This window comes from Streptomyces sp. NPDC048751, from assembly GCF_043198595.1.
Taxonomy (GTDB): Bacteria; Actinomycetota; Actinomycetes; order Streptomycetales; family Streptomycetaceae; genus Streptomyces.
Genome location: NZ_JBICUX010000007.1, coordinates 344,795 through 533,327, shown reverse-complemented (window position 1 = coordinate 533,327; position 188,533 = coordinate 344,795). Strand labels below are relative to the sequence as shown.

Here is a 188,533-nt window from a genome sequence, read left to right as displayed (position 1 = left end):
GCCGAGATCGCCGCCCGCATCACCGAACGCTGCTTCTACCACCTGGAAGCCCCCGTCCTCCGCGTCGGCGGCTACCACGCCCCCTACCCGCCCGCGCGCCTGGAAGAGGAGTACCTGCCCGGCCTGGACAGAGTGCTCGACGCAGTCGACCGCGCGCTGGCGTACTGAGGAGAGGGTCGTGACGACGATGACAGAAGCGTCCGTACGCGAGTTCAAGATGCCCGACGTGGGCGAGGGACTCACCGAGGCCGAGATCCTCAAGTGGTACGTCCAACCCGGCGACACGGTGACGGACGGCCAGGTGGTCTGCGAGGTCGAGACCGCCAAGGCGGCCGTCGAACTCCCCATCCCCTACGACGGCGTGGTCCGCGCCCTCCACTTCACCGAGGGCACCACGGTGGATGTGGGCACGTCGATCATCGCGGTGGATGTGGCGGGCGGAGCGGCACCCCAGGCACCGGCCCAGGCACAGGCGCCGGCGGCTCCCGCCGGGAAGCCGGCACCGAAGGAGGCGCCGAAGCCGGAGAGCGCGGGCTCGGGCTCAAGTGTGGGCTCGGGACGCCAGCCGGTCCTCGTCGGCTACGGCGTGGCCGCCTCCTCCACCAAGCGCCGCCCCCGCAAGGGCCCGGAGGTCCCGGTCCAGCAGGCCTCGACGGCGCTCCAGACGGAGCTGAACGGCCACGGCGGCGCGGTCGCGCCCGCTCCCGCCGCAGCCCCCGCTCCCGCCGCCGCGAAGGAACGCCCCCTGGCCAAGCCTCCGGTGCGGAAGCTGGCCAAGGACCTGGGCGTCGACCTGACGACGATCACCCCGTCCGGCCCGGACGGCATCATCACGCGCGAGGACGTCCACGCGGCGGCGGCCCCGGCCGCGCCGGTTCCCGAGCCGGTGGCGGCCCCGGCCGTCTCGGCGCCCCCCGCGCCGGTGCCGACGTACGACGCGGCCCGTGAGACCCGTATCCCGGTCAAGGGCGTCCGCAAGGCGACGGCCGCGGCGATGGTCGGCTCGGCCTTCACCGCGCCGCATGTCACGGAGTTCGTGACGGTCGACGTGACCCGCACGATGAAGCTGGTCGACGAGCTCAAGCAGGACAAGGAGATGCAGGGGCTGCGGGTCAACCCGCTGCTGCTGGTCGCCAAGGCCCTGCTGGTCGCGATCAGGCGCAACCCGGACATCAACGCGTCCTGGGACGAGGCCAACCAGGAGATCGTGGTCAAGCACTACGTGAACCTGGGCATCGCGGCGGCCACCCCGCGCGGCCTGATCGTGCCGAACATCAAGGACGCCCACGCCAAGACGCTCCCGCAGCTCGCGGAGTCCCTCGGTGAGCTGGTGTCGACGGCGAGGGAGGGCAAGACGTCCCCCGCCGCGATGCAGGGCGGCACGCTGACCATCACCAACGTCGGCGTCTTCGGCGTCGACACCGGCACGCCCATCCTCAACCCGGGCGAGTCGGCGATCCTCGCGGTCGGCGCGATCAAGCTCCAGCCGTGGGTCCACAAGGGCAAGGTCAAGCCCCGTCAGGTCACCACCCTGGCCCTCTCCTTCGACCACCGGCTGGTCGACGGCGAACTCGGTTCCAAGGTCCTCGCGGACGTGGCGGCGATCCTGGAGAACCCCAAGCGCCTGATCACCTGGGCGTGACGCAACGCGAGAGGGCCGCGCACCCCGGAAGGGGTGCGCGGCCCTCTCGCGTCCAGTCGGCTCGGCTCAGCTGAGCTTGGCGAAGCCGTAGTTCATCAGCTTCGTCGCGTCGGAGGCGCGCTGGGAGATGCCGGTGGAGGCCAGGACCGTGCCGATGACGGTCTTGCCGTTCCGGGTGGCGGCGAAGACGAGGCAGTACTTGGCCTCGGGGCCGGAGCCGGTCTTCACGCCGATGGCACCGCTGTAGCTGCTGAGCAGCGTGTTGGTGTTGTCCCACGCCGCCATGGTGCGGGTGCTGCCCGTCTTGGTGATCGTCTTGGCGGTGTACTTCTTGGTCTTGACGATCGCGCGGAAGTTGGCGTTCTTCATCGCGCTGCTGGCGAGCTTCGTCAGATCCTTCGCCGTCGAGTAGTTGGCGCCGTGACCGATGCCGTCGAACGAGTCGAAGTGCGTGTTCGTCATGCCGAGGCTCCTCGCCTCGGTGTTCATCTTGCCGATGAACGACTTCACGCGGGCGGCGCGCGTGGTGCCCGTGCCGAACTTGTCGGCCAGCGCGTACGCGGCGTCGCAGCCGGAGGGCAGCATCAGCCCGTAGAGCAGCTGACGGACGGTGACCTTGTCGCCCACGATCAGCTTGGCGTTGGAGGCGTAGTTGTTCTCGACGATGTAGTCGCTGTAGGCCTTGGCGATCGTGACCTTGGCGTCGAGGTTCAGGTTGCGCTGTCCGAGCACGACCTTCGCGGTCATGATCTTCGTGGTGGAGCCGGTGGAGAGCTTGGTGTCGGCGCCCTTCCCGTACAGCTGGGCGCCGTTGGCGTTGTTCATCACGAAGCCGGTCTTGGCGACGATCGTGGGAGTGGAAACGGCCTGCGCGGGCGCCGCGGTGAGGGCTCCGGTGGCGAGCACGGCGCCGGTGGTCACGGTGACGGCGGCGGCCCTGCGGAGACGGATGCCCTTGATACCGGTGATCAACTGAGATACCCCAATTGCTGTAATTGCCCCTATTGGACGGCCCAGTTGAAGGGGAAAGAAGGAAGGGCCGTACGTGTGTGACTCGTAAGTAGCACAGAAGGTTGTGCGGTTTCCTTACGGAGTCCGGTATCGGGGATGTGAAACGGGCCACCAATATCCGGCTGTCGTCCGCATGGTGGACCTCAATCCCCCATGCGTACGTCTTGTATCTATCCTGTCGGCATGCCCTCCGCCCCGCCCGCCCCCGTCAAGCAGCCCCCCGCCGCCGACCGTGTCTACGCCCACGTCAAGCAGGGTGTCCTGGACCGCCGTTACGAGGGCGGGATCCTCCTCACCGAGGGCGAGCTCGCCGAGGCCGTCGGGGTGTCACGCACCCCGGTGCGCGAGGCGCTGCTGCGGCTGGAGGTGGAGGGGCTGATCAAGCTCTACCCGAAGAAGGGCGCCCTGGTCCTTCCGGTCTCCGCGCAGGAGATCGCGGACGTGGTGGAGACCCGGCTGCTCGTCGAGGAACACGCCCTGCGCAAGGCCGTACCGGCCCCGCCGGGGCTCCTGGAGCGCCTCGAGGAACTGCTCGCGCGGCAGAAGGAGCAGGCCGCCGCCGGTGAACTGGCCCAGGCCGCGGTCACCGACCGCTGCTTCCACGCCGAGATCGTCCGCAGCGGCGGCAACGAGATCCTCTCCCGCCTCTACGACCAGCTTCGCGACCGCCAGTTGCGCATGGGCGTCGCGATCATGCACTCCCACCCCGACCGGATCACCAAGAGCCTCGTCGAGCACGCGGACATCCTGCGGGCGCTGCGCTCCGGGGACGCCGAGGAGGCCGTCGCGATCGTCCACCGGCACATCGGCTGGTTCTCGCACCTGGCGCGGGGGGAGGTCCGATGAGGGCCGGAGCGGGCTCGTCGGCCAACTCCACCCTTCCGGGTGATCCGCCGGGCGGCCGTCGTGCCGTCGCCGTCTGGGGCATCGGCGTCTCCGTCTACTTCGTCGCCGTCATCTTCCGTACGTCCCTGGGCGTCGCCGGTCTCGACGCCGTCGAGCGCTTCCATGTGGGCGCCTCGGCCCTGTCGACGTTCTCGATCCTCCAGCTCCTCGTCTATGCAGGGATGCAGATACCGGTCGGTCTGCTGGTGGACCGGCTCGGCACCAAGAAGGTGCTGGGCATCGGTGTCGTGCTGTTCACCGCCGGGCAGCTGGGCTTCGCGTTCTCGCCGTCGTACGGCACGGCCCTCGCCTCGCGGGCACTGCTCGGGTGCGGTGACGCGATGACGTTCATCAGCGTGCTGCGGCTCGGCAGCCGCTGGTTCCCGGCCCGGCGCGGTCCGATGATCGCGCAGATGGCGGGCCTCGCCGGGATGGCGGGCAACCTGGTCTCCACACTCGTCCTGGCCCGGCTGCTGCACGGCATCGGCTGGACGGCGGCGTTCGCGGGCAGCGCGGTCGCCGGTGTGGTGGTCCTCGTCCTGCTGCTGCTCTTCCTGAAGGACCACCCCGAGGGGCACGAGCCCGCGCCGATGCCGCACCAGGGCGCCGCATACGTACGGCGGCAGATCGCGGCGTCCTGGCGGGAGCCGGGGACGCGCCTGGGGCTCTGGGTCCACTTCACGACCCAGTTCCCGGCGATGGTGTTCCTGCTGCTGTGGGGCCTGCCGTTCCTGGTCGAGGCGCAGGGGCTCAGCCGGGCCACGGCCGGTGAGCTGCTGACTCTCGTCGTGCTGTCGAACATGGTCGTCGGCCTTGTCTACGGCCAGATCATCGCCCGGCACCACGCGGCACGGCTGCCGCTCGCCCTCGGTACCGTCGGCGCGACCGCGCTGCTGTGGGCGGCGACGCTGGCCTACCCCGGCGACCACGCGCCGATGTGGCTGCTCGTCGTGCTGTGCGCGGTGCTCGGAGCCTGCGGCCCCGCCTCCATGATCGGCTTCGACTTCGCCCGCCCGGCGAACCCGCCGGAGCGTCAGGGGACGGCGTCCGGCATCACCAACATGGGTGGTTTCACCGCCTCCATGACGACGCTCCTCGCGGTCGGGGTGCTGCTGGACGCCACCGGTGACGACTACACGATCGCCTTCTCCACCGTGTTCGTCCTCCAGGCCCTGGGCATCACCCAGATCCTGCGCCTGCGCGGGCAGGCGGCGCGCAGGGAGCGCGAGCGGCTGGTCGCGAGCCGGGTGGAGACGGTGCACGTGCCGGCGTGACGCCCGTCGTTCAGCGGACCACCGGGACGAGCGTGAGGTACGCGAGCCCCAGGATGCCGCGGTAGCCCAGCCACTGGGCGCGGTGCCGGTCGAGGCGCTCGCGGGTCTCCGCGGCGAGCGGATGGTCGCCGTGCTCCGCGAGCCACACCTCCACGTCCGCCTGGTACGCCGACTCGAACGTCTCCCACTCGTCGAGGCCCGCCGTCTCGATCCACTCGGGCCGGAACCCGGCCGCCACCGCCAGGTCGACCAGCGTCCCGAGGTCGTACTGGTCGGTGACCTTGGCCTCGGGCCACATCCGGGACAGCTCGGCGGCGCTCGGCTCCCGCTCCCAGAAGCACTCGCCGAGCAGCACGCGCCCGCCGTCCGCCACCAGCCGACGCAGCTCGCGCAGCGCCTCGGCGGTGTGCCCGGGAGGCTCGGACGCGCTCAGGGCGTGACTGGAGCCCAGGCACAGCACCAGATCCGCCGGCCCGCGCCGGGTCGACGCGGCGGACTCCTCCGCGAACTCCACCCGCTCCCCGAGCCCCCGTGCCACCGCGTTGCGCCGCCCCCGCGCCAGGTCGTCGGCGCTCAGGTCCACGCCGACACCGCGCGCGCCCGGTACGGCCTCCAGGACGCGCAGCATCAGCTCGCCCCAGCCGCAGCCGAGGTCGAGGACCGTGCCGGTCGTCGGCGTCGCCAGCCGCCGCACCAACGCCGTGGCACGGGCCTCGGACAACGGGCCGTGGAAGGTGAGCCGGGTCAGTCGGGGCGGGCCGTCGGCATGGGATGCCGAATGCGATGCCGGGGCCGGTGCCGGGTCCGAGGCGGCGGGCTGGGGCGGGATATCCATGTCGGTCATGGGCGTACGCTAGTTCGGGGCGCAGGACACGGGACACCGAATAAACGACCGGCGTTGCGCGCACAGCGGCGACCGTCGGCGCCCCCGCGCCCTACGGCGTCACGGTGAGGTTGCGCAGTATCGCCGCCGCCAACTCCTGGTCGCCCTCCGTCTTGACGCGGTCCGCGACCGCCCCCGGGGTCACCCGGCCGCAGGCCAGGCGGACGTACGTCTCCCAGTCGAGGGTGAGGGAGGCGGCGGGGCCCAGAGCAGGGGCCGTTTCGAGGGTGCCGCGCCCCTGGATGTCGACCCTTATCGTGCGCAGGAACTCGATCGGACCGTGCACGTCGAACACGATGGCCGAACTGCGGGGCGCGTCGGCCCTCTCGGCGACGATCGAGGGGAGCGCGGCGAGGAGCACGTCACGGGTGACGTGTGCGCCGGGGGAGTCGAGGTTGCCGGGGACGCCGAGAGCGGTGCGCAGGTCCTGCTCGTGCACCCACACGTTGAACGCGTGGTTGCGCATGGACTCCTCGAGGGTGAGCTCGGCGCCGAGGGGGCCGCGCACCTTCGTACCTGGGTCACGGGACTCGTTGCGCAGCTGGCGGTTGCGGCGGATGACCGTGTACTCCAGCTCGGACGTCATCTCCGGCGCGGTGTGGTGACGGCGGACGTCGACCTGCATCTCCATGTAGCGCTGGTGTTCGTTGGTGACGTGGAACAGGTCGCGCGGGAGCGAGTGGATGGGGCGCGGGTCGCCCATCATCTCGTTGTCCAGCCCGATGACGTGCGACACGATGTCGCGCACCGACCAGCCCGGGCATGGCGTGCGGCGGTTCCAGTCTGCTTCCACCAGCGGCAGCACCAGCTCGGATATCGCTTCGATGGAGTGGGTCCAGGCGTCGGCGTAGGGCTGGAGAGTGGGATGCAGACTCACGGAACGGGACCCCTCGGCGGTCGGTACACGGGTGGTTTGTGGCGGCGTTGCCAGTGGGAGGTGGCTGCTGTCGCGGGTGTCTTGGAACGCTAAGTTACGCTGCTTGGAGGCACCCCGGCAGTGCTTTCGTGTGACGATCGTAGGCCCGTGTGGACGACTCGAATGCCAGGACGGTGGTAGTGTGCGCGCCTCTTTGATCCAGATCGCCGTAGACGAGCAAGAATCGGTCGAATCCCGGCGGCGGCGCGTGGCCGCGTTGGTACGGGAACAGGCCGGGGCCGATCTCGTCGTACTGCCCGAACTGTGGACGACCGGTGCGTTCGCGTACGAGGGGTTCGGCGCGGAGGCCGAGCCGCTGGAGGGGCCGACGTACGAGGCGATGGCCAAGGCGGCGAGCGACGCGGGGGTGTGGCTGCACGCGGGTTCGATCCCGGAGCGGGCTCCGTCCGAAAGCGGCTCCGCCGCGGACGAGGGGGCGTTGTACAACACGTCGCTGGTCTTCTCTCCTTCCGGTGATCTGGTCGCCGCCTACCGCAAGATCCACCGCTTCGGCTTCGACAAGGGCGAGGCCGTGCTGATGGGGGCGGGGCGGGAGCTGGTGACGGTGCGTCTGCCGGAGACGACGCTCGGCGTGGCCACCTGCTACGACCTCCGTTTCCCCGAACTCTTCCGTGGGCTCGTCGACGCGGGCGCGCAGACCCTCGTCGTGCCGGCGGGCTGGCCGGAGCGCCGCCGGGCGCACTGGACGCTGCTGGCTCAGGCGCGGGCGGTGGAGAACCAGGCGTTCGTGCTCGCCTGTGGAACGGCCGGGACCCACGCGGGGGTTCCGCAGGCCGGTCACTCGATCGTGGTCGATCCGTGGGGCGAGGTGCTGGGGGAGGCCGGGGCCGGTGAGGAGGTCCTGTCCGTGGAGTTCGACCCGTCGAAGGTGGGCGTCACGCGCGAACAGTTCCCGGCGCTGAAGGACCGGGTGCTGGGGCTCGACGCCCCGCGCCGCTGAACCCGCGTCAGTCGTCCGACTCGCGTTCCTTCTCGGCCATCTGGATCACGCACACCGCCACCGCGATCAGCAGCGCCGGGTCCGCGTCGTCGCGGACGACGTCGACGCCGTAGGTCTCGCGGACGTGGAGCCATCGGCGGGAGATGACGGCGAGGAGTTCGTCGTCGTACTCGACGGCGAACTCGCGGTCGAGGATCTTGCCGCTGACGTCGAGTTCGGTGCCGTCGACGAGGGAGACGCGGTAGTGGTTGCGCAGCAGGGACAGGCGTTTGCGGCGGATCCGCGCGAGGGGTTCGCCGTCCCGTTCGATGACCATGGTGTCGCGCAGGGCGAACATCTTCTGGTGGATGTCGATGAGGACGCGCCCGTCCGTGTCCTTCAGCTCGAAGGTGTCCCCCAGCCGCATCGCCTTGCCGTCGACGAGGAACACCTTGTTGCCGTGCTGGTCCTCGATCCAGTAGTCGTCACCGATGCCGAGGAGCCGGTCGCGTACGAGGAATCTCATGTGCTTACCGCTTCCCCGGCGGCCGGTCCGAAACGCCGCCGGTAGGCCGATGGGCTGAGCCCCGTCTCGCGCCGCAGCCGGGCCCGCAGGTTCGCCGCCGTACCGAGCCCGCTGCGCGCGGCCACGACGTCGAGCCGTTCCTCGCCCCGCTCGATCAGCCGGCACGCCAGCGCCACCCTCTCCCCCGTCAGCCACGCGAGCGGAGTCGTCCCGAGCTGCGCGCGGAAGCGCCGGTGGAGGGTGGCCGGCGACACCGCCGCGCGCGTGGCCAGCTCCGCGACCGTCAGCGGCTCGCCCAGCCGCTCCTGCGCCCACGTCAGCAGCGGCGCGAGGGACTCGTCCGGCACTTCCGGCACCGGCCGTTCCACGAACTGCCGCTGGCCGCCGTCCCGGTGCGCGGCGAACACCAGCCGCCGGGAGACGGCGTTCGCGATCTCGGCGCCGTGGTCCCGGCGCACCACGTACAGGCCCAGGTCCAGCGCCGACGCACTGCCCGACGCCGTGAGGATCTCGCCGTCGTCCACGAAGAGCACGTCCGGTTCCAGGCGCACGCGCGGGAACCGCGTCCGGAACGCCTCCGCCCACATCCAGTGGCAGGCCGCCCGCCGCCCGTCCAGCAGCCCCGCCTCCGCCATCGTGAAGGCGCCCGAGCAGAAGCCGACGAGTCGCGCGCCACGCGCGTGTGCCCGGCGCACGGCGTCCAGGACGCGTGGGGAGCGCGGGACCTCGGGGTCGGGCCGGTTCGGCACGATCAGCGTGTCCGCCTCCTCGGCCGCCTCCAGCCCCGCGACCCCGGTGAGCGTGAAGAACCCGTCCCGCATCCGGGTGGCGGGCCCGTCCGCGCACAGCCGGAAGTCGTACAGCTCACGCCCGAGTTCCGGCCGGGGCAGTCCGAAGACCTCGATCGCACAGCTCATCTCGAACGGGTTGGAGTTCTCGTCGACGACGAGGACGACACGGTGCGGGCGGGGCGGGCGGTGCGAGGATCCTTGCGCCATGTGCGATTTCTAGCACTCGTACGGTGGGTACGGCAGCCCGGACGATGGGCCCATGGAACCGATCTCGCTGTCCACCGCGCTCGCCTCCTTCACCCAGCGGTGGAGCCCCCGCATCGTCACCACCGTCAACGACTACGACGTCCGCGTGGCCAAGGTCGAGGGCGAGCATGTCTGGCACGTCCACGACCACACCGACGAGTTCTTCCTGGTCCTGGAGGGCGAACTGCACATCGGCCTGCGCGAGCCCGTCGGCGAGCGCACCGTCGTCCTGCCCCGGGGCAGCGTCTTCACCGTCCCCCGCGGCACCGAGCACAAGCCCTACGCCCCCGTCCCCACCGAGATCCTCGTACTCGAACCGTCCGGCACCTCCACGGTCGGCGACCGCCACGACGCCGTGCCCGAGCACGTGGACGCGACCACCGGACACGCGCTGACCTGAGTGTCGTACCCGGGTGGCACCCTTGGATCCATGACCGACTCCGCACCCCGTCGTGTCCGTGTCCGCGCCCCCGAGCTGATCGGCAAGGGCGGCTGGCTGAACACGGGCGACAAGCAGTACACCCTCGCCGACCTGCGAGGACGCATCGTCGTCCTGGACTTCTGGACGTTCTGCTGCATCAACTGCCTGCATGTCCTCGACGAGCTGCGCGAGCTGGAGGAGAAGCACCCGGACACGGTGGTCGTGATCGGGGTGCACTCCCCGAAGTTCGTGCACGAGGCCGAGCACCGGGCGGTCGTGGACGCGGTGGAGCGCTACGGCGTGGAGCACCCGGTGCTCGACGACCCGGAGCTCGCCACCTGGAAGCAGTACGCGGTGCGCGCGTGGCCGACGCTCGTGGTGATCGACCCCGAGGGGTACGTCGTCGCGCAGCACGCCGGCGAGGGCCATGTGCACGCCATCGAGCGGCTCGTCACGGAACTGGAGGCCGAGCACGAGGCCAAGGGCACCCTCCGGCGCGGCGACGGGCCGTACGTGGCGCCGGAACCCGAGCCGACCGTGCTGCGTTTCCCCGGCAAGGCACTCCTGCTGCCGTCGGGGAACTTCCTGGTCAGCGACACCACCCGGCACCAGCTGGTGGAGCTGGCCGCGGACGGTGAGAGCGTGGTGCGGCGCATCGGCTCCGGCGCGCGCGGGTTCACCGACGGCACTGCGGACAGCGCGTCCTTCAACGAACCGCAGGGTCTCGCCCTCCTGCCCGACGGCTCCGTGGTCGTCGCCGACACCGTCAACCACGCCCTGCGCGGCCTGGACCTCGCCACCGGTGAGGTCACCACCCTCGCGGGCACGGGACGGCAGTGGTGGCAGGGCTCCCCGACCTCGGGCCCCGCCCGCGAGACCGACCTCTCCTCGCCGTGGGACGCGGCCGTCTTCGGCGGCCGGGTGTGGATCGCGATGGCCGGTGTGCACCAGCTCTGGGCGTACGACCCGGCCGACGGGACCGTCCACGTCACCGCCGGCACCACCAACGAGGGGCTCGTCGACGGGCCCGGCACCGAGGCCTGGTTCGCCCAGCCGTCCGGGCTCGCCGCCACCCCCGAGCGGCTGTGGCTCGCCGACTCCGAGACCAGCGCCCTGCGCTGGGTGGACCTCGACGGCACCGTCCACACCGCCGTCGGCACCGGCCTCTTCGACTTCGGTCACCGCGACGGCCCCGCCGGACAGGCCCTGCTCCAGCACCCGCTGGGCGTCACCGCCCTGCCGGACGGCTCGGTCGCCGTCGCCGACACCTACAACCACGCCCTGCGCCGCTACGACCCGGCGACCGGCGAGGTCACCACACTCGCCACGGACCTGCGGGAACCCAGCGACGCCGTCCTCGTCGGCGACGACATCGTGGTCGTCGAGTCGGCCCGGCACCGCCTGACCCGGCTGCGGCTGCCGGAGGAGGCGGTACGGGTGGAGTCCGTCGCCCACCGCACCCGGCGCGCGGCCACCGAGGTGGCCCCGGGCAAGCTCCGGCTCGACGTGATCTTCCAGGCGCCCGCCGGCCAGAAGCTCGACACCCGGTACGGCCCCTCCACCCGCCTCCTGGTCTCCTCCACCCCGCCCGAGCTGCTGCTCGCCGGTGAGGGCACGGACACCGACCTCTCCCGCACCCTGGAGCTGAACCCGGCGCTCACGGAAGGCGTCCTGCACGTCTCGGCGATGGCGGCCTCCTGCGACGACACTGCATCCGACAGCGGCTCCGCCGCGGGGTCCAACGAGTACCCCGCGTGCCATGTGCACCAGCAGGACTGGGGAGTTCCGGTGCGGGTCGTCGAGGACGGCGCGGATCGGCTGCCGCTGGTGCTCGCGGGGATGGACGAGGGCTGACCCGGCCGACCGGGCGGGCGGCTCACACCGCTCACACCCCCACTTCCTCCTGCGCCCCCTCGTCCTCCGGAGCCGGATCGTCGTCGTCCCGGCTGACCCTGCGGCGCAGGTTCTCGACATCCGTCTGAAGGCCGATCAGCAGCTTGTGCAGCTCGTCGAGGACGGACAGCGGGACGATGGGGGTGTGGCGACCGACCTCCGGCTCCAGCAGCTGGAGGTGGTCCAGGGCGTCCCTGGCCGTCGTCACGCTCTCGCGCAACACCTGCCGGTGCTCGACAGCACGCTGACTGGCGGGCCGGGGCGTGCTCGGTGCGGGGGGCGGGTTCCCGGCCTCGGACGCGGAGGACCCGTCCGCCTCCGGCTCGTCGCCCGCGGCCCGCTCGGACGCCGTGGTGCCCGAGCCCACGAAGGGCCCCGGAATCAGCACCTTGGGCAGCGCGGTGGACTCCGGCCCGGTCGCCGGGGGCACCGGGGTTCCAGGGTTCACCGCGGCAGGGACCGGACGTGCCTTCGGCGGATGCGCCTTGCGGGCACGCTCCGGGTTCGACGCCCAGACGACATCCCACTGGTGCAGCGTCACGGGCATGCCGTTGCCGTCCCGCTCGATCTTGTCGGGGCTGTCGAGATCGAGCCGGAAGTGGACGTACGGGGTGTCCGACTCGTCGCCCGACTTCTGCTTGTGGATGAGCTGGCGCATCGTCACCGCGTTCTCCGGCAGCGCGTCGCTGCGGAACCGTTCGGCGGCGAGGGCGAGGATCCACAGGCCCCGCTCGTTGTGCTGCTGGGACAGGTCCTCGACGACCTGGTTGACGTCGGCGCGGAAGGGGACGCCGCCCTTCTCCTTCGCCGCCATGAGGGCCGAACCGACGTTCCTGGTGAGCAGTTTGTCGGCGATCAGGGCCACCCCGCCCGCCACGGCCAGCGTGCAGCGGGCGTCGATGTCGCCCTCCAGCGCCGGCTTCACCAGGGACGTGAAGTCGTCGGTGGGGCGGGGCTCCCACTCCTGGATGACGTCGGAGGTGAGGACACCGCCGTTGTTCCAGGCGTTGCGCGCCTGCGTCGTGACGTGCTTCTTGTACGAGCGCCAGGGCAGGTCGATCAGCGGACCGAGGAGTTCCGCGAACCCCTTCAGCCCCATGCGCTTGCCGCCCTTGATGGCCTTGGCCTGGTCCTTCAGGGGTTCCAGGAGTTCGGGCCGGGTCAGGGCGTGCACCAGGTAGACGGCGCGCCACAGGGCGGTGCCGGGGGGCGTCGGCTCCTGGGCGAAGACCCGGGGGAGTTCCTCGACCGGGATCCGGCCCACGGCCAGACCGTGGACGACCTGGAGATCGTCCTTCGGTACCAGCGAGTCGCCCAGCTGGATCACACGCTTGAGGGCGCGGGTGGCGACCTCGACGTTCTGGGCGGCCGTGTCCCACTGCTTGAACTCGACGTGCACCGAGGCCAGTACGGAGCGGATCGCGTCGTCGAAGATGTCCTCGGCGGCCAGCAGGTGCCCCGGGTGTCCTTCGGCGCCGACGGCGATCTGGGCCGGGACGACGTACGTCTGGGCGATCTGGGCCGCGCGCGGCCCCGGCTCCCCCGCCGCGATCTCCCGCGCGAACTCCTCCTTGAGCTTCCGCCGCCACTTCTCCCGCCCGGCGGCCAGCCGCTCACCGAGAGGCCCGCTCCCCGCATCGGACGCGGCTCCACCCGCCCCGGACGAAGCCGTGGCCTTCTTCCCGAAGAGCGAGTCCACCGTGAGCTGCGCGGTCTGCGCCGCGTCGGCGTCGGGTCCGGCGAGCACGGACCAGGCGCTCGCCAGCCGGGTGATCCCGTCCCGTACGACCAGCGCGTGGAAGGACTCGGTGCCGTCCTCGAAGGAGATCTCGACGGGGTGGGTGATCAGGTTGCGGGTGACCTTGCGGGCGAGGACGGAGGGCGCGTAGCTGTTGAGCGACAGCGTGCCGTGGATGGTCTGCCACACGTGGTCGCGGAGGTGGGCGAGGTCCTGGTACCGGTACCGGACGATCGCGCAGGGGCGCCCTTCGTCGGTGATCCCCTGGACCTGGGGGTCGGGGATCTCCATCACCTCCATGCCGGTGCGTGGCTGGATGCCGGGCAGCAGCTCGCTCAGGTGGACCCGGGTGACGACCGAGCGCAGGGTGGCGCCGTCGACGTTCTCCACCATCAGCAGCCCGGCGGGGTCCGCGGTGGTGGGGCGGAGCTGTACGGCGACCCCCTCGATGCCGGTCGTGGCACGGGCGACGGCCTGCCAGGCGGCCTCGGGGAGCAGGGTCACCGGGTTGGCCTTGCCCGCGTCGACGACTTTCGCGAGGTCCGCGTCCCGGGAGGTGTCCGGCAGGGTGGGCTCGACATTGGACACGAGCACGGAGTCGGAACCCCACGGCACGGTGAAGGAGCGGGGGGCGTGCAAGGGCATGGGTGATGTCCTTCGGACAGCTGAGAGGGGCGCAACATGATCACGCCCGCCGCCGGCGGCGACGGGCGTGGATGACGTTAACGCTGCCACTTCGTCCGAAAGTCAGACTCTTATCGTCCGATCACATTTTTATGTGAATTGCTCGGACGTGACTGCCATCTGACCGTCATTGGGTCAACTGTGCCCGCGCCCCCGGGAAATTCTCGAACAGCCAGGGTGCGGGGCTCTGCCCCAGCCGGTCGAGCGTCGCCAGGTTGGACGCGACCTCCACGGTCTGGCCGAGCGGGCTGGACTTCGCGATCACGAACACGAACTCGTTCTCCGAGGTCGGCAGCCGTCGGGGCAGTGTAATGAGTCCCAGGTCGTCGAACGCCTTCGAGATCTGCTCGCACAACTCGGCGCTGAGCCGGGAGCGTTCCGGCGCGGCGTACTTCTTGATGAACCGCATGGAGAGCCGCTTGATGCCGTGGTCCACCTCGACGGCATGGGCGATAACAGTGAAGTCCATAACTCAGTAAATTACTGAGTTAGGAACAAGTGCGACGCTCAAACTCCGTAACCGTCGCTGTACCCGTCCCGCCGATAGTGGTGGTGGTGCCCCTCTTCGTCGATGACAGGCGTCGACGGCGGCATCACGACGCGCCTGCGCCGGGCGATGCTGCTGAATGTCGTGACGCCGATCAATCCGACGATCATGAAGATGACGCCGACCAGGTCGAGGTTGACCCCCTGCATGTCCCAGTCGGTCGCGAACGTGAGGATGGCTCCCACGGCGATGAGGATGATGCACCCGCCGAGGCCCATGAGTGTCGCCTCCCTGTCCGGTCCGGTCGTTCCGGTCCGTAAGTGCGGGTACCCCCGAGGCGAACTCCCATGCGACGGCGGGTCGCTCACACCTCCATGAAGGCCGTCAGCGCGTTCGCGAGCAGGAACGGGTCGTCGACCCCGCACAGTTCACGCGCGCTGTGCATCGACAGGATCGCCACGCCGATGTCGACCGTCCTGATGCCGTGCCGGGCCGCGGTGATCGGGCCGATGGTCGTGCCGCACGGCATGGAGTTGTTGGAGACGAACGACTGGAAGGGCACCCCGGCCCGTTCGCAGGCGTCCGCGAAGAGCGCGCGGCCCGAACCGTCCGTGGCGTAGCGGTTGTTGACGTTCACCTTCAGGATGGGCCCGCCGTTGACCCGCGGGTGGTGCGTGGGGTCGTGCCGCTCGGCGTAGTTGGGGTGGACCGCGTGGCCCGTGTCCGAGGACAGACAGACGGTGCCCGCGAAGGCGCGTGCGCGGTCCTCGTACGACCCTCCGCGCGCGAACACCGAACGCTCCAGCACACTGCCGAGCAGCGGCCCGTCCGCACCGGTGTCCGACTGGGAGCCGTTCTCCTCGTGGTCGAAGGCGGCCAGGACGGGGATGTGCGTCAGGGCCTCACCGCTGGTGGCGGCCGAGGTCAGCGCGGCGACGGCCGCGTGCACCGAGAGCAGGTTGTCCATGCGCGGCCCGGCGAGCAGCTCGTTGTCGCGGCCCAGGTACGCGGGCGGCTCCACGGAGTGCACCATCAGGTCCCAGCCGGTGACCTCGCCCGCCGGGATCCCGGCGGCCTCCTCCAGGAAGGCGATCAGGTCGCCGTCGCGCACCTCGTTGCCCAGGCCCCAGACCGGCTGGAGGTGGCGCTGCTTGTCGAGCTTGAGGCCCTCCGCGCTGACCGAACGATCGAGGTGAATGGCGAGCTGGGGCACGCGCAGCAGCGGCCGGTCCACGTTGACCAGTCGGGTCGAGCCGTCGCGCAGCGTCAACCGCCCGGCCAGGCCCAGGTCCCGGTCGAGCCACGAGTTCAGCAGCGGGCCGCCGTAGATCTCCACCGCCACCTGGCGCCAGCCGTGCGCCCCGCTGTCCGGCAGCGGCTTGACGCGCAGGTTGGGGGAGTCGGTGTGCGCGCCGACGATGCGGAACGGCGTGTGGGGGGCGGCGCCCTCGGGGACGTACCAGGCGATGATCGCGCCCCCGCGCAGCACGTACCTGCCGCCGGTGCCCGTGGCGGAGGCCGCCGATGTCTCCGCGTCCCAGGCGTCCGTCTCGGCGACCTGCCGGAATCCTGCCTTCTCCAGCCGTTCCGCGGCGTTTGCCACGGCGTGGTACGGCGACGGGCTCGCCGCCAGGAAGGTCATGAGGTCGTCGGTGTGGCCGCGGTCGAAGCGGGAGGGTGCGCTCATGGGTTCACCTTAACGACGTACGAGGGCCCGCTCCCCATCACTGGAAGCGGGCCCTCGTCAGGACAGTGTGGAGGGTGTGTCCGAAGCCTAGAACGCGGCCTCGTCGAGCTCCATGAGGTCCAGGTCGACGCCCTCGGCCACCTTGCGGGCCAGGGTCACGCCGGGCAGGACGTTGGCCGCGAAGAACTTCGCCGCCGCGATCTTGCCGGTGTAGAACGGCACATCCTTCGTGGAGGCCGTCTGGAGCTTCTCGGCGGCGACCGCGGCACCCTTCAGCAGCAGGTAGCCGACGACCACGTCACCGGAGGCGAGCAGCAGGCGGGAGGTGTTGAGCCCGACCTTGTAGATGTTCTTGACGTCCTGCTCGGTGGCCGCGAGGTCGGTCAGCATCAGGCCGACGATGGCCTCCAGCTCGACGGCCGCCTTCGCGAGGTGCTCGCGGGCCGAGGACAGCTCCTCGCCGCCCGTGCCGAGGGCCAGGAACTTCTTGATGTCCTCGGCGAGGGAGTTCAGCGCGGCACCCTGGTTGCGGACGATCTTCCGGAAGAAGTAGTCCTGGCCCTGGATCGCGGTGGTGCCCTCGTACAGGGTGTCGATCTTGGCGTCGCGGATGTACTGCTCGATCGGGTACTCCTGCAGGAAGCCGGAGCCGCCGAAGGTCTGCAGCGACTGGGCGAGCTGCTCGTAGCCCTTCTCGGAGCCGTAGCCCTTGACGATCGGCAGGAGCAGGTCGTTCAGCGCGTGCTCGGTGGAGGCGTCCTCGCCGGCGGCCTCCTTGACGGCGATCGAGTCCTGCACCGACGCCGTGTAGAGGACCAGCGCGCGCATGCCCTCGGCGTACGCCTTCTGCGTGATCAGCGAGCGGCGGACGTCCGGGTGGTGCGTGATGGTGACCTTCGGCGCGGACTTGTCCATGAAGTTGGCCAGGTCCGGGCCCTGGACGCGCTCCTTGGCGTACTCCAGCGCGTTGAGGTAGCCGGTCGACAGGGTCGAGATCGCCTTCGTGCCGACCATCATGCGGGCGAACTCGATGATGCGGAACATCTGGCGGATGCCGTCGTGCTTGTCGCCGATCAGCCAGCCCTTGGCGGGGTGGCGGTCGCCGAAGGTCATCTCGCAGGTGTTGGAGGCCTTCAGGCCCATCTTGTGCTCGACGTTCGTGGCGTAGACGCCGTTGCGCTCGCCCAGCTCGCCGGTCTCGAAGTCGAAGAGGAACTTCGGTACGAGGAAGAGGGACAGGCCCTTGGTGCCCGGTCCGGCGCCCTCGGGGCGGGCCAGCACGTAGTGGAGGATGTTCTCCGACATGTCGTGCTCACCGGACGTGATGAACCGCTTCACGCCCTCGATGTGCCAGGTGCCGTCCTCCTGCTCCACGGCCTTGGTGCGGCCGGCGCCCACGTCCGAGCCGGCGTCCGGCTCGGTGAGGACCATCGTGGAGCCCCACTGCTTCTCGACGGCGATCTCGGCGATCTTCTTCTGGACGTCGTTGCCCTCGTCGAAGAGGATGCCGGCGAACGCGGGGCCGGAGGAGTACATGAAGGCGGCCGGGTTCGCGCCGAGGACGAGCTCGGCGTTGGCCCAGAGCAGCGACGGGGGCGCGGTGGTGCCGCCGATCTCCTCGGGCAGGCCCAGGCGCCAGTACTCGGAGTCCATGTAGGCCTGGTAGCTCTTCCGGAAGGAAGCGGGGACCGGCGCGGTGTTGGTCTCCGGGTCGAAGACCGGCGGGTTGCGGTCGGCGTCGGCGAAGGACTCCGCCAGCTCGTTCTCCGAGAGGCGGGTCAGCTCCTCGAGGATGCTCTTCGCGGTCTCGACGTCCATCTCCTCGAACGGACCCGTGCCGTACAGCTTGTCGCGTCCGAGTACTTCGAAGAGGTTGAACTCGATGTCGCGGAGATTCGACTTGTAGTGCCCCATGGCGACGGCTCCGTAGAGAGATCGGCGAGGCACTGACTCCTCGCGCATGTTCACGTACCAATCAAGTGGCTACGATGATGCTACCCGTCGGTAATAAGAAGCAACCCCGCACCGGTCATCTGTGACAGGTCCCACCGCGGTTGCCGCGGGACCCCGGGGATCCGGCGCGCTCGGTACGCTTGCGCCCATGTACGGCTACGACCAGAACGTCGGCGCACAGCAGGGGTACGCCCCGCCGCAGCAGCCCATGTCCGGCGGCGTGGGAGGGTACGGCCAGCAGCCGCCGCTCTACCCCGAGCCGTCCCCGCCCTCGCTCGCGGACGCGGTGCGGGCCTTCACGACCGGGCAGGTGACGGCCGAGGACTTCCAGCAGGTCTTCGCGACGTCGAAGGTCTACTGCCCGCGCGGCGACAACCCGGGCTTCCTCGCGCTGCACAACACCCAGCAGCCGGTGATCCCGATGTTCACCTCGCTCAAGGAGCTGCGCCGGTACGCGGGCAAGGAGTCCAAGTACTTCGTGATCACCGGCGCGGAGGTGATCGATCTGCTCCCGACCGGGTACGGCTTCGTCCTCGACATGGAGGGCGAGCACCGCATGGTCTTCGACGCGAAGGCGGTCGAGCAGATGGTCGAGTTCGCGATGCGCCGCATGTACGGCTAGAGCGGGTGGTCGCTGACCGCGTGACGGGACCCCGTGAGCCCGGAGGGAATGCCCTCCGGGCTTTCGCTGTTAGGGGTGGCAGAAAGTTCAATGCTCAACTAAACTGGCCGCACAAGGAGGTACCGACATGCCTGCAGTGACCGTCGAGAACCCGCTGACGCTGCCGCGCGTGACCGCGCACGCCGACGCCGTGGCACGTCCCGTGCTCACTGTCACGACCGCGCCGAGCGGTTTCGAGGGCGAGGGCTTCCCGGTGCGCCGTGCGTTCGCCGGGATCAACTACCGTCACCTCGACCCGTTCATCATGATGGACCAGATGGGCGAGGTGGAGTACGCGCCGGGCGAGCCGAAGGGCACCCCCTGGCACCCCCACCGCGGCTTTGAGACCGTCACCTACATCCTCGACGGAATCTTCGACCACCAGGACTCCAACGGCGGTGGCGGCACCATCACCAACGGCGACACCCAGTGGATGACGGCCGGCTCCGGCCTCCTCCACATCGAGGCGCCGCCGGAGTCCCTCGTCATGTCCGGCGGTCTCTTCCACGGCCTGCAGCTGTGGGTGAACCTCCCGGCCAAGGACAAGATGATGGCCCCCCGCTACCAGGACATCCGCGGTGGCCAGGTCCAGTTGCTCACCTCCCCCGACGGCGGCGCGCTGATGCGCGTCATCGCCGGTGAGCTGGACGGCCACCAGGGCCCCGGCATCACCCACACCCCGATCACGATGATCCACGCGACACTCGCGCCGGGCGCCGAGATCACCCTGCCGTGGCGCGAGGACTTCAACGGCCTCGCCTACGTCCTCGCCGGGCGCGGCGCGGTCGGCCAGGAGCGGCGGCCCGTTCACATGGGGCAGACCGCGGTGTTCGGTGCCGGTGGCTCGCTGACCGTCCGCGCGGACGAGAAGCAGGACTCCCACACCCCGGACCTCGAGGTCGTCCTCCTCGGCGGACAGCCCATCCGTGAGCCCATGGCGCACTACGGGCCGTTCGTGATGAACACCCGCGAGGAACTCCAGCAGGCCTTCGAGGACTTCCAGAAGGGCCGGCTCGGGACGATCCCGGCGGTGCACGGGATGTCCGAGGGCGGACTGTAGGCCCTGGCAGGTCCGAGCGAGGCTGTGGAGCCCTGCTTGATCGGCCTGACCCGCGGCCGCGCCGCGGGTCAGGCCGCTTCCTCCGTCTTCTCCCATGTGGTCACGTCCAGGGTGACGGAGGACAGGCCGTACTCGTCGTCCTTCTGCCATCCGAGGACCCGGACCGCGGCGACGCGGTTCTCGTCGGTGAGTACGCAGGCGGTGAGCCCTCTGCGGATGGTCTTCGCCTTGATGGTGAAACCGAACTCGGTGGCCGCGGAACAGCTCTCGGCGGTCGGTTCCCCGTTGACGGTGGCGAGGTCGCCCTGCTCTGCCGCGATGGTGTAGCCGTCGGCGCTGGACGTCAGGTAGAAGGAGATGTCGGACTGGCCGTTGGTGAAGTCCACGTCCAGGTTCGTGCCGGAGCGCATGACCACCTTGCGTTGCTCACGGACCGCGGCGGCCGCTCCCGTGACGTCGGCCGTGGCGTCGGCTGGGGCGTCGGCCGTGGCGCCGCCGGACGCCGGAGCGCCGAGGACGCCCGACGGGGAGGGTGTGCCGGAGGCCTTCGGTGCGGTGGCGGATCCGGTCCGGCCGGCCGCTGTTCGGCCGGCGCCGGGCGTGCCGTTCGACTGCGTCAGCACCTGGTACGTCACCACCCCGCCCACCGCCAGCACGGCGGCGGCCACGAACGCGAGGGTGGGGCCCTTGAAGGCGAGCTTGAAGCCCCGGCCGCCCACTCCGCCATGCCCGCGCTGTACTCGCGCATCATCTGCGGTGTGAACGCGGCCCCCTCGGCCCCGTCCTTCCGGGATGCGGACTTGCCCATGTCGCTCCTTGCCTGCCGTAGGGACACGGCCAGGGCACACATCGTGCAGTTCGGCAGGCGACGATCCCCCTCACTCACACAGGGGTCACTCGAAAGAGTGGTGCAGTGGGACAATTGACGACCAGTCACCCGACCGGCCCGCCAGTGAAGGACAGCCCGCCCTCCCCGTGCTCCCCTGGAGGCGTGCAGGAGTCCCGCCCGCTGCTCCCCGGCCCCGTCCGCCGTCTCGCCGCGTGGTGCGCCACGATCCTGCTCGTCGCCGGGGTCGTCTACGTCGGGATCCGGCTCTGCGCGCAGTTGCGTACGGCCGTGGTGCCGGTGCTGCTCGCGCTGCTCGGCACGGCGCTGCTGCGGCCCCTCCACCGGCGGCTGGTGAAGGCGGGGGTCAACCGGTCCCTCGCCGCCGGGCTGACCTGTGTGGCCGTCGTCGCCGTGGTCGGCGGGGCCGTGTACATCGTTGTCGCCGCGCTCATCGACACCGGGGACGAGATCGTCGCCTCGCTCAGGGACGCGGCGCGGGGCGTCGCCGACCACTTCGGGGCCGCCGGGACCTCGCTCGACGACCTCGCCGCCAACGCCCGGGAGCTGCTCACCAAGTTCGGCGGCACCGCCGCTTCCGGGGTGATCAGCGGGGTCAGTGTCGTCGGCGAGAGCATCGCCATGGCCGTCCTGGCGCTGCTGCTCGTCTTCTTCTTCCTGCGCGACGCCGACCGCGCCGTCGGCACCCTGCGGTCCGCCGTCCCCGGTGCGGCCGGTGACACCGTGGAGGCGATGGCACGGCGGGCCTTCCGGGCCGTGGAGGGGTTCATGCGCGGGACCACCCTCATCGCGCTCATCGACGCCCTGTGCATCACCGTCGGGCTGCTCGTCCTGCGCGTTCCCGGCGCCGCGGGCCTCGGTGCGCTCGTCTTCGTCGGCGCCTACATCCCCTACCTCGGCGCGTTCCTCTCCGGAGCCCTGGCGGTGCTGGTCGCGCTCGCCGACCGCGGGTTCGTCATCGCGCTGTGGGCGCTCGGTGTCGTGCTCGCCGTACAGGTGCTGGAGGGGCACGTGCTCCAGCCGGCGATCCAGAGCCGGACCGTGCAGATGCATCCCGCGGTGGTGATGGTCACGATCACCGCGGGAGCCTCCGTGGCCGGCATCCTCGGCATGCTCCTCGCGGTCCCCCTCACCGCGGCCGCGTTCGGGGTCGCACTCGAACTACGGGCTCGCTACGGCACGTCCGCGGGGTCCTCCGGGGAGCCGCCGTAGGGGGTGTCGGCGTTCTCCGGGTGCGGTGGGATGCGCGGCGGAGCCCTGCGCAGCCCCGCACGACCACTCCGCACCCGCCGCTCGGCGCCCGTCAGGGCCCTGTGCGGGTCAGCGGGCGTCGCCGCCGGGCTCGTACAGCTCGAACCAGATGCTCTTGCCCTCGCCGCGCGGAGCGACCCCCCACGCGTCCGCGAGCATCTCGATGAGGAGCAGGCCGCGGCCCGACGAGGCCAGTTCGCCGGGGCGGCGCTTGTGCGGGAGGTCGTCGCTGGTGTCGGCGACCTCGATCCGCATCCGGCGCCCGGCCGGGCCGTCGGTCACCTCGGCGACGAGGAGGGCGTCGGCGTCGGTGTGCACGAGGACGTTGGTCAGCGCCTCGGAGACGAGGAGCACCGCCGAGTCGACCTGGTCCGCGCAGGACCAGTCGTGCAGCAGCTCACGCACCTGCTGGCGGCCCTCGGCGATCCGCTCGGGCTCGTCCTGCGCCACGGTCAGCACGGTGCGGCGCACACTCGGCCGTACGGCGACGGTGTCCCCGCAGCCGCAGCCCTCACCCTGCCGACACATCAGCAGGAGGGCGATGTCGTCCTCGCGGCGGTCGGCCAGCGGGCCGGTGGTGTGGTGCGAGGACGGCCCGTGCACGGCCTGGACCAGGGCGTCGGCGAGTTCCTCCAGGTCGCCCTCGTGGGCCTCCAGGGTCTTGCGGATGCGTTGCCAGCCGGTGTCCAGGTCGTGGCCGCCGGTCTCCAGCAGACCGTCCGTGCAGATCATCATGGACTCGCCGGGCTCCAGGGCGAGCCGTGTGGTCGGGTAGTCGGAGTCCGGATCGACACCGAGCGGCAGGCCGCCTGCCGTGGGGCGGACGATCACTGTGCCGTCCGCCATCCTGACCGCCGGGTCCAGATGGCCCGCGCGGGCGGTCTCCAGGACCCCTGTCACCGGGTCGACCTCGATGTACAGGCAGGTCGCGAAGCGCAGGCCCGCCAGGTCGTCGTCGGAGTGCGTGATGCCGTAGAAGAAGCGGGAGGCGCGGGTGAGGACCGCGTCCGGGCGGTGGCCCTCGGCGGCGTACGCACGCAGCGCTATCCGCAGCTGTCCCATCAGGCCCGCCGCCCGTACGTCGTGCCCCTGCACATCCCCGATGACCAGGGCGAACCGGCCGCTGGGCAGCGGGATCATGTCGTACCAGTCGCCGCCGACCTGGAGGCCGCCGCCGGTCGGGATGTAGCGGGCGGCGAGGGTCATGCCCGGTATCTCGGGGCCGAGCTGGGGCAGCATCGAGCGTTGCAGCCCGTCGGTCAGCTCCCGCTGGGTGTCGGCCGCACCGGCGCGGGACAGGGCCTGGGCGAGCATGCGGGCCACGGTGGTGAGCACCGAGCGCTCGTCGGGCGTGAACGCCACCGGGTAGGCGAAGGCCGCCATCCAGGCGCCCATCGTGCGGCCGGCCACGGTCAGCGGCAGGAACGCCCAGGACTGCCGGCCGAACTGCTGCGCCAGCGGCCAGGTGAGCGGATAGCGCTCCTTGTACTGCTCAGGGGAGGACAGATAGACCGCCCGGCCCGTGCGAGCCACCTCCGCCGCCGGATAGTCGGTCTCCAGCGACATGTGGGTGAACGGGCCCTCGTCGCCCGGCTCTTGCCCGTGGTGGCCGATGATCGTCAGACGGTCGCCCGTGATCCCGAACACCGCGAGCCCGTCCGGCGAGAACCCAGGCATCGACAGGCCCGCCGCGACCCGCAGCACCTCCTCCGTGGACCGTGCCTCCGCCAGCGCCCGGCCGGCGTCCAGCAGGAACGCCTCCCGCGAGCGCCGCCAGTCACCGGTGACCGCGCTGCGGCCCGCCGGGGTGCCCGGCGAGGGCTCGGTGACCTCCTGGATGGTGCCGATCAGCTCGTAGGCCTTCCGCACCGGGTCGAAGGACGGCTTGGAGCGGCTGCGGACGACCCGGACGACCCGGCCCTGGTCGTCCATGACCCGCACCCGCACCTCGGCGAGAGTGCCCTCGGCGACGGCGAGCTGCACCACACCGGTGATCTCGTTCCAGTCGACGGGGTGGAGCCGGGCCCGGGTCTGGGCCTGCGTGAGGGTGGTCTGCTCGGCGGGCAGCCCGAGCAGCCGCGCTGCCTCCGCGTCGACGGTGACCAGCTCGGTGGCGGTGTTCCAGTGCCACAGGCCGGTCGCGAGGGCGGCGAGAACCTCCCCCACGGCGGGCAGAGGCTCGCCAGTGCGCATTGCCCTACTTTAAGAACACCGGATCGATAACTGCCACTGATCGCCGACACAACAATGGTGGGGAGGGGATCACGGGGTGCCCGGTACGCTGGGGGTGTTTCACGTGAAACACCGGCTGAAACAGACCCCGATCCGCGAAGACTGGATGAACGACGATGCATCGGTACAGGTCCCACACCTGCGGCGAGCTCCGCGCCTCTGACGTCGGCACCGACGTCCGGCTGAGTGGCTGGCTGCACAATCGGCGCGACCTGGGCGGCATCCTCTTCATCGATCTGCGCGACCACTACGGCATCACGCAGCTCGTCGCCCGCCCCGGCACCCCGGCGTACGAGGCCCTCGACAAGCTCACCAAGGAGTCGACGGTCCGTATCGACGGCAAGGTCGTCTCCCGCGGCGCCGAGAACATCAACCCCGACCTGCCCACCGGCGAGGTCGAGGTCGAGGTCGGCGAGGTCGAGCTGCTCGGCGCGGCCCAGCCGCTGCCCTTCACGATCAACACCGAGGACGGGGTCAACGAGGAGCGGCGCCTGGAGTACCGCTTCCTGGACCTGCGCCGCGAGCGCATGCACCGCAACATCATGCTGCGTACGGCGGTCATCTCGGCCATCCGCCACAAGATGGTCGCCCTCGGCTTCAACGAGATGGCGACGCCGATCCTGACCGCGACCTCCCCCGAGGGCGCCCGCGACTTCGTCGTTCCCTCCCGGCTGCACGCGGGCCGGTTCTACGCCCTTCCGCAGGCCCCTCAGCAGTTCAAGCAGCTGCTGATGATCTCCGGCTTCGACCGCTACTTCCAGATCGCGCCCTGTTTCCGCGACGAGGACGCGCGCGCCGACCGCTCGCCGGGCGAGTTCTACCAGCTCGACGTCGAGATGAGCTTCGTGGAGCAGGAGGACGTCTTCCAGCCCATCGAGCAGCTCATGACCGAGCTGTTCGAGGAGTTCGGCAACGGCCGTCACGTCACCTCCCCGTTCCCGCGGATCCCGTTCCGTGAGGCGATGCTGAAGTACGGCTCCGACAAGCCGGACCTGCGCGCCCAGCTGGAGCTCGTCGACATCACCGACGTGTTCGAGGGCTCGGAGTTCAAGGCGTTCGCCGGCAAGCACGTGCGCGCGCTGCCGGTCCCGGCGGTCCAGGACCAGCCCCGCAAGTTCTTCGACCAGCTGGGCGACTACGCCGTCTCGCAGGGCGCCAAGGGCCTGGCCTGGGTCCGTGTCGCCGAGGACGGCTCGCTCTCCGGCCCGATCGCCAAGTTCCTCACCGAGGAGAACGTCAAGGTCCTCACCGAGCGCCTCGGCCTGGAGGCCGGTCACGCCGTGTTCTTCGGCGCGGGCGAGTTCGACGAGGTCTCGAAGATCATGGGCGCGGTGCGGGTCGAGGCCGCCAAGCGTGCCGGGCACTTCGAGGAGAACGTCTTCCGCTTCTGCTGGATCGTCGACTTCCCGATGTTCGAGAAGGACGAGGAGACCGGCCGGATCGACTTCTCCCACAACCCCTTCTCCATGCCCCAGGGCGGCATGGAGGCCCTGGAGACCCAGGACCCGCTGGACATCCTCGCCTGGCAGTACGACATCGTCTGCAACGGTGTCGAGCTGTCCTCCGGCGCGATCCGGAACCACGAGCCCGACATCATGCTGAAGGCGTTCGGCATCGCGGGTTACGACGAGGAGACCGTCGAGCGCGAGTTCGCCGGCATGCTCCGCGCGTTCCGCTTCGGCGCCCCGCCGCACGGTGGCATCGCCCCCGGCGTCGACCGCATCGTGATGCTGCTGGCCGACGAGCCCAACATCCGCGAGACCATCGCCTTCCCGCTCAACGGCAACGCCCAGGACCTGATGATGGGCGCCCCGACGGAGCTGGACGAGGCGCGCCTGCGCGAGCTTCACCTCTCGGTGCGCAAGCCGCAGCCGAAGTAAAGGCGCTCCCCGGTACTCCGGGACACCAGTCGGCCCCGACCTGCACGGTCGGGGCCGATTTTTTTTCTCCATCAGTCGCATCGGCGGGCTGTCGTCCTTCGAGGTCGGACTATTGTCGGCGATCCCCGCGGTGTGCTCCATGATCGCCATGTACTCGATGAGCCACTTCACTCGAAGTGCGCGGCGACCCTCTTCTGGCCGATGGCCCAGTCCGGACTCGACCTGCGGATCGCGGCGCCGGGCCTCGCCCTCGTCAATTCCATCGGCAACCTGGGCGGTTTCGTCTCCCCCACCCTGTTCGGCTACCTCAAGGACACGACGGGCAGCACGAACGGCGGCCTCTACACCCTGTCGGCGGCGTCTCTCCTGGCCGTGATCGCGGCGAGGTTCATCCGCGGGGCGCGGGCGACGCCCTCCGAGCAGCCACTCTTGGACACCTCACCGGAGGCGCACAGGAATCCCGAGGGGGGCGCACAGCGGCCTGTCGTGTCATAGGGGAGGTGAGGCGGTACCGGAGAGTCGTACCGGAGAGAGGGGCAGTCATGGGGTTCATGCTCGCGCTGGCCGCGCTGTTGATCGTGGGCGCGATGGTCGGGGTCGTGGCACAGCGGCGTTCGCGGCGGTCGGCTGCCACCCTCTCCGACCTCGACGCGGAGGCCGAGGCCAACGGCTGGCTGGTGCGGTTGGGCGGAAGCCTCTCGGGTCTGGACGTGCGTGCGTGGGCCCGTGCCGACGAGAACGCGGCCCAGTCCCTGACCCACGCCGCCGCCCACCACCGCACGGCCCGGGCCCAGTTGGCGTCCGCGCGCACCTCCGCGGAGTACGCGGCGGTGAGCCGGACGGCGGCGGAGGGGCTCCGGCATGTGGAGGACGCCCGCGCGGCGCTGGGCATCGCGGGTGATGCGGCGGCTGGGGCTGATCCCCGGCTGCCCGTTCCGACACCTCGCTGAACCCTCTGCTTTGCCTTCGGCTCTGCCCTCCAGGTACTTCTCCTCGAACAGCGTCCTGTGGCCGGGGAAGTGGGTGATGACGTCTTGTCCGGCTGATTTGGGGCAGCGTTCACTCTTTCGAAGCGGGAAAAAGCGATCACGCCGCGGCGGCCAGCTCGCACCAGATGTATTTGCCGGTGCCGGCGGAGTCCCGGTGCTCTGTCCAGCCCCAGGCGTCCGCGCAGGTGAGTACGAGGGTGAGGCCGCGGCCGCCTTCCGAGTCCGGGGTGCTGTCCTGGGCCGGGCGGGGCGGGTTCGGGTCGGAGTCCCAGACGCCGATGCGGAGGGTGTCGTGGGTGGCGTGGAGCCTTATGGCGGCGGGGCCCTTGGTGTGCTGTACGGCGTTGGTGATCAGCTCCGTGGCCAGGAGCTCGGCCGCTTCCGTGAGGTGAGGGAGGCCGTGGGCGGTGAGGATCAGGCGGAGGGTGCGGCGGCAGATGGGGACGGCTCGGGGGTCGTTGGGGATGTGGAGGGTGTATTCCCAGGGCTCCGCGGGCGTTTCGGGCATGCGTGACTCCTCGTTGGGGGAGGGGAGGGGGTCGGCTGGCGGTGGCTTCGTCGCGGCCGCCATGGCATGGCGGGGCGGTGCGCTTCCGGCGCCGTTTCGCAGGGTGTGCGTGGCGCTACAGACAGTAGGGCTAAATATTTCTCCCTCGCAAGCCGCTCGCGTAATCTTGCACTCGTTCGGGGAGCTTCAACCCCACCCGGGCGACATGCTGTTGGGGAAGTGAGAGCTGTATGCCGGCGAGGAACCAGCCGACGTTTCGCCAGGTCCGCCTCGGTGCTGAGCTGCGCAAACTGCGGGAGGCGGCCGGCCTGTCCTCCCGTGACGCGGCCGGGTTGCTGGGTGTGAACCCCGCGCAGATGAGTCAGTTCGAGGCAGGCAACTCCGGGATCAACGAAGAGCGTGTACGGAGGCTGGCGGCTCACTATGCCTGCGCGGACGCCGAGTTGATCGAAGCGTTGGTCGACATGGCGAACGACCGGACCCGGGGATGGTGGGAGGCGTACCGGGGCGTGCTTCCGCCCTCCTTCCTGGACCTGGCGGAGCTGGAACACCACGCGACGTTCGTCCAGGAGATCGGCACGACCCATGTGACCGGTCCGCTGCAGACCGAGGACTATGCGCGCGCGGTCTTCGCGTACTGGCGGCCGGAGTTGCCGACGAGTGAGCTGGAGGCGAGGGTGGCGCACCGCATGCACCGCAAGGCTGTCCTCGGCGGGGAGGGGGCGGCGCCGTACACGGCGGTACTGCACGAATCCGTCCTGCGTACGCGAGTGGCTGACCGGGTCGTGGCCCGTCGGCAACTGGACGAACTTCTGGTGCAGTCGGAGCGGCCGGGCATCACCGTGCGCGTGATCCCGTTCGACGTGGACGGGTTCGCCGGGGCAAGCGCGGCGCTGCTGTACGCGGGCGGACGTGTACCCGTCCTGGACACGGTGCAGAAGGACACACCATCCGGTTCCGCATTCGTCGACGCGGCTGCACAGCTTCAGTCGATGCGAACACTCTTCCGTAAGGTGGAGTCGGCATCGCTTGAGCCCGCGCTGTCGCGGGACTTCATCCACCGCCTCGCGAAGGAGCTGTAGACGTGGTCCAGTGGCAGAAGTCGTCCTTCTCGAGCGGTTCCGACGGCGCCTCGTGCATCGAGCTCGCCGCCCCCGAAGGCCACCTCCTCCTCCGCGAAAGCGACGACCCCGCCCGAATACTCCCCCTCAGCCGCGACGGCCTCGCCGGCCTCCTCCACAGCCTGGCTGACCACGAGTAAGAAATTCCTAGCCCTTTCTCATAGTCCTGACAGGCGTGCCTCCTAGCTTCCTCGGCATGACGGGACATCAGACGGCCGAAGGGCCGAAACACAAGAGGGATCTCACGCGCCGCAAGGTCGTCGTCGCCGGTGCGGGGGCTGTCGCCGCGGTGGGGGCGGGTGGCGCGCTGGCCGCCGGGGCCTTCGCCGGGGAGACGCCGAAGGGGAAGGGAGCCGCTGCCCAGGCCTCGTCCACCAGCTCCGAGGTCTGCTACAAGCTCACCTCCGAGACCACCGAGGGCCCCTACTACATCGACGCCGACAAGATCCGCCGGGACATCACCGAGGACAAGGAGGGCATCCCGCTCACCCTCGACCTCAAGGTGATCGACTCCGAGACCTGCAAGCCCATCGCCAACGCGGCCGTCGACATCTGGCACTGCGACGCGCTGGGCCTCTACTCGGGGTACGAGAGCCTGTCCACAGGGGGCGGCGGCGCCCCCTCCGGCACTCCCACCGGCGAGCCGCCCTCCGGTGAGCCGCCGGCCGGTGGTGGCGGCGGCGGTGGGCACGAGGAGCCGACCGACGACAAGCGGTACCTGCGCGGCACCTGGAAGACCGACAAGCAGGGACGTGTCACCTTCAGGACGATCTTCCCGGGCTGGTACCGCGGCCGCACCGTGCACATCCACACCAAGGTGCACGTCGACGGCAAGTGGACCGACGCCGGCTACGAGGGCGGCCACACCTGCCACACCGGCCAGTTCTTCTTCGACGAGGAGTCCGTCCTCGCCTCCGCCGAGGTGGAGCCGTACTCCACCAGCACCACCGAGCGCACCACCCTCACCGAGGACACCATCTACGACCAGAGCGGCACCCAGGGCGGCCTGCTCAAGCTGAAGTACGACAAGAAGAACATCGCGAAGGGTGTGATCGGGTCGATCACCATGGGGGTCGACCCCGACGCCACCCACGACGGCACGGACGACGCGGTCCAGCCGGGAGCATCCGCGTCCGCGTCCGCTTCCGCGAGCTGACATGAAAAGGGGCGCCCGGGGAGTGCGTGTCTCTCCCCGGGCGCCCCTCTGAAAAAAATCCAGCCCGGCGGCAACCCCTGCGGCAGTGGTGACAACTGACGAGTCGTGAGCACCGTTCACCGGAGCTTCACACCGCACAGCACATGTCCCACCACCCCCGTAAGGACTCCTCCGTGGCAGCAGCCTCCCACCGCCGGTCCCTCCGCAAGCGCCGCACCCTCGTCGTCTCCGCCGCCGTCGTGGCGGCCGGTGTCGGCGCCGGTGTGGTCGTGATGAACGCGAACGCGGCCCCCGTCGACCTGTACCACCAGACGCTCGCCGCGAAGGACGGCTGGGCGTCCTCCGGCTCGGGGACGACCGGCGGCACGAAGGCCGACGCCGCGCACACCTTCACGGTCTCCACCCGCGCACAGCTGGTGAAGGCGCTGGGCTCCGCGACCGACACCACCCCGCGCATCATCAAGGTCAGCGGCACGATCGACGCCAACACCGACGACGCTGGCAAGAAGCAGACCTGCGCGGACTACGCCTCCGGCACCGGCTACTCGCTCACCGCCTACCTGAAGGCCTACGACCCCGCCACCTACGGCCGCTCCAAGCTGCCCTCCGGCACCCAGGAGAAGGCCCGCGCCGCGGCCCAGGCCAAGCAGGCGAAGAACGTCGTCTTCAAGGTGCCGGCCAACACGAGCATCGTGGGCGTGCCCGGCACGAAGGCCGGGATCACCGGCGGCATGCTCCAGATCCAGAACGTGGACAACGTCATCGTCCGCAACCTCACCTTCGCCGCCACCGAGGACTGCTTCCCGCAGTGGGACCCGACGGACGGCGACGACGGCAACTGGAACTCCAACTACGACTCCGTCACCCTGCGCGGGGCGACCCACGTCTGGGCCGACCACAACACGTTCACCGACGGCCCGCACTTCGACAGCGCGAACCCCAAGTACTACGGCCGGGAGTACCAGATCCACGACGGTGCCCTCGACATCACCAAGGGCTCCGACCTGGTGACCGTCGAGCGCAACCAGTTCACCAACCACGACAAGACGATGCTGATCGGCAGCAGCGACACCGACAGCGTCGGCAAGCTGCGCGTCTCCATCCACCACAACGTGTGGAAGGGCATCGTCCAGCGCGCTCCCCTGGCCCGCATCGGCCAGATCCACGTCTACAACAACCTCTACGACACCACGACCCTCAACGGCTACGCCCCGCAGTACAGCATCAACTCCCGCGCCAAGGCCCAGGTCGTCGCCGAGAACAACTACTGGAAGCTCCCCTCCGGCGCCAAGCCCGCCAAGGTCCTCAGCGGCGACGGCACGGGCTCCGTCGCGGGCGGCGGCAACCTGGTCAACGGCACGGTGACGGACCTGGTCGCCGCGTACAACGCCGCGTCGTCGAAGAAGATCAAGACCACGGTGAACTGGACCCCGGCCCTGACGGCGGGCCTGGAGACGTCCGCGATGAACCTGCCGACGTCACTGGCGACCACGACGGGCGCCGGCGTTCTTAAGTAGCGCATGTGTGAGGGGCCCGGGACGTGTTCCCGGGCCCCTCCAGACAACGGCGAGCATGAGAGCGTCGGCTCGTCGAGAAGCCCGCTCGTACGGAGCCCCGCCGCGTGAGCACGGACCGGTCGACTCCGGAGAAGAGAACCGCGAGTGAGACGTCGGCGGGCAGGGCCCGGCCCGCCGTCTGCACGGTCACTTTCCTGCCGCTGCCGAGACCTGACTGCCGCACCGTGATGACGACACCAGGGTCTTCGGCGTCGGGCTGCCGAGACAGCTTGTACGCCCGGCGCTCGATCGTCGTGAGCCTGTACGCGTCACCCAAACACCGGCTCCGACGGCGGGGCCAGTGACGTCCGCGAAGAATCTGCCGACGTCGCTGGCGACCACGACCGGTGCCGGGGTGCTTCTAGGAACGGCCGGGGGCCCGGGAAGCAAGGGGCTTTCCGGGCCACTTCAGGCCGACGGACAGATCTATGCGCCGCTCGCCAGGTCCGTTGCGAACAGTTCCTCCGCGGTGGTGACAGTGACAGCGCGGTCGAGACAGCCGGTGAGGGCGTCCGGGTCGGGGCACACGGAGATGGCGCGGTAGATCTCCTTGGGCACGTTGATGTCCCGCCCATCCAGGATCCGTAGGATCGCGGCAGCCCAGGCGGCGGCGTATCCAGCGGCGTATCCTCCAGCCCATTCCTCTTCTTGATTGCCCCCGGGCCGTCTGCCCATCTGAGCACGCATGCGAGCCATCTCCCGGAGCGAGACGGAGCCGCGTTGTCTCAACTCCTCCAGCCCCGTGTAGAAGTCGGCCAGTACTAGCTCAGCGGGCACCGCCAAAGCCAAGGACAGCGAGGTGAACTGTAGGAGCTCCAGCAGTTCCGGTGACGTCTCGGGGTTCTCGTTCATGTGCGCGCCCTGAGTCAGGATTCGGCCTGGGCCATGGTGGCCTCCGGGCCCTCGGCGAAGAGGTCGTCGACGCTCTGCGCATGGGGCGTCCGGTCCAACCAGCGGTTGAGGAGGTCCAAGTCTGTGCAGCCGGCGATGCGTTCCCGGGCGTCGTCCGGGACGGAGACGCCGCGCGCCTCCAGGAACCGGAGAATGGCCTTGGCCTCGCCAGCAGCTTCCCCCTTGGCCTCGCCTTCGAGGTAGGTCTCCTCCAGGAGAGTGCCCCGGCCGGGGAAGAAGTTGGTGAAACCCATCAGCTTTCTCCAAGTCTGTCGGGCCGGGGTGTCTCCCAGGCCGATCTCCAACAGCCCGCCGAAGTACTGGGCGGTCTCGGTGTCCGTCGTCTGCAGGGCGCCGACCAGGGCCTTCAGTATGGCGGTGGCCTTCGGGTTCCGGCTATGCGTGATGGCGGAGAACGTCGCCAGCGCCAGGTTCCGGGCGGCTGTCCGCTGGTCGGTGATCAGCGGAACGTTGGCCGGGCTCAGGACCAGGGGATGTGTGCACTGGGTGGTCCACCCCCGCACCTCGCAGGTGAACGGACCCGTCGCCCACTTTGCGGTGGCCCCGTCCTTGCAGGTCACGAGGAGCAGCACCGGTAGGTGGAACTTCTCCTGCAGGTACGTCACGTAGTACGACCAGCTCGTCGCCTTGCGCGGGTCGCGCCCTCCCTGCGTCTCGATGGCGAGCAGGAAATCGTCCCCGTCGGACGGCTCGACGCGCAGAACGGTGTCCACTCTTCGTTCCAGTGGCTGGATCTCCGTCACGTCCGGACTGAGGACCACCGCCGATGACTTGTCGGGCATCCTGGGGGTGGGATGCAAGGGAAGTGCTGTCAGCCATGTCTGTGGCACATGCCTTTGGCATGCTCTGGGGTGACTGTAGGGAGACAACACGGCCTGGCTACGGGCTAATTGGTGATGTTCACCCATGGGGTGAACCCCTGCGTCCCACGGATGGGCTGGGTGGACTTTTCGGGTTGCCGGCACCGCGCGTGATGGCTCGCGCTCACCGCGAAAAGTGAGAAGCCGATGCTTAAGGTGACTGTCCGCAGCACGACTGAGCGATGCGGCATGACGGACGACGCCAAGGTACGGCAGCTCAGGGGCGGCGAGGCGGACGAGCCGGGGTGTGACGGCAACAACTGCATCGAGGTGACTACCGCCCCCGGCACGGTGCACGTTCGCGATTCCAAGAACCTGGGCAAGACCGGCCGTCGAGCGACCGTGGACGTGTCTGGCACCGCTTCACGAGCCGCCTACGGCCCTCGACGCTCCGGGGCGCGTTCGCGTGGGGCACTCGTCGTCCTCTCGAAGTCAGACAACGGCAGGCGCGACACCTATCGTGCGCGCCTGCCGCATGGTGGCCTTTCAGCCCCGCGGTGCCACGCGGATACGGTTCCCGTCAGGATCGGCTGCGAGGAAGGTCAGCCCGAACCCCGCGTCATGAGGCTCGTGCAGGATCGTGACGCCCTTGGACTGCCACTGCTTGAAGATCGCGTTGATCTCGTCGGGTCCACCGTTGATGGCCAGGCACACCTCACTGGTACGCGGGACGTCCGGTGACAGATCCTCGAACTGGTCAGACCACACAGCGAGGTCAGCGCCTGGCCCGAGGTCGAAGGTGATGTATCCCGGAGTCTCGAACGAGGGGCTCATGCCGAGGAGGTCGCCGTAGAAACGAGCTGCGGCGGGAGCGTCGTTCACATAGACGATGGACACGACGGATGTGGTCATGGTTGTTCCTTCTCGCAGGTCGTAGGTACGCATCCACCAGCCTGACCGGGATATGCGCCGTATCATGTCGCAAATTCCTGAAAAACTTGGTGTGTGACCCCAGACCGCTTCTTCTCCCTGATGCTGCTCCTCGCATCACGGGATGCCGTGACCACACAGGAACTTGCCTCGGCGCTCGGGGTGTCCCTTCGAACCATCACCCGGGACTTGAACTGGCTCCGCGACGCCGGTCTGCCGGTGACCGCACAACGGGGCCGCCTCGGAGGCGTGACCATGCTGCCCGGGTCCGGGCTCGACCCCACGCGACTCACGCCGGGCGAGCGTGACCATCTGTCGCTCACCGGGCTGGATGAGAAGCAACGTACGGAGCTCAACGCATCCGTCGAAAGCCAGCGCGCGCTCTCCAAGATCGCCGCTACACGGTCACGTCGAGTCAATGAGCTCCTGCCGCTCACCGACGTAGTGCACGTGGACAGCCGTCCCTGGCTCCAGGCACATACTTCCGGCACGGCTCCGGCTTCGCTGATCGGCCCAGTGCGGCGAGGTCGCCGGCTACGGATCGAGTACGACAGCCCACGCGAGTCCTGCCCACGCGACCTGGTCGTGGATCCCTACGGGCTGCTCGCCAAGGCCGGCATCTGGTACCTCGTCGCCGACTGTGCCCGAGTGCCACGGATGTACCGGCTCGAACGGATCACGGCGTGGAAAGAAGCCGGCCAGCCACGACGGATCCGCGAGAACCAGACCCTGGCCACCGTCGCTGCAGCGCTCATTGATCAGTGGGAACACAACCATGCGATAGAGGTCAGCGCCACCATCGACCTGACCCAGATCGAGCGAGCGCGACGGATCTTTGGCCAACGACTCGTCCGGGACGACCATGAAGAATCCGCCACCGGCCACAAAGTGACGATCCGCTTCCTGCACCTGGAGGACGTGCGAGCACTACTGCCGTTCGGAAGCGCCATCACTGTGCACGACCCCACCGAAGCCAGGGCTCACCTCCGCGACCTCGCCACCAACCTTGCCCACCACTATGCGCCGTCACCAACGGCCTGACCCGCAACACCTAGGTGGCCCTCATCTCGCGCTCGCGCCGGAGGCGTGGCGGGGTGTGCTCGCTTGGGGGGCTACCCGGCGACGAACTGCGTGAGGATCGCCTGGACCTCGTAGATGTCGACGCCCTTGGTGAAGGTCTTCTCGATGGGGTCGTGGGTGCCGGAGAGCCAGATCTTGAGTTCGGCGTCGAGGTCGAAGTGGCCGGCTGTCTCGACCGAGAAGTGGGTGATGCTGCGGTACGGGATGGAGTGGTACTCCACCTTCTTGCCGGTGAGCCCCTGCTTGTCGATCAGGATCAGGCGTCGGTCGGTGAAGAGGATGGTGTCGCGGATGAGCAGGTACGCGGCGTGGACCTGCTCCCCGTGACCCAGCAGGCGCTGGTAGTCCTGCTGGGCCTTGCCGGGGTTGACGGTGTGCGCGTTTCCGAACAGTGCCATGTATCGGGGGACGCGCGGCGGGGTGGGGAGGGTTGCGTACGGACTGCTACGCGGTCGGCTTCTCCTCCAGGCGCGGGAAGAGGACCGCACCCTTCGTGACCGTCGAGCCGGCCGGGAGCACGCCCCACTCGCCCGCCTCCTGGACCTTCTGGTCCGCGAGGGCGCCGAGGGACGGCTCCGCGCCCAGGGAGTCCCAGAGCTTCTGGGAGGTCTCCGGCATGACCGGGTTGAGGAGGACGGCGATGGCGCGGAGGGACTCGGCGGCCGTGTAGAGGATGGTGGCGAGGCGGGCCTTGCCCTCGGCCGAGTCGTCCTTCGCGACCTTCCAGGGCTCCTGCTCCGTGATGTAGCCGTTGACCTGCTTCACGAAGTCGAAGACCGCCAGGATGCCGCCCTGGAAGTCCAGGTCGTCGCCGATCTTCCGGTCGGCTTCCGCGACCGCCTTGGCGAGACCGTCGTGCACCGCCTTCTCGGCCTCGCCGTCGGCCGTGGACTCCGGCAGCGTGCCGCCGAAGTACTTGCCGACCATCGCGGCGACGCGGGAGGCCAGGTTGCCGTAGTCGTTCGCCAGCTCGCTGGTGTAGCGGGCGGAGAAGTCCTCCCAGGAGAAGGAGCCGTCCTGACCGAAGGCGATCGCGCGCAGGAAGTACCAGCGGTACGCGTCCACGCCGAAGTGCGAGGTCAGGTCCTGCGGCTTGATGCCGGTGAGGTTCGACTTCGACATCTTCTCGCCGCCGACCATCAGCCAGCCGTTGGCCGCGATCTTGCCGGGGAGGGGCAGGCCCTGCGCCATCAGCATCGCCGGCCAGATCACCGCGTGGAAGCGGAGGATGTCCTTGCCGACCAGGTGGACGTCGGCCGGGAAAGTGGTTTCGAACTTCGCCTGGTTCTCGTTGTAGCCGACCGCCGTGGCGTAGTTCAGCAGCGCGTCGACCCACACGTAGATCACGTGCTTCTGGTCCCACGGGATCGGGATGCCCCAGTCGAAGGTCGAGCGGGAGATCGACAGGTCCTGCAAGCCTTGGCGGACGAAGTTCACGACCTCGTTGCGCGCGGACTCGGGCTGGATGAAGCCGGGGTTCGCCTCATAGTGGGCGAGGAGTTTGTCGCCGTACTCGCTCAGCTTGAAGAAGTAGTTCTCCTCGCTGAGGATCTCCACGGGCTTCTTGTGGATCGGGCAGAGCTTCTGACCTGCGAATTCGCCTTCGCCGTCGAGGAGCTCACCGGGGAGCTTGTACTCCTCGCAGCCGACGCAGTACGGGCCCTCGTAGCCGCCCTTGTAGATCTCGTCCTTGTCGTACAGATCCTGCACGAACTCCTGGACGCGGTCGGTGTGCCGCTTCTGCGTGGTGCGGATGAAGTCGTCGTTCGCGATCTCCAGGTGCTCCCAGAGGGGGCGCCAGGCCTCGTCGACGAGCTTGTCGGCCCATTGCTGAGGGCTGACGGAGTTCGCCTCCGCGGTGCGCATGATCTTCTGACCGTGCTCGTCCGTGCCGGTGAGGTACCACACCTTCTCGCCACGCTGACGGTGCCAGCGGGTGAGCACGTCGCCTGCGACGGTCGTGTAGGCGTGGCCCAGGTGAGGAGCGTCGTTGACGTAGTAAATGGGGGTGGAGACGTAGTACGCCTTGCCACCCTGCTTCTCTGATCCAGTGGCCGCCATGCCCGAAATCCTACTGGGCTCGTGGAGATCGACTCACCCGCGTTTCGGGGGGTGGAACCACGGGCTCCACCCCCCTTCGCTCTCGGAAGGGCCCTACGGGCGCCAGGCCGTCAGGATGCCCTCGTAGAGCTCGGCGTCCGTCAGCTCGCGCGGGGTCGGGCCCGCGTGGAAGAAGGACGTGTTGTCGGTCTTCAGCTTGCGGAGGTAGTCGAAGGCCTTGTTGTCGTGCTCGCCGAAGGCGACGAAGGAGAAGAAGATCTCCGGGTGGTTCGCGGCGGCGTCCGTGAGGGACTGGGTGGCCGGGGTCTTGGCGTCCGGGGCGCCGTCCGTCTGGAAGACGACCAGGGCGGGGGTGCCGGGGGCTTCCTTCTCGTGGTGGGCGATCACTGCCTCTACGGCCGCGTGGTAGCTGGTACGGCCCATGCGGCCGAGGCCGTTGTGGAGGTCGTCGATCTTGTTCTCGTGCTCGGTGAGGGTGAGCTCGCCGGTGCCGTCGAGTTCCGTGGAGAAGAAGACGACGTGGACCGTGGCCTCGGGGTCGAGGTGGGCGGCGAGGGCGAGGGTCTGCTCGCCGAGGGCCTGGGCGGAGCCGTCCTTGTAGTACGGGCGCATGCTCGCGGAGCGGTCGAGTACGAGGTAGAGCTTTGCTCGGGTGCCGGTGAGGTCGTGCTTCTTGAGGGTGGTGGCGGCGGCCTTGTAGGCGGTGGTGAGGCCGGGGGCGCGGGACTTCAGGCGGGTGAGGGGGGTTGCGGTCGCCTTGTCGGCGGCTGCGGCTGCGGCTGCGGCTTCGGGCTGCGGTTCGGCCTCGGCTTCGCCTTCGGCCGGGTTGTTCCCACCCGCACCACCCGTGCTGGATTCGTTGTCGGCCGCGGGTGGCCCCTGTGGGGCGGACTCGCCGTCGGCGGCTGCGGGCTCGGTGACCTCCGCGACCGGCTCGGGCTCCGCCTTGCGCTCCTCGGCGACCGGCTCCGCCTTGCGCTCCTCGGCGACCGGCTCCGGCTTCGCCTTGGGCTCCGGCTCGGCCTCAGCCTTCGGCTCCTCAGCCTTCGGCTCCTCAGCCTTCGGCTCCTCCGCGACCGGCTTGGGCTCCTCGGTCTCCGCCTTCGGTTCCTCCGCCACCGGCTCGGCCTTGGGCTCGGCCTCTTCAGCCTTCGGCTCCTCCGCGACCGGCTCGGCCTTGGGCTCGGGCTCCTCGGTCTCCGGCTCGGCCTCCGCCTTCGGCTCTTCGGCCACGGGCTCGGTCTCGGGCTGATCGGCCACGGGCTCGGCCTCCGCCTTCGGCTCCTCCGCGACGGGCTCGGGCTCCGGCTCCGCCTCCGCCGCAGGCGCGGGCTCCTCCGCGACCGGCTCCGGTGCCTCAGGCGCCCGCTCCTCAGCCGCCCGCTCCTCAGCCGCCGGCTCCTGAGGCGCCGCTTCCTGCGCCGCAGGCTCCTGCGCCGCAGGTACCTGCTCCTCCTCCGTCACACGCGTCTGCTTGGGGACGGTGACGTTGTTGAAGGCGGCGGAGACGAGTTCGTGTTCGTGGTCGTCGGACGTGCGGGGTTCGGGGACCTCGGGGGGCTCCGCCGTGGAAGTGGCAGTGGGAGTGGGAGTGGAGGTCGACGTCGGAGACGGCGCCGTCTCAGGCGCCGGAGACGGAGTCGACGTCGACTCCGACGTCGGGGACGTCGGGGACGTCTGAGGTGTCGGCTCCGGATCCTGCGAAGGAACCTGCTCCGCACCCTCTGCATCGGCGGTGCGCGCTTTGCGTGACCGGCCGAACGCGTTCCGCAGGAGAGTGAGAATGCCCATGTGCGCAACCCTTCGCATGAGTAGCCCGTCAATCCCTGGCCAGGACGGACACGTAAGGTTAGCGGCCCGGGATGGTGATCTTGGGGAGGGTCGGCGGCCACGGGCCCGGCCGCTCGGCCTCTGGCCGGTTTTCATCAGCTCTCGCCTCCCCAACTTTCTTACGGATGCCTCGGGTTCACCCCTCGTTCACCGCTCGGCCCTGCTTCCGCACAGTTGTGCCCCATACCGTCCGTCACGCGAGATTCAAGGGGAAGCAAGGGGAGAGCAAAAATGCGCATCCAGCTGCCGATCATCAACACGACGTCCGCGTCCACCGCGTCGACCTCGTCGTGCTCGTCCGACTCACACCCCGGCGGCCGGTCCGCCCTGACCTGCCGTTTCCGGTGTGGTGACGCCTGCTTCCACGAGGTGCCCAACCCCACCGCGAACCCGTACGTCGGCGATGTCATCGCCGGTGCCCTCAGCCGTCGGAGCGTCATGCGCGCCGCGGCCGTCGTCACCGCCGCAGCGGCAGCGGGTACCGCCGGGGTCGTGGGGGCTCAGCCGGTCGCCGCCGCGTCCGCCGCCACCGCCCAGAAGCCCTCCGGCCGCCCCGCCCGCGGCCTCCGCTTCCCGTCCGTCGCGCCCAACAACGCCGACGCCGTGACCGTCCCGGACGGCTACCGGCAGAACGTCGTCGTGCGGTGGGGTGAGCCCATCCTGCGCGGGGCGCCCGCGTTCGACCCGGAGAACCAGACGGCGGCCGCCCAGGCGGGGCAGTTCGGGTACAACAACGACTTCCTCGCCCTGCTGCCGCTGCCGGGTGAGCGTCATCGGCAACTGCTCGTCGCCAACCACGAGTACACCGACGAAGTGCTGATGTTCCGCAACTACGACGCCGCCAACCCGACCCGGCAGCAGGTCGAGGTCGCCTGGGCCGCTCACGGCCTGTCCGCCGTGGTGGTGGAGGGCGACCGGAGGACCGGCAGGCTCGTCGCCGTGCCCCGGCATCCGCTCAACCGGCGCGTCACCGCCACCACCGAGTTCCGGATCACCGGGCCCGCCGCCGGGTCCGACCTGCTGAAGACCTCCGCCGACCCGACCGGCACCAAGGTCCTCGGCACCCTCAACAACTGCTCCGGCGGCACCACCCCGTGGGGCACCACGCTCCACGGCGAGGAGAACTTCAACCAGTACTTCGGCAACGCCTCCCGTGCCACCGACAAGCGGTACGGCATCGGCACCGGGGCCACCGAGCGCAAGTGGGAGCGGTTCGACAAGCGGTTCGACGTCGCGCAGGAGCCCAATGAGGCTCACCGGTTCGGGTACGTCGTGGAGTTCGACCCGTACGATCCCTCGTCCAAGCCGCGCAAGCACACCGCTCTCGGGCGGTTCAAGCACGAGGGCGCGACCGTGCGGCTGACCGACGACGGGCGGCCGGTCGTGTACTCCGGGGACGACGAGCGGTTCGACTACTTCTACAAGTTCGTCGGCAGCAAGCGCGTCAAGCACGGCACCTCCCGGGCGGCGCGCGAGCACAATCTGTCGCTGCTCGACGAGGGGACGCTCTACGTCGCCCGGCTCACCGGCGACTCGCCCGCCATCGAGATCGACGGGACCGGGAAGCTCCCGGCGGACGGCGAGTTCGACGGGAGCGGGGAGTGGATCCCGCTGGCCACGGCCACCTGTGACGGCGCCGTCTCGCACGTGGACGGGATGAGCGCCGAGGAGGTGTTCGTCTTCACCCGGCTCGCCGGGGACAAGGTCGGCGCCACGAAGATGGACCGCCCCGAGGACATCGAGCCCAACCCGCACACCGGCAAGGTCTACGTCGCCCTCACCAACAACACCAACCGCGGTGTCGGTGCGAACGCCCCGGCCGACGAGGCCAACCCCCGCAACGCCAACAAGCACGGGCACATCCTGGAGCTCACCGAGCGCTGGAACCGGGCCGACAGCCGGAAGTTCGCCTGGACGTTGTTCCTCGTCGCCGGTGACCCCGAGGACCCCGCGACCTACTTCGCCGGCTTCCCGAAGGACGACGTCAGCCCGATCTCCTGCCCGGACAACGTGGCCTTCGACCCGCACGGCAACCTGTGGATCTCCACCGACGGCGCCCAGCTCGGCTTCCACGACGGGCTCTACGGGGTCGCGACGAAGGGCCCGCGGCGCGGTGAGCTCAAGCAGTTCCTGACCATGCCCATCGGCGCGGAGACGTGCGGGCCGATCGTCCAGGACCGGCGGGTGCTGGTCTCCGTGCAGCACCCGGGGGAGATCACCGGGGCGTCCGTGGAGAAGCCCGCGAGCGTCTGGCCCGACGGGCCCGGCAAGATCGTCCGCCCGGCGGTCGTCGCCGTGTGGCGCGCGGACGGGGAGGACATCGGCGTCTGAGGAACGCCTGAGGAACGCCTGAGGAACCGTCTGAGGACCAGGTTCGGGGGCCCTGCCGTCCCGCAGGGCCCCCTGCTCCTCCCGCAGGGCCCCCTCCTCAGTGCAGCGCCACGTTCACCACCAGCGCCCGGTGGTCCGTGTCCGCCAGTGCCAGGAACCTTGCCCCGCTCGCCGAGAAGTCCGGCGACACGAGCACATGGTCGAGCTGGGCGCCCAGGAACGGCGTGGTGCGGGACGGCCAGCTGGGGGTGCGGAACCGCCCGGAGAGGCGGGCCGCGTCGCGCAGGCCGGTGTCGAGGATGTGGCGGAAGGCCGCGTGGTCCTGGGAGGCGTTGAAGTCGCCGGCGAGGATCACGGGGGCCACCGGGCCGGCCGCGAAGTCCCGTAGCGCGCCCAGTTCGCGTCGCCAGAGGTCGATCTGGCCGGGCAGCGGGGGCATGGGGTGCGCGAGCTGGAGGCGTACGGCGTGGCCGCGCACTTCGGCGACGGCGCCGGGCATGCCCATCGTGCCGCGCACCCCGGCCGTGCCCTTCAGCGGGAAACGGCTGAGGATGACCGAGCCGCTCGAACCGGCCGCCCGTACGGCCTGCCGGTGGGGGTAGTCGAGCTCGCGCTTCAGCGCCGCGTCACACGAGTAATCGCACTCCTGTACGAATACAAGGTCCGGCTTCTCCCGGCGTACGGCGGTGATCAGCGCGTCCGTCGCCCGGCCGAACTCGACGTTCGAGGTCAGCACGCGCAGCTCGGCGACCGGGGGGCCGCCGGGTTCGTCGACCTTGCCGTACGGCTCGACGTACCAGGCGAGCAGCCCGAGGACCGCGACGCCCCACACCAGCCCGGTCCACCACCGGGCGAGGAGTGCCAGGGCCAGTGCGGTCCCGGTGGGCGCGAGCAGCCACGGCAGGAAGGCGAGCAGCTGCGGGACCGGCGTGATGCCGTCGGTGTCGACGGCCCGGCAGCCGACGACCACGCTCACCCCGGCCAGCGCGAGCCCGGCACACCAGATCGCGAACCGCCGGCCGGAGCTCCGACCGCCCCCGTCGGGCGCGTCCCACGATGTGCGCGTCGAACTCATCCAGTGCCTCCGCCGGGACCCACGGCTCCAGGATCGTCTCACCGTCGGCCTGGCGCACGGCCTGGTGCACGGGGTGGCGCTCGAGGGGGACTACGCCTCCGGGCGGTCGTCCACCCGCTTCAAAAACGCCCGCAGGGCGTCGTTGAACTCCTCCGGGCGCTCCAGGTTGGGCATGTGGGCCGCGCCGTCGATGATCCGCAGGGTCGAGTCGGGGAGGGCCGCGTGCATCGCCCGGGCGTCGGAGACCGGGGTGAACGTGTCGTCGGCGCCGACGACGACCAGGGCGGGGACGGTGACCCTGGTGAGCAGGTCGCGGTAGTCGGGGCGCTCGGCGCGGCCGCGCAGGGCCGCGGCGGCGCCCTCGGCGGGTGTGGCGGTCATCATGCGGTGGACGTGTGCCTTGACGGCCGGGTCGGCGTACGGGGCGACCATCTTCTCCAGGACCTCGCCGGCGTATCCGCGCATGCCCTCGCGCAGCAGCCGGTCCGCCATGGCGTTGCGGGCCGCCTTGCCCTCGGGGGTCTCCGCCGCCGGGAAGGTGTCGGCGAGGACCAGGCCCCGGACACGGTCGCCGAACTGCCAGTAGCAGTCCATCGCGATCTGGCCGCCCATCGAGAGACCGGCGAGCACGAACGTCTCCACCTTCAGGTCGTCCAGGAGCGCGGCGATGTCCTGGGTGAAGTCGGAGAGGAGCGCGATGCCGGGGACGACGGGGGACGCGCCGTATCCGCGCAGGTCGGGGGCGATCACCCGTCTCTCCGAGCCGAACGCCTCGATCTGGGGGTTCCACATCGTGCGGTCGAAGGGATGGCCGTGGACGAGGACAAGGGGGATGAGGGGGGTATCCGTTCCCTTGTCCTCGTATGCGAGGAAGGAGCTCATGTGTCGACCCTAGATCCGCCCAACTCCTCGGTGCAATAAGATCTTTGCCCTCGGTGCAATGACCGGACAGCGCAGATGGGAGCCTCGTGGACGACTACCGGCGCATCGCCGACCGCATCGCCGACGACATCACCGCCGGCCGGCTCAGGCCGGGCCAACGGCTGCCGCCGCAGCGGGTGTTCGCACGGCGGCGCGGGATCGCCGGGTCCACGGCGGGGCGGGTGTACGGCGAACTGGTGCGGCGCGGGCTGGTCGTGGGCGAGGTCGGGCGGGGCACGTTCGTACGGGCCGCGCCCGCCGAGCCGACCGGGCGGGCGCTCATCGAGCGGGCCACGGCCGCTCCGGTCAACATGGAGCTGAACTACCCCTCCGCGCCGGGCCAGTCCGAGCTGCTCGCCCCCGCCCTCGCGACCCTGCTGCGCCCCGACGCGCTCGGGGAGGCGCTGCGTCCGGCGGCCGCCACCGGCACCACGTCCGCCAGGGACGCGGCCGCGACCCTGCTCTCCGCCCCCGGCTGGCACCCGGACCCCGGCCGGCTGCTCTTCGCGGGCAACGCCCGTCAGGCCATCGCCGCGGCCCTCGCCTCCCTGGTCCGCCCCGGCGGCCGGGTCGGGGTCGAGGAGCTGACGTACCCGCTGGTCAAGGAGATCGCGGCCCGGCTGGGGATCGTCCTGGTGCCGCTCGCGGGCGACGCGGAGGGGCTGCGCCCGGACGCCCTCGCCGCCGCCCACCGCACCGCGCCCCTGTCCGCCCTCTACGTCCAGCCGACGCTGCACAACCCGACCTCGCTGACGACGAGCGGGGAACGGCGACGGCAGCTCGCGCGGGCGGTGACCGAGCTGGACCTCCCGGTCGTCGAGGACCGCATCTGGTCCTTCCTCCACGCCGAGGACACCCCGCTCGCCGCCCACGCCCCCGGCCTGGTCCACGTCGTCGACGGGCTGTCCAAGCGGGTCGCGCCCGGCCTCACCGTCGGTTTCCTCGTCGTACCACCGCAGCGGGTCCACGCGGTGGCGGCCGCGCTGCGGTCGGGAGGCTGGAGCGCGGGCCGGTTCGCGCTGGAGGCGGCCGTACGGTGGATCGGGGACGGCACCGTACGGCGGCTGGTGGCGGCCAAGCGGGCGGACGCGGCGCGCCGGCAGCGGCTCCTCACCCGGCACCTCGGCGCCTTCGCGGTACGGACCGATCCGCGGGCGTACTACGCCTGGTGGGAGCTGCCCGCACCCTGGCGGGCGGACACCTTCACCGCCGCGGCCGCCGCGCACGGCATCGCCGTCACCCCCGGCACCGCCTTCGCCGTCGACCCCCACCGCACCCCGGACGCGGTCAGACTCGGGCTCGCGTCGGCCCCGGAGGAGGAACTGGAGCGGGCGCTGCGGACGCTCGCCGACGTCGTGCGAGGGGCCCGTACCGGCCCGTGAGCCAGGTGGCCAGAGCGACCGTCAGGCCGACGGCGACCAGCAGCCAGGAGGCCGTGCGCAGGGTCGCGGTCAGGGCGTCGTAGACGGCGCCCCCGGCCGGGCGCCGGAGGTCCTCGGGCAGGTCGGCCAGGGTGAGGCGGCGGCCGACGGCGACCGCGAGGGCGAGGAACGCGCCGCCGAGCGCCGTGCCGAGCGCGGTCGCGAGGACCGCGCGGCGGCGGTGGGCGGCGACCGCGATACCGGTGACGGCGAAGACGGCGGCCGCGACGGGAAGCCAGAAACCGGCGACGTGCAGCACGTGGTACCCCTTCCGGAGCGGGGCCAGGTCCCGGGCCTGGAGCAGGGCCACGGCCGTGTGCTCGACCGGGATGCGGTCCGCCAACGCGATGTGCTCGTCGGCGAGTTGACGCTTGACCTGGAGGGTGACGGGGGCGAGGTCGACGGTGACGGTCCGGGCGCGGTCGTCGCGCAGGGCGTCCATGACGGCGTCGTGGGTGGCCCGGTTGCCCGCGTCCCAGGCCGTGCGGAAGGCCCGCGTCTGCGTGAACGAGTGGACCGCGTCGTGCACGAACGGGGCGACCGCGGGCTGCTGCGGACGGTCGGCCTCGACCTCGCGCATGATGCCGTCACCGACCGTGTCCGCGACCACGTTCCGTACGGCCGGGTCGGTGGCGAGCGGCGCCATCGTGGTGACGTACCGGCCGGTGTCCGCGAGGCCGTACTCCACCCAGGCCGCGAGTGCGCCGAACGGCACGAGCAGGCAGGCCAGGGCGATCAGGGAGGCCGACAGAGCGGTCCTGAGGCGTCGGGACACGCTTCCAGGCAAGGGCCTGGGGGGCGCGGGCGCGAGCGGAGCGCGGCCACCCGGGTGTCGGGCGGTGGCGGGCGGCGGACCTGGGGGTTTGGCTCTCCGGTGGAGCGTTCACCCCAACGGGTGTTTCCTGGAGTTGGGGGACTTGGACCCTTACCCAATCGGGTGAGTGGAGGGATGAGGGAACGCGGGCCCCGGCCACCATGCCGGGGCCCACGCGTGCGGGTGCGAGCGGACGCGGGTGCGCGCTCGCGGGGCGAGCTGCCGCTGGTGTCAGTGGATGCGGTGGCCCTCCGCGTCCTCGCGCGTGTAGTAGCGGTAGAAATGGAAGGCGGCCACGGCCGCGCCGATCACCGCCCCGAGGGCACAGGACCGCAGGACGCTGTAGCCGGTCTGGCTGTACAGGAAGCCGAAGGCGGCGCCGAAGAACGCGCCCCAGGACAGCGCGTGCGATTCGCGCCTCATGCGCGGGGCGAGGTCCCGGACGACGACGTAGAGCACCGCGAACACGAGCGCGGTCACGAAGCCGAACAGCACGTTCCAGCCGGTGATGGGGCCGCCGTCGCGCCGGTTCGCCGCGGCCCAGTAGCCGTAGACGAGCCCGAGCACCACGGGCGTCGCCCATGCCGCGGCCCGGTGCGCGCGGGCACTGAAGAGGTCCGGTGCCCGGGTCCTGCCGGTCAGCTCCGGTGGGCGTACTCCTGACGAGGGTGCCGCGTGAGCCATGAGAGTGCTCCTCTCTCTCGCCGCCCCTGCCTTCCAGGGCACACCTGGCGCGCACGCCAGGCAAGTCGATTGACGTAACGGATCCGGACACGGGCCGCCGAACCCCATGAAGTCCGTGGGCGGTCGCCGCCGATCTCCGCCCGAAGGCCCCGTACAGGGACGTTTGCAGGCCTGGGGCCCACCTTCGCAGCCGCAGCGGTTACGGTGCTGAGGTATCTGATCGACACGATGGACCGGTGACAGGGGGGACGATGCCCGGAACCGTGCTGCTGCTCGCGGCCTCGCCCGTGGGCAAGGGGTGTCTGGTGGACGCGGCCTCCGTGCTCCCGGTCCTCGCGGCCGTCCCGCCCGGCATACTGGCCGGCACGGACACCGCGAACGTCGTGGAGCTCGCCGACCCGCTGGAACCGCAGGCCGTCCTCACCCGGCTCCGCGCCGCCGCGGCCGCCCCCGACCCGCTCACCCTCTACGTCACCGGCCAGCTCCAGCTGGACCGCCGCCAACGCCTGCCCCATCTCGCGCTGGCCCGCACCACCCCCGCGACCGTGCGCTACACGGGCTTCCCCTGGCACTGGTTCCGCGAGGAGCTGCGCCTGCGACAGCCGGGCTCCACGACCCTGTACGCCGACCTCCACGCCGACCAGGAGACCTGGGACCACCTCCGCGCCCACCCGCTGGACTGCGGCCCCGGCATCCGTGTCCACGGCCGCCTCGCCCCGCCCCCGTCCCGCCGCAGGGTCGCGTCCCCGGCGTACATGAAGGCCGTGGCGACGATACTGCGCAGCGGCTGGCGCCCCCCGGAGGAGCAACTGCACCAGCAGGCGTGGACGCGTCTGGGGCCGGGAGAGGGCGGCCTGGAACTCGGCGGTCCGCAGTTCGCCGGGATGCCCGGAGCGCAAGTAGGGCCGTGGGGCCGTGCTGACGCTGCGGCTGCCGCCGCGTGGGCGCGGCCGGCCACCCCGCTCCCGCAGCCGAGAACCGACACACCGCCCCCGCCCCCCGGTGCGGACGTTGGCGCGGGCACCGACCCGCACGCCGACATCGCCACCGCCGTCCAGTCCGGCCGCCACGCCGACGCCGACGCCCTGGCGGCACGGCACGAGCAGGCCGCCGTACGCACCCACGGCCCCGCCTCGGAACAGGCCCTGCACTGGAGCGAGGTCCGCGCCGACCTCGCGATGTTCGCGGGTGACGCAGAACGCAGCTGCCGGACCTGGCTGGCGGTCGCCGGCGCCCGGCTGGCCGCCGGACAGGCACCGGACGCGCCCGCCGTCGAAGCCGCCGTCGACCGCGCCCACCACCAGTGGGGCCGTATCGGCGACGCGGCCCGTGCCCGCGAACTCGGTCCCGCGCTCGCGGAGTTGCGCGGCCGCGTCCCCGGCCGGCAGGAGGGCGCGCTGGAGAACGTACGGATGCAGTTGCACCAGCTCCAGACACAGGGCTGAACGGAACGGGCCGCCCCGAATGGGGCGTTGCTGTCCAACCCCTCCCTTCCGGCGCACCCCCGGTGCCATGATGGTGCGTATGGCTGAGGGGGAAGGTGTGGCCGACCAAGGCATCCGCGTCCGGCTGGACGAAAGTGCGAGCAGAAGCGACGTCAGCGCCCTGAAGGCGTGGCTGGAGCGCGAGCAGCTCCTGGAGGAGTTACGCATCGTCGAGCGGCCCCGCGGGGACGTGCCCGACGGGCACATGGGTGTCGCGATGGAGATCTGGCTGGTCGTTGTCAGCTCGTCCACCACCGTGGTGACGGACCGACTGCTCAGCCACATCACCAGGGCGGTCCGGGCATGGCAGGACAACCGCCGCGAGGTGGAAAGCGGTGAACCGCCCCAGGTGCGGGTCGATCGGGTGAACCCCGACGAGAGGTAGTCCGGTGACCCGCTTCGACCCGCGCGGACAGCAGAACCGGGCGCTGCTCGTCGGTGTCTTCGCGTACGACCACACCAGACCGAAGGAACCGGACGGCGTGGACGGCGACCTGCCCGGCGTCGAGCACAACCTGGACCGGCTGCGCGCCGTCCTGCACGGCGGCGGGGTGTTCGACGCGGACGAGATCACCGCGCTCCCCGGCGCCTCCCTCGACGAGTTCAGCGAGGAACTGCGCCGTGTCGCCCACGAGGCCACGGGCCTGCTGCTGCTCTACTTCGCCGGACACGGCGCCGTCCCCAGCGCGGGCAACGAACTCTTCCTCCAGATGCGCAACGCGCGAGTGGTCGCGGGCGGCCGGGCGGTGTTCCCCGGCGCGGCACAGTTCACCGGCGTCCTGACCGAGCTCGCGGGCAGCCGCGCCGAGCGGATCGTGGTGATCCTCGACTGCTGCTACGCGGGTAACGCGGCCCGGATCCTCCAGGACTTCGACGAACACGCCGTCGACCGGCGGAAGATCCTGCTGCTGATGAGCGTGCAGGCCAACCGGCTCACCCACGGCGGGGACGGCAGGGCACCCACGCCGTTCACCCGGGAACTCCTCCCCCTCCTCGACCGGAGCGGCGAGGTCCACTTACGGGAGCTGTTCGACGCGTTACCGGAACGCATGAGCGCGGCCGGACACAGGACCACGCTCGGCGAGCCGCAGAGGCCCCAACTGGCGGGGGACACGGACGTCCTGCTGGGGGCCCGGGACGCGCCGGTGACGATCCATCGGGTCATCGTCGAGGAGATCAAGCTCGAGGACCGCCTCGCCGCGCTGGGGGCGGCCCTCTCCCGCGTCCTGCGGCCCCTCCTCGAAGTGCTCCGCGCCGGCGCCCGCGCCACCCGGCGCTGGTTCCGGCAGGGCCGCCCCGTGCTGCGGGCCGCCGTGAGCGTCGTCCTCGTCCTCGCGCTCTCCGGCCTCGGATACGCCCTCATCGGCCCCGACGACGACGTCACCTGCGCCCCGCCCCTCGAACTGCGCGTGCTGACCGACCCCGACCTGGAGTCGACGGTCCGCACGGCCGCCGACGCGTATCTGACCTCGGCGGCGAACACCACCGAGCAGGGCTGCCGCCGCAGCGGTCTCACCGTCTACGACGCGGGCGCCGCCGACGTGGTCACGGCGCTGCGCGAGGACACCGACGCCTGGCAGGAGCCGGTCCTCGAGGACGACAACCCGCAGCGGGACGTCGGCCCGCAGCCCGACGTGTGGATCCCGGCCTCCGCCACGGACGTGACCCGGGTCGTCGGCGGCCAGAAGGGCCGTGTCTTCGCCCAACTGGAGCGGGACACCGCGCCCTTCGTGTACTCGCCGGTCGTGCTCGCGGTGCCCCGGGACCTGGCCGGATCCGTCAAGGAGCGCAAGGGACGCTCGCTCACCCGGCTGATCGACGACCTGCGGCGGCGGAACGCGGACGCCGAGGTGCGCCGCCCCGACCCGGAGTTCACGACCGCCGCCCTGCTGGCGACGCTGGGCCTGTACGACGGCACGGGCGACGCGGGCGAGGCGGAACGGCGGCTGGCGCCGGGCGCGCCGTCGCCGAACGCCTCCGACCTGCTGTGCGCGCTGCCCGTCGACGCGAGCGTGGACGGCCGCAGCGCCGCCGCCGTCCCGGAGTTCCTGCTGAAGAGCGGCGTGGCCTGCCACCGGGCGACCCGCACCCCGCGACTGGCCGCCTACCCGACCGACGTACCGGGCCTGACCCCGACCTTCGTACGGGTCCGCTGGAAGGACGCCGACCTGGACACGGAGGCGCGCGACGACGCGGTGAAGGGCTTCCACACGTGGCTGACCGACGAGGACGGCGGCCTCGCGGTGTTCCGGGACGCCGGTTTCCGGTCCGCGGCCGGCGATCACCCGCTGCTCGACCCCGACCACTCCGGCAGGGGCGTCCTGCCCGACTACGGTCCGCCGGTCGGGGAGGCCGAGCGGACGACGCTGGAGACGACGCTCACGCGGTACCGCGGCGCCAGCGGTCCCGGCCGGGTCCTCTACCTCCTCGACAACTCCGGTTCCATGAGCGGCCTGTGGGAGGGGCCGAGCGGCGGCCCCGGCATCCTGAAACAGTCGCTGGGCGGGCTCGGCGCCCAGGACCAGTACGGCGTGTGGACGGTGTCCGGCACGACCGGCGAACGCCACGACGAGGTACTCGCGTTCGGCCCGCACCAGCAGCGCGCCGAGGCCGAACGGGTCCTCGACCCACGGCGCACGAAGGTGCGCGACGCGGAGGCCGACCCGCACGCGGCGCTGCTCGACGCGTTCGCCGACATGCAGGCCCGCGGCGCCGACGACGACGGACCGCAGCTGATCGTCTTCCTCACGGACGACGAGGACAACAACCGGCTGACCGGCAGGAACCTCGACCAGGTGCTGGCGAAGGCACGGGAGGCGGGGAAGGCGGGCGTGTCGGTGGTCATGGTGTCCCTGGACAGCGGCGCCTGCGACCGCGGCCGCGCCGACGCCCGGATCGCCGACGCGAGCGGCGGACGCTGCCTGGACGCGAGCGACGACCTCGGCGCCGACCTGCACGACGAGGTCGCGCGTGCGGGAACGGGGGAGGACTGATGGCCCGACGGATGCTGCTCGCACTGCTGCTCCTCGCGGTGACCGCGTGCGCGGGCGGTTCGGGCGGCTCGGGCGATCCGGAGCACCCGGCGGTCGCGTCCGCCACGCCCGGCGAGATCGTGGTGGCCAGCGGCCGGGACGTGACCGGCAAGAACGGCATCCGCCAGCAGCTCATCGACGCCTGGAACCGGCAGCAGGACAAGGCGGGCACCGGCTACCACGCCCGCCTCGTCGAACTCCCCGGCTCCGCCGACGAACAGCGCAGCCAGCTGCTCGGCGCGTTGCAGTCGGGCAGCGCCCGGTACGACGTGGTCAACCTGGACGTGACGTGGGTACCGGAGTTCGCCGAGGCGGGCCTGATCCGGCCGCTGGCGGACGACGCCGTCGACGCGGACGTCATCGCCTCGGTGGCCCGTACGGCCAAGTGGGACGACAAGGTGTACGCGGTGCCGTTCAACAGCGACGTCGGCCTCCTGTACTACCGGCGCGACTACCTCGCCCAGCTGGGCCGTACGGACCTCCGCGCGGGCACCACCTGGCAGGAGCTGCGGGAACTGATCAACTCCCTGGACCGCAAGGAGCCCAAGGGGTACGAGGAGGGCTGGACGAGCCAGCTGGCGTCCTACGAGGGCCTCACGGTCAACGCGATCGAGGCGTTCGCGTCGGCCACGAAGGGCTTCGCGCTCACCGACGCCGACGGGCACTACACGGCCGACGTGCAGGAGCTGACGGCGGGCGTCGCCGAACTGCGCGGGCGCACGGACACGTCGTACACCCTCGACGACGCGTTCCGCTCCGACGAGTCGGCCTCCCTCGGCGACTTCGCCGACGGCCGTACGGCGTTCCTGCGCCACTGGCCGTACGCCTACCGCACCCTGCACCAGACGTTCACCGAGGATCAGCTCGGCGTGGCCCCGCTGCCGGGGCGTGCGGTGCTGGGCGGGCAGAACCTCGCGGTGACCCGGTCCTCGCAGCGGTTCGACGGCGCGGCCGCCCTGATCGACTTCCTCACCAACCCGGACAGCGAACGCTGCCTCCTGGACGCCGGGTTCGCCGCGACCCGCACCTCGGTCTACACGCAGGACGTGAAGTGCACCAACGCCCGCGCCTCCGCGCTGTCGCCTGCGGCAACCCCCACCGGCGAAAGCGCCGACCGCATGCCCCGCGACAGCGCCGGCCGCCCGAAGTACGCCGCCCCGATCCTTCTCCCGTCCCTCCAACAGGCGGTCTCCCGCCCCAGCACCCCGCTGTACGGCGCCTTCACCCAGACGTTCACCACCGAACTGGGCGCGTTGTTCGGCGAGGCCCCGCCGACCGACGCCCAACTGGCCGCCCACCTGGACGGGGCCCTGCGCAGGGCGCTGCCCGGTTAGGGCCTGTTGCGAAAGTGGCGCCTGCCGCGCGGCGTCCGGCACGCACTCTCGCCGCGCGGCAGCCCTTCGGGCGACGACGCCACTTTCGCAACAGGCCCTAGCCGCCCTGCACCTGGTGCGCCGTGGCAGGTGTCGGGGGTTCCTCGCCCGCTCTCGCCGGGCCCGTGTTCGCCGCGGTGACCAGGGCCGCTATGGCGATGACAGCTGCTGCGACGCCTCTCGCACAGCGTGCGGACGGGCTTTCGTAGCGGGTGGTTGTGCGTTCGTGCACGGTGACCTCGCAACGAGGGTGGGGGGTGGACAACGGGGTGGAGCAGAGGTGGATCAGAGATGGATCAAAGGAATTACAGCAATGTGTTAAGCGCGGTTAATTCGCCGATTAACCTAGGGCGTGCCGCAGGTCAACGGCAAGAGGGCGCACTGGAGTTGGGGGAGTCGAACGGTGGCGGAGCGAGACGGGCCCGAGGTCATCGGGCGGCGGGTGCAGCGGCTGCGGGTCGAACGGGGGCTCACCCAGAAGCAGTTGGCCGAGCCGACGTACACGCCCGCCTACGTCTCCACCCTGGAGGCGGGCCGCGTACGGCCCTCCGACGAAGCGCTGAAGCACCTCGCCGAGCGGCTGGGAGTCGCGTTCGAGGAGTTGGCCACCGGCCGCTCCGCCCGTCTCGTCACCGACCTTCGGCTCCGGCTGACCGAAGCCCAGCGCACCCTCGCCACCGGTGAGACCGAGGAGGCCGCCGAGCGGTACGCCGAACTGCTCACGGAGGCCGAGTCGCACGGCCTCGTCGAGGAGCAGGCCACCGCGCTGCTCGGGCTCGGGGAGTGTGTGATCGAGCTGGGCGAGCTGGAGGCGGCGCGGGTGTACTTCGAGCGGGCGGAGGCCTGTCTCGCCGACGCACCCCTGCCGGTGCGCGTCCCCGCCCTGCGGGGGCGGGCCGTCGCCCACTATCTCGCCGGGGAACTGCGGTACGCCGTCTACCTGATCGAAACCGCCCTCGACGAGCTCAACCGCGGCGGTCTGCACGACCCCGACGCGCTGCTCCTGCTGTACGCCTCCGTCATCGGGCCCTACATGGACATGGGCGCCCACGCCCGCGCCGCCCAGGCCGCCGAGTTCGCCCTCGCCCTCGCACCCCAGGTCGCCGACCCCGCGCTGGTCGCCCGGATGCACCGCTCGGTCGCCCGCACGCTCCTCGCCGAGGGCCGTGTCGCCGAGGCCGACGCCTCGCTCGCCAAGGCCGCCGAGCTGTACCGCCAGCTCCAGATCCGTACCGAGCTGGCCAACTGCCACTGGATGCGCGGCTACGTGTACGCGCAGAACGGCGAATTCGACCGCTCCGAGGAGGAGTTGCGGGCCGCGCTCACCATGCTCTCCGCCAAGCGCGCCGCCCTCTACAGCAGTCAGGTCGCCGTCGAACTGGCCGACGTACTGCACCGGCGCGGCAAGTCCGACGAGGCCGCCGAACTGCTGCACGGCGTCCTGAGCGACCTCAGCCCGGAGCGCGGCGCCCTGCACTCCGCCGCCGCCCACCGCCTGCTCGGCATCATCGCCGAGGACGCCCGGGACACCGAGTCCGCCGAGGAGCACTACGTCCGCGCCCTCAGCCTCCTGGAGCGCGCCGGGGCCGCCGGCGACCTCGCCGACCTGTGCCGCCTCCTCGGCGACCTGCTGCGGCGGACCGGGCGGGTGGAGGCGGCCCTGGACGCCTACCGCACGGGCCTCGGCCACCGCACGGCACCGGGCACGACGACCCTGGGCCCGGCACCCGCCCAGCCACCCCTCTGAAGCCCGGCCCCGGCCGCTGACGGGTCCTGGCCCTCGTGGGTACGCGTCCTGGTCGCGTTCGCGGCGGCGAGGCGCGTCAGACCTGCTTGCGCCCCTGCTTGCGTACCTCCGCCACGCGCGCCGCGCCGATCTCCACGGCCGCCCGGGTGGCGGACTCGTAGACCTCGTTGACGCCGCCGTTGGTGACGGCGATCGTGTCGTCGCCGACGCGGACGGCGGCGACGTACAGGGTGAGCTCGGTGTAGTCGCCGTCCGGTGTCTCGCTGCCCAGGGTGATGCGCAGGGCCTGCCGGGCGTCGCCCACGTTCGGCAGGGTGACCTCCTGGACCGTGCCGGACTGTACGCGGCCACCGGCGGCCTTCGCCCGGAACTCGGCGCACGTCCGCGGCAGCGTCCGCAGCCAGGCCAGGGTGCGGTCCACCTCCGCGGGGGTCTGGGCGACGACCTGGTAGTGCAGTTGGGCCTGGTACCAGTCGTCGTCGAGCCCGGCCACCGCCCGGATCCGCGCGTCCGGCCCGAACAGCTCCTCGGTGTAGACCGCGTCCAGCAGCCGCCCACACTCGGGCTTGTCCGCCGACGCCTTCAACAGCCCGTCCCGCCAGGTCGCCGCGCCCTGCGTGGGGGTCCAGGGCTCCCCCAGGTCACCCGCCGTGATCAGCGCGGCCTGCGCCTGCGCGGCGGTGAGCGCGGGGGCCCCGGCGGGGGCGGGTGACGCGCCCGCGGAGGAGCGCCCGGCGCCGGGCGAGGCGGACGCGGCGGCCGGCGCCGGGCGCGACCCGTAGGTGGAGCACGCGGCCACGGTCAGCGAAGCGGTGAGCAGGAGCGCCGAGCACACGACGACCGCACGGGCCGGGGGACGGGACATCCGGGAGCCTCCAGGGAGAACGGGGGGAGCCGCCAAGATCGGCTACGCCCCTCCACGGCACCACTCCCTCCGCCAACAGACCAGCGCGGCGGTCCGTCCGGGTGAGCCGGGCTGCCGCCGGCACGGGGGCCCCTGTCCCCGGCCCCCGAAAATCCGTCGCGTCCCCGCCACCCCGTTGCTACGGTCACCCGCATGCAGCGTGCCCAGTCACACCCTCGTCCGTCTCTCACGACGACGCCGGAGCAGGTCCCGGCGCGCTGACAGCTGACGCAGTCCGAAGCCCCGGGGCGAGTGCCCCGGGGTTTCGGCGTTTCCTGGGTGCTCGTCCCTCCACTGAGGGAGCCCACCATGCACGACCACCGTCGCCTCGGCCGTGAACTCGAACTGTTCGACACCGACCCCCTGATGGGCGCGGGCCTGCCGTACTGGCTGCCCGACGGAGCCGTCGTACGGCACACCCTGGAGGAGTACGTGCGGGAGGCCGAACGCGCCGCCGGCTACCGGCACGTGTACTCGCCCGTCCTCGGCAAGCGCGAGCTGTACGAGATCTCGGGCCACTGGGACCACTACAGCGACGACATGTTCCCGCCCATGGACCTGGGCGCGGAACAGGTCGTCCTCAGGCCCAGCCTCTGCCCCCACCACGCCCTCATCTACCGCTCCCGCTCCCACAGTTACCGCGAACTACCCCTGCGGATCGCCGAGTTGGGCGGCATGTACCGCTCCGAGCCGTCCGGCGTCCTCGGCGGCCTGACCCGCGTACGGTCCATCCAGCTCAACGACGCCCATATCTTCTGCACCCTCGACCAGGTCGTCGAGGAGGCCCGCGCCGCCCTGGACCTCATCACCCGCGCCTACGCCGACCTCGGCATCCGCGCCTCCCGGCACCGGCTCTCCCTGCCGGGCGAGGGCGGCAAGTACGTCGCCGACCCCGCCCTGTGGCAGCGGGCCACCACCCTGCTCAGGGAGGTCCTGGACGGCTCCGGTGTCGCCTACGAGGAGGCGGAGGGCGAGGCCGCCTTCTACGGCCCCAAGATCGACGTGCAGATCGAGGACCGCGCCGGCCGCGAGAGCACCCTCTCCACCGTCCAGATCGACTTCCACCAGCCCGAACGCTTCGACCTGCGCTACATCGGCGCCGACGGCGCCAGACACCGCCCGGTCATGGTCCACCGCAGCGTCATCGGCAGCGTCGAGCGCGCCGTCGCGCACCTCGTCGAGGAGCACGGCGGCGCCTTCCCGGTGTGGCTCGCCCCCGAGCAGCTGGCCGTGTTCCCCGTGGCGGAGGCACAGGTCGGACCGGCGGAGGAAGTGGTGCGGCGGGCTGAGGAACGGGGACTGCGGGCACGGCTGCACGGCCCCGAGGACGGCACCCTCGGCGCCCGCGTCCGGGCCGCGCGGCTGGTGCCGTACCAGGCGGTGATCGGTGAGCGGGAGGCCGACGGCGACCTGGCCGCCGTACGCCTGCGGGACGGCCGTAAGCCGGGAGTGCTGCCCGCCGCCGAGCTCCTGGACCGCGTGGCGGCACGGGTGGCGGCACGCGGGACCGTGCTCTGGGATTAGAGAGGGACCGGAGAGGGGGTGGTCCGGGGGCGGCCCTCGCTGCATAGGGTCGGAACGACGAAAGGGAGCTGCCTCATGACCGATCGCCCCTCCGACCGCCCCATCCCCGTGATCATCGACTGCGACACCGGCGTCGACGACGCCCTCGCCCTGCTGTTCGCGGTCCGGCACCCGGGCCTCGACCTGCGGGCGGTGACCTGCGTGGCCGGGAACACGGACGTCGACGGGGTCGTCCGCAACACCCTCACCGTCCTCGAGCAGGCGGGCGCCCCGGCCATCCCCGTCGCCCGGGGTGCCGAGCGCCCGCTGATCGAGCCGGTCCGTGTGGCCCGGCACGTGCACGGCGAGGACGGCATGGCGGACCTGGGCCTGCCCGCCCCCACCCGCACCGCCGTCGACGTGGACGCGGTGACGCTGCTGCGCCGGGAGATCCTCGCCTCCCCGCACCCGGTCACCCTCATACCGACCGCGCCCCTCACCAACATCGCCCTGCTCCTGCGTACGCACCCGGAGGTGGTCCGCAACATCGAGCGGATCGTGTTCATGGGCGGCGCGGTGGCCACCGGGAACGCCACGCCGGTCGCGGAGTTCAACGTGTGGCACGACCCGGAGGCGGCCGCGATCCTGCTCACGGCCGGGGTGCCGATCACGATGTACGGCCTGGACGTGTTCAAGCAGGTCCTGGTCCCGGCCGCCGACGTACAGCGCCTGCGCGCGAGTTCGGAGCCGCGTCTCCGCCTGGCCGGTGAACTCCTCGCCCACCGCGACCCGGCCGCCTCCGGCGACCCCACGCCCACGGGCGGCCTCGGCGACGCGGGCGCGGTCTGCGCGGTCGTCGACCCGGAGGGCATCACCACCGAGCGCCTCCCGGTCGAGGTCTCCCTCGCCCCGGGCCCGACCCGAGGCCAGACGGTCGTGGACCGCCGCCCACGCCCCGGCGAGTCCGAGATCCACTTCGGCACCCGCGAACAGCCCCTGGTGGACGTGGCGCTGGGCGTGGACGTGGAGCGCTACGTCAAGCTGTGGCTGACGGCGGTGGAGGGTCCCTGACGGCCTCTAACGCGTGTCGGCGGCGGGCCGTGCCGCCCACCTCTGCTCCACCTTCGCGAGCTTCCAGTACGTGACCGCCGCCGCCCACACCACGACGAACAGGCCGACGATGATGTAGCCGACGTTGTCGAGGTCGAGGCCCGCGATCCAGCCGGTGACGTCGTCGCGCAGGTCGAGCTTGTCGTGGAGGACGCCGACGAGTTCGATCGTGCCGATGAAGAAGGCGACGGCGATGGACAGGCCGGTGATGGTGAGGTTGTAGAAGACCTTGCGGACGGGGTTGGAGAACGCCCACTGGTAGGCGAAGTTCATGAACGTGCCGTCGAGGGTGTCGAACAGGCTCATGCCGGCGGCGAAGAGGAGCGGCAGGCACAGCACCGCGTACCAGGGCAGGCCCGCCGCCGCGCCCGAACCGGCCATCACCATCAGCGTGACCTCGGTCGCGGTGTCGAAGCCGAGGCCGAAGAGGAAGCCCAGCGGGTACATCTGGCCGGGGCGCGAGATGGACTTGGTGAGGCGGCCGAGGATCCGGTTCATGAATCCCCGCGAATCCAGGTGCTGTTCGAGCTCCGTCTCGTCGTACGCGCCCGCCCGCATCGCCCGGAACACCCTCAGGATGCCCACCAGGGCGACCAGGTTGAGGGCGGCGATGAGGTAGAGGAACGTGCCGGAGATCGTCGTACCGAGGAAGCCCAGGACCTGGTGGGTGCCCGAGTCCTCGTTCATGACCCGGCCGGCCAGCTGGGTGCCGCCCGCGATCAGCAGGGCGAGCAGGACGACCACACTGGAGTGGCCGAGCGCGAACCAGAAGCCCACCGACACCGGCCGCTTGCCGTCGGCCATCAGCTTGCGGGTGGTGTTGTCGATCGCGGCGATGTGGTCGGCGTCGAAGGCGTGCCGCATGCCGAGGGTGTAGGCGGTGATGCCGAGGCCGATGCCGAAGGCCTTGTCGCCGACCTCGTAGTGGCCTGGGACGACCAGCAGGAACAGGATGCCGAACGCGACGACGTGCAGGGCGGCGATGACCGCCATCAGCACTGCCGTCCGCACGGTGTCCTCACGCCGCCAGCGGAAGGAAGCAGGCGAGACAGGCTCGGTCATACGGTCAGCTCCAGCACCTCGTGGATCACTTCGTGAGATGCCGTGGCCGGTCTCCTGGCGTGGGGGCACCACCCGCTCGAGCGAAGCCGAGAGTGGGGGAGGGTGCACGCGCCCGGCCCTGCCTTCCCGGCCGCCTCACGGCGACCAGTGACTGTCCCTCACGGGACGCGGGCCGGGAACTCCCCGATCACAGTGGCGAGTGCCGCGCCGGCTTCACACCGACTTCCCGAACACCACGACCCGCCCACACTAGGTCCTCACCGACGCTCCCGCACAGCCGGGTGGGGCCGGGGCCCGGGGCAGCGCCCCCGGCCCCCGGCCCCCGTGTCCCGCTGCCTCGTTGCTACGAGCGACCCGCCGCCCTGCGTCGGCGCGTCGCCAGGACGATGGCGGCGCCGCCCGCGAGCAGCGCGGCCGCGCCGATGGCGATCGGGGTGGTGTTGCTGTTGGCGCCCGTTTCCGCGAGGTCACCGCCGCCGCCGTGCGGGGTGGGGGCGGCCGGGGGAGTGCTGGACTCGGAGTCGCTCGGCGGCTGGGTGGAGGTCGAGCCGGAGGGGGTCGGGGTGGCAGGGGGCTCGGTCTCGGCCGGCGGGGTCGCGGACTCGCTCGCCGGGGGCGTGGTGGGCGTCGCGGGAGCCGAGGGCGGGGTGGAGGCGGGCGGGGTGGTCGCGGGCGGCGTCTCGATGGTCGTGCAGTCCTGCTTGCCGCCGTTCCAGGCCGCGATCAGCTTGTCCTTGATCACCGGGCGGTCCGGCCCCTTGGGCAGCTCACCGTGCTCGAAGCCGTCCTTCGCGTCGAGCCTGCCGTCGAACTTCTTGGCACCCCGGTAGAGGTCGATCTGCGCGTAGCAGCCCGCGTCCGGCACCGCGATGTCGAGGGACTCGGTCTGGCCGGGCTTGACCGTCACCGTGTCGAAGTCGACGAAGACCTGCTCACCGGAGGTGTTGAAGTTCGCGCCGTGGGCGAGGAAGGAGGACAGGGAAGCGGTGCAGGTGCTCGCGTCCCCGGCGGTGCGGACCTTGATGTGGACCTTGCCGTCCTCGGTCGGCTTGAGGTTCTGGTCGTCGACCTTGACCGAGTCGAAGAAGGCGACCCCGTCCAGGGAGAATTGGCAGCGGTCCGTGCCGGTCTCCGTGCCCGCGCCGGTGCCCGGCTGGTACGCCCCGCCGGACTTCCAGCCGTCCCCGCCGGGCTCGGAGGCCCAGGCACCGGAGGCGGCGGCGACGGAGGCGGCGCACAGGGCGAGTGACGCGGCGCCCGTCCCCAGCAGGCGGCGCATGGTGACACGACTCGCTATGGACATGCAGATCCCATCTTGGCGTGCGAAACCCGGGCACGGCGGGAGGGCAGCACGACGCTGCCGGCCGTACCGAGGGTGTGTGGTCGAAGAAACACCGGGCCCATTGGTCACATGCGCCACAGCGTGCACTCATGGTGGATCTCGCGGCGGAACACTGTCAACCTGCGGCGAAGCCCGGGGAGTTCGGACGCCATCACAGTTCCATCACACGGGGAATGATTCGTTCCGACCGTGACGGAGGTTCGCTTTTCCGGCCATGTGGGCAGAATTTCCCTTTATCGTTCATAGACCACCCGACAGACCACCCGACAGACCGCACCCGAAGAGGAGCCCGCGTGATCGTCCGCACCACGCCCGACCTCTCGTCCAAGGATCCGAACTGGTGGCGGCAGGCCGTCATCTACCAGGTGTATCCGCGCAGCTTCTCCGACGCCGACGGTGACGGGCTCGGGGACGTCCGAGGCGTCACCCAGCGCCTGCCCCACCTCGCCGCGCTCGGCGTGGACGCGCTGTGGCTCAGCCCCTTCTACCCCTCCGAGCTCGCCGACGGCGGCTACGACGTCGCCGACCACCGGGACGTCGACCCGCGCCTGGGCAGCCTGGACGACTTCGACGAGATGGTCGCCGAGGCCCACCGCCTGGGTCTGAAGGTGATCGTCGACCTGGTCCCGAACCACACCTCCCACCAGCACGTCTGGTTCCAAGAGGCCCTGGCGGCCGGCCCGGGCTCCGCGGCCCGCGACCGGTACGTCTTCCGTGACGGCCGGGGCGAACACGGAGAGCTCCCGCCCACCGACTGGCAGTCCGTCTTCGGCGGCAGCGCCTGGCAGCGGGTGCCGGACGGGCAGTGGTACCTGCACCTGTTCGCACCCCAGCAGCCCGACCTGAACTGGGCGCACGACGACGTCCGCGAGGACTTCCGCACGACCCTGCGCTTCTGGGCCGACCGCGGGGTCGACGGCTTCCGGGTCGACGTCGCCCACGCCCTCACCAAGGACCTGGACGAGCCGCTGCGCGACCTGGGCGCGCCCGAGCTGAGCCGGGAGGAGGCGCTGCCGGACTTCCCGCCCGGCACCCACCCCTTCTACGACCGCGACGACGTCCACGAGATCTACCGCGACTGGCGCACGATCCTCGACTCCTACTCCCCGCCCCGCATGGCCGTCGCCGAGGCCTGGGTGCGCGGCCCGCGCCGCGCGCTGTACGCGCGCCCGGACGAACTGGGCCAGGCGTTCAATTTCGAGTACCTCCAGGCGGGCTGGGACGCGCGGGAACTGCGCCAGGTGATCACCGGGTCGCTGGAGGACGCGCGGCTGGCCGGCGCCTCCGCGACCTGGGTGCTGTCCAACCACGACGTCGTACGCCACGCCTCCCGGCTGATGCTGCCGCCGGGCACGGACGAGAACGCCTGGCTGCTGTCCGGCGGCCACGCGCCCGCCGTGGACGAGTCCCGGGGCCTGCGCCGGGCCCGGGCGGCCGCCCTGCTGATGCTGGCGCTGCCCGGCTCGTCGTACGTCTACCAGGGCGAGGAGCTCGGGCTGCCCGAGGTCGCCGACCTGCCCGTGGAGGTCCTCCAGGACCCGATCTGGGAGCAGACGGGCCGGGTCCGCAAGGGCCGCGACGGCTGCCGGGTGCCGCTGCCGTGGACGACGAGCGGACCGTCGTACGGCTTCGGCGCGGGCGGCGCCTGGCTGCCCCAGCCGCCGGGCTTCGCGTCGTACGCCGTCGAGGCCCAGGACGGGACGGAGGGCTCCACCCTGGAGCTCTACCGCACGGCCCTGAAGCTGCGCCGCAAGCTGATCGAGGGCGAGTCCCTGACCTGGCTGGAGGACACCCCGCCCGGCACCCTCGCCTTCACCCGCACCGACGGCTGGCGCTGCGTGACCAACCTGTCGGACACCCCGGTGGCCCTCCCGCCCGGCGAGGTCCTCCTGACCAGCGCCGCCCTGGACACGGACGGCCGCCTGGGCCCGGACACGACGGCCTGGCTGGCCTGAGCGACGCGCCACGCGCGGCGGAGCCGGGTCCCCGCGTGTCCGGAGTGCCGCGGCCTGTCTCACCCCGCCGGCGGGGTGGGTGAGGCCGCCCCCGGCGTCTCCGTGCCGTCCGCCGGTGGCGTCAGGACCACCTCGGGCTGGCCGGGGGCCGGAGGCGGTGGGGTGAGGTCGGAGGAGGGGAGCTTGGGCGGGGTGGTCTCCTGGAAGAGGACCTGGTCGAAGTTGACCAGGCCCGTCTTCTCCATGACCGTGATGTGGTCGAGGACGGTGTCGTTCGCCTGGTCGGCGAGCTGGCGCACCAGCGTGTTGCGGGTGGTGGAGCGGATCTTCGAGACGGTGTTGAAGATCGAACCGTGCGTCACCCGCAGGATGTTGGCGAAGTCGGAGTCGAACTGCTTGCCGCTGTCGCTGCTCAGCGTCGTGATGAACCCCTGCTGCTGAGGGCTCGGCTGGTTGGGGATCGTGATGTTCAGCTCGGGCGCGATCCGGCGGCACGTCGCGTCCAGGGCCGCGTGCCCGGCGATCAGGTGCTGCCCGGCCGTGACGACCGCCTTGGTCGTGCCCTTCTGCACGGCCATCTGACCCACCGGGTACTCCCACAGCCCCGCCGCCCGCACCTTCACCACGAAGTCCCGGTCGGCCTCCGTCAGCGGCCCGGACGAGGTCTGGGCGATGATCCGGTCGGGTGTGCTCGACACGTTGTTCATGCCGAGCATGGCCGGATAGGCCAGCGCGATGGTCGTCAGGCCCAGGGCGCCCCCCACGAGAAGGGTTCCCATCGCGTTCCGTGAGAAGAGCACCGTGCCTCCTGCCCGGTCGAGGGTCCCGCCGTCGCACGGCGGGTCTGGTCGCAGGGAAGTACGACCCGACCGGTCAACGGAGCCCCTCGCATTGGTCAAAGCTTCCCAACCTCACCCTCGAACAAGTAAGTTCCCATAAGGAACTCACTGACCTACGGGCTCACTGTCCTACGGGCTCACCGGCCTACGTACTCGCTGACCTACGTACTCGCTGACCTACTGAAGGGAACGCCGTGCCCCAGCAGACCTGGAACGCCGTCGACGCCTACTTCAACACCCTGCTCGTGGAGGAGGACGCGGCCCTGCTCGCGGCCGGCGAGGGCAGCGAGGCGGCCGGGCTGCCGCCGCACCAGGTGGCCCCCAACCAGGGCAAGCTGCTCCACCTCCTCGCCCGTGTCCAGGGCGCCCGCTCCGTCCTGGAGATCGGCACCCTCGGCGGCTACAGCACCCTCTGGCTCGCCCGCGCGCTCCCCGACGACGGCCGTCTGGTCACCCTGGAGGCCGACGAGCGGTACGCGCGGGTCGCCGCCGACAACATCGCCCGCGCCGGCCTCGACCACGTCGTCGACCTGCGCGTCGGCAAGGCCCTGGACACGCTCCCCCGGCTCGCGGCGGAGAACGCCGGCCCGTTCGACCTCGTCTTCATCGACGCCGACAAGCCCACCAACCCCGACTACCTGGAGTGGGCCCTGCGCCTGACCCGCCCCGGCAGCGTGATCGTCGGCGACAACGTCGTGCGCGACGGCGCGGTCACCGACCCGGACAGTGAGGACCCGCGCGTCCAGGGCGTCCGACGCTTCACCGAACTCATCGCGCGGAACCCGAAGTTGACCGCCACGGCCATCCAGACCGTCGGCGAAAAGGGGTACGACGGTTTTGTGCTCGCCGTGGTCACCGGCTGACCCGACGACCGAGAAGCGAGCAGAGGGGGAGACCATGGCGAGGATCGCCGAACTCACGTACTACCCGGTGAAGGGCTGCGCGGGCATCACCGTCTCCGACGCGCCGCTCACGCCCACCGGGCTCGCGTACGACCGCCGTTACGTGATCGTCGACGAGAAGCGAGAGCTGCGCTGGCTGTGGGGCGACCCGCGGATGGCCCTGATCACGCCCGAACTCGGGGGCGCGGGCGGTCCGGACGGGGACGCGGTGCTCACGCTGCGCGCGCCCGGGCACGGCGATCTCCGCGTCGACGCCCGCGACTTCACTGCACCGGTGGAGCTCCCTGGCCGCCACTACCGGGCCGTCGACCAGGGCGACACGGCCGCCGCGTGGCTGTCGGACGTGATCGGTGCGAGCAGCAGGCTGCTGCGGGTGCCGCCGCAGCAGGACGGCGGGCCCGTCGCCGCCAACAGCAACCGCGTGCACGTCGTTTCCCGGGCCACCCTCGACCTGCTGAACCGGCGCCTGGCCGAGCGGGACGAACCGGCCCCGCCGGTGCCGATGAACCGCTTCCGCCCGAACATCGTGGTGGACGGCTGGGACGACCCGCACACCGAGGACCGCGCCCACCGTCTGACCGTCGCCGACACCGAACTGACCCACACCGGGGCCACCGTCCGCTGCGCCATCACGATGGTCGACCAGGAAACCGGTCGCCGTGCGGGCCCGGAACCGCTGCGCACCCTCGCGACCTACCGCAAGGCGGCCGACGGCGGGATCCTCTTCGGCGCGTACTTCGCCATCCGGCGCACCGGAAAGCTGTCGGCCGGCGACGAGGTGACGGTACGGGAGTGGAGGGCTCCGGAGGCGGTGTGATCCGGGAGGGCGTGCGGGTGGTGTGATCCGCGAGGACGTACGGGCGGTGTGATCCGGCAGGGCGCCCGGGCGGTCAGTAGTCCGTACGGCCGTACAGCGGGCGTCACCTGCTGCAACGGCCGTGAGAATGAGCCTCGGGGGGTGCCCGCGTCCAACCCCCCGCCGCCCTTCCACACGCACTGGGAGCCACCCACCATGAGACGCTCACGGCCGAGGACGGCAACCGTCCTGCTGTGCTCCACCACCGCCCTCGCCGCCCTCGCCGCCTTCCCGGCCCCCGCCTCCGCGCACGGCCGAGACGACCTGTGGGGCGCCGTCACCATCGTCCCCGGCCGGGCCGGCGTCCTCGACATCTCCGGGCACACCGGACCCGCCCTGGGCACCGGTTCCACGCTGACGCTGACGGCGCCCGGCCGGACCACGATCACGGACCTGCCGCTCGACGCCCAGGACTACCGGGGTGCGGTGGCCGCCGACGGCCGCAGGGGGACGTACACCTTCACCGGTACCACCGCCCGGAACCCGTGGGCGGGGCGCTCCTTCCCCTTCGTGATCACCGTGCCCGCCGACGCCGTGCCCGGCTCCCGGCCGGCCGGCTGCGCCCTGCGGCTGACCGACGCCGGGGGTGCTCCGACGGACCAGGGGACGTGCACGGTGACCGTGGGGCTGCCCGAGCCGACGCTGGTGCGTCCGACGTCGGGTGTGCCGCTGGGGCCGCGGCCGCAGGTGGCCGGGAAGGCGTACCCGGGCGCGCGGGTCGTCGTGCGCGACAAGGACGAGAAGGTGGTGTGCTCCACGACCGCGGGGCCGGACGGCGCCTGGTCCTGTGTCCCGGGCGCCGCCCTGCCCGTCGGTGGCAACCGGCTCCAGGCGACCGCCACCTTCAACGGTGTGAGCGCGGCGAGCGAACAGGTCGCCATCACGGTCGGATCGCCGCAACGGTGAGGTAACACCCGCAAGGCAAAGGTCCGTTGGGGAAACGTTGACCCGTTCCCGGCCGAGTCCTGGTGAATTCGCGGGAGAGTCGTGGCGAACCCTCGACCTAGGGTCGCCGCATGCCCCCACAGCCACCCCCGCGTGTCCCCGCCGCGCTCCCGGTCCTGCCCTACCGCAAGCCCACCAAGGGCCGCGACTACTGGGTCCTGGACGACGTGCTGCCCGACGTGGACGCCGTACGGGAACGGTGTCTGGCCAAGGACGACTGGGTGCGGGGATACCCGTACACCTCGGAGACCTGGCCCGGGCTGCGCACCATGCCGGGCCTGGAACCGGGTGAACTCGCCCGCGTGGAACGGCTGGTGAGGAAGGCGACCGGCGCGAAGGAGCTGTGGGTGCAGCGGGCGCCCGGCGGTGGCACCCTCAACCACAACTGCGTACAGGTCGTGGGAGAGGGCGAGAGCGAACCGCGCCCGCACACCGACTCACGCCACCTGTGCCGCTACGCCGCCGTCCTCTACCTCAACCCGGCCGTGCCCAAGGACTGCGGCACCAGCTTCTACCGCCAGTCCCTGCCCGGCGGCCGGCTCGGCGGCAACGTCGTCCAGGCCCCGCACCACAACCTCGTCGAGGCGCTCGGCACCCGGTTCGTGGCGCCGGACGCCTTCGAGGAGGACGTACGCGTACCGCACAAGTACAACCGGCTGCTGCTCTACCACGCCAACCTCGTGCACAGCGCGACCGGTTACTTCGGTACGACGCTGGAGGAGAAGCGGATGACGGCGGTCTTCTTCTGGATGGCCTGACCCCGGTCCGCGGCCGCCGTTTCAGTAACGCAGCGCCCGGCCCACGTACGTCTTCACGTCGCCGGACAGCTTGTGCGTGCTGCGGGCGGTGGCTTTGCCGGTTCCGCCCGCCGCCACGTCGGGGACGGTGACGACCACGACGTCGAGGAGCCCGCCACCGGCCTGCTCGAAGTCGACCTGGACGGCGAACGACCTCTTCTTGTCGTCGGTGTTGGCCGCGGTGACCTGGACGGTCGTACGTCCCTGGGAGTCGGTGGCCGGCTTGCCCAGCCGCACGTCGCCCTTGACGTCGACGCCGTTCTTCACCTCGTCGAGCTTCTTGCCCGCCTCCGCGCTGGCCGACGCCAGGGTGTCCCCCGCCTTGGAGGCGAGCGAGGACGCGGCGGAGGCGGCGCCGCTGACGACGGACTCGGGGCTGCTGTCGTCCGAGCAGCCGGTCAGCCCGGCCGCCAGCACGAGCGCCGTGACCGCCGCCAGCGCCGTTCCCGGCGCGCGGGGCGTGCGGTGAGCGGGCATGGTGCCTCCAGGCGGTCTGCGACGGCTGTCCCCTCCAGTGAAGGCCGCCGCGCGCCCACCCGCACGCCGGGCCACCCGGACGAGGGAGGGGACGTCAGCGCTTCGCCTTCTTGTACCGCCGCATCAGCTCTACGATCCGGTCCTGGTCGGCGCGGCCGTTCAGCTCGGCGAGCAGCTCGTCCGGGCACAGCTCGTAGAAGTCGCCCCAGAACCCGCGCCTGCGGTTGTCCCAGATCCGGTATCCCCCGGGCACTCCCCGGGCGACATAGCGTCTCTTGCTCATGCGGGGCAGTGTCCCCTTGACACCGGCGTTCCCCGTACTGGTTATTGGTCTTCTTCGTCTTCTTCGTCTTCTTCGTCAGCCCGTCGGTGCCGTGCAGGACGGGGAGCAGGTGGTGTCCGTGACGCCGGCCGGAGGGGTCACCGTCGGGGTGCCGGACAGGGCGGCGTCCTCCGTCGTGCCGGTGAGGGTGTAGGTCAGGGTGCCGCCGGGGGCGATCGTGCCCGTGGTGGGCCGGGTGCCCTCGCCGGAGGCGGCACCGCAGGAGCTGCCCGGTGTCGCCGCGCAGGTCCAGGACGCGGGCGCCGGGTGGCGGATCGAGGCGCCGACGGCCGTCGAGGGGCCGCCGTTGGACACCGTGACCCTCGGCCCGTCCCGCTTGACCGACAACGACGTCTGCGGCGCCGTCACCACGGGGTGGACCGGCCGGGCCTTGCCGTTGCCGCGCTTCGGGTCCGGCGTACGGGAGTCCGCCGACGCCGTGCCCGGCAGGTCCGCGCCCGTCCCCGTGTACGACGGGTCCAGCAGGACCGTGACGCCCCAGGAGGCGCGCGCGCCGGACGCGAGGATGTCCACGGGGCCGCAGGTGACGCGCCGACCGTCGCGTGACGCCGCGCAGCCCCCGCCCCGCGAGAAGACGAAGTCGACACCGTCGGGGAGGACGGCCGTCGCGGTCACGTCGGTGGCGTCCGACGGACCGTGGTTGCTCACCGTGAGCGCGTAGGCGAAGGTGCCGCCCGGGAAGATCGGGTCGTCGTCCGTCGCCCCCACGACCGACACCGCCGTGACCAGGTCGGCCTGCGGAGTCCGGCCCCCGGCCGCCGAGACGGTTCCGGCGAGCGCGACGGCGAGCAGCAGCGCCCGTAGCGGGCGGACGAGGAATGACCTGCGCATGAGAACGCCCTCCGGGTGCCGACGGCTGTGCACTCATGCTCGGCCGCAGCCCGACCAGTCGTCGGCCGCCACGCCCTGCGGCCCCGCGAAGTCACCCGAACTCGCACCACACGATCTTCCCGGGCGCCCTGGGCCCGACCCCCCACTTGTCCGCCAGCGCCGCCACCAGCAGCAGCCCCCGCCCGCCCTCGGCCGGTTCCCCGCCCTCCCCATGCGGCACGGCCGGTACGCCGTCCCCGCTGTCGTGCACCTCCACACGCACCCCACCGTCGTACGGCAGCAGCCGCAGCAGGAAGCCCCGGCCGGGCGGTACGCCGTGCACCAGCGCGTTCGTCGCGAGTTCGCTCACGCACACCAGCACGTCGTCGGCGCGCGGCCCGATCTCCCAGTCGGCGAGCGCGTCCCGGGCGAACCTGCGGGCGGCCGGCACGGACTGACGCTCCCGCCGGTAGAAGCGTTCACGTGGGGACGGGGGTGGAGTTTCGAGGTTCACGGGACGAGAGTGACGCTCCGTGGTCATGATGAGACAGTACGTGCACGCGTACACCTGGTCTGTACGAGTGCGCGATGGTGAACGTACGTGCGCGGGTGGGGAGTTGCACCGCATGAGCACCACGACTCGACGGTCACGCAGGAACGCCTCGGCGATGAAGATGGTGGGCGCGCTGCTCGCCGTCTTCCGAGAGGCCGCCGGATACACCCAACGGTCGCTCGGGGAGCGGTTCGTGGTGGGTGAGCAGCAGATCGCCTCGATCGAACAAGGCAGACGGCCACTGAAGCGGGACCTCGCGGAGCAGTTGGATGAACTCCTGGAGACAAGGGGGGCGTTGAGCGAGGCGTTGAAGTACATGCCCGAGGTGGACTTGGTGCCGCTGTGGGCGGAGGAGTTCCTTGACCGGGAGCAGGAGGCGATCTCGATTGCGTCTTACGAGAACCAGGTGTTGCCGGGCCTCCTCCAGACCGAGGCGTACGCGTGGGCGGTGTTCCGCAGCCGTGTTCCGCTGTACGACGAGGACGAGATCGCGCAGTTGGTGGCGGCTCGCATCGAACGCCGGGCGATCCTGCACCGCAAGGAGCCGCCCATCACCTGCTTCGTGGTCTGGGAACCGGCGGTGAAGGCTCCCTTCGGCGGCAAGCAAGTGCAGGCTGAGCAGTTGCGACACCTGCGCGCGTGCTCTGAGCTGCCGGGCCTCATGCTCCAGGTGTTGCCGCTGGATCGCACCACCCACGCCGGCCTCGACGGCCCCTTCGTGCTCATGGAAACCCCGGAACACCAGCGGCTTGCCTACACGGAGACGCAGCGCGGAAGTCAGCTGATTGCCGACCCGGATGAGGTGGCGATCCTTACGCAGAAGTGTGCGATGCTGCGGTCACAGGCCCTCACCCCCGAGGACACGAGGGATCTGCTGGACCGTCTGCTAGGAGAGCAATGAGCAGCACCGCACTTCGGTGGTTCAAGTCGAGCTACAGCGGCAGCGAGGGCGGCAACTGCATCGAAGTCGCCCTCCCGGGTGGGGAGTCGGTGCACATCCGCGACTCCAAGGCCCCCGCCCTCGGCTACCTCACCATCGCCCCCTCCACCTGGACCGCCTTCCTCCGCAGCCACGGCAGCGGAGGCACCGCCGATCCGAAGTAGGGAGTGATCCGCACCTCGAAGTGGAGGTGCGGACCGGTGGCGCTGCCCGTCGCGCCGGCCAGGCCGATGCGCTGGCCGGCCGAGACGTGCTGCTCCTTGCGTACGAGGATGCGGGCGAGGTGGGCGTACTGGGTGAAGTAGCCGTCGTCGTGGCGGACGAGGACCTGGTTGCCGAAGCCGTCACCACAGGTCGTGGCGCGTACGGTGCCGGGGCCGACCGCGAACACGGGCGTGCCCGTGGGGACGGCGAAGTCCTGGCCGGTGTGGCGGTGGGCCCAGTGCGGACCGCGGGCGGCGTACGCGGCGGAGAGCCGGTAGCCGCGGGTGGGTGCCGTCCAGCTGTCCTGGCCGTCGTCGCCGCCCGGGGCGGGCGGGGCCGTGCGGGGCTTGATACGACAGCGCCCGGCGCGTCCTGATGGGTCGAGGGCGACGGGGTCGCCGCCCTGGCGGCCCGTCCGGCGCAGTATGTCCCACAGGTCGCTGCGGATGGCCTTGCGGTGCCGTTCGGCGTCCCGCACCTTCTCGGGACCGGCCTCCGCGTCCCGCCGTAGCCGGTCGACGCGGGCGCGGGCCGCTTCGTGGGCGCGGACCGCACGGGCGGCTTCGTCGCGCGGCGGCTCGACGTCGCCGGCGGCGCGGGCCGGGGCCGCCGTCAGCGCGACCAGCAGGGCGGCCACCAGTGCGGCGGTGTGTCGTGCGAAGCGGGTGCGGTGGTCTCCTCGCATCTTCGGATCGTCGGACGAGTAGGGCCGACGGGTGAGGTGGCGGGGGCTTACACGCCGTGGTGTTCCTCCGGTCGGGCTACGGGACGGGACGGCTGCCGGACCATGTGTACGAACTCCACGCCCTTGATGACCACCCCGTCGTCGATCCGGCACACGCCGTCGTCGTCGGGCATCTGCGGGTCGCACGACTCGTACACGATGAGGAAGGCAGCCACCGCCCCCCGGTCGTCGCACTCCGGGCTGACGTGGATGAGGCCCTCGCCCGGGGGCAGCAGCCGATCGGTGCAGAGCGAGCGCTGTCCGGCGAGCGGTACGGGGCCCAACTCGCTGGTCACGGTGCCCTGGGCACCCTCGTCGAGGATGCGGGCGACCAGCCAGCCGTGCATCCTCGGACGGCGACGCGCCCGCCTGCGCACGGCCCGGACGACCCAGACCAGGACGAGCCCGACGGCACCGGCCCCGACCGCCGGGACCACCCACGCGGGGATCCCCACCTGGCCGGTGCCGGACACGGTGATGGACCGCGCGTCCAGCGGAGGGGGGATCGTCCGGATTCCGAGGGCCGTCAGATTCGGCTGCCAGCGCGTGCTCACCTCGGCGTGGACCGAGAGGCTCCCGGTGAGCCGTACGGTCCTGCGCTCCGTCGCGTACTGGTCCGACTTCCAGGTCAGCTCGACCGTCACCTGGGCAGCGGCGCCGGGTTTGAGTTCGTCGCCGGAGATGTACTTGTCGGACGGTACCGTCGCGGTGATCGGTACGGAGCCGTCGTCGATGGTGAACCTCAGGCCCGAGATCCACAGGGGTACCGTCTTCATGGTGGACCGCAGGGTGAGGGTGACGGTCGCCTTGCCGTCCTTCGGCGACAGTCGCACCGGTTTCTCCGGCCACTCGACGACGACCCGCCCGGAGCGCTCCACGGCCAGCGCGGTGATGGCCGCGCGCCGCAGGACGTCCTCCCGTACCTGGGCCAGGTCCGGCCGTTCCCAGGGTCTCCACGAATTGGTGATGAGTGAGGAGGGGAAGGCCCGCGCCAGGACCTCGAGGTGCCCGGTCCGGTTGCCGTCGTAGCCGGAGAGCGGGAACAGGTGGACGGTCAGCCGGGTGCGGAGCCTGAGGGCGTCCGCCCGTGAGCCCAGCGCGTCGACCGAGTCGGGGCGGGGCGTGGTCTGTTCCCCCGCGGCCAGGACGGCGATGGCCGACCGCTGGGGCAGGTCGCTCTTCAGCGTGGTCAGCGCCGCGTTCAGCGCCCGTGGGAGGTCGATCGTGTAGTCCGTCGACGGGGGCCCCGGTGCGCTCAGACCTTCGACATCCTCCCGGGTCAGCCGGGGGATCGTCCGGCGGACCTCCCGGTCGAAGAGGATCAGGGTGATCTCGTCCTTGCCGGACATGGCGTCGAGGAGGGTGGTGAGCTGGGTGCGGGTCTCCCGCAGCGGCATTCCTCTCAGGTACGCGGTGTCGACCAGCACGACATAGCGCGTGCGGACGCCGGTGATGCCCAGTTCGCCGTAGAACTGGTCGGGGGTGAGCACGCCCAGCGTCGGCCCCGAGTTCTTCTTCGGTGTCGGCTGTCCGTCGGCCGCCGGGGCCGCCGTGGCCGCCCGGGCCGGGGTGGTCAGGGCCAGCAGGGTCAGCAGCCCCAGGAGTACGGCGGCGGTGCGGACGGGGTGCTTCATGTGCCGTTCTCCTCGCCCGACGGGCCGGGGTCCTTGGAGCGCGTCCGGCGCAGCCGCGGCCAGCGGGTGGTCCGGCGCGGGCCTCGGCGCTGCTCGGCGACGGCCTGCCGTACGCCCGGGTGGTTGATCTTCCTCAGGTGGCTCAGCAGCCAGTGGTCGCGCGGGAGGGTCGTGACAAGCGCGAGGGCCGTCTCCTCACGCTGCCCCGCCATGCGTGGGAGCAGCCAGATCTCCGTGAATCCGTACAGATAGGGCTCGGCGTGCTTCCTCGGCGTCCGCGTCGCCCAGGGCGGCGTACGGCCGAACAGCGGGGACACCACGTCCATGGCGCCCCGGTTGAAGGGGTGGTCGGGCTTCAGCAGGCTCAGTGCCTTCCCGACCCGGCCCTGTACGGACGGCGGGCCGTCGACCCCGACCGCGACGATCTTCCCCCAGCAGCCGAGGAGGACCGCGTCGGCGCTCCCGGTCCGCAGCGCGGTGCGCAGCAGCGGTTCCAGGGCGTCGGAGCCGAACCGCCGGACCAGGTCTTCGACCCATTCCGGCCGTACGGCGGTGGAACGGCCGGGCAGCAGTGCGCCGAACGCCCTGAGCCAGCCCGGGGCGTCGTATCCGGCCGGTCCGGGCGGGCAGAGCCAGGCCAGCCAATCCTCCAGCGGGGCCCGCGCGTCGACGACCTGGTGGCGCAGCAGCTCGTAGGCGACCTCGGGGCGGGACAGGACGGTGGTGCGCAGCTCGGGCGAGGCGCCGGGCGGGAGCGGCGGCGCACCGCGCAGGAGTGCCGCCTGCGCGGCGGTCTCCTGGGCCGGGGGACAGAGCGCCAGGACGTGGTTGACGAAGGTACCGGTCTGCTGCCGCCGGGTGGCGACCGGCAGGTAGGTGCGGGCCAGTCCCGGTCGTCCGGCGGCCAGTTCCTGGCCCGCTGTGGTGATGATGTGGTCCTGGGTGTCGCTCCATCGGCGCTTCAGTGTCTCGTCGTCCAGCCGTTCGGTCCGGGGGAGCAGTGCGGCGAGCGCCTCCTGCCGGTACTTCGCGCCGGACGACAGGCAGTCCAGGGCGTGCAGCAGTGCACCGCCGTCGAGTTCGCGCGGGGTGCGGGCGCGGACCAGCCGCTCGACGAGTGGCGCCGGCCCGCCGTGGCGTTCGTAGTCGTCGAGCAGGGCGGAGCGGTAGACGTGACCGACGGTGCCCGCGGCCGGTTCAGTGAGCGCGTCCCAGCGGACCTGGTGCTGGTGCGGCTTGCCGACCCACTCGCCGAAGAACAGGCGCACTCCGTGGTCGGCGAGGTTGTCCGCCCAGGTGCTGGCCCGCAGGGTCGCCCGCATGCCGTACGGCAGCAGCGCGACGACCGTGTCCAGGCAGTCGATCCGCTCGGCCAGCGGCAGCGCGCCCGCCTCGGTAAGCGCGACGGAACCGTCGAGGAGCAGGGCGGCCGCGGTGGCGTACCAGTCGAAGCCTCGTCCGTCGGCCTTCATGCGTCCCGCCAGCGCTTCCGGGTCGAACGGGGACAGGTCGAGCGGGACGGCGGCGGCCGCGGGCCGCGGGAGGGCGATGGACGCCACCTGGTCGTAAAGGGCCCGGTAGGTGACGGCAGGTCCGGCGGTGTCGTTGAACGGGAAGGTGAAGTAGCGGATGGTGGTGATGGGCCGGGCGGACCTGTCGAGTTCCGCCGACCATTCCTTCAGCGCGATGCCCGACCAGTACGGCTCCCCGGCGCCGCCCGCGACGTCGAAGGTCACCCAGGGCAGCGCGCCGGGCTCGTCGCCGTCGCCGCTCTGGGGGGTGCCCGGGGAGGCGCGGCGGATCAGACCCTCGAAGTGGGCGTCTTCGGCGCGGTCCCGGCTGGAGCCGAGTATCCGGTAGCCGTGGCCGTCCCCGGCGTTCTTGCCGTGGACGGCCCACTCGGCGTAGACCGTCACCGGCTCACTCCGGCATCGAGTCGGATCAGGCGCTCCAGCGCGATGAAGGGTTCCAGCACGTTCATGGGGCGGACACCGCCACGAATGCGCATTCCGTTGGTGCTGGAGTTGGCGAAGTCCGAGGCGTCGAAGACACCGTCGGCGCCCACGTGGAAGCCGATGGCGGAGGTGACGAAGTACACGGTCCGCTCGGGGTCGAAGTGGTTCTCGACCAGATGGCGCAGCCGGCCGCCGGACGCCCCGGCGAACCGCTCCGCCGCCCAGGCGAAGAACTGCCGGGCGTGCTGGTCCTTCACCCGGGGGAAGCGGTAGCGGTCGTCGCCCTGGGTGCCCCAGCGCGCGATACGGGCCGCCCTGAACACGGCCGGGTCGTCGAACTTGGTGACGCACACCGCGAGGGAGTGGGGGAGGTAGCGGCCGGACGGGTGTCCGCTCTCCTCCAAGTGGGTGGTGAGGCGCTGGATGATGCCGAAGAGGTAGTCGGCGCTGGCATTGGCACGCTCGTTGGTCGGGTCGAAGAGGTAGACCAGACCGTCGGAGGCGGCGAGCCGCTGGGTGAGGGAGACGTCGTCGATCACGCGTTGGTCGTGGAAGTACTCGCCGGGCAGGTCCTGGACCTCCACCACGAAGTCGGTGTCCGTGCCGTCCGCGCCGTCTGCTTCGTCAGGCTCTCCGCTGAACCTGAACCGCAGCGGCTCTCCGGCGGCCTCGGTCGCGGGCGGGAACCGGTTGTTCATCAGCACGCCCTTGTGCTGCACGAGGAACTCCTCGGCGACTCGGTCCGTGCCGCTGATCCGCCAGCTGCCGTACCCCTGCTGGGTGTCGCCGACGACATGGGCGAGCGCGGCGAGCAGCGTGGTCTTGCCGCTGGCGGGGGCGCCCCAGAGGCCGATGCGGACGGGGGTGCGGGCGGGGTCGTCGACGAAGAGGTCGCCGAGGATGCCGTCGTAGGCGGACGGCTCCTCGCTGGTCTGCGGCTCTCCCGGAGCCTGGATTTCCTGGCGGGCGCGGGGGAGTGAGCCGTGCGGGCTCCGACGGGCAGAGGGGTGGGCGCGGTTGCGGACGAGAGGCGTCTGTCCGCCCTGGTTGCGACTGCGGATCTGGGGAAGAGGGCGGCTCTTCGAGCCCAGTTGGGCGTGTGTGTGGCGGTACAGGTCGTCCAGGCTGAGCAGTTCGGGGCCATCGGGTATGCCCTCGCGCAGGGCGCGGATCAGTTCGCCGGTGAACGCCGTGAAGTCCTCGCCGAGCGGGGCTAGCGCGAGCTTGGTCTCGGCGACCGCGGTCAGCACGCAGGCCCCGTTGACCTGGGAGCTGCGGGCCACGGCGTCGCCGGCCTGCTGCTCCCCGCCCATGTACAGGTCCATCGCCCGTCCGCTGTAGCAGCAGTCGAGGACGACCATCTTCTGTCGGGCGCGGCTCTGGAGGATCTCGCGGCGGACCCAGTCGTAGGGCAGGGTGGAGGCGGGGATGTGTTCGGCGTCGGAGTCCGGCAGGGCGAGCTGGAACTCGTCGTCGTGCGGATCCACGAGGCCGTGTCCGGCGTAGTACACGATCAGGGTGTCGGTGGCCTTTTCGGCCGCCTCCCTCAGGGTCTCCGCCACGTGCCGCGAGCTGTCCGGCTGGAACAGCGCGACGCAGTGCTCCGGCGGCAGCCCCCACAGGTCGGGTGCGCACAGTAGGGCGCGCAGTACGGCGAGGTTCTGTTCGACGGCCGGCAGGTCGTCGAGGCTCTTGTACTGGTGGGTGCCCACCAGGACCGCGTACGAACGGGACGGGTCCGCGAGGCGCGGGTCGGTCACGGCCGGTTCGCCGTGCCGAGGTCGGCGATCAGGGCCCGTACCTTCTCGGGGTCGTCGCCGGTCACGGTCAGCACGAGTCCGTCGCGTTCGACACGGACCTCGGGGGCCCCGCGCCGGGTGCCGCGCCAGGCGCCGACGGCGACGAACAGGTTGGCGAGGGCGAGGGTGTTGGAGACGGCGAGGTTGATCACCTCGAGGGTGCCGCTCATCGTGCCGGGGGGCGCGGTGCCCTGTCCGTGGCGGACGTCGATGTGGTCGGTGATGTCGGGGTCCTGGCGGAGCCAGCGGTAGAGCGAGGCGAGTTGGTCGCCGGTGTTCTCGCCGTCGGCGAGGGTGAGCGAGAGCTCCATGGTGCTTTCCCCTGATGTGGGCCGCCGCGCACATGTTCGAAGAGTAAGCGCGTTATGACGGTACGTGAGATGTAGGTGAGTCGATTTTGCAGGAAGGCGCACGGCACCGCGACCGATTCACGTCGATTCCAGCCGAAGGCGCGGCAACCTCTTCGTCGTAGGCGGCGACAGGGTGACGAATCCCGTCCCCCACACGAGGAGTTCACATGCGCAGACATCTGGCGCGCTTACTCACGGTCCTGGCGGTCCTCGCCGCCCTCCTCCCGGCGTCCGCCACCTTCGCGGCGTCCCGGGCGGAGGCGGCTGCGTCCCCCGCCGTCGCCGCCGACGACTGGAACCCGCCGTCGAACCTGACCCAGCCGCTCAACGAGGTCTGGAACCACGTCCAGTCGACCTACCCGGACCTCTACGGTTTCCGGAACTACGGCTGGGACCAGGTCATGGCCAACAAGGGCAGCATCAACTACTGCGTCCGCTGGGAGTCGGACGCGCCGGTGAGCGCGGCCCTGCGCGACCGTATCCACGCGGCGCTGAAGAAGCAGTTCGCCAAATGGATGACGGCGATGGTGGAGAACGGCAAGGGCCACAACGCCTGGCCGTACACCAATGTGCCGGTCAACATCGTCGGCTGGGCGGTGAAGAACCGCAGCACCCTCCAGTGGACCGACAACTCGGTCGACATCTACACCAACAACCTGGACAGCGGCGGAGCCCCCCAGTGCGCCCCCGACTGCGGCCGGTTCTTCCACCAGGACGGCAACTACTCCCGCTGCCCCGGCGGTGTCGCCCGCCACTACGACCAGTCCCTCTGGCTGACCAAGGGCTTCCAGGGCGGCGCGGGAGGTGACTGGGGCCAGCGCGTCGGCCAGGAGTACTTCACCGGCGCCCTCGTCCAGGAGAACATCCACATCTATCTCCACGAGGTCGGCCACACCTTCGGCCTCGACGACTTCTACGACTGGACCCCGACCGGCCAGTGCTGCTTCATCATGAACGCCGGCAGCGCCACCCAGATCACCGACTTCGACAAGTGGATGCTGCGCGACTTCTGGCGGCATCTGAAGTACCGGTGGGGGTTGTGAGCCACTGACCGAGAGATGACTGCGAAGCCCCGGGGCACCGACCCGGGGCTTCCCGGAGCATGTGATTCCGGATGCGAGGAGTCGTCCGGATCGCCGCCGACCTGGGCTCTTTGGCACTAGAGTTCCGCCCTGCGTGGAGTGTGTGGCAGGTCACACATGTGTGCGAGGGGGGCTTTGTGCACGAGATGGTCAAGGGCGCCAACGTGAGTCTGGCGGCCCTCAGTGAGAACGTCGACTCGGTGATCGTGAGCCTGGGGTGGGCCAGTTCGACGGGTGAGGGCGACGCGGATGTCTCCGTGTTGCTGCTGGGCGCGCACGGAAAGGTGCGCAGCGACAGCGACTTCTACTTCTACAACCACCCCGTCGCGACCGACGGAAGCGTCCAGCTCCTCGGCAAGACGCCTGCCGGAGAGGGCAGTGAGGACCGCATCGGCTTCGACCTCACCGCGATCCCGGCCGACGTGGAGCGGATCGTCGTCGCCGCCAGCCGGTACGCAGGCGCGAGCTTCGGGGAACTGGAAGACCTGCGGGTGACATTGGCCGACGGGGCCGGCGACGACCTGCTCCGGTTCGCGATCGAGGACGCCGGATCGGTGAGCGCCTTCATCTTCGGCGAGCTGTACCGGCGCGAGAGCGACTGGAAGTTCCGTGCTGTCGGGCAGGGTTACGACACCGGTCTCGCCGGACTCGCCACGGACTTCGGGGTCGACATCGACGACGCCGGGGAGGAAGTCGCCGAAGGAGCGGACGCTCCGGCGCTGGCGGAGGCGGCGGCCGACGAACAGGCGGACACGCCCGTGCCGGTCGCGGCGGTTCCGGCCTCGGCGTTTCCGGTCACGGCGGTGGAGCAGGCTGCGCTCGCTGCCGTACCGACACCGCGGCGGCCCGAAGAGGACGAGGAGCCGCGCAAGGTCTCCGCCCGCCCCCGCACGGCGAAGAAGAAGGTCGTCCTCCCCAAGGCCGGGAAGAAGACTCTCGCGGAGAACGAGTCCTGGCGGGAGGCCAGGCTGTTCCCCGTCCCGGTGCTCAAGAGCGATCGTGACCGTGAGACGCGGGCGACCTCGGTGCTGCTGTCGGTGATGGCGCAGGTGCCCGAGTTCGGCAGGAGGCTCACGGCCGCCTTCGGGGCACCGGCCGGCCGTATGGAGACGTTCACCGAGGTCTCCCTCCCGCACGGCGACACCCCGCGACGCCCGGACGGCGTGATCCGCGTCGAGCGGGCCGGCAAGCTGTGGACGGCGCTCGTCGAGACCAAGACCAACGGCAACGCCCTCAAGGCCGAGCAGGTACAGGCGTACATGGACATCGCCGCCCGCCGGGGCTACGAGGCCGTGATCACGCTGTCCAACGATGTCGCGCTCGAGGGCAGCCCGCTGGTCGACGTCAAGGTCGACGGGCGGCGCAAGCACAAGGTGGCCCTCTGGCACCTGTCCTGGGCCGAGGTGGTCCACCAGGCCCAGTTGCTCATCCGTCACGAAGGCGTCGGCAACAGCGCGCATGCCTGGCTGCTCCAGGAGCTGCTGCACTACCTCCAGCACGAGAACTCCGGATGCCACGGCTTCCAGAACATGGGCGCGGCCTGGGTGCCGGTGCGCAAGGGAATCGATGACGAGACTCTCTGTCAAGGCGATCCCCGGGCCCTGGACGTGGTGGAGAGCTGGGAGCGGCTGATCCGGCAGGTCTGTCTCGGGCTCGGTGGTGAACTCGGGCAGAAGGTGCTTCCCGTCCGGCGGGCCAGGCGGGGAACCGATCCCGGAGCCCGGCGGGCCGCCATGGCCGACCAGCTGTGTCAGGACGGGAGGCTGCACGCGGAGCTGCGTATCGAGGGCACACCGGGTGTTCTCGCCGTCACCGCCGATCTGCGGACCGGCAAGCTGCGTACCTCCGTCGAGATCCCGGCGCCCACCCAGGGCTACCCCCTGTCGTGGGCGAAGCGACTCGTCAGGCGGTTGGCAGAGGCGCCGGCCGACCTCCACGTGGAGACGTTGGTGGAGGGTGAGGCGGGCGGGCCGCGCGGCACCCTGGAGCGGTTGCGTCCCGAGCCGGCCGATCTTCTGCCGAAGAACGGCTCCCAGATCACCGGTTTCCGGCTGTCCCTCCTGAAGGGGATGGGCAGCGGTCGCGGCAACGCCGAGACCGGCTTCATCCGCAGCGTCGACGACGCCGTACACCGCCTCTACTCGACGGTCGTCGCCCACCTGGACCGTCCCGCGGCCCGAAGGCCGGAAACCGCGGAACGAGTGACCGTGAGCTGAGCGGAAGAAGTGGGTGGCGGCTGACGATCGGTGGGTGTGGGCCAACCCTTGGCCCGGTCACGCCCGGAAGACCGGCTTCACCCTGGCACACATCCGCCAACTCCCTCCGCTCACGTAGCGCAACCCGCCTACGCCGCTACGGGTTCACCACCAGCTTCGCCGTGTTGTTGGTCGTGTCCGGGTCGAAGGGGAAGGTCGTGACCCAGTCGGGGCGGGCGGTGAGTGTTCCGGTGGCGTTCTGGACCACTCGGTCGATGGTCAGGGAGAAGGGGAAGGCGACCTCCGCGTTCTGCTTGACCCAGATCGGGAGGTAGCAGTCGTAGCGCGGGGCGCCGAGGAGCTGGGGGTAGGGCGCGCCGGTCAGGGTGCGGGGCTCGCAGGTGTCGGGGACGTCCGTGGCGCGGGTGCCCTGGGGGACGCGGAACTCGACGGTCGCGACCGGGTTGCCGGAGCCGAGGTGGGCGACCCAGGCGGGGCCCCTGTTGAGGAAGCTGAAGGTGGCGGGGACCGTGGTGCCCGCCCCGCCGTGGACCGTGGCGCCGCGCACCTCGAAGTCGGCCTTGTTCGTGGCCTCGATCGTCCAGGAGACGTTGTTGTCGTCGGTCTGGAGGTCGGTGGCACCGCCGGCCGGTTCGACGCCGAAGTCGAGCCGTTCGTACAGGGCGTGATCCGCGACGTCGATCCTCAGCGGCTCCGGCAGGTCGACGGTGGCGCCGGGGGCGACGACCGTGTCGAAGGCGCAGGTGACGTGGGTGACCGGCAGGTCGCTGTCGGCGGACGGGTCCGTGCACTGCGGATACTTCGTCGCGAAGTCGAGGCCGTACGTCGCCAACATCTCCACGGTGAAGCCGTTCGCGGGCACGTTACCGGTGTTGGTGACGGCGAACGAGGGGGCGGTGACGGTGCTGCCCGGTCGCGCCCCCTTCAGGTCCTCGGCGGGCGCGATGCCCAGGTCCGGGCCGGAGTCGATGGTCACGGTCGTGTCGAACGAGCCGCGCGGAGCGTTGAGTTCACCGTCGGGGCCGCCCTGGGCGGTGGCCTCGTAGGTGATCCTCCCCTGTGCGCCCGGCGCCGCGCCGGGCAGCGCGCGCACCCTGAGCTGCACCTGCTCCCCCCAGCCCCACTCCTGAAGGGGGACCTCGGGGACCGAGCACACGGCCGTGGCTCCGCTGGGCGTGCAGTTGTCCGGCCAGGCCACCTCGGCGACGCCGGCCAGGCCCGAGGTGTCGACGGTGAGGAGGCCGTCGGTGATGCTGTAGTCACTGGTGTGGTACAGGCCGACGGGGAGGTCGCTGTACCCGCCGCTGCCTCCGGCCCGGACGACGGAGAGGGCCTGTTCGGACGGCACCTGGATCCACAGCTGGTCGGGCTGCTCGTTCTGTGCCGAGGCGGGCGTGGCCACCAGGCCGACGACGGTCAGCGCCGTGGCCAGGGCGCCGGTTGCTCCGAGCCGCAGGGTGCGGCTGACGGAGACGGGTGTCATGACATCCCCCTGAAGTGGACTGCGTGGGTCGGGGATTGGACGGCCGCGCGGCGCCGATGGTTGTACAGCGGAAAGCCCCGGGGCCGGCCGGTGTGGCCGGTCCCCGGGGCTGTCCGGGCGTGACTTACGGGGCGTTGACCAGGTCGACCGGCGGTACCTTCACCGTCCGGGCGCCGGGCGTGCCGCCCAGGATCACCTTGCGCAGGGAGACGTTGTTCTTGAGGTTCGTCTCCTGCAGGCGCTTCGCCGGGTTGGCGATCACCTTGATGTAGTACGTACCGTTCGGCAGGCCCGTGATGTCGAAGGACTGGCCGGGGCGGTACTGGGTGTACGTGTCGCCGGAGCCGACGTCGAGGACCTCACGCACGGAGATCGCGCTGTGCTCGCCGCAGGCGGTCGACAGGTCGGTGTTGTACGGGTGCCAGTTGGCGTTCTTCACCGTGTAGTCGACGGCGTCCGTGTTGGCGAGGCAGAACGCCTCCTTGCCGCTGCGTACCCGCTTGGTCTGGTCCGCGCTCAGCAGCTGGTAGCTGGCGAAGTCCGTGAAGTGCCAGTGCTCGTGGCCGACGCGCGGGTCCCACTCCATGGTGCCGGCGGGCGAGTAGCCGACCTGCTTGCCCTTGGCGTCGTAGTAGTACTGGTACGAGTCCATCAGCTCCGCGCCCGGCTTGCGGAAGCCGTCCACCACGAGGGGGGCCGGGCCCGCGTTCCAGACGTTGGCGCTGAAGGCGAGGTAGTCCTTGCCCGCGATGTCGCCGTCCTCGCCGTCGGTGATGGAGATGTCCCAGGCGGGCAGCGAACGCAGGTCCGGCTTCGGTACGTTGGCCGGGACGCCCGCGCGGCCGGTGGGCCGGTTGGCGTTGGCCTTCAGCGCGGGCGCGATGCGCGAACCGTCGGTGTGGTCGCGTCCGTCGCCCAGGTGGTGGGCGAGACCGCGCTGCTCCAGCGCGTGCGAGAGGGCGCCCGGCGTGGGGGCGTCCGCGCCGCGCGGGCCGTAGTGGTGGCCCGCGTGGCCGCTCTGCGCGCCGTGCGCGGAGTGACCGGCGCCGTGGTGGGACATGGCGGACGAGCCGGAGCCGCTCACGCCCTCGCCGCCGCCCTCGCCGTCATCGGACTGCCGGACCGTGAGCTTGATGGCGGGCTGGTCGTTCGGGATGCCGAACAGGTCGCGGTACTTCTTGGCCACCGACACCTTGGCCGTGTAGGACCCCACGGCCAGGTCCACCGGCCTGTCGTAGTCGACCGCGCTGGTGTTGGACGCCCAGCCCTTCTGGACACCCCACACCGAGCCCAGCGTCCACGGGTTGGTGGGACAGCTCTCCGGGTACTTCGACGTCGCCGGGGCGTCCGGACGGATCCGGCCGGCGGCGTTGTTCGGGCAGTAGGTTCCCTTGCTCTTGGCGACCTCCCTGCCCGCCGCGTTCTTGACGGACACCTCCAGGAAGCCGGGCAGCCCGGAGAAGTCCTTCACCGTCCCGGCGGGGAGGGTCTTCACCTTGGTTCTCGTGCCGTCGCGGAGGATCTGCTGGGCGACCACCGGGTCCTTGTAGGACTTCCGGGTCACCTTGAACTCGAACGGTGCGTTGTCGACCTGGAGGTAGGTGCCGAGGTCGAGGTAGACGCCCCCGTGGCCCTCGTTGTCGTCGTAGCGTTCGAGCGTCACGGACTTCGACGCGGCGATCAGCTTCAGCTTGGGCGTGCCGGGTGTGGCGGACTGTGCCCCCGCGTTGGGCGCTGCCGCCGCCCCCGCGACGACGACGGTGAGCACGGCGCCTGTGGCGAGCGCGGAGCGCTTCAGGCGACTGCGGTGTTCCTGACTGGTCATCGGTTCCTCGTCTGCGCGTGCCATGGTCGTGGCATCGGACCGGACAGCCCTACAGACCGGCACGAACACCCCGGACGCACCCCACGCGCCCATCGCCGACCTGTGAGCATCATGTGAGACCGGCGAGGGGACGGTGTCGGTTGCCTGGCGAGAAATAAATGGCCGGATGCGGCCACTTGGGTCCTGTTCCGCCCGTTCCGCTCCTAAAATCCGCGCATGGCGTCGGTGTGGGGGAGAGCGGGCGTGGTGGTGGGGCTCGTGTTTCTGCTGAGCGGTTGTGGGGCCGAGCTCGATCCGCTGTACGTCGAGAAGGACGGTGACCGGACCGTCGTCGGGTGGCGGGAGTGTCCGGGAGGCGGCCGGGACGGGATCGGCGAGCTGGAGCTCTTCCGGTGGGACGACTCCCGCACCGTCGACGAGCCCGGTGAGCCGCTCTGGCGCGTCGAGGCCGAGGGGGGTGCCGCGGTGGCGCACCGGGTACGGCTCGGCAGCGCGCCCAACGGGTTCGTGACCCGGGTGCCGCTGACCGTCCCCCTCGACCCCGGATCGACGTACGCCCTGCGCGCCAACATGCCGACCGAGGACATCCGCCTGGGCTTCGTGACCTTCCGGCCCGAGCAGCTGTCCGCCGGCCGTGTCGTCTTCGGCGAAGCCGAGAGCACGTCACGCGGCCACTACGACGACATGGACGACGAGCGGTTCGGCTGCTTCACCGAGTGACGCGACCGGCCTCGCGGTCTGCTGTCTTATTGGCCTTGCGGCGCGGCGGCAGGCGTTGTGCGGGTCACCATGGGGGCGTGAGCTTCGAACGCGAGATGATCGCCGTCCCCGCGGGCCGAGTCGCCCTCACCGACCGTCGTACGCAGCGCGGTTGGGAGGTCGAGGTGGGGCCCTGTCTGATCGGGGCGCATCCGGTCACCCAGGAGTCGTACGAGCGGGTCACCGGTCTGCGGCCCGGCGCGGTGCCGGGGGAGCGGTTGCCCGTGGAGGGGGTGTCCTGGTGGGACGCCGTGCGGTTCTGCAACGAGCTGTCCGCGAGGGAGGGGCTGACGCCCGTCTATCGCCTCCGGGGCGAGGGGGACGACCGCCGCGTCGAGTGGGACGAGGGCGCCGACGGATACCGGCTGCCCACCGAGGCCGAGTGGGAGCACGCCTGCCGGGCCGGTACGGCGGGGCCGCGGTACGGGCCTCTGGACGAGATCGGCTGGTACCGGGGCAACTCGGGGGAGCGGATCCGTGAGGTGGGCGGGCGGCGGCCCAACGCCTGGGGGCTGTACGACATGCTCGGCAACGTCTGGGAGTGGTGCTGGGACGTCTATGACGCCGAGGTCTACGGCGACTACCGCGTGCTGCGCGGGGGCGGCTGGTTCGACGAGCACTGGAGTTGCCGGGCGTCCGTGCGGCGACGCAGCCATCCGACGTTCGCCGTGGACGACGTGGGGTTCCGCGTGGCGCGAAGCGTTTAGGGAGTGCGGTCGAGCCGACGCTGTCGTCCGACAATCGCATGGCCCCCATCGGGGGACGCATCCTCATCCGATGGGGCCATGCGCGGGTCGGGGCGTACCACCGGCGTGCACAGGCGCGTTGCAGAGACATGCATTGCACTGTCACCACCGGGCGTCTCCTCCTGGCGAGCGGGGACCGGAAGACGTCCTACGGCGAGGAATCACCCATCTACGCGGCCCTAGTGGCGGAGTGGCGCGTCGGCGGGCGGATGGTTCCGGGGACACGTGACCCGCAGTGGATCGTTCTGACGTCCCTGGGGCCCGCCTCGGTGGCCACGGGTGTCAGTCGGCCCGGATGACCGGGCCCGGCGTCGACGCCCCGCAGGTCGGGCATCTTCGGCCCGTGAGGGACTGGGCGGCGCGGCGGCCCAGGGCCAGCTGGAGGGCGAGTTCCACGGCGGCCGGGACGAAGAGCGCGCCGCTGCCGTCGGGCGGTACCAGCCAGCGCAGGCGCCCGGCGGCGCGGTGCGGTGCCGGTACGGCGATCCAGGCGCCCTGGCCCGCGTACCGGATGCCCGAGCCGATCCAGCGGCCCTCGGGGTCCGGTGGCAGGAAGAAGGCAATGCGGCGGGCGGCGGCGTCGGCGAGGACGGGGCCGGGCTGCTGGGGGATGCAGAGCAGGGCGTCGAGGGCCGGCATCCCCATGTCCTCCGGCACGCTCAGCACGTCCCAGAACCGGCCGCAGGCCAGTACGGCGATCCCGCTCTCGCCGTGCCACTGCTGTTTGCAGGCCCTCGGGTCGGTCGCGGCGGCGGCGAGCCATTCCATGGCCTGCCGCGTGACTGTTCGCATGGTGCCCTCCGGGATTCGTTCGCCCGCGGACGCGGGACGCATCTTCCCCTCAGTGCCGGGGTGGCCGGGCCCGGCAACGGCAATGCTGGTGCATATTTCTATGGCGCGGAAGGGGTGGCGAACCGTGGCGATTACGTTCGAAATGTTCGCTCCTGGAGCACGTGTTCTACGGACCTCGTGGCGCAGGGCGAGGAGGGCGGTGGGACAGCGTCCCTTCCGGAGGGATCCATTGGCGCCCCTCGTGAAGACGGCGCGCGGTATCGACTACGGGGCCGGCCGGTCCCGTCACGGGGAGGACGAGGGGTGACGGGACCGGCCGGGAGCGCGGTTCTCAGGCCCTGCCGCCGCCGTTCGTGAACGGTGCGAACGTGTGGCTGAAGTACCAGGTGTCCTGGGCGACGCCGGAGCAGGAGTTGGCGCCGGCCGTGCCCACGCAGCCGCCGTTGTCGCGCTGGAGGGCCCAGAAGGAGAGCGTGTCGATGCCCTTGGCGGTGGCCCAGTTCCTGACCTTGACCGCGTCCTGCGGGGTGAAGGTCTCCTCGGGGCCGTAGTCGTCGATGCCGGGCATCTCGGTGACGCCGACCATGCCCCACAGCTTCGCCGGGGACTTCTTCGGGTAGAGGGCGGCGAGTTGGTCGTACAGACCGGTGGCGGCCGTCTCGGTGTCGGCGGCCATGTCGTGGGTCGCGCCGTCCCAGTAGTCGAACGTCATGATGTTGACGACGTCCACGCGGGCGCCGTTGTCGACGGCGTTCCGCAGCAGCGCCACACCGCTGGGCGCGAGGCCGGTGGTGGTCGTCGGCAGGGTGTAGGAGAACTGCACCTCGTGGCCGGTGCGTTCGGCCCAGCGCTGGACCTGGGCGATGGCCTTGTTGCGGCGGTCGACCCCGGTGGTGTTGTTGATGGAGTCGGCCTCGATGTCGAGGTCGATGCGGGTGACGCCGTAGGTCGTGACGAGGCTTTCGTAGACCTTGGCGATGGCGTCGACGCTGGTGCAGCTGTCGGCGAGTTCGGTGCCGGTGGTGTCGGCGCTGTAGCCGCCGAAGGACGGGATGACGTTGCCGCCGCGCGCCTGGATGGTGCGGATGTCGCTGCCGAAGGTGGCCTTGGAGACGGGCTGGGTGGTGTCGCCGTTCCAGTACGCGGTGCAGGAGCCGGGCGCCTCCGTCTGGAGGAAGGCCAGGGTCAGGTACTTGTTGCCCGACTCGGCGGCGAGGGCGGCCGGGCTCTCCCCGGTCCACGCCTCGAAGTACGGCGCCGCGACGTGGGAGGGCATGGAGGGCTGTGGGCTCGTGGCGAGCGCGTCGCCTCCCCCGAGGGCGACGAGCCCGCCGGACAGGGCGGTCACGGTCAGACAGGACAGCAGCAGACGCAGGGGACGAGGTCGTCGCATTGACGCTCCCATGGAGGACGCAGGGGGAGGGGGGTGGGGGCGAACAGCGACCATCTTTGGACTAGACCATTTGACTGTCAAGGTTCTTTACAGAAAGCTGCCCCCCGGCTTCGGCCGGGGGGCAGCTGATTCAGGAGGGGGCTCAGCCGCGGAAGCCGAGCATGTTGTGCAGGGTGTCGCCACCCGTCGTGGCCGTCGGCTGGGCGGTGGCGCCGCTCAGCTCCGCCTTCGCCGAGGCCTGCGGCTTCGGGTCGGGAGTCTTCCGGCACACGGCGTCGGCCACGCCCCTGCCGTGCGGCACCTTGCCGTTGGTGAGGTACGTCGCCAGGTACTTGTCCAGGCAGGCGTTGCCGCTCAGCGTGATGCCGTGGTTGCCGCCGCCCTGCTCGACCACCAGGCTGGAGTTCTTCAGGAGCCGGTGGACGGTGACGCCGCCCTGGTACGGGGTGGCCGCGTCGTTGGTCGCCTGGAACAGCAGGACCGGGGGCAGCTTGGAGTTGGCCACGTTCACCGGGCGCTGCGACGTCGTGGGCCAGAAGGCGCAGGGCGCGTTGTACCAGGCGTTGTTCCAGGTGAAGAACGGGGCCTTCTTGGCGACGGCCGCGTTGTCCTTGCGCCACTGGTTCCAGTCGCGCGGCCAGCTCGCGTCACGGCACTGCACCGAGGTGTAGATGCTGTAGCCGTTGTCGCCGGAGGCGTCGATGGCCGCGAGGTTCTCGTACGCCGCGACGAGCGGCTCGGTCTTCTTGCCGTTGACGTACGCCGCGAACGCCTGGGCGAGCATGGGCCAGTAGCCGTTGTAGTAGCCGCCGGGCAGGAAGGTGTCCTCCAGCTCGGCCGCGCCCACCTTGCCGCCGGCGGGCTTCCTCGCGAGCGCCGCCTGCATCGCGTACCACTTGGCCTCGACCTTGGCCGGGTCGGTGCCGAGCTTGTACGTCGCGTTGTACTTGGCGATCCACGCCATGAAGGCCTGGTGGCGGTCCTCGAAGGCGTAGTCCTGGGCGATGTTGTCGTCGTACCAGACGCCGGTCGGGTCGACGATCGAGTCCAGGACCAGACGGCGCACCCGCTGCGGGTAGAGCTTCGCGTAGACCGCGCCGAGGTAGGTGCCGTACGAGTAGCCGAAGTAGTTGATCTTCGGGGCGCGCAGGGCCGTACGGATCGAGTCCATGTCCTTCACGGCGTTGACCGTGTTGATGTGGGGCAGGACGTCCTTGTACTTGGTGCGGCACGCGGCGGCGAAGGACTTGGCGCGGTCGAGGTTGGCCTTCTCGATCGCGGGGGTGCTGGGCACGGACTGCGGGCGCACCGGGTTGAAGTACCCCGGCTTGCAGTCGAGGGCGGGCTTGCTCGCCCCGACGCCGCGGGGATCGAAGCCTATGACGTCGTACTGCGCCGCCACCGCCTTGGGCAGCGACGAGGCGACGAACCCGGCGAGGGTGAGGCCGCTGCCGCCGGGGCCACCGGGGTTGACCAGCAGCGGGCCCTGGTACGTCCGCGCGGTGTGCGGCACGCGGGACAGCGCCAGGGTGATCTGCTTGCCGCGCGGCTTCGCGTAGTCGAGCGGCACCTTCACCGACGCGCACTGCAGCGTCGGGTAGTCGTCCGTTCCGCACTTCTTCCAAGTCACCTGCGGGACACTCGAGATGCCCGCGGTCTGCGACACACTCGCGTCGGCGGGGCCGGCCGTGAGCGTCCCGGCCAGTACGACGGTCGCGCCGCACAGCACGGCTGCGCTTTTTCTCATGAAGTTCTCTCAGAACGTGAGGGGGGTCGGGGACCGCGGAGTTCACGGTCCACGCCGCATCGTTCCGGAAGAGCACGTACGCATGAAGACTGTTGGCCTAAAAACTTGACCCAATGTGGAGCGTCGGCGTGAGTGACACCAGTAACCCCAGCACCTCACTGTTCGTCAAAATCTGTGGTCTGCGGACCGATCGGGACGTCGACACGGCCGTCGAGGCGGGCGCCGACGCCATCGGCTTCGTCTTCTCGGACAGCCCGCGCCGCGTGAACGCCGCCACGGCCGCGCGGTTGGCCCGACGCGTGCCGGAGCACGTGCTGACGGTGGGTGTGTTCCGCGGCGAACCCCTGGACGACGTACGGGCGTTGGCCGACGAGTCCGGGATTCGCGCCGTCCAGTTGCACGGGTCCGAGGACCGTGACTACTACGACGGGCTGGCGGCGGGGGGACGGACCCTCATCCGCGCCACGGCGTTCGGTGAACCAGCGCCCCGCTTCGGTGAGTTGGGCGAGGACATGCTTCTCCTCGACGCCCCCGTGCCGGGCTCCGGCGTCGCCTGGGACTGGTCCGGCAAGTCACTCGCCGCTCCGGGGGAGAAGTGGCTCCTCGCGGGGGGCCTCAGCCCGGCCAACGTACGGGACGCCGTGGCCGCCACGCGGCCGTGGGGCGTCGACGTGTCCAGCGGGGTGGAACGCAGCCGGGGCGTCAAGGACCCGGCGCTGATCACGGCGTTCGTGGAGGCGGCCCGCGCCGCCGGGTGACGCCGCCCGGTGTCGGGTGGCTCGCGGTGTCGGGTGAGCCGGGCCGTCGGGTCGCCCGCGCCCTGGCCCGGGGCTCTTGGCGTCAGGTCGCGCGCAGGCGGGCCGCCAGAAGAGTGACGTCGTCCTCCGCCGGCCCGTACACCAGGCGGGCGAGGACAGTGTTGAGGACGTCCTCCAGTGGGCCGTCCACGTCGAGGCTGAGGTCGGTCAGGCGTCGCAGCGAGGCGTCGATGTCCGCCCGGCGCTGTTCCACCAGACCGTCCGAGTAGAGCAGGAGCACCTCCCCGGGCGGCAACGGCACGGTCACCGCCTCATGCCCTCCCAGGTCGGTCCCCAGCGGAGGGCCCGGTGTGACGGGGAGAAGGTCGGTGGTGGCCCCGCGGCGCAGCAGGACCGGCGGGGGATGACCCGCGCTGGAGACGGTGCAGGTCCCGGAGGCGGGGTCGATCAGGACCAGCAGGCAGGTGGCCACCCGGTCGACCCCGATGCTCGCCACCCGGTGGTCCGCCTCCGCCAGGATCTCGTCGACGGGCGCGCCGGAGACGGCCAGCGTGCGCAGCAGCGAGCGGTACTGGCTCATGGCGACGGCCGCCGTGAACCCGTGGCCCATGACGTCCCCCATGACCTGGAGGGTGCGGCCGCACGGCAGGGCGATCGAGTCGCACCAGTCCCCGCCCACCAGGGCGCGCCGCCCCGCCGGCAGATAGCGGGAGGCCACCTCGATGTCCGGGTGCGGGCTGCCCGGCTCGGACAGCAGCGCGCGCTGCAACTCCAGGGCCATGGTGTGCTCGAAGGTGTACTGGCGGGCGTTGTCGATGGCGACGGCGGCCCGCGCGGCCAGGTCCTGCGCCACGATCACGTCCTCGTCCGTGAAGGGCGCCGAGTCCCCGGACCTGAACAGGTAGACGACACCGATCGGATGCCCCTTGGTCGGCAGCGGCACGAGGAGCATGGAGTGGATCTCGGCGGCGCGGATCACGTCCAGGTTGAACCGCGTCCGCACCACCTTGAGCGCGACGTCGTCCGCGAGGAGGTTCCCCACCCAGGGGCGGCCGGTGTCCATGCACCGCCGGGTGTGGGAGTCGCGGGGGACGTCGAAGTAGTCGCCCTCCTTGGCGATCAGCGCGAGGCGGCGGAGGATGTCGCTGCCTCCCGCGGCGGCCGTGATGCGCAGGCGTACGAGACTGCGCGCGGGCGGCGGCGCGTCGGCGGTCTCCTCGTCCAGCGTCCACACGGACGCCATGTCGGCCAGCGTCGGTACGACGAAGTCGGCCAGCTCGGCGCAGGTCGTGTCGACCTGGAGGGTGGTGCCGATCCGCGTGGCGGCCGTGTCCAGCATCGCCAGCCGCTGGTGCGCCTTCTCCAGGTCGTCCATGTACTGCCGCATCCCGCTCACCTCGACGGCGACGCCGCAGAGGCCGAGCGCCCGCCCCTCGTCCTCCAGACGGTGGTAGACGGCGCTCCACTGCCGGTGGGGGAACGGTGAGCTGGTCTTCGTGGTCCCGGTGAGGGACAACGCGCGGGGCCGTCCGTCGTTGAGGACCATGCGCAGGACCTCGTCGGAGCGGTGGATCCCCGGCAGCACCTCGGCCATGGTCCGCCCGTGGAACGTCGAGGCCTCGACCCCGCTCATCCGGGCCATGGCGGAGTTCACGTACCGGTAGCGCAGCCGGTCGTCCAGCACGGCCACGGCGGCCGGCGTACCGTCGAGGATGCTCCGCAGGAGCCGGTATTCGTGCGCCTGCTCGACCACGTGCTCGGGCGCGTCCGTCAGTGCGGACAGCAGTACGTCCTCGGCACCCGCGAAGAGCCAGCGGGCTGGAGGCCGGTCAACGTCCACGACGCATCCTCCTCAGCCGCACCTTGACGAGGCCGTGCCACGCTCCAGTGTGGTTCAGCGGGCCGGGCCGCGCACCCGCAGGACGATGTCGATGTCCTCGGACGGCCCGGCCCGCCGGCGCCCTCACGGCTGAGCAGGTGTCAGCCCGCCTGCCGCTGCTCCCGGAGGTCGTGGACGGTTGCGCTCAGGGTGCCGTCCTGCTGCTCGTAGTGGGACAGGGCGAGGCCGAGACCGAAGAAGGTGGGGGCCCATTCGCCCACGAAGATGCCCCACCGGTCGGCCCGGTCGAGCCCGGTTCCGCGTTCGGCCTTGAGGCTGCCGAACCAGCTGACGACGCTGAGGCCGATGGAGGTGAAGGCGGCCGTGTAGGCGTGCTCGCTGCGGACGCCCATCTTGTGCATCTGCTCGATGATCATGAATTCCTCCCGTTCGCGTACCGGTGGCTCAGCAGGCGCTGAGTACTCCCGCGAGTGACCCATTCGGCATAAAAAAATCACGTTCGGGAATTTTGCCTGTTTTGTTGGCATGCGCTCCTTTTCGTGGTACTCGACGAGCCACCATGCAGACCTTCCTGCCCCATCCCGACTTCAGGGCGTCCGCGCTCGTCCTGGACCGGCGCCGCCTCGGCAAGCAGCGGGTCGAGGCGCTGCAGGTCCTGCGCGGCCTCGTCGTGCCCGGCTACGGGTGGCGCCGGCATCCGGCCGTGCGGATGTGGGCGGGATACGAGGAGGCGCTGGTCCGGTACGGCCTGGAGATCTGCAGGGTGTGGCGGGAGCAGGGCCATCAGGACAGCTGCGCGGCCACCCTGGTCGCGGACCTGGCGACGGTCCGCCCCCGCGCGCCGATCCGTGAGCAGGCGCTGCTGGCAGCCGCCGGAGAGCTGCCTTCCTGGCTCGGCGACAGCGCCTTCCACCGCAGCCACCGGTCCGCACTGGTGCGCAAGGACCCGGCCACCTACGCACCGCTCTTCCCCGGCGTTCCGGACGATCTGCCGTACGTCTGGCCGGCCTCGGACCGGGGAGCGGAGGGGTGACGTCCGGCGTATGCCGACGCGCGAACGGCGAGGCGCCGGGCCGTCGCCGGCCCGGCGCCTCACGTCTCGGACGGTACGGGGGTCAGCGGCGCAGGGCGCCGATGCGGTCGACGCGGTCGCTCACGCCGTTGCGGAGTTCGCTCAGCGTCGTGCCGGACGGGGCGACCTTGGGGGTGGAGGACGGCGGCTGGGTCTCGTCCGCGCAGGTCGTGCCGCGGGCCGGGACCTTCAGGTCGAGCAGGTAGCTGGTGATCGCGTCCGTCGCGCACACGCTGCGGTTGAAGGCGGTGTGCCCCTCGGCGTCGAAGGTGAGCAGACGGCCGTTGTCGAGCCGGTGGGACAGCGCCACCGCGTCCTGGTACGGGGTGTCCGGGTCGCCGGTGTTGCCGATGACGAGGATCGGCGCGGAGCCCTTGGCGCGGTAGGAGCCCTCGTAGCGGCTGGGGTGCTCGCCGGTCCACTGGGCGCAGGCCGTGGCGTGCTGGTGGTCGTAGGTCGGCGGGCCGTACGCCATGGCCGGGCCGAGCAGCGGCGCCAGCTCGGCGTTCTTCGTGACCTGGCGCCTCAGCAGGGCCGGGTCCTTCGGGTAGTCCTTGTCGACGCACTCGACCACGACGTTCGGGTTGAGGAAGTCGAAGCTGGCCGGAGACGGCGGCCGCAGCAGGAAGGACGTGTTGTCGCGCTGCTGCGCCTTGCGCAGGGCCTCGCCGAACGAGGGCCAGATGACCTTGCCCGTGTTGATGTTGAACATCAGGCGGTAGACGAGGGTGTAGCCGTTCGCCAGGCCGCCGTTGGCCGTCGGCACCGGGTTGGCGTCCAGGTCGGCCTTGAGCTTCTCGAACGCCCCGCGCGGGTCGCCGTCACCGAAGCCGCAGGTGGCCTGGTCGGCCTTGCACCAGTCGAGGAAGCGGCTCATCGCGCCGTCCAGCGCCAGGTACTGGGGCCGGTCGTACTTGTACGGCTTGTAGGAGTAGTGCACCGGGTCGTACGCGCCGTCGAGCGCCAGGGCGCGCACCCGGTCCGGGAACATGGAGGCGTAGACGGTGCCGATGTAGGAGCCGAACGAGCGCCCGTAGTACGTGAGCTGGTCCTCGCCGAGCGCCTGGCGCAGCAGGTCGATGTCACGGGCGACATACGCGGTGCCCACGTACGGCACCAGGTCGCCCGCGCGGTCCTGGCAGGCCTTGTCGAAGTCGGCGGCCTGGCGCACGGCCGGTTCGTAGGCGTCCGGGCCGGGGACGCCCTTGGCCGCGGTGACGGCCTGGGTGTACGTCGCGTCGTCCCAGCACTCGACCTGGGAGCTGCGCCCCACGCCCCGTACGTCGTAGCCGAAGACGTCGAACGAGTCGCGCAGGGCGGCCGGCAGGTCCGCGTAGTTGCCGCGGACGAAGTCCACACCGGAGTTGCCCGGGCCGCCGGGCTGGAGGAAGAGGGTGCCCTTCTTCTTCGACTGGTCCGCGGCCTTCTTGCGTATCACCGCGAGGGTGATGGTCTTGCCCTGCGGTTCGCGGTAGTCCAGCGGCACCTGGGCGTTCGCGCACTCGAAGCCGCCCTGGCAGTCCGACCAGGCGAGGGTCGGCACGGGCGGCGCCTCAGGCGACGGCTGGGTCGCCTGGGCGGTCATGGCCGTGGTTCCGGCCAGGACGAGTGCGGTCACCGCGGACACGGTGAACCTCAAAGGCGTGAAACGTCTGGTACTCAATGGGTGATTTCCCCTCGGGTCGATGTGCTGTCAAGACCCCCGTCTTGAAGCCCAGTCGGGGAATGTCTAGCTCAACCCGAGGGGAAATGGGAGTAGGTGGGTCCTTGTGGACGTCCCTTTTCCCGATCTCTCCACTACCCGGCGGTAGTTCGCGCGGACGTCATCTGCCCGAGGGGGCGCACTACGCGTCCGTGTAGCCGATGTCCCCGATGGTCCACGCGCTCACGTCCGCCAGGGCGACGCGGTACATGCCGCCCGTGTCGGGGATGCCCATGTTTCCCTGGAGGATGCGGGCCAGGTGGAAGTGCAGGTGCGTGGGGCGAGGGAGATGGCCCTGCGGTGATCCGGAGTCGTGCTCCCGCGCGGTGAACGCGGTGGAGAAGGGCGCCAGTTTGCTGGAGTCCCGCAGGACCTCCGCCACCCGTTCCTTCCACAGGGCTTCCGGGGCGAGCCGGCCCGTGAGGACGGCTCCGGGGATCACCACGGTGAGGGACATCTGACTGCTGTGCTCCGACTCGACCGTCGTGGCGATGTCGACGAGCAGCTCATCAGGGTGCGACATGGATGTGGAGCATACCGTCGGCAGGGCCGCCGCGTCCCACTGCGGCGGCCCTGCCGGGGACCTCTGTTTGTGCCGTCCGGTCCTGCTGTCTGTTTCCCGCCGGCTGTTTCCCGCCGACGTGTGGGTCTGCCGTCAGCCGCCCACGTACCAGCTGAAGCCGCCGTTGCTGGCGGCGACGGCCAGGAGGACGAGCCAGAGCACGACGTCGACGATGCCCAGGATGATGCCGGCCTTGGCCATGCCGCCGCCGTTCCTGCCGGCGGCCTGGCGGCGGGCGACGGCGCCGAAGACGATGGCCAGCGGGCCCAGGACGATGTTCAGCAAGAACAGTCCGACGATGCCGCAGACCAGGCTCGCGATCGCCATGCCGTTGGTGCGCGATCCGGAGGAGGCGGCAGGGGAACTGCCGTAACTCGTCATTGGACACTCCCGGTTGACGTGCGTGCGGACCGAATGTCCACACGCCCTTTGCCTTTCCGTTACAGCCGCGAGTGCCCCGCCGGGGCGGTCCCATGTCAGGGATGTGGCCCCGGTCTCTTTCCCGGCCCGCACCGGGTACGGTGAAACCGGGACGTATGACGCAACTTCGTGCCTCAGTCCTGCGGCCGGCTGATGTTGACCAGCCACGGGATGCCGAACCGGTCCGTGCACATGCCGAACACATCGCCCCACATCTGCTTCTCGAGGGGGACGGACACCGAGCCGCCGGTGGACAGCTTCTCCCAGTAGCCGCGCAGCTCGGCGTCGTCCTCGCCGCTCAGGCTCACGGAGAAGTTGTTGCCGGGCTCGTGCCGGGTGCCGGGCGGGGCGTCGGCGCCCATGAGGGTGAAGCCGCTAGGCGTCTCCAGCATGCCGTGCATGATCTTGTCGGCCTCGGGGGCGTCCTGCCGCCCGAAGGCGCCGTACGTGTTGAGGCTCAGGTCGCCGCCGAAGACCTCCCGGTAGAACTCCATCGCCTGCCGGGCGTCACCGTCGAAGTTGATGTACGGGTTGAGTCGCGAGGCCATCAGAACCTCCCAGAAGGGGGCAAGGGGTCAGTAGTGCGGACACTAGACCGCGGCACTGACAACGGCACGCCGGGAGCGGCTCGCCCGTAGGTCTCAGGCCTCCGTCGCCTCGCCCGCCGCGCGGCGGTACTCCGCGTTGATGCGCTGGGCCTCCTCGAGCTGGTCCTCGAGGATGACGATGCGGCAGGCCGCCTCGATCGGCGTGCCCTGGTCGACGAGTTCGCGGGCGCGGGCGGCGATCCGCAGCTGGTAGCGCGAGTACCGGCGGTGCCCGCCCTCGGAGCGGAGCGGGGTGATCAGACGGGCTTCCCCGACGGCCCGGAGGAAGCCGGGCGTCGTGCCGAGCATCTCGGCGGCCCGGCCCATCGTGTACGCCGGGTAGTCGTCGTCGTCCAGCCGACCGTCGAGCGGACTGTCTGCCGTCATGTCACCTCGTCATGCAAACGTCTCGGAGCCGTGGCGCGCCCTGCGGCACACCACGGCCCCGATTCAACACCATCGGACGGCCCTGCTACCGAACCGGCCTCACGTGCTGTCGTGACGCCTGCTTGTCCTTCCCGTCCTCATACCTCCGGGTGGACGGAACCGCCGAGCGCCTCCGACGCGGTCAGGTACGGAGAGGCGGCTTCCAGAGGCGGGGCCTCGGGGTGGGGGTGGCAGGTGAACCCGAGACGGGTCATGGCCCGGACGACCTCGCCGCTGGTGAAGTCGCGGCGGTCCTGCCGGGTGATGACCGCGCCCACCTGCTTGACGGGGTACCGGCGACGGCCGATGGTCACGGACTCACCGGTGATGGGCTCGGGCGTGATGCCCTTCATCGAGTCCGTCACTCCGTCCTTGGTCAGGTCGAACGGGTATCGGGCGATGACACAGCGCATGGATGCCTCACAGGGGGGAGGGGGACGTGCGGGGTTTCCGGGTACGGCCGCGACGGCTCCGGGAAGAGGGGGACGAAGAGGACGAAGAAGACGCAGAGGGCTGAGCGGACGAGGACGCCTGCGAAGACCTGGACGCCTGCGAGGACCGGGACGGCTGCGCAGATCGGGACGCCTGCGAGGACCGGGACCCCTGCGAGGACCGGGACGGCTTCCCGGAGGCCGAGCGGCGCGGGCGTGCCACCGGGGCCGGCGCGTTGATGACGACCGGGACGCCGGAGGGGGCCTGGGCGCCGGTGATGCGGCTCAGTGCCTCCTCGCCCGACCGTACGGGGGTGACCTGCGGGGTGATGCCGGCCGACGTCATCAGCCGGGTCATGTCGCGCCGCTGGTCGGGGGTGACCAGCGTGACGACGGTGCCGGACTCGCCGGCCCGGGCCGTACGGCCGCCGCGGTGCAGGTAGTCCTTGGGGTCGCTGGGCGGGTCCACGTTGACGACCAGGTCGAGGCTGTCGACGTGGATGCCGCGTGCCGCGACGTTGGTCGCGACCAGGACCGTCACGTCCCCGCTCTTGAACTGGGCGAGGGTCCGGGTGCGCTGTGGCTGGGACCGGCCGCCGTGCAGGGCGGCGGCGCGGACGCCGCTGCGCAGGAGGTGTTTGGTCAGCCGGTCCACCCGGTGCTTGGTGTCCAGGAACATGATCACGCGGCCGTCGCGGGCCGCGATCTCGGTGGTCGTCTCCTGCTTGTCCGCCTCGTGCACGTGCAGGACGTGGTGCTCCATGGTGGTGACCGCGGCCGCCGACGGGTCGACGGAGTGGACCACCGGGTCGGTCAGGTAGCGGCGGACCAGGCGGTCGACGTTGCGGTCCAGCGTGGCCGAGAACAGCAGCCGCTGTCCGTCGGCCCGCACCTGGTCCAGCAGGGCGGTGACCTGGGGCATGAAGCCCATGTCGGTCATCTGGTCGGCTTCGTCGAGGACGGTGATGTCCACGTCGTCGAGCCGGCAGTCGCCCCGGTCGATGAGGTCCTTGAGCCGCCCGGGGGTCGCGACGACGACCTCCGCGCCGCTCTGCAGCGCGCGGGCCTGCCTCCCGATCGACATCCCGCCGACCACGGCCGTCATCCGCAGCCGCACGGCGCGGGCGTACGGAGTGAGCGCGTCGGTGACCTGCTGGGCGAGTTCACGGGTGGGCACGAGGATCAGGGCCAGCGGCTGCCGAGGCTCGGCACGTCGGCCGGTCGTACGGGCCAGTACCGCGAGGCCGAACGCGAGGGTCTTGCCCGAGCCGGTGCGGCCGCGGCCGAGCACGTCACGTCCGGCGAGCGAGTTCGGCAGCGTCGCGCCCTGGATGGGGAACGGCACGGTCACGCCTTCGTGGCCGAGTGCGGTCAGCAACGGCGCGGGAAGGGCGAGGTCTTCGAACGACTCGACGGCCGGCAACGCGGGCGTCAGCGTCTTGGGCGGGGTGAACTCGCCCTGGGGCGGGGCCTGTCGGCGTCCCTGACCCGAGCGTCCCGCGGTGCGTGGTGCGCGGGTTTTGTTCGTGGCGCGGGCAGTGCGCGCATGACTCATGGGAACCTTCCTTGACGCGGCACGTGTCAAGGAATTCTCGGAGCGGTGGAGCGGCGCGGAGAATCGCGAGAACGAGCCGAAAATGATGGGGCCGTAATCCTCTGGGGGGCGCCCTGAAACGCAGCGAGCCGGGGCCCGCACCCGAAGGTGCGGGCCCCAGCTGCGAAGGATGTGTCAGTCCCGGTGTCAGGCGGGAATGATGTTCTCGGCCGTCGGGCCCTTCTGGCCCTGCGCGATGTCGAACGACACCTTCTGGCCTTCCTGGAGCTCACGGAAGCCCTGGGTGGCGATGTTCGAGTAGTGGGCGAAGACGTCGGGGCCGCCGCCGTCCTGCGCGATGAAGCCGAAGCCCTTTTCCGAGTTGAACCACTTCACGGTTCCAGTAGTCATTTGTTTCTCCTTCGGGCGCGGTGTTCGGAAGCCGCCCTGTGCGGTCTCCGGTCGCCGTGATGATCACCCGTCGGAAAAATCTTCTGGGAACCACAACTGCAACTGGCATCGACAGTAGCACGCTGCGATCGTCCGGACGCGGTGAACAATTTCACCCTGCCAACGGGAAGAAGGATATTCATCGCGCGCCACGTCAATTTCTCATCCCGTGACGACAGATATTGATCCGCCCCCACCGCACAAACCCCGGCGGGAAGTCAACTGACCTGGGCTGCGATGGTCCGCGCGCACACCAGGGACTCGGTGTGCGTCGTGTCCACCTCCAGGTCGTAGTACACGCCTTCGTGCACCACGTCCGCCTGCAACGCGGCCATCCCCCGGACCCGGTCTCCTCGTGCGATCTCGCGTCCCGCGGCGACCGCGCTCTCGCATCTGACGCCGACCCACAGTACGGGCAGTCCGTCCAGCGCCTTCCGCCACCGCTGCTGGGACGCGGCTCCGCCGAGGAAGACGTCGTCGATGAGCCCCGCGAGTCCGGCCGCGCGGGTTTTGCCGCCCTCAGTGTCCGAGCCCCGCACCCCCGTCGACCGGGATCACCGCACCGCGCACGGAGCCCGCACCGGCCAGGAAGGCCACCGCGTCGGCGACCTCGTCGGGGTGCGCCGGGCGGCCGGCCGGGGTGCGGGCGAGGAGGGTGCGGCGTTGGTCCTCGGTGAGGGCGCGGGTCATGTCCGTCTCGGTGAGGCCGGGGGCCACCACGTTGCAGGTGATGTCCCGGGGGCCGAGTTCGTGGGTCAGCGAGCGGGCGAAACCGACCAGCCCGGCTTTCGCCGCCGCGTAGTTGGTCTGGCCGGGGGCGCCGTGCAGGGCAGCGGTGGAGGAGATGAGGACGATACGGCCATGGCCCTGCGCGAGCATTCCGCGCACCGCGCGCCGGGCGACCCGGAAGGCCCCGGTGAGGTTGGTGTCGATGACGGAGGTGAAGTCCTCCTCGCTCATCCGCGCCAGCAACCGGTCCTGGGTGGCGCCCGCGTTGGCGACCAGGACGGTGACCGGGCCGTGGGCGGCCTCGGCCTCCTTGAAGGCGAGGTCGACCTGCTGACTGTCCGTCACATCGCAGCGTACGGCGAGGAGGTTTTCGTCGGCGGGCGGTTTCTCACCGCGGTAGGTCACCGTGACCCGGTCCCCCGCCGTCGCGAAGCGACGGGCTATGGCCAGCCCGATCCCCCTGTTGCCCCCGGTCACGAACACCGACCGGGCCGTCGCCGCTCGTTCCCTCGTCCCTGTCCCTGTTTCCGTCACTGCCGTCCCCTCCCCTTCCGCTTCCCTTTTCGCTGTGGACGTCCCGAACGCGCAGTCCCACCACGGCCACGAGGAACCCGACGAAGGCCAGTACGGCGGTCGCGAGCGTGGCCGCGTACATCGCGTCGAGGAAGGCCCGGTCGGCGGTGGCCGCCAGCTCCGGCAGCCGTAGCGAACCGGCCAGCGAGCGGGCCGCCTCGGGCGAGGAGCGGGCCTGGTCCGCCGCGTCGGCCGACAGCCCCCGCGCCGCGGCGGGCAGCGCGGCGTCCGCCATGCGCTCCCGGTACACCGCGGAGAGGATCGAGCCGGCCATCGCCACCCCGAGCGTGCCGCCCACCTGCCGGGTGACGCTGTTGACGGCCGATCCGGCGCCCGCGAGATGCGGCAGCACCGCCCTCATCATCACGGCCGTGACCGGGGTGCCGACCAGGCCCATGCCGAAGCCCTGCACCCACAGCAGTGCGGCGACGACCGCGAGCGGGGTGCCGGCGTCGAACCACCCATAGCCGACGTACGTGGCCGCCGTGGCCAGGACCCCGGCGGCGACCGTCCACCGGGCGGACAGCAGCCGGCTCACCGCCGGGGACGCCTGACTGCCCAGGACGATGCCGACGGCGGCGGCGATCATCACGGTTCCGGCGTCGGCGGGGGAGAGCCCGCGGGGCCCCTGGAGGTAGAAGGCCGCGTAGAACAGGTGCGCCGCCAGCGCCATGAACGCGATCAGCAGCACCACGCTGCCGGCCGAGAACCCGGGCTGCCGGAAGAGCCGCACGTCCAGGCTGGGCGTCGGGGACCGGCGCTGACCGGCCACGAAGACGGCGAGCAGGGCGCCGCCCAGGACGAGGGGCAGCAGGACGTGTGCCCCGTACCAGCGCTGTCCGCTGCCGAGCTCGATGATCCCGTAGACCACACCGCCGAGGCCGAGGACCGACCACGCGAGGCCCGGCAGGTCGAGCACCCTGCGCCCGGGACCCCGCAACGCGGGCACCACGGCCACCACCCCGGCCAGGCACAGGACCACGATCGGCACGTTGACCAGGAACACCGAGCCCCACCAGAAGTGGCTGAGCAGCGCCCCGCCCACGACCGGGCCGACGGCGACGCCGAGGCCGCTGGACGAACTCCAGATCGCGATGGCCCGGGTGCGTTTCTCCTCCGGGGTGCTCTGCACGATGACCGACAGGGTCGCGGGCATCAGCAGCGCGCTGCCCGCGCCCATGAAGGCGCGCGCCACGATCAGCCAGGCCGGGCTCCCCGCGAACGCGCCCGCCCCGGAGGCGGCGCCGAACAGCGCCAGACCGGCGAGGAGCGTGGTCCGCGGGCCGAAGCGGTCGGCGAGCGCGCCGCCCGCGAAGAGGGTGCCGGCGAAGACCAGGGTGTAGGCGCTCGCCACCCACTCCAGTTCCGCCGGGGTCGCGCCCAGGCCCTCGGCCGGGTCGGCCAGCGTGGTGACCGCGACGTTGAGGACCGAGGTGTCCAGCCAGATCAGCATCTGGGCACAGACGACGACCAGCAGGACGGGCCACGAACGGTGCCCGCTGTCCCTCGTCATTCCCGCCCCAGTCGGTCGCGCCAGCTCGGCCGCCGCGGCTTCCAGCCCAGCGTCGTACGGGCCCGGTCGTTGGCCGCTCCGCGTGCCGTGGTCAGCTGGTGGGCCATGAACCAGCCGAACAGCCGGGGCGCGAGGGCCGCCGGAATCGTGCGCGGGGGCGGCGCGCCGAGCGCGCGGGCGTAGTGCGGCAGCCACTGCGCGGCCGGGGCCGGCTCGTCGTCCGTCACATGGAAGCGGCCGGTGGCCTCCGACTCGACGGCCGCCACAGCCGCCCCCACGGCGTCCTCCACGTGCAGGAACGACGTGATGCCGGCCCCGCCCTCGGGCAGCGGGAACTTCCCGGCCAGCACCCGCTGCCCGGTCCCGCCGTCACGGGCGTACGCCGTCCCGGGGCCGTACAGCGTGCCGTAGCGCAGCACCACACCCTCGAGGTCGCCGTCCGTCACTCTGCGCTCCAGCTCGGCGACGGCCCGCACGGTGGCGGCCCAGCCGGGGTCCGGGGCGTCCAGGTACAGCGGCGCGTCCTCGTCGAGGACCCGGGGTCCGGCCGGGGCCGCGGCGAAGGCGACGGACTGCGCGACCAGCCGCCGCGCACCGGCCGCGCGGGCCGCCTCGACCAGGTGCGCGGTGCCCTCGGTGCGCAGCCGCGCAGTCCGCGCGAAGGCTTCCGGAGGGTCGTCGCGCAGCAGGCGCAGCGCCGACAACTGGTGGACGACCACCTCGGGCCGGGCGGCCGCCACCGCCGCCAGCACGGCCTCGCGGTCGAGGGCGTCGGCGACCACGACCCGGTCCGCCTCCTCCGGCGCCCGCGACTCCTCCCGCACCAGCGCGCTCACCTCGTGGCCCCGCGCCCGCAGCGCGCCCACCAGCGGATGCCCGACCACTCCCGTGGCCCCGGCTACCAGTACCCGCACGGTTCAGTCCTCCCCACCGGCGACCAGAGGAGTGCGCACCCGCATCAGCAGGCGGCACGCCTGGTCGCCGTCGCGCAGACAGCTCTCGGCCCGGTTCTCCGTCAGGGTCAAGCCGAGCCCCTCGGACCAGCCCTCGTGGATGGCGGTGCACGGGCAGCGGTAGCCCTCCAGCGAACCGGCCATCCGCACCATCGTGATGGCGAAGTTCCGCCGCAGGGTGAGCACGATCAGATCGTCGTCCTCGACCTCGGTGGAGGCGTTGCGCAGCTCCGGCGGGAACATCCGGTCGCCGCAGTCGTCGTAGCGGCGGCGCAGTTCCTCCAGGTCCTTGCGGGTGTCGCCGGTGTCGGGGAGCGGGCCGGACAGCCGGCCGACGCGCTGCCCGACGTGCAGGGCGACCTTGCGCAGCGCCTCGGCGTTGATCTCGTTCGCGATCTCCTGCCCGAACCGCGCGGCCACCCCCTGGTACCAGTTGGCGTCGTGCTGCCACCACAGCCGGTACGCCTCACTCGCCCGGGCGCGTTGGGTGCTCATGCCTGCTCCTTGGAGGCGAACCGGTCGCGCATCACGCGTTTGAGGACCTTGCCGGTGGCGCCCTTCGCCACGTCGTCGGGTTTCATGAGCAGGGCGCGGGCGACCGGGGGGAGACCCGCGGCCGCGAGGGAGGCGTTGACCCGCTCGGTCCAGCCACCGTCCTCACGTCCGGCGCTGCTTCCGGCGTCACTTCCGGCGCCGTCGCGCCCGTCCGCGAGCTGGAGCAGCGCGTACGCCTCCGCCTCGCCGTCGCCGTCCCAGTCGGCCCGTACGCCGTCCGGTGCGACCCCGACGATCGTGCAGTCGGCCAGCTCGGGCAGCTCGGCCAGCAGGAGTTCCTCGGTGCGGGTGCTGAACACGATCCCGGCCCGGGTGCGGACGGCGTCCGGGGCCCGGTCGAGGTGGTAGAAGTTGCCGTCCTCGTCCTGGTGGGCGAGGTCGCCGGTGAGCCAGTAGCCGCCGAGCCGCATCCGGTTCCAGGTCAGCGAGTCGTTCCAGTAACCGGGCGTGAGCGTCGGCGACTTCAGGCCGAGGCGGCCGACCTGCCCGGGCGGCAGCGGGGTGCCGTCCTCGGCGAGCACGGCGGCCTCGGCGAAGCTGATCGGCTTGCCGACGCAGCGCGAGTACGCCGCGGTGTCCTTGGTGTGCCGGTTGTGGAAGACGGAGTAGCCCGCCTCCGACGAGCCGAGCCCGTCCACGAAGACCGAACCCTCGACCCGCGTACGGCCGAGGTCCCGGCCGATCTCGAGGTGACTCCCGTGCCGGACGAGCGCCCGGATGTGCGCCTCGTGCGCCGCGTCCCCGGTGTTGAACCACACCTGCACGCTCGACAGGTCACGGCGTGTCAGGTCCTCGGCGGCCATCTCGCCGAAGGTGCCGGCGAAGGCCAGCACGGTGGTCGGCCGGAACTCCTCGACGGCGTCGAGGACATCGGTGCCGCGCTGACTGGACAGCAGCTTGATGTCGGTGCCCAGCAGCAGGCAGTACAGCAGCGTCGCCACCATGGCGTTGTGCGCGCCCGGCAGGCCCACCAGGGTGCGCTCCATGTCGGTGCCGGTGGAGTAGCGCAGCCGGTGGGACTGCGCGTACATCAGCGTCCGATGGGTGTGCGGCACGCCCTTGGGCATGCCGGTGGTGCCGGAGGAGTGCGAGATGAGCACCGGGTCGGTCGGGTCGTGCCGGTACGGGTACGAGGGCGGCAGCGACGCGCGGTGCCCGGGCCGGATGTCGTCGGCGGTGACGAGGAAGCCGAGCCCGGACAGCACGTCGTGGTGCGCCTCGTCCGTGAAGGCGCCGACGGCACCCTGCCGCCGTACGTACTCCCCGGCGGTCTCCGGGGCCAGGTTGCCGTTGACGAACGACGGGATCGCGCCGAGGGACGTCAGCGCCAGGAAGTTCACCGCGAACTCGGCGCTGGAGGAGGTGTGCACGGCGACCGGGTCGCGGGGCCGCACCCCGTGGGCGGCGTACCAGCCCGCGTACGTCTCGACCACCTCGCGCAGCCCGCTGAGCGTCAGCACCTCCGGGCGGCTGCCGTCCGGCGCCCGCCAGTCGGCGGACGTCCGCAGCACGGGTTCGTCGAGCGGCCGGCCGTAGGTGCCCAGGCGCTCCAGGACGTTGCCGGCGCCCAGTTCGGTGTCGGAGCAGATCCGCGCCCGCTCCTGCCTACTGATGAGCATGGGTCTCCGTCTCGTTCCGTGAGCCGTGGGCCAGCAGGGTGAACGCCGCCGGGCCGCGCCGGGCCCGGGGCTCCGTCACCAGGAGGTGACTGCCGCCGTCCCGCAGCAGCCGCCGGTGGGCGGCGGCCAGCTCGAACAGGCCCTGCACGCTGCCGTGATGCCAGGCGCCGCCCGCGTCACGGGCCTCGGGGCCGGTGTCGTACGCCGTCTCGGCCGACCGGACCGTCACCGGGGCCCCGGCACCGGCGCGGCCGAGCAGCACCGCCGCCGCGAGGCCCGCCGACTCCGGGAGCTCCGGGACCGGACGGCCGCTGTCGGCGGCCAGTTCCCGGTACGCGGCGGCCAGGCGCTCGCCGCCGCCCAGCTCCACACCCAGCACCAGGACGCGGTCCAGCTCCGGGTCCTCCAGCAGCAGATCCGCCATGGCGAGCAGCTCGGTCACCGGGTCGTCGAGGGAGGAGAGGCTGAACGTCTGCCCGGTGATCCCGAACTCCCGGCTCATGTGCCCCAGTACGGAGTTGGGGGTGGCCTGCATGAACAGGATCGGGTTGTGGACCTCCCCGGAGACCATGCGCCGGCTGGCCATGTCCGCGGTGGTGGTGTCACCCATCAGGCTCGCCAGCGCCACGGCCGTGCGGGAGTTGTCACCCGGCGCCTCGGTCAGGCACCGGTCGGCCACCTCGAACGCCAGCGGGCTGAAGGCGGACCACAGGAAGCCGGGGAGCTTGGGCAGCGGGATGTCGTCGTCGCGGCCGGTGCCGTGGGTGGCGGTGGCGGTGGCCAGGACACCGAGGGCGGACCGCAGCACGGCCTTCTCGGCGCCGGTGTTCTTCGTGTCGTGCGTGTTCCCGGTCGTCGTCATGGCCGCTCCAGGAGGAGTGCGGTGTTGGCGCCCCCGAAGGCGGCGTTGACGGTGAGGGCCCGGCGCAGGTCGGCCTGGCGCGGCCGGTTCGGCACGTAGTCGAGGTCGCACTCCGGGTCCGGCGCGGTGAAGCCGGCGGTCGGCGGCAGGACGCCGTCCGTCAGGGCGAGCAGCGTGATCACGAATTCCACGGCGCCGGCCGCCTCCAGGAGGTGGCCGGTGGTGCCCTTGGTGGAGCTGACCGGGATCGCCTCCGCCCGGTCGGGGAACGCGGCCCGCAGTCCGCGGGTCTCGGCCCCGTCGTTGTACTTCGTGCCGGTGCCGTGGGCGTTGACATAGCCGAGGCCGGCCCCGTCCGGGTCACCGGCGAGCCGGGACGCCTGCCGTGCCGCGCGGGCCAGACCGGCGCCCTCGGGGTGCGGCTGGGCGATGTGGTGGGCGTCCGTGGCCGCGCCCCAGCCGACGACGGTCGCCAGCGGCCGGGCCCCACGGCGCCGGGCGTGCTCGGCGGACTCCAGCACCACGACCGCCACCCCGTCGCCCAGCAGCAGTCCACTGCGGTCGGCGCTGAACGGGCGCACCGCGCCGTCCTGGGACAGCGCCCGCCCCGAGTCGAACTTCCCGAAGGTCTCCTCCTCCACGAGGTAACCGCCCGCGCAGACCGCCACGTCGGTCCGCCCGGACGAGATCAGCCGGCAGGCGTGGATGATCGCGGCGGCGGAGGCCACACAGGCGTTGGTGAAGGTCAGCCGCGGCCCGTGCAGCCCGAGCCCGTCGGCCAGCACCTCGGCGAGCCGCGCCGGTACGGCCTCGGCGACGGCGGAGGGCTTCCCGGTGGGTCGCCAGTACCGGGTGACGCTGGTCTGGTCGCCGGCGATGCCCATCAGCACCGCCGCCTCGGTGCCCGGGCGCAGGCCCGCCATGTCGAGGGCCTCCGTACCGCACCGGGCGAGCGCGGGGCGCAGCGCCCAGTCCTCGACCGCGTCGGGGCCGTCGGGCGCGGCGGCCGCCATCGGCGTACGGTACGGGCCGGTGTCGAACCTCGTGGTCGGCGCGAACGCGGGGACTCCGGCGAAGACCCCGCGCCGGAGGGCCTCGGCCCCGGTGCCGAACGCGGTGCGTACGCCGTATCCGGTGACCGTGACCTCACCGCTCATCCCGGTCGCCCCCTCCGGCCGCGGCGCGCTCCGCCGCTCGCAGGTAGTCCGTGAGGCTCCGCAGCGAGACCAGGCCGGAGATGTCCTCGTCGCTGGGCTTCACGACGAGTCCGTAGCGCTCCTCCACCAGGTGCAGCAGCCAGACCAATCCGAGGGAGTCCAGGACCAGTTCGGCGTCCTCGTCGAGGTCGTCCGGCAGGCCGGGGAAGATCTTCCGGTCCGACAGCAGCTCCCGGACGGTGTCGGTGGTGAGGGGCGCCGGCGTGGAGGCCGCGTCACGCGCCGTCGCTTCCGTGCTCATGCCTTCGCACCGCGTCGGACGACGTCGGCGACGAGTCCGCCGAGGGTCAGGGTGGCCAGGGGTTCGATGTCGGTGTCGGGTATCGCCACGCCGAACCGCGACTCGAGCCGCATGGTGAGCTCGATCAGGCTCAGCGAGTCCACCTCCAGCCCGCCGACGGTCAACGGGCTCTCGTCGGTGATGCCGTCGCGGCTCGTCAGGAGGTTCATCTCGTCGATGACCGCGGTCAGGACGAACTCGCGGATCTCGTCTTCCAGGGTCGACGTACTCATGATCAGCGTCTCCAGTGAGTGATGTCAGGGAAGGAGCGGCACCCGGCTCACCGGGCGGAGCGCAACGCCGCGGCCTGGCGCAGCAGCTTCCCGTTGGATGTGCGGGGCAGGGACTCCAGCAGGTGGATCACGCGCGGCAGCTTGTGGTCGGCGAGCCGTTCCCTGCACCAGCGCAGCAGGTCCGCCGAGGTCGGCTGTCCGTCGCCGGCGGCCAGTGCGACGTACGCCTCGGTCACGTCGTCGTGGACCAGGACGGCCTGTTCGACCGCGGGGTGCTCGCGGAGCACGTTCTCGACCTCGACGAGGTCCACCTTGAGGCCGCCGATCACGACGACGGAGTCCGCGCGGCCGTGCACCAGCACCGCTCCGGTCCCGTCCACCGTGGCGCGGTCCCGGGTGTGCAGCCAGCCGTCCGTGTACTGGGTGCCGCCCGAGTCGAAGAGGTACGGCGATGCGGCGAGGGCGACGTCCAGTTCGCCCCGGTGTTCCCGCAGCACCACGCCCGGAGCGGCCCGGCCGACCGCGGGGCGCAGGGTGCCGCCGGCGTCCATGGCGACCACACCGGTCTCGGTGGTGCCGTAGGACTCGCCGACCGGGACGCCGTAGCGTTCCGCGAACCGCGCGGCGACCTGCGGGGGCATCAGTTCGCCGCCCGACACGGCGACCCGCAGTTCGGGCAGCGCGGGGGGATCGAGGGCGGCGGCCAGCAGTTCGTAGTGCATGGGCACCCCGAACAGGGCGGTGATCCGGTGGTCCACCGCGGTCTCCAGGATGTCGCCGGCGGAGATCCGGGGGGCGAAGACCACGGAGACACCGGCGGCGAGCGAGTGCAGCAGTCCGGCGATCAGGCCGAAGCTGTGCGCGGTCGAGCTGAGCAGCAGCAGCCGGTCGCCCGTCCCCGGCATGCCGGGGATGCCGGTGAACCGGTCCACCTCCTCGGCGAGCGACCGGGGGGTTCTGCCGATCACCTTCGGCCGCCCGGTGGAGCCCGAGCTGAACTGGACGAGCCGGTGACCGGTGGCGGCCGGGCGTCCGGTGCCGCGGCGCTCGGTGACGACCTCGTACTCGGACCGGAAGCCGAAGGTCGCCCGCACGTTGGTACCGGCGCTGATCAAGAACTGCGGCCGGCAGGTCGCGCAGAGCCCGGAGACCTCGGCCGGTTTGAGCCGGTAGTCGAAGAGCAGCACCTGGGCGTCCAGCTGCCACAGCGCGAGCAGCACCTCGACCTGGGTGAAGCTGGGGGGTGTCCGCAGCCCCACGGTGCTGCCCGGGCCGATGCCGTGCCCGGCGAGGACGGCGGCCTGCTTGGTGGCCCGTTCCCGTAACTCCCCTCTGGTGATGCTCTCCTGTCGGTGTATCAGGTAGGGGAGCCGGTCGTCCTGTGCGTCGAGAAGTCCCTGGACGAGGGACCGCGCGCCGTCGTCCCTGCCCGCCGCCCTGTCCACTGCCAGTTCGCCCATGAGGTCTCAGACCTCCTTGCAGAACTCGCCGATGGGCAGGCCGACATGGCGCTTGTCCGTCGCCAGGTAGCCGAGCAGCTCGTCACCCGTCTGGAGTTCGGTGACGTTGAGGACCTTGCCGCCAGGGCCCAGCACCCGTACGTGCCAGTCGTCCTGCACGGTCAGACTGACCAGCCGGCCGTCCTCGGCGTGGGTGCGGATCTCGAGGAGCGGCCGGGACTCCAGCTTGGCGCGGCCCACCACCACCCGCCGGGTGCGTCCGTCGGCGCCGACCGCGAGCAGGGCGCTGCCGGAGCCCACCTCGCTGAGGTAGTTGGTGCGGTTGTCGGGTCCGAGCGTGTACGAGTGCAGGGCGCCGGCGTTGACCCGGAACGGCCTGGTCGGCATGTACGGCAGCGGGTGGGTCTCGCTGCAGCACAGCACGAACCCGGAGGAGTAGGAGCCGACGAGGATGCCCTCGTCCTCCTCGAAGTGGGAGCAGGTGTCCACGCAGACCCGGTCGCCGAGTCCGACGTGCTTGATGCTCTCCACGGTCAGCGTGGACAGCTTCAGCTGGGGTGTGGTGGCCTCCAGCAGCCGGGCCAGCGCGAACACCTCGTCGGCGCTGCGGGGCGTGAACAGGATGCCGTCCGAGCCGCGTTCGAGGACGTCGAAGACGATCGCGGCCTCCTCCAGATCGCCGACGACCGTCACCAGCTTGCCCTCGGCGGACTCGGCCGCGGCGAGCACGATCTCCAGCGGGATCTTGGTCGGGTCGGCGAAGTGGATGACGGTGTACGGCAGTGCCATCGCGCCCGCGCAGGACAGCTGGAGGGTGCGGTCGTCCCGTACGTCGACGAAGCCGGCGACACGCTGGGCCACGGCGAGGGTGTCCAGCTCCTGCTGGGTGGCGAACCTCCGCAGCTGGAGGTCGACTCCGGTGCCGGTGTCCTTCGCGGCACCCGGGTCCTTCGCCTCCTTCTCGGCAGACTTCTTCGAGGGGGCGGCGGTGGCCGTCGCCCGGCCCTCGGCGGCCAGGACCCGGGTGACGGTCGGAGGCAGCGTCCCGAGCAGCTCCGGGTCGGCGGAGAGCACTCCGGCCATCCGGGTGTGCACGGCCGCGTCCACCACCGCCTGGAGCTGCGCCTTGGGGACGTCCCGGAGATCGATCCACGCGAACCTCATGCGACACCTGCCACGATCGTCGAGTAGTTGGGGGTCTGGCTGGTGGGGCTGGTCGTGCTGGTCGTGCCGGCTGTATCGGCGGTCATGCCCATGTCACCCAAGGTCCCGTCGCCGCCGTGCACGACCCCGGCGAGCCGGGACACCAGCGGGCCGGGGGAGGGGGACGAGAAGATCCGGCGGCCGATGGCCAGTCCACGGCAGCCGGTGGCCATGACCGCGGTGGCGTACTCCACGAGGTCGGAGTCGTCCGGCGGGCCGCCCGCCGCGAGGACGGGGATGGGGCTGTTGGCCACCACCTCGGCCATGCGGTCCAGCGGCAGCGCGACGGAGGTCTTCACCATGTCCGCGCCCAGGTCGGCGGCCACGTTGGTCAGATGGGCGAGGAGGTCGGGGTCGCGCGGGTCCTCGATGCGGGGGCCGCGGGGGTAGACCATGGCGATCAGCGGCATGCCCCACGCGTCGCAGGAGCGGGCCACCGCCCCCAGGTCGGCGAGCTGCTGGGCCTCGGTGTCCGAGCCGATGTTCACGTGGACGCTGACCGCGTCCGCACCGAGCCGCAGTGCCTCCTCGACATCGGCGACCAGCACCTTGGCGTGCACGTCACCGGCGCGGGCGGTGCTGGCGCTCAGGTGCACCACCAGCGCGCAGCTCCCCAGGATGTCCGGTGTGAAGGCACCGGCGCGGCCCTTGTGGACGATGATCCCGTCGGCTCCGCCGGTCACCAGGGCGCGCAACAGGTCGTCCCACTTGTCGGCGGGGACGATCGGGCCGTCGGAAACGCTGTGGTCGAGCGGGACGAGCAGATACCGGTCGTCACCCGCCGGTGAAAGTCTTCTCAAGCGTAATAGCTTGCCGGTTTTCAGCATGGGTTATGCGCCTTTCCTGTCGCTGTCGCCATGTCCGAAAAACGATGTTCGTAGAACTTTCAAGTTCAGTTCCGCTTCAGCCTTTCGTGCGTGATCGGCCGTTGGCAAGGCGTCACCATCACCAAATTTTTATGCGGGGGCCGGTATGAATATTGACAGCGATTCGACAGGCGGGGCCGGGTTGACTGCGCTTGTTACTGAGAGTAAATAGGCGGCTATTCTTCGCGCGGTTGCCTCCTGAAGGTTCCTTGTCGAAATTGAATTTCGACGCTTAGGCTGACGCGACCGCTCCCCTCCCCACCCTGTACGGGAAGTGAGTCCCCATGCCCGAATTACCGTTCAAAACCGCTTTTGAGGTCGTCGGCCCCAAACCGGCCACCTCGCCACCATCGCCGCCGACGGCCTCGCGGATCGCCGTCGCGAGCCTGGTCGGCACGACGATCGAGTACTACGACTTCGCGGTGTACGGCACCGCCAGCGCGCTGGTCCTCGGACCCGCCTTCTTCCCCTCCGGCAACGCCACCGTCTCCTCCCTGGCCGCGTTCCTCACGTTCGCCGCGGCCTTCCTCTCCCGCCCCCTGGGTGTCGCCCTGTTCGGCACGATCGGCGACCGCCTCGGCCGGCGCCGGGCACTGGTCGTCTCGCTCCTGCTGATGGGTGTGGCGACGGTCGGTGTGGGACTGCTGCCGACGTACGAGACCGCCGGACTCCTCGCGCCCGTCCTGCTGGTGACGCTCCGTCTGCTGCAGGGCGTGAGCATGGGCGGCGAGTGGGGCGGGGCGGTGCTGCTCGCCGCGGAGCACGCGCCGCCCGGGCGCCGCGCGCTGTTCGCGTCCATCCCGCAGGCGGGCCCCTCGCTCGGCTTCCTGCTGTCCAGCGCGGTCATCCTGCCCACCCTGAACCTCGCGGGCCGGGACGCCTTCACGGACTGGGCCTGGCGCATTCCGTTCCTGCTCAGCGCGGTGCTGGTCGCCGTCGGCCTGTGGGTGCGTTCGACGGTCTCCGAGTCCCCGGTGTTCACGTCGGCGACCGGCGACACGGCGGGGTCGGCGGGGGCGGCGAAACCGCCGGCGTCCGTCCCCCGCTTCCCGCTCGGCGCGCTCCTCACCCGCCACCCCGGACGGCTGCTGCTCGGCATCGGCGCGGCGATGGGCGGCTCGGCGATCTACTACCTGACCATCGTCTACAGCCTGTCGTACGGGCCGAAGGAACTCGGCATCCCGCAGAACACCATGCTGACCGCCGCGAGCGTCGGTGCGGCGGCCGGGATCGCCGTCACCCTCCCGGTCGGCAGGCTCGCCGACCGGATCGGGCGCCGCCCGGTGATGCTGACGGGGGCCGTCGGCTGTGTGGTCTGGGCGGTGCCGATGTACGCCTCGCTGAGCTCACACGACATCTGGGTGATCACCGGCGCCTACACGGTCGGGCTCGTGCTGCTCGCGCTGATGTTCTCCCCGGTGGCGGCCTTCCTCCCCGAACTCTTCCCGGCCCGGCTGCGCTACACCGGCGCCTCCGCGGCCTTCATCCTCGCCAACACCGTCGGCGGCGGCTTCGCCCCCCTGGTCGCCACCTGGCTCAACAGCCACTGGGAGTCCCCGCTGGTCCTCGGCTTCTACACGGGCGGCCTCTGCCTCCTCAGCCTCCTGTGCCTGCTGGCCCTCCCGGAGACCCGCGACCACGACTTCGTCACCTGACGTCCTCGGCCAGCGTGTGCGCGACGAGGGCGTTGGCGTGGCCGTGTCCGAGCCCGTGTTCCGACTTCAGCCAGTTCACGAGTTCCATGTGCTTGGTCAGGGGTGAGCTGCGGATGAGTTCCTTCCACTCCGCGATCGGACGGCCGTACTTCTTCTCGATGGAGGGGAAGTAGCTCGCAGGGCCCTTCACGGTGGCGGTCATGTCGGTGGTCTCCCGTCGGTTGCTGTGTTCTCGCGTGTAGGACCGACGGGCGGCGGCCAAGTGATCGGCGCGCGAGTGTGTTCTGCGTCACCATGGGAAGAGGGGGTGTGGGTGAGAGGGCGTACCGCATGCCTGAGCTGCCGGATGTCGAGGGGTTGCCGACTGCTCGCCGGGGAGGGTGCACAAGCTCGGTTTGACTCGATCGTGTGATGGTCGGCTTCCGGGCTTGCGGCGTCCTGGGCCGTTCGGGCTACGGTGATCGTGCGATCTGGGACGCCGGGTACGGCGCCAGCATGCGGGGCCCCCGCTCCACCGGAGTGATGGTTCGGGGCATCCCCGTCGCCTCTGGCCGTACCCATCTGGCCAGGTCGTGAGGGAGCCGGCCTCCCGGGATCGGACCACGGGCAGGATCCGTGTCGCTGCCCCGGGGTCGAGTACGCCGGGGACCAGTACGCCCAAGACCGTTCGGGGCGTGCGACTGAGCAGACTCACTTCTGCTCAGTCCGCAGGAGCGGTTCCGGAAGGTGCTCGTGTCTGTGCGCGGGGCCGGGTCATCCGGCGCGTCGAGGTGCGGGACGCCGGTGTGCTGCACGGGGTGAGTGCGCGGCGGCTGCGCGAGGCCCTGGAGGGCCGGCGTTTCACTGAGCCGGAGCGGCGCGGGAAGTGGCTGCTCGCCCGCACCGGCGGCCCCACCCTCGTGCTGCACTTCGGCATGACCGGGGGCCGACTGGTGTGCTCCGGACCCGGTGACGCGTACGAGCCCCATGGCACCGCGACGATCCCGACCCGGCCTGCCCGCGCTGCGGCGCCCACCTGCGCCGGTCCCGGGTGGGGGGCCGGGGCACGGTGTGGTGCCCGAGGTGCCAGGAGAACGGGCCCTGACGTCCGGGCGGGCTCAGACAGCGGGCTCGGACAGCGGGCTCGGACAGCGGGCTCAGATCTGGGGCGTGTCGTCCTGCTGGGTGTCCGCGAACTCCCACCATGCGAGCGGCAGCCAGTCGCCGTCGACGAAGCCGTCGACCGATGCTCCGGTACCCCGGATGGCCACCTGGGTCCCCACCGGATAGCTGGTGCCGGACAGCCCGGAGACCGGGACGAGCAGCACGCCGAGACGTCGTGTCACGGTTCTTGATCCTTTCTGCGTCGCACGAGAGGTCGCACGCAGTCGCACGTAAGTCGTACACAAATGGAAGTTTGCATTCCCTAGATGCAAATCATCGCATCGTGGACCAGTCTGGACAGTGAGGGAACACACAAAAGGCAGGACGAGCTGCGCGGATCAAGGCTTCTTCCTCGAGGGAGTGGAGAGCTCCCCGGAGGCACCGTTCCCAACAGTGATCGAGCGAGTGCGTTGAGTGGAGGTGCTCGAAGATGAGGGCCGTCGTGTACAAGGGACCGTTCGAAGTAGCGATCGAGCAAGTGGAGGATCCCCGGATCCAGCACCCGAACGACGTGATCGTACGCGTCACGTCCACCGCGATATGCGGCTCGGACCTGCACATGTACGAGGGCCGGACCGCCGCCGAGCCGGGGATCGTCTTCGGCCACGAGAACCTCGGCGTCATCGAGGAGACCGGCGAGGGGGTGACGTCCCTCAGCCGTGGCGACCGGGTCGTCATGCCCTTCAATGTGGCCTGCGGCTTCTGCAAGAACTGTACGGCCGGCTTCACGGGCTTCTGTCTGACCGTGAACCCGGGGTTCGCCGGCGGCGCGTACGGCTATGTCGCCATGGGCCCCTATACGGGTGGCCAGGCCGAGTACGTACGCGTGCCCTACGCGGACTTCAACTGCCTGAAGCTCCCCGAGGGCACCGAGAAGGAGACCGACTTCGTCCTCCTCGCGGACATCTTCCCCACCGGCTACCACGGCAACGAGCTGGCCGACGTACGCCCCGGTGACAGCGTCGCCGTCTACGGCGGTGGCCCGGTCGGGCTGATGGCCGCCTACTCGGCCATGGTGCGCGGGGCGAGCAAGGTCTTCGTGGTCGACCGGGTGACCGAGCGGCTGCAGAAGGCCCAGGAGATCGGCGCCATCCCGGTCAACTTCACCGAGGGCAACCCGGTGGAGCAGATCAAGGAGCAGACCGCGGGTGAGGGCACGGACAAGGGCATCGACGCCGTCGGCTACCAGGCCATGGCGCGCGGCGAGGAGCGCGAGGAGCCTGCGACCGTACTGAACTCGCTGGTCGAGACGGTCCGGCCGACAGGTGCTCTGGGTATACCGGGCCTGTATGTCCCGCGTGACCCGGGCGGACCGGACGACCACGCCAAGCAGGGCATGCTGATGGTTTCCGTCGGCCGCCTGTTCGAAAAGGGCCTGCGCCTGGGCACCGGTCAGTGCAACGTCAAGCGCTACAACCGGCACCTGCGTGACCTGATCATCGAGGGACGCGCGCAGCCCAGCTTCGTCGTCTCCCACGAACTGCCTCTCGACCAGGCGCCGTCGGCGTACGAGAAGTTCGACAAGCGAGTCGAGGGCTACACCAAGGTCGTCCTCCACCCGCACGCGTAGGACGCGTGAAGGCACCAGGACGGACCTGACCGGTGAACCCCCGGATCCCTGATCCGGGGGTTCACCCGCCTCTGCGGAGCAGCCCCCTCTCCATCGCCACCACCACCGCCCTCGTGCGGTCGTTGACGTCCAGCTTGGCGAACAGGCGGAGCAGGTGGGTCTTCACCGTGGCCTCGGCGATGACGAGTCGCCGCCCGATCTCCGCGTTGGTCAGACCGTCGGCCACCGCATTCAGGACGTCCGCCTCGCGGGCGGTGAGCGGGATCTGGGCGGGCTGCCGCATCCGGGCGACCAGCCGCTCGGCCACCCGGGGCGCCAGCACCGTCTCACCGCGGGCCGCCGCGTGGATCGCGTCGACCAGCTGCTCCCGGGTGGTGTCCTTCAGGAGGTAGCCGATGGCCCCGGCCTCCACTCCGCGCTCGATCTCCGCGTCCGTGTCGTACGTCGTGAGGATCAGCACCCGGGTACGGGGAAAGCGCGCCACGATCTCGGTCGTCGTGGCCACACCGTCGAGCACCGGCATCCGCAGGTCGACCAGGGCGACATCGGGCTCGTACCGCTCGACGAGGCCGAGGGCCGCGCGCCCGTCGCCCGCCTCGCCGACGATCTCGATGCGGGGGTCGGAGGCGAGCAGGGCCACCACTCCGGCCCGCATGACGGTGTGGTCGTCCACGACGATGATGCGGAGCTGTCCGTCGCTCATGCCGAGACCCCGCTCTCTCCGGCCGGCAGCGGTATCAGCGCCAGCACCCGCGTCCCGTCCCCCACCGAACTCGTCACCGTCAGTCTCCCGCCCAGCTCCGCCAGCCGTTTGCGCATGCCCTGCAGGCCGAAGCCCGCCGACTCCTCCACCACGAACCCGGTCCCGTCGTCGGTGATCTCCAGTTCCACTCCGTAGGCCTGCCGGGCCAGGACCACGCCCACCGTGGAGGCGCGCGCGTGCTTGCGTACGTTGGCCAGGGACTCCTGGGTGCAGCGCAGCAGCGCGATCCGGGTCTGCTGGTCGCACTCCAGGTCCCGCAGGTCGGCGTCGACGGTGAGTCCGGTGTCCTCCGCGAAGCGGTCCAGGGTCCGGCGCAGGGTCTGTGCCACCGAACCGGCGGCCACCTGGCCGGGGCCTTGTACCGAGCCGACCAACTCCCGTGCCTCCGCCAGGTTTTCCCGTGCCGTCGACTCGATCGACCGCAGCTGCTGGACACTGCGCGCGGTGTCGGAGTCGAGTCCGGCGCGGGCCGCCTCCGCGAGCACGATGATCGAGGCGAAGCCCTGCGCGAGGGTGTCGTGGATCTCCCGCGCCATCCGCTCCCGTTCGTCCGCCGCCCCCTGACGCTGGTGCGCCTCGGACAGCTGGGCCTGGGTCCGCTCCAACTCGTCGATGAGCCGGGCCCGTTCGGTGCTCTGCTCGACCACCGAGTGTGCCCACAGGCCGATGAGGACCCCCACGGCGACGACGATCAGCGTGGACACGAGCGTCTCGCTGAAGAACGCCACCGACCAGCCGTCCTGCCGCAGGACGGTCCCGATCAGCGTGCCGGCCGTGGCGAGCCCCAGAAAGCTCATCGAGGCCCGAGGAGTACGCCCGAACATCCAGTAGTGCGGCAGCGTCACCATGAACAGCGCCGCGTAGTTGCCGCGCAGGTACGCCAGCCCGCCCAGCGCGACCACCAGCACCGACAGGTACACGTGCGGTCGTACGACGGGGTTGCCCGGGAAGCGGTCGAGGACCGCGTAACACAGCATCACGCTGCCCAGCAGCGCCAGCGCGACGTACTTGCTCACGCCGGGCCGGTCGATGGCGGCGAGCCCGACGGCCAGCACGGGGAACAGCACCCAGCACACCGCGTTCCAGCGGCGCAGTGACGTGGCCCAGAAGGCGTCGGCGGTGGGCCCGGCGAGAGCGGTCATACCGATCAACGTACGTCGACCGCCGAGCGCCCACGCGCCCTTTCCCCGGGCTCGCCCGCCGCCTGCCGCGCCCCGCGCGAGGGCCACCAACTCGCCTCGCCCAGCAGCAGCATCACCGACGGCAGGACCAGGACCCGTACGACGAACGCGTCGATCAGCACGGCGGCCGCCAGGACGAAGCCGATCTGCTTCATCTCGATGATGTGCAGGAAGACGAAGCTGACGAACACGGTCGTCATCACGGCCGCGGCACTGGTCACCACGCTCGCCGAGGAGCGGAGCCCGTCGAGCACCGCCTGCCGTGTCGGCACACCCGCGAGCACGGCCTCCCTGATCCGGCTCACCACGAACACCTGGTAGTCCATGGAGAGCCCGAAGAGGATGACGAACAGGAACAGCGGCACGCGGGAGCCGATCGACCCCGTGGAGCGGAAGTCCAGCAGCCCCTCGGCCCAGGTCCCCTGGAAGACCAGGACGAGCAGCCCGAGCGCGGCCGCCGCGGACAGCAGGTTCAGCCCGACACCGAGCAGACCGAGGACGACCGACCGGAAGGCGTACACGGTCATCCCGAAGGTCACCAGGAGCAACGCACCGAGGACCAGCGGGAGTTTGCCGTTCTGGTGGGCGGGATAGTCGGCGTAGCGGGCGACGTCACCGCTCACCCCGAACTCCGCGCCGTCGACGCGGCCCACGGTGGCGGGCAGGTAGTCGTCCCGCAGGTGGTCGAGGGAGTCGTACGCCTGCTCGGAGTTGCCGAGGTACGGCACCTTGAGCTCGAGGACGCTGGTCCGGTGGTCGGCCGACGTCCGGGTCCGCGAGGCGCCGGTGAACAGCTTGTCGGTGTCGGCGAGCCGGGCCACCTCGCGCAGGGCCGCGGCGACCTCCGGGGCGCGCGAGGCGTCGGCGCGTACGACGACCTGGTGGGTCACCCGCTGCTCGGGGAACGCCTCGTTGAGCCGGTCGTACACCCGCATCGCGGGGATGTCGCGGGAGTGGGTGTCCCGGCTCATCTCCGTGATCTTCAGCCCGGCGAGCGGTGCGGCGAGCGCGAGCAGACCGAGGACCGAGACGCACAGGGTGGCCAGGGGGTGCCGGGCGGCGGGCCGCAGCAGCGCGGCCCACAGCCGGCCGCCGCCCTCGCCGCGCACCCGGCGTACGGGCTTCCCGCGCTCCGCCCGCCGTCGTTCCCGGCGCTCCGACCGCTGCCCCAGCTTGACGAGGAGCGCGGGCAGCGCCGTGAGCGAACTGGCCACCGCGACCAGGACGACCACGATGGTGCCGGTCGCGAGCGAGGAGAAGATCACGTCGGAGGCCAGATACAGCGTCGCCGTGGAGGCGACCACAGCGAGCCCGGAGACCACGACCGCCCGCCCCGAGGTCGCGGCCGCCAGCTCCACCAGTGCCTCGGAGCCGAGCCGGCCGCCCGAGCGGGCCCGCTCCTCACGCTCGCGCTTGAGGTAGAACAGCGTGTAGTCCACGCCGACCGCGAGGCCGATCATCAGGATGACGTTCGTGCCGACCCCGGCGTCGGGGGAGAGGTGCGAGGCGACCATGGCGAGCCCGATCGCCGCCGCGATCGACGACAGCGCCAGCAGCAGCGGCACCCCGGCCATGGTGACCGACCCGAACACGATCAGCAGGGTGATCAGCGTGACCGGCAGCGTGATCGCCTCGGAGAGCGCCAGGTCGTCGGCGCGCTGCTGGTCGACTCCCTTGCTGATGGAGGGGCTCCCGGTTTCCTGGAGCAGCAGGCCGGGGTGGCTGCGCTGCACCGCTGAGGTCTGCTCGGTGACCGCGGCGACCTTGTCCTTCGCGTCCCGCTCCTCGCCCTTCAGCGCCACCTCGACCATGAGGATCGCGCGGTCGTCGGAGAGCAACGGGGCGGCCACGCTCGCGACCTCGGGCAGCCGCTTCATCCGCGCGGTCAGATCCTTCGCGGCGGCCCGCGCGGCACCCTGGTCCAGAGCGCCCGACCTGGCGGAGATCAGCACCTGCTCGGTGGCCCTGCGTTCCAGTCCCGCCTCGGCGGCCAGCGTCTCGGCGCGGCCCGCCTCACCGACCCGGTAGTCCGCCGTCCTCGCGCTGTTCGTACCGACCGCGCTGCCGGCCCCCAGGCACAGCGCCACGAACACCAGCCAGCCGACGATGGCCCGCCAGGGGTGCCGGGCGCTCCAGCGCGCCATGCGCACAGAGAATGAGTTCATGCCCAAAAGCCTTGTTGAACAGGCCTGTTGGCGGACAGAGGTGCTCGGTTGAACCTGGGGTCCACCGGTCGGTGGACGCCGAGGCGGGGGGAATCCCCACCGGTACCCACGGTGGACTCCTCGGCCGGTCCGTACTGCGTTCTGAGTAGTGGGGATTGTCGGCAGGCGCACGACGACAGGACAGCCCCGTCCCGGACAACCTGGGCTGACGATCGACACCCAGATGTGGAGACCTCCTGCCGTGGCTACTTTCCTGTATCGAGTGGGCCGTCTGGCCTTCCGGCGACGCTGGTACGTCGCCCTGGTCTGGGCAGCCGTCCTGGCCGCCATCGGATTCGGCGCCCTCAAGGCGCCGGGAGCCGCGGACGAGGAGTTCTCGATGCCCGGCATCGAGTCCCAGAAGGCGTTCGACCTGATGGAGCAGCGCTTCCCCGGCGCCACCGCCGACGGCGCGACCGCCCGGGTGGTATTCATCGCCCCGAGCGGTGAGAAGGTGACCGCCACCGAGAACAAGCAGGCCATCGAGAAGGCCGTGACCGGGCTGGGCGAGGGCACCCAGGTGGCGACCGCCGTCGACCCCTTCCAGGCGAAGGCGGTCAGCAAGGACGGCTCGACGGCGTACGCGACCGTCACCTACAAGGTCAAGGCCACCGAGCTCACCGACGCCAGCAAGGCGCAGCTGGAGAAGGCGCTCCACGACGCCGAGGGCTCCGGGCTGACCGTCGAGGCCGGTGGCAGCGCGATGGACGACGGCGGCGGCGCGGGCGGGATCGCCGAGGTGATCGGTATCGCCGTGGCCGCGGTCGTGCTGCTGGTCACCTTCGGTTCGCTGGCCGCCGCCGGGCTGCCCCTGCTGACCGCCCTCGTCGGCATCGGCGTCAGCATGGCCACGATCATGGCGCTGTCCGACGCCCTCGGCCTGTCCACGACGACCGGCACCCTCGCGATGATGCTGGGCCTCGCCGTCGGCATCGACTACGCCCTGTTCGTCGTCTCCCGCTACCGCGAGGAACGCGCCAAGGGCCGTACGCCCCAGGAGGCGACCGGCATGGCGGTCGGCACCGCCGGTTCGGCGGTCGTCTTCGCCGGGCTCACCGTCGTCATCGCGCTGGCCGGCCTCGCGGTGGTCGGCATCCCGATGCTCACCAAGATGGGCCTGGCCGCGGCGGGCGCGGTCGTCGTCGCCGTACTGGTCGCGCTGACCCTCGTCCCGGCGCTGCTCGGCCTCTGGCCGAACGCCGTGCTCAAGCGGCGCGACCGCAAGAGCGGCAAGGTCCAGGAGAGCGCCGAGACCAACGGGGGCACCCGCTGGGCCCGGATCGTGCTGCGCCGCCCCGTACCCGTCCTGCTCCTCGGGGTGCTGGGCCTGGGCGCCCTCGCCCTGCCGATGACGGACCTGCAACTGGGCATGCCCGGGGACGAGGCCAAGTCGACCTCCACCACCGAGCGCCGGGCCTACGACGCGCTCGCCGAGGGCTTCGGGCCGGGCTTCAACGGGCCGCTGACCATCGTCGTGGACGCCAAGGGCGCCGACGACGCGAAGGCCGCCGCCACCACCATCGCGAAGGAGATCGGCGGCACGAAGGGCGTCGTGTCGGTCTCCCCGGCCCGCTTCAACGACGCCGGCGACACCGCGGTCTTCTCGGCCGTGCCGTCCACCGCGCCGACCGACGAGAAGACCAAGGACCTGGTGACGACCATCCGGGACGAGCGTCCCGGGCTCGAGTCCGAGACCGGGGCGACCTTCGAGGTCACCGGCACGACCGCGCTGAACATCGACATCTCCGAGAAGGTCCAGGCCGCGCTGGTGCCGTACCTGATCGTGGTGGTCGGTCTGGCGATCGTCCTGCTGCTGGTGGTCTTCCGGTCCCTGCTCGTCCCGCTGAAGGCGGCTCTCGGCTTCCTGCTGTCGGTGCTGGCGTCCCTCGGCGTGGTCGTCGTGGTCTTCCAGCAGGGCCACGGCGCCGAGATCTTCGGAGTGGAACAGACCGGCCCGATCATGAGCCTGATGCCGATCTTCCTGGTGGGCATCGTCTTCGGCCTCGCCATGGACTACGAGGTGTTCCTCGTGTCGCGGATGCGGGAGGCGTACGTCCACGGGGACTCGCCCGCCCAGGCGGTCACCAGCGGGTTCCGGCACAGCGCGCGGGTCGTCGTGGCCGCCGCGTTGATCATGATCGCGGTCTTCGCCGGGTTCATCGGCGAGAGCGAGTCCATGATCAAGATGATCGGCTTCGGCCTGGCCTCCGCCGTCCTGTTCGACGCCTTCGTCGTACGGATGGCGATCGTGCCCGCCGTGCTCGCCCTGCTCGGCGACAAGGCCTGGTGGCTGCCGAAGTGGCTGGACCGGATCCTGCCGCACGTCGACGTGGAGGGCGAGGCGCTCAGCCGCCGGCCGGAGACGCAGGAGACCCCGGCCGACGCGACCGACCTGGAGCCGGCGCGCACCTGACGGGCCTGAGACGCACCTGCCCACCCTCCCCCCACCGGGGCCGTCCGTGGCGAAGCACACGGACGGCCCCAGGGGTGTTTCCCCCCGAAGTCGACCACGATGGTCCCAGCCCACCGACCGGAGATCCCGATGAGTATCAGCCTGGAGCGGCGCTACGCGGATCGCGTCGAGCAATTCAGCGAACGTCACGTCTTCCTCGTCGATCTGGTGGTCGTCATGGCCCTGATGGGGTGTGCGGCCCTCGGCAGTTCCCTCACCCTGCCCGGCGCCGACCCGCCCGACCAGGACGGGACCGCCGTCGCCCTCATGGGCGTGTCCTGCCTCGCCCTGCTGAAGCACCGCACGCATCCGCGCACCGCCGTCACCGTGACCGCCGCCTGCACGGTGGCCGTGATCGCCCTGGGCTACCTGCTCACGCCCCTGCTGCTGGCCCCGATCATGGCCGCCCTGTACTGGCTGGGCACGCAGACCGACCGGAAGACCGTCCGCACCTACAGCCTCGCCACCATCGCGGCGCTGATGCCGGCGGCCGTGATCTCCGACTCCATGGACCAGCTCTCGCTGCTGCTCAGGACGATCGGCCCGTTCTTCTGGCTGTTGCTGCCCGTCGCCGCCGGCAACATGACCCGGCTGCGGCGCGCCTACCTCACCGCGGTGCAGGCCCGCGCCGAGCACGCCGAGCGCACCCGGGAGGAGGAGGCACGCCTGCGCGTCACCGAGGAACGCATGCGCATCGCCCGGGAGCTGCACGACGTCGTGGCCCACCACCTGGCCCTGGCCAACGCCCAGGCCGGTACGGCGGCGCACCTCGTCCTCACCAGTCCCGAGCAGACCAAGAAGATCCTCACCGACCTGACCGGCACGACTTCCTCCGCGTTGCGGGAGCTGAAGGCCACGCTGGGGCTGCTGCGACAGAACGACGACCCCGACTCCGTACCGCTGGAGCCGTCCCCCGGCCTCTCCCGTCTGCCGGAACTGATCTCGGCGTGCGAGTCGGCGGGCCTGGACGTCACCGTCACCACGGAAGGCGAGCCCCGGGCACTCTCACCCGGGGTGGACCTGACCGCGTACCGGATCGTGCAGGAGGCCCTGACCAACGTCACCAAGCACGCCGCTACGGAGGCCGCCCGCATACGCCTCGAATACGCCGACTCGCGGCTGCTGATCACGGTCACCAACGACGGTCCCGTGACCACTCCTGCCCCCGACCCCGCGCAACGGCGCGGCTTCGGCCTCATGGGCATGCGCGAACGCGCCCACACCATCGGCGGTGAACTGTGCGCGGGGCCACTCCCGGAGGGCGGCTTCGAGGTCACCACGGCGCTGCCGCTGCAACCGGCGACAGCGTCGGCGGCCCCCGAAACCGCGGAACCCACACCCCTCGCAGAAGGACGGACCCCATGAGCATCAAGGTGCTGCTCGCCGACGACCAGGCCCTGCTGCGCGCCACGTTCCGGATCCTGATCGACTCCTGCGAGGACATGGAGGTGGTCGGCGAGGCATCCGACGGCAAGGAGGCGGTGGAGCAGGTCCGCGCCCACCGCCCGGACATCGTCCTCATGGACATCCGTATGCCCGGCACGGACGGCCTCACCGCCACCTCCGCCATCTGCGCCGACCCCGAGCTGTCCGGCACCCGCGTCCTGATCCTGACCACCTTCGAGACCGAGGACTACGTCGCCCAGGCGCTGCGCGCCGGTGCCAGCGGCTTCCTCGGCAAGGACGTCACCGCCGAGACCCTCCTGGCGGGCCTGCGCACCGTGGCCTCCGGCGAGGCGCTCCTCTCGCCGAACGCCACCCGCTCCCTCATCACCCGCTTCCTCATGGCCCCCGCCCCCGGCACCCTCCTCGCACCCCCGGAACGCCTGGCCGACCTCACGGTCCGCGAACGGGAGGTGATGGCCCTGGCGGCGGAGGGCAGATCCAACACCGAGATCGCCGAGGACCTCACCCTGAGCCCGCTGACCGTCCGCACCCACATCCACCGGGCGATGACCAAACTGGCCGCCCGCGACCGCGCCCAACTGGTCGTCATCGCCTACCAGTCGGGCCTGGTGCGGGCCACTCCCCAGGGCCTTGGCCACTGAGCTTCACGCCTGGCGGGCCCGGGTGTCCTCGCGAGGGGGCGGCGGTGCCGTGCTGTGGCGGACCACGAGCCGGGGCGGGACGAGTGTGGTGCCGTGTTCCGTTCCGGCGTGCCGCATCTTGCTGAGGACGCCCGCGACGCAGAGCCGGCCCACTTCGGCGAAGTCCTGGTGGACGGTGGTGAGGGGAGGCAGGAAGGACGCGGCCTCGGGGATGTCGTCGAAGCCGACGACGCTGACGTCGTCGGGGACCCTCCGGCCCCGCTCGTGCAGGGCGCGCAGCAGGCCGAGGGCCATCTGGTCGTTGGCGGCGAAGACCGCCGTGCAGTCCTGTTCGCCGGCGAGCCGGAGACCGGCCCGGTAACCGGATTCGGCCGACCAGTCGCCGCGTACCGGGGGCGGTGGGACGCGGCCCGCGTCGGTGAGGGTGTCGCGCCACGCGCCCGCGCGGCGCTGGGCGGCGAAGGAGCCCTCCGGGCCGGCCAGGTGCCACACCGTGTCGTGGCCGAGGTCCAGCAGATGCCGTACGGCGTCCCGTGCTCCGCCCACCTGGTCGGTGTCGACCACGGTGTAGCGGTCGCCGGCGTCCGAGTCGGCCACGACGACTTGGACCCCGGGCGGCAGCGAGACGGTCGCCGCGTCGAGCAGATGGATCTCCATGATGACGATGACGGCGTCCACGGCGAGTTCGCCCAGTCGGGAGAAGGCACCGTTCACCTCGTCCTGGGTGGGCACGGCGACGGGCAGCAGCGTGACGGCGTAGCCCTCGCGGGCGGCGGAGGTGGCGATGGCCTCCAGGGTGCGGATGTTGCCCATGCTGGAGAGGGAGAAGGTGATCACGCCGAGGGTGCGGAACTCGCCGCGCTTGAGCGCCCGTGCGGCGCTGTTGGGCCGGTAGCCCAGCTCCCGCATCGCGGCCAGGACCTGTCGGCGGGTCTCCTCGGTCACGCCCGGGAAGCCGTTGGAGACCCGGGAGACCGTCTGGGAGGAGACGCCGGCGACGCGGGCGACGTCGGCCATGGAGGCGCCCTGCCGGGGCCGGGCGGCACGTTTTCTCGTACGGCCCGTGCCCACGGGTTCCCTCTCCCCGTCCACTGCGCCCACCTGCCCCTCGCCCCCTGGCCGCCCGGCCCGCGCGAATTTCGGTCCGGAACGACTCCTTGACCCCTGAGATTCGGACAGTGTAGACAGCTCGCCAGCGGATGTTTACGTAAACATTGCTCAGTCCGAACCGCACGAAAAGGCTCCGAACCCGCACCAGTCGCACCACGCAGGCCCCGATCTCGCGTCACCGGGACACGCGGCACGCAGAAGAGGTGGAGTACTCGAGATGGCACAACGCACCCGTAAGAGAAGGCTCCTCGGGGCCATCGGCGTCACTCTGGCGACCGGAACCGTCCTGGCCGCGACCACCCTGCCCGCCGCGCACGCCGAGCCGGCCCAGGCCGCCGCGGCAGCCGGGGTCACCGTCCGCCCCGACCCCTCCTACCAGGGGGAGAAGTTCGAGGGCTGGGGCACGAGCCTGGTCTGGTTCGCCAACGCCACCGGCGACTACCCGCCCGAGATACGGGAGAAGCTGGCCAAGCTCCTCTTCGGCGACGACGGCCTGAACCTGAACATCGCCCGCTACAACATCGGCGGCGGCAACGCCCCCGACGTCAAGAACTACCTGCGGGCCGGCGGCGCGGTCGAGGGCTGGTGGAAGGCCCCGGCGGGCACCACCCGCGAGGACGTCGACTGGTGGGACGCGGACGACCCCAAGGACTGGAACAAGAACGCCGACCACACGCAGCGCTGGTGGGTCGACCGCATCAAGAAGGACATCACCCACTGGGAGGCCTTCAGCAACTCCCCGCCCTGGTTCATGACCGAGAGCGGTTACGTCTCCGGCAACTTCGACGCCGGCAAGGACCAGCTGAAGGCCGACTCCGTCGACGACTTCGCCAAGTACCTGGTGGGTGCCACCGAACGCCTCGAGAAGGCGCACCACATCAAGGTCGACACGCTGGACCCGTTCAACGAGCCGAACACCAACTACTGGGGCACCAAGCTCGGCGCGGACGGCGAACCCGTGGGCGGCCGGCAGGAGGGCGCCCACATCGGTCCCGAGCTCCAGCAGAAGGTGATCCGCGCGCTGGGCCCGACCCTGGCGAAGTCCAGGTCCGACGCGGAGATCTCCGCGATGGACGAGACCAACCCGGGCACCTTCGCCACCAACTGGAACTCCTACCCCCAGGACGTGCGCGACCTCGTCGGCCAGATGAACGTCCACACCTACGGCACCAGCCAGCGCACCACCGTGCGCGACCTGGCCAAGGCCGCGGACAAGCCGCTGTGGATGAGCGAGGTCGAGGGCGACTGGGGCGACGGCCAGAGCTTCACCGACATGCGTCCCGGCCTGGGCCTGGCCCAGCAGATGGTCGACGACCTGCGTGAACTGGAGCCCCGCGCCTGGGTGTTCTGGCAGCCCGTCGAGGACTACGACAACATGAAGCCGGGCGGCGAGTCCGCGAAGGGCGGCAACTGGGGCGAGATCCAGCTCCCGTTCAGCTGCACCTCCAAGGACACCCTCAAGACCTGCCCGATCTACACCAACACCAAGTTCGACACCGCCCGCAACTTCACCCACTACATCAAGCCCGGCGACCGGCTGATCAAGACGAACGACACCTCCAGCACCGCCGCGCTCTCCCGCAAGGGCGACCGGGCGACCGTCGTCCACGTCAACAGCACCACCGAGGCCCGCGACGTCACGCTCGACCTGTCGAAGTTCGGCAAGGTCTCCCGGCACGCCACCGTCACCCCGGTGGTGACCAGCGCCGACGGCAAGCTCGCCCGTCAGAAGGCCGTCCGGGTCACCGGCGAGCAGGCCACCGTCACCGTGCCCGCCCAGTCCGTGACCTCCTTCGTCATCAAGGGCGTCTCCGGTGTCGCCAAGGACGCGGCCGAGCTGCGCAAGGGCCACACCTACCGGCTGGCCGGCGTCCAGAGCGGCAAGGACCTCACCATCGCCGACAACGGCACCGGCCTCGTCATCAAGAGCGCCGACGCGGCCGACCCGAGTGGTCAGCAGTGGCGGGTGGAGCAGACCAGCCGGGGCGACGACAACCGGAAGCGGTACGTCTTCACCGAGGCCACCGAAGGCAAGCGCCTGGCCGTCCGTGACGGTTCCCTCGTGGCCGAGCCCGACGAGGGCGACCGCGACAGCGCCACGCAGTGGATCCTGTCGACGACCGGCGACGGCTCCTGGACCCTCGTCAACGCCGCCACCGGCCGCCTCCCCGACGTCTCCGGCCAGTCCACCAACGACGGAGCCTCCGTCGGCGTGTGGACGCCGAACTCCGGCGCCAACCAGCGGTGGAGGGTGACCGAGGTGACGGGAGAGGCCGCCGTACGGACCGACTAGCGCATCGGCGAGTCAGCCCCTTTCTCCGCGACGCCCCCGACCTCGGTCGGGGGCGTCGCGTCGTCGACCCCGCGGCCTGGTCCCGACCGCCGGCTCAGCCGCAGCCGCAACCGGTCGGCGCGGAGGCCGGTTCGTCGGCCCGGCCGGTGCAGCAGCCGTCGCCGGTGGCGTCGGGGTCGGCGCTCCTGCCGAGCGTGTCGGCGTCGGCCTTGACCACGTACACCTCCCAGGGCTCCCTGCCGGGGCCGTGCACCCACACCTTGTCCTGGAGGGCGTAGCAGCAGGAGGTGTCGTTCTCCTCGAAGGTGGCCAGGCCGGACTCCTTCAGGCGGTCGGTGGCGGCGCGGACCTGCTCGGTGGACTCGACCTCGACGCCGAGGTGGTCCAGGCGGGTCTCCTCGCCCGCCTCGCCCTCGATCAGGACGAGCTTCAGCGGGGGCTCGGCGAGGGCGAAGTTGGCGTAGCCCTCGCGGCGCTTGGCCGGTTCGGCGCCGAAGAGCTTCGCGTAGAAGGCGATCGACGCTTCGAGGTCACTGACGCGCAGGGCGAGCTGAGCACGGGACATGACGGGATCTCCCATCTGCTTGCATAGATGTCTTTCAATTCAGAGCTTGCGCCTTGGATCGACAATCGTCAACATAGAAGGATGTCGAAGCAAGAACTCGTGGTCCTCGGGCAGGACGACCGGTCCGCCGCGTGCTGCCCGGGACTGGTGACCGCGCCCCTGGACGACGGCCAGGCGGCCGAGCTGGCGAAGCTCTTCAAGGCGCTGGGCGACCCGGTCCGCCTGCGCCTGCTGTCCATGATCGCTTCGCGGGCGGGCGGCGAGGTCTGCGTCTGTGACCTGACCCCGGCCTTCGACCTGTCCCAGCCGACGATCTCGCACCATCTCAAGCTGCTCCGGCAGGCCGGCCTGATCGACTGCGAGCGTCGCGGCACGTGGGTCTACTACTGGGTGCTCCCCGGCACCCTGGACCGGCTGTCCGCGTTCCTGGCGACCCCGCAGAAGGCCGAGGCGACCGCGTGACCGCCTCGCTCGGGCGCCGGGCCCTCGCCGAGGCCGTCGGGTCGGCCGCCCTGGTCGCGGTGGTGGTCGGCTCCGGCATCCAGGCCACCGAGCTGACCGATGACGTCGGCGTACAACTGCTGGCCAACTCCCTGGCCACGGTGTTCGGCCTGGGGGTGCTGATCGCCCTGTTCGGGCCGGTCTCCGGCGCGCACTTCAACCCCGCGGTCACCCTCGCGGCCTGGTTCACCGGCCGGGGCACCTCCGGCGGACTCACCCTTCGCGATGTGGCCGCGTACATCCCCGCGCAGACGGCCGGGGCGATCGGGGGCGCCGTCCTGGCCGACGCCATGTTCGCCAGGCCCCTGGTGCGGTGGTCGGGCCATGACCGCTCGGCCGGCCACCTGTGGCTCGGGGAACTGGTCGCGACCGCCGGACTCGTCCTGCTGGTCTTCGGCCTCGCCCGCACCGCCCGCGCCCACCTCGCGCCCCTCGCCGTGGCGTCCTACATCGGTGCGGCGTACTGGTTCACGTCGTCCACGTCCTTCGCCAACCCGGCCGTCACGATCGGCCGCGCCTTCACCGACACGTTCGCCGGCATCGCGCCCGCCTCGGTCGGCCCGTTCCTCGCGGCACAGCTCGCCGGTGCCGTCCTCGGCCTGGGCCTCCTGGCCGCCGTGTTCACCCGCCCCGCACCGGAGCGGCCCGGCGTCGTCCCCGTCCCGGCCGAAGCCGAGCTCGCCGCCCCCTCCAGCTCCTGACCGACCACCCCGAGAAGGCACCCACCATGACCCCTCCCGCCGAGCGCCCGTCCGTCCTGTTCGTCTGCGTCCACAACGCCGGGCGCTCCCAGATGGCCGCCGCCTTCCTCACCCACCTGGCAGGCGACCACGTCCAGGCGCGCTCCGCGGGCTCCGCCCCCGCGGACACCGTGAACCCCGCCGTCGTCGAAGCCATGAACGAGGCGGGCATCGACATCTCGGCCGAGATCCCCAAGGTCCTCACCGTGGAAGCGGTCCAGGCCTCCGACGTCGTCATCACCATGGGCTGCGGCGACACCTGCCCCGTCCTCCCCGGCAAGCGCTACCTCGACTGGCAGCTCCCGGACCCCGCCGGGCAGGGAGTCGAGGCGGTCCGCCCGATCCGCGACGAGATCGAGAAGCGCATCCGCGTCCTGCTCTCCGAGATCGCCCCGGAGGCGTACGGCATGCCGTGATCGTGCCGCTCGGTCCGCGTCATGGCCGCTCTCCCCGCTCGGCGGCACGTTCCAACCGGAGCCCGAACAGCCCCGCGTACACCTCCAGGCGTTGGCGCACCCACTCGGGCGGCTCACCCACCGCCCGGGCACAGCGCTCGATCCGCTCCTGCCCGACCGGACCGGTCAGTGCGGGGAGTTTCCCGTCGAGGCCCTCGGAGAGGATCGCCAGGTCCTGCCAGCCGGGCACGACGTCGGGCACCTCCGAGATCGACGGCGGTACCTCCTCCAGGGCGAGGTAGAGGGTGATGCGGCGTTGCCAGGTGTGCTGTACCGACTCGCCGAGACGGCCGGCGACGCTGATCAGATCGAGAGGCAGCAGCGGGGACCCGGGCGCGGAGACACGGTATGCGGGGTCGACCGCCACGGCGTCGTGGGCGGTGGGCACTTCGTCCGGCAGCGCGGCCTCCGCCTCGTCGCTCAGATCCGGTACGAGCGCACCGATGGCCCGCAAGGGGGCCAGGGCCCGGTACGCGGCTCGCGCACCGAGGTTGCGGGTGCGGGCGTAGGCGACGAGCCGCTGCGCGGTGAGCGGGACCCAGCTCGGGGTCTCCCACCACTCGTAGTCCACGTCCTCCTGTGGTCCGGCGTCGACCAGAGCCGCGATCTCGTCATGCGTCGGAATGAACTTCCTCAGCGCCTTGGGCGGTCGGGGGGCCACGAGATCGGCGCCCAGCCCGAGGTTCTGGGCTTCCCGGTGCGCGGTGTCCCACAGGACCGACAGCTTCTGACGCAGCCGCTGGCTCCCGGTGAACAGCACGGCCGAGGTGGCCGGTACGGGATAGTCGGCACCGACCCAGCTGGGGTCCTCCCCGGAGAACGCGTACCTGCTGGGTGTGGGCAGATCGTCCCAGGCGCGCAGCAGGCTCGCCGCGTCCGGGAGATTCACCCCTGCCTCCCTCAACTCATCCAGGTACCAGGACAGTTCTTCCCACGAGTGCTCCTGGGAGCGCACGGACGCGAGGTCCCGGAGCGAGACGCCGTCCTCCAGGCGGACGCCCGCCTCATGCAGCCACCTCACGAGGTGGCCCGTCTCTGGCGAGGGGACGGCGTCCCGCGCGGAGGAGCGCTTGGTGTAGCGCCGGCGGTGAACTACTCCGAGGCCCTCGGTCACGCGTGCGAGGAGGCGTTCGGCCTCCCATACGGAGAGCTCGAAGTCCGCGGCCAGTTCGATGGTGGCGGCCCATGGCAGCGCCGGCCGGCCGTCGGCGCCGTGGACCACGTAGTGGCGCAGGACGGGAAGTACCTCTGCCGGCACGGCAGCCCATCGGGCGGCCAGGGCCTGATCGGGTACGGGGCGCCCCAGCCAGGCGAACTCGGCCATCCGCCGCCGCACTTCGGCCGCGGGGAGCCCCGTCACCGCTGCCACCCCCGGCACGTCCCAGGGGTGGACGGCAGGTCGCCAGTGATGCTTGTCCTCCTGGAGGTACAGCAGCTTCAGCTCGGCGTCCGTGCAGACATGGTCGCGGTGGTGGTTCGGTACGGCGCTCAGCGGCTTGCCCACGAACGGGGCGTACCGGGCGCAGGACTCGGCCAACTTGCCCAGCGGTTCACGGAAACTGGCGGAAGCGCGGGCGATGCCGGAGAGGTCCTCGGGCGGATGCCGGTAGTAGATCTCGTTGGCGGCCCGGCGCTTGGGCGGCAGGGGGCGCCCCCAGACGGTGATGGCGAGGCCGTCCAGCGGATCGGGCTTGCTGCCCTGGAGCCCTCTCATGATGTACCAGTCGGTGAAGTCCGGTTTCCAGTCCAGGTCGCCGTCCCCGAGGACGGCCGGCCCCGCCAGCCGCGGATGGGCGATGCGCAGGCCCCGTGTCGCGCGCAGCACCTCCGCCACGGTCGTCCCCTGGTCGTGGGCCACCAGCACCGCGGTACGCCAGTCGCCCTCGATCTTCGTCGCGATGTCCGACCAGCCCGGCTGCGGGACGGGGTGCCCCGACAGGGATGCCGGAACCGCTTCGTTCCGGGTCCGGAACCCAGGACCGAGGGTGGCCAGTCGCCACGGCCGGATCATCTCGGAGAGCTTCTCCTCCTCGCGCCGCCCGCGCCGGTCGTCCAGGGCGGAGTCCAGCCTGAACCAGCCGACCTCGTCGAGGTTCACCTGTCGTCCGAGGCCGTCCGAGGCGAGCACCCCCTGCCCCCGCAGCGCCGCCCACAGGATGCGGGCGAGCGGGGGCTCTCGGGACTCCACGCTCCACAGCCAATCCAGGCTCAGCTCAGCGTGCCCGGCCAGCGCTTGGGCTCCGAGCCGGAACTGCTCGCGAGCCCACCTGGTGTCGTATCGCTCCAACTTCTTGCGGTTGACGCTGAGTTCTCCCGCGTGCGCGCCCGTCAGATTGAGCACGTACCCGAAGGTCCGCTTGTCCGCGGCGATCCCGTCGCACACGATCGCCCCGTCGCCGGAGACCCACCACAACGTGCCCGGCACCGCCTCGACAGCGAACCGGGTGGCGAACGCGCCCGGCCCCTCTCCGGACTTGAGGCGACCGGGCAGCCAGGTCTCCTCGGTGCCGTCCTGGTCGCGGACCTCCAGCCGGAACTCGCTGAGCAGGACCAAGGCGCGCAGCACCGACACGGCGGAGTCCCCGGGCAGCGCCCCCGCACGGCGCAGGTGCAACCGGACGCGCGTGCCACCCTCGGGCAACGCCGTGCCGCCGCGCTCGTCCTCCTCCCGTACGCGGAAGAGACTGCCGCTGACCGGGATCTCGACGCGCAGGGCCTTCTCGGCCGGGCGGCCGTCCGGGCCGACCGGCCGGGTCACGATCGTCATCTCGTCGGCGAGCATGAAGTAGCTGAAGACGCCGATCCCGAAACGGCTGTTGGGGTAGAGCCGCAGCGAACTGTCGTGCCGAAGCCACGCGGCCTGCTCCCGGCGGAAGGAGTAGGACTGGTCGAAGCGGCGGCCGGCCCGGGTGAAGGTGTTCTTCAACTGGTCGACCGTCATGCCGACGCCGTTGTCCACACACTCGACATAACGCCCGCGGCTGTCCTCGCCCACCTCGACGCGGATCCGGCCCGCCCACTGTGCCGGTTCCCGGCCGAGATCCCGCAGATACCTGACCCGCATCTCCCGGTAGCGGCAGGCGTCCATGGCGTTCTGGTACAGCTCCCGCAGCGCGAGTTCGGGCTCGCCGTCGTACAGCTTCTCGCCCATCAGCAGACGGCGGATCTCCGTCTGCGACAGCGAGAACTGCGCGAGCGGCACGTCGTAGGCGTCCGTGCCCTGCTCACGGTCCGGCCTGAGCCGGTGGTCGGACAGCCGCGCGGGGAGTCCTCGCAACAGCGCGCCCTCGTCCCGCGGGAGGTGGCGGGCCGACTCCCGCAGCAGGTGGCCGAGGTCGTCGGCGTCCTCGACGACCGAGGCGAGTGCCGCGTGGATCGCCGGATGGGGGCAGACCGCGTCCAGATGGAGATACGAGGGAGCGTCACCGTCCTGGAAGGGGTCCCAGAAGGCGTCCCGGAGCACGGTGACCACCTCGCTCGGCACCACCGGATCCGAGACGGCGAGATGCTCGGCGAGGACTTCCGGAAGGCACCGGGTGTCGAAGGCGAGCAGCCCAGCCAGCCGCAGCAGCGCCGCGAGCGGACGTACTCGTAGCTGCCACGGTGTTCTGCGGACGACGTGACGGTCCGGCGGCAGCCGCTGGTCGTTCGGCGGAGCGCCGACGGTGAGGCCGGCGGCGACTGTGCGGAGCGCCGTGGACAGTGCTTCCGCCCGGCCGCCGCGCCGCTCGCCCGCTGCCGTAGGTGCCATGTCGAGGAGCTGGGCCACGAAGCCGTCGGCGAGCACCGCGGGCACGGCCTCCTCGTCCGTCGCGAACCGCTCCTCGATCCAGCGGTGCACCAGCCACAGCGTGACGGCGTGCCGGTCGTCGGCGGGGTCCGTCAGCCACAGGTACCAGTCTTCGAGCTTCTCGGCGATCTGGGGGTAGTGCTCGGTGATCTGCTCGTAGTGCCGCCGCCGGTCGTCGGCCCCGTCACGGCTCCGCACGGAGTGGGGACGGAACTCGGCGGCCTGGCTCAGCCGCTGCGCCCAGGCCGTCTCGTGCAACAGAGCGCCGGCGATCAGCGCGGTGACCTCCAGCGCGGACAGTTCGGCGTCCTTCGGCAGGAGTTGGGGGAGGCGGTCCGTCAGCAGTCGTACCGGATAGTCGTCGTCGGCCCATGGATCGGGCAGCCGCTCCTGAGCACGGTGGACGTGACGGGCGGCCTGGACGGCCAGGTCGGACAGACAGCCTTGGAAATGGGCCACGGCTGCTGTGTCGCGCACCGGGACCCGTTCCCAGAGGGCAGGTGTGCGTACGGCGTCCTGCCAGGCCTCCAGCAGCCGTCTGCCCTCGGCGACCGCCAGGGACCTGGTCTGCACCGCCAGGTCGTTTCCGTAATGGATCAGGACCTTCTGCGGTCCGGCCGCCGCCCGTAGCGCGAGGATCTCGGTGTCGCGCCGGGTTTTCTCGTACACCTGCTCCACGGTCGTGGCCTCGGTCAGCGGGTCGAAGGCCTGGGCGAGCGCCGACGTGAAGAAACTGCCGGTCGCCGCGAAGCCGCTGGGCTCACCGGGGCCGCAGCTCGTCATCATGGCGAAACCGCTGTGCGGGGGGCCCTTGACGACGTTGCTGCCGAAGGCGGGCCCTTGCTCGTCCCCCGCCCAGCGGCAGGCGTCGATCAACCACAGCACGGTGCCGGCCGAGCAGTTGGCCAGATACCGGCTGATGTCGGCCTCCAGGAGCGACTCCCGTACGTGGGGCTGCTGCCACCCGGCCGCGGGGTCGCCGTGCTCGGCAGGGGCCCTGGCGTCCGAGGGCACCACGTAGTCGGTGGTGCCGATCCGAACGCCGTGCCCGGTGAAGTAGAGGAGCAGTGTGCTGCCGGGCGGCGCGCTCCGGGAGAGGTCGGAGATCCGCTCGGTGATCGCGTTCCGGGTGGGATTCTGCAGGGTCTCCACCGCGTAGCCGCTGCCCTCCAGAGAGGCGCGCAGCGCTCGCAGATCCGCCTCGACCGTCGCCGCCAGGGAGGGAAGAACGTGCTCCGCGCCCGGATTCTCGCCCACGCCGATGAGCAGGGCTGTGCGTCCCTTGTCTTCCACTCGGCCCCCTGGTTCCCCTCCGACCCGCCCATGGTGCCATCCGGCCTTGCCAGGCCGGGGCGGATCGGTCGAGTGGCCGACGCGTGAACCGAGGTGCGTGCTCGCTCGCGGTCCTTCTCCTGCGTGCGGACCCGTCCCATACTGGGAGCCATGCGCCGAGCCTTCGCCCATGACGCGGTTCTCCTGATGGAGGCCGACGGTGATGTCGGAGCACCCGGCGCAGCCATCACGGTCGCGCTGTGCGGGCACTGGAACCACCGGCCGCCGTGCCCGCTGGCACCGCACCACACCTCTGCCGAGCGCTCCGGCGGGGAGGTACGGCTCCGCGTGCTGTTCGCGGCCGAACCCGCGGCCGAGCAGGAAGTCCGCGGCCGGATCGAGGCCGCACTGTCCCGGGCCGCTTTCGACGGCCCGGACGGCGTCACCACACACTGGCGACTTTACAGCGCGGGACCCGGCCCGGTCCGGAAGGACGAGCTCGGGCACGCGGAGCGCCTCGCCGCGGAAGGGGATGCGGTGTAGCAGCGGGGCGACGGCCCGCTCATGCCGGAAGTCGAAGGCCCGCCGGTGCGCGCGTACCGTGGGACATGAGGCCGGATGTCCGCTCCCGCACAGGAGGGAATGGCCATGCCCGAGCACACCGTCGGCACACAAGAGCAATTCGAGGCGGCCCGGCAGGAGCTTCTCGCGGAGGAGAAGGCGCTCACCCGGCGCAACGACGAGCTCGCCCGGAAGCGGCGGGAGCTGCCCTGGGTGCCGGTCGAGAAGGACTACCGCTTCGAGACCGAGGACGGCCCCAAGGCGCTCGCGGACCTCTTCGACGGGCGTTCCCAACTGCTCGTCTACCACTTCATGTTCGGCCCGTCCTACGCGGCCGGATGCCCGGTCTGCTCCTCGATCGCGGACACTCTCGACCCCAACGCGGTCCACCTCAGGGCCCGTGACGTGACGCTGATCTGCTCCTCGCGGGCACCGCTGGACAAGCTCCTCGCCTACCGGGACCGGATGGGCTGGAGCTTCGACTGGGTCTCCACCGTCGGCGCCGACTTCCACCGCGACCTCGGCTTCCTGTACACCGAGGAGGAGTTGAGGCCGTTCCTCGACGGCGACATCCCGCAGACCGTGAGCCAGATGGCCGAGGCGACGGGCACGGACGTACTCCGGTACGTCACCGAGGGCCCAGGACTGAGCGCCTACACGCTCTCGGACGGCACCGTCCACCGCACGTACGTCACCACCGCGCGCGGCCTCGAGCCCGCCATGGCCTACTACGGCCTCCTCGACCGGACCCCGCTGGGCCGCCACGAGGAGGGCGAGCAGACCCACTGGCTGCGCCGCCACGACGAGTACGTGACCTCTCCGGCATAGCCTCAGCCTTCGCGCCCTCCGCCGGCGAGGCCGCCGATCGTCGAAGCGGGACCGCGAACGGGTCCTGCGTCAACCTGTCGCGTCGTCCGTGCGGAAGACGAGGTCGAGATGGTCGTCCAGGACCGCGGCGGCGGCTTCGGGGCTGCGCTGGCCGACGAGGATGCTGGTGCCGAGCCCCGCGGACATCGCGAGCAGGCCGGCCGCCGCCAAGCGCGCGTCCACGCCGGGCCGCAGCAGATCCGCCGCCTGCGCCTGCCGCAGGATGTCGGTCAGGGCGCCTTCGGCGGCGTCCGGGTTCTTGATGAAGGGCTGGGCCGCGAGCGTCCGGTCGGTCACGGCCAGCACGGCGTACGAGGTGTAGAGGTGGTGGAAGGTACGGCTCTCCTCGTCCGTCGGCAACGCCGTCATCAGCAGCGCCTCGACCGTCGTACGCGGCCCCGGGGCGTCACCGGCGGCTCGGATGCGGGCGGCGAGCCGCTCCCCGAACTTGCCGGTCAGGTGCTCCAGCCCGAAGAGCAGCAGCTTCTCCTTGGTCTCGAAGTAGTACTGCACCAGTCGCAGTGACACGCCCGCCTCGGCTGCCACATCGCGCATCCCCACGGCATGCAGCCCGCGACGGCCGGCGACCCGGACGAGCGCCTCCGCGATCTCGGTGCGCCGTTCCGCATGGTCCACCCGCTTGGGCATGGGCTTGGTCCTCCGCTCGTCGTCCGTCCGCCGGTCCCTCGTCGGCCGCCCTTTATGGTACAGCCGTATCAACATCGTGATACGTTCGTACCACGAAACCGAGACCTCCGGAGGTGGCCGTGTCCGAGACCACTGCCCGCACCCAGGCCGACGTCGGCCGCTACGTCAGCGACGCCTGGCGCGACCGCTACTTCGCCGCGTGCGACGCCGTCTACGCGCTGGGGGCAACCGCCCTCGCGGAACAGGACGTGGAGACCTCGTTCGGCACCACCCACGTGTACCGCTACGGACCCACCGACCCGGCGGCCCAGTCCCGCACGCCGGTCGTCCTGGTGCACGGAGCGGGATCCTGTTCCGCCATGTGGTACCCGAACACCCCCGCCCTCAGCGCCGAGCGACCCGTCTACGCCGTCGACACCCCGGGCGATCCCGGACGCAGCGTGCAGCGCGAGCCGATCCACCAGCCCGAACGCGCCGCGCAGTGGCTGGAGGAGACGCTCGACGGGCTCGGGCTCGAACGCGTCCACCTCGTCGGCACCTCCTACGGAGGCTGGCTCGCCCTGAACCAGGCGCACCGCAGGCCCGAACGCCTCGCCTCGGTCACCCTGCTGGACCCGGGCGGCCTGGAGAAAGTGGGGCTGCGCTTCTTCGTCTGGATCTTCGCCAGCCTCTTCGCGACCTTCGCGCCCAAGGCACTGCGCCCGCGACTGGCGGCCTGGCTGGAACAGCCGGTCCTGGTCATGCCCGAGCTGCGCACCATGATCAGGACCGCCGCCCGCGCCTACCGCATCCGCCGCCCGGCACCGCTCCCCCTGTCCGAGGCCGAACTGTCCACCATCCGTACGCCGCTCTACCTGGTACTCGGCAAGCGCAGCCTCCTGGTGCACCCCGAGCGCCAACTGGAGCGTGTCCCTCGCCTGATACCGGGCGCCCGCGCCGAGATCGTCACCGGCACCGGGCACGGACCTCAGATCGACCACGCGGAGGAAGTGAACCGCAGGATGCTGGACTTCATGGCCTCCGTCGACTGACCCGAGCCGGTGAAGACGCGGGGGCCCGTGCCGCTGGGCTCAAGCGGAGCACCAGCGGCACGGGCGCCCGCGACACCACGCTCCTACCAGAAGAGGGCGTCCGCCGCGTTGTCCTGCCAGTAGGTGACGGTGGCGACACTGTTGAAGAACACGCCGCCGTTCGGCAGCGTGAGGGTCTTCTCCTGGTTGGTCGCGTTGCCGTTCCTGTCGGCGAAGGTCACGCCCAGGGTCTTCTTCGTGCTGCCACCCTCGCCGTCGGGGGAGAACGTCCAGATGCCCGCGTACGCGCTCTGGCCCGGCTTGATCTCCAGCACGGCCTGCGGAATGGTCTCCTCGGCCCACGGCAGCGGGGCCTGGGCGTCGGCGCCGGCCCTCAGGAAGGGGGCGCTGTAGGCGTAGCAGGGCTTGGTGCCGGTGTTGGTGGCCTTGAGCAGCAGGTGGTTGATCGGGCGGGCGGCCTCGGTGACGGTCAGCTGGGTGTTCGCCGAGGTGCAGGTGGCGATCGAGGACGCCTTGTTGGTGGCGGCGGAGGCGGTCTGCCCGGCGGCCTGGACGCCGACGAGCGCGAGGGCCGCGGCGACGACCATGGAGGAGGCGGTCGTGCGGGAGACGGAACGAGTGGCGATACGCATGAAGAGACTGCTTTCTCTGAACATACGGAAGATGATCTTCCAGGTGTGAATCGGAATCCGCGTCCGGCGAGTGCCGTCGCTTGGATGACCCAAGCCTGTGCCACGCGCCGTCCCACTCGCCATTCCCTCGGGATTTTCGGGATGCTGGAACGCATCAACGGCCCCTGACCTGGGGAAACATGACCTTCCTGGGATGCCGGACGGAACGGAGGGGCATCGGAGAACGAGGGCCGGCCGGGGGCGAAGAGGTATCGGACCAACGTCATCACGCCGCACGCCCTCCTGAACCGCGGCGGCGACACGCAACGGCCCGGTGGACCGGGGGCCGCACCCGAAGAGCCCACGCAGGGCACGCGAACGGCCTGGCAGCGAGGCGGTGTCGCCTCGCTGCCAGGCCGTTGGCGCGGTCGGGGCCGGGGCTCAGCGCACCGGGAAGCCGAAGGAGTAGCCCTGGTCCTTGAGCCAGGGGAGGAGCCGGCGCAGGGCCGCGACGGTCTGGGAGCGGTCGCCTCCCGCGTCGTGGAAGAGGAGGGTCGGCCCGTTGGGCAGCTCCCGCTGGACGGTGGCGACGACAGCGTCCGTACCCGGGCGCTCGAAGTCCTTGCTGTCCACGTTCCAGCCCAGCGGGCGCATGCCCCGGGAGGCGGCGAGGGTGCGGCTGTAGGGGGTGAAGGCGCCGCCGGGGGCCCGGTAGTACATGGGCCGTACGCCCCCGGACGCCTTGGTGATCATGCGCTCGGCGTCGAGGATCTGCCGCGACTGGTAGGCCTCGGACTTCTTGTCCATGGCGGTGTCGTGGGACACCGAGTGGTCGCACAGCCGGTGTCCGGCCGCGACCACCTGCCTCACCAGGTCCGGGTGCGCCTGCGCCTGCGTCCCCACCATGCAGAACGTGGCCTTCACCCCGTACTCCCGCAGCACGTCCAGCACTTGAGGGGTCCACACGGGGTCGGGTCCGTCGTCGATGGTGATGTTGACGCCGCGCGCCCCCTTGTCCGAGGCGTGCGCGATGGTCACCGCGACCGGCTCGACCTCACTGGCCGGCTTGGCCGACGCGGTCACCTTCGGCGACGAGCCGCCCACGGAACCGGCCTGCGCGGTCCACACCGAGGCACCGGCGGCGAGCGCCGTCACCCCGAGCGCCACCCCGATCACCTTGCCGTACCAGCCCCGCCCGCCACCGTGCCGCGCCATGTCCGCCCCGCTTTCGCCCGGTCCCTCGCCGATCCCCGGTCGCCTTGCGACCACCTGGCATGACGAGGGGCGGCGGCCACGGGATGCGTCCGTTACGGATCACGGACAATCCCGGGGGAGTTCGCGGACAATGCGGGACGTTCGCGGACGGCGCCTGCCGTGAGGGAATCAGTTGTAGGGGTTGATCGACCCGTGGGACGAGCTGCAGTTGTCGAAGGTCGTGTCACGGCAGACCGTCACCCACAGGCTGTGGATGCCGCTGTCCTCGCTGCCCGACAGGCTGCCCCAGGTGGAAGTGGTGCCGCATCCGCTGGAGTTCCAGTGGTTCGGGTACTGGAAGCCCGGCACGCTGACGTAGAAGAACACCGGGTGAGCGTCGCACGAGGTGTCACTGAGCTTCACGTTGCGCAGCGTGAACGAGTCCGAACCGGTCCAGTCGACGGTGAGCGAGACGGAGGCGCCCGTGGTGCTGGCGCTGAGCGGTTCGTTGTCGTAGGCGTTGGCCGTGCCCGGCGTGAACCCCAGGACCGTGGCCGCGAGGCCGGCGACGACGGCGGCGATGCCGCGCTTCTTCATGATTCCTCCAGGTGTTCGGGTCGAGGTGTCTTCTCTCGCTGCGGTGTGCGTTGCGCGATTGGTTCCTGGCTCGCGCCAGCGGCACCCACTCGCGGCAGCAGGCTGCGGCCACGGCCGAACACGTGCCAAGGGGTTCCGTGCGCCTTGGGAGGATGGGACGGCGGCGACTCTCTGACCTGCTACATCACCGAGCCGCTGGGATCCCGCTGGGACGGCCGCCCGCACTCCGTGGTCGAGAACTCGTCCCGGCCGAGCCCGTGACGGTGCGAACGCGGCGACGACTGGACCGGAAAAACACTGTCCCGGCGCCCTTCCCGCCCCGATCGGCTGGCGAGACCACCACCATCGAGGCACCAGGAATTCCGAATTCCGCGGCGGATTGTCGATTCGGCCTCGTTTCTCTTTCCCCGTCCGTCCCCGGCGGATCATCCGTCCGGCAAGGGAGAATCGGGCAAGCCGAATTTCCGTCAAGCGGTGCGATCGGCGCCTTTTGGACTTTGTCCGCAGAAGGGGATGGGGAACCGTTTCCCCATCCCTACGATCGCAAGCTATGACCGACATTTCACGGGAAAACACCGCCACCCGTGTGCGCTGGCAGACCTGTCTCCGGCTTGCCCGCGAACTCCTTCTCGTCGGGCCGGACGACAAGGACCTCAAGCTCGACCATCTCCACACCCTGATCGACACCGGCCGCCTCGGTCCCGCTCACCACCCGCGCAAGAAGATCCTCGTCATCGGTGCCGGCATCACCGGCCTCGTCGCCGGCCGCCTCCTCAAGGAGGCCGGCCACGACGTCACCATCCTCGAAGCGAACGCCGACCGCGTCGGCGGACGCGTCAAGACCTTCCGCACCACCAAACACCACCAGGCCCCACCGGTCGCCATCCCGGGCGCCGACGGGGAGGGGGACCGCTGATGACCGCGATCGACCCCGGGTGCACCGTCGCCCGCTACCTCGCCCTGCGCCTGGCCGAGCTCGGCATCACCCACCTGTTCGGTGTCCCCGGCAACCACCTCGGCCCGTTCCTGACCACCGTGCGCGCCGAGGGCGACATCGAATGGGTCGGCACCCCCACCGAGGGCGGAGCGGGCCAGGCCGCCGACGCCTACGCCCGCATCCACGGCATCGGCGCGGCCGCGGTCACGTACAGCGTGGGCGCGTTCAACCTGCTGAACGCCTGCGGCGGCGCCTACGTCGAGCGGGTCCCGCTCGTCGCCGTCAACGCCTCCCCGCCCTACGAGCAGTGGCAGAACCAGCGCGCCCTCGGCCTGCTCACCTCCCACATGAGCCCCCGCACGGAGAGCAACCTGGACGTCTACCGGCAGATCACCGTGGACGCGCAGGTCATCTCCAACCCGGGCCTCGCCCCCGGCCGGATCGACGCCGCGCTCACCGCCTGCCTCACCGAGCGCCGGCCGGTCTACCTGGAGGTCATGGAGGACCTGTGGGACGAGCCCTGCCCCGAGCCCGAGGCGCCGCTCGTCCCCCGCGACCGGCCGTTCGGCGCGCGTGGCCGGTCCATGCTCGACAACGCCGTGCACGCGATCCTCACCCTGATCGAGGAACACTCCGGCCCGGACGGCAGGCCCCGCCCGATCGTGTGGGCCGGCGAGGAGACCGACCGCTTCCGCCTCGCCGGGCAGTTCACCGACCTGGTGGAGGCCACCGGCGTGCCGTTCTGCACCACCGTCGGTGCCAAGGCCGTCGTGGACGAGGACCTGCCGCAGTTCCACGGCGTCTACAACGGCCGTGCCAGCCACCCCGACGTGCGCTGGATCTTCAAGGACTGGGCCACCTGCCGGATCGGTCTCGGCGCCTGGTCCACGTCGAAGAACCTCGGCGGCGAGCAGTGCGTCGGCACCGACTGGGTGATGGCCGCGAACGGCGGCGTCAGCGTCGGCACCTCCTACTTCCCCGACGTCCAGCTCGAACACCTGCTGCCCGCCCTCCAGGACGCGCTGGTCAAGGAGTACGGCTCGGGCGGGCTGACCGCCGACTACTACGCCGAGGCCCACGCCCACCACGGAGCGCCCCAGGACCGTCCCGCCACGCTCGAACGCCACCGGGCCTCGCTCCACCTCAGCGGCTCGCGGTCCCGGCACCCCGAACACCTCACCTACGACGGCGTGTTCGACCGGATCAACCACTTCCTGGGCCGTGAGACCCGGGAGGACTGGACGGTCGTGTCCGACGCGGCCTTCTCCCTCATCGGCTCGATGAACCTGTCCCTGCCCGCGGGCGGATTCCTTTCCCAGGTCAGCTGGCTGTCCATCGGCTGGTCGGTCGGCGCGGCCACCGGCGCCGCGCTCGCTCCCGAGCGCGGCGAGGCCCGCCCGATGGTGTTCGTCGGCGACGGCGCCTTCCAGGAGACCTGTCAGGAGATCTCCACCCACACCCGGCTCGGGCTGCGGTCGGTGGTCTTCGTCCTGGACAACGGCCACTTCTACGGCATCGAGCAGATGCTGGTCCACCCGTCCTACTACGCCGAGCACGACGGGCACGCGGAGCACACCGAGGACACCGAGGACGACCGGACCGACGCGGACTTCTACAACGTCCTCCACCCCTGGCACTACGACCGCCTCGCCGCCGTCTTCGCCGGCAAGCACACCCCGGCGAACGGGCTGGCCGTCGCGGACACCGCCGAGCTGGACGCCCTGCTGGCCCGGCTCGCCGACCCCGCCGACCGGGTCAACGCCGGACCTCTGCTGGTCCGCGTCCGCCTGCGCCGGCGCGACTACCCGAGGGCGATGGCGTACAAGGTGCCCAAGCCCGACACGACCACCTGACGGGCCGCTCGGTTCGCTCGGTCCGCAGGGAGCAAGGGGCCCACCAAGGCGGTGTGCCTTGAGAAACCGGTAACCGAAGGGGGCAGGAAATGGCTGATCTCAACGTACTGATCGCGTTCGACGCGGCCACGATCGTCGAGCGGAACCCCAACGCGTCGAGGAACCCCGACGCACCGACGTACGTCGACCACAACCTGATCTACATGACGACGCGTCAGGACCACATCATCGGCACGTCGGGCGCCGAGCTGAACCTCCGGGCCGAACCCGGGGACAGCGTCAAGTGGCGGGAGACGACGCTGTCGCTGGGCAGCGACTACAAGGCACTCCTCTACCGGTACGTCAGCAGCGACAACCAGCACCTGCTCATCAGGGCGCCGGAGATCGAGGTGATCGAGGGCGTCTACCCGATGCCGCAGGAGGGGAGCGAGGGCACACCGGCCTTCACGACCCAGCAGTACGAGGACCACTACTGGCGGACCACCGTCAAGCGAGCCGGGAAGGTCACGTACCACTTCTCCTTCCAGATCCTGGACCACCACCGCAACCTGCAGGGCTACTTCCAGTGGGACCCCTTCATCACCATCGAGCAGCCCTGAGGGCCCTCGGGTGAGGGCAGCAAAGGCCCGGGTCACTGACCCGGGCCTTCCTCATGGAGCGGGTGACACCACCTAGAGGCGGGCGTACTGCTCCGTCTGCTCGGCGAACCCCTGGGACATGGTGGCGCCGACCGTGGGCTGGGTGCCGCGGATCGTGTCCAGGTAGTCGTCCGTGGTGGGGAGGACGCGGGTTCCAGTATCGAAGGTGCGTTCGAATCCGGCCTGGGAGACGGTTCGCGCCACGTGGGCGATGTCGGCGGGGGTGAAGCCTTCGCTGGCGGATGCGAGTACCTCACTGTCGGCCTTCGCGCCCGCCGGTGCCAGGTAGCTCTCCCAGAGCGCGGTCCTGGCCCGGTGATCGGGAGGGCCGATCGGCAGTACGTAGTCGAAGCGGCCGTGCCGCAGGAACGCGGAGTCGAGCGTGGTCACGTTGTTCGTGGCGCAGACGAGCAGCCGTCCGTCCTGGCCGCGGAACCGGACGATCGCCTTGAGCAGCTCGTTGACGACACCTACCGCGGTCGCGTCCGCGCCGCTGCGTGCGCCGGCGACCTCCTCGACCTCGTCGATGAACACCAGGACGTGCTCGAGCCGGGAGATCTCGTCGAAGCGCCGGCTCAGCCCGCTCGCCAGGCCGTACTCGGCGGCCAGACGCGCGGGGAACAGCTCGAGGAAGGGCCACCCCAGACGGCTTGCGATCGCGTGCGCGAAGGTGCTCTTGCCGGTCCCGGGCGGACCGAACAGCATCACCGCGCGCGGCGGCTGCACACCGTGCTCCGCGGCCAGTCCGGGATGGGCCAGTGGCAGGACCAGGCGGCGCTCGATGAGCTGTTTCTCCTTCTGCATTCCCGCGACCTTCTGCCACAGTCCGGCGGCCGGCAGCTCCGCCCCGAGCGAGGCGAAGATGCCTGCCGCCTGTGGGGGCACGGGTCTGCGCTTCTCGAAGAGGACCAGGCCCGATCGGGCGCCGAAGCCGCAGTTGCCCAAGGCCGCGGCACCGGTCTCGCCCGCGGGCAGGGCGGCGTGCACCGCGCGGACACCATCGGTGAAGAGCCGTCGCTCAAGGGCCGTGATCAGGGCGCTGCCCAGCCCCTGGTGTCGCCAGGCAGGTGCCATGCAGATGCGCAGGATCCATGCCCGCTCGCCCTCCACCCTGCTCACGGCGGCGCCGACGACCACGTCGTCCGCCATGGCCACCACGGCGGGGTGGAGGGCCTGGAGGGCCGTCACGGCGTCCGAGAGCGGGAAAAGGGCCGGCTCCTCGGTCGTGCCGCTCTCCATGTCGACACGGAGCACTCCCTCGAGATCGTCCGGGGAGTAGTCCCGGACCCGCCAACCCGTCATGACCAGCTCCGCGTGTTCGTCCGTGTTCCCATCATCGGTCGCCGCACGGGGTACGCGCGCGGCAAGCCGCGGCCGGGGTCGGAGCACTCGACGGGCTGCAGATCGCCGGCCACCAGCCCGTCGAGCGGCAAGGGCACCAGCCATACCTGCCCGTGGTCCTGTAGGAGGACCGAGGTCCGCCGGCCACCGAGCCCCGCCCCCAGCCCGGGCGGTGCCGCAACGGTGCGGACGGCATCGGCGCCGGCCCACGCAGGACCAGCGCGTGCCCCGGCCCAGGCAGGACCGGCGTGTGCCCCCGGCCGCGCCCTTGCCGGAGCGGTCCACCGTCGCCGTGGCCAAGGAGCCCCGCAGGTCGCTCACCTCTCCCGTCACCCGGCGGGCGGCTGTACGTGACGGTGACGTGGAGACAGTCGTCCTGCCCCGTACGCATCGCGCCCGCGGTGTCCGCGGCCCTGGCCTTCCGGGGCGGCGTCGGAGCTCTCAGCCGAAGGTGGCGAGATGATCGGCGTCGCCGCCTCGCCACTCGACGAGGAAGATGGTCGCGTCGTCGCTCGTGGTGCCGCCACGTTCGGCTTTCAGGGCGTGGGAGAGCGCTCGCACCACCGCCCGTACCTCGGTGCGGTCGCGGAGGATCCGGTTGGTCCACTCGATGAGCTGCTCCTCACCGAACTGTTCCCCGCCGGCCTGGTGCTCCTCGATCAGGCCGTCGGTGAAGCACAGCAACCGGTCCCCGGGTTGCAGCCTCCGCTCGCTGACCAGCGGCTCCTCTCCGCCGAAGCCGACCGGCAACGTGGTCGGGCTCTCCAGCCGGTCCACCACGGAGCGGTCACGGATCAGGAACGGGGCCGGGTGCCCGGCGTTGACCCAGTGCAACAGGCCTGTGGCGATGTTCAGAGTCATCATCTGCGCGGTGACGAAGTGGTCCTGGCCGAACTGCTCGTTGATGGCCCGGTCCATGAACGCGTACACCTGGGACAGGTCGGTATGGGCACGTCGCGTATGGCGATAGGCGCCGACGGCCACCGTCGCCATGGTCGCCGCGTCCAGCCCGTGGCCCATCGCGTCGAGCATGGCCACATGAAGGATGTCGCCGTTGAGGGCGTAGTCGAAGCTGTCGCCGGCCACGTCGTAGGCGGGCTCCAGGATCCCGGCCACCTCGACCTGCGGAACGGACATCGTCAGCGGGGGCAGCAACGACCACTGGATCTCCGCGGCCACGCTCATCGGGGAGCTGCGGCGGGCCTGGAAGAACCGGTCGGTGTAGGCGTCCTTGGTGACGATCATGTCCGCGACCAGGCCGGCGAGTCTGCGGAGCAACCGCCGGTCGTCGTCGTCGACCCTGTCCAGGGTGACGGCCATCGCCCCGATCTGGTCGCTGCCGTCCAGCAGCGGCAGGTACATTCGCACACTGCCGTCCTGCGGCACCTCCACCGTTCTGCGGGTCAGGAACGCCTCGCCGGCGGGGGAGCCCTCGACCGCCTCGGGGCCTCCGACCCTCAGCCGCCGGCCCGGCAGCGGCACCAGCAGCACCTGTTCGTAGTCCTGAAGGAGGATGGAGACCTCCCGCCCCCCGACCCTGGCCACCTCTTCCGCGACGAGTGGGGCGATCAAATCAGGCGGCATCTCGTGGGCCCGGTCCAGCAGCACACCCAGCAGGCGTTCGCCGAACCCCTCCGACCGGTCCACCCCGATCCTGTCCCGTTTCCGCCCACCGTCCGTCATCGCCGTCTGCTTCCTTTCGACCCCGGGGCACAGGCTTGCATCGCAGACCGGTGCAGCGGGCGGATTACGCCACCGGCGGCATGTTGCTGACCTGGGCAGATTCCTCTCCCTGAGGGGACGGTCGTGCGGGTTGGGTCGTACCGCTGCCGACCGTGGTTGTCCGCTTTTGCGGGCTCGCTGTGGGCACGGACGGCGCAGACCGCTGGGCAGAGCGCCTGGGCGGACGGCCATGCAATCGGCCCGGTTCGGTCGGGCGTGCGAATGGGAGACGTTTTCGCAGGTGCACAGACCTACCGGTAAAGCTCGTTTCCGGCGGCGGGGGCGAATGTGACTCCGCGGAGAAGTCGGCGTCAGCCGGGGCCCGGCAATCACCTCGGGCGCCTCATGGTTCGCTGACTGCTTGAGCGACGCCGACGCGGTAATCCTGACCCAAGGCCGGCCTGAGATGGCCAATTCCGTACGACATGCCCCGGGCTTTTCGTGTGGAAGGACGTATTGACCAGTGGCGGGGCGGCTGTGCAGGGCAGGGGCGCGAGGTGCCGGATGGCTTGTTCGGGGTAGTTGCAGGAGGCATTTTATTAACGCATGATGGCCTAACCTTTACCTTTGCGCGGGATTTGCTGGCTGCCCGTTCCGTGCTGGTGAGCGAGCGGCACAGTGAGTGGTCGACGGGGGAGAGGCAGTGGGGTACGAAGGGCACGACGTTCAAGACGCCGATTCGCCAGCCGGACGGGGGCCTCGGGTACGCAGGCAGCCGTGTGTAGGTCCTGGCCGAAGGGGCTCAGTTGCACGCGTGTGGGCGTCGCCTGTCGGGATGCCCCCAAGAGCCCTGTTCGAACGCCGGCCCGCGGCCGCCGTGACGGAATGATCCGGACGCAGGCGTAGGCGGAACGCCGTGGGCGACCGTGCCAAGTGTTCGTGTCAGTAGGCGATCTGCGCCCCACGGGCTCGGGGGGCGCAGTTCAGGGACGCTTTTTTGCACTACAGCGAGAACAGCTCCTCGGGAGGAAAGTCACCCATGTCCGTCATCCGTGTGCTCCTCGCCTGCGAGAACAAACTCCTACAGGACGCCGTGGCCGGGGTTCTCTCCCTCCAGCAGGACATCCAGGTGCTGGGCGCGGCGGGTGAGAGCCAGATCGTACGCCGCGCCGCCGCGTTGCGCCCCCACGTCGTCGTACTCGCCCCGTGGGCGACTCCGGTGGCGGCCCGCACCGTGCACGTCCTGCGGAGAGTGGCGCCGGGGGCGGCGGTGCTGGTGTTCGGCGCCCCCGGCGTCAGCCGCGCCCAGTTGTTGGCGGCGGGCGCGCACCGGTACCTGCCCGAGGGATCGGGACAGGAGGCGCTGCTGGCCGCCGTACGGGAGTTCTCGGTGAACCGTGTGGCCGCCGCCCCGACGCCGCAGCCCGACATCAGACTGTCGCCGCGCCAGCAGGAGGTACTGGCCCTGGCCGCGGAAGCCCTGTCGAACAAGCAGATAGCCCGCAGCCTGGACATCAGCATCGGCACCGTCAAACGGCATCTGCACGTCGTCTTCCAGAAGCTGGGAGCGGTGTCCCGGCTGGACGCCGTCGCGCGAGCCCGTTCCGCGGGTCTGCTCCCCGTCACCCACCGCCCGTCCGCAGCGGGTTCCAGGTCCGCCGACGGTCTGGTCCTCACGAAGATCTGACGGGACTTAACGGAGATCTGACATGAACGGCATTGTGCCGGGGGGAGAGAGCGAAGAAAGTAGTGAGTACGTTCCGGTGAGTTGTTCCCGAGGGAGCCCACATGATCAATGTGTTTCAGCCCAGCTTGGGTCAGGAAGAACTCCAGGCTCTCGCGGAGGTATTCTCGGACAACTGGCCCGGGCATGGGGAAAGGACCGCTGAATTCGAGAAGGAGTTCGCGGCCCATATCGGTGTGCCCGGCGAGAGCGTACTTTTTCTGAACAACGCCACCGCGGGACTTTTCCTCGCCATGGAGTTACTGGAGCTGAAGCCCGGCGACGAGGTGGTGCTGCCGTCGGTGAGCTTCGTGTCGGCGGCCAACGCCGTCGCGGCCACCGGCGCGGTCCCCGTCTTCTGCGACGTGGACCCGCACACGCTCAACCCCACCGTGGCAGACGTCGAGAGCGCGTTGACGCCCAGGACACGAGCCGTGTGCGTGCTGCACTACGGCGGATATCCGGGGGAGGTGACCGGGATCGCGGACCTGTGCCGCAGTCGTGGCATTCCGTTGCTGGAGGACGCGGCCTGTGCCGTCGCCTCCCGTGTGGAGGGGCGGTCCTGCGGCACGTTCGGAGACTTGGCGACCTGGAGTTTCGATTCCATGAAAACCCTCGTCACCGGTGACGGTGGAATGCTCTACGTACGGGACGAGAAGCTGATGGCGACCGCCCGCCGGCTGGCCTACTACGGCACCGGACAGCGGACTGGTTTCACCTCCGCGCGGGTCTCCGACCGGTGGTGGGAACTGCATGTGGAAGGGTTCGGGCGGCGGCTCATCGGAAATGACATGACGGCGGCGATAGGCCGTGTGCAGCTGCGCAGGCTGCCCGATTTCGTCTCCGCCCGTGAAAAGGTCGCGGCACGCTATACGGAGTCCCTGGCCGATGTGGAAGGCGTGCGGCTCCCGCCGCCCGCGCCGCCCGGCCACGCCCTTTCCCACTATTTCTACTGGGTGCAACTGGACAGCCGCATGCGGGACCAGGTGGCCGCGGACCTCCGGGACCGGGGCATCTACACCACCTTCCGGTATCCGCCGCTGCACCGGGTCCCGGCCTACGGCTCCCGGAAGACTCTGCCGGCCACCGACCGGGCGGCGGAGGAGACCCTGCTGCTGCCCCTCCACCAGGGGCTGTCCGAGGAGGACGTGGAGCAGGTGGTGCGCGAGTTCAGGGCGGCCGTGGCCCGGCGGGGCGGTGGGGGCACGTGAAGATCCGGACCACCGCTCTCGAGGGGGCGTACGTCGTCGAGCCCGAGCACCTCGACGACGTACGCGGCACGTTCTACGAGGCGCTGCGCACCGAGGAACTTCAGCGGGCCACCGGACGGTCCTTCGCCGTGGCGCAGGTCAATTACTCGGTGTCCCGGTACAACACCCTGCGCGGCCTGCACGGCGTCACCGATCCGCCGGGTCAGGCGAAGTTCGTCACCTGCGTACGGGGCGCGCTGCGTGACGTCATCGTCGACCTGCGGCCTCAGAGCCCGACGTTCGGCGCCTTCCACATGAGCGTCCTCGACGCCGCCCGGGGGAACGCGGTCCTGATCCCCGAGGGGTTCGGGCACGGCTTCCTCGCGCTGACGGACGACACCTGCGTCTGCTACCTGCTGTCCACCGCCCATGTCCCGGGCACCCAGATCGACATCGACCCCCTGGACCCCGAACTCGCCCTCCCCTGGGGGTTCGAGGAACCGCCGCTCATGTCGCAGAAGGACGCACGGGCGCAGAGTCTGCGCTCCGCCCTGGCGTCCGGAGTGCTCTCTTCCAGCTCTCCCGAAGGCGTGATTGACCTCAACCGCAGTTGAGGTCCTAGGGTCCGAGGAACCCCCCAGGGGCCGATCCCGTCGGCCGACGCTGAGAGGAAGAGTGCTGATGCAAGAGAGCTCGTTACGGGCGACGAAACGGGAGTGGATCGGCCTGGCCGTACTCGCGCTTCCCTCCATGCTGGTCACGATGGACCTGACCCTGCTGCACCTCGCGGTGCCGCAGATGAGCGCGGACCTCGACCCCAGCAGTTCGCAACTGCTGTGGATCACCGACATCTACGGCTTCCTCATCGCCGGGTTCCTCGTCACGATGGGCACCTTGGGCGACCGCGTGGGACGCAGGCTCCTGCTGATGCTCGGTGCCGGCGCCTTCGGTGTGGCCTCCGTCCTCACGGCGTACGCCGAGACGCCGGAGATGCTCATCGTGACGCGCGCCGTGCTGGGCGTGGCCGGAGCGTGCCTGGCCCCCTCCACCCTGTCGTTGATCCGCAACATGTTCCCCTCACCCACGCAGCGCACCACCGCGGTCACCATCTGGTCGACGAGCTTCATGCTGGGCGGTGCCCTGGGGCCGGTGGTCGGCGGCGTCCTCCTGGAGTACTTCTGGTGGGGCTCGGTCTTCCTGCTGGCCGTACCGGTGATGGTGCTGCTGCTCGCCCTCGGCCCCTTCCTGCTGCCCGAGTACCGCAACCCACAGGGCGCGCGGGTCGACCTGATCAGCTCACTGCTGTCGCTGATCGCCGTGCTCGCCATGATCTACGGCCTCAAAGAGGTGGCCAAGCACGGCCTGGAACCCGCCCCGCTCGTGGCGATCCTGGTCGGCGCCGCCGTCGGCTACGTCTTCGTGCGGCGTCAGCGCACCCTGGCCCACCCGCTGCTCAACCTGAGCCTGTTCACCAACCGGGCCTTCAGCGCCTCCCTGTCGACCCTGCTGCTGACCGTCATGTTCCTGATGGGGATCCAGTTCGTCATCGCGCAGTTCCTGCAGAGTGTGCTCGGACTCTCCCCGCTCAAGGCCGGGTTGTGGCTGCTGCCCGCGGTGCTCTCCGGCATGGTCGCGGCACTGGCCGCCTCCGGCATCGTCAGCAAGGTGCGCCCGGCCTATGTCTTCGGGGCGGGGATGGTCCTGGCCGCCGTGGGGTTCATGGTGCTCTGGGGGGTCTCCGCGGACTCCGGGCCCGGCGTGGTGATGCTGGCGTCGATCCTGATGTTCGCCGGTCTGGCCCCGGTCTCCGCGCTCGGCATCGACATGATCGTCGGCGCCGCGCCGCCGGAGCAGGCCGGACCCGCCGCCGCGATCTCGGAGACGTCCAACGAGTTCGGTGGCGCCCTCGGTATCGCCGTGGTCGGCAGCATCGGCGCCACCGTGTACCGGGACGGCATGGCCGACACCTACCCGGACGGCGTGCCCGCCGGTGCCGACGACACGCTCGCCGGCGCGTTGGAAACGGCGGCGCGCATGCCGGGCGAGGCGGGTGACGCCCTGGCCGCCGCCGCACGCGACGCGTTCGCCGAGGGGCTGCAGGTCAACTCGTTCGTGGCCATGCCGCTGATGCTCCTCATGGCACTGGGCGTGGCATTCCTGCTTCGCCAGGTGAAGCCCGCCGCGCACGAGGAGGAGGCACCTGCCTCCGCCGGGCAGACCGTCCCCGCCACCGGCGGACCGGAACCGACTTCGATCCAGTAGGAGCCGGACGGCCCACCGAAGCCGGACGGCACAACCGAAGCCGACGGCACAACCGAAGCGCACGACAGAAGCCAGACCGCACTCTCACCTTCGCAGGGGTGTCGCCTCACCAGGGGCGGCACCCCTGCTTCCTATGCGCCGCCGTGGTCCGCCGCACGCGGCACGTGGCTCAGGAGAGGAAAGCCATGAAGGCCCTGGTGCTCGCGGGCGGAGCGGGAACCCGCTTACGCCCGTTCAGCTACTCGATGCCCAAGCAGCTCATACCCATCGCGAACAAGCCCGTCCTCGCGCACGTCCTGGAGAACATCAGGGACCTGGCCGTGACGGACGTCGGGATCATCGTGGGCGACCGGTCCGCGGAGATCGTCGAGGCGGTCGGCGACGGATCCCGGTTCGGCCTGAGGATCACGTACATACCGCAGACGGAGCCCCTGGGACTGGCGCACTGCGTGCTGCTCGCCCGCGACTTCCTGGGCGAGGACGACTTCGTCATGTACCTCGGCGACAACATGCTCCCCGAAGGGGTCAGGGACATCGCCGCCGAGTTCCGTGTGCGGCGGCCCGCGGCCCAGGTCGTCGTGCACAAGGTGGCCAACCCCCAGGCGTTCGGCGTCGTCGAACTCGGGGCGGACGGTTCCCTCCTGCGGCTGGTGGAGAAACCGCGCGTGCCGCGCAGCGATCTCGCCCTCATCGGCGTGTACTTCTTCACGCCGGCCGTCCACGAGGCGGTCGCGGCGATCAGTCCGAGCGCCCGCGGGGAACTGGAGATCACCGACGCCGTGCAGTGGCTGCTCAGCAGCGGCGCGCAGGTGACGGTCAGCCGGTACACGGGCTACTGGCGGGACACGGGCCGGGTCGAGGACGTCCTGGAGTGCAACCGCGATCTCCTGCGGGACCTCGAGCACTCGGTCGAGGGAGTGGTGGACGAGTCCTGCCACATCCGCGGGCCGATCGTCGTCGAGGCCGGAGCCCGGGTGACCCGCTCCTGCATCGACGGGCCGGCCATCATCGGCGCCGGCACCGTCGTCGAGGACAGTCACATCGGCCCGAACACGTCGATCGGGCGGGGCTGCGAACTGCGGGGCACGCACATCGACTTCTCCATCGCCCTGGACGGTGCCCGGGTGTCGCACGTCACCGGACTGCACGGTTCATTGATCGGCCGCGGCGCGACGGTCGGACCCCGGCCGGACCGGACCGCGCACCACCGGCTGGTCGTCGGTGATCACACACACATCGAGGTGTCGGCATGAGGATCATGGTGACCGGCGGCGCCGGTTTCATCGGTTCGCACTACGTACGCACCCTCCTCGCCGGAGGCTACCCCGGCAGCGACAGCGTCTCGGTCACCGTGCTGGACAAGCTCACGTACGCGGGCAACCGGGCGAACCTGCCCCCGGCCCATCCGCGCCTGGATTTCGTACCCGGCGACGTGTGCGAGCCGTCCCTGCTGCGGGAGCTGCTCCCCGGACATGAGGCCGTGGTGCACTTCGCCGCGGAGTCCCATGTGGACCGGTCCGTCGCGTCCTCCGGGGAGTTCATCCGCACGAACGTCGGCGGCACGCACGCCGTACTCGACGCGGCCCTGGCCACGGGCGTACAGCGGGTCGTGCACGTCTCCACCGACGAGGTGTACGGATCCATCGACGAGGGGTCCTGGACGGAGGAGTCGCCGCTCCAGCCCAACTCCCCGTACGCCGCGAGCAAGGCGGCCGCCGATCTGGTCGCCCGCTCCTACTACAGGACGCACGGCCTGGACGTCTCGATCACCCGCTGCTCCAACAACTACGGCCCCTACCAGCACCCGGAGAAGCTGATTCCCCTGTTCGTCACCAACCTGCTCGAGGGACGGACGGTCCCGCTCTACGGCACGGGTGAGAACCGGCGCGAGTGGCTGCACGTGGACGACCACTGCCGGGCGGTGCACAGCGTGCTGCTCGGCGGCCGGGCCGGTGAGGTCTACAACATCGGCAGCGGCAGCGAGTACAGCAACAACGCGGTCACCCGACTGCTCCTCGAGTTGTGCGACGCCGACCCGTCCGTGATCCGCCATGTCACGGACCGCAAGGGGCACGACCGCCGCTACGCGCTCGACGACACCAAGATCCGTGAGGAGCTGGGCTACGCGCCCGCGATCTCCTTCGCCGACGGACTGGCGGAAACGGTCGACTGGTACCGGTCGAACCCGGCCTGGTGGAAGGCGGCGAAGTACGGAACCGACGGCGAGCGGGCCACGGACCCTCACGCCGCCGGCACGCGGAGGGCGGACCGCGAGGGCGTGGCCCGGTGATCGGGCAGCGCTCGGCCGCCACGGTGGGCCCGCGCTCTTCGGAGCGGATCCTGCGGCCCCGGTCGGACACCGCGAAGGGTGAGCGTGTCGCCGCCTCGTTGGCCGCGCGGGACAGCGCGGTGAAACCCACCGCGGAGGTGACCCGGTGGCTGGAGAAGCGGCGCGACGCCCACGCCTTCCTGGTGCGCCGGATTCCGTTCCGCGAGCTCGACGGGTGGCACTTCGCCCCGGACACCGGCAACCTCGCCCACCGCACCGGACGGTTCTTCACGATCGCCGGACTGGACGTGTCGGTCGAGGGCGACCGCACGAAGTCCTGGCGGCAGCCGGTGATCCGGCAGCCCGAGACGGGAATCCTGGGCCTGCTCGCGAAGGAGATCGACGGCGTTCTGCACTTCCTGATGCAGGCCAAGATGGAGCCGGGAAACCCCGGCATGCTCCAGCTCTCGCCGACCGTCCAGGCCACGCGCAGCAACTACACGCGGGCCCACGGAGGGGCGAGGGTGCGGTACCTCGACTACTTCGTCAGCCCCGAGCCCGGCCGTGACCACGTGCTCGCGGACTCCCTCCAGTCCGAGCACGGCTCGTGGTTCCACCGGAAGAGCAATCGCAACATGGTGGTGGAGACGCGCGACGACCCCGCCGTGGACGAGGACTTCTGCTGGCTGACCCTGGGCCAGATCGGCGAACTGCTCCGCCTCGACGACGTGGTGAACATGGACGCGCGCTCGGTGCTCGCCTGCGTACTGCCCGACGACGGCGCGCAGGCACTGCACCCGGACACCGACGTGGTCTCCTGGCTGACCGCGGAGAGGTCCCGGCAGCTTGTGCTGGCCCGTCCGACGCCGCTTCGGGAGGTGGCGGGATGGACCGTCGGCGAGGAGGCGATCGAGCGCCCCGACAGCCGCTACTTCCGGGTGGTGGCCGTCGCGGCGGAGGCACCCACCCGGGAGGTGACCGGCTGGTCCCAGCCTCTGGTCGAGCCCTTCGGCGAGGGAATCGCGGCCTTCCTGACGCGCCGTTTCCACGGCGTACGGCACTTCCTGGCACAGGCCCGCGTCGAGGGGGGCCTGGCGCACGGGCCGGAGATCGCGCCCACCGTCCAGTGCACACCGGGCAACTACGCGCACCTTCCCCCGGCTGAGCGTCCTTTGTTCCTGGACGGCGTCCTGGCCTGCGCCGGCAGCCCACGGATCCGCTACGAGGCGGTCCACTCCGAGGAAGGGGGACGGTTGCTGAACGCGCAGAGCCGTTGCCTGGTCATCGAGGCGGACGAGGAGCAGGCGCCCCTCGAAGCACCGCGCGGCTACCGCTGGGTGACGTACGGCCAGCTCGTCGCTCTGGCCCGGCACGGGCACTACCTGAACGTCCAGGCCCGGACCCTGCTCGCCTGCATCGGCACCATCCCCGAACTGCAAGGAGACGCCCCGTGATCGCCGATTCCACGACGGAATCCATGGCTTACAGCACCGAGCACGCCGAGATCTACGACAGGATCCACGCGAGCCGCGGCAGGGACTGGGCCGCCGAGGCCGACGCTCTCACGGACGTCGCCCTGGAGCTGCGGCCCCGGTCGGCCTCCCTCCTCGACATCGCCTGCGGCACGGGTGAGCACCTGCGGCGCTTCGCCGAACGCTTCCCCACCGTGGCGGGGGTGGAGCTCTCCCACGGCATGTGCGAGATCGCCCGGCGGAAGCTGCCCGCGGTCCCCGTCCACCAGGGCGACATGCGCGCGTTCGAGCTGGGCCGGCGCTTCGACGTCGTCACCTGCATGTGCTTCTCGCTGGGCTACATGACCTCGGTCGACGAACTGAACCAGGCCGTCGCGAGCATGGTGCGGCACCTGAACCCCGGTGGTGTCGTCATCGCCGAGCCGTGGTGGTTCCCGGAGAAGTTCCTCGACGGGTTCGTGTCGGGCGCGGTGACCCAGGACGAGCACGGCGTGATCAGCCGCGTCTCGCATTCCGTCCGGGACGGGCGCAGGAGCCGTATGACCGTCCGCTACACGGTCGCCGACCCGGCCGGCATCAAGGACTTCACCGAAACCGAAGTGCACTCGCTGTTCACACGCGACGAGTACGAGACCGCCTTCCTCCTCGCCGGTGTGAAGGCGGTGTTCCGCGAAGGCGGGCCCAACGGCAGGGGCCTGTTCGTCGGGACGCACACGTGATCCACGGCCTGCCGCATCCCGAGGAGGACCCATGCGTGTCATGATCGCGACGTTCCCGTCGACCTCGCACCTCTACCCCGTCATCCCCCTCGCCTGGGCCCTGCAGAGCGCGGGCCACGAGGTCTGTGTCGTGGGCCACCCCGGAATGGGGTCGGACGACATGGCGGCCACCGTGACCGGTGCCGGAGTGACGGCCGTACCCGTGGGGGAGAGCGTGGCCACCGCCGACGTGGAGGCGACGGAGGAGGGCAGCCACCTCGACATCCCGCCCGACGCCTTCGCCCTCGACATGCTGACCAGCGGCCCGGCCGAGTGGGAACTGCTCCAGGAGCGGCTCCTGTCGATCATCGGCCAGTGCTATCCGCTCGACGACGACAAGGGCATGGTCACCGAGCTGGTGGACTTCGCCCGCTCATGGGGGCCCGACCTCGTGCTGTGGGACCCCCTGTGCCTGCCCGCCGCGGTCGCGGCACGGGTCGCCGGAGCCGCCCATGCCCGCGTCCTGTGGGGCCAGGACAAGATGGGGTGGGTCTGGGAGCGGTCGAGCGGACGTGACCCCGAACGTGACCCGATCGCGCGGTGGATGCGGCCCCTCCTCGACCGGTACGGGCTGGACTTCGCGGAGGAGATGCTGCTCGGCCAGTGGAGCGTGGACCTGGTCCCGCAGGCGGCGCGGCTGCCGCTGGACACCCGTACCGTGCCGCTGCGGTGGGTGCCGTACAACGAGGCGTCGGTCGTCCCCGACTGGCTGCGGGAACCCCCGGGGCGTCCCCGTGTCTGCCTGACCCTGGGCGTCAGCTCGCGGCACCTGTTCGGCAAGGACACCGGCTTCCCGCTGGAGGAGATGCTCGACATCGTGGCCGGCTTCGACATCGAGGTGGTGGCCACCCTGAACCGGGCGCAGCTGACGGGCCTCGACCGGATACCGGAGAACGTCCGCACCGTGGACTTCGTCCCGCTCAACCAGCTGCTTCCCTCGTGCGCGGCCATCGTCCACCACGGCGGCTGGGGAACCTTCTCCGTCGCGGCCACGCACCAGGTGCCGCAGCTCATCGTGCCGGTGCCCACGTGGGACGAGCGGGTCGCCGCGCGGTACGCGGCACAGCGCGGCGCGGGCCCGCTGCTGGACCCGGCTCGGCTCACCCCGGACGAGCTGGGCCGGCAGCTCCGCCGTGCCCTGGAGGAGCCCGCGTTCCGGCGGGGCACGGCGGAACTCCACAGCGACCGTCTGGCCGCCCCCACGCCGGCGGAGATCGTCCCCGTCCTTCAGCGGCTGACCGCGCATCACCGCGGCCTGCCGGTCGGCTGAGCCGGTCCGGGACCCGCTCGGCAGCGCACGGCCGAGACCGAGGAGTGAGCGATGGAGTACACACAGCTGGGGCGCACCGCCCTGCGCGTCAGCCGACTGTGCCTGGGCACGGTCAACTTCGGCGGAAGGGTCGACGAGGAAGCGGGTCACCGTCTCCTGAGCCGCGCGCTGGAGCACGGGCTGAACTTCCTGGACACCGCCGACATGTACGGCTGGCGCGTCCACAAGGGTTACACCGAGGAGACGATCGGCCGCTGGCTCGCCGACGACCCCTCCCGCCGGGACCGCGTCGTGCTGTCCACCAAGGTGGGCAACGAGATGTCCCCGGCGCCCAACGACAGCGGCCTGTCGGCCCGTCACATCGTCGCCTCCTGCGAGGCGTCGCTGCGGCGGCTGGGCACCGACCGGATCGACCTCTACCAGATGCACCACATCGACCGCAGCGCGCCCTGGGACGAGATCTGGCAGGCGATGGACCTGCTCGTCGGCCAGGGCAAGGTCCTCTACGTGGGCTCGTCCAACTTCGCGGGCTGGCACGTCGCGATGGCCCAGGAGGCGGCGTTGCGCCGGCATTCGCTGGGCCTGGTCTCGGAGAGCTGCGTCTACAACCTGGTGACCCGCCAGGTCGAACTCGAACTGCTCCCCGCGGCCCGGGCGTACGGCATGGCGGTGCTTCCCTGGTCCCCGCTGCACGGCGGTCTGCTGGGCGGGGTCCTGGACAAGCTCCGCGAGGGTACGGCCGTCAAGTCCGCGCAGGGCCGTGCGGTGCCGGCGCTCAAGGAGCACGAGCAACGTATCGAGTCGTACGAGAACCTCTGCCGGGAGATCGGCGAGCCCCCTGCCCGGGTGGGCCTGGCCTGGGTGCTGTCGCGTCCCGGGGTGACCTCGCCGGTGATCGGACCCCGTACGGACGAGCAGCTGGACGGTGCGCTGGCCGCGCTGGGGCTCCGGCTCGGCCCCGACGTCCTGAGCCGTCTGGACGAGCTCTTCCCCGGCCCGGGTGGCGAGGCGCCGGAGGCGTGGATCACTGCCTGAGCCGCCCTCACTTCCACCCCGTTCACCCCGACACTTCCGAGGAGCCATGCAATCGAGGTATCCGGCGTCGGCCGATCCCGTGCCGTACGCGCGTCGTTGCGCACAGGCGCTGAACAGTCTGCATTCCATCCTCTACTTCACCGCCGACCTGCGTGAGGAACTCGCGCCCTTCGGTGTCGACGAGCACTCCAGCGTCTACATGGCGGGCCGTGCCGCGCCGCTCGGGGCGGTCGGCCCCGAGCTGGTCACCGGCGTGTTCAACTCCTTCGCACCCGGCTTCGTGGCCTCCCGGGTGCCCGGAGTGTGGGACAGCGTCTCGCCGGAGCGGGCCGTCGAGGCCCGCCAGAAGGCCGCGGACAGGGTTCTGCGGCGCCTGTTGGGCCGGGCCGTCGTCGACTCGCGGGCCATGGCGGAGGCAGCCGAACTCGCCACCGAGGCCGCCGCCGCGGGCCTGCTCGCCGGCCGGCCCCTCTACGCCGCCAACGCCGCCCTGGCCCGGCCGGACGAACCGCACGTGGCCCTGTGGCACGCCGCGACGCTGCTGCGCGAGCACCGCGGGGACGGACATGTCGCGGTCCTCGACTGGTTCGAGGTCACCGGCATCCGGTCGCTGGTCATCGACTGCGCGAGCGGGCACGGCATGCCGAAGGAGATCGTCATGCCGATGCGCGGCTGGACCGAGGAGGAGTGGTCGGCCTGCCGCGACCACCTGGCCGCGAGCGGCCTCGTCGACGGCCAGGGCAGGCTGACCCCGCAGGGAGCCGAACTGCGCGACGAGATCGAGTACGACACCAGCAGGCTCGACCGGCAGCCCTACGAGGCCCTGGGCGGCGAGCGCACCGAGAAGCTGGCCCGGTTCGTGCACGGAATGGTCAACGACGCGGCGGACGCCGGAGTGTTCCCTCCCCCGCTGCGTGACTTCTTCGCCCCGCCCACCGAGAAGTGGAACGACCTGTGAGGCGCGCCGTCCCCAGCGCGTGCGACCGACCCACCCGGAGAGAGGACCGAACATGACGTCAGCCCTGGCACCGGGCGTTCCGGCACTGTTCTCGCCCGCGTACTACCAGAACCCGCACCCCACCCTGGCCTGGCTCCGCGACCACTCCCCGGTCCACGAGTTCCCCTTCCCGGTCGGCGACGTCCGGACCTGGATGGTGACGCGGTACGACGACGTCAGGGCGGTCCTCGCCGACTCCCGGTTCAGCGCGGAGACCGGCGCCTGGGCGGGCGACGACTTCCGTGAGGCGGGGCTGGTCAGCGCCGCCGGGACGATCCTCGAGCGGGGCATCGCCGTCATCGATCCGCCGGACCACACACGGCTGCGCAGGCTGGCGATGAGCGCGTTCACCACCCGGCGGGTCGAGCAGTGGCGGGACACCGTACGGTCCGTCGTCGACCGCGTGCTGGAGGACTGCGCCCGGCGCGGCACCTTCGACGTGATGGACGACTACGCGGGCGAGGTGTCGGCCGGTGTGCTGAGCGCCGTCCTCGGCTTCCGCATCGAGCGGCACCGTGAACTCGTCACCGCCCTCAACGAGGCGTTTCCCTCCGACCCGGCGCTGATGGACCGCGTTCCGGCGGCGTTCGGCAGGATCTGCGAGTACGCCGGGGAACTCGTCGAGGACAAGCGGCGCCACCCCGCCGACGACCTGACCTCGGCCCTGATCCAGGCCCGCGACGAGGACAACCGGCTCGACGGCGACGAACTGACCGGCCTGGTCGCCGCGTTCATCATGGGCGGCAGCGACACCGTACGCGGCTTCATCGGCAACGCCGTCCACGCGCTGCTGGACCATCCCGGGGAAAGCGCCCGGTTGCGCGCGGAGCCCGGCCTGGCCAAGAGCGCCGTGGAGGAACTGCTGCGCTACGAAGGGGCGTTGCACACGGCGCTGTTCCGGGTCACCACGGAGCCGGTGGAACTGTCGGGCGTCAAGCTGCCCGCCGGCGCCCCCGTGATCGCCGGGCTGCTCGCGGCCAACCGCGACCCGCGGCGCTTCGCCGAGCCGGACAGCCTGCGCTTCACCGGCGAGAGCCCGCGCCACGTCGGCTTCGGACACGGGCTGCACAACTGCATCGGCGCCGCCCTGGCGCGGATGGAGGGCGAGATCGCGATCCCCGCCCTGGTGACCCGCTTCCCCGGCCTGACGCTCGCGGTGCCCCGGGACCAGGTGCGCTACATCGAGAACTGGGCCATCCGGCGGTTGACGTCGCTTCCCGTCACCCCGCGGGCGGAGCACGGAGAGCCGTGATGCGAGCCGTGGCACACGTGGACCGAACGCTCTGCTTCGGCACCGGAATGTGCGAGGCGATGGAACCCACGCTGTTCGAACTGACCGACGACGGACACGCGGTCTTCCGCACCACCCGGAGCGGGGAGAGCGAGGAGCGCGACGCGCGTGACGACACCGGCCCGACGCGCCTGCGGGAGATCGCCGAGTGCTGCCCGGCGGGCGCGATCACGGTGACCACGACACAGAGCCAGGTACGAAAGGTGCACGCAGGCATGGAATGGGATGTGATCGTCGTCGGGGCCGGCCCGGCGGGGCTCATGCTCGCCGCGGAGCTGCGGCTGGCCGGAGCCGCTGTCGTGGTCCTGGAGAAGGAGGACGGCCCGAGCCCCGAGTCCCGCGGCATGGGGTTCACGGCCCGCACCCTGGAGGTGTTCGACCAGCGGGGGCTGCTGGAGAGGTTCGGCCCTCTCGGGCGGGCGCCGGGCGGCCACTTCGGGAGCGTGCCGGTGGACTACGCGGTCGGGGACGGCGCGCACGCGAGCGCCACCGGTGTCTCCCAGGCGCGCACCGTGGCGGTGCTGGGCGAGTGGGCGCGGGAACTCGGCGTCGAACTCCGCTACGGGCACCGGGTGGTCGCCGTCGAGGACGAGGGCGGTCAGGTCGCGGTCGGCGTGGAGACGGCCTCCGGGGAGCAGCGGCTGACCGCGCCCTACCTGGTGGGGTGCGACGGCGGCCGCAGCCTGGTGCGCCGGTCGAACGGCTTCGGCTTCCCCGGTACCGACGCCACGACGGAGCTGCTGCTCGCCGACGTTCGCGACCTGGAGTTGGACCCCCTGTGGTCGGGAGGGCGGCGCCCCCAGGGCATGCTCCTCGCGGCACCGCTCCCCGACGGGGTGATGCGGGTCGTCGTGCACGAACGCGGCAGGCCGCCCAGGGCACGTTCCGGGCCGCCCGAGTTCCACGAAGTGGCCGAGGCCTGGCAGCGGGTCAGCGGAGACGACATCTCCGGTGCCACACCCGTCTGGGTGAGCTCCTTCGGGGACGCGGCCCGGCAGGCGAGCGAGTACCGGCGCGGCCGGATCCTGCTGGCCGGCGACGCCGCGCACGTGCACTTGCCGGCCGGCGGGCAGGGCATGAACGTGAGCATCCAGGACGCCGTGAACCTGGGCTGGCGGCTGGGAGCCGTGGTGACGGGCCGCGCGGACGAGTCCCGCCTGGACGCGTATCACGCCGAACGGCACCCGGTGGGCGCGGAGTTGGTGCGCAACACGCGCGCCCAGGCGGCACTGTTCCTCGGCGGCGAGGAGATGCAACCGCTGCGCGAGGTGCTCAGCCAGGTCTTCCGGGGCGAGGAGGCGGCCCGGGAACTGGCCGGCATGGTCAGCGGACTCGACATCCGCTACGACGTCGGCCCGGGCGACCACCCGCTGCTCGGACGGCGGCTGCCGAGGACCTCTCTCGCCCTGCCGGACGGCGGCCGGGTCACCACCATGGAACTGCTCCACCCGGCCCGGGGAGTGCTCCTCGTGCTCGGCACGGACCACGGCCGCACGGCCGTCGCCGAGGGCTGGAAGGACCGGGTCGACGTGGTGGCCGCCCGGCTCGTCGGCGGCCCCGGGGCGAGCGGGCTGTCCGGCACGGACGCCCTCCTCGTCAGGCCGGACGGGTACGTGGCGTGGACGAGCGCCGACGGCGACCTCGGGGCGGCCCTGCGCCGCCACTTCGGCGAGTCCTCGGTGTGAGGCCGCCCTCCCGGCAGGGACAAGCCCTGGTACGGAACACCTCGTGCGCGACCCCGGACGTTCCGGGAGAAGACCAGCCCCCGTGGAGACGACCATGACCGACACCGTTGCCGAACAGCCCACCACGCCGGACCTCACGCGCGCCGACGCCCGCGCGGTCTTCGTCAGCCACTGGTACGTGGGAGACCCCGACCGGGCGCGGACCGTGCTCGACGAGGTCACGGACGTCTGGCGCCGGGCCCCGTGGCCCGAGGAGCTCCTCACGTTCTCGTGCTACCTGAGCGTGGAGGGCGACACGGTGATGACGTACACCCAGGCCTCCGGCGCCACCGCCTACCGGCGGTTCGTCGGTGCCCTGCCCGTCGCCGCCGCCCGCAGGGAGCCCGTCGAGTACCGGCTGCACCGCAGCGTGCTGACGGAGCTCGCGGCCGAGCCGCCGGGGGCGCTCGTCACCGCCATGTTCGACGTGGACGGGCCCGAACGCCAGCGGTTCATCGTGGACTCCATCGCCCGCCGGCTCGAGGAGGCGCCGGCGGACGAGCACGCGGGCATGATCGGCTCCCATTTCCACACCAGCGTCGACGGGACACGGGTGACCAACTTCGCGGAGTGGACGACCGACGAGGCACACGTCGCGTTCCTGGAGGGCGGCACACGGCACGGCAACCTGCGGGTCACGCAAGCGACGCCGGGCGTGCGCCCGATCGGCTTCAGGCGCTACCACCTGCACCGGAGCCTCGGCTGATGAACGTCCGGAATCCGCCCTCAACCGGGCCTGATCAGGCACCTGGGGATTGTTAACCTGCAAGCGGGCCAAGGGAGTTCACGCTTGCGAACGCCGTGCCCCGGACAGTTCCCGACACCGAGGAGAACCCGCGCATGACCCATGAGACGACGGTCCCCTTCCCGGACGTCAGCCGTTCCGACTGCGGCACAGTCCTGGTCACGCCGCTGTACGTGGGCTCGGCCGACGCCCAGCGCGCCGAGACCGAGCGCGTCATGGCCCCCTACCGGGAAGGACCGCTCCCGGAGGGCATGCTGTCGATCAGCGTCTTCACCTGCACCGAGGCGGAGAACGTCCTGACGTACGCGCAGTGGACCTCCGACGAGGCCTACCGCGCGTACGTCCGCGACACCGGCCGGTACGAGAAGGAGCCCGACGCCGTGGAGCCCGTCCGCTACCGGCTGTACCGGGGCCGGGACCTGGAACCCGGGAGCGTCCCCACCCTGCTCGTCCCGCCCGTCTTCGACGTCGACGGCCGGGAGCGGCAGCGGCGTGCGGCGGACAACCTGCTGGACGGACCGCTCGGCACGCCGTTCCCCGGCCTGGTCTCCTCGCACTTCCACATCAGCGTGGACGGCACGCGGGTTCTCAACTGGGCGCAGTGGGTGGACGAGGAGGCCCACGAGCGCTTCATGCAGAGCGAGCGCCCCAAGGAGTGCTTCGAGGCTCTCAGCATGCCCGGAGTGCGCGGCATCGGAGGCAAGCGCTACCGGCTGGCTGATTCGCTGGTGCGCTGACAGAAAGAACACCCCGCTTCGAAAGAGAACGCTCCGAACGGGCTGACATTGGTGGGCAGGGCCCCTGTCCGGACGGCGATCCCCTGGATCAGCCGTCCGGACAGGGGCCCTGTGCGTGCCGGACGACCGTCGACCGTCGGCCGGTTCGCCGCGTGCCCGTGGACGCCGGCCCCGGATCGAGGAGGAGATGGCAGATGGACACGGACGTGATCGTGGTGGGCGCCGGCCCGGCCGGGCTCATGCTCACCGGAGAGCTGCGCCTGGCCGGCGTGGACGTCATCACGCTGGAGAAACTCCCCGAACGGACCGGGGAGTCACGGGGACTGGGCTTCACCGCCCGCACCATGGAGGTCTTCGACCAGCGCGGCCTGCTGAGCCGCTTCGGGGAGGTGGAGACCAGCAACGTCGGCCACTTCGGCGGACTGCCCGTCGACTTCGGCGTGCTCGAGGGCGCCCACCAGGCCGCCAAGACCGTCCCGCAGTCCCACACCGAGGCCGCCCTGGAGGCCTGGGTCGGCGACCTCGGGGGCGACCTGCGCCGCGGTCACGAGGTGCTCTCCTTCACCGACGAGGGCGACCACGTCACCGCCGAGGTGCGCACCCCGGACGGTGACTCGGTGCGGCTGACCGCCCGTTACCTGGTCGGCTGCGACGGCGGGCGCAGCCTGGTCCGCAAGGCGGCCGGGTTCGACTTCCCCGGCACCGCCGCCACGATGGAGATGTTCCTCGCCGACGTGCGCGGCCTGGAGCTGGCGCCCCGGATGATCGGTGAGACCTTCGAGGGCGGCATGGTCATGGTCGGCCCGCTGCCCGGCGGAGTCACCCGGCTCATCCTGTGCGAACGCGGCACCCCTCCGCAGCGCCGTACCGCGGCACCCTCCTACGAGGAGGTGGTCGCCGGCTGGAAGCGGGTCACCGGGGAGGACATCTCGCACGGTGAACCGGTGTGGGTCAGTTCCTTCGGGGACGCCACCCGGCAGGTCACGGAGTACCGGCGCGGTCGTGTCCTGCTCGCGGGAGACTCCGCCCACATCCATCTGCCGGCCGGCGGGCAGGGCATGAACACCAGCATCCAGGACGCCGTCAACCTCGGCTGGAAACTCGCCGCGGTCGTCCGGGGCCGGGCCGGCGAGGAACTGCTCGACACGTACCACACCGAGCGCCACCCGGTCGGCGAACGTCTGCTGCTGAACACCCGCGCACAGGGCCTGCTCTTCCTCTCCGGACCGGAGATGCAGCCGCTGCGCGACGTCATGAAGGAACTGATCGCCCATACGCCGGTCTCACGGCATCTGGCCGCCATGGTCTCCGGTCTGGAGATCCGCTACGACCTGGGCGGCGGCGACCATCCGCTGCTCGGCCTGCGCATGCCGAACCTGCCACTGACCTCGGCCCGCGGCGCCACCAGCAGCACCGAGCTGCTCAGGCCGGGCCGCGGTGTCCTGCTCGACCTGGCGGACAACCCCCATGTACGGCGCCGGGCCCTCGACTGGAGCGACCGCGTCGACATCGTCACGGCCACCCCGAGGAAGCGCCCGGAAGGGGACCTGGCGAACACCTCGGCCGTGCTGCTGCGGCCCGACGGCCATGTCGCCTGGGCGGCACCCGGCTGCCACCAGGACCTTCCCACCTCACTCGCACGGTGGTTCGGCCCCGCCCGGACCGCCTGACCCCTCCACCACGGGAGACCATCCATGCACAGCACCCTGATCGTGGCCCGGCTCGCGCCCGAGTCCGCCGGGCAGGTCGCCGAACTGTTCAGCGCCTTCGACGACACCGAGATGCCCCACCGCATGGGCACCCGCCGCCGGCAGCTCTTCTCCTACCGTGGCCTCTACTTCCACCTCCAGGACTTCGACACGGACGACGGCGGCTCGCGCATCGAGGACGCCAAGGACGACCAGCGATTCGTCCGCATCAGCGAGGACCTCAAGCCCTTCGTGCAGGCCTACGACCCGGCGACCTGGCGCTCCCCGAAGGACGCCATGGCCACCCGCTTCTACACCTGGGAGGCGAAGCAGTGAGTGCCCGGCGTGTGGCCGTCACCGGTGTGGGCGTCGTGGCCCCCGGCGGCGTGGGCGCCAAGCACTTCTGGAGCCTGCTGAGCGAGGGACGCACCGCGACCCGAGGCATCACCTTCTTCGACCCCTCACCGTTCCGGTCCCGGGTGGCCGCCGAGATCGACTTCGACCCGGAGGAACACGGCCTGTCCCCGCAGGAGATCCGGCGCATGGACCGGGCCGCTCAACTGGCCGTGGTCGCCGCCCGGGAGGCCCTGGCCGACAGTTCCGTGGCCGACGCGGGCATCGACCCGTACCGCACCGGCGTCGTCGTCGGTACCGCGGTGGGCGCGACGATGACCCTCGACGAGGAGTACCGCGTCGTCAGCGACGGCGGCCGACTGGAGCTGGTGGACCACCACTACGCCCCGCCCCATCTGTACGAGGCGTTCGTACCGAGCTCCTTCGCGGCCGAGGTGGCCCGGCACGCCGGGGCGCACGGCCCCGTCTCGGTGGTGTCCACCGGCTGTACCTCCGGGATCGACTCGGTCGGCCACGCCGTGGAGCTCATCCGCGAGGGCAGCGCCGACGTGATGGTGGCCGGCGCCTCCGACGCGCCGATCTCCCCCATCACCATGGCCTGCTTCGACGCGATCAAGGCGACCACGCCCCGTACCGACGAGCCCGGCACCGCGTCGCGGCCCTTCGACGGCACCCGCAACGGCTTCGTCCTGGGCGAGGGATCCGCCTTCTTCGTCCTGGAGGAGCTGGAGAGCGCACGCCGCCGCGGGGCGCACGTCTACGCCGAACTCGCCGGCTACGCCACCCGCTCCAACGCCTACCACATGACCGGACTGCGCCCGGACGGCGCCGAGATGGCGGAGGCCATCCGCAGCGCCCTGAACGAGGCCCGGTTGGCACCGCAGGACGTCGACTACATCAATGCCCACGGCTCCGGCACCAAGCAGAACGACCGGCACGAGACCGCCGCCTTCAAGCGGAGCCTGGGCGCGCACGCGTACACGGTGCCCGTCAGTTCCATCAAGTCCATGGTCGGTCACTCGCTGGGCGCCATCGGTTCCATCGAGATCGCCGCCTGCGTCCTGGCGATGGAGCACCACGTCGTCCCGCCCACCGCCAACCTGCACACCCCCGACCCGGAGTGCGATCTGGACTACGTACCGCTGACCGCGCGCGAGCACCGCACCGACACCGTGCTGACCGTCGGAAGCGGCTTCGGCGGCTTCCAGTCCGCGATGGTGCTGGCACGGCCCGAGAGGAGCCCGGCATGAGTCCCGCCGCGACATCGGTGGCCATCACCGGGCTGGGCGTGGCCGCTCCCAACGGCCTCGGCACGGAGGACTACTGGGCGGCCACCCGCGTCGGCAAGAGCGGCATCGGCCCGGTGTCCCGCTTCCGGGCGGACGGGTATCCGGCGACCCTGGCGGGCGAGGTGCCCGGATTCGAGGCGGCCGACCACCTGCCCAGCCGGCTGCTTCCCCAGACCGACCACATGACACGCCTCGCCCTGGCGGCGGCGGACTGGGCGCTCGCCGACGCCGGCGTGGCCCCGTCCGAACGGGACGGCTTCGACATGGGCGTGATCACCGCCGCCTCCTCCGGCGGCTTCGAGTTCGGCCAGAACGAACTGCGCAAACTGTGGAGCCAGGGCAGCCAGCACGTGAGCGCCTACCAGTCCTTCGCCTGGTTCTACGCCGTCAACAGCGGCCAGATCTCCATCCGCAACAACATGAAGGGCCCCAGCGGCGTACTGGTCGCCGACGGGGCCGGCGGGCTGGACGCCCTCGCCCAGGCGCGGCGCACCATCCGCAAGGGAACCGGACTGGTCCTGTCCGGAGCCGTGGACGCCTCGATCTGCCCCTGGGGCTGGGCCGCCCTGCTCACCAGCGGCCGGCTCAGCACCCGCGACCGTCCCGAACGGGCCTTCCTGCCCTTCGACCGGGACGCTTCGGGACACGTCCCCGGTGAGGGTGGCGCCCTCCTGGTCCTGGAGGACGCGGAGGCGGCCCGCCGGCGTGGCGCCCGCGTCCACGGCACCCTCGACGGCTGCGCGTCCACCTTCGACGCGACCACCGGCCGCGACGGGACGGGCGGGCTGGAACGCGCGATACGGCTCGCCCTCGCGGACGCGGACGCCACCCCGGCCGACGTGGACGTGGTCTTCGCGGACGCCGCCGCCGTCCCGGAACTCGACCGCGCCGAGGCCGACGCGCTGCGGGCCGTCTTCGGCGAGCGAGGGGTGCCCGTCACCGCTCCGAAGACCATGACCGGCCGCCTCTGCTCGGGCGCGGCCCCCCTGGACGTCGCCACCGCCCTGCTGGCCATGGCGGAAGGGATCATCCCGCCCACCGTGCACAGCCAGGCGGACCCCGACTACGGCCTGGACCTCGTGACCGGCCACCCGCGCACCGCCGAGGTGCGCTGCGCCCTGGTCCTGGCCCGCGGCCACGGTGGGTTCAACTCCGCCGCTCTGCTGCGCGCGGCCGACTGAACCGTCCGGGCCGTGCCCGGCACCGCCCGCCCACGGCTCGGCGCACCCCGGCGTGGAGCCGACGACAGCACGTGCCACGACGACACGACACAAGGAAGCGACATGTCTGCTCAATTCACCCTGGACGACCTCAAGCGCATCCTCCTCGAGGGGGCCGGCGCCGCCGAGGGCGTGGACCTGGACGGCGACATCCTGGACACCCCCTTCACCGACCTGGGATACGAATCCCTCGCCCTGCTGGAGACGGGCAGCCGCATCGAGCGTGAGTGGGCCATCACCCTGGACGACTCCGCCCTCACCGACGCCGCCACCCCGCGCGGGCTCATCGACACCGTCAACTGGCACATCACCGCGGCCGCCGCCTGACCCGTTCCGTCATCCCGGCCGCCCCGACACGTACGGAGTCCCCATGTCCTCAGCCCCTCGTCTCGCTCTCGTCACCGGTGCCACCAGCGGCATCGGGCTGGCCGTCGCCCGCCTGCTCGGAGAGCAGGGCCACACCGTCTTCCTCGGTGCCCGCAACGCCGAGAACGTCGTCGCCACCGTCAAGCAGCTCCGCGCCGAGGGCATCGACGCGCACGGCACCGAACTGGACGTGCGCGACGACGCCGCCGTGCACGCCTTCGTCAAGGCCGCCGTTGCCCGCCACGGCAGCGTCGACGTCCTGGTCAACAACGCCGGCCGCAGCGGTGGCGGCGTCACCGCCGACATCGGCGACGAGCTGTGGCACGACGTGATCGACACCAATCTCAACAGTGTCTTCCGGATGACCCGCGAAGTCCTCAACACCGGCCGGATGCGCTTCAAGAGCCGCGGCCGCATCATCAACATCGCGTCCACCGCGGGCAAGCAGGGCGTGGTGCTGGGAGCCCCGTACTCCGCCTCCAAGCACGGCGTCGTCGGCTTCACCAAGGCCCTCGGCAACGAGCTGGCGTCCACGGGCATCACCGTCAACGCGGTCTGCCCCGGCTATGTGGAGACCCCCATGGCCCAGCGCGTGCGCGCCGGTTACGCCGAGGCCTGGAGCACCGACGAGGGGACCGTCCTGGAGAAGTTCCAGGCGAAGATCCCGCTCGGCCGCTACTCCACGCCCGACGAAGTCGCCGGCCTGGTGGGTTACCTGGCCTCCGACACGGCCGCGTCCATCACCTCCCAGGCCCTGAACGTCTGCGGCGGCCTCGGCAACTTCTGAGGCCACGCCGCCCGCCCACCCGCGAACACCGACCCAGGAGAGCTGAGCATGCCGCAGTCCGCACCGCGCGAGGTCGAGCACGAGATCACCGTCTCGGCGCCGGCCGTCGCCGTCTACCGCCTGATAGCCGAGGTGGCCAACTGGCCGCGGATCTTCCCGCCGACGATCCACGTCGACCAGGTGGAGCGCGGCGCCGGGAGCGAGCGCATCCGTATCTGGGCCACCGCCAACGGAGAGGCCAAGAACTGGACCTCACGCCGCACCCTGGACGAGGGAGCCCGGCGCATCGACTTCCGCCAGGAGATCTCCACCCCGCCCGTCGCCGCCATGGGCGGGGCGTGGATCGTCGAGGAACGCGACGCGGCGACCAGCCGCGTCCGTCTGCTGCACGACTACCGGGCCGTCGACGACGACCCGGCCTCGCTGGAGTGGATCGAGCAGGCGGTCGACCGCAACTCACGGTCCGAGCTGGCGGCGCTGAAGGAGAACGTCGAACGCGCCCACGCCACGGCCGACCTCACCTTCTCCTTCGAGGACACCGTGCAGATCGCCGGATCGGCCAAGGACGCCTACGACTTCATCAACGAGGCACAGCACTGGGCCGAGCGGCTGCCGCACGTGGCATCCGTACGGCTGACGGAGGACACCCCGGGCCTGCAGACCCTGGAGATGGACACCCGCGCCAAGGACGGCTCCACCCACACCACCAAGTCCCACCGCGTCTGCTTCCCCGACCGCAAGATCGCCTACAAACAGGTCACGCTGCCCGCGCTGATGACCCTGCACACCGGCGTGTGGACCTTCGAGGAGACCGAGAGCGGCGTCACGGCCACCTCGCAGCACACCGTCGTGCTCAACACCGAGAACATCAGCAGGGTCCTGGGCCCCGACGCGGACGTGCCTCGCGCCCGCGACTACGTTCGCACGGCTCTGAGCACCAACAGCCGCGCCACGCTCCAGCACGCCAAGGAGTACGCCGAGGCCAAGCGCTGACATGGGCGGCGCACTCGACACCGAGGTGCTCGTCGTCGGCGCCGGCCCGGTCGGGCTGATGCTCGCCGGTGAACTCCGGCTGGGCGGTGCCGAGGTGCTCGTCGTCGAGCAGCGGGACGAGCCCACCACCGAGTCCCGGGCCTCCACGCTGCACGCCCGCACCATGGAGATCCTCGACTCCCGGGGCCTGCTCGACCGGCTGGGCACGGTGCCGAACGAACCGCGCGGCCACTTCGGTGGCATCCCCCTGGACCTGACGCTGCCCAGCTCCCACCCAGGGCAGTGGAAGGTCCCCCAGACCCGTACCGAAGAACTGCTCGGGACGTGGGCGGCCGAACGGGGCGCGCGGCTGCTGCGCGGTCACCGGCTGCGGGCCCTGGCCCGGCACCGGGACCACGTCGAGGCCGAGGTGGAGTCGGCGGGGGGCACCGTCCGGCTGCGCGCCCGCTACCTCGTCGGCTGCGACGGCGAGCGCAGCAGCGTACGGCAGCTCGCCGGCATCGGTTTCCCGGGCCGGGCCGCGGAACGCGAACTCCTGCGGGCCGACGTCGCGGGCCTCGACGTACCCGACCGCCGTTTCCAGCGGCTGGAGGGGGGCCTGGCCATCGCGGCCCGGCGCGCCGACGGGGTGACCCGGGTGATGGTCCACGCGTTCGGCACCCCGCCCCGCGAGCGCACGACGCCTCCCGGCTTCGACGAACTCGCCGCCACCTGGCACCGGGTCACCGGCGAGGACATCACGTCCGGTACCCCGCTGTGGGTCAGCTCCTTCGACGACACGACCCGGCAGGCGGCCACCTACCGCGACGGCCGCATCCTGCTGGCCGGTGACGCGGCGCACCGCCAGATGCCGATCGGCGGGCAGGCCCTGAACCTGGGGCTCCAGGACGCCGTGAACCTCGGCTGGAAGCTGGCACGGCACGTGCGCGGCGAGGCGAGTCCGGAGCTCCTGGACACCTACCACAGCGAGCGGCACCCGGTCGGCGCGCGGGTCCTGGCCAACATCCGTGCCCAGGCCACGCTGCTGATGGGCGGTCCGGAAACCGAGTCCGTCCGCGCGGTCATGGCCGAGCTGATCACCTACGAGGAGACCCGCGTCCATCTCGCCGGGATGGTCAGCGGCCTCGACGTCCGCTACGACGCCGGTCCCGGCGACCACCACCTGCTCGGCGCCCGGCTGCCGCTCACCCCCCTGGCCGGCGCGGACGGTGGGCCCCGCACCTCGGCCGAGGCGCTGCGCACGGGCAAGGGGCTCCTGCTCCGCCTCGACGGCGACGAGACACGGGCCGCTGTCCTGCGCCGGGCCGCCGCGAGCCACGCGGACCGCGTCCTCACGGCGCGCGGTGCCGGTGGCGCGCGGTCCGGATCGCCGGCCGGCACCGAAGCGGTCCTGGTGCGCCCCGACGGCCACGTGGTCTGGGCCGGCCAGGGCACCGAGGGCCTGCGTGACGCGCTGGAGCGCTGGTTCGGGCCGGCCGACGGGCCGGCAGTCCGTACTACATCCCCCGCGGCCTCCGGGCTCGCCGGGCAGACGAAGGTAAGGAACCCGATGGGCAAGCTCACTGGAAAGACGGCGCTGGTCACCGGATCGAGCCGCGGTATCGGCCGGGCCACGGCCATCCGCCTGGCCCTCGAGGGCGCGCTGGTCGCCGTCCACTACGCGACGAACAAGGACGCGGCCGACGACACCGTGGCGGCCATCGAGAAGGACGGCGGAAGCGCCTTCGCGATCCGCGCCGAACTGGGCGCTCCCGGCGATGTGCACGAGCTCTTCCTGGGGCTCGAGGCGGGCCTCAAGGAACGCGTCGGCGGCACCGACCTGAACATCCTGGTCAACAATGCCGGTGAAATGGGCGGAGTGGCGGTGGAGGACACCACCCCCGAGCAGTTCGACCGGCTGGTGGCCGTGAACGCCAAGGCTCCCTTCTTCCTCATCCAGCGGGCGCTGCGGAACATGCCCGACGGCGGGCGCGTCGTCAACATCTCGTCCGGGCTGACGCGGGTCGCCAACCCTGACGAGATCGCCTACGCCATGACGAAGGGCGCGGTCGAACAGCTCTCCCTGCACTTCGCCAAGTACCTGGGCCCGCGGGGCATCACCGTCAACAGCGTCGCGCCGGGTATCACCCGCAACAGCAACCCCGTCTTCGGCATCCCCGAGGCCGTCGAGCAGATGGCCGGGCTGTCCGCGTTCAACCGGGTGGGCGAGCCGGAGGACGTCGCCGACGTCGTGGCGTTCCTCGCCAGTGACGATGCCCGCTGGGTCACCGGGGCCTTCCTCGACGCCACCGGCGGCACGCTGCTCGGCTGAGCCCTGTCCGAGGGCCCGGCCGTGTGCCGGGCCCCGGACACGCACCACCCCACACCCGATCGACCGCATCCACGGGGAGAGCACCATGACGTCATCCACGGCCCCGCTGACCCCGGCCGCGGCGGGGGCGCGTCAGTGGGCCCTGCTCGCCGTGCTCGCGGGCAACATGCTGCTCGACGCGCTGGAGGTCTCCGTACTCGTCGTCGCCGCGCCGGTCATCGGCGCGGATCTGGGTCTGCCGCCGGCGGGCGTCCAGTGGACGATGAGCGGCTTCGCCCTGGGCTTCGCCGGGCTGCTGCTGTACGGCCCGCAGCTCGCGGAGCGCCGGGGCCGGCGCCGGACCTACCTGGTGGCCCTGGCCCTGTTCGCCGCGGCCTCGCTGGCCGGCGCGGTCGCGACAGATCCGGTCGTGCTCGTGGCGACCCGCTTCGTCAAGGGCTGCTGCGCCGCCCTCACCGCGCCCATGGGGCTCGCCATCATCACCTCCGCCTTCGCCGAGGGACCGGTCCGGCGGCGTGCCGTTTCCGTGTACGCCCTCTTCGGAGCGGCCGGCTTCACGGTGGGTCTCCTGTTGTCAGGCCTGCTCACGGAGTGGGACTGGCGGTGGACCCTCGCCTTCCCGGCGCCCGTCGTCGCCGTGCTCTTCGTCGTCGGGGCCCGGGTCGTCCCCCGGGACACCCCGGCCCCCGGCGCGGGCGCGGCCCGCCCCGACGCCGTCGGGGCACTCCTGCTCACCGGCGCCCTCACCGCTGTGGTGGGCGGGTTCTCCCTCGTACCCGCCGACGGCTGGACGGGGCCGCGCGGCAGCGGCCTGCTGCTGCTGTCCATGGCCCTGCTCGTCGCCCTCGGACTTCGTGAACGCGCGGTGTCCCGACCGCTCGTACCGGCTTCGCTGCTGCGTGCCCCCGGTCTCGCGCGTGCGGCGCTCGGGGCGGCCTGCCTCAACGGGGCCTACCTGAGCACGCTGCTCGGCGCCACCCTCCACCTCCAGGTGCGGGCGGGGCACAGCCCATGGTGGACGGCACTCGCGTTCCTGCCCGCGAGCGCACCGCTCGCCTGCTCCGCCCTGTACTCCGGCCGGATGGTCGGGCGGTTCGGCACCCGGCGCCTGATTGCCGCGGGACTGTCGCTGGCCCTGGCCGGATTCGTCCTGCTGTGGCACCGAGGGCTGACCGCCCCCTACCCGACCGGGCTGCTCCCCGCACTGCTCCTGGTCGGCGCCGGGTTCGTCCTGGCCTTCACCGCGCTCAACACCCAGGCCACGGCCGGCGTACCGGACGGCGACAAGGGACGGGCGAGCGCCGCGTACCAGACAGCGGTCCAGGCCGGGGCGGCCCTGGTCCTGGCGCTGACGGCCGCCCTGCTGCCGTCCGCGTCCGAGCCGGCGACGCCGGCCCGGGCACCGGCACTGACCGCCGTGGCCGTCGTCGCCGCGCTCGGCTGGCTCTCCGCGCTCGGCGGGCTGCGTGCCGGCGAGCGGGGCGATGCGTCCCGGTCGACCCCCGTGAGAAGGAGGACGTCATGAGTTCCCGTCAACCGCTGGTCCTGGGGACGAGGTCCCCGCACCCGGAGGCAGACGGCCCGGTGCGTGCGTCGCACGCGTCCCCGCCGGTCTTCACCTCCGTACCGGAGAAGTCCTCCGTACCGCAGAAGACCGCCGAAGCGCAGAAGCACGAACCGCCGTTGCTCGCCGGGGAGGAGGACCGGGACGAGGCGGAGTCGCACATCGTCCGGGGGATCGACTGAGCGTCGGTGGTTCTGTGACCGTCGTCCCGGGCGGGCGGTCAGCACCGGCCCGCGCGCTCCATCCGTCGGGTGAAGACGGCGTGCACCTCGGCTTCGAGGTAGTAGGTGCGCCCGCCCCGGCGGCGGCGGCTCCAGTCGTGCTCGGAGGCGAGCCGGTACACCGTGCCGGTGGACACCTGGAACACCCGGGAGATGTGGTCCACGCCCAGCCAGCGCTCCGACACCCGGCCGCCCTCGTCGGCGCGGGCCGCGGCCATCCGGCGCACCAGCAGGGTCCATTGCCGGCTCGGCCAGCGATGGCGCTCCTGAGCCGTACAGGTGACGAGGTCAGGGCTCTCGCCGAGGGCGGCGTGTGCCGTGGCGACCAGTTCCCCGGTGCACCGGGGCTCGGGGCAGGACCCCAGGTGGAGCCGTCCGGGAGCCGCGTCCGGGCGGGCCACCCGCCGGGCCTCGGCCACCGCGGCCGCGAGTTCCTGGCACACGTCGGCGGCGGCCTGATGAGCGGCGAGCCAGTCCACCTGGGTTTTGAGGAAGGCGGCGCGTGCCTCCATGTCACGGGGCGGGGCCGTCACGTGGCGTGCCAGGGCGACCAGCGACGCCCAGGAGCCGAGCAGCGCCAGCAGGTCGGCGCGGACCCGGGCCGCCGCCTCGTTGAAGGGCATGCCCGTGGGCGTGCCGCCCCCGCTCGTGCGCTCACGGAGCGGCAGTTGGGTCGTACACGACAGCATCTCCCCGCACTCGCGGTAGAGGTGCGCGGCCTCGGTGAGGTGCAGGACCAGCCGGTCGCGGCAGTCGCCGCACAACCGGAGCCCCGGCGCGGCCTTCGGGGTCGTTCGCCCGGTCGCCCCGGGGCTCGTCCAGGAGCAACCGACGCAGTGCGTACGCGCTTCGGAGGGTGCCGGAGAGTGGGGCTGCATGAGCGTTCCTTCCGGGAGGACCGGGGTGGGGGAGGCGTGCCCGCGCCGGGTCACGGCCGGCCGAGGCGGAAACCGACACCCCGCACGGTGCGGATCCAGTCGGCCGAGCCGAGCTTCCGTCTCAGCGCGGCCACGTGGGTGTCCAGGGTGCGGCTCTGTGCCGTTTCCGTCTCCTGCCATACGCACTGCATGAGTTGCTGACGGCTCACCACGGCGCCCGGCCGCACCATGAGCACGTGGAGCAGGTCGAACTCCTTGCGGGTGAGGTCGAGCCGCTCGCCGTGGAGCTGCGCCGAGCGGACGAGGGGATCGAGAACGAGCGGCTCCACACGCAGCACCCGCTGCTCCTGGCGGGCGGGGGAGGCGCGGCGCATCACGGCCTCCATACGTGCCAGGAGTTCCTGGAAGCCGTACGGTTTGACGATGTAGTCGTCCGCACCGGCCCGCAGCCCCAGCACACGGTCCGTCTCGTCGGCGCGCGAGGTGACGGCCAGCAGTGGGACGTCGGAGGTCGCCGTGAGGGACCGGCACATGTCCAGGCCGTCCACGTCGGGGAGTTCGAGGTCCATCAGGATGACCTCGACGTCCTGCCGTGCCCGGAGCGCCTCCAGTCCCGTTTTCGCACGGCGTACCCGATGCCCGTGTTCCTCCAGGTGCCGGCTGAGACTGCTGGCCGCCCGGTCGTCGGCCTCGATGACCAGCACCTGCCATCGGTTGGGGTCCGGTAAGGGGGTGTCCTCCGCGCCGAACCGTTCGGACGGTTCGGCGGTCGTACGAAACCGACTTGCCTGTTGCGGCACGTGCTCCTCCTGCGGAATGGCCGGTGGGGGGCGGGAGAATACGGGTCCACTTCGCTGGCGCACCTGGTGTGTGGGACACCGGTTCGCTGCGGTTCGCTCAGTGACTCTCGCACACGTGCGGGCCGGTCGGTGTGGTTGATGACACCTTGGTTGACCATGCTCCTCAACCACCCTTGCACCCCAGGGTTTCTTGCTCATCCCTCAACTGGCCTGGTGGGACGACGCGTTGCGCCACGCCCGGCTCAACCGCCCCTACCAGCTCTGATCCGCACCCGAGTCGCCCAGGAGATCCCATGGCACAGTCCGTCCCGGCACCGATGACACCGAAACGGGCGCCGTCGTCCCCTGTGGTGGAGGAAGTCGAGTTGGCGGCGGGGGACGTACGGTTGTCGGGACTGCTCGCCCTTCCACCCGGGCAGGAGCCGCGCGCCGTGATCGTCGCCCTCCATGGCGGGGGTATGGGCGCGGGCTACTTCCATGGCCAGGCCGATCCGTCCACCTCGCTGCTGTCCCTCGCAGCCGCGGCCGGTTACGCCGCCCTCGCCTTGGACCGCCCGGGCTACGGCGTTTCCGCGGACCGTCTGCCGCAGGGAATGCCCCTGGCCGAGCAGGCCGTCCGCGTACGGGCAGCGCTGCGCACGTACGCCGTCGAGCGTGCGCGGGGAGCCTCGTTCTTCCTGGTGGGCCACTCGTTCGGCGGCACACTCGCCCTGACCACGGTCGCGACGGCGGAACCGGAGGACAGGCTGTTGGGGGTGGACGTCTCGGGAGTGGGTGAGCGATGGGCCCTGTCGCCCGCTCAGCGGGCCGCTGTCGGGCATCGACACGACCACCGTCTGCACTGGGGGCCGCTCGCGCTGTATCCGCCGGGTACGTTCCGGCTGGCGCAGGATCTCGTCGGCCCCGTCCCGCCCCGTGAGATCGAGGAGATCCACCACTGGCCTCGGCGTTACGCCGCACTGGCCCCCCGCATCCGGGTCCCGGTCCGCTTCACCTTCGCCGAGCACGAGCGCTTCTGGGCCTGTGACCCCGCGTCCGTACGGGACCTCACTGCCCCCCTGGCCTCCCCGCTGGTGTGCACCGACCGTCTGACGGGAGCCGGTCACAACATCAGCCTCGGCTACGCGGCACGCCGCTATCACCTGCGCGTGCTGTCCTTCCTGGAGGAATGCCGCGCCCACGCCTCCCGTACGGCTCCCCGTTCACTGTGACGCCGTGCCCGGGCGTGCCGATCCGCTCACGACAGCGCTCGCGTATGGGCCGCAGAGAGTGCTCGTACGCGCGACACGTCAGCGCATGCCCGCCGCGTCGAGCAGGGTGGTCACCGTGGGAACGACAAGCCCGGCCTGCGTGTCGGCTCTGATTCCCGCGCGGGCGCTGGCGCCGTCGAAGACCAGGATCAGCTGCCGGGCCAGCAGGTCCGGGTCGCTCGCCCCGCCCTGTTCGGCCTCGGCGCGGAAGAAGGCTGTCAGGTTCTCCTTGACCCGGCGGGCCACCCGGCTCGCGGGATGGCTCTGGTCTTTGAGCTCGATCTGCACGACGAGGTACCGACAGCCTTGGAAGTCGGGTGCGCCCGCCTCTGATTCCGCCCGTTCGAAGACGTGCAGGATCCGCTCGCGTGGTGACCGGCCGTCGTCCGCCGCGGGCAGGAGCGTCGCCACATAGGAGGCGGCCCGCTCCTGCAGGCTCGCCGCCAGCAGTTCGCCTTTGCTCTCGAACAGCTGGTACATGGAGCGCTTCGACACCCCCGCCGCCTTGCACAGCGCGTCGACGCCGATGTTGACGCCGTCTCGGTAGGTGAGCGTGGCCGCTGCCTCCAGCAGCCGCTCTCGGGAGCTTGACTTCGCCTCGGTGGTCATATCGCGAGGTTAACTCGATTCCGGCCCATTGGAAACCGATCGGTTTTACAGCGCTTGTCCATGGCCTCGCGCGCGCGGGACCACCTCACGGATGCCCCCCGTCTTCCTGCGCTGATGTGCGCCTGGAGGGCACCCGTCAGCGCAGGGCATCTCTCGCCACGGTGGATTCGGGCTCAGTGGGCGATCACGGGCTCACCCTCCGACGGCGCCAGGGGCGCACTCGGTATCAGCAGCGCCGAAAGGACAGCACCGACCACGAAGAACCCGGAGCCCCACGCCAGGGTGGCCGTGTAGCCCTCGACCCCGGCCTGCGCCACGGCCAGTGTGCCCGGCTTGTGCGAGGACAGGTAGTCGGTCGCGGCCGACGAGGCAACGGTGGTCAGCAGCGCCGTGCTGATCGAGCCACCCACCTGCTGGCCGGTGTTGATCAGTGCCGAGGCGACGCCCGAATCCTCGTGGTGGATGCCCGCGGTCGCGCCCTGGAACGCGGTGGTCATCACTCCACCGAGGCCGAGCCCCAACAGGATCAGACCGGGCATGATGTGGGCGACGTAGGTGCTGTCCAGCTCGAGCCGGGTCAGCAGGGCCATACCGGATGCGGCGACCAGGAAGCCGGCGCTGATCACGATCTTCGGACCGACCCTGGGCAGCAGCAGCGAAGGCGCCGTGGTCGACGCGGCAACGATGCCCGCGACCATCGGCAGGAACGCCAGACCGGTCTTGATCGGCGAGTAGCCGATGCCGGCCTCCAAGTAGTAGGTCAGGAACAGGAAGATCGAGAACATCCCCATGCCGATGACGAACACCGCCAGGAACGAGCCGCCGCGGGTGCGGTCCAGCACGAGTCGCAGCGGCAGCAGCGGATGCGCGACCCTGGCCTCCAGCCACACGAACACCGCGAGCAGTACCACGCCGACGATCATGGAGCCGAGGGCGACGGGATCGGTCCAACTGGTGGACTCGACGTGCGCGAACCCGTAGACGATGGCGAACAGCGCCGCGCTCACCACGGCGGTGCCGGGAATGTCGAGTTTGGGTCGCTCGGCGACCGCGGGCTTGGCCAGCAGCAGCACCGCGCCGACCAGCGCTACGGCCGCGAAGGCGACGTTCACGTACATCACCCAGCGCCATGACGCCCATTCGGTGAGCATGCCGCCGAGCAGCAGCCCGATCGCGCCGCCCGCACCGGCCAGTGCGCTGAAGATGCCGAACGCCTTCGGCCTCTCGGCCGGGTCGGTGAAGGTCACGCTGAGCAGGGAGAGTGCCGCGGGCGCGAGCAACGCGGCGAAGAGCCCTTGAGCCACACGCGCCGTGACGAGGATGCCGAAGCTGTTGGCCGCACCGCCGAGGACCGATGCGCCCGCGAAACCGATCAGGCCGGTCACGAAGGTGGTACGCCGGCCGAACAGGTCACCGAGCCGGCCCCCTAGCAGCAACAGGCTGCCGAACGCCAGGGCGTACCCCGTGATGACCCACTGCCGGCTGCCGTCGCTGAAGCCGAGGTCGTGCTGCGCCGCGGGCAGCGCGATGTTCACTACGGTCGCATCGAGCGTGACCATGAGCTGCGCCGTGCCCAGCACGACAAGCACCCACCAGCGCACGGCGTGTGAGCCGCGGCGGCCCGAGTCTGTTGTCCCGGAGGCGGGGGCCCCGCGGTCGAAGCTGGTACTCACTTTTCCCCTTGGTCGCTGATCACGGGCCGGCCATCGGCCTCGGAAACCGATCTGTTTCCACTCAGAGAAACAGATCGGTTTCCGCGGTGCAAGTGGAGTGGGTCGCTTCCGCCCCGGGGGCGACTCGACAAGGCCGGCGAGTCGGCGGTCCATGGCGCCACCTTGCGACGCGTCGGAGATCCGTCAGCTCATGTGGCTTGCGCCTGGAAACCGATCGGTTTACGGTGGTGGAAACGGATCGGTTTCCTATTCTGTGGAGAGAGTCATGACCGCTTTGAAGGGCGCGAACGTCTTCGTCACCGGCGGCAGCCGAGGCATCGGCAAGGCCCTGGTGGAAGAGCTGTACGCGCGCGGTGCCGGCAAGGTCTACGCCACGGCCCGCGACCCGCGCAGCGTGACGCACCCCGACGCCGTCCCGGTGGCGCTGGAGGTCACCGACCCGGCCTCCGTGGCGGCCGCCGCCGCGCAGGCGCAGGATGTGACCGTGCTGATCAACAACGCCGGTGCCTCGGTCGGCGCGTCCTTCCTCGGCTCCCCGGTCGACGACGTACGCCGGGAGTTCGAGACCAATTTCTACGGCCCGCTCCTTCTCACCCGGGCCTTCGTGCCGGTCATCGAGCGCAACGGCGGCGGCCACCTCCTCAACGTGCACTCCGTGCTGTCCTGGATCGCGCTCGGCGGCTCCTACAGCGCCTCCAAGGCCGCCCTGTGGTCACAGACCAACTCCCTGCGCCTGGAACTTCAGCCGCGCGGCATCGCCGTCACCGGACTGCACGTGGGCTACGTGGACACGGACCTGGCGGCCGGCGTCGAGGCGCCCAAGTCCGACCCGCGTGACGTCGCCGCCCTCGCCCTCGACGGGGTCGAGACGGGCGCGTACGAGGTGCTCGCCGACGACATCTCGCGGCAGGTCAAGGCAGGCCTGGCCGGTGACCTGGCGGGTCTGTATCCCCAACTGGCGAAGTAATCCCTTCACACACAAGGAGTCGCCGAGATGCCCAGCCACGAGTCACGTCCCACGATCCGCATTCCGGGGACCAGCAGCCACACCATCGCCCCGCGCACGGGACTCGACGGCCGCGAGGGGACGCTGCGCTACCTCAAGGCGGGCACCGGCGCCCCCCTGGTCCTGCTGCACACCGTGCGCACCCAGGCCGAGCACTTCCGTCACCTCATCCCGCTGGTCGCGGACCGGTACACCGTGTACGCCCTCGACCTGCCGGGGATGGGCTACTCCGAGATCGTGCCCGGGGCGTCGTACGACGAGCCGGCCATGCGCGCGGGCGTCGAGCGGCTCCTGACCGAACTCGACCTGCACGACGTGACGTTGGTGGGGGAGTCCATGGGGGCGGTGCTCGCCCTGACCACCGCGGCCGATCTCCCGGAGCGGGTACGGCGCGTCGTCGCGGTCAACGCGTACGACTTCCGCGGCGGGATCGCCCGCTCCAGCCTGCTCGCTCGCGTGGTGGTCAGCGGTGTCCTCGCGCCCGGAGTGGGCCCGGTGATCGCCGGGGTGGAGCCCAAGCCCGCCCTCCGCGCGATCCTGCAAGGCGGACTGGGCGACAAGAGCGCACTACGGGCGGACTACGTGGACGAACTCCTCCAGGTGGGCGGCCGCCCCGGCTACCCGACCGTCGCCCGGGCCGTCTACCAGGCCCTGCCCAGCCTCATCGCGGCCCGCTCGCGCTACCCCGAGGTCAAGGCGCCCATCCACCTCGTCTACGGCGAGAAGGACTGGTCCCGGCCCTCGGACCGGCTGGCGAACAAGAGCCTGCTTCCGGCCGCCGACTTCACGCAGGTCCCCGAGGCGGGCCACTTCATCGCCCTGGAACGCCCCGACGTGCTGGCCGACTTGCTGACCGCAGCGGCCTGACTCCCGGGACCACTGACCCGACTGCCGTACGGCGAGCAGGAGGCGGCCGAGCACGTTGCCGGAGCCGCTCATGGCCGCGGCCAAGGCGCAGGATCCGGACAACCCGCTCACGCTGCCCTGCGACACCGTCATCACCGCCACCGAGGAGTACGTGCGGGCCGCTCAGCGAACGGGACACGTGCGCGAGTCGGTGAAGGGGTACGACCTGTTCCTCGCGGCCATCTCCGTCGCCTGGCTCAAGGGTGCCAGTGCCGCGGAGGAGGAGTCGCTGGACCGCGTTCGCGCGCTCATCGCCGCCGGCTACCGCGAACGGGACACCGAGGCGTAGCCCCTGCCGGGCGATCACCGGAGCATCCAGGGACCTCTGGACTTCGGGCGTTCTCCCGCGCCCTCATTCCACAGCCCCACAGTGATCACATCGCGCCGCCCTGGGAGCGGTGCGTCTCGTGGAAGGACAAATCATGAAAATCTCTGTTATCGGCGCCGGAACGATCGGCGGCAACCTCGCGCGCAAGCTCGGCGAAGCCGGTCACGACGTCCAGGTGGCCGACGCCCGTGGGCCCGAGGCCGTCAGGTCCGACGTGCTGGGGACCGGAGCCCGCGCCGTGCCTCTTGACGAAGCCGTCAAGGACAGGGACGCCGTCATCCTGGCCATCCCCTTCGGAGTGGCGGGACAGCTGGCCGATCTGTTCGCCTCCGTCCCCGCCGAGACGGTGGTCATCGACACCTCCAACTACTACCCGCACCTCAACGGGCGGATCGAGGCGGTGGAGGACGGTGTGGTGGAGAGCGTGTACACCTCCGAGCTCCTCGGGCGTCCCGTGGTCAAGGCATGGAACGCCGCCCTGGCCGAAACCCAGCGAACGAAGGGTGTCCCGGCGGGCACTCCGGGCCGCATCGCCATCCCGGTCGCCGGCGATTCCGAGGAAGCGAAGCGTGTGGCCATGCGCCTGGTGGACGACACCGGATTCGACCCCTACGACGCGGGAGCACTGGCCGACTCCTGGCGTCAGCAGCCGATGGGCCCCGCCTACTGCACGGAGCTGACCCTGGATGAGCTGCCGGCAGCCCTGGCCGCGGCCGATCGCGCCAAGGACTCAACCGTCCGCGACAGCATGGCAGAGCGCTTCGCCGCCCTCGGTGCCGATCCCACCCTGGAGGACGTCGTCGAGATGAACCGCGCCGCCCACAGGTGACCGCGCGCCATGGTATTCCTGCGCAATCCGGCCATCGGCGCTCTCCGGCTCACCGACCACGCGAACATCGCCGCTGGGCTCCGCGAGCTTCCTGCCCCGGTTCAGTCGGCCGTGGCCGGGCCGAACCAGGTGGTGAGGGCGGTCTGAAGGGCGGCGGGGTCGAGGGTGGTGCCGGCGGGTGCGGTCCAGGCGACGTGACCGTCGGGGCGGATGAGGAGCGCGGCGGGGGCGGGGGTCTCGTCCACCGGCCAGACGGGCCAGTGGACGGCCGCGGACCGGGCCTCGACGAGGTCGACGCGATCGGCCCAACTCCGGGCCGCGGCCGCCAGTTCGGTGTCACCGCGGAGGTCGAGCAGCACGGGGCGCGCGGTGCGCAGCAGTTCGAAGACGCGACGGTGGCCGTCGCGGGTCTTCAGATCGATGTCGGGGACCCGCCGGCCGGTCAGCGGGTGGTCGTCGCCCATGGGGTAGCGGAGGTCCAGCGCGGTGATCATGCCGCCCAGGCGCCGGTTGACGTCGTCGTGTTCGATGAGCGAACGGAGTACGTCGCGTAACGCGTCGGTCTGAGGGCCCGGACGTGTCAGCGCCGTCTGCGCCCGGGTGTTGTGCAGCACCCGTTCCGCGACGGGATGCCGCTCGGCGTGGTAGCTGTCCAGCAGCATCTCCGGCGCCCGGCCGTGCACCACCGAGGCGAGTTTCCAGCCGAGGTTGACCGCGTCCTGGACTCCCAGGTTCAGTCCCTGGCCGCCTGCCGGGAAGTGGATGTGCGCCGCGTCGCCCGCCAGCAGCACCCGGCCTTCCCGGTACCGCTCGGCCTGCCGGGCCGCGTCGCCGAACCGGGAGACCCAACGGGGGCTGTGCATACCGAAGTCGGTGCCCGCGATCCCCAGCAGTGACTCCCGCAGCTCCTCGAACGTCACCGGTTCCCTCGGGTCGGCGACACGGCCGTGCTCCGTGGTGATCACCCGGTACCAGCCCGGCTCGAAGGCGAACACCGAGAAGTCACCGCCTGGTCGTCGCTGCATGAAGAGCGATTCGGCGGGCGGATCGGTGAGTTCGACGTCGCCGAGCAGCGCGGTCACTGTCGCCGGGGTACCGGGGAAGCCGATGCCGGCGAGCTTGCGCACCGCGCTGCGCCCGCCGTCGCAGCCGACGAGGTAGCGGGCGCGCAGTGTCGAACGTGAGCCCTCCGGTCCGCCCACTTCGACCTCGACTTCGCTGTCGTGCTGGCGGATCCCGGTCACCTCGGACGACCAGCGCACCCGTACACCGAGCTCGGTGGCCCACTCCTCCAGCAGCCGCTCGACATGGGACTGCAGGAGCACCAGCGACCGGGGGTGCCTGGTCTCGAACCGGTCGAAGTCCAGCCGCAGCCCCGAGAAGTGACCTATCGAGCGCGATACGCCGGCCGCCAGGAAGCGGTCCAGGACGCCCCGCTGGTCCAGCACTTCCATGGTCCGGGCGTGCATCCCGCCGGCCCGCGACTCACCGGTCCGCGCGGCGAGCCGGTCGGCCACCACCACGTCGACCCCCGCCAGCCGCAGCTCGCAGGCGAGCATCAGGCCCGTCGGCCCGGCACCCGCGATCACCACATCCGCGTCCGTCTTCGTGTCGGTCATCTGTGTTTCCCCCTGTTCAGGTCCGGCTTCCAGTCCGCCGCCTCTAACGGCGTTAGGTCTCTAACACCGTTAGAGAGTGCCTCTAACGGTGTTAGGGTGTCAAGCGCCGAGAAGGGGAGAGCGGGATGAAGGTCAACTCAGAGGTGATCGCCCGGACGGCGTTGCGCCTGCTCGACGACGTCGGCCTCGACGGGCTCACCATGCGCCTTGTCGCCGAGAACCTGGGCGTACGAGCCCCCACCCTCTACTGGCACATCAAGAACAAGCAGGAGCTGCTCGACGCCATGGCCACCCTGGTCTACGTCGAGGCGGCCGAGCGGCTGGAGCCACCTCGCGAGGGTTCCCCTTGGGAGGACTGGCTCGCCGACTGGGCCCGCCACCTGCGCCAGGCGATGCTGAGTCACCGGGACGGAGCACGCGTCCTCGCCGGCACCTACGTGAACCACCCGACCGTGCACCGGGCGGTGGAGCTGAACCTGCGAACCCTGCGGGACGCCGGCTTCACCCTCAGCGAGGCGGCACGCGGTTTCCCGGCGGTCCTGCACTACACCATCGGCCACACCATCGAGGAGCAGGCCCACACCAGCACGGCGTACGGCGACGACAACCCCTACGCGCCCGAGCGGCTCGCCGGATCGATCGATGCCGAACGCTTTCCCCTCACCGCCCAGGCGTCGAGCGACCTGCTCGGCATGGACGGCGACATCGGCTTCGAACACGGGCTGCGCCTCCTCGTGCTCGGTCTGCGCGCCGCCAGGGAGGAGCGGGAGCGCGGCTGACCCGGGGCAGGCGCGCCTGCCCCGGGTCCCGGCGCGTCAAGTCCAGTCGCGGCGCTCGAAGAAGAGGTACAGGCCGATCCGGACCAGGGCATGAGCCTCGCCCGATGGGGTCACCAGGGCACGCTCCCGTTGTCGTCGAACAGTTGGCCGGTCGGGCCGTCGTCCGGCAGAGTCGCCAGCCGGATGGCGATCGCCGCGCCCTGCTCGGGGGTCCGGGGCCCGCTGAATCCGTTGAGGTCGGTGGCCACGTAACCGGGGCAGGCGTTGTTGATCAGGATGTTGGTGCCGCTCAGCTCCTTGGCGTACTGGATGGTGACGGCGTTGAGCCAGGTCTTCGTCGGCGCGTAGGCACCGCTGATCCCCCCGAGGTCGACGCCGGGCGTGGTCTGCAGTGTCAGGGAGCCGACATGGCTGGACTGGTTGACGATCCGCGGGTGCGCCGAACGGCGCAGCAACGGCAGCATCGCGTTGGTGACCCTGATGACGCCGATCACGTTGATCTCCATCAGGCGCCGCACGGTCTCGAGGTCGATGGTCGTGGGTTCCTCCGGCCAGCCGCCGGCAACGCCGGCGTTGTTGACGAGTACGTCGAGGCGTCCGGCCCGCTCCTCGATCAGCTGGACCGCGGCGGTCACGCTCCCGCCGTCGGTCACGTCCAGGGGCACGCCGAACGCGTCGGCACCAGCAGCACGCAACTTCGCCACGGCGTCCTCCCGGCGCTGTTCGTCGCGGGCGCCGACACCGACACTCCAGCCCCGCGCACCCAGTCCTGCCGCGATCTCGTACCCGATTCCCTTGTTCGCGCCAGTGACCAGCGCGATCGTCTTTTCGCTCACGACAGCGAGCATGCTCCCGCTGCGGCCGGGCACCAACACTGTCTCGGTAGTGCCGCGATACCCGAGCGATATCGATCGACCGTCTGCCGTCATTAGCCTGGGCTCATGGACATACGCGAGCTGCGGTACTTCGTCGCCGTCGCCGAGGAACTGCATTTCGGCAAGGCCGCCCAGCGCCTTGGGATAGCTCAGCCGCCCCTGTCCCGCACGATCACCCAGCTCGAACGGCGGCTCGGAATCGCACTGCTGGAACGCAACAGCCGCAAGGTCACGCTCACCAAGGCCGGAGCCGTGCTGGTGGCCGAAGGACGCTCCATCCTCAGCGCATTGACCGCGGCTGAGCGGCGTACCCGAGAGGCCGCGACAGAACACCCCAGCCTCGTCCTCGCCGCCAAATCCGGCACCGTCGGCGAGCTGCTGACGAAACTGCTCGACGCCTACGCCGCGGAACCCGGCGCGGTCACCGTCGATCTGTTGCTCTGCGAGGCACACCAACACCAGCGACTACTGCAGGAGGGGCAAGCCGACGTGGCTCTGCTGCACCTGCCCTTCGACTCAGCAGCCGGGCTCGACACCGAACCCCTGTACACCGAGGAACAGGTCGCGATCCTCCCGGCCTCTCACCCGCTCGCCAGCCGTTCCCAGGTCCGGCTGGCCGACGTCGCCACACTGCCAGAGCTCCCTATGGCCCGCTGGCCCGCTCCCGGCGGCGGCTACCCGGATGGACCGGGCGCAGAGGTACGGAGCCTGACACAGCTCTTCCAGCTGATCGCGCTCGGCCGTACCACCGCGGTCATTCCCGAGTCGGCCGGCACCGACCTGCGCCGGGACCTCGCCGCTGTGCCGGTCCTGGACGCTCCGCCCGTGACAACAGTGATCGCCTGGCCGACGCTCAGCCGCCTTCGTACCCTTGCGGACCTGATCCGCGTCGCAACACGTCTTTCTCGGACGGAAATGACGGCCACCCAACGACAGCCCCGATCAAACAACTGACGACTCAACGCTCCTGCACAGCCGTGAGATTGTGCTCCTGCGCTACGGCATCCAACTGGCCCAGGCCTGACAGTGGTGGTTCCAGGGTGGGTATGTACCCCTGAGACGTCTCAGGGGTGGGGGGCCATGTGAGTGGGATCGTTGGACAATTACCCACGCTGTTGGGAGTTGTAGTCGGTGGCGTGATGTCCTATCTCGTTGGGGCGCTCACCGAGCGAAGCCGTTGGCGCAGGCAGCAGGAGACCCGTTGGGACGGCCATCTCCTCCAGGCGTACAGCGAGTACAGCCACTCGGTGAAGGAGTGCGCCACTCGGTACCAGCGGCTTGCTGCCTACCGCGGTCTCGTTGATCACCCGGCACCCCTTCAGCCGACGGATGCGGAACTGGAGCAGGCAGCGACAGTAGAAGGTCGGCGAGCGGCCTCAGTTGAGGCCTTGAGCCTCCTGGCCAACGCCGAGACTGCGGTAGCGGTGCAGAGGCTCAACAGGTGCGTCTGGCACCTTGAGTGGCTCGCGCGTGGGCAGCTGGCTGGCAACCCGCCCTCTTGGGCAGAGGCCTTTAGTGGCTACCGAGCTGCGCGGGCCGAGTTCCATGATTGCGCTCGGCGGAGCCTGCGGATATCCGAGCTGGGGACCGTGCAGGAGGCTCCGTGGCCTCCGCCCTGGCGGCCGGTTCGCGAACCTTCTGATCCGTAGCTCTGAAGAGATGGGTCATTGGCGGTCATACAGGCGGCGTGGTGGGTCGCTGGCGGTGGCTGGGGTTGTTGCCGGGTGCGATGTGGTCAGCTACCGCTGCGATCGCTGTGCGCATACGTGGACTCGGCCGGTCGAGCATGATCTGGACGTCCACGACGTCGTCAGGGTAGACCTCCCCAACGCCACGCTCTTCGGCAGCATCTGGCAGGTGGAAGGCGACCGCGTCCAGGTCCGCGGTACGGGCGGTGACTGACTGCTGTGGGTGGAGCGCTGGAGAGTCACCACCTACTGAACGTTTTCCGTGCCCGTGCCCGTGCCCGTGCCCAACGGCCCCGGCTTGGGAATCATGAGGCCTGGCGCCGCGGGACACGCAATGAATCACCGCCGCACGCCGAGAATACGCGCACGCTTTCCAACTGTGGTGGTGCCTTGCTTGGCCACGTACAGGGCCTTGCACCTGCGTTCATGGGCGGCTGGTCGTGGGAGCGGATACCGCTTTCGGTCTCACCTGAACGGCCGTGAACGGCGCTGAATGAGAAGGAAACTGAGACGGCCTGCGGGGTCGGCTCGGTAGCACCTGTTGAAGGAGGGGAGACACATGGCGTTGGTCCGCAAGGGATCACGACGGATCGTTGTCGGCGGCACGGCCTACCGCTGGCGGCTGCGGAACAGGCCGACGTACTTCCCGGCGCTGGCCTGGTCACCGTGCACGTTCGCGGTCGAGCATGCGGACACCTTTCCTCGTTGACGTCGTCGTACGCTCCGGCGGCACCGAACGGCGCGCTGTGGCAAGCGGCCGGGACATCTACGCCGTCAGCGCACCGCTCGCGGTGGAGGCGGTCCACCGCATCCTCACCGGCCAGACCCGCACGGTCGGAGTCGCCTCCGCTGGCGAGATCTAGCACCCATGACAACACGCAAGCCCCAGGCTGTTGACCTGGGGCTCAGAGAAGAGCGGGTGACGAGAATCGAACTCGCGCTCTCAGCTTGGGAGGCGACGGCGCTTGGGTGGGCGCTTGAGCCCTGACCTGCGCAGATGCCCTACTTTCGGGGGGCGTGAGGGTCGGATCGCACCGCTATTGACCATGGTTGTCCGCCCTTATGTGCACGCTGCGGGCACGGCGCCACCAGTAGCCGGGCCATCCGTGCACGCGACACTTGTACCGATCGGACCACATTGCCTCCAGGGCTGATCTGGAATGTCCGTCGTGAATGCACATGTAGGGAGCAGACACTCTGCCATGGACCCGCAGATGTTGGTGACGTATCTTTCTATGTACATCACCAACATTCTGAGGAGGTGGCGCATGTCAGTGACCCAGATCGACATCGATGACGATGCCCTGGAACGGGCCATGGCGCTGTCCAAGGTCAGGACCAAGAAGGAGGCGGTCAATCTCGCTCTGCGCTTCTACGCCGAGCAGCAGGAGCGCGCGGCGCGCATCAGCCGTCACTTCGAGCGTGCGCGCGAATGGGGTGCCGTCGAGGACGCCGAGCGTCTGCACAGGGCGGAGAAGCACAGCAGGTGATCTACTTGCTCGACACGTCCGGCCTGGTCCGGCTGCTCCGGGACCCAGAACTGCAACTGGCCTGGTACGACGCGATCGACGCCGGGGCCATCGCATCCTGTTACGTGCAGCGAGCCGAGTTCCTGTACAGCGCCCGGAACGGCCGCGAGTACGACGAGATCGCGGAGATGTTCACTGACCTCTATCCCGACGCCGCGGTGCCGAAGAACGCGGGGCGTTGGATCAGCGCG

General features: G+C 71.0%; 173 protein-coding genes, 3 pseudogenes and 1 riboswitch (1 of these 177 only partly in view). Of the genes and pseudogenes, 92 read left to right on the top strand and 84 right to left on the bottom strand.

Annotation, left to right across the window (positions count from 1 at the left end):
• A partial coding sequence (locus ACGFNV_RS24865) for a transketolase C-terminal domain-containing protein (protein ID WP_393625197.1) occupies positions 1-168 on the top strand: 168 nt, incomplete at its 5' end.
• A gap of 10 nt (positions 169-178) precedes the next feature.
• The gene (locus tag ACGFNV_RS24860; RefSeq protein WP_393625174.1) at positions 179-1,642 is read left to right on the top strand and encodes a dihydrolipoamide acetyltransferase family protein; all 1,464 of its coding nucleotides are present in this window, start codon (positions 179-181) and stop codon (positions 1,640-1,642) included.
• A 66-nt stretch (positions 1,643-1,708) separates the two neighbouring features.
• Here the strand turns inward: ACGFNV_RS24860 and ACGFNV_RS24855 are convergent, their stop codons facing one another.
• On the bottom strand, positions 1,709-2,614 hold the full coding sequence (locus ACGFNV_RS24855) for a D-alanyl-D-alanine carboxypeptidase family protein (RefSeq protein WP_393625173.1): 906 nt from the start codon (positions 2,612-2,614) through the stop codon (positions 1,709-1,711).
• Between the two features lie 222 nt (positions 2,615-2,836).
• Between ACGFNV_RS24855 and ACGFNV_RS24850 the strand changes: the two genes are divergently transcribed.
• Together ACGFNV_RS24850 and ACGFNV_RS24845 are read left to right on the top strand one after the other, a co-directional pair.
• The gene (locus tag ACGFNV_RS24850) at positions 2,837-3,499 is read left to right on the top strand and encodes a GntR family transcriptional regulator (RefSeq protein WP_393625172.1); all 663 of its coding nucleotides are present in this window, start codon (positions 2,837-2,839) and stop codon (positions 3,497-3,499) included.
• The gene (locus ACGFNV_RS24845; protein ID WP_393625171.1) at positions 3,496-4,812 is read left to right on the top strand and encodes a nitrate/nitrite transporter; all 1,317 of its coding nucleotides are present in this window, start codon (positions 3,496-3,498) and stop codon (positions 4,810-4,812) included. The genes ACGFNV_RS24850 and ACGFNV_RS24845 overlap by 4 nt, the downstream gene beginning before the upstream one ends.
• Before the next feature lie 10 nt (positions 4,813-4,822).
• On the opposite strand, the gene ACGFNV_RS24840 is transcribed toward ACGFNV_RS24845, so the two are convergent.
• Entirely contained in the window at positions 4,823-5,656 is an 834-nt protein-coding gene (locus ACGFNV_RS24840) for an SAM-dependent methyltransferase (protein WP_393625170.1), read from the bottom strand.
• A 91-nt stretch (positions 5,657-5,747) separates the two neighbouring features.
• Positions 5,748-6,572 (bottom strand): maleylpyruvate isomerase family mycothiol-dependent enzyme, encoded by an 825-nt coding sequence (locus ACGFNV_RS24835; RefSeq protein WP_393625169.1) that lies wholly within the window; start codon positions 6,570-6,572, stop codon positions 5,748-5,750.
• Between the two features lie 181 nt (positions 6,573-6,753).
• Here ACGFNV_RS24835 and ACGFNV_RS24830 point away from each other — a divergent pair, with 181 nt between their 5' ends.
• Entirely contained in the window at positions 6,754-7,572 is an 819-nt protein-coding gene (locus ACGFNV_RS24830; RefSeq protein WP_393625168.1) for a carbon-nitrogen family hydrolase, read from the top strand.
• Between the two features lie 7 nt (positions 7,573-7,579).
• Here ACGFNV_RS24830 and ACGFNV_RS24825 read toward each other — a convergent pair whose 3' ends face one another.
• Together ACGFNV_RS24825 and ACGFNV_RS24820 are read right to left on the bottom strand one after the other, a co-directional pair.
• Positions 7,580-8,077: an LURP-one-related family protein gene (locus tag ACGFNV_RS24825; protein ID WP_133928129.1), complete on the bottom strand. Its 498-nt coding sequence runs from the start codon at positions 8,075-8,077 to the stop codon at positions 7,580-7,582.
• Positions 8,074-9,075 carry a GlxA family transcriptional regulator gene (locus ACGFNV_RS24820; protein WP_393625167.1) on the bottom strand — a complete coding sequence of 334 codons (1,002 nt, stop codon included), beginning with the start codon at positions 9,073-9,075 and terminating at the stop codon, positions 8,074-8,076. Before ACGFNV_RS24820 ends, ACGFNV_RS24825 begins: the two co-directional genes overlap by 4 nt.
• A gap of 52 nt (positions 9,076-9,127) precedes the next feature.
• Between ACGFNV_RS24820 and ACGFNV_RS24815 the strand changes: the two genes are divergently transcribed.
• A complete protein-coding gene (locus tag ACGFNV_RS24815; protein ID WP_393625166.1) occupies positions 9,128-9,514 on the top strand; it encodes a cupin domain-containing protein in 387 nt (128 codons plus the stop codon).
• Positions 9,515-9,544: 30 nt separating this feature from the next.
• Positions 9,545-11,389, top strand: coding sequence for a thioredoxin-like domain-containing protein (locus ACGFNV_RS24810; RefSeq protein ID WP_393625165.1), 1,845 nt, complete (start codon positions 9,545-9,547; stop codon positions 11,387-11,389).
• Between the two features lie 31 nt (positions 11,390-11,420).
• Here ACGFNV_RS24810 and ACGFNV_RS24805 read toward each other — a convergent pair whose 3' ends face one another.
• From ACGFNV_RS24805 to ACGFNV_RS24785, 5 genes are all read right to left on the bottom strand, one after another.
• Positions 11,421-13,811 (bottom strand): hypothetical protein, encoded by a 2,391-nt coding sequence (locus ACGFNV_RS24805; RefSeq protein WP_393625164.1) that lies wholly within the window; start codon positions 13,809-13,811, stop codon positions 11,421-11,423.
• Positions 13,812-13,977: 166 nt separating this feature from the next.
• Entirely contained in the window at positions 13,978-14,319 is a 342-nt protein-coding gene (locus tag ACGFNV_RS24800) for a hypothetical protein (RefSeq protein ID WP_393625163.1), read from the bottom strand.
• A gap of 38 nt (positions 14,320-14,357) precedes the next feature.
• Positions 14,358-14,615 (bottom strand): DUF6458 family protein, encoded by a 258-nt coding sequence (locus ACGFNV_RS24795; protein ID WP_133928135.1) that lies wholly within the window; start codon positions 14,613-14,615, stop codon positions 14,358-14,360.
• Positions 14,616-14,701: 86 nt separating this feature from the next.
• Entirely contained in the window at positions 14,702-16,024 is a 1,323-nt protein-coding gene (locus ACGFNV_RS24790) for a M18 family aminopeptidase (protein ID WP_393625162.1), read from the bottom strand.
• A gap of 87 nt (positions 16,025-16,111) precedes the next feature.
• Entirely contained in the window at positions 16,112-17,938 is a 1,827-nt protein-coding gene (locus tag ACGFNV_RS24785) for an acyl-CoA dehydrogenase (RefSeq protein WP_393625196.1), read from the bottom strand.
• A gap of 187 nt (positions 17,939-18,125) precedes the next feature.
• On the opposite strand from ACGFNV_RS24785, the gene ACGFNV_RS24780 reads away from it, so the two are divergent.
• Both ACGFNV_RS24780 and ACGFNV_RS24775 read left to right on the top strand, forming a co-directional pair.
• Entirely contained in the window at positions 18,126-18,599 is a 474-nt protein-coding gene (locus tag ACGFNV_RS24780; protein ID WP_133928138.1) for an SseB family protein, read from the top strand.
• Positions 18,600-18,726: 127 nt separating this feature from the next.
• A complete protein-coding gene (locus tag ACGFNV_RS24775; RefSeq protein ID WP_393625161.1) occupies positions 18,727-19,698 on the top strand; it encodes a pirin family protein in 972 nt (323 codons plus the stop codon).
• A 68-nt stretch (positions 19,699-19,766) separates the two neighbouring features.
• Here ACGFNV_RS24775 and ACGFNV_RS24770 read toward each other — a convergent pair whose 3' ends face one another.
• Complete coding sequence (locus ACGFNV_RS24770; RefSeq protein ID WP_393625160.1) at positions 19,767-20,417, bottom strand: hypothetical protein; 651 nt, start codon at positions 20,415-20,417, stop codon at positions 19,767-19,769.
• Positions 20,418-20,689: 272 nt separating this feature from the next.
• Between ACGFNV_RS24770 and ACGFNV_RS24765 the strand changes: the two genes are divergently transcribed.
• Positions 20,690-21,757 (top strand): AI-2E family transporter, encoded by a 1,068-nt coding sequence (locus ACGFNV_RS24765; RefSeq protein ID WP_393625159.1) that lies wholly within the window; start codon positions 20,690-20,692, stop codon positions 21,755-21,757.
• Between the two features lie 108 nt (positions 21,758-21,865).
• Here ACGFNV_RS24765 and ACGFNV_RS24760 read toward each other — a convergent pair whose 3' ends face one another.
• The gene (locus tag ACGFNV_RS24760; RefSeq protein ID WP_393625158.1) at positions 21,866-23,989 is read right to left on the bottom strand and encodes a SpoIIE family protein phosphatase; all 2,124 of its coding nucleotides are present in this window, start codon (positions 23,987-23,989) and stop codon (positions 21,866-21,868) included.
• A gap of 155 nt (positions 23,990-24,144) precedes the next feature.
• Between ACGFNV_RS24760 and aspS the strand changes: the two genes are divergently transcribed.
• The 3 genes from aspS to ACGFNV_RS24745 all read left to right on the top strand — a co-directional run bounded on the left by aspS (position 24,145) and on the right by ACGFNV_RS24745 (position 26,858).
• The gene (aspS, locus tag ACGFNV_RS24755; protein ID WP_393625157.1) at positions 24,145-25,908 is read left to right on the top strand and encodes an aspartate--tRNA ligase; all 1,764 of its coding nucleotides are present in this window, start codon (positions 24,145-24,147) and stop codon (positions 25,906-25,908) included.
• Between the two features lie 201 nt (positions 25,909-26,109).
• Positions 26,110-26,403, top strand: coding sequence for a hypothetical protein (locus ACGFNV_RS24750; protein WP_393625156.1), 294 nt, complete (start codon positions 26,110-26,112; stop codon positions 26,401-26,403).
• A gap of 47 nt (positions 26,404-26,450) precedes the next feature.
• Positions 26,451-26,858, top strand: coding sequence for a hypothetical protein (locus tag ACGFNV_RS24745; protein WP_393625155.1), 408 nt, complete (start codon positions 26,451-26,453; stop codon positions 26,856-26,858).
• Between the two features lie 136 nt (positions 26,859-26,994).
• Here the strand turns inward: ACGFNV_RS24745 and ACGFNV_RS24740 are convergent, their stop codons facing one another.
• Positions 26,995-27,405 (bottom strand): ATP-binding protein, encoded by a 411-nt coding sequence (locus ACGFNV_RS24740; protein WP_393625154.1) that lies wholly within the window; start codon positions 27,403-27,405, stop codon positions 26,995-26,997.
• A 230-nt stretch (positions 27,406-27,635) separates the two neighbouring features.
• Here ACGFNV_RS24740 and ACGFNV_RS24735 point away from each other — a divergent pair, with 230 nt between their 5' ends.
• From ACGFNV_RS24735 to ACGFNV_RS24720, 4 genes are all read left to right on the top strand, one after another.
• Positions 27,636-28,487 carry a helix-turn-helix domain-containing protein gene (locus ACGFNV_RS24735; RefSeq protein ID WP_393625153.1) on the top strand — a complete coding sequence of 284 codons (852 nt, stop codon included), beginning with the start codon at positions 27,636-27,638 and terminating at the stop codon, positions 28,485-28,487.
• 2 nt (positions 28,488-28,489) lie between these two features.
• On the top strand, positions 28,490-28,666 hold the full coding sequence (locus ACGFNV_RS24730; RefSeq protein ID WP_393625152.1) for a DUF397 domain-containing protein: 177 nt from the start codon (positions 28,490-28,492) through the stop codon (positions 28,664-28,666).
• A 56-nt stretch (positions 28,667-28,722) separates the two neighbouring features.
• The gene (locus tag ACGFNV_RS24725; protein WP_393625151.1) at positions 28,723-29,682 is read left to right on the top strand and encodes an intradiol ring-cleavage dioxygenase; all 960 of its coding nucleotides are present in this window, start codon (positions 28,723-28,725) and stop codon (positions 29,680-29,682) included.
• Between the two features lie 173 nt (positions 29,683-29,855).
• Positions 29,856-31,199, top strand: a complete 1,344-nt coding sequence (locus ACGFNV_RS24720; RefSeq protein WP_393625150.1) for a polysaccharide lyase family 1 protein — start codon at positions 29,856-29,858, stop codon at positions 31,197-31,199.
• 465 nt (positions 31,200-31,664) lie between these two features.
• On the opposite strand, the gene ACGFNV_RS24715 is transcribed toward ACGFNV_RS24720, so the two are convergent.
• The 3 genes from ACGFNV_RS24715 to ACGFNV_RS24705 all read right to left on the bottom strand — a co-directional run bounded on the left by ACGFNV_RS24715 (position 31,665) and on the right by ACGFNV_RS24705 (position 33,862).
• The gene (locus tag ACGFNV_RS24715; protein ID WP_393625149.1) at positions 31,665-32,090 is read right to left on the bottom strand and encodes a hypothetical protein; all 426 of its coding nucleotides are present in this window, start codon (positions 32,088-32,090) and stop codon (positions 31,665-31,667) included.
• A gap of 14 nt (positions 32,091-32,104) precedes the next feature.
• Entirely contained in the window at positions 32,105-32,932 is an 828-nt protein-coding gene (locus ACGFNV_RS24710) for a hypothetical protein (protein ID WP_393625148.1), read from the bottom strand.
• Positions 32,933-33,496: 564 nt separating this feature from the next.
• Positions 33,497-33,862, bottom strand: a complete 366-nt coding sequence (locus ACGFNV_RS24705) for a VOC family protein (RefSeq protein WP_393625147.1) — start codon at positions 33,860-33,862, stop codon at positions 33,497-33,499.
• Positions 33,863-33,955: 93 nt separating this feature from the next.
• Between ACGFNV_RS24705 and ACGFNV_RS24700 the strand changes: the two genes are divergently transcribed.
• Positions 33,956-34,921 carry a helix-turn-helix transcriptional regulator gene (locus ACGFNV_RS24700; RefSeq protein WP_393625146.1) on the top strand — a complete coding sequence of 322 codons (966 nt, stop codon included), beginning with the start codon at positions 33,956-33,958 and terminating at the stop codon, positions 34,919-34,921.
• 71 nt (positions 34,922-34,992) lie between these two features.
• Here the strand turns inward: ACGFNV_RS24700 and ACGFNV_RS24695 are convergent, their stop codons facing one another.
• The 3 genes from ACGFNV_RS24695 to ACGFNV_RS24685 form a co-directional block, all read right to left on the bottom strand.
• The gene (locus ACGFNV_RS24695) at positions 34,993-35,358 is read right to left on the bottom strand and encodes a PH domain-containing protein (RefSeq protein WP_393625145.1); all 366 of its coding nucleotides are present in this window, start codon (positions 35,356-35,358) and stop codon (positions 34,993-34,995) included.
• A 46-nt stretch (positions 35,359-35,404) separates the two neighbouring features.
• On the bottom strand, positions 35,405-37,021 hold the full coding sequence (gene metG, locus ACGFNV_RS24690; protein ID WP_393625144.1) for a methionine--tRNA ligase: 1,617 nt from the start codon (positions 37,019-37,021) through the stop codon (positions 35,405-35,407).
• A gap of 93 nt (positions 37,022-37,114) precedes the next feature.
• Positions 37,115-38,812 (bottom strand): VWA domain-containing protein, encoded by a 1,698-nt coding sequence (locus ACGFNV_RS24685; RefSeq protein ID WP_393625143.1) that lies wholly within the window; start codon positions 38,810-38,812, stop codon positions 37,115-37,117.
• Between the two features lie 270 nt (positions 38,813-39,082).
• Between ACGFNV_RS24685 and ACGFNV_RS24680 the strand changes: the two genes are divergently transcribed.
• On the top strand, positions 39,083-41,182 hold the full coding sequence (locus ACGFNV_RS24680; RefSeq protein ID WP_393625142.1) for a PhoX family protein: 2,100 nt from the start codon (positions 39,083-39,085) through the stop codon (positions 41,180-41,182).
• A 97-nt stretch (positions 41,183-41,279) separates the two neighbouring features.
• Here ACGFNV_RS24680 and ACGFNV_RS24675 read toward each other — a convergent pair whose 3' ends face one another.
• Positions 41,280-42,257 (bottom strand): endonuclease/exonuclease/phosphatase family protein, encoded by a 978-nt coding sequence (locus ACGFNV_RS24675; RefSeq protein WP_393625141.1) that lies wholly within the window; start codon positions 42,255-42,257, stop codon positions 41,280-41,282.
• Between the two features lie 90 nt (positions 42,258-42,347).
• A complete protein-coding gene (locus ACGFNV_RS24670) occupies positions 42,348-43,139 on the bottom strand; it encodes an alpha/beta fold hydrolase (RefSeq protein WP_393625140.1) in 792 nt (263 codons plus the stop codon).
• An 86-nt stretch (positions 43,140-43,225) separates the two neighbouring features.
• Between ACGFNV_RS24670 and ACGFNV_RS24665 the strand changes: the two genes are divergently transcribed.
• Positions 43,226-44,560, top strand: a complete 1,335-nt coding sequence (locus ACGFNV_RS24665) for a PLP-dependent aminotransferase family protein (protein ID WP_393625139.1) — start codon at positions 43,226-43,228, stop codon at positions 44,558-44,560.
• Here the strand turns inward: ACGFNV_RS24665 and ACGFNV_RS24660 are convergent.
• Positions 44,466-45,374 carry a hypothetical protein gene (locus tag ACGFNV_RS24660; protein WP_393625138.1) on the bottom strand — a complete coding sequence of 303 codons (909 nt, stop codon included), beginning with the start codon at positions 45,372-45,374 and terminating at the stop codon, positions 44,466-44,468. The genes ACGFNV_RS24665 and ACGFNV_RS24660 overlap by 95 nt on opposite strands.
• A gap of 270 nt (positions 45,375-45,644) precedes the next feature.
• Positions 45,645-46,097, bottom strand: coding sequence for a hypothetical protein (locus ACGFNV_RS24655; protein WP_393625137.1), 453 nt, complete (start codon positions 46,095-46,097; stop codon positions 45,645-45,647).
• A gap of 251 nt (positions 46,098-46,348) precedes the next feature.
• Here ACGFNV_RS24655 and ACGFNV_RS24650 point away from each other — a divergent pair, with 251 nt between their 5' ends.
• The 5 genes from ACGFNV_RS24650 to ACGFNV_RS24630 all read left to right on the top strand — a co-directional run bounded on the left by ACGFNV_RS24650 (position 46,349) and on the right by ACGFNV_RS24630 (position 53,733).
• Complete coding sequence (locus ACGFNV_RS24650) at positions 46,349-47,542, top strand: hypothetical protein (protein ID WP_393625136.1); 1,194 nt, start codon at positions 46,349-46,351, stop codon at positions 47,540-47,542.
• Positions 47,543-47,621: 79 nt separating this feature from the next.
• The gene (locus ACGFNV_RS24645) at positions 47,622-47,966 is read left to right on the top strand and encodes a hypothetical protein (RefSeq protein ID WP_393625135.1); all 345 of its coding nucleotides are present in this window, start codon (positions 47,622-47,624) and stop codon (positions 47,964-47,966) included.
• A 4-nt stretch (positions 47,967-47,970) separates the two neighbouring features.
• The gene (locus ACGFNV_RS24640; RefSeq protein WP_393625134.1) at positions 47,971-50,574 is read left to right on the top strand and encodes a caspase family protein; all 2,604 of its coding nucleotides are present in this window, start codon (positions 47,971-47,973) and stop codon (positions 50,572-50,574) included.
• Positions 50,574-51,947, top strand: coding sequence for an extracellular solute-binding protein (locus tag ACGFNV_RS24635; RefSeq protein ID WP_393625133.1), 1,374 nt, complete (start codon positions 50,574-50,576; stop codon positions 51,945-51,947). Before ACGFNV_RS24640 ends, ACGFNV_RS24635 begins: the two co-directional genes overlap by 1 nt.
• A gap of 442 nt (positions 51,948-52,389) precedes the next feature.
• Positions 52,390-53,733 (top strand): tetratricopeptide repeat protein, encoded by a 1,344-nt coding sequence (locus tag ACGFNV_RS24630; RefSeq protein WP_393625132.1) that lies wholly within the window; start codon positions 52,390-52,392, stop codon positions 53,731-53,733.
• A 76-nt stretch (positions 53,734-53,809) separates the two neighbouring features.
• Here the strand turns inward: ACGFNV_RS24630 and ACGFNV_RS24625 are convergent, their stop codons facing one another.
• The gene (locus ACGFNV_RS24625; protein WP_393625131.1) at positions 53,810-54,598 is read right to left on the bottom strand and encodes a hypothetical protein; all 789 of its coding nucleotides are present in this window, start codon (positions 54,596-54,598) and stop codon (positions 53,810-53,812) included.
• 348 nt (positions 54,599-54,946) lie between these two features.
• Here ACGFNV_RS24625 and thrS point away from each other — a divergent pair, with 348 nt between their 5' ends.
• Positions 54,947-56,161, top strand: a complete 1,215-nt coding sequence (gene thrS, locus ACGFNV_RS24620; protein WP_393625130.1) for a threonine--tRNA ligase — start codon at positions 54,947-54,949, stop codon at positions 56,159-56,161.
• 75 nt (positions 56,162-56,236) lie between these two features.
• Positions 56,237-57,211, top strand: coding sequence for a nucleoside hydrolase (locus ACGFNV_RS24615; protein ID WP_393625129.1), 975 nt, complete (start codon positions 56,237-56,239; stop codon positions 57,209-57,211).
• A 6-nt stretch (positions 57,212-57,217) separates the two neighbouring features.
• Here the strand turns inward: ACGFNV_RS24615 and ACGFNV_RS24610 are convergent, their stop codons facing one another.
• A complete protein-coding gene (locus ACGFNV_RS24610; protein ID WP_393625128.1) occupies positions 57,218-58,312 on the bottom strand; it encodes a HoxN/HupN/NixA family nickel/cobalt transporter in 1,095 nt (364 codons plus the stop codon).
• A gap of 26 nt (positions 58,313-58,338) precedes the next feature.
• Positions 58,339-58,565, bottom strand: a riboswitch (cobalamin riboswitch).
• Between the two features lie 90 nt (positions 58,566-58,655).
• On the bottom strand, positions 58,656-59,615 hold the full coding sequence (locus tag ACGFNV_RS24605) for an LAETG motif-containing sortase-dependent surface protein (protein WP_393625127.1): 960 nt from the start codon (positions 59,613-59,615) through the stop codon (positions 58,656-58,658).
• 332 nt (positions 59,616-59,947) lie between these two features.
• Between ACGFNV_RS24605 and ACGFNV_RS24600 the strand changes: the two genes are divergently transcribed.
• Positions 59,948-61,609, top strand: coding sequence for a glycoside hydrolase family 13 protein (locus ACGFNV_RS24600; RefSeq protein ID WP_393625126.1), 1,662 nt, complete (start codon positions 59,948-59,950; stop codon positions 61,607-61,609).
• Positions 61,610-61,668: 59 nt separating this feature from the next.
• Here ACGFNV_RS24600 and ACGFNV_RS24595 read toward each other — a convergent pair whose 3' ends face one another.
• Positions 61,669-62,388 (bottom strand): DUF4142 domain-containing protein, encoded by a 720-nt coding sequence (locus ACGFNV_RS24595; RefSeq protein WP_393625125.1) that lies wholly within the window; start codon positions 62,386-62,388, stop codon positions 61,669-61,671.
• Between the two features lie 254 nt (positions 62,389-62,642).
• Here ACGFNV_RS24595 and ACGFNV_RS24590 point away from each other — a divergent pair, with 254 nt between their 5' ends.
• From ACGFNV_RS24590 to ACGFNV_RS24575, 4 genes are all read left to right on the top strand, one after another.
• Positions 62,643-63,311 (top strand): O-methyltransferase, encoded by a 669-nt coding sequence (locus ACGFNV_RS24590; RefSeq protein ID WP_393625124.1) that lies wholly within the window; start codon positions 62,643-62,645, stop codon positions 63,309-63,311.
• Between the two features lie 34 nt (positions 63,312-63,345).
• On the top strand, positions 63,346-64,167 hold the full coding sequence (locus tag ACGFNV_RS24585; RefSeq protein ID WP_393625123.1) for an MOSC domain-containing protein: 822 nt from the start codon (positions 63,346-63,348) through the stop codon (positions 64,165-64,167).
• A gap of 195 nt (positions 64,168-64,362) precedes the next feature.
• Positions 64,363-65,112, top strand: a complete 750-nt coding sequence (locus ACGFNV_RS24580; protein ID WP_393625122.1) for a carboxypeptidase regulatory-like domain-containing protein — start codon at positions 64,363-64,365, stop codon at positions 65,110-65,112.
• 110 nt (positions 65,113-65,222) lie between these two features.
• Complete coding sequence (locus tag ACGFNV_RS24575) at positions 65,223-65,909, top strand: DUF6445 family protein (RefSeq protein ID WP_393625121.1); 687 nt, start codon at positions 65,223-65,225, stop codon at positions 65,907-65,909.
• A gap of 21 nt (positions 65,910-65,930) precedes the next feature.
• Here ACGFNV_RS24575 and ACGFNV_RS24570 read toward each other — a convergent pair whose 3' ends face one another.
• The 4 genes from ACGFNV_RS24570 to ACGFNV_RS24555 form a co-directional block, all read right to left on the bottom strand.
• The gene (locus ACGFNV_RS24570; RefSeq protein ID WP_393625120.1) at positions 65,931-66,425 is read right to left on the bottom strand and encodes a hypothetical protein; all 495 of its coding nucleotides are present in this window, start codon (positions 66,423-66,425) and stop codon (positions 65,931-65,933) included.
• Between the two features lie 94 nt (positions 66,426-66,519).
• Positions 66,520-66,708: a hypothetical protein gene (locus ACGFNV_RS24565; protein ID WP_133928174.1), complete on the bottom strand. Its 189-nt coding sequence runs from the start codon at positions 66,706-66,708 to the stop codon at positions 66,520-66,522.
• Positions 66,709-66,783: 75 nt separating this feature from the next.
• On the bottom strand, positions 66,784-67,599 hold the full coding sequence (locus ACGFNV_RS24560; protein WP_393625119.1) for a hypothetical protein: 816 nt from the start codon (positions 67,597-67,599) through the stop codon (positions 66,784-66,786).
• Positions 67,600-67,690: 91 nt separating this feature from the next.
• Positions 67,691-68,119, bottom strand: a complete 429-nt coding sequence (locus ACGFNV_RS24555) for an ATP-binding protein (protein WP_393625118.1) — start codon at positions 68,117-68,119, stop codon at positions 67,691-67,693.
• A gap of 85 nt (positions 68,120-68,204) precedes the next feature.
• On the opposite strand from ACGFNV_RS24555, the gene ACGFNV_RS24550 reads away from it, so the two are divergent.
• Together ACGFNV_RS24550 and ACGFNV_RS24545 are read left to right on the top strand one after the other, a co-directional pair.
• Positions 68,205-69,032 carry a helix-turn-helix domain-containing protein gene (locus ACGFNV_RS24550; RefSeq protein ID WP_393625195.1) on the top strand — a complete coding sequence of 276 codons (828 nt, stop codon included), beginning with the start codon at positions 68,205-68,207 and terminating at the stop codon, positions 69,030-69,032.
• On the top strand, positions 69,029-69,235 hold the full coding sequence (locus ACGFNV_RS24545) for a DUF397 domain-containing protein (protein WP_393625117.1): 207 nt from the start codon (positions 69,029-69,031) through the stop codon (positions 69,233-69,235). Before ACGFNV_RS24550 ends, ACGFNV_RS24545 begins: the two co-directional genes overlap by 4 nt.
• Here ACGFNV_RS24545 and ACGFNV_RS24540 read toward each other — a convergent pair.
• From ACGFNV_RS24540 to ACGFNV_RS24520, 5 genes are read right to left on the bottom strand one after another with little or no spacing between them, the layout of a single operon-like run.
• The gene (locus ACGFNV_RS24540; RefSeq protein ID WP_393625116.1) at positions 69,157-69,960 is read right to left on the bottom strand and encodes a M23 family metallopeptidase; all 804 of its coding nucleotides are present in this window, start codon (positions 69,958-69,960) and stop codon (positions 69,157-69,159) included. The genes ACGFNV_RS24545 and ACGFNV_RS24540 overlap by 79 nt on opposite strands.
• Positions 69,961-70,007: 47 nt before the next feature.
• Positions 70,008-71,633 carry a hypothetical protein gene (locus ACGFNV_RS24535; protein WP_393625115.1) on the bottom strand — a complete coding sequence of 542 codons (1,626 nt, stop codon included), beginning with the start codon at positions 71,631-71,633 and terminating at the stop codon, positions 70,008-70,010.
• Positions 71,630-73,549 carry a hypothetical protein gene (locus tag ACGFNV_RS24530; RefSeq protein ID WP_393625114.1) on the bottom strand — a complete coding sequence of 640 codons (1,920 nt, stop codon included), beginning with the start codon at positions 73,547-73,549 and terminating at the stop codon, positions 71,630-71,632. Before ACGFNV_RS24530 ends, ACGFNV_RS24535 begins: the two co-directional genes overlap by 4 nt.
• Complete coding sequence (locus tag ACGFNV_RS24525) at positions 73,546-75,348, bottom strand: caspase family protein (protein WP_393625113.1); 1,803 nt, start codon at positions 75,346-75,348, stop codon at positions 73,546-73,548. The genes ACGFNV_RS24530 and ACGFNV_RS24525 overlap by 4 nt, the downstream gene beginning before the upstream one ends.
• On the bottom strand, positions 75,345-75,698 hold the full coding sequence (locus ACGFNV_RS24520) for a hypothetical protein (RefSeq protein ID WP_393625112.1): 354 nt from the start codon (positions 75,696-75,698) through the stop codon (positions 75,345-75,347). The genes ACGFNV_RS24525 and ACGFNV_RS24520 overlap by 4 nt, the downstream gene beginning before the upstream one ends.
• 206 nt (positions 75,699-75,904) lie before the next feature.
• Between ACGFNV_RS24520 and ACGFNV_RS24515 the strand changes: the two genes are divergently transcribed.
• Together ACGFNV_RS24515 and ACGFNV_RS24510 are read left to right on the top strand one after the other, a co-directional pair.
• The gene (locus tag ACGFNV_RS24515; protein WP_393625111.1) at positions 75,905-76,780 is read left to right on the top strand and encodes a hypothetical protein; all 876 of its coding nucleotides are present in this window, start codon (positions 75,905-75,907) and stop codon (positions 76,778-76,780) included.
• A 185-nt stretch (positions 76,781-76,965) separates the two neighbouring features.
• Positions 76,966-79,035 (top strand): TerD family protein, encoded by a 2,070-nt coding sequence (locus tag ACGFNV_RS24510; RefSeq protein WP_393625194.1) that lies wholly within the window; start codon positions 76,966-76,968, stop codon positions 79,033-79,035.
• A gap of 136 nt (positions 79,036-79,171) precedes the next feature.
• Here the strand turns inward: ACGFNV_RS24510 and ACGFNV_RS24505 are convergent, their stop codons facing one another.
• Positions 79,172-80,518, bottom strand: coding sequence for a hypothetical protein (locus tag ACGFNV_RS24505; protein ID WP_393625110.1), 1,347 nt, complete (start codon positions 80,516-80,518; stop codon positions 79,172-79,174).
• Positions 80,519-80,642: 124 nt separating this feature from the next.
• Complete coding sequence (locus ACGFNV_RS24500; RefSeq protein WP_393625109.1) at positions 80,643-82,343, bottom strand: lysyl oxidase family protein; 1,701 nt, start codon at positions 82,341-82,343, stop codon at positions 80,643-80,645.
• A gap of 216 nt (positions 82,344-82,559) precedes the next feature.
• Between ACGFNV_RS24500 and ACGFNV_RS24495 the strand changes: the two genes are divergently transcribed.
• Both ACGFNV_RS24495 and ACGFNV_RS24490 read left to right on the top strand, forming a co-directional pair.
• Positions 82,560-83,063, top strand: coding sequence for a hypothetical protein (locus ACGFNV_RS24495; RefSeq protein WP_393625108.1), 504 nt, complete (start codon positions 82,560-82,562; stop codon positions 83,061-83,063).
• Positions 83,064-83,158: 95 nt separating this feature from the next.
• On the top strand, positions 83,159-83,809 hold the full coding sequence (locus ACGFNV_RS24490) for a formylglycine-generating enzyme family protein (protein WP_393625193.1): 651 nt from the start codon (positions 83,159-83,161) through the stop codon (positions 83,807-83,809).
• A 321-nt stretch (positions 83,810-84,130) separates the two neighbouring features.
• Here the strand turns inward: ACGFNV_RS24490 and ACGFNV_RS24485 are convergent, their stop codons facing one another.
• From ACGFNV_RS24485 to ACGFNV_RS24475, 3 genes are all read right to left on the bottom strand, one after another.
• Positions 84,131-84,640, bottom strand: a complete 510-nt coding sequence (locus ACGFNV_RS24485) for a hypothetical protein (RefSeq protein WP_393625107.1) — start codon at positions 84,638-84,640, stop codon at positions 84,131-84,133.
• 331 nt (positions 84,641-84,971) lie between these two features.
• Positions 84,972-86,033, bottom strand: coding sequence for a chitinase (locus ACGFNV_RS24480; protein WP_393625106.1), 1,062 nt, complete (start codon positions 86,031-86,033; stop codon positions 84,972-84,974).
• A gap of 142 nt (positions 86,034-86,175) precedes the next feature.
• Positions 86,176-87,780 (bottom strand): alpha/beta hydrolase, encoded by a 1,605-nt coding sequence (locus ACGFNV_RS24475; RefSeq protein ID WP_393625105.1) that lies wholly within the window; start codon positions 87,778-87,780, stop codon positions 86,176-86,178.
• A gap of 128 nt (positions 87,781-87,908) precedes the next feature.
• On the opposite strand from ACGFNV_RS24475, the gene ACGFNV_RS24470 reads away from it, so the two are divergent.
• On the top strand, positions 87,909-88,538 hold the full coding sequence (locus ACGFNV_RS24470; RefSeq protein WP_393625104.1) for a phosphoribosylanthranilate isomerase: 630 nt from the start codon (positions 87,909-87,911) through the stop codon (positions 88,536-88,538).
• A gap of 82 nt (positions 88,539-88,620) precedes the next feature.
• Here the strand turns inward: ACGFNV_RS24470 and ACGFNV_RS24465 are convergent, their stop codons facing one another.
• Positions 88,621-90,378 carry a SpoIIE family protein phosphatase gene (locus tag ACGFNV_RS24465; RefSeq protein ID WP_393625103.1) on the bottom strand — a complete coding sequence of 586 codons (1,758 nt, stop codon included), beginning with the start codon at positions 90,376-90,378 and terminating at the stop codon, positions 88,621-88,623.
• 140 nt (positions 90,379-90,518) lie between these two features.
• Positions 90,519-90,794 carry a hypothetical protein gene (locus ACGFNV_RS24460; protein ID WP_393625102.1) on the bottom strand — a complete coding sequence of 92 codons (276 nt, stop codon included), beginning with the start codon at positions 90,792-90,794 and terminating at the stop codon, positions 90,519-90,521.
• A gap of 143 nt (positions 90,795-90,937) precedes the next feature.
• Between ACGFNV_RS24460 and ACGFNV_RS24455 the strand changes: the two genes are divergently transcribed.
• Positions 90,938-91,411 carry an MSMEG_6728 family protein gene (locus ACGFNV_RS24455; RefSeq protein ID WP_393625101.1) on the top strand — a complete coding sequence of 158 codons (474 nt, stop codon included), beginning with the start codon at positions 90,938-90,940 and terminating at the stop codon, positions 91,409-91,411.
• Positions 91,412-91,493: 82 nt separating this feature from the next.
• On the opposite strand, the gene ACGFNV_RS24450 is transcribed toward ACGFNV_RS24455, so the two are convergent.
• From ACGFNV_RS24450 to ACGFNV_RS24350, 21 genes and pseudogenes are all read right to left on the bottom strand, one after another.
• On the bottom strand, positions 91,494-93,035 hold the full coding sequence (locus ACGFNV_RS24450) for an alpha/beta hydrolase (RefSeq protein WP_393625192.1): 1,542 nt from the start codon (positions 93,033-93,035) through the stop codon (positions 91,494-91,496).
• A 259-nt stretch (positions 93,036-93,294) separates the two neighbouring features.
• Positions 93,295-93,675 (bottom strand): hypothetical protein, encoded by a 381-nt coding sequence (locus ACGFNV_RS24445; RefSeq protein WP_393625100.1) that lies wholly within the window; start codon positions 93,673-93,675, stop codon positions 93,295-93,297.
• Between the two features lie 132 nt (positions 93,676-93,807).
• On the bottom strand, positions 93,808-94,095 hold the full coding sequence (locus ACGFNV_RS24440) for a DUF4190 domain-containing protein (protein WP_133928193.1): 288 nt from the start codon (positions 94,093-94,095) through the stop codon (positions 93,808-93,810).
• 173 nt (positions 94,096-94,268) lie between these two features.
• Complete coding sequence (locus ACGFNV_RS24435) at positions 94,269-94,682, bottom strand: VOC family protein (protein WP_393625099.1); 414 nt, start codon at positions 94,680-94,682, stop codon at positions 94,269-94,271.
• A gap of 93 nt (positions 94,683-94,775) precedes the next feature.
• Positions 94,776-95,108 (bottom strand): MerR family transcriptional regulator, encoded by a 333-nt coding sequence (locus ACGFNV_RS24430; protein WP_393625098.1) that lies wholly within the window; start codon positions 95,106-95,108, stop codon positions 94,776-94,778.
• Positions 95,109-95,245: 137 nt separating this feature from the next.
• Positions 95,246-95,560 (bottom strand): SCO5918 family protein, encoded by a 315-nt coding sequence (locus ACGFNV_RS24425; protein WP_393625097.1) that lies wholly within the window; start codon positions 95,558-95,560, stop codon positions 95,246-95,248.
• A gap of 7 nt (positions 95,561-95,567) precedes the next feature.
• Complete coding sequence (locus ACGFNV_RS24420; RefSeq protein ID WP_393625096.1) at positions 95,568-97,133, bottom strand: DEAD/DEAH box helicase; 1,566 nt, start codon at positions 97,131-97,133, stop codon at positions 95,568-95,570.
• A gap of 186 nt (positions 97,134-97,319) precedes the next feature.
• On the bottom strand, positions 97,320-97,523 hold the full coding sequence (locus ACGFNV_RS24415) for a cold-shock protein (RefSeq protein ID WP_393625095.1): 204 nt from the start codon (positions 97,521-97,523) through the stop codon (positions 97,320-97,322).
• A 257-nt stretch (positions 97,524-97,780) separates the two neighbouring features.
• A pseudogene (locus tag ACGFNV_RS24410) lies at positions 97,781-98,062 on the bottom strand (chloramphenicol phosphotransferase); the annotation flags it as partial.
• A 19-nt stretch (positions 98,063-98,081) separates the two neighbouring features.
• Positions 98,082-98,774 (bottom strand): 3-oxoacyl-ACP reductase FabG, encoded by a 693-nt coding sequence (gene fabG, locus ACGFNV_RS24405; RefSeq protein ID WP_393625094.1) that lies wholly within the window; start codon positions 98,772-98,774, stop codon positions 98,082-98,084.
• Complete coding sequence (locus ACGFNV_RS24400) at positions 98,680-100,377, bottom strand: MFS transporter (RefSeq protein ID WP_393625093.1); 1,698 nt, start codon at positions 100,375-100,377, stop codon at positions 98,680-98,682. Before ACGFNV_RS24400 ends, fabG (ACGFNV_RS24405) begins: the two co-directional genes overlap by 95 nt.
• On the bottom strand, positions 100,374-101,291 hold the full coding sequence (locus ACGFNV_RS24395) for an NAD-dependent epimerase/dehydratase family protein (protein ID WP_393625092.1): 918 nt from the start codon (positions 101,289-101,291) through the stop codon (positions 100,374-100,376). Before ACGFNV_RS24395 ends, ACGFNV_RS24400 begins: the two co-directional genes overlap by 4 nt.
• A gap of 3 nt (positions 101,292-101,294) precedes the next feature.
• The gene (locus tag ACGFNV_RS24390; protein WP_393625091.1) at positions 101,295-101,825 is read right to left on the bottom strand and encodes a hypothetical protein; all 531 of its coding nucleotides are present in this window, start codon (positions 101,823-101,825) and stop codon (positions 101,295-101,297) included.
• Positions 101,822-103,504 carry a class I adenylate-forming enzyme family protein gene (locus ACGFNV_RS24385; protein WP_393625090.1) on the bottom strand — a complete coding sequence of 561 codons (1,683 nt, stop codon included), beginning with the start codon at positions 103,502-103,504 and terminating at the stop codon, positions 101,822-101,824. Before ACGFNV_RS24385 ends, ACGFNV_RS24390 begins: the two co-directional genes overlap by 4 nt.
• Positions 103,491-104,366 (bottom strand): hypothetical protein, encoded by an 876-nt coding sequence (locus tag ACGFNV_RS24380; RefSeq protein WP_393625089.1) that lies wholly within the window; start codon positions 104,364-104,366, stop codon positions 103,491-103,493. Before ACGFNV_RS24380 ends, ACGFNV_RS24385 begins: the two co-directional genes overlap by 14 nt.
• Positions 104,363-105,523, bottom strand: coding sequence for a beta-ketoacyl-[acyl-carrier-protein] synthase family protein (locus tag ACGFNV_RS24375; RefSeq protein WP_393625088.1), 1,161 nt, complete (start codon positions 105,521-105,523; stop codon positions 104,363-104,365). Before ACGFNV_RS24375 ends, ACGFNV_RS24380 begins: the two co-directional genes overlap by 4 nt.
• A complete protein-coding gene (locus tag ACGFNV_RS24370) occupies positions 105,513-105,824 on the bottom strand; it encodes an acyl carrier protein (protein ID WP_393625087.1) in 312 nt (103 codons plus the stop codon). The genes ACGFNV_RS24375 and ACGFNV_RS24370 overlap by 11 nt, the downstream gene beginning before the upstream one ends.
• Positions 105,821-106,096, bottom strand: coding sequence for a phosphopantetheine-binding protein (locus tag ACGFNV_RS24365; RefSeq protein WP_208299019.1), 276 nt, complete (start codon positions 106,094-106,096; stop codon positions 105,821-105,823). The genes ACGFNV_RS24370 and ACGFNV_RS24365 overlap by 4 nt, the downstream gene beginning before the upstream one ends.
• Positions 106,097-106,143: 47 nt before the next feature.
• A complete protein-coding gene (locus tag ACGFNV_RS24360) occupies positions 106,144-107,556 on the bottom strand; it encodes a class I adenylate-forming enzyme family protein (RefSeq protein ID WP_393625086.1) in 1,413 nt (470 codons plus the stop codon).
• A gap of 6 nt (positions 107,557-107,562) precedes the next feature.
• Positions 107,563-108,720, bottom strand: coding sequence for a 3-dehydroquinate synthase II family protein (locus ACGFNV_RS24355; RefSeq protein WP_393625085.1), 1,158 nt, complete (start codon positions 108,718-108,720; stop codon positions 107,563-107,565).
• Positions 108,717-109,586, bottom strand: coding sequence for a 2-amino-3,7-dideoxy-D-threo-hept-6-ulosonate synthase (locus ACGFNV_RS24350; RefSeq protein WP_393625084.1), 870 nt, complete (start codon positions 109,584-109,586; stop codon positions 108,717-108,719). Before ACGFNV_RS24350 ends, ACGFNV_RS24355 begins: the two co-directional genes overlap by 4 nt.
• A gap of 323 nt (positions 109,587-109,909) precedes the next feature.
• Here ACGFNV_RS24350 and ACGFNV_RS24345 point away from each other — a divergent pair, with 323 nt between their 5' ends.
• Positions 109,910-111,280 (top strand): MFS transporter, encoded by a 1,371-nt coding sequence (locus ACGFNV_RS24345; protein WP_393625083.1) that lies wholly within the window; start codon positions 109,910-109,912, stop codon positions 111,278-111,280.
• Here the strand turns inward: ACGFNV_RS24345 and ACGFNV_RS24340 are convergent.
• Entirely contained in the window at positions 111,273-111,482 is a 210-nt protein-coding gene (locus ACGFNV_RS24340; RefSeq protein WP_393625082.1) for a DUF4287 domain-containing protein, read from the bottom strand. The genes ACGFNV_RS24345 and ACGFNV_RS24340 overlap by 8 nt on opposite strands.
• A 370-nt stretch (positions 111,483-111,852) precedes the next feature.
• On the opposite strand from ACGFNV_RS24340, the pseudogene ACGFNV_RS24335 reads away from it, so the two are divergent.
• Together ACGFNV_RS24335 and ACGFNV_RS24330 are read left to right on the top strand one after the other, a co-directional pair.
• Positions 111,853-112,167: pseudogene (locus ACGFNV_RS24335) on the top strand (DNA-formamidopyrimidine glycosylase family protein); the annotation flags it as partial.
• A 143-nt stretch (positions 112,168-112,310) separates the two neighbouring features.
• Positions 112,311-112,364, top strand: a complete 54-nt coding sequence (locus ACGFNV_RS24330) for a zinc finger domain-containing protein (RefSeq protein WP_393625191.1) — start codon at positions 112,311-112,313, stop codon at positions 112,362-112,364.
• 52 nt (positions 112,365-112,416) lie between these two features.
• Here ACGFNV_RS24330 and ACGFNV_RS24325 read toward each other — a convergent pair whose 3' ends face one another.
• Positions 112,417-112,605 carry a hypothetical protein gene (locus ACGFNV_RS24325; RefSeq protein ID WP_393625081.1) on the bottom strand — a complete coding sequence of 63 codons (189 nt, stop codon included), beginning with the start codon at positions 112,603-112,605 and terminating at the stop codon, positions 112,417-112,419.
• Between the two features lie 248 nt (positions 112,606-112,853).
• On the opposite strand from ACGFNV_RS24325, the gene ACGFNV_RS24320 reads away from it, so the two are divergent.
• Positions 112,854-113,993, top strand: coding sequence for a glutathione-independent formaldehyde dehydrogenase (locus tag ACGFNV_RS24320; RefSeq protein WP_393625080.1), 1,140 nt, complete (start codon positions 112,854-112,856; stop codon positions 113,991-113,993).
• A gap of 61 nt (positions 113,994-114,054) precedes the next feature.
• Here the strand turns inward: ACGFNV_RS24320 and ACGFNV_RS24315 are convergent, their stop codons facing one another.
• From ACGFNV_RS24315 to ACGFNV_RS24305, 3 genes are read right to left on the bottom strand one after another with little or no spacing between them, the layout of a single operon-like run.
• Positions 114,055-114,696: a response regulator gene (locus ACGFNV_RS24315; protein ID WP_393625079.1), complete on the bottom strand. Its 642-nt coding sequence runs from the start codon at positions 114,694-114,696 to the stop codon at positions 114,055-114,057.
• Positions 114,693-115,898 (bottom strand): sensor histidine kinase, encoded by a 1,206-nt coding sequence (locus tag ACGFNV_RS24310; protein ID WP_393625078.1) that lies wholly within the window; start codon positions 115,896-115,898, stop codon positions 114,693-114,695. Before ACGFNV_RS24310 ends, ACGFNV_RS24315 begins: the two co-directional genes overlap by 4 nt.
• 5 nt (positions 115,899-115,903) lie before the next feature.
• Positions 115,904-118,102, bottom strand: coding sequence for an MMPL family transporter (locus ACGFNV_RS24305; protein WP_393625077.1), 2,199 nt, complete (start codon positions 118,100-118,102; stop codon positions 115,904-115,906).
• 241 nt (positions 118,103-118,343) lie between these two features.
• Here ACGFNV_RS24305 and ACGFNV_RS24300 point away from each other — a divergent pair, with 241 nt between their 5' ends.
• The 3 genes from ACGFNV_RS24300 (at position 118,344) to ACGFNV_RS24290 (ending at position 122,641) form a co-directional block, all read left to right on the top strand.
• A complete protein-coding gene (locus ACGFNV_RS24300; RefSeq protein ID WP_393625076.1) occupies positions 118,344-120,554 on the top strand; it encodes an MMPL family transporter in 2,211 nt (736 codons plus the stop codon).
• Positions 120,555-120,683: 129 nt separating this feature from the next.
• Complete coding sequence (locus ACGFNV_RS24295; RefSeq protein WP_393625075.1) at positions 120,684-121,958, top strand: sensor histidine kinase; 1,275 nt, start codon at positions 120,684-120,686, stop codon at positions 121,956-121,958.
• Positions 121,955-122,641, top strand: a complete 687-nt coding sequence (locus ACGFNV_RS24290) for a response regulator (RefSeq protein WP_393625074.1) — start codon at positions 121,955-121,957, stop codon at positions 122,639-122,641. The genes ACGFNV_RS24295 and ACGFNV_RS24290 overlap by 4 nt, the downstream gene beginning before the upstream one ends.
• Positions 122,642-122,644: 3 nt before the next feature.
• Here ACGFNV_RS24290 and ACGFNV_RS24285 read toward each other — a convergent pair whose 3' ends face one another.
• Positions 122,645-123,658, bottom strand: coding sequence for a LacI family DNA-binding transcriptional regulator (locus ACGFNV_RS24285; protein WP_393625190.1), 1,014 nt, complete (start codon positions 123,656-123,658; stop codon positions 122,645-122,647).
• 310 nt (positions 123,659-123,968) lie between these two features.
• Here ACGFNV_RS24285 and ACGFNV_RS24280 point away from each other — a divergent pair, with 310 nt between their 5' ends.
• Entirely contained in the window at positions 123,969-126,044 is a 2,076-nt protein-coding gene (locus tag ACGFNV_RS24280; RefSeq protein ID WP_393625073.1) for a glycoside hydrolase, read from the top strand.
• A 94-nt stretch (positions 126,045-126,138) separates the two neighbouring features.
• On the opposite strand, the gene ACGFNV_RS24275 is transcribed toward ACGFNV_RS24280, so the two are convergent.
• Entirely contained in the window at positions 126,139-126,609 is a 471-nt protein-coding gene (locus ACGFNV_RS24275) for an ArsI/CadI family heavy metal resistance metalloenzyme (protein WP_393625072.1), read from the bottom strand.
• An 81-nt stretch (positions 126,610-126,690) separates the two neighbouring features.
• Between ACGFNV_RS24275 and ACGFNV_RS24270 the strand changes: the two genes are divergently transcribed.
• Genes ACGFNV_RS24270 through ACGFNV_RS24260 form a run of 3 tightly spaced genes read left to right on the top strand, consistent with a single transcriptional unit; the run spans position 126,691 to position 128,266 of the window.
• Positions 126,691-127,071 (top strand): ArsR/SmtB family transcription factor, encoded by a 381-nt coding sequence (locus ACGFNV_RS24270; RefSeq protein ID WP_393625071.1) that lies wholly within the window; start codon positions 126,691-126,693, stop codon positions 127,069-127,071.
• A complete protein-coding gene (locus ACGFNV_RS24265) occupies positions 127,068-127,811 on the top strand; it encodes an aquaporin (protein ID WP_393625070.1) in 744 nt (247 codons plus the stop codon). Before ACGFNV_RS24270 ends, ACGFNV_RS24265 begins: the two co-directional genes overlap by 4 nt.
• 26 nt (positions 127,812-127,837) lie before the next feature.
• Positions 127,838-128,266: an arsenate reductase ArsC gene (locus tag ACGFNV_RS24260; RefSeq protein ID WP_393625069.1), complete on the top strand. Its 429-nt coding sequence runs from the start codon at positions 127,838-127,840 to the stop codon at positions 128,264-128,266.
• 19 nt (positions 128,267-128,285) lie between these two features.
• On the opposite strand, the gene ACGFNV_RS24255 is transcribed toward ACGFNV_RS24260, so the two are convergent.
• Positions 128,286-133,388 carry a caspase family protein gene (locus tag ACGFNV_RS24255; protein ID WP_393625068.1) on the bottom strand — a complete coding sequence of 1,701 codons (5,103 nt, stop codon included), beginning with the start codon at positions 133,386-133,388 and terminating at the stop codon, positions 128,286-128,288.
• A 150-nt stretch (positions 133,389-133,538) separates the two neighbouring features.
• Between ACGFNV_RS24255 and ACGFNV_RS24250 the strand changes: the two genes are divergently transcribed.
• Both ACGFNV_RS24250 and ACGFNV_RS24245 read left to right on the top strand, forming a co-directional pair.
• A complete protein-coding gene (locus tag ACGFNV_RS24250; protein WP_393625067.1) occupies positions 133,539-133,910 on the top strand; it encodes a hypothetical protein in 372 nt (123 codons plus the stop codon).
• A 105-nt stretch (positions 133,911-134,015) separates the two neighbouring features.
• Entirely contained in the window at positions 134,016-134,756 is a 741-nt protein-coding gene (locus tag ACGFNV_RS24245) for a DUF899 domain-containing protein (RefSeq protein WP_393625066.1), read from the top strand.
• A gap of 69 nt (positions 134,757-134,825) precedes the next feature.
• Here the strand turns inward: ACGFNV_RS24245 and ACGFNV_RS24240 are convergent, their stop codons facing one another.
• Positions 134,826-135,443 (bottom strand): TetR/AcrR family transcriptional regulator, encoded by a 618-nt coding sequence (locus ACGFNV_RS24240; protein ID WP_393625065.1) that lies wholly within the window; start codon positions 135,441-135,443, stop codon positions 134,826-134,828.
• Between the two features lie 119 nt (positions 135,444-135,562).
• Here ACGFNV_RS24240 and ACGFNV_RS24235 point away from each other — a divergent pair, with 119 nt between their 5' ends.
• Positions 135,563-136,474 carry an alpha/beta fold hydrolase gene (locus ACGFNV_RS24235; protein WP_393625064.1) on the top strand — a complete coding sequence of 304 codons (912 nt, stop codon included), beginning with the start codon at positions 135,563-135,565 and terminating at the stop codon, positions 136,472-136,474.
• Between the two features lie 83 nt (positions 136,475-136,557).
• Here the strand turns inward: ACGFNV_RS24235 and ACGFNV_RS24230 are convergent, their stop codons facing one another.
• The 3 genes from ACGFNV_RS24230 to ACGFNV_RS24220 form a co-directional block, all read right to left on the bottom strand.
• Complete coding sequence (locus ACGFNV_RS24230) at positions 136,558-137,106, bottom strand: DUF4232 domain-containing protein (RefSeq protein WP_393625063.1); 549 nt, start codon at positions 137,104-137,106, stop codon at positions 136,558-136,560.
• Positions 137,107-137,526: 420 nt separating this feature from the next.
• A complete protein-coding gene (locus tag ACGFNV_RS24225) occupies positions 137,527-138,300 on the bottom strand; it encodes a polysaccharide deacetylase family protein (RefSeq protein ID WP_393625062.1) in 774 nt (257 codons plus the stop codon).
• Positions 138,301-138,468: 168 nt separating this feature from the next.
• Positions 138,469-138,876 (bottom strand): hypothetical protein, encoded by a 408-nt coding sequence (locus tag ACGFNV_RS24220; protein ID WP_393625061.1) that lies wholly within the window; start codon positions 138,874-138,876, stop codon positions 138,469-138,471.
• Between the two features lie 550 nt (positions 138,877-139,426).
• Between ACGFNV_RS24220 and ACGFNV_RS24215 the strand changes: the two genes are divergently transcribed.
• The 3 genes from ACGFNV_RS24215 to ACGFNV_RS24205 all read left to right on the top strand — a co-directional run bounded on the left by ACGFNV_RS24215 (position 139,427) and on the right by ACGFNV_RS24205 (position 142,265).
• Complete coding sequence (locus ACGFNV_RS24215; RefSeq protein WP_393625060.1) at positions 139,427-139,792, top strand: FAD-dependent oxidoreductase; 366 nt, start codon at positions 139,427-139,429, stop codon at positions 139,790-139,792.
• Complete coding sequence (locus ACGFNV_RS24210; RefSeq protein ID WP_393625059.1) at positions 139,792-141,666, top strand: thiamine pyrophosphate-binding protein; 1,875 nt, start codon at positions 139,792-139,794, stop codon at positions 141,664-141,666. Before ACGFNV_RS24215 ends, ACGFNV_RS24210 begins: the two co-directional genes overlap by 1 nt.
• A gap of 89 nt (positions 141,667-141,755) precedes the next feature.
• On the top strand, positions 141,756-142,265 hold the full coding sequence (locus ACGFNV_RS24205) for an inclusion body family protein (RefSeq protein WP_393625058.1): 510 nt from the start codon (positions 141,756-141,758) through the stop codon (positions 142,263-142,265).
• 72 nt (positions 142,266-142,337) lie between these two features.
• On the opposite strand, the gene ACGFNV_RS24200 is transcribed toward ACGFNV_RS24205, so the two are convergent.
• Positions 142,338-143,606 (bottom strand): ATP-binding protein, encoded by a 1,269-nt coding sequence (locus ACGFNV_RS24200; RefSeq protein ID WP_393625057.1) that lies wholly within the window; start codon positions 143,604-143,606, stop codon positions 142,338-142,340.
• Positions 143,607-144,086: 480 nt separating this feature from the next.
• Positions 144,087-145,328: a PP2C family protein-serine/threonine phosphatase gene (locus tag ACGFNV_RS24195; RefSeq protein WP_393625056.1), complete on the bottom strand. Its 1,242-nt coding sequence runs from the start codon at positions 145,326-145,328 to the stop codon at positions 144,087-144,089.
• A gap of 1,018 nt (positions 145,329-146,346) precedes the next feature.
• Between ACGFNV_RS24195 and ACGFNV_RS24190 the strand changes: the two genes are divergently transcribed.
• The 25 genes from ACGFNV_RS24190 (at position 146,347) to ACGFNV_RS24070 (ending at position 173,534) form a co-directional block, all read left to right on the top strand.
• Complete coding sequence (locus ACGFNV_RS24190) at positions 146,347-146,994, top strand: response regulator transcription factor (protein WP_393625055.1); 648 nt, start codon at positions 146,347-146,349, stop codon at positions 146,992-146,994.
• Positions 146,995-147,095: 101 nt separating this feature from the next.
• Positions 147,096-148,241, top strand: a complete 1,146-nt coding sequence (locus ACGFNV_RS24185; protein ID WP_393625054.1) for a DegT/DnrJ/EryC1/StrS family aminotransferase — start codon at positions 147,096-147,098, stop codon at positions 148,239-148,241.
• Positions 148,238-148,834 (top strand): dTDP-4-dehydrorhamnose 3,5-epimerase family protein, encoded by a 597-nt coding sequence (locus ACGFNV_RS24180; RefSeq protein ID WP_393625053.1) that lies wholly within the window; start codon positions 148,238-148,240, stop codon positions 148,832-148,834. Before ACGFNV_RS24185 ends, ACGFNV_RS24180 begins: the two co-directional genes overlap by 4 nt.
• A 67-nt stretch (positions 148,835-148,901) precedes the next feature.
• Positions 148,902-150,482 carry an MFS transporter gene (locus ACGFNV_RS24175; protein WP_393625052.1) on the top strand — a complete coding sequence of 527 codons (1,581 nt, stop codon included), beginning with the start codon at positions 148,902-148,904 and terminating at the stop codon, positions 150,480-150,482.
• Between the two features lie 185 nt (positions 150,483-150,667).
• Positions 150,668-151,735 (top strand): glucose-1-phosphate thymidylyltransferase, encoded by a 1,068-nt coding sequence (locus ACGFNV_RS24170; protein ID WP_393625051.1) that lies wholly within the window; start codon positions 150,668-150,670, stop codon positions 151,733-151,735.
• Positions 151,732-152,772, top strand: coding sequence for a dTDP-glucose 4,6-dehydratase (gene rfbB / locus ACGFNV_RS24165; RefSeq protein ID WP_393625050.1), 1,041 nt, complete (start codon positions 151,732-151,734; stop codon positions 152,770-152,772). The genes ACGFNV_RS24170 and rfbB overlap by 4 nt, the downstream gene beginning before the upstream one ends.
• Positions 152,769-154,205 carry an NDP-hexose 2,3-dehydratase family protein gene (locus ACGFNV_RS24160; RefSeq protein ID WP_393625049.1) on the top strand — a complete coding sequence of 479 codons (1,437 nt, stop codon included), beginning with the start codon at positions 152,769-152,771 and terminating at the stop codon, positions 154,203-154,205. Before rfbB ends, ACGFNV_RS24160 begins: the two co-directional genes overlap by 4 nt.
• The gene (locus tag ACGFNV_RS24155; protein WP_393625048.1) at positions 154,202-154,942 is read left to right on the top strand and encodes a class I SAM-dependent DNA methyltransferase; all 741 of its coding nucleotides are present in this window, start codon (positions 154,202-154,204) and stop codon (positions 154,940-154,942) included. The genes ACGFNV_RS24160 and ACGFNV_RS24155 overlap by 4 nt, the downstream gene beginning before the upstream one ends.
• Positions 154,943-154,973: 31 nt before the next feature.
• Positions 154,974-156,251, top strand: coding sequence for an activator-dependent family glycosyltransferase (locus ACGFNV_RS24150; RefSeq protein ID WP_393625047.1), 1,278 nt, complete (start codon positions 154,974-154,976; stop codon positions 156,249-156,251).
• 51 nt (positions 156,252-156,302) lie between these two features.
• A complete protein-coding gene (locus ACGFNV_RS24145; RefSeq protein WP_393625046.1) occupies positions 156,303-157,286 on the top strand; it encodes an aldo/keto reductase in 984 nt (327 codons plus the stop codon).
• Between the two features lie 46 nt (positions 157,287-157,332).
• Positions 157,333-158,244: a hypothetical protein gene (locus ACGFNV_RS24140; RefSeq protein WP_393625045.1), complete on the top strand. Its 912-nt coding sequence runs from the start codon at positions 157,333-157,335 to the stop codon at positions 158,242-158,244.
• Between the two features lie 52 nt (positions 158,245-158,296).
• Positions 158,297-159,535 carry a cytochrome P450 gene (locus ACGFNV_RS24135; RefSeq protein ID WP_393625044.1) on the top strand — a complete coding sequence of 413 codons (1,239 nt, stop codon included), beginning with the start codon at positions 158,297-158,299 and terminating at the stop codon, positions 159,533-159,535.
• A complete protein-coding gene (locus ACGFNV_RS24130; protein ID WP_393625043.1) occupies positions 159,535-161,259 on the top strand; it encodes an FAD-dependent monooxygenase in 1,725 nt (574 codons plus the stop codon). The genes ACGFNV_RS24135 and ACGFNV_RS24130 overlap by 1 nt, the downstream gene beginning before the upstream one ends.
• Before the next feature lie 94 nt (positions 161,260-161,353).
• Positions 161,354-162,004 (top strand): hypothetical protein, encoded by a 651-nt coding sequence (locus ACGFNV_RS24125; RefSeq protein WP_393625042.1) that lies wholly within the window; start codon positions 161,354-161,356, stop codon positions 162,002-162,004.
• Between the two features lie 134 nt (positions 162,005-162,138).
• Positions 162,139-162,780 carry a monooxygenase gene (locus ACGFNV_RS24120; RefSeq protein WP_393625041.1) on the top strand — a complete coding sequence of 214 codons (642 nt, stop codon included), beginning with the start codon at positions 162,139-162,141 and terminating at the stop codon, positions 162,778-162,780.
• 194 nt (positions 162,781-162,974) lie between these two features.
• A complete protein-coding gene (locus tag ACGFNV_RS24115) occupies positions 162,975-164,450 on the top strand; it encodes an FAD-dependent monooxygenase (RefSeq protein ID WP_393625040.1) in 1,476 nt (491 codons plus the stop codon).
• Positions 164,451-164,474: 24 nt separating this feature from the next.
• On the top strand, positions 164,475-164,804 hold the full coding sequence (locus ACGFNV_RS24110; RefSeq protein WP_393625039.1) for a TcmI family type II polyketide cyclase: 330 nt from the start codon (positions 164,475-164,477) through the stop codon (positions 164,802-164,804).
• The gene (locus tag ACGFNV_RS24105; RefSeq protein WP_393625038.1) at positions 164,801-166,072 is read left to right on the top strand and encodes a beta-ketoacyl-[acyl-carrier-protein] synthase family protein; all 1,272 of its coding nucleotides are present in this window, start codon (positions 164,801-164,803) and stop codon (positions 166,070-166,072) included. The genes ACGFNV_RS24110 and ACGFNV_RS24105 overlap by 4 nt, the downstream gene beginning before the upstream one ends.
• Positions 166,069-167,292 carry a ketosynthase chain-length factor gene (locus ACGFNV_RS24100; RefSeq protein ID WP_393625037.1) on the top strand — a complete coding sequence of 408 codons (1,224 nt, stop codon included), beginning with the start codon at positions 166,069-166,071 and terminating at the stop codon, positions 167,290-167,292. Before ACGFNV_RS24105 ends, ACGFNV_RS24100 begins: the two co-directional genes overlap by 4 nt.
• 102 nt (positions 167,293-167,394) lie before the next feature.
• On the top strand, positions 167,395-167,658 hold the full coding sequence (locus tag ACGFNV_RS24095) for an acyl carrier protein (RefSeq protein WP_393625036.1): 264 nt from the start codon (positions 167,395-167,397) through the stop codon (positions 167,656-167,658).
• 43 nt (positions 167,659-167,701) lie between these two features.
• Positions 167,702-168,484: a 3-oxoacyl-ACP reductase FabG gene (gene fabG, locus ACGFNV_RS24090; RefSeq protein WP_393625035.1), complete on the top strand. Its 783-nt coding sequence runs from the start codon at positions 167,702-167,704 to the stop codon at positions 168,482-168,484.
• 48 nt (positions 168,485-168,532) lie between these two features.
• Positions 168,533-169,477, top strand: a complete 945-nt coding sequence (locus tag ACGFNV_RS24085) for an aromatase/cyclase (RefSeq protein ID WP_393625034.1) — start codon at positions 168,533-168,535, stop codon at positions 169,475-169,477.
• Position 169,478: 1 nt separating this feature from the next.
• Positions 169,479-171,788, top strand: coding sequence for an SDR family oxidoreductase (locus ACGFNV_RS24080; protein WP_393625033.1), 2,310 nt, complete (start codon positions 169,479-169,481; stop codon positions 171,786-171,788).
• A gap of 85 nt (positions 171,789-171,873) precedes the next feature.
• Positions 171,874-173,313 (top strand): MFS transporter, encoded by a 1,440-nt coding sequence (locus ACGFNV_RS24075; RefSeq protein WP_393625032.1) that lies wholly within the window; start codon positions 171,874-171,876, stop codon positions 173,311-173,313.
• Positions 173,310-173,534 (top strand): hypothetical protein, encoded by a 225-nt coding sequence (locus ACGFNV_RS24070; protein ID WP_393625031.1) that lies wholly within the window; start codon positions 173,310-173,312, stop codon positions 173,532-173,534. Before ACGFNV_RS24075 ends, ACGFNV_RS24070 begins: the two co-directional genes overlap by 4 nt.
• A 38-nt stretch (positions 173,535-173,572) precedes the next feature.
• Here the strand turns inward: ACGFNV_RS24070 and ACGFNV_RS24065 are convergent, their stop codons facing one another.
• Together ACGFNV_RS24065 and ACGFNV_RS24060 are read right to left on the bottom strand one after the other, a co-directional pair.
• A complete protein-coding gene (locus tag ACGFNV_RS24065; protein ID WP_393625030.1) occupies positions 173,573-174,451 on the bottom strand; it encodes a hypothetical protein in 879 nt (292 codons plus the stop codon).
• Positions 174,452-174,501: 50 nt separating this feature from the next.
• On the bottom strand, positions 174,502-175,251 hold the full coding sequence (locus ACGFNV_RS24060; RefSeq protein WP_393625029.1) for a response regulator transcription factor: 750 nt from the start codon (positions 175,249-175,251) through the stop codon (positions 174,502-174,504).
• A 293-nt stretch (positions 175,252-175,544) separates the two neighbouring features.
• On the opposite strand from ACGFNV_RS24060, the gene ACGFNV_RS24055 reads away from it, so the two are divergent.
• Positions 175,545-176,462: an alpha/beta fold hydrolase gene (locus tag ACGFNV_RS24055; RefSeq protein ID WP_393625028.1), complete on the top strand. Its 918-nt coding sequence runs from the start codon at positions 175,545-175,547 to the stop codon at positions 176,460-176,462.
• Between the two features lie 78 nt (positions 176,463-176,540).
• On the opposite strand, the gene ACGFNV_RS24050 is transcribed toward ACGFNV_RS24055, so the two are convergent.
• Both ACGFNV_RS24050 and ACGFNV_RS24045 read right to left on the bottom strand, forming a co-directional pair.
• The gene (locus tag ACGFNV_RS24050) at positions 176,541-177,110 is read right to left on the bottom strand and encodes a TetR/AcrR family transcriptional regulator (protein ID WP_393625027.1); all 570 of its coding nucleotides are present in this window, start codon (positions 177,108-177,110) and stop codon (positions 176,541-176,543) included.
• Positions 177,111-177,283: 173 nt separating this feature from the next.
• Complete coding sequence (locus ACGFNV_RS24045; protein ID WP_393625026.1) at positions 177,284-178,783, bottom strand: MFS transporter; 1,500 nt, start codon at positions 178,781-178,783, stop codon at positions 177,284-177,286.
• Positions 178,784-179,048: 265 nt separating this feature from the next.
• On the opposite strand from ACGFNV_RS24045, the gene ACGFNV_RS24040 reads away from it, so the two are divergent.
• From ACGFNV_RS24040 to ACGFNV_RS24025, 4 genes are all read left to right on the top strand, one after another.
• Positions 179,049-179,750 carry an SDR family oxidoreductase gene (locus tag ACGFNV_RS24040; RefSeq protein ID WP_393625025.1) on the top strand — a complete coding sequence of 234 codons (702 nt, stop codon included), beginning with the start codon at positions 179,049-179,051 and terminating at the stop codon, positions 179,748-179,750.
• 27 nt (positions 179,751-179,777) lie between these two features.
• On the top strand, positions 179,778-180,656 hold the full coding sequence (locus tag ACGFNV_RS24035) for an alpha/beta fold hydrolase (RefSeq protein ID WP_393625024.1): 879 nt from the start codon (positions 179,778-179,780) through the stop codon (positions 180,654-180,656).
• A 70-nt stretch (positions 180,657-180,726) separates the two neighbouring features.
• A complete protein-coding gene (locus tag ACGFNV_RS24030; RefSeq protein ID WP_393625023.1) occupies positions 180,727-180,984 on the top strand; it encodes a hypothetical protein in 258 nt (85 codons plus the stop codon).
• 133 nt (positions 180,985-181,117) lie between these two features.
• Positions 181,118-181,852: an NADPH-dependent F420 reductase gene (locus tag ACGFNV_RS24025; RefSeq protein WP_393625022.1), complete on the top strand. Its 735-nt coding sequence runs from the start codon at positions 181,118-181,120 to the stop codon at positions 181,850-181,852.
• 101 nt (positions 181,853-181,953) lie between these two features.
• Here the strand turns inward: ACGFNV_RS24025 and ACGFNV_RS24020 are convergent, their stop codons facing one another.
• Entirely contained in the window at positions 181,954-183,471 is a 1,518-nt protein-coding gene (locus ACGFNV_RS24020) for an FAD-dependent monooxygenase (RefSeq protein WP_393625021.1), read from the bottom strand.
• Between the two features lie 125 nt (positions 183,472-183,596).
• Here ACGFNV_RS24020 and ACGFNV_RS24015 point away from each other — a divergent pair, with 125 nt between their 5' ends.
• Positions 183,597-184,250: a TetR/AcrR family transcriptional regulator C-terminal domain-containing protein gene (locus ACGFNV_RS24015; protein ID WP_393625020.1), complete on the top strand. Its 654-nt coding sequence runs from the start codon at positions 183,597-183,599 to the stop codon at positions 184,248-184,250.
• A gap of 110 nt (positions 184,251-184,360) precedes the next feature.
• Here the strand turns inward: ACGFNV_RS24015 and ACGFNV_RS24010 are convergent, their stop codons facing one another.
• Entirely contained in the window at positions 184,361-185,098 is a 738-nt protein-coding gene (locus ACGFNV_RS24010; RefSeq protein WP_393625019.1) for an SDR family oxidoreductase, read from the bottom strand.
• A 93-nt stretch (positions 185,099-185,191) separates the two neighbouring features.
• Here ACGFNV_RS24010 and ACGFNV_RS24005 point away from each other — a divergent pair, with 93 nt between their 5' ends.
• The 4 genes and pseudogenes from ACGFNV_RS24005 to ACGFNV_RS23990 form a co-directional block, all read left to right on the top strand.
• Positions 185,192-186,079 (top strand): LysR family transcriptional regulator, encoded by an 888-nt coding sequence (locus ACGFNV_RS24005; protein WP_393625018.1) that lies wholly within the window; start codon positions 185,192-185,194, stop codon positions 186,077-186,079.
• 1,432 nt (positions 186,080-187,511) lie between these two features.
• Positions 187,512-187,676, top strand: a pseudogene (locus tag ACGFNV_RS24000) (saccharopine dehydrogenase); the annotation flags it as partial.
• A gap of 405 nt (positions 187,677-188,081) precedes the next feature.
• Entirely contained in the window at positions 188,082-188,303 is a 222-nt protein-coding gene (locus ACGFNV_RS23995) for a type II toxin-antitoxin system VapB family antitoxin (RefSeq protein WP_105973854.1), read from the top strand.
• Positions 188,300-188,533, top strand: the 5' portion of a protein-coding gene (locus tag ACGFNV_RS23990) for a PIN domain-containing protein (RefSeq protein ID WP_393625017.1). Its footprint extends 177 nt past the window's final position; only the first 234 of its 411 coding nucleotides appear in the window; it begins with the start codon at positions 188,300-188,302; its stop codon lies off the right edge, out of view. The genes ACGFNV_RS23995 and ACGFNV_RS23990 overlap by 4 nt, the downstream gene beginning before the upstream one ends.

Coding starts and splice junctions, on each gene's coding strand:
- ACGFNV_RS24850 (WP_393625172.1), top strand. CDS start 2,837: ATGCCCTCCGCCCCGCCCGCCCCCGTCAAGCAGCCCCCCGCCGCCGAC.
- ACGFNV_RS24845 (WP_393625171.1), top strand. CDS start 3,496: ATGAGGGCCGGAGCGGGCTCGTCGGCCAACTCCACCCTTCCGGGTGAT.
- ACGFNV_RS24840 (WP_393625170.1), bottom strand. CDS start 5,656: ATGACCGACATGGATATCCCGCCCCAGCCCGCCGCCTCGGACCCGGCA.
- ACGFNV_RS24825 (WP_133928129.1), bottom strand. CDS start 8,077: ATGAGATTCCTCGTACGCGACCGGCTCCTCGGCATCGGTGACGACTAC.
- ACGFNV_RS24820 (WP_393625167.1), bottom strand. CDS start 9,075: ATGGCGCAAGGATCCTCGCACCGCCCGCCCCGCCCGCACCGTGTCGTC.
- ACGFNV_RS24815 (WP_393625166.1), top strand. CDS start 9,128: ATGGAACCGATCTCGCTGTCCACCGCGCTCGCCTCCTTCACCCAGCGG.
- ACGFNV_RS24810 (WP_393625165.1), top strand. CDS start 9,545: ATGACCGACTCCGCACCCCGTCGTGTCCGTGTCCGCGCCCCCGAGCTG.
- ACGFNV_RS24805 (WP_393625164.1), bottom strand. CDS start 13,811: ATGCCCTTGCACGCCCCCCGCTCCTTCACCGTGCCGTGGGGTTCCGAC.
- ACGFNV_RS24800 (WP_393625163.1), bottom strand. CDS start 14,319: ATGGACTTCACTGTTATCGCCCATGCCGTCGAGGTGGACCACGGCATC.
- ACGFNV_RS24795 (WP_133928135.1), bottom strand. CDS start 14,615: ATGGGCCTCGGCGGGTGCATCATCCTCATCGCCGTGGGAGCCATCCTC.
- ACGFNV_RS24790 (WP_393625162.1), bottom strand. CDS start 16,024: ATGAGCGCACCCTCCCGCTTCGACCGCGGCCACACCGACGACCTCATG.
- ACGFNV_RS24785 (WP_393625196.1), bottom strand. CDS start 17,938: ATGGGGCACTACAAGTCGAATCTCCGCGACATCGAGTTCAACCTCTTC.
- ACGFNV_RS24780 (WP_133928138.1), top strand. CDS start 18,126: ATGTACGGCTACGACCAGAACGTCGGCGCACAGCAGGGGTACGCCCCG.
- ACGFNV_RS24775 (WP_393625161.1), top strand. CDS start 18,727: ATGCCTGCAGTGACCGTCGAGAACCCGCTGACGCTGCCGCGCGTGACC.
- ACGFNV_RS24760 (WP_393625158.1), bottom strand. CDS start 23,989: ATGCGCACTGGCGAGCCTCTGCCCGCCGTGGGGGAGGTTCTCGCCGCC.
- aspS (WP_393625157.1), top strand. CDS start 24,145: ATGCATCGGTACAGGTCCCACACCTGCGGCGAGCTCCGCGCCTCTGAC.
- ACGFNV_RS24750 (WP_393625156.1), top strand. CDS start 26,110: ATGGCCCAGTCCGGACTCGACCTGCGGATCGCGGCGCCGGGCCTCGCC.
- ACGFNV_RS24745 (WP_393625155.1), top strand. CDS start 26,451: ATGGGGTTCATGCTCGCGCTGGCCGCGCTGTTGATCGTGGGCGCGATG.
- ACGFNV_RS24740 (WP_393625154.1), bottom strand. CDS start 27,405: ATGCCCGAAACGCCCGCGGAGCCCTGGGAATACACCCTCCACATCCCC.
- ACGFNV_RS24735 (WP_393625153.1), top strand. CDS start 27,636: ATGCCGGCGAGGAACCAGCCGACGTTTCGCCAGGTCCGCCTCGGTGCT.
- ACGFNV_RS24725 (WP_393625151.1), top strand. CDS start 28,723: ATGACGGGACATCAGACGGCCGAAGGGCCGAAACACAAGAGGGATCTC.
- ACGFNV_RS24715 (WP_393625149.1), bottom strand. CDS start 32,090: ATGAACGAGAACCCCGAGACGTCACCGGAACTGCTGGAGCTCCTACAG.
- ACGFNV_RS24710 (WP_393625148.1), bottom strand. CDS start 32,932: ATGCCCGACAAGTCATCGGCGGTGGTCCTCAGTCCGGACGTGACGGAG.
- ACGFNV_RS24705 (WP_393625147.1), bottom strand. CDS start 33,862: ATGACCACATCCGTCGTGTCCATCGTCTATGTGAACGACGCTCCCGCC.
- ACGFNV_RS24695 (WP_393625145.1), bottom strand. CDS start 35,358: ATGGCACTGTTCGGAAACGCGCACACCGTCAACCCCGGCAAGGCCCAG.
- metG (WP_393625144.1), bottom strand. CDS start 37,021: ATGGCGGCCACTGGATCAGAGAAGCAGGGTGGCAAGGCGTACTACGTC.
- ACGFNV_RS24685 (WP_393625143.1), bottom strand. CDS start 38,812: ATGGGCATTCTCACTCTCCTGCGGAACGCGTTCGGCCGGTCACGCAAA.
- ACGFNV_RS24680 (WP_393625142.1), top strand. CDS start 39,083: ATGCGCATCCAGCTGCCGATCATCAACACGACGTCCGCGTCCACCGCG.
- ACGFNV_RS24675 (WP_393625141.1), bottom strand. CDS start 42,257: ATGAGTTCGACGCGCACATCGTGGGACGCGCCCGACGGGGGCGGTCGG.
- ACGFNV_RS24670 (WP_393625140.1), bottom strand. CDS start 43,139: ATGAGCTCCTTCCTCGCATACGAGGACAAGGGAACGGATACCCCCCTC.
- ACGFNV_RS24655 (WP_393625137.1), bottom strand. CDS start 46,097: ATGGCTCACGCGGCACCCTCGTCAGGAGTACGCCCACCGGAGCTGACC.
- ACGFNV_RS24650 (WP_393625136.1), top strand. CDS start 46,349: ATGCCCGGAACCGTGCTGCTGCTCGCGGCCTCGCCCGTGGGCAAGGGG.
- ACGFNV_RS24645 (WP_393625135.1), top strand. CDS start 47,622: ATGGCTGAGGGGGAAGGTGTGGCCGACCAAGGCATCCGCGTCCGGCTG.
- ACGFNV_RS24635 (WP_393625133.1), top strand. CDS start 50,574: ATGGCCCGACGGATGCTGCTCGCACTGCTGCTCCTCGCGGTGACCGCG.
- ACGFNV_RS24625 (WP_393625131.1), bottom strand. CDS start 54,598: ATGTCCCGTCCCCCGGCCCGTGCGGTCGTCGTGTGCTCGGCGCTCCTG.
- thrS (WP_393625130.1), top strand. CDS start 54,947: ATGCACGACCACCGTCGCCTCGGCCGTGAACTCGAACTGTTCGACACC.
- ACGFNV_RS24615 (WP_393625129.1), top strand. CDS start 56,237: ATGACCGATCGCCCCTCCGACCGCCCCATCCCCGTGATCATCGACTGC.
- ACGFNV_RS24610 (WP_393625128.1), bottom strand. CDS start 58,312: ATGACCGAGCCTGTCTCGCCTGCTTCCTTCCGCTGGCGGCGTGAGGAC.
- ACGFNV_RS24605 (WP_393625127.1), bottom strand. CDS start 59,615: ATGTCCATAGCGAGTCGTGTCACCATGCGCCGCCTGCTGGGGACGGGC.
- ACGFNV_RS24595 (WP_393625125.1), bottom strand. CDS start 62,388: ATGGGAACCCTTCTCGTGGGGGGCGCCCTGGGCCTGACGACCATCGCG.
- ACGFNV_RS24585 (WP_393625123.1), top strand. CDS start 63,346: ATGGCGAGGATCGCCGAACTCACGTACTACCCGGTGAAGGGCTGCGCG.
- ACGFNV_RS24580 (WP_393625122.1), top strand. CDS start 64,363: ATGAGACGCTCACGGCCGAGGACGGCAACCGTCCTGCTGTGCTCCACC.
- ACGFNV_RS24575 (WP_393625121.1), top strand. CDS start 65,223: ATGCCCCCACAGCCACCCCCGCGTGTCCCCGCCGCGCTCCCGGTCCTG.
- ACGFNV_RS24570 (WP_393625120.1), bottom strand. CDS start 66,425: ATGCCCGCTCACCGCACGCCCCGCGCGCCGGGAACGGCGCTGGCGGCG.
- ACGFNV_RS24565 (WP_133928174.1), bottom strand. CDS start 66,708: ATGAGCAAGAGACGCTATGTCGCCCGGGGAGTGCCCGGGGGATACCGG.
- ACGFNV_RS24560 (WP_393625119.1), bottom strand. CDS start 67,599: ATGCGCAGGTCATTCCTCGTCCGCCCGCTACGGGCGCTGCTGCTCGCC.
- ACGFNV_RS24555 (WP_393625118.1), bottom strand. CDS start 68,119: ATGACCACGGAGCGTCACTCTCGTCCCGTGAACCTCGAAACTCCACCC.
- ACGFNV_RS24550 (WP_393625195.1), top strand. CDS start 68,205: ATGAGCACCACGACTCGACGGTCACGCAGGAACGCCTCGGCGATGAAG.
- ACGFNV_RS24545 (WP_393625117.1), top strand. CDS start 69,029: ATGAGCAGCACCGCACTTCGGTGGTTCAAGTCGAGCTACAGCGGCAGC.
- ACGFNV_RS24540 (WP_393625116.1), bottom strand. CDS start 69,960: ATGCGAGGAGACCACCGCACCCGCTTCGCACGACACACCGCCGCACTG.
- ACGFNV_RS24535 (WP_393625115.1), bottom strand. CDS start 71,633: ATGAAGCACCCCGTCCGCACCGCCGCCGTACTCCTGGGGCTGCTGACC.
- ACGFNV_RS24520 (WP_393625112.1), bottom strand. CDS start 75,698: ATGGAGCTCTCGCTCACCCTCGCCGACGGCGAGAACACCGGCGACCAA.
- ACGFNV_RS24515 (WP_393625111.1), top strand. CDS start 75,905: ATGCGCAGACATCTGGCGCGCTTACTCACGGTCCTGGCGGTCCTCGCC.
- ACGFNV_RS24510 (WP_393625194.1), top strand. CDS start 76,966: ATGGTCAAGGGCGCCAACGTGAGTCTGGCGGCCCTCAGTGAGAACGTC.
- ACGFNV_RS24505 (WP_393625110.1), bottom strand. CDS start 80,518: ATGACACCCGTCTCCGTCAGCCGCACCCTGCGGCTCGGAGCAACCGGC.
- ACGFNV_RS24500 (WP_393625109.1), bottom strand. CDS start 82,343: ATGACCAGTCAGGAACACCGCAGTCGCCTGAAGCGCTCCGCGCTCGCC.
- ACGFNV_RS24495 (WP_393625108.1), top strand. CDS start 82,560: ATGGCGTCGGTGTGGGGGAGAGCGGGCGTGGTGGTGGGGCTCGTGTTT.
- ACGFNV_RS24490 (WP_393625193.1), top strand. CDS start 83,159: ATGATCGCCGTCCCCGCGGGCCGAGTCGCCCTCACCGACCGTCGTACG.
- ACGFNV_RS24485 (WP_393625107.1), bottom strand. CDS start 84,640: ATGCGAACAGTCACGCGGCAGGCCATGGAATGGCTCGCCGCCGCCGCG.
- ACGFNV_RS24480 (WP_393625106.1), bottom strand. CDS start 86,033: ATGCGACGACCTCGTCCCCTGCGTCTGCTGCTGTCCTGTCTGACCGTG.
- ACGFNV_RS24475 (WP_393625105.1), bottom strand. CDS start 87,780: ATGAGAAAAAGCGCAGCCGTGCTGTGCGGCGCGACCGTCGTACTGGCC.
- ACGFNV_RS24460 (WP_393625102.1), bottom strand. CDS start 90,794: ATGATCATCGAGCAGATGCACAAGATGGGCGTCCGCAGCGAGCACGCC.
- ACGFNV_RS24455 (WP_393625101.1), top strand. CDS start 90,938: ATGCAGACCTTCCTGCCCCATCCCGACTTCAGGGCGTCCGCGCTCGTC.
- ACGFNV_RS24450 (WP_393625192.1), bottom strand. CDS start 93,035: ATGACCGCCCAGGCGACCCAGCCGTCGCCTGAGGCGCCGCCCGTGCCG.
- ACGFNV_RS24445 (WP_393625100.1), bottom strand. CDS start 93,675: ATGTCGCACCCTGATGAGCTGCTCGTCGACATCGCCACGACGGTCGAG.
- ACGFNV_RS24440 (WP_133928193.1), bottom strand. CDS start 94,095: ATGACGAGTTACGGCAGTTCCCCTGCCGCCTCCTCCGGATCGCGCACC.
- ACGFNV_RS24435 (WP_393625099.1), bottom strand. CDS start 94,682: ATGGCCTCGCGACTCAACCCGTACATCAACTTCGACGGTGACGCCCGG.
- ACGFNV_RS24430 (WP_393625098.1), bottom strand. CDS start 95,108: ATGACGGCAGACAGTCCGCTCGACGGTCGGCTGGACGACGACGACTAC.
- ACGFNV_RS24425 (WP_393625097.1), bottom strand. CDS start 95,560: ATGCGCTGTGTCATCGCCCGATACCCGTTCGACCTGACCAAGGACGGA.
- ACGFNV_RS24420 (WP_393625096.1), bottom strand. CDS start 97,133: ATGAGTCATGCGCGCACTGCCCGCGCCACGAACAAAACCCGCGCACCA.
- ACGFNV_RS24415 (WP_393625095.1), bottom strand. CDS start 97,523: ATGACTACTGGAACCGTGAAGTGGTTCAACTCGGAAAAGGGCTTCGGC.
- ACGFNV_RS24400 (WP_393625093.1), bottom strand. CDS start 100,377: ATGACGAGGGACAGCGGGCACCGTTCGTGGCCCGTCCTGCTGGTCGTC.
- ACGFNV_RS24390 (WP_393625091.1), bottom strand. CDS start 101,825: ATGAGCACCCAACGCGCCCGGGCGAGTGAGGCGTACCGGCTGTGGTGG.
- ACGFNV_RS24385 (WP_393625090.1), bottom strand. CDS start 103,504: ATGCTCATCAGTAGGCAGGAGCGGGCGCGGATCTGCTCCGACACCGAA.
- ACGFNV_RS24380 (WP_393625089.1), bottom strand. CDS start 104,366: ATGACGACGACCGGGAACACGCACGACACGAAGAACACCGGCGCCGAG.
- ACGFNV_RS24375 (WP_393625088.1), bottom strand. CDS start 105,523: ATGAGCGGTGAGGTCACGGTCACCGGATACGGCGTACGCACCGCGTTC.
- ACGFNV_RS24370 (WP_393625087.1), bottom strand. CDS start 105,824: ATGAGCACGGAAGCGACGGCGCGTGACGCGGCCTCCACGCCGGCGCCC.
- ACGFNV_RS24365 (WP_208299019.1), bottom strand. CDS start 106,096: ATGAGTACGTCGACCCTGGAAGACGAGATCCGCGAGTTCGTCCTGACC.
- ACGFNV_RS24360 (WP_393625086.1), bottom strand. CDS start 107,556: ATGGGCGAACTGGCAGTGGACAGGGCGGCGGGCAGGGACGACGGCGCG.
- ACGFNV_RS24355 (WP_393625085.1), bottom strand. CDS start 108,720: ATGAGGTTCGCGTGGATCGATCTCCGGGACGTCCCCAAGGCGCAGCTC.
- ACGFNV_RS24350 (WP_393625084.1), bottom strand. CDS start 109,586: ATGCTGAAAACCGGCAAGCTATTACGCTTGAGAAGACTTTCACCGGCG.
- ACGFNV_RS24345 (WP_393625083.1), top strand. CDS start 109,910: ATGCCCGAATTACCGTTCAAAACCGCTTTTGAGGTCGTCGGCCCCAAA.
- ACGFNV_RS24340 (WP_393625082.1), bottom strand. CDS start 111,482: ATGACCGCCACCGTGAAGGGCCCTGCGAGCTACTTCCCCTCCATCGAG.
- ACGFNV_RS24320 (WP_393625080.1), top strand. CDS start 112,854: ATGAGGGCCGTCGTGTACAAGGGACCGTTCGAAGTAGCGATCGAGCAA.
- ACGFNV_RS24315 (WP_393625079.1), bottom strand. CDS start 114,696: ATGAGCGACGGACAGCTCCGCATCATCGTCGTGGACGACCACACCGTC.
- ACGFNV_RS24310 (WP_393625078.1), bottom strand. CDS start 115,898: ATGACCGCTCTCGCCGGGCCCACCGCCGACGCCTTCTGGGCCACGTCA.
- ACGFNV_RS24305 (WP_393625077.1), bottom strand. CDS start 118,102: ATGAACTCATTCTCTGTGCGCATGGCGCGCTGGAGCGCCCGGCACCCC.
- ACGFNV_RS24295 (WP_393625075.1), top strand. CDS start 120,684: ATGAGTATCAGCCTGGAGCGGCGCTACGCGGATCGCGTCGAGCAATTC.
- ACGFNV_RS24290 (WP_393625074.1), top strand. CDS start 121,955: ATGAGCATCAAGGTGCTGCTCGCCGACGACCAGGCCCTGCTGCGCGCC.
- ACGFNV_RS24285 (WP_393625190.1), bottom strand. CDS start 123,658: ATGGCCGACGTCGCCCGCGTCGCCGGCGTCTCCTCCCAGACGGTCTCC.
- ACGFNV_RS24280 (WP_393625073.1), top strand. CDS start 123,969: ATGGCACAACGCACCCGTAAGAGAAGGCTCCTCGGGGCCATCGGCGTC.
- ACGFNV_RS24275 (WP_393625072.1), bottom strand. CDS start 126,609: ATGTCCCGTGCTCAGCTCGCCCTGCGCGTCAGTGACCTCGAAGCGTCG.
- ACGFNV_RS24270 (WP_393625071.1), top strand. CDS start 126,691: ATGTCGAAGCAAGAACTCGTGGTCCTCGGGCAGGACGACCGGTCCGCC.
- ACGFNV_RS24260 (WP_393625069.1), top strand. CDS start 127,838: ATGACCCCTCCCGCCGAGCGCCCGTCCGTCCTGTTCGTCTGCGTCCAC.
- ACGFNV_RS24250 (WP_393625067.1), top strand. CDS start 133,539: ATGCGCCGAGCCTTCGCCCATGACGCGGTTCTCCTGATGGAGGCCGAC.
- ACGFNV_RS24245 (WP_393625066.1), top strand. CDS start 134,016: ATGCCCGAGCACACCGTCGGCACACAAGAGCAATTCGAGGCGGCCCGG.
- ACGFNV_RS24240 (WP_393625065.1), bottom strand. CDS start 135,443: ATGCCCAAGCGGGTGGACCATGCGGAACGGCGCACCGAGATCGCGGAG.
- ACGFNV_RS24230 (WP_393625063.1), bottom strand. CDS start 137,106: ATGCGTATCGCCACTCGTTCCGTCTCCCGCACGACCGCCTCCTCCATG.
- ACGFNV_RS24225 (WP_393625062.1), bottom strand. CDS start 138,300: ATGGCGCGGCACGGTGGCGGGCGGGGCTGGTACGGCAAGGTGATCGGG.
- ACGFNV_RS24220 (WP_393625061.1), bottom strand. CDS start 138,876: ATGAAGAAGCGCGGCATCGCCGCCGTCGTCGCCGGCCTCGCGGCCACG.
- ACGFNV_RS24215 (WP_393625060.1), top strand. CDS start 139,427: ATGACCGACATTTCACGGGAAAACACCGCCACCCGTGTGCGCTGGCAG.
- ACGFNV_RS24210 (WP_393625059.1), top strand. CDS start 139,792: ATGACCGCGATCGACCCCGGGTGCACCGTCGCCCGCTACCTCGCCCTG.
- ACGFNV_RS24205 (WP_393625058.1), top strand. CDS start 141,756: ATGGCTGATCTCAACGTACTGATCGCGTTCGACGCGGCCACGATCGTC.
- ACGFNV_RS24200 (WP_393625057.1), bottom strand. CDS start 143,606: ATGACGGGTTGGCGGGTCCGGGACTACTCCCCGGACGATCTCGAGGGA.
- ACGFNV_RS24195 (WP_393625056.1), bottom strand. CDS start 145,328: ATGACGGACGGTGGGCGGAAACGGGACAGGATCGGGGTGGACCGGTCG.
- ACGFNV_RS24190 (WP_393625055.1), top strand. CDS start 146,347: ATGTCCGTCATCCGTGTGCTCCTCGCCTGCGAGAACAAACTCCTACAG.
- ACGFNV_RS24185 (WP_393625054.1), top strand. CDS start 147,096: ATGATCAATGTGTTTCAGCCCAGCTTGGGTCAGGAAGAACTCCAGGCT.
- ACGFNV_RS24175 (WP_393625052.1), top strand. CDS start 148,902: ATGCAAGAGAGCTCGTTACGGGCGACGAAACGGGAGTGGATCGGCCTG.
- ACGFNV_RS24170 (WP_393625051.1), top strand. CDS start 150,668: ATGAAGGCCCTGGTGCTCGCGGGCGGAGCGGGAACCCGCTTACGCCCG.
- rfbB (WP_393625050.1), top strand. CDS start 151,732: ATGAGGATCATGGTGACCGGCGGCGCCGGTTTCATCGGTTCGCACTAC.
- ACGFNV_RS24150 (WP_393625047.1), top strand. CDS start 154,974: ATGCGTGTCATGATCGCGACGTTCCCGTCGACCTCGCACCTCTACCCC.
- ACGFNV_RS24145 (WP_393625046.1), top strand. CDS start 156,303: ATGGAGTACACACAGCTGGGGCGCACCGCCCTGCGCGTCAGCCGACTG.
- ACGFNV_RS24140 (WP_393625045.1), top strand. CDS start 157,333: ATGCAATCGAGGTATCCGGCGTCGGCCGATCCCGTGCCGTACGCGCGT.
- ACGFNV_RS24135 (WP_393625044.1), top strand. CDS start 158,297: ATGACGTCAGCCCTGGCACCGGGCGTTCCGGCACTGTTCTCGCCCGCG.
- ACGFNV_RS24130 (WP_393625043.1), top strand. CDS start 159,535: ATGCGAGCCGTGGCACACGTGGACCGAACGCTCTGCTTCGGCACCGGA.
- ACGFNV_RS24125 (WP_393625042.1), top strand. CDS start 161,354: ATGACCGACACCGTTGCCGAACAGCCCACCACGCCGGACCTCACGCGC.
- ACGFNV_RS24120 (WP_393625041.1), top strand. CDS start 162,139: ATGACCCATGAGACGACGGTCCCCTTCCCGGACGTCAGCCGTTCCGAC.
- ACGFNV_RS24115 (WP_393625040.1), top strand. CDS start 162,975: ATGGACACGGACGTGATCGTGGTGGGCGCCGGCCCGGCCGGGCTCATG.
- ACGFNV_RS24110 (WP_393625039.1), top strand. CDS start 164,475: ATGCACAGCACCCTGATCGTGGCCCGGCTCGCGCCCGAGTCCGCCGGG.
- ACGFNV_RS24100 (WP_393625037.1), top strand. CDS start 166,069: ATGAGTCCCGCCGCGACATCGGTGGCCATCACCGGGCTGGGCGTGGCC.
- ACGFNV_RS24095 (WP_393625036.1), top strand. CDS start 167,395: ATGTCTGCTCAATTCACCCTGGACGACCTCAAGCGCATCCTCCTCGAG.
- fabG (WP_393625035.1), top strand. CDS start 167,702: ATGTCCTCAGCCCCTCGTCTCGCTCTCGTCACCGGTGCCACCAGCGGC.
- ACGFNV_RS24085 (WP_393625034.1), top strand. CDS start 168,533: ATGCCGCAGTCCGCACCGCGCGAGGTCGAGCACGAGATCACCGTCTCG.
- ACGFNV_RS24080 (WP_393625033.1), top strand. CDS start 169,479: ATGGGCGGCGCACTCGACACCGAGGTGCTCGTCGTCGGCGCCGGCCCG.
- ACGFNV_RS24075 (WP_393625032.1), top strand. CDS start 171,874: ATGACGTCATCCACGGCCCCGCTGACCCCGGCCGCGGCGGGGGCGCGT.
- ACGFNV_RS24070 (WP_393625031.1), top strand. CDS start 173,310: ATGAGTTCCCGTCAACCGCTGGTCCTGGGGACGAGGTCCCCGCACCCG.
- ACGFNV_RS24065 (WP_393625030.1), bottom strand. CDS start 174,451: ATGCAGCCCCACTCTCCGGCACCCTCCGAAGCGCGTACGCACTGCGTC.
- ACGFNV_RS24055 (WP_393625028.1), top strand. CDS start 175,545: ATGGCACAGTCCGTCCCGGCACCGATGACACCGAAACGGGCGCCGTCG.
- ACGFNV_RS24050 (WP_393625027.1), bottom strand. CDS start 177,110: ATGACCACCGAGGCGAAGTCAAGCTCCCGAGAGCGGCTGCTGGAGGCA.
- ACGFNV_RS24040 (WP_393625025.1), top strand. CDS start 179,049: ATGACCGCTTTGAAGGGCGCGAACGTCTTCGTCACCGGCGGCAGCCGA.
- ACGFNV_RS24035 (WP_393625024.1), top strand. CDS start 179,778: ATGCCCAGCCACGAGTCACGTCCCACGATCCGCATTCCGGGGACCAGC.
- ACGFNV_RS24030 (WP_393625023.1), top strand. CDS start 180,727: ATGGCCGCGGCCAAGGCGCAGGATCCGGACAACCCGCTCACGCTGCCC.
- ACGFNV_RS24025 (WP_393625022.1), top strand. CDS start 181,118: ATGAAAATCTCTGTTATCGGCGCCGGAACGATCGGCGGCAACCTCGCG.
- ACGFNV_RS24020 (WP_393625021.1), bottom strand. CDS start 183,471: ATGACCGACACGAAGACGGACGCGGATGTGGTGATCGCGGGTGCCGGG.
- ACGFNV_RS24015 (WP_393625020.1), top strand. CDS start 183,597: ATGAAGGTCAACTCAGAGGTGATCGCCCGGACGGCGTTGCGCCTGCTC.
- ACGFNV_RS24010 (WP_393625019.1), bottom strand. CDS start 185,098: ATGCTCGCTGTCGTGAGCGAAAAGACGATCGCGCTGGTCACTGGCGCG.
- ACGFNV_RS24005 (WP_393625018.1), top strand. CDS start 185,192: ATGGACATACGCGAGCTGCGGTACTTCGTCGCCGTCGCCGAGGAACTG.
- ACGFNV_RS23995 (WP_105973854.1), top strand. CDS start 188,082: ATGTCAGTGACCCAGATCGACATCGATGACGATGCCCTGGAACGGGCC.